Here is a 224244-nt window from a genome sequence, read left to right on the forward strand (position 1 = left end):
TCCGCATCATCGTGCTGATGGGCTACCCGGTGATGGCGATGCTGCGCCTGCCCACCCGTCAGTCCAACGGCAAGGCCAACCTCCACCAGGGCGCCATCGGCGTCGGCGTGGACCTGGCCACCGGGCTCACCCTGCGCGGCACCTGGCTGAACAACAAGATCGCCAAGCACCCGGACACCACCAACGCGGTGGACGGCGTGCAGCTGCCCAACTGGGACGGCTTCATGAAGCTGGCGGCCGGCTGCCACGAGCTGTGCGGCCTGGGCTATATCGGTGTCGACATGGTGCTGGACCAGGACAAGGGCCCGTTGATCCTCGAGCTCAACGCCCGCCCCGGCCTGAACATCCAGATCGCCAACGACTGCGGCCTGACCCACCGTGCCCACGCCGTCGAGGCTCGTCTCGAAGAGCTGAAGGCCAAGGGCATCAAGGAAACCCCGGAAGAGCGCGTGCGGTTCTCCCAGGGACTCTTCGGCCACGTGCGGCCGGCGGAGATCTGAGCCATCGCTGCATGAAAAAGCCCGGCCTTGTGCCGGGCTTTTTCATATGGCGAAGCTCAAGGCCCGTAGGGTGCGCCGTGCGCACCGGCAAGCCGGTGCCGAGGTTTCGGTGTGCGCAGCGCACCCTACTCGATTCAGTCCTGAATCCCAGGAGAACTGGCCGGGCATCGCTGGTGGATGAAAGAGCGCCATCCACCCTACGCAAAGCCGAACCAGTAAAAAGGGGCCATTAGGCCCCTTTTCATCTACCCGACAACTCAGTCATTGCTCGGCTTGTTCACCGCCTGCAGCACGTACTGCGGCAGGGCGAAGGCGCCGACATGGATCTCGGGGTTGTAGTAGCGGGTCACGATGCCGCTGCCAGCATAGCGCTGACGCAGGGTTTCCACCGGCAGCTTGCGCATTTCCGCATCGGTGGAGCCCCAGGCAAAGGCCATGGCGCCGCCGATATAGGTGGGCACCGCGGCCTGGTAGAAGTGCCAGTCGACGAACAGGCTGTCCATGCGGCTGGCGGTGGTCTGCACTTCGCCCAGCTGCATGAAGGGGGTGCCGTTCTGGGTCACCAGCACGCCACCGTCGTTCAGGCAGCGGCGGCAGGCCTGATAGAAGTTCTCGGAGAACAGCACCTCGCCCGGACCGATGGGGTCGGTGGAGTCCGAGATGATGACGTCGAACTTCTCCTCGGTGGTGGCGACGAAACGCATGCCGTCGTCGATCACCAGGTTCAGGCGCGGATCTTCGTAGGCGCCCTTGGAGTGGTTGGGCAGGAATTCCTTGCACATTTCCACCACCGTGCCGTCAATTTCCACCATGGTGATGCGCTCGATATCACGGTGCTTGCGCACTTCACGCAGCATGCCGCCGTCACCGCCGCCGATGATCAGCACGCTCTTCACCGCGCCGTGGGCGAGGATCGGCACGTGGGTGAGCATCTCGTGGTAGATGAACTCGTCCGCCTCGGTGGTCTGGATCACGCCGTCCAGAGCCATGACACGGCCCATGCGGGCGTTCTCGAAGATCACCAGGTGCTGGTGCTCGGTACGCACTTCGTGCAGCAGCTTGTCCATGCGAAAGCGCTGGCCGTAACCGTCGTACAGAGTTTCCTGATAGTCGCTCATGGGTTGTCTCCCCTGCTGGCTGTAGTAGCGGACGGTGCCACCGCCCCATGAAAAGGCGCGCATTCTACGATGGCTTCGATGACAGGTCGAACCGTGCGGGAAAATTTGAAAGTCAGTTTTGCAGAGACGTTCCAGCGCCAGGAGAATATCGTCGCACCCTGACGGCAATCGCTCCCTTTACCTGAATCCCGCGAGCCCACCGAGCCCATGCGCCTTGATTACTTCGAGCCCTGGAGTTGGAAGCAGTTCCAGCAACATTTCGCCCTGCGGCGCCTGCCCGGCGTCGAACAACTGACGGCCGACAGCTACTGCCGCAGCTTCCGCCTGGGCGAGCGTAGCGGCTGGTTCCGCCTGCGCCCGCTGCCCGGAGTCCTGGAACTGGAGCTGAGCCCGTCTGCCCGGGGCCTGGAGCAGCAGCTGGCGCCGCGCGTGCGGCAGATGTTCGACCTGGACAGCGATCCCGCCGCCATCGCCCGCCACCTGGGCCGCGACCCGCTCCTGCACGACCTGCTCACGCGTTACCCAGGCCTTCGCCTGCCTGTTGCCTTCGACCCGTTCGAACAAGGCGTGCGCACCATCATCGGCCAGCAAGTCACGGTGAAGGCGGCGGTGACCATCGCCGGGCGCCTGGTGGAACGGCTCGGAGAACCGCTGAAAGATGCGGAGGAAGGCGGCCCGCAGCGACTCTTCCCCTGCGCGCAGGCCATCGCCGACGACCCGCTGCCCGGCATCGGCATGCCCGGCAAACGTGTCGACACCTTGCGCCGTTTCGCCCAATCCGTGGCCGACGGCAGCCTGGAACTGAGCCTGGCGGCAGGCGTCGAAGCCCTCATCGAACGACTTTGCGCCCTGCCCGGCATCGGCCGCTGGACCGCCGAGTACATCGCACTGCGTGCCTTCGGCCAACCGGATGCCTTCCCCACCGCAGACCTGGGCCTGCTCAAATCCCCCCTCTGGGGGCCAGGAGGCATCAGCGCGCGGGACCTGGCCAACCGCGCCGAACAATGGCGGCCCTGGCGCGCTTACGCCGCCGTCTATCTCTGGCAGAGCTACGCCGAGGAGAATTGAAGATGCATTACCGCTACCAGGACAGCCCTATCGGTCCCTTGCTGCTGGCGGGTGACGACAGCGGCCTGCAACTGCTGCACATGGACGCCGCCCAGCCGTGGGAACTGGCTCCGGACTGGCAGCCTGCCAAAAAGGAGCTGGATGTGGCCTGCCGCCAGCTGGACCTCTATTTCCAAGGGCGTCTGAAACGCTTCGACCTGCGCCTGGCGCCTCGCGGCACCGCCTTCCAGCAGCAGGTCTGGCACGCCCTGCTGGGCATTCCCTACGGGCGGACCACCAGCTACAGCGAATTGGCCGAACGCATCGGCAAGCCGAAATCGGTGCGCGCCGTGGGCACCGCCAACGGCGCCAACCCCATCGCCATCATCATCCCCTGTCACCGGGTGATCGGCCGCGACGGCAGCCTCACCGGCTACGCCGGCGGCCTGTCGCGCAAGGCGCTGCTGCTCAAACTGGAAGGGGTGAAGCTGCAGCCGGAACAGGATCAGCTGCTGTTGATCTGAGCCCGCTCAAGGCTGGCGGATTCGTGCAAGCACCTTGGGCGGATCGGCCAGGGGCAGTTCGATGATCAGCCCCTCCCCGTCTCGCGTCGAAACACCGGTGAGCGCCTCGATGTTCGTCTGGTGGCTGACCATGATCACCGGCCGATCCTTGGGCACTTTCTCGATGGCCTGGCGCATCTCATCCGTCTGCGCTTCCTGGCTTTCCGGGTCCTTGAAGAAGGAGTCCAGCGCCGACAACAACTCCACCGCCCCCAGGCCCATTTCCATCGCCGTGTCCTGGGCGCGACACCAATTGCTGGTGTAGAGCCGCGGCTGCTCCACCTTGCGTCGCACCAGTAATTTTCCCCATCGGCGCGCCTCCCGGCGCCCCCTGTCGCTGAGGTTGCGCTGGGTGCTGCAATCCCCCAGACGGAAACCTTCCGGGTCGCCCGTGCCGGGCGCCGTGGTATGGCGCAGCAGGAGGAATGCCTTGCCCTCGCGCAGGGCCTGCCATGCCGCCTTCTGATCGGCGACCACCGGCTGGGCCAGCAGCGCGACCAGCATCAGCACGATGAATCGGATCATGGCCGGGCCGCCGGGTTCGACGACCGGTCACAGGCCGCCCCAGCCGGGCCCCGCCCAAGGAGGAACACAGCAAAGCAAAGGCAGGAACCCATGGGGACGCTCCCTGATGGATGCAGTCACCCCAAGGATAGATCGGCTGACAGAAGCCTTCCTCGCGCTCTGTCAGACGATTCTGGGTGGCGTCAGAAGCGCGTCAGATCGATCACCGCGAAGCTGGCCACCGTCTCGTGACCGTCCAGGACGCCGCCGTCACGGGCGAGGCCAACGGTCTGCATGCCCGCGTCACGGGCGGCGTCCAGCTCCTGGACCACATCGGACAGGAAGAGGATCTCCTCGCCGGATCGACCAATGGCGGCGGCGATGCGCTGGTAGGAGGCTGCCTCGCGCTTCGGCCCGGAGGTGGTGTCGAAGTAGCCGGAGAACAGCGGAGTCAGGTCGCCCGCCTCGGAACAGCCGAAGATCAGTTTCTGCGCCTGGATGGAGCCGGAGGAATAGACGTAGAGGTCATAGCCTTCCTGCTTCCAGCGACGCAGCGCTTCCACCGCATCCGGGTAGACATGCCCCTTGAGCTGGCCGGCGCGGTAGCCCTGCTCCCAGACCATGCCCTGCAGCGCCTTCAGCGGCGTCGCCTTGCGGTCTTCGGCAATCCAGTCGAGAAGGATTTCCACCACCCGCTCCAGGCTGGCCCCGGCCTCGCCGCTCTCCGCCCGCACGGCATCGATCTGCTGCGCCACCGCCGGTTCATCAGCGTGGGTCAGGACGAATTCCGGCAGGTGCCGCGCGGCGAAGGGGAAAAGCACGTCGAAGACGAAGCTCACCGCGCTGGTGGTGCCTTCGATGTCGGTGAGAATGGCCTTGATGGGCATAGGGAAACTCCAGATGAATCAGGTACGGCCGAGCGCAGGAAAGGTGGGCTGAAGCCCACCCTACGGCGCGACGCGGATGAAACGGTTGCGGGGCGTCAGTCTTCCAGCGGCGGGAAGCGCTTGGCGATGTCGTCGCCGGTGAACTGGGCGACCCAGCCTTCCGGGTTGTTGAACAGGCGGATGGCGACGAAGTGCGGGTGCTCGCCCATGTCGAACCAGTGGCGGGTGCCGGCCGGCACGGAAATCAGGTCGTTCTTCTCGCAGAGCACGGCGTAGACGTAGTCGTCGATATGCAGGGTGAACAGGCCACGACCGGCAACGAAGAAGCGCACTTCGTCCTCGCCGTGACGGTGCTCGTCGAGGAACTTGGCACGCAACTCGGCCTTCTGCGGGTGGTCGCTGGTCAGGCTGACCACGTCCACCGTGACGTAGCCCTGCTCCTGCATCAAACGATCGATCTGCGGCCGGTAGGCGGCGATCACCTCGTCCTGGCTCGCGCCCGGAGCGATGGGGGCGCAAGCCTCCCAACGCTCGAAACGCACGCCGACACCGGCCAGGGTGGACGCGATGTCGTCCAGGTGGGTCAGGACCTTGTTCGGCAGGTCGGGGCTGGATTCGTGGTAGACGGTCAGGCTGCTCATCTGGGTACTCCTTGCGGGCCGCCTCCCGGCTCTCTGGCGGGTCGGACGGCACCGGTATCAGTCAGGCATCTTCGTGTGAAGGAAGCATCAGCGCTGGGTGATCGAGAGCGTCTTGAGCTCGCACTCGAAGAGGAATTCGAAGGCTTCGACCTGGCGCAGGGCGTCGCTCATGCGCGGCCCCCAAGTATAGAGGCCGTGACCACGGATCAGGTAACCCACGCAGTCCGGGTGCTGGTCCAGCCAGGGCTGTACCTTGGCGGCCAGGCGGGCGATGTCCTGGTCGTTGTCGAAGATGGGCACCAGCACCTGGGATTCATGGGTAGTGACACCGCTGAAGGCCTTCTGCAGCTCGTAGTCGGCGAACACCAGGGAGTCGGCCAGGGTCAGGCGCGACAACACGGTAGCGTTCACCGAATGGGTGTGCAGCACGGCGCCGATTTCCGGCTTCCAGCGGTAGAGCTGGGTGTGCAGCAGGGTCTCCGCCGACGGCTTCTTGCCCGGCTCCAGGCTGTTGCCGTCCAGGTCCGTGGCCAGCACGTCGTCCGGCCCCAGTTGGCCCTTGTGCTTGCCGGAAACGGTCAGCAGCGCCTGATCGGCCGAAAGCCGCGCGGAATAGTTGCTGCTGGTGGCCGGCGACCAACCACGGTCATACAGGAAACGGCCGGCTTCGATGATTTCCTGGGCGAGTTGTTGGCGATTCATGCCCGCTCCTCTTGCAATCGGGTGGCAATGATAACGGCTGCGGCAAGTGCCGCGAGACTGGCGATGACGTAGGTCCAGACCGGCCCCAGGCTGCTCCAGCTGTAGCCCGAGTAGAGCGCGCCCAGGGCACCGCCGGTGCCGGCGAGGGCGGCGTAGAGCGCCTGCCCCTGGCCTTGCTGGCGCGGTCCGAAACGACGTTGCACGAAATGGATGGCGGCTGCGTGAAAGCTGCCGAAGGTGGCGGCGTGCAGCAGTTGGGCGAAGAGCAGCACCGGCAGTTGGTCGGCGAAGTTGCCCAGCAGCAGCCAGCGCAGCGCGGCGATCAGGACGCTGACCAGCAGCACCACGCGCACGGAATAGCGCGCCAGAATCCGCGCCATCACCAGGAACAGCAGCACCTCGGCCACCACGCCCAGGGCCCAGAGCTGGCCGATCAGGCTGCGGGAATAGCCGAGGGATTCCAGGTAGATGGTCTGGAAACTGTAGTAAGGCCCGTGGGAAAGCTGCATCAGCCCCACGCATAGATAGAAGGCCAGAACGCCCGGCTGGCGAAGTTGAGTGACGAAGCCGCCCTGCCCCGCCGCGTCGGGACGCGCCTGGGGCACCGCATTGGGCACCCAGAAACTGCTGAGGACGATGCCCGCCATGATGGCCACCAGCGCCCAGGGATAGAGGTCCAGGCTGAACAGCTCGAACAGCTTGCCCAGGCCGATCACCGTGAGGATGAAGCCGATGGAGCCCCACAGTCGCACCTGGCTGTAGCGCGCCGCCTGCTCCCGCAGATGGGCCAGGGTGATCACCTCGAACTGTGGCAGCACTGCATGCCAGAAGAACGCGTGCAGGGCCATGATCAGCGCCAGCCAGGCGTAGCTGTGGCTGACGAAGATCAGCGAGAAGGTCACCAGGGTGCAGAAGGCGCCGAAGCGCACGATGTCCAGGCGCCGGCCGCTGCGATCCCCCAGCCACCCCCAGAGATTGGGCGCCACGCAGCGCATCAGCATGGGGATGGCCAGCAGCTCGCCGATTCGCGCACTGGAAAAGCCCAGGTGCGCGAAATACAGGCCCAGGAAGGGCGCCGTAGCGCCCAGCAGGGAGAAGTAGAAGAGGTAGAAACTGGACAGCCGCCAATAGGGCAGCGCGTTCGCGCCGCCGGTCACAGCTGGCCGAGCACCGGCGTCTCTACGCGCACGTCGGCGTTCTGCGCGCGGTGGCGCAGCAGGTGGTCCATCAGCACGATGGCCATCATGGCTTCGGCGATCGGGGTGGCGCGGATGCCCACGCAGGGGTCATGACGGCCCTTGGTGACGACCTCCACCGGGTTGCCGTTCACATCGATGGAACGGCCAGGGGTAGTGATGCTGGACGTGGGCTTGAGCGCCAGGTTGGCAACGATCGGCTGGCCGGAGGAAATACCGCCGAGGATGCCGCCGGCGTTATTGGAGAGGAAACCCTCCGGGGTCAGCTCGTCGCGGTGCTGGGTGCCGCGCTGGGCGACGCAGTCGAACCCGGCACCGATCTCCACACCCTTGACGGCGTTGATGCTCATCAGGGCATGGGCCAGCTCGGCGTCGAGGCGGTCGAAGATCGGCTCACCCAGACCCGGCGGCACGCCTTCGGCGACCACGGTGATCTTGGCGCCCACGGAATCCTGGTCACGGCGCAGCTGGTCCATGTAGGCCTCCAGCTCCGGCACCTTGTCCGGATCGGGGCTGAAGAAGGCGTTCTGTTCCACCGAATCCCAGGTCTTGAAGGGAATTTCGATGGGGCCGAGCTGGCTCATGTAGCCACGCACGGTGATGCCCTGGGTGGCCAGGAACTTCTTGGCGATGGCACCGGCCGCCACGCGCATGGCGGTTTCCCGTGCCGAGGAACGGCCGCCGCCACGGTAATCGCGGATGCCGTACTTGTGGTGGTAGGTGTAGTCGGCGTGGGCCGGGCGGAACAGGTCCTTGATGGCCGAGTAGTCCTTGGACTTCTGGTCGGTGTTGCGAATCAGCAGGCCGATGGCGCAACCGGTGGTCTTGCCCTCGAATACACCGGAGAGGATTTCCACCTCGTCCGCTTCCTGGCGCTGGGTGGTGTGGCGGCTGGTGCCCGGCTTGCGGCGGTCCAGGTCACGCTGCAGGTCCTCGAGGGACAGCTCCAGCCCCGGCGGGCAACCGTCGACTATGGCGACCAGCGCCGGACCATGGCTTTCGCCAGCGGTGGTGACAGTGAACAGCTTGCCGTAGGTGTTGCCGGACATGCACAGTGCTCCGCAGAAATGGGCCTCGATCAAAGGTCGAGGAGTATACCCGCGGCGCCCCGCCAGTTCACCCCTGGAACCAGGCGGCGACGGCCGCGTCCAACCCGCCAATTCGGACTTCGACCCCTCCCATGCTGCGCTACCTGCTGCTTGCCCTCCCCCTCCTCGCCAACCTCGCCCAGGCGGCGCCCCAGAGCGTGCTGCAACGTCCCATCGAATTGGACACCGGCAGCGGGGTCCTGCGCGGAACCTTGCTGCGACCGAAGACCGACCAACCGGTGCCGGTGGCCCTGATCATCGCCGGCTCGGGCCCCACCGACCGCGACGGCAACAATGCCCTGGGCGGGCGCAACGACAGCCTGAAGAAGCTGGCCCAGTTGCTGGCGCGCCACGGTATCGCCAGCGTGCGCTACGACAAGCGCGGCATCGCCGCCAGCCAGGACGCCGGGACCGACGAGCGCCAGCTCAGTATCGAGCTCTACGCCGCCGACGCCGCCGCCTGGGGTCAGCGCCTGAAGCTGGACCCGCGCTTTTCCCGGCTCATCCTCATCGGCCACAGCGAAGGGGCGCTGATTGCCAGCATGGCGGCGGAGTCTGCCGGCGCCGATGCGCTGATCAGCATTGCCGGCAGCGCCCGGCCAATCGACCAGTTGCTACGGGAGCAACTGCAGACCCGCCTGCCACCGCCCCTGCTCGCCCAGAGCGAGGCCTTGCTGAGCAGCCTGCGGGCCGGCCAGCAGGTGGCCGAGGTGCCGGAGCCCCTGGAAGTGCTGTTCCGCCCCAGCGTGCAGCCCTACCTGATTTCCCTGTTCCGCCAGGAGCCGGCCCAGGTGTTCGGCCGGCTGCACATGCCGGCGCTGATTATCCAGGGCAGCCATGACATCCAGGTCGGAGTCACCGATGCCGAGCAACTCAAGGCCGCTCGCCCCGACGCCCAGTTGGCGATCATCGAAGGCATGAACCACATGCTGCGCATCGTGCCCATGGACATGGACCAGCAGTTGGCTTCCTACCGCGATCCGCAACTGCCCCTGGCCCGGGAACTGGGTGATCGAATCCTCGCCTTCATCAACGGACTAACGGACTCCAGAAACGCGGACAGCAGCCGATAAAACCCAAGACGGACGTACCAGAACCGCCGTCGCTGCATCTATCAGGAACGCCCCGATGACCGAAAGCACAGCCGAACAACCCAGCGCCGAAGGCGTCGATTCCCAGCCCCATCCCTGGGCGGAGCTGGCGGCGGAGCATTTCGAACTGCTGCGCCTGGCTCCCCTGCCCATCGACCGACAAACCGGCGCGCGTCCGTTGCGTTTCGTCGAGCTGGGCCGGGTCGAGCGACACAGCAAGGAGCAGAGCCTGCTGCGTCTGGTGATCGAACTGCCGGGGCAGAAGGTCCGCAGGGAGCAGAATGTGCTGGAAATCTGGGCCGACCACCGCGGCAAGGAAGTCCGTTTCGGTCCGGACAGCGGCCTGCAGTTGGAACCGCAGAACCGGGGCCTGGGACGATTCCTGCTGGCCCAGGGGATCGCCTGGGCCCGGCAGCGCTGGGCGCACTACCTGGTGGAAGGTGGCGCCTTGCCGGCCAAGGATGCCCTCGACAACGAAGCCCGCTTGCGCCGGGACCATGTGCTCAAGGCCCAGGGCTTCGAGGTGACCTACCAGGACAACCTGCAGCTCAAGGCCACTTACGGCGCCGGCCGGGTCAGCGAACTGCATGGCGACTGGCACCGCGAGAAGGTGCAGGTGGTGGGCCTGCAAGAGGCCGCCGCGATGCTGGAACAGGCGGACCAGAACCTGCATCGCCAGGAAGTGGACATCCGCAAGCTGGAAGAACGGATCGCCGTCTATAAGCGCGAAGATGGCGGGTTGCGCTTCACCATCGCCTGCCTGGTGGTGTTCGCGGTGTTCCAGGCCGGCCTGCTGATCTGGATCACCACCCACTGACCCGTTCGGGTCAGGGATTCAGCCGCGAGCGGAACAGCGCCTGGTGCTCCTGGCACTGTTTGGCGCTGAGCATGAACACACCGTGGCCACCGTGCTCGAAATCCAGCCAGAGGAAGTCCACTTCCGGGTAGATCGCTTCCACGTGCACCTGGCTGTTGCCCACCTCCACGATCAGCAGGCCCTTCTCGGTCAGGTGATCAGCCGCTTCCGCCAGCATTCGGCGCACCAGGTCCAGCCCGTCGTTGCCGCAGGCCAGGCCCAGCTCCGGCTCATGGTGGTATTCCGTCGGCATGTCGGCGAAGTCTTCGGCATCGACATAGGGCGGGTTGGAGACGATCAGATCGAAACGCTGGCCCGGCAGCCCATCGAAGCCATCGCCCTGCACCGTGTAGACCCGATCCTCGAGACCGTGCCGCTCGATGTTCAGGTTGGCCACTTCCAGGGCGTCGAAAGAGAGGTCGCCCAGCACCACTTCGGCCTCAGGGAAGACATGGGCGCAGGCGATGCCGATGCAGCCCGATCCGGTGCAGAGGTCGAGGACGCGCGCCGGGTCCTGGGGCAGCCAGGGGGCGAAGTGCTGCTGAATCAGCTCGGCGATGGGGGATCGGGGCACCAGCACCCGCTCGTCCACCACGAAGGGCATGCCGCAGAACCAGGCCTCGCCCAGCAGGTAGGCCACCGGCACGCGCTCCTCGATGCGGCGACGCAGCAATTCACGCAGGTGCGCCGCCTCGTCGTCTTCCAGGCGGCAGTCCAGATAGCTGTCGGCGATCTCATAGGGCAGATGGAGGGCACCCAGCACGAGTTGGCGGGCCTCATCCCAGGCGTTGTCGGTGCCGTGACCGAAGAACAGGTTTTCCGCATGGAAGCGGCTGACAGCCCAGCGGATGTAATCACGCAGGGTGCGCAGGCGGGGTTCGGACACGTCGACTACCTCAGAAAACGGGTCGCAGATTCTAGCACCGCTGCCGTTCTGCGGCAGCCCGGAGCGGGCGACGAACGGTTATCCCGCACAGCCCCGAACGCCGCGCCACTGCGACTCGTCGGCGTCCTGGCAAGCAACTGGACCTTGGTCCATGGTTCACTTATTGCTCTGCACGGCAGACAATAGTGGCCATGTCGTACCTGGAGATTCGCATGTCCGTCCCGAAATCCATGTTCCAGCTCAGCGGCCGTGGCTACCCGCCAGCCAGCCTGAACAATGCCACCCTGGTGATCATCGACGCCCAGGAAGAATACCGTAGCGGCGTTCTCGCCCTGCCCGGCCTGGACGCCGCCCTCGCCGAGATCGCCAGCCTCCTCGCCGCCGCCCGCGCCATGGGCAGCGCCATCGTCCATGTGAAGCACCTGGGCGTGCCCGGCGGCATCTTCGATCCGCGCGGCGAACGCGGCGAGCACCTGCCCGAGACCGCCCCCCTGGCGGGCGAGATCGTGGTGGAGAAGCGCCTGCCCAACGCATTTGCCGGCACCGACTTGCACGACCGCCTGCAGGCGATCGGCCATCTGGACCTGATCGTTTGCGGTTTCATGACGCATTCCAGCGTAAGCACCACGGTCCGTGCCGCCAAGGACTATGGTTATCGCTGCACGCTGGTGAGTGCGGCCTGCGCAACCCGCGACCTGCCGACCGTCGATGGCGGCGTCATCAGCGCGGATGAAATGCACCGTGTCGAGGTGATCGCCCTCGCCGACAACTTCGCCAGCGTGGTGCCGCAGGCCAAGGCGCTGATCTGATCCCGCGCCGTTACATCCCGCGACATCCGCCCAAGGGTATGACTGGAACCACCGCCAGCGGGGGCCGGTCATACCCCGATCAAGCAAGAGGACGTCCGGATGAAGTTATCCGATGGTTTTGATGCCCGCCGCCTGCGCCCGCGCGGTCCCGGCAGTTGGCGCTGGCGCTTTGCGGCGGCCCTGTCCGCCCTCTTCGCAGGTTTCGGCGTGTTGCTGGCCATGGCCGGCACCGCCACCCTCCTGGGCCGTCCGCCGGCCCTCGGCCCACTCAATGAAAGCACCGGCGCGGCCATCGTGCTGCTGCTGTTCGGCCTGCTCTTTCTCTGGGTCGGCGTGCTCGCCTGGCGCCTGTGCCGTCGTCGCTCACGACGACGCAGCGACCTCAGCCTGTCCCCGCACCTGATGAAGAAACGCGACTGAGCCGCGAACCGGGCATTTGGGTAAACTAGCCGCCCTTCGCGGAGGCCCTTATGCAAGACAACGCCCAGAACGACGACGATTTCTCCCTGTTCACCGAACAGATGCGTGGTGTGAAACGCATCCAGAACGACCGCGCGGACACCGGGAAACCGAAAACCGACCTGAAGCAACTCGCCACCCGCAGGCAGAACGCGACCGTGACCCAGGCCAGCGTCAAGGTGGACGGCCTGTCCGACCAGTTCGTGATCGACGTCGGCGCTGAAGACGAGCTCTACTGGGCTCGCGACGGCGTGCAGGAAGGGCAGATGCGCAAGCTCAAGCAGGGCCAGATCAGCTTCGAGGGCAGCCTCGACCTGCACGGCATGACGGTGGAAAAGGCCCGGGAAACCCTCTGGGACTTCATCGCCGAGGCCAACCGCTTCGAAGTGCGCTGCGTTCGCGTGACCCACGGCAAGGCCGCGCGCCTGGACGGCAAGCGCCCGCTGATCAAGAGCCACGTCAACACCTGGCTGCGCCAGCACCCGCAAGTGCTGGGTTTCACCTCCTGCCTGCCGAAACACGGCGGCACCGGTGCCGTCTATGTGATGCTGCGCCGGACCATGATGGAAGGCCGCGACGAGTAAGCCGCCCGGCCGTCGGGCGGACGGCGACTCTGCAGTCCGCCCTTGCCAGCCGCGCCTTCGCGCCCTACCCTGCGCCTTTGCGTAAATCCCCACAGGAATTTCCATGTCCCTGGAACAGCACTACACCGCGATCCTCGGCCAACTCGGCGAGGATGTCTCCCGTGAAGGCCTGCTCGATACCCCGAAGCGCGCCGCCAAGGCGATGCAGTACCTCTGCCGCGGCTACCAGCAAACGCTGGAAGAAGTCACCAATGGCGCCCTGTTCAGCTCCGACAACAGCGAAATGGTGCTGGTGAAGAACATCGAGCTGTACTCCCTCTGCGAACACCACCTGCTGCCGTTCATCGGCAAGGCCCACGTGGCCTACATCCCCAACGGCAAGGTGCTGGGCCTGTCCAAGGTCGCCCGCATCGTCGACATGTACGCCCGCCGCCTGCAGATCCAGGAAAACCTCAGCCGCGAGATCGCCGAAGCTGTCCAGAAGGTCACCGGCGCCCTCGGCGTCGCCGTGGTCATCGAAGCCCAGCACATGTGCATGATGATGCGCGGCGTGGAGAAGCAGAACTCCTCCATGGTTACCTCGGTCATGCTCGGCGAGTTCCGCGAAAACGCCGCGACCCGCAGCGAATTCCTCAGCCTGATCAACAACTGAGTTTCGCGACGCCCGAAAAAGCCGGCGCAAGCCGGCTTTTTCGTTTCCACACGGGCCCGGGCCGGTCGAAGATTGGCCCCGGTGTTTTCCAGGTGATTGGCTATCGGATTGTCACGACGGCAGGCGCAATCTGGCATCTCCAATAACTCCCCGGCTCATGCCTCATGGAAAGGAGATGGACCATGTCGACCACGATTCCCCGCAAGATCCTGATCCGCGCGCCACACCGGAGCGCCGGGAAGTTGCAGCAGCACCTGCACCTCCTGGTCACACGCTTCGGCGGGCATCTGGAGCAGCCAGATGCCGATGTATGGGTGCTGGCGGCCTGCCCGTCCGAAGGGCATGAGACCGAGGTCAGCACGGCGCTCGGCAGGCTGTTCGACAGCGGCCTGGTGAGTGGCATGAGCTTCGCCGACTAGAAACTCCGCCCATCCACCTTCAGCACCTTGAGCCCGTCCAGGGGCACATCCTCCAGGCAGCGCACATTCACGGCGGCCATGGCCTTGCCCTTGGGATCGGCGGCTTCTCCGAAAGGTGCGCAGCCGCAGTTGGCGCAGAAGTGGTGGGCGATGTGCATGCGGTTGAATCGATAGGTGGACAGGTCGGATTCAGGCGTGGAGAGCTTGAGTTGCTCGCGCGGGACGAACCAGAGCAGGTAGCCGCGCCGGCTGCACAACGAACAGTTGCACTCCATGACCTGCTCCAGGGTGCCCTCCACTTCGAAAGCGATCTTCCCGCAGTGGCAACTGCCTCGGTATTTCATGTACGGCGCTCCGCTGGATGCCTGCTGGCAGGCTGGAGCGTCCAACTTAGTACAGGCTCGGAAGGTCCGCCATGACCGCGCAATCCAGGCGGCGGACCGCGCTTAACCGAAGAAGCGCTTCATCGAGCGCGACAGCCAGCCGCCATTGCTGTCGTCCCGGGTCAGCCGTTGCATGTTCGCCTTGACCGCCTCGACGTAGTTGGCATCGTCGTTACGGATGTGATTGAACAGCCAGCGGCCGAGCAGATCCTTGAGTTCGTCGGCCACGTCTTCGCCGGCTTCGTGACGCATGCCAAACACATTGACCCGCCGGATGAACAGCTCGTGGACCTTCTTGTGCGCCCGGCTGAACTGGTAGCCGGCATCTTCCAGCAGTGTTTCCTCGAAGGCGAAGTGCGACAGCGTGTAGTCGACCACTTCCTCGATCACCCGTGCCACAGCGGCCTTGTCCATCTGCAACTGGGCAGCGTGCAGTCCGTTGATCATCTCGACGATGCGCTTGTGCTGGCCATCAATGACCTCGATGCCGGTGTCCAGATCACTTTCCCATTCGAGAAATACCACTTGCTCTCCTCACCGCGCAGACCCGGCATTGTTTGGACAAACGAAACGGCCGGTAGACTAGTGGCAGGCGATCGGGAAAATCTTGATTCCAATCAATAAGATGAGAACAACCTGACGCCGGATCATGAACAGGCCCTCACTCGGCACGCGCGTTCCAGGACTGGAAACGAAAAAGCCGGCTTGCGCCGGCTTCGTCGTGAAACAGAGTATGTCAGTCGAACATGCCCACATGGCGCGGGTGGCTGGCCACGCGATCCAGCCAGGCGAGGATGGCCGGGTAGCCGGACAGGTCGAAACCACCCTCGTGGGCCACATGGGTGTAGGCGTAGAGGGCGATATCGGCGATGGAGTACTGGTCGCCCACCAGGTAAGGCGTGCGCTGCAGCTGCTTTTCCATCACCTTGAGCGCCTTTTGCCCACGCACGTGGCAGACCTTGTATTCCTCGAGCCGATCTTCCGGCATGCCCTGGTAGAGCTGGATGAAGCGCGCCACCGCCACATAGGGCTCATGGCTGTACTGCTCGAAGAACTGCCACTGCAGCACCTGGGTGCGCAGGCGCGGTTCGGCGGGGAGCAGGTCGGTGCCCTCGGCGAGGAAATTCAGGATGGCATTGGACTCCCAGAGGGTAGTGCCGTCTTCCAGCTCCAGCACCGGGATCTTGCCGTTGGGGTTCTTTTCCAGGAACTCGGGGCTCTGGGTTTCCCCCTTGAGGATGTCCACCGGTACCCACTGATACGGCAGGCCGAGCAGGTTGAGGATCAGCTTGACCTTGTAGCAGTTGCCGGACTTGTAGTCGCCGTAAACCTTGTACATCTCTCCCCTCCTCTGTAATCAGGCGGCCTGTGCCGCTTGTGCCTGCCGGATGACGCCCGCGAGCCGCTTCAGGCCTTCACCCAGACGCTCCGGTGCCACGTGGCTGAAGTTCAGACGCAGATGCCCCGGATGCTTGTCCGGATCGATGAAGAACGGCTCGCCCGGCATGAAGGCGACGTTCTGCTCCAGCGCCGGCTTGAGCAGGGTGCGGGTATCCAGCGGCTGCTTCAAGGTCAGCCAGAAGAACAGCCCGCCCTGGGGGATTTCCCAGGTGGCCAGCTCGCCGAAATGCTCTTGCAGAGCAGCCTGCATGGCGTCGCGACGCACGCGGTAGAAATCACGCAGCTCGGCCAGGTGCTGGCGGTACTGCTCGGTACCGAACCATTGCAGTGCCTGCCACTGGCCAATGCGGTTGGTGTGCAGGTCAGCGGACTGCTTCAGGCGCAGCAGGTGCGGGAACAGGTCCGGGGTGGCGATCAGGAAGCCCACCCGCAGCCCCGGCAACAGGGTCTTGGAGACGGTGCCGGTATAGATCCAGCTGGTCTTCTTCAGGCGGCTGACGATGGGGGTGGCGCTGCCTTCGTCGAACACCAGCTCACGGTAGGGTTCGTCTTCGATCAGGGTCACGCCGAATTCGTCCAGCAGCGCGGCGACCGCGTCGCGCTTGGCCTCGCTGTAGCGAGTGCCGGACGGATTCTGGAAAGTCGGAATGAGGTAGGCAAACGCCGGCTTGTGCTGCTCCAGACGCTGGCGCAGGGCGGCGATTTCCGGGCCGTCGGCTTCCTGGGGTACGGCGATGCAATCGGCGCCGAACAGCTGGAAGGCTTGCAGGGCCGCCAGGTAGGTGGGCGCCTCCAGCAGCACCTCGGTGCCCGGATCGATGAACAGCTTGGAGGCCAGGTCCAGGGTCTGCTGGGAGCCGCTGACGATCAGCACCTGGCTCGCCTCGCAGGGTACGCCGAGGGCGCGGGCCTCGGCGGCAATGGCTTCACGCAGTGCCGGCTCGCCTTCGCTCATGCCGTACTGGCCCATGCTTGCCGGCATCTCGTCCCAATCCACTTTCGGCAGCATCGGCTCGGCCGGCAGGCCACCGGCGAACGACATCACTTCCGGACGCTGGGCGGCGGCAAGGATTTCGCGGATCAGGGAGCTTTTCAGGCGGGCGATGCGTTCAGAGAAGGCCATGGATTGTCACCGGGTGCGGAAGCGAGAAAATTAAGTCAAACTGCTTGACCGAAACTACGACGACCGCGACAGAAACGTCAATATGCTTGACCTGAAAAATTCCGCCATTCAGCAAGCCGCCATGGAAGCCTTCTTCTTCGGCTACCAGGCCTTCACCAGCAAACCGGACGAAATCCTCGCCCGCCGGGGCCTGTCGCGGGTGCACCACCGCATCCTGTTCTTCATCGCCAAGTACCCGGGGCTGAGCGTCAAGGAGATGCTGGGCTACCTCGGGGTGACCAAGCAGGCGCTGAACACCCCGCTGCGGCAGCTGATCGAGATGAAGCTGGTGGAGAGCGTCGCGGCGGACGATGACAAGCGCAAGCGCCTGCTGGGGTTCACCGCCGAAGGGGCGAAGCTGGAGCAGGCCCTGCGCCGCGAACAGGCGCGTCTGCTGCAACGCGCCTTCGGCGAGGCCGGAGAGGAAGCGGTGCGCGGCTGGCTACAGGTCAACCAGGCACTTTGCACCGCCCGTCAGAACGAAGTCACCGAGAACTAGGCAACCTTGCCCAGCTCCCCCGCGCCACGGAAGAACACCAGCGTCATGGCCACGTAGGCGGCAATGAGCGGCAGGAGCCCCACGAACATCAGCACCACGGTGGCCATCATGATGCCGCCCACCAGGTTCAGCCAGGCCATCACTCGGAATACCGGATAGGCGTTCTGCACCTTCAGCATCCGCACCGCCAGCCAGGCGGTAAGCGCACCCAACACGGCGATCACGCCGAAATACGCCACCATGGGCCAGCCTGGCTCAGTGCTGGCATCCCCCAACAGGTAGTCCATCGCTTCTACGGCCAGGCTGACAATCACCACCGCCCAGACGGGCGGCGCCAAGTTCTCGGCGGAGAAGCGCGCCTCGGCGAAGAGCTTGAGACGGATCAGCAGGTAACAGCCCAGCAATGTCAGCGCCACACTCAGCCAGTCAGTCAGACGGGTCATCAGTGCGTCCTCGGTGGCGCCGGCGGCCACCGCCAGGCCCGTGAGGGTCAGAGTTCCTACCGTCAGCACCAGGCTCAGCCAGGCCAGCAGCCTGAGCTGGCCGGGGCTCCAGCCGTTCATCGGCCGCGGCCCCGCATCCTCCACCAGCTCGACCCGGGGGGCGGCATAAGGGTTCTCATCCATGTGAGTCACTCCAGGCAGGAAAACCATCACAGTAGCCGCTGATCACCAGGGTGCCAATCGACTGTATTGCTCATCGCGCGCGTCGCTGTATCGGGACGTTTCCAGCTGGCTGGCCTTAGTCTGCGGACACAACGAAAAGGTAACCGCCATGAGCCTGGAACTGATTTTCGCCTTCGCCCTCTTCGCTTTCGTCACCTCCGTGACGCCCGGCCCCAACAACATGATGCTGCTCGCCTCCGGGGTGAACTTCGGGATACGCCGCAGCGTGCCGCACATGCTCGGCATCAGCCTCGGCTTCATGGTGCTGGTGATCGCCGTGGGCCTGGGCCTGTCCCAGGTGTTCCAGCAGATTCCGGAGCTCTATACCGCGCTGCGTTACCTCGGTGCCGCCTACCTGCTCTACCTGGCCTGGAAGATCGCCGGCTCCGGCGCCCCGGACGCCAACGAAGCGGAGAAACGCCCGAAGCCGTTCACCTTCCTCCAGGCCGCGGCCTTCCAATGGGTGAATCCCAAGGCCTGGGTGATGGCCATCGGCGCTATCACCACCTACACGCCGCAGGAGAATTTCGTGGTCAATGTGGTGCTGATCGCTGCCCTCTTCGCGCTGATCAACTGCCCCAGCGTCGGCCTCTGGACGGTGGCCGGCAGCCTGCTGCGCCGCTGGCTGTCCGAACCGCGCATACTGCGCCTGTTCAACGTCGGCATGGCCCTGCTACTGGTGGCCTCGCTCTACCCCATCCTGGTCGATGTCCACGGAAAGATCTGATGACTCTCAGCACGGAAACCCCGGCCAACCCACCGCGCCTGCGCCCCTTCGCAGACTCCTCGCCCGCCGCCGTGGTGGCGGGCTTCATCGCCATGCTCACCGGCTACACCAGCTCCCTGGTGCTGATGTTCCAGGCCGGCCAGGCGGCCGGCCTGAGCAATGGGCAGATTTCCTCGTGGATCTGGGCCCTGTCCATCGGCATGGCGGTAACCACCATCGGCCTGTCCCTGCGCTACCGCACGCCCATCGTGGTCGCCTGGTCTACGCCGGGTGCGGCCCTGCTCGTTACCAGCCTGTCGGGCGTGAGCTATGCCGAGGCGATTGGCGCCTTCATCGTCTGCGCGGCCCTGCTGGCCCTGGTGGGACTGACCGGCGGCTTCGAGCGGCTGATGCGCCGCCTGCCCGCCTCCCTGGCAGCCGCCTTGCTGGCGGGCATCCTGTTCAAGATCGGCAGCGAAATCTTCATCGCCGCCCAGCACCGCACCTCCCTGGTGCTGGCGATGTTCTTCAGCTACCTGGTGTTCAAGCGCCTGCAACCGCGTTATGCCGTGCTGGCGGCGCTGCTGGTGGGTTGCCTGGTAGCGGCCGCGTTGGGCCTGCTGGATTTCAGCGGATTCGAATTCGCCCTGGCCGAGCCCGTCTGGACGACCCCGGAGTTCTCCGTCACCGCCATCATCAGCATCGGCATTCCGCTCTTCGTGGTGGCCATGGCGTCACAGAACATCCCCGGCATCGCCGTGCTGCGGGCCGACGGCTACCAGGTGCCGGCCTCGCCGCTGGTCTCGGTCACCGGCCTCGCCTCCCTGCTGCTGGCGCCCTTCGGCTCCCATGGCATCAACCTGGCGGCCATCAGCGCAGCCATCTGCACTGGCCCCCACGCCCACGAGGACCGCAGCAAGCGTTACACCGCCGCTGTCTGGTGCGGGGTCTTCTACGGCATCGCCGGCACCTTCGGCGCCACCCTGGCAGCACTCTTCGCCGCCCTGCCCAAGGAGCTGGTGCTGTCCATCGCCGCCCTGGCGCTGTTCGGCTCCATCAGCAATGGTCTCACCGCCGCCATGCAAGCGCCGAAGGAGCGCGAAGCGGCACTCATCACCTTCATGGTGACCGCCTCAGGCATGACGCTCCTGTCCATCGGTTCCGCCTTCTGGGGATTGATCGCCGGGGTGTTGACCCTGCTGATCCTCAACTTCGACAGCGGCCGGGATAAATGAAGAAAGGCGCCAGACGGCGCCTTTCTCTTCTTCTCGCTGTAGGAGCGAATTCATTCGCGAATGAGTCCGCTCCTACAAGCTCTGCCGCATGCCAGGTTCGACCAGGCCTATCCGGCCCTCCATCGGGAGGTTGGACTGGCCGCGAATGGCGGAAAGAAAAGCGCTTTCCACCCGACGGGCTTGCCGGAATCAGATCGCCGTCGCGCCGCCGTCCACCGCCAAGGCCTGGCCAGTGGTGAAGCCGGCGGCATCGCAGCAGAGGTAGAGCACCGCCGCGGCGATCTCCTCGACCTTGCCGATGCGTCCCACCGGATGCATCGTGGCGACGAACTCAGCCTTCTTCGGATCGGCCTCGTAGGCACGGCGGAACATGTCGGTGTCGATCACCGCCGGGCACACGGCGTTCACCCGGATCTTCTTCTTGGCATATTCGACGGCCGCCGATTTGGTCAGGCCGATCACCGCGTGCTTGGACGCGGCGTAGATGCTCATCTTCGGCGCTGCACCCAGGCCAGCCACGGACGCAGTGTTGACGATAGCGCCGCCGCCCTGGGCCAGGAGCAGCGGGATCTGGTACTTCATGCAGAGCCACACGCCCTTCACGTTGACGCCCATGATGGCGTCGAACTCCGCCTCGTCGCCGTCGGCCAGTTTGCCCTTCTCGATCTCGATGCCGGCGTTGTTGAAGGCGTAGTCCAAGCGGCCATAGGCAGCCACGGCACCTTCCATCAGCGCCTTGACCTCGGCGTCGCGGGTCACGTTGCAGCGGATGAACACGGCCTCGCCACCGGCGGCGCGAATCAGTTCCACCGTGCCCTCGCCACCGGCGACGTCCACATCGGAAACCACCACTTTCAGACCCTCGGCGGCGAACGCCTGGGCCGTGGCGCGACCGATACCGTTGGCGGCACCGGTTACCAGGGCGACCTGGCCGGAGAACTTCATGCTCATCTGTGCATCCTCAATGGGAATGGGAACAGGGGCGGAGTCTAGTCAGTCGCAGTCCCGCGACGTCAGCATCATCAGGGCTCTGGTGAGCGCACCATCCAGATCGATGATGAGCCCTCCAATACAACATCACCCCAACCCATGGCAGCACATTCCGCCGGGCCTGCTGACTTGCCCCATGCCGGCTGGCGGACTATCACCAACACTTTCCCCTGTCGGAGTTGCTGCCATGCCCCTGCTCAATCGCCAGTTCCTGCTTGCCCAGCGCCCGGTTGGACCGGCCACTCGCGAAACCTTCTCCTACGTGGAAACCCCGGTCGGCGAGCCCGGCCCCGACCAGGTGTTGGTGGAAAACCTCTATCTGTCCCTCGACCCCGCCATGCGCGGCTGGATGAACGACGCCCGCTCCTACATCGCCCCGGTGGCCCTGGGCGAGGTGATGCGCGCTTTGGGCGTTGGCAAGGTGATGGCCTCGCAGCACCCGGACTTCAAGGTGGGGGACCACGTCTGCGGTTCAGTCGGCGTCCAGGATTACTTTCTCGGCACGCCTCGCGACTTCCACAAGGTGGACCCGGACCGCGCTCCCCTACCCCTCTACCTTTCCGCCCTGGGCATGACCGGCATGACGGCGTATTTCGCCCTGCTGGACGTGGGCCAGCCCAAGGCTGGGGAAACCGTGGTCATCTCCGGGGCGGCCGGCGCGGTGGGCGGCGTCGCCGGGCAGATTGCGCGGATCAAGGGTTGCCGCGTGGTGGGCATTGCCGGTGGCGCGGAGAAATGCCGTTACCTGGTCGAGCAACTGGGCTTCGACGGTGCCATCGACTACAAGGCCGAGGACCTCCACGCCGCCCTCAAGCGCGAATGCCCGAACGGCGTTGACGTTTATTTCGACAACGTCGGCGGCGACATCCTCGACACCGTGCTGACCCGTATCAACCGCAAGGCACGGATCGTGATCTGCGGCGCCATCAGCCAGTACAACAACAAGGAAGCGGTGAAGGGCCCGGCCAACTACTTGGCGCTGCTGGTCAACCGCGCGCGCATGGAAGGCATGGTGGTGTTCGACTATGCGGACCGCTATGGCGAGGCGGTCAAGGACATCGCCGGCTGGTTGGCCAGCGGCGAACTGAAGAGCAAGGAAGATGTGGTGACCGGGCTGGAAAGCTTCCCGGAAACCCTGGGCAAGCTGTTCAGCGGGGAGAACTTCGGGAAACTGGTGCTGAAAGTGCGCTGATCCCGCGCGTTTGGTGCGCTGCCACCCAGGCAGCGCACCGGCGAGGTCACGCCAGCTCGGCGACCACGGCGGCCAGGGCCTTGGCCGGATCGGCGGCCTGGCTGATGGGGCGACCGATCACCAGGTAGTCGGAGCCGGCATCCAGAGCCTGGCGCGGGGTGAGGATGCGACGCTGGTCGTCCTGGGCGCTGCCGGCCGGACGGATGCCCGGGGTCACCAGCTGCAGGCGCGGATAGGCAGCCTTGAGGTCGGTGGCTTCCTGGGCCGAGCAGACCAGGCCATCCATGCCAGCCTTGTCCGCCAGACCGGCGAGACGCAGCACCTGCTCCTTGGGCTCGATGTCCAGGCCGATGCCAGCCAGGTCTTCGCGTTCCATGCTGGTCAGCACGGTCACGCCAATCAGCAGCGGCTTCGGCCCGTTGAACTTGTCCAGGGTCTCGCGGCAGGCCGCCATCATGCGCAGGCCGCCCGAGCAGTGCACGTTGACCATCCACACGCCCATCTCGGCGGCGGCCTTCACCGCCATGGCGGTGGTGTTGGGGATGTCGTGGAATTTCAGGTCGAGGAAGACTTCGAAGCCGCGGTCACGCAGGGTCGAGACGATCTCAGAAGCGCAGCTGGTGAACAGCTCCTTGCCCACCTTGACCCGGCACAGCTTGGGGTCCAGCTGGTCGGCCAGCCGCAGGGCGGCTTCGCGGGTGGGAAAGTCGAGGGCGACAATGATCGGCGTCTGACAGGCGGACATGGGGCAGGCTCTCTGGCGAATCGGAAACGGCGCGCATTGTAGCGCAAGCCCTCGCGCGCCGCTGCCTCCGTGCCTCAGACAATGTGATCCAGAGTAAAGGCCGTCATGAACCCCGCCAGGGTGATCAGCCCGGTCCAGGCATGTGTGGTTTCGAAGGCTTCGGGGATCAGGGTGTCCACGAGCATGCAGAGCACCGCGCCCGCCGAGAATCCCAGGGCGAAGGCCAGCCAATGCGGTGACAGACCGGCGAACAACCCTGGCCCGGCCATGGCCGCCAGCCCGGACAGCACGGCAATGACGCCCCAGAGGCCGAACACCAGCCAGCCGCTGCGCTTTTCCTCCCGCAGCCCGGCGGCACTGGCCAGGCCTTCAGGCAGGTTGGCGAGGAAGATGGCCACGAGCATCAGCACGCTGACCTCGCCACCATCCAGCAGCCCCAACCCCAGGCCAAGTGATTCGGGAATACCGTCGAGGAAGGCGCCGACAGCGATCAGCATGGCCACCATGCCGCTGCCGCCGTTGCTGCTCTTGCCACGATGGCGATGCTCCAGGCGCTCGATGTACTGGCTGGCCAGCACAAAAGCGACGCCGCCGGCCAGCAACCCGCCCAGGGTCGGCAAGAGCCCGCCGATGCGCTCTGCCTCAGGGATCTGCCCGAAGCACAGGGCGGCCACCAGCACGCCGCTGCCGTAGGCCATGATCGAGGCCAGAACCTTCTTCGGCAGCGTCACCAGGAAACCGATGCCCGCGCCGATGAGCAGGCTACTGGCGGCCAGCCAGCCCCAGAGGCCGGCCTGGAGGGTGACGGGAATTTGCATGACTTCCTCCTTGAATGACTGGGCTGAGGCTAACAGAGCCGACTCAGCGAGCGGACGGACGGTCGAGCAGGCGCTCCAGCAACCAGCTCGCCGCCGGGCCCAATCGGCGCTCCCGCGACCAGACCACATCCACGGCCTGGCTGCGCGGCCAGCCGGGCACTTGCAGCTCTTTCAGACGGCCGTTTGCGTAACCGCTGACCAGCCAGCGGGGCAGCTCCGCCCAGCCGAAGCCATGGGTGGCCATTTCCAGCAACAGCAGGTAGTTCGGCGCAGACCAGCAGCGCCCGCCGCTGGGCGGCAGGCCGTCGTTCACCGCCAGGGCATCGCCCAGGGTGTTCAAGCGCAACAGGCGCCAGCCGGCCAGGTCGCTCTCGCGCACATCCGCCCGCTGCGCCAGGGGGTGATCGAGCGCCACGAACAAGCCGAAGTCAGCACGCTCGGCCACGACCGCCGAAGCCAGCTCCGGCGGATAGCTGCTCTGCGCGGCCAGCAGCCCCAGCGTGGCACGGCCCTGGGTGACGAGCTCGATCACATCACGGTGCTCGGCGATCAGGCATTCGAACTCGAGGTCCGGATAGCGCTCGTCCAGCTCAACCAGGCGCGCCTCGTACTGGGCCGACTGGTAGGTATCGGACAACGCCAGCGTCACCCTCGCCTCCAGCCCGCCGGACAGCTGGGCGGCGGCGCGCTGGAGGCGCTCGGATGCGGCACGAATCTCCTCCACCCGTCCCAGCAGCGTGCGGCCGGCTTCCGTCAGTGTCGGCTGGCGACTGCTGCGGTCGAAGAGCTCCAGGCCCAGATCGATCTCCAGCCGGGCGATGGCCTCGCTGACCGTGGACTGGCTCTTGCCCAGCTTGCGCGCAGCCGCGCTGAACGAACCCAGGGCGACGGCCTGGGCGAAGGCTTCGAGTGATTCTGGCGAGTAATTCATATCGGTTTTCCCGATGGCATCCAACTTAGTGCTATCCCATCAACCGATGAGAATACAGGCCATTCCTGTCATCCGCAGCCTGGAGAGCACCATGAACCGTCCGACCACCGCCCTGAACAAGTCCCTCAAGGAACGCGCCTTCCACGCCCTGGCGTTCGAAGGCCTGGCTGTTCTGCTGACCGCGCCGGTACTGGCCCTGGTGATGGGTAAGTCGCTCGCGCACATGGGTGCGCTGACCCTGATGTTCTCCACGGTGGCGATGGTCTGGAACATGATCTTCAATGGCCTGTTCGACCGCGCCCAGCGCCGCCTCGGCTTCCAGCGCACGCTGTGGGTGCGGTGCCTCCACGCCGTGCTGTTCGAACTCGGGCTGGTGATCGCCCTGGTGCCGGTGGCCGCCTGGTGGCTGTCGATCGGATTGGTGGAAGCCTTCCTGCTGGATATCGGTCTGCTGCTGTTCTTCCTGCCGTACACCCTGGCCTTCAACTGGAGCTACGACGCGCTGCGCGAGCGCCTGCTGGAAGCGCGCGCTGCCAGGACATCCGGCTGCAACGCCGGATGAACGCCCTGATTGCGAAGTTACCGGGAACGTGGAAAGGCGCCCACAATCGAATACAGTAACGGCCCTTTCCGCAGGAGAACACCATGCCCTGGTATGCCTGGCTGATACTGGTTCTGGCCATCGGCTCCATCGTCGGTAGCCTGATGCTGTTGCGCGACACGGCGAAGAAGCTGCCGCTGACCGAGGAGCAACTCAAGCGCATCCACGAGCGCAATGCCGAGATGGATGCCAAGGACGCAAAGGACCGCTGACCCCGTGCCGGCGCCCGAATCACGAACGGCGGCATCGCCACGGGAAGGCACCTTGCCGCTGCATCTGCAACTGCTATTTCCGCTGATCGTCCTCGCCCTGGGCCAGGGGCTGGGCGGCGTTCAGGTGAGCGCCCTGCTGGCGGGCGTCACCTATGCCGGCTGGGTGTTCGCCGAGCGCCAGCTGCCGGCAAGGCTCTGGCTGCCGATTACCCTCTTCTCTTCCGTGGCCCTGGCCGCGCATCTGGTTCCGGGCTTCAGCCCGCTGGCACTGGGCGAGCCCCAACGCATCAGCCCCGATGCGCCGCCCTACGCCCTGCGCCTGTCCTGGGACAAGTTGCTGGTGGGCATGACACTGCTGGCGTGGTGGCTGGGGCGCCCGGCGCCGCCTGCGCCTTCACCCCTGCGGGCGTGGCTGGTGCTGCTGGCGACCTTGCTGCTGGTGCCGCTGCTGGCCCTTGGCTCGGGCCTCGTGGGCTGGCAGCCGAAATGGCCGGAGCTGATCTGGGAGTGGCTGGCGATCAACCTGCTGGCGACCGTGCTGGCGGAGGAGCTGGTGTTTCGCGGCGTGCTCCAGCCCCTGCTGGTCAAGCGGCTCGGCGCGCGATATGGCGTGCTGCTCACGGCGGCACTGTTCGGCGCGGTGCACATCCCTTTCAGCCCGCTGTTCGCGCTACTGGCAGGCGTCGCAGGGCTGGGCTACGGCCTGGCCTTCCACTACAGCGGCAGGCTCTCGGTGGCCGTGGTCCTGCACCTGGCGGTCAATCTCTGCCATCTGTTGCTGTTGAGCTACCCGTTGCGGCTGGCCTGACCGCCACGCCATAGGGCCCGAAGATGCGCTGCAGGCTGCCATCGGCACGCAGCTTGTCCAGCAGCGCGGAAAACTGTGCGGCACTGATGGGGGCACCCGGCCGCAGCAACGCGTAGTGATGGTAGTGCTGGTCTTCCCGGTCACTGGTGAGGAAGCTCCCGGCCTGGTCCGGATTCAGCTCCAGGTAGGCGTTGAAGTAGGAGCGGGTCACCAGGGCGATGTCGGCCCGCCCCCGCAGGAGCATCCGCAGATTGCTCTCATGGGAATAGCTGAGCTTGGCGTCGAACTCGCGCTGGAGGAACTCAGGGTCAGCGTTGAAGCCGGCGAAGCCATAGTGATAGCCGTTGTACAGGGCCAGGCGCTTGCCGGCCAACTGGCTGAAATAGTCCTGGGTGCGCCCGGGCTGGGCCTTGGCCACGAAGATCTCCGCATCCTCCAGGCCCATGTCGATCCGCGTCCCCGGAATGCCTTGCCAGCCCCAGTCGGGGTTTTCGAATACGGCCAGGTCGATGCGGCCGTCCTGCAAGTCCTTGAAGCGCCGGGGAATGGCAGTGGGCCGCATGACGAAGCGGTAATCCGTCTGCAGCCCGTTGAGGGCATCGAGCATATCCGGCAGCAGGCCGCTGCTGGTCTCCGTCGACTCCGGCTTGACCACATAGGGCGGGAAGTGCGCACCGGCGACCTGAACCGTCTGCGCGGCCGCTGCCGGCACGGAAAACAGAAGCACCGCCGATACCCACAACGCCTTCAGAGAAATCCCCGTACAACCTTCCATATCTACAGCCATCCCTTGCAGATCGTGTCCGTCGGCAGACTACGCGAATTTCATTGCTACAACACGGCAACGAGCGCTCAGCCGTCCTTGAGCACCAATGACAGGGCCTGCTCGGCAAGCTGGTCAAGGCTCATGGGCCCTTCCGGGCGGAACCAGGTGGTGGTCCAGCTGAGGGCGCCGGTGAGGAATCGGCGGAGAATGAAGGGATCAGTGGTGAAATAGCCTTCGGCCCGCGCCTCGCCCAGCACGTCCAGCCAGATCTGCTCGTAGCTGTCGCGCAGCTGGAGGATGTATTGCTGGCTCTCCTCCGAGAGCGAACGCCATTCGTAGACCAGCACCCCCATGGCCTCCCCCGTGCCGCCCATGATGGATTGCAGCTCGCAACGGATCAGCGCCAGCACCCGCTCACGCACGTCGCCAGCCTCCGTCAGGGCGGCGCGCATCAGGGCGGTGTTGTAAAGGATGGTCTCCTCCATCACCGAACGGAGGATCTCATCCTTGCTCTTGAAGTGATGGAAGATGCTGCCGGACTGGATACCCACGGCGCTGGCCAGGTCGCGCACCGTGGTGCGCTCATAGCCCTTGCTGCGGAACAGGTGAGCGGCGGTCTGCAGCAGCTTGCCGCGGGCGCTTTCGGGGTCGGTGATCTGGCCACTGTCTACCAGCTCACGCATCACCGCTTGGGCTTTCTCGTCGTCAACGCTCATCGCTATCCCCGCTGCAGTCAGCCATTCCAACTTAAGAATGGTCCGCAAGTCTCTGTCTTGATTGCCGAAATTTATGCCGGGTGGTTCGCCCAAGCAAGCGCTCGGGTGAAAAAGAACGAAGGCGGCACTTTTCAACCAAGCGCTTGCTTGGTAGTGTTCTTTTCATCTCCCCACAATGCTGCGGACCACTCCAATGACAAGAACCGTACGCATCGGCTGCGCCTCCGCCTTCTGGGGCGACACGTCCACCGCTGCCGCCCAGTTGGTGCATGGCGCCACGCTGGATTACCTGGTCTTCGATTACCTCGCCGAGATCACCCTGTCGATCATGGCCGGCGCCCGCCTGAAGGACCCCAACGCCGGCTACGCCACCGATTTCGTCGAGGTGCTGGCGCCGCTGCTGCCGACCATCGCCGAGAAAAAGATTCGCGTCATCAGCAATGCCGGCGGCGTGAATCCCGTCGCCTGCGCCAGCGCCCTCGCCGCCGCCTGCGAGAAGGCCGGGGTAGCCCTGAAGATTGCGGTGCTCCACGGCGACAACCTGCAACCGAAAATGGGCGAGTTGGCCAAAGCCGGCATCCACGAAATGTTCAGCAACGCCCCACTGCCGCCGATGTGCGTTTCGGTGAATGCCTACCTGGGCGCGCCGGGCATCGTCGCGGCGCTGGAGCAAGGCGCCGACATCGTCATCACCGGCCGGGTGGTGGACAGCGCGGTGGTCAGCGCCGCCCTGGTCCATGAGTTCGGCTGGGCCTGGAGCGATTACGACAAGCTGGCCCAGGCAGCCCTCGCCGGTCACCTCATCGAATGCGGCGCCCAATGCACCGGCGGCAACTTCACCGACTGGGAATCGGTGCCCGACTACGAACACATCGGCTTCCCCATCATTGAAGTCGAAGCCGATGGCCGCTTCTGCGTGACCAAGCCAGAGGGTTCCGGTGGCCTGGTCACGCCTTTCTCGGTTGGCGAGCAGATGCTCTACGAGATCGGCGACCCGCGCGCCTACCTGCTCCCCGACGTGGTCTGCGACTTCACCCAAGTGACCCTGGAACAGGCCGGCGAACAGCGCGTGCGCGTTCTGGGCGCCCGCGGCCTGCCGCCGACACCGCAGTACAAGGTCAGCGCCACCTACCCGGACGGTTTCCGCTGCACCGCCAGTTGCCTGCTGGCCGGCATCGACGCCGTGAAGAAGGCCGAGCGGGTCAGCCGAGCCATCATCGCCAAGACCGAAGAACTCTTCGCCGAGCGTGGCTGGGGGCGCTACCGCGAGGTGAACGTCGAACTGCTGGGCAGCGAAGCGACCTACGGGCCCCACGGCCAGCGCCAGGACAGCCGCGAAGTGGTGATCAAGATCGCCGTCAGCCACAGCCGCAAGGAAGCCCTGGTGCTGTTCTCCCGCGAGATCGCCCAAGCCGCCACCGGCATGGCGCCGGGCCTGACCGGCATCGTCGGCGGCCGCCCCACCGTCTACCCGGTGATCCGCCTCTTCTCCTTCCTGGTGGACAAATCCGCCTGCCAGCTCGACGTGGAGCTGGACGGCCAGCGCATCCCGTGCGAGCCGCCACCAGCGGATCGCTTCGACGTCACCGCCATCGCCGACGACCTGGCGCCGCCTGCCCCCGAAGGCCAGGCTCGCGCCAGCGTGCCCCTGGTGAAGCTCGCCGTCGCCCGCTCAGGCGACAAGGGCAACCACAGCAACATCGGCGTCATGGCGCGCAAACCCGAATACCTGCCCTGGATCGCCGAAGCCCTGACCCCGGAGGCGGTGGTGGACTGGATGGGCCATGTGCTCGACCCGCAGATCGGCCGCGTGGCGCGCTGGTACCTGCCGGGCAGTCACAGCCTGAACTTCCTGCTGGAAAACGCCCTCGGCGGCGGCGGTGTCGCCAGCCTGCGCATTGACCCGCAAGGCAAGGCCTTCGCCCAGCAACTCCTGGAATTCCCGGTGCCGGTGCCCCAGGCCCTGGCCGACAGCCTCTGAGGACGCAACCCATGGCATACGATTCGGTATTCAAGCCCGGCCTGTTCAGTGGCCAGACCGTCATGGTCACCGGTGGCGGCAGCGGCATCGGCCGTTGCACCGCCCACGAGCTGGCAGCCCTGGGCGCCCATGTGGTGCTGGTGGGCCGCAAGCCGGAGAAGCTGGAAAAGACCGCCGGCGAAATCCTCGAAGACGGCGGCAGCGTCAGCTGGCAGGCCTGCGACATCCGCGACGAAGACGCGGTAAAGGCCATGGTGGCGGCGGTGCTGGCCGAGCGCGGCGCCATCCACCACCTGGTCAATAACGCGGGCGGCCAATACCCCGCCCCGCTCGCCTCGATCAACCAGAAAGGCTTCGAGACCGTGGTGCGCACCAACCTGGTGGGCGGCTTCCTGGTGGCCCGCGAGGTGTTCAACCAGGCTATGAGCAAGACTGGCGGCAGCATCGTCAACATGCTCGCCGACATGTGGGGCGGCATGCCCGGCATGGGCCACTCCGGCGCCGCCCGTGCCGGCATGGAGAACTTCACCAAGACCGCCGCCGTCGAGTGGGGCTACGCCGGGGTGCGGGTCAACGCCGTGGCCCCGGGCTGGATCGCCTCCAGTGGCATGGACACTTACGAAGGCGCCTTCAAGGCCGTCATCCCGACCCTGCGCGAGCATGTGCCCCTCAAGCGCATCGGCAGCGAATCGGAAGTGGCATCGGCCATCGTCTTCCTGCTCTCCCCCGGCGCGGCTTTCATCAGCGGCACCACCGTCCGCATCGACGGCGCCGCCAGCCAAGGCAGCCGTGCCTTCCCGCTGGCCAAGGCCAAGCCCGGCCAGAGCACGTCCTACAACGGCTTCCACCGGGCCTACCTGCCCGATGTGCTGAAAGACCAGGAGTGACGCCAGATGGCCGTGATCCAATCCGAACTGGACACCCAGGGCGAAGACTTCGCGAAGAACCGCGAGGCCATGCTCGCCGCCGTGGCCGGTTTCCGCGAGGTCGAGCAGAAGGTGCTGGACAAGGCCGCCGAGGCCAAAGCGAAATTCGAGAAGCGCGGCCAACTGCTGCCCCGTGAGCGCCTGAACCTGCTGCTGGACCCGGGCAGCCCCTTCCTCGAACTCTGCTCCCTGGCCGGCTACAAGCTGCACGACGACAAGGACGGCACCCAGGCCGGTGGCGGCATCATCGCCGGCATCGGCTACATCGCAGGCACCCGCTGCCTGATCAGCGCCAGCAACAGCGCCATCAAGGGCGGCACCATCTCCCCCAGCGGCCTCAAGAAGACCCTGCGCCTGCAGCAGATCGCCATGGAGAACAAGCTGCCGCTGGTGGCCCTCACCGAAAGCGGCGGCGCCAACCTCAACTATGCGGCGGAAATCTTCGTCGAAGGCGCGCGGGGCTTCGCCAACCAGGCGCGCATCTCCGCCATGGGCATCCCCCAGGTCACTGTGGTGCACGGCTCCAGTACCGCCGGCGGTGCGTACCAGCCGGGGCTGTCGGACTACGTGATCGTGGTGCGCGGCAAGGCCAAGATGTTCCTGGCCGGCCCGCCCCTGCTGAAAGCCGCCACCGGGGAGGTGGCGACGGACGAGGAACTGGGTGGCGCCGAGATGCACGCCCAGGTGGCTGGCACCGCCGAGTACCTGGCGGAGAACGATGCCGACGGCCTGCGCCTGGCCCGCGACATCCTCGCCATGTTGCCCTGGAACGCCCAGCTACCGGCTCGCCCGAAACCCGAGTGGCGCGAGCCGCTGTACAGCGCCGAGGAGTTGCTGGGGGTGGTCCCCGCAGACCCGAAGAAGCCCTACGACGTGCGCGAGATCATCGCCCGCATCGCCGACGGCTCGGAGTTCCTCGACTTCAAGAACGAGTTCGACTGCCAGACGGTCTGCGGTCACCTGCGCATTGAAGGCCGGCCCTGCGGCCTGATCGGCAACAACGGCCCCATCACGCCCCAAGGCGCAGCCAAGGCAGCGCAGTTCATCCAGCTCTGCGAGCAGAGCAACACGCCGCTGCTGTTCCTGCACAACACCACCGGCTTCATGGTGGGCACCGAGTCCGAACAGTTGGGCGTGATCAAGCACGGTTCCAAGATGATCCAGGCGGTGGCCAACGCCACCGTGCCCAAGCTGACCCTGGTGGTGGGCGGCTCCTACGGCGCCGGCAACTACGCCATGTGCGGCCGGGGCCTGGACCCGCGCTTCATCTTCGCCTGGCCCAATAGCCGCACCGCCGTCATGGGCGGCGCCCAGGCCGGCAAGGTGCTGCGCATCGTCACCGAAGAGAAGCACGCCAAGGAGGGCAAGGAGCCCGATCCGAAGATGCTCGACATGCTGGAACAGGTGACCGCGCAGAAACTCGACAGCCAGTCCACCGCGCTCTACGGCACCGCCAGCCTGTGGGACGACGGCCTCATCGACCCCCGTGACAGCCGCCGGCTGCTGGGCTATCTGCTGGATATCTGCGCGGAGGCCGAGGTGCGGCCGCTCAAGGGCAGCAGCTTCGGCGTGGCCCGGTTCTGATCCGTAGGGTGCGCCATGCGCACCCAATGAAATGATCATGGTGCGCTCGGCGCACCCTACAAGGAGAACAACAACAATGATCTTCACCCAGGAACACGAAGAGCTCCGCCGCACAGTGCGAAATTTCGTCGACAAGGAGATCAACCCCCATGTCGACCAGTGGGAGAAGGAAGGCCGCTTCCCCATCCACGATATTTTCAGGAAGGCCGGCGAACTGGGCCTGCTGGGCATCTCCAAGCCTGAGAAATTCGGCGGCATGGGCCTGGACTACAGCTACTCGATCGTCGCGGCCGAGGAGTTCGGCACCATCCACTGCGGCGGCATCCCCATGTCCATCGGCGTGCAGACCGACATGTGCACCCCGGCGCTGGCGCGCTTCGGCTCCGATGAACTGCGCGAGGAGTTCCTGCGCCCGGCCATCACCGGGGAAATGGTCGGCTGCATCGGGGTCTCCGAAGTGGGAGCGGGTTCGGACGTGGCCGGGATGAAGACCAACGCCCGCAAGGACGGCGCCGACTACGTGATCAACGGCAGCAAGATGTGGATCACCAACTCCCCCAGCGCCGACTTCATCTGCCTGTTGGCCAACACATCGGACGACAAGCCCCACGTCAACAAGTCCCTGATCATGGTGCCGATGAACACCCCCGGCATCACCCTCAGCCCCCACCTGGACAAGCTCGGCATGCGCAGCTCCGAAACCGCCCAGGTGTTCTTCGACAACGTCCGCGTGCCGCAGCGCTACCGCATCGGCCACGAGGGCGCCGGCTTCATGATGCAGATGCTGCAGTTCCAGGAAGAACGCATGTTCGGCGCGGCCAACATGATCAAGGGCCTGGAGCACTGCGTGGAGGTCACCGTCGACTACTGCAAGGAGCGCAAGACCTTCGGCCAGCCGCTGATCGACAACCAGGTGATCCATTTCCGCCTGGCCGAGCTGATGACCGAAATCGAGGCCTTGCGTGCCCTGGTCTACCAGGCCGTCGAGCTCTACATCAGCGGCAAGGACGTCACCCGCCTCGCCTCCATGGCCAAGCTCAAGGCCGGCCGCCTCGGCCGTGAAGTCACCGACGCCTGCCTGCAGTACTGGGGCGGCATGGGCTTCATGTGGGACAACCACGTCTCCCGCGCCTACCGCGACACCCGACTGGTGTCCATCGGCGGCGGCGCCGACGAAATCATGCTGGGCATCATCTGCAAGCTGATGGGCATCCTGCCCGGCAAGAAGAAAGGCTGAAGGCCCGTAGGATGGGTGGAGGCGCGCAGCGCCGATACCCATCGCCTCGAATGATGGGTATCGCTCCGCTCCACCCATCCTACGACCACGCATCTCCGGGACACGACCATGGAAGTACCGAAGACTGAAACCCTGCTGCTGGAACAGGCCGGTGGCGTGCTGCACATCACCCTGAACCGGCCGGACAGCCGCAACGCCATGAGCCTGGCCATGGTGGCGGAATTGCGCGCCGTGCTCGCCGCCACTCGGGAAGACGCCAGCGTGCGCACCCTGGTGCTGCGCGGTGCCGGCGGGCACTTCTGCGCGGGGGGCGATATCAAGGACATGGCCAGCGCCCGCGCCACCGGCAGCGATGCGTATCGGGCGTTGAACCGTGCCTTCGGCAGCCTGCTGGAAGAGGCCCAGACCCAGCCCCAGGTGATGATCGCGGTGCTGGAAGGCGCCGTGCTGGGCGGCGGCTTCGGCCTCGCGTGCGTCTCGGATATCGCCATCGCCCTGCAAGGCGCCCAGTTCGGTCTGCCGGAAACCGGCCTCGGCGTATTGCCGGCGCAGATCGCGCCCTTCGTGGTCAAGCGCATCGGCCTGACCCAGGCCCGCCGCCTGGCCCTCACCGCCGCCCGCTTCGACGGAACCGAAGCCCTGCGCCTGGGCCTGGTGCATTTTGCCGAGGCGGAGACCGTAGCCCTGGAACAGCGCCTGGCGGAAAGCCTGGAGCAGATTCGCCGCTGCGCCCCTGGCGCCAACGCCCGGACCAAGGCGCTGCTGCTGGCGACCGAAACGGAACCCTTGGCGCCCTTGCTGGACCGGGCCGCCGAGCAGTTCGCCGCCGCCGTCACCGGCCCCGAAGGTGCCGAGGGCACCCTGGCCTTCGTGCAGAAGCGCACGCCCAGTTGGGCGCAATGACCCGTAGGGTGGATGTCGCTTTTCACATCCACCGGCGGTGGATCGATAGAGCGTGATCCACCCTACGCAAGAACAGCCCGGACACGATCCGGGACACACCGCAGGAGCGCAGAGATGCCCAGCTTCAACAAGATCCTCATCGCCAACCGTGGCGAAATCGCCTGCCGGGTCATGCGCACCGCCCAGGCCCTCGGCTATCGCACTGTCGCCGTCTACAGCGAAGCCGATGGCGACGCCCGCCACGTGCAACTGGCGGATGAAGCGGTCTGCATCGGCCCGGCTCCGGTCGGTCAGTCGTACCTGTCAGTCCAGGCCATCATCGACGCCGCACAGAAGACCGGCGCCGAAGCCATCCACCCCGGCTACGGCTTCCTCTCCGAGAACGCCGACTTCGCCCGTGCCTGCGAAGGGGCCGGCATCACCTTCATCGGCCCGACCGTGGAAGCCATCCACCTGATGGGCAGCAAGCGCCTGTCCAAACTGGCCATGCTGGAAGCCGCGGTGCCCTGTATCCCCGGCTATGAAGGCGCCGAGCAGGACGACGCCACCCTCGCCCGGGAAGCGGCGCGCATCGGCTACCCGCTGATGATCAAGGCCAGCGCCGGCGGCGGTGGCCGTGGCATGCGCCTGGTGAACAGTCCGGACGAGCTGGCGTCGCAATTGCGCACCGCCCGCTCGGAAGCCCTGAACGCCTTCGGCAACGGCGAGCTGATCCTGGAGAAGGCAGTGCTCCGGCCACGCCATGTGGAGATTCAGGTGTTCGGCGACTGCCACGGCAACATCGTCTACCTGGGCGAGCGCGATTGCTCGGTGCAACGCCGCCACCAGAAGGTCATCGAAGAAGCCCCCTGCCCGGTGATGACGCCCGAGCTGCGCCAGGCCATGGGTGAGGCCGCGGTGAAGGCGGCACGCACGGTGAATTACATCGGCGCCGGTACGGTGGAGTTCCTGCTGGATGCCAGCGGCGCCTTCTACTTCCTGGAAATGAATACCCGCCTGCAGGTGGAGCACCCGGTTACCGAGTTGATCACCGGCCAGGACCTGGTGGCCTGGCAGATTCGCGTGGCCGAAGGCCAGCCGCTGCCGCTCAGGCAGGAGGACATCCAGCTCAACGGCCACGCCATGGAAGTGCGCCTCTATGCCGAAGACCCGGCCGCCGGCTTCCTGCCCCAGACGGGCGAAGTGCTGCGTTGGGAGCCGGCACTACTTCCGGACATCCGCATCGACCACGGTCTGGTTGAAGGCCAGACGGTGACACCCTTCTACGACCCCATGCTGGCCAAGGTGGTCGCCTGGGGCGCCACCCGCGAAGAGGCCCGGCGCAAGCTCGCCCGCGCCGTGGAGGACTGCGTGCTGCTGGGCGTGAAGGGCAACCAGCGCTTCCTCGCCGATCTGCTGCGGCACCCGCAATTCGCTGCCGGGGAAGCCACCACCGACTTCATCGGCGAGGCCTTCGGCGCCGATGCCAGCCTGAGCCCGCAGCGGGCATCCGCTTCGGAACTGGCCGTCGCCGCCGCCCTGCTCTATCAGGCTTCGGCCACCGCCAGCGCTCACCAGGGCGGCCTCGCCGGATGGCGTAGCGCAGGAAATGCGCCCTGGAACCTGATGCTGCGCCAGGGCGAGCAGAAACATGGGGTGGAACTCGCCGTGCAGGATGCCGGCCGACAGCCCCGTCTGCTGGCGAAAGTCGGCGAGACGGAAATCGCCGTCCGTCTGCTGGATGCCGATGGCCGCTGGGCGGCAGTAGAACTGGACGGTATCCGCCGCCGCGTTGCCTACCATCAACGCGCCACGCAACTGTGGCTGTTTGGCCAACACGGCAACCTGGAGCTGCAGGACGTCACCCACGAACCGGCCGGCGCCCAGAACGGTGCCGGCTCGGGCACGGTGAAGGCCCCCATGGACGGCGCCATCGTCGAAGTGCTGGTGAGCGAGGGCGAACGGGTCGGCAAGGGCCAGCTGCTGGTCGTCCTGGAGGCCATGAAGATGGAGCACCCGCTGAAGGCAGGCGTGGACGGCGTGATCCGCCGCGTGCAGGTCAGCGCTGGCGACCAGGTGAAGAGCCGCCAGTTGCTGGTCGAAGTCGAAGAAGCCCTGTAACGACCTCCTACATAAACGCCCCGAATAACAACAGGAGCATCGCGATGTCCCTTTCCGGAAAGACCCTGTTCATCACCGGCGCCAGCCGCGGCATCGGCCGCGAGATCGCCCTGCGCGCCGCAGCCGATGGCGCCAACATTGTCATCGCCGCCAAGAGCGCCGAGCCCCATCCCAAGCTGCCCGGCACCATCTTCAGCGTCGCCGAGGAAGTGGAAACCGCTGGCGGCAAGGCCCTGGCCCTGCAATTGGACGTCCGCGACGAGAACGCCGTACGCGAGGCCATGGCCAAGGCCGCCGCCCATTTCGGCGGCATCGACGCGGTGGTCAACAACGCTGGCGCCATCCGCCTGATGGGCGTCGAGCACCTGGAAGCCAAGCGTTTCGACCTGATGTACCAGATCAACACCCGCGCCGTGATGGTGTGCAGCCAGGCCGCCCTGCCCTACCTGAAGCAAAGCGCCGGCGGCCATATCCTCAACCTGTCGCCGCCGCTCAACCTGGCGCCGAAATGGTTCGCCCAGCACGGCCCCTACACCGTTACGAAATACGGCATGAGCATGCTCACCCTGGGGATGAGCGAGGAATTCAAGAAGTACGGCATCAGCGTCAACTCGCTGTGGCCGAAGACCATGATCGCCACCGCCGCCATCGAGTTCGAACTGGGCAGCCGCGACGCCTTCAAGCGCGCCCGCACCCCGGCCATCATGGCCGACGCCGCCCACGCCATCCTCTCCAGCACCGGCCGCAGCATCACCGGGCGCCTGCTGATCGATGAAGAGCTGCTGCGGGAACAGGGACAGACCGAGTTCGAGCACTACCGCTACGACCCGCAAGGCGGATCGCTGGTGCCGGATCTGTTTCTGGACTGAGCCCCGCACGAGGGCGATGAACCTGTAGGGGCGAATTCATTCGCCAAGGGCTGCGCAGCAGCCCCGTTCCCTTGTTGGGCAGGACTTCGTCCTGCTTGGCGAATGAATTCGCCCCTACAAGCGATCTCACTGCCCCAACCATTCGCCCATCTGCCCCCTCACCCCCGCACCAGGGTCATGGCGAAGGACAGGTCCGCGTCCTAGAGTGTTCCGCGCCGCTTACAACAACGACAACACGCGAGAACCATGAGCCAAGCAGAACTGATCTCCCCGCTGCGTTTCATCGCCCGCCTTCCGGCCAACCTGCCACGCCTGCCGCGCATGTTGCTGGGCCTGTACTACACCGGCATTCGCAACCGCGAGAAGGCGCTGTCCCTGGGGTGGGCCCTGGAGCGCGCGGCCCGGCGGTACCCGGAACGCCCGGCGGTGATCGACGAGCATCGCCAGCTGAGCTACGCCGACTTCAACGCCTGGAGCAATCGACTGGCCCATGCCCTGAAGTCTGAAGGGGTGGTCCACGGCAGCGTCGTCGCGGTGATGCTGGAAAACCGCATCGAGGTGTTGGCGCTGCTGGGCGCACTGGCCAAGCTGGGCGCCATTGCCGCCCTGGTGAACACCACCCAGCGGGGCAAGGTACTGAGCCACAGCCTGAACCTGGTGAAGGCGCGGCACTTTGTGGTGGGTGAGGAATTGCGCGGTGCGTTCGACGAGGTCCGCGCTGACCTGGACGATGCTCGCCGCTGCTACTGGGTGGCCGACGGCGACAGCCTGGTCGACCCCGGCACCACCCCGGCAGGCTGGCAGAACCTGATGCGTCTTGCCCTGGGCCAGTCCAGAGACAACCCGGCGGAGACCGGCGAGGTATGCCTCAAGGATGCCTGCTTCTACATCTACACCTCGGGCACCACCGGCCTGCCCAAGGCGTCCATCCTCAGTCATGGCAAGTGGATCAAGGCCTACGGCGGCTTTGGCCACTCGGGCCTGGGCCTCACCGAACGCGACGTCTTCTACCTGACGCTGCCCTGCTATCACAACAATGCGGTCACCGTGAGCTGGGCCTCGGTGCTGGCCGGTGGCGCCGCGATCGCCCTGCGCCGCAAATTCTCCGCCAGCAACTTCTGGAAGGACGTGGCCCGCTACCAGGCCACCTGCTTCGGCTACATCGGCGAGCTCTGCCGCTACTTGCTGAACCAGCCGCCCTGCGCCGAGGAACGAGGCAATACCCTGACCTGCATGATCGGCAACGGCCTGCGCCCGTCGATCTGGGCCGAGTTCAAGACGCGCTTCGGCATCGAACGGGTGATGGAGTTCTATGCCTCCAGCGAGGGCAACATCGGCTTCACCAACATTTTCAACTTCGACAACACGGTGGGCTTTTCGCCGGCCACCTTCGCCATCGTTCGCTATGACCTGGAGAACGACCGGCCCTTCCGTGATCAGCAGGGCTTCCTTCAGGAAGTGCCGGTGGGCGATTCGGGCCTGCTGATCAGCGAAATCAGCCCCAAGTGGCCATTCGACGGTTATACCGATCCCGCCAAGACCGAGGCGGTGATCCTCCGCGACGTGTTCAAGCCAGGCGATGCCTGGTTCAACACCGGCGACCTGATGCGCGGCATCGGCTGCAAGCACGTGCAGTTCGTCGACCGCCTCGGCGACACCTTCCGCTGGAAGGGCGAGAACGTATCCACCACGGAAGTCGAGAACGCCTTGGGCGCCTTCCCTGATGTGGAGGATGCAGTGGTCTACGGTGTGGAGATTCCCGGCACCAACGGCCGCTGCGGCATGGCCGCCCTACGCTTGTCGGCAGGGGCGCAGCTGGACCGCCAGGCCCTGGCCGAGCATCTGGACCGCGAACTGCCGGCCTACGCCTCACCCCTCTTCTTGCGGTTGCTGGAGGAGGTGGAGACCACGGGGACCTTCAAGTACAAGAAGGTCGACCTGAAGAAGCAGGCCTACGATCCGGAGGCAGTGAATGCCCCCCTCTTCGCCCGTCTGCCGGGAGACGCGGGTTTCCGCCCACTCGATGGCGCGCTCTATCAGGCTATCCAGCGCGGGGAGTATCGCTTCTAGGACGCACGGCGCTGAGCCTGGGGCGAATTTATTGGCTTTTGCCCCCTGCTCAACCGCGGCTTCGTGGCATGACGCCGGCACTTATCAGACGGTAGGGTGCGCCATGCGCACCGCTCCAAGGGGCAGGCCTGGAACTACGTTCAACCGCTGGTGCGCGCGGCGCACCCTACGATGTCGGCTCCTTCGCTCCGTACCTTGTCAGCGCTTGAACTCGAACTGCAGTTCCGCGCCTTCCACCGAACGCCAGTAGTCATCTTCCCGCTCGTTGGTGATCAGTTTGCCGTTGAGCTGGAAGGGGCTTTCCGGCAGAGGCTTCTCCTCGAACATCTTCGGCAGCAGAGGCTGGTCCGGCAGGTCATCGGTCGGGGAGCCCGGGGCCAGTTGATCGGCCAGGTCGCTGGGCAGGCTGAGATCGAGCTTGGCTTCCGGTTCCGACGGCTCGGTGCTCGCGGCCGCCGCCGGGTCCTTGGGCGGCTCCGGAGGGGCCGGCGGCACTGCCGCTTTGGGCGGCGGCGCGGGAGCGGGTTTGGGTTCAGGTTTGGGCGCAACCGGGGCCGGAGCCGGTGCCGAAGGCTCCGGTTGCGGGGTGGAGGACAGCGGCGGCGGTGCCGGAGGCGCCTTGGGTTTGGATGGCACGTCGTTGTCGCAGGCCGCCAGCAGGGTTAGCGCCAGGCAGGCGCAAACGAGAAGAATCGAACGCATGGGGGGATCGAGCGGAGGTGAGTGATGGCATCATGCTCCACCTTCGCCTGCTGGGTGGCAAGCCCGGCGCGATCGCGTTCAGCGGCCACGCTCGAGTTCGCGCAATTCTGCGTTGAGATCTCGCTGGGGATAGCGGCTACGCAGCGACTCCAGCAGCTTGTCCGCCTCGTCCCGCTTGCCCTCGTTCGTCAGTTTCAGCACCTGGCGCAGGCTGGCTTCCGGCTCGGGTAGCGGCACGGACTTCGCCAGGTCCGCCTTGGGTGCGGCTTCCTTCAACGGCATCGATTCCGCCTGCTGCTGAAGTTCGGCACTGCTGTCAGCCATGGCGGACTCCTTCTTCTTTTCGGCCCTCGCGGGTGGGCTGGCGTACGTCGCCGGCGCGGCCCGTGACATGGGCGCAGCCGCCGGGGCCGGCGCCGAATTGGGTGCAACGCTGGCCGGAGGTGCATCGAAGCGCTCCTGGACCTGGTCCTGAGTACGCAGGGTCAGGCTCAGGCCAATCCCCAGCGAGGCGAGGCCCGCGATGGCCACCGCCCAACGCTGGCGACCGCCCGCGCCGAACAGCCAGGCATGCAGGCGTTCGCCGAATGAAGGTCCGGGCACCGCCCGATCCTTCGCCGCCCGGGCCGCCGCCGCCAGGATGCGCTGGTCCAGTGCCGAGGGCGGCTCGTCATGGCTGTGTTGACGGTAGTGTTCGAGCAGTTCCCGTTCCATATCGTCCGGCTTGTGCGGGTCTCGGTTCATGCGGATACCTCCTCGGCCGCAGCCGGGTCGGCCAGCAGCCGACGCAACTTCTGCAACGCGTAACGCAAGCGGCTCTTTACCGTCTCGGCGGGCGTGCGGGTGAGTTCGGCAATTTCGGTCAGTTCCAGGTCGCCATGGGCGCGTAACAGGAAGACCTCGCGCTGTTCCCCTGGCAGCTCGTCCAGCGCCGCACGCAAGCGCTGCTGGTCCTGGCTGAGGGCGAGTTCCTGCTCGGGGTCGGGGCTGTTGCCCGGCAGAGCATCACCGTGCAGGACCTCGTCGAAAGCTTCTTCGCGCCCCTGCTGTCGACCGTGCTTGCGCCAGTGATCGATCAGGCGGTTGCGGGCGATCTGGTAGAGCCAGGTCTTGAAGCTGGCCTGGCCACGCTGCTCCGATTCGCTGCGGATCAGGTTCAACCAGGTTTCCTGGAAGATTTCCTCGGCCAGGGCAGCGTCGCCGCACAGCCCGCAGAGAAAACGGTAGAGGCCGAGGCGATGGCGCGCGTAGAGCACGCCAAAGGCCTCGGCATCGCCGTTGCGGTAACGCCGCAGCAAGGCGGCGTCGTCGTCCGTGAGTGTCGCGTTCACGTCATTCCTTCCGCGCTTGGGATGGGGCGGGAGTTTGCAGGCTTTGGGCGAGTTCCACCAGTTGCACGAACTCCCCGCGCAGGCCGAAACGGTCCTCGCCACGGGCGCCACGCGCCAGGTTGGCGGAGTCGGCCAGGCCGAAGTTACCGGTGTACTGACCACCCTTGAGCTGTTGGGCAAAGGCCGCCACGGACGCGGCGAAGCGCAGGTCCTCGCTGGCCTCGGCCACGCCAGGCACCTTGCCAACGGCAATGGGCCGCTCCAGCAGGCGGCTCTGTTCCGAGCCAGGCGCCTTGTAACGTACCCGCAGCCAGGCCAGTTCCCCCGCCTTGCTCTCGGCCTTGGCGCCCGCCTGGTAGCGCAGGGGGTCCAGCCAGCCCTTGGCGCCGGCAGGGACGATTTCATACAGCGCGGTGATGGTATGCCCGGCACCGATTTCCCCGGCATCCACCTTGTCGTTGTTGAAATCTTCCCGCTTCAGGGCACGGTTTTCGTAGCCCAGCAGGCGGTATTCGCTGACTTCGGCAGGGTTGAACTCCAGTTGCAGCTTCACGTCCCGGGCCACTACCGACAGGGTCGAGCTGAGCTGATCCACCAGCACTTTGCGCGCTTCCCGCAGATTGTCGATGTAGGCGTAGTTGCCGTCGCCGGCGTCGGCCAGTTGCTCCATCAGTCGCTCGTTCAGGTTGTCCACGCCAAACCCCAGGGTGGTGAGGGACACCCCGCCCTTGCGCTTCTGCGCGGCCAGTTGCTTGAGGCTCTCGAAGTCGCTGATGCCCACATTGAAGTCACCGTCGGTGGCCAGCAGGATGCGGTTGATCCCGTTCGGCATCAGGCCCTTCTGCGCTTCGGCGTAGGCCAGTTGGATGCCTGATTCGCCCGCCGTGGAGCCACCGGCGTTGAGCTGCTCGATGGCGGCGCGGATCTTGGTCTTCTCGCTGCCGGGGGTGGACTCCAGCACTACCCTCGCCTCTCCGGCATAGGTGACCAGGGAGACGCGGTCCTGGGGGCGCAATTGATCCACCAGCAGTTTGAGGGTGCCCTGGACCATGGGCAGGCCTTCGCGCCGGTCCATGGAGCCGGAAACATCCACGAGGAACACGAGGTTGGCCGGTGGCAGTTGCTGGACGCTGCTGTCGGAGGCCTTGATCGCGACCCTCAGCAATCGGGTCTGCGGGTTCCAGGGCGTCTGGGCCAATTCGACGCCGATACCGAAGGGGACATCGCCTTCCGGCTGCGGATAGCGGTAGGGGAAGTAATTGACCATCTCCTCCAGGCGCACCGCGTCCGCTGGCGGCAGCTGGCCGTCATTGAGGAATCGCCGCACGTTGGCAAAGCTGCCGGTATCGACATCAATGCTGAAGGTGGAGACCGGCTCGCTGGCCACGGCGTGGACCGGGTTGTCCGCCAGATGCTGGTACTGCTCGCGGGGCACGTCGCGGTAACCCGGCAGGCTGGCGTCGACCATGGGCGCCGGTGCGGCCATGGGCATCTGCTGCGCCTCGGCGGCGTAATCGGCGCGCTTGGCCATCGAAGCCGGCGCACGGGGACTGACCTCTTCGCGCAGCAACGGCGCCGGTTGGCTCGACGCAGGGGATGGAGCCTCGGCCTTTCCGGTTTCCGGTGTCGAGGCATCCTGGGCACTGCAGGCCGTCAGGGCCAGCAGCAGTCCGGCGGTGAAGCCGGCCGCCAGGGGTTGGTGCTGAAGAAAACGGTGGCTGGACATGGACGCCTCCTGGGAGCGAATGAGCCATTCGCACCAGTAGACGGACGCACTCGCCTGAACGGGTTAAGGCTGCGTTGATTTCTGCAGGGGGCTGCTTAGCAGCCCTTGGCGAATGAGTTCGCCCCTACAGGCCCGCTTCCTGGCAGAGCTGCCGGGCGAGCATGCCGAGGGTCATGATTGCCCGCTCGGCCTCGCGGTTCCATGGAATGCCGCAATTCAGCCGGACGCAGTGGTTGAACTGCTCGGTGTTACTGAAGATCAGCCCCGGGGCGATGCTGATGCCCTGCTGCAAGGCGCGCACGTGCAGGTCCTTGGTATTCACCTTGGCCGGCAGGCTGATCCAGAGGATGAAGCCACCATTGGGGCGGGTGATCTGGGTGCCTTCGGGGAAATACTGCTGCACCCCCAACTGGAACGCCGTGAGATTCTTCCGGTACTCCTGGCGGATATAGCGCAGGTGCCGGTCGTAACCGCCGTTCTCCAGGTAGGCCGCCACGCCCATCTGGGTGACGCTGCACGCCGAGTGGGTGCTGAAGGTCTGCAGGCGCTGGATTTCGGCCTGGTACTTGCCGGCGACCATCCAGCCAATGCGCACGCCCGGGGACAGGGTCTTGGAGAAGCTGGAGCAGTAGATGACCCGGTCGTCCAGGTCGTACGCCTTGATCGCCTTGGACGGGCCCTGGTCGAACATCAGTTCGCCGTAGATGTCGTCTTCGATGATCTGGATGTCGAAGTCCGAGGACAGACGCAGCAGCTGCTTCTGGCGATCCTCCGGAATGGTGCCGCCCAGGGGATTGCTCAGCCGCGCGGTCAGCACCAGGGCCTTGATCGGCCACTGGTTGGCGGCCAGTTGCAGGGCTTCCAGGCTGATGCCGGTGGTCGGGTCGCTGGGGATCTCGATCACCTTCAGGCCAAGCAGGTCGGCCAATTGCAGCAGCCCGTAGTAAGTGGGCGACTCCGTGGCGATCAGGTCGCCCGGACGGGTCAGTACCCGCAGGCTCATCTGCAGGGCATCCACGCAACCGTGGGTGATCACCACTTCACTCGGGTCCACGACCACGCCGGCATCGCGCATGCGGATCGCCACCTGGCGGCGCAGCGGCTCGAATCCGGGGCTGAACATGTAGCTGAACGCGCGCGGGCTGTGGAAGCGGGTGACCTTGGCCAGTTGCTGGTGCAGGGTGCGCACCGGCAGGTAGTCGACGTGAGGCACGGCTGCGCCCAGCGGGAACACGCCTTCGCGGCGGGACTCGGCCAGGACTTGCTGGATGATGCTGGCGCGGGTCACCAGGCCGGGACGCTCGACGCGGGCGATATCCGGGGTGGACGCGGTCAGGGCCGGCGTCTGGTGCACGTAGAAGCCGGATTGCGGACGGGCGCGGATCAGGCCCTGGTCCTCGAGGCTGGCATAGGCCTGCAGCACCGTGGCGTGGCTGACACTGAGCTGGGAGCTGAGCTTGCGCACCGAGGGTACGCGCTCGCCGGGCTGGTAGACGCCACGGCGGATGTCATCGGCCAATTGCTGGGCGATGCGTTGGTAGAGCAACAGATTGGTCATGACGGTGGCACCTGTATCGCTGGACCGAAACACTATCCGAACACTTTTAAACTGAACCGGTACAGATCGGAAAAGTGTGGGCGATACAGTGCAATTGTCCAGGCACGAAAAAACCCCGGCGCCGAACGGCAACCGGGGCTTCGTTGGTATGGGTCTAGCGGGCTGGGCCGAGCTCGCCCTTCTCGTTGGAGAAGACGATCTCTACGCGGCGGTTCTGCGCCCGGCCACGGTTGGAGGCATTCTCTGCCACGGGGAAGGCTTCGCCGTAACCCTGCACCTGGATGCGCTTGGTGTCGATGCCAAGGTCGATCAGGGCGTCCGCTACCGACTGGGCACGGTCGGTGGACAGTTTGAGATTGTCCGGCTTGCTGCCGCTACTGTCGGTGTAGCCCTCGATGCGCACCACGCGCCGGGGGTTGAGCTGAAGAAACTGCACCAGCTTGAGTACCGTCCGATTCGCCGAAGCCTTGAGGTCAGCGCGGCCGGTATCGAAGAGCACATCGCCGAGGGTCATCACCAGGCCACGGTCGGTTTCGGTGGCGGCCAGAGCGATCATCTGTTCTTCCAGCCACTTGCCCTGCTGCTGCACGCTCATCAGCTTGGCTTCGCGCAGGGCCAGTTGCAGGCGCTCGCGCTCCAGTTGCAGCTTGGCGGCCTGGGTCTGGTTCTGGTTCTGCTCGCTGTGCTGGCTGGCGATTTCGCTGTAGCGCTGGCTGAGGTAGGCGTAGTGCGCGACATCGGCGTCGTTGCCCCAGTAGCTGGACAGACGTTCTGCGCGGGCCAGGGACTCCCCGGCGCGAATGACATCCTTGGGGGCGCTGCTGAGGACGTTCTGGTCCTCCTTGACCTTCTGGAACATCTGCCGGGCCTGCTCAAGGCTCTGCTCGGACTGTTGCTGGCTGGCGCAGCCGCCGAGGACGCCGAGGCTGCACAGCAGGCCGATGCTCAATGCATGATTCCGCTTCACTGGACATCTCCCAACTGCTTGCGCAGGCGATTGATACGCGCCGTCAGCTCGGCCAGTTGGTCCTGGCTTTTCTTCGTCAGCACCTTGGCTTCGGCCAAACGGGCGTCCAGTTCCGCTTCCTCAGCCAGGACGCGGGCACGCTTGTAGTCCTGCTCGCCCATGTTCTTTTCAGCCCGCGCGAGTTTTTCCTGGGCGAGCTTCATTTCCTCGATCTGTTCAGTGGCGCCCACAGCCTGGGCCTGCTCCACCGCCTTCTGGGTAAGGCGCATCTGCTCGACCGGCGCCGGGTCGTTGGCGCAGCCCGCCAGGGCCAGCACGGCCAGGCCGGCAGCAAACAGGGGTGTCTTGCTCACGAGAGGATTCCTAATCATTCGGGGGTGGCGACGGGCTGCATCTGCAGCGCCTTCCACCGTTCCAGGTTGCGCTGCAGCAGGGTTTCCGGGACCCCGGCGGCGACCAATTCTGTCATTTTTTTCGCCAGCTGTCCGCGCAGCCAGGGGTCGTTGCAGGCCGAGTTGTGGGACAGGGTCAGGTACAGACCTTCACTGGAAATAGGTGGTTCCAGCGCCACCAGGTCGTCGGCCATGCCCAGGGTGTCGGCAAGGACCAGACCCGGGTAGCGCTCGTAGAGCACATAGTCGGTCCGCTCCAGCAGGAGCTTCTGGTAGGCCTGGGTCAGGCTGGGTACTTCTTCGAGCTTGAGGTTTTCCTTGGCGAAGCGGTCAAAGGCCTCGCCGAAGCTGTTCTTCACCAGGGTACCGCCGGTGTGGTTGCGCAGGTCGTCCCAGCCGGCGTAGGGGAACGCCTTGTCGCGCTTCACCCAGACCACGCTCTGGGCCTGGAGGAAGGCCGGGTGGACGTAGTCCATGGTTTCCAGGCGCGGCAGGGTGAGAAAGGCACCGGCGATCAGGTCGACCCGACCGGTGCGAACTTCGTCCTGGGCGCGGGACCAGGGACCGGTGTAGAGGATGTCCACCTTGACGCCAAGCTCCTTGCCAATCTGCTTGAGCAGGTCGGCATTGGCGCCTATCAATTGCTTGGGATTTTCAGGATCGCGCCAGAGATAAGGGGGATACTCGGGATTGCCGGTCGCCACCAGGCGCTCGCACTTCCCTGCGGCCTGCCCCAACCCGGGCAGCAGACAGAGCGCGAGGAGCAGGGAGGCAAGGTGTAGTCGGCTTGGCATCTGAGGTTTCCCGGACTGGACATTCGATTGGCCGCGTGGAGGCGGCGTCGCCTGACGCGAGCTTCATGCTAGCGTACTGGCGGTTGGAAGAACTGCTCGCGATAAGGAAGCGTCATGAAGAAACTCATTACCGCAGTCCTCATTTTACTGGCGGCTGCGGCAGCAACGCTCTATTTCTCCCCTGCGGCCCTGACGACAAGCGTCCGGCTGGTTGAGCGCCAGTTCGCCGGGCTGTCGGAGCGGCAGGTCGCGCTGGGCGATCTTAGCATCCATTACTACGAGGGCGGCCCGGCCAAGGGCGAAACCATCTTGATGATCCATGGCTTCGGCGCGAACAAGGACAACTGGCTGCGCTTCGCCCGGCACTTCACCCGGCGCTATCACGTCATCGCCCTGGACCTGCCTGGCTTCGGTGACAGCGATCGGCCTGCCGGCAGTTACGACGTCGGCACCCAGACGGAGCGCCTGGAGTCCTTCGTCAAAACCCTGGAGCTGGGCAAGGTGCATCTGGTGGGCAACTCCATGGGCGGCCATATCGCCGGGATCTTCGCGGCACGCTACCCGCAGCAGGTGCGCAGCCTCGCCTTGTTCGACAACGCCGGCATCACTGCGCCGAAAGAGAGCGAGCTGTTCCGCCTGATCGAAAGCGGCCAGCCCAACCCGCTGGTGGTGCGCAGTGCCGGGGATTTCCAGCGCATGCTCGATTTCGTCTTCGTCGAGCCTCCGCCGCTGCCCGCCTCAGTCAAGGCCTACCTGGCCGAGCAGTCCATCGCCAACGAAAAGCACTATGACGAGGTGTTCCGCCAGCTCCGGGAGCGGTACATACCGCTGGAGCCGGAGCTGCCCCGTATCGAAGCCCCTACCCTGCTGCTCTGGGGCGACCGCGATCGGGTCCTGGACATCTCCAGCATCGAGGTGATGAAGCCACTGCTGAAGAAACCCAGCGTGGTGATCATGGCGAACTGCGGCCATGCGCCCATGCTCGAAAGGCCGGAGGAATCCGCCCGCCATTACCAGGCCTTCCTCGACGCGAGCCACAGCTGACGCCCAATAAAAAACCCGCTCCGAGGAGCGGGTTTTCTGTACGGCAGACCGGGAAGCGCTATTACAGCAGCTTTTCCAGTTCCGGTACGGCTTCGAACAGGTCAGCCACCAGGCCGTAGTCAGCCACCTGGAAGATCGGGGCTTCTTCGTCCTTGTTGATCGCGACGATGACCTTGGAGTCCTTCATGCCGGCCAGGTGCTGGATGGCACCGGAGATACCCACGGCAATGTACAGCTGCGGGGCGACAATCTTGCCGGTCTGGCCGACCTGCATGTCGTTCGGCACGAAGCCGGCGTCGACTGCGGCACGGGACGCGCCGACAGCGGCGCCCAGCTTGTCGGCCAGGGCGTACAGGTGCTTGAAGTTCTCGCCGTTCTGCATGCCGCGGCCGCCGGAAACGACGATCTTGGCAGCGGTCAGTTCCGGACGATCGGACTTGGCCAGCTCTTCGCCGACGAAGGCGGACTTGCCGGCGTCGGAGACGGTGCCCACAGCCTCGACGGCAGCGGAGCCGCCTTCAGCGGCGGCAGCGTCGAAACCGGTGGTACGCACGGTGATCACTTTCACGGCCGCGCTGGATTGCACGGTAGCGATGGCGTTACCGGCGTAGATCGGGCGCTTGAAGGTGTCGGCGCTTTCTACGGCGATGATCTCGGAGATCTGGTCGACGTCCAGCAGAGCGGCTACGCGCGGCAGGTAGTTCTTGCCGTTGGTGGTGGCCGGAGCCAGCACGTGGCTGTAGCCATTGCCCCCCTGCTCTTTCACAAGCAGCGCGATCAGCGGAGCGACGTTTTCCGGCAGCTGATGCGCGTAGGCGGCGTTGTCGGCTACCAGCACCTTGGACACGCCAGCGATCTTGGCAGCGGCTTCGGCGGCAGCGCCGACGCCCTGGCCAGCGACCAGCACGTGAATGTCACCACCGATTTTCTGGGCGGCGGTCACGGTGTTGAGGGTGGCGGCTGCCAGGGCGGCGTTAGTGTGTTCAGCAACAACCAGGATAGCCATCAGATTACCTTCGCCTCGTTCTTCAGTTTATCGACCAGTTCAGCCACGGACTTGACCTTGATACCAGCCTGGCGGGCGGCCGGTGCTTCAACTTTCAGGGTCTTGACGGTGGAAGCGGTGGAAACACCCAGGGCATCCGGGGTTACCACGTCCAGCGGCTTCTTCTTGGCTTTCATGATGTTCGGCAGCGACGCGTAGCGCGGCTCGTTCAGGCGCAGGTCGGTGGTGACGATCGCCGGCAGGTTCAGCGCAACGGTCTGCAGACCGCCGTCGATTTCACGGGTGACGTTGACCTTGTCGCCAGCAACGATGACCTTGGAGGCGAAGGTGCCTTGGGCGTAGCCGGTCAGGGCGCCCAGCATCTGGCCGGTCTGGTTGTTGTCGCTGTCGATGGCCTGCTTGCCGAGGATGACCAGCTGAGGCTGTTCCTTGTCCACCACGGCTTTCAGCGCCTTGGCGACGGCCAGGGAGTTCAGCTCGTCGTTGGACTCGACCAGGATGGCGCGATCGGCGCCCAGGGCCAGGGCAGTACGCAGCTGCTCTTGAGCGGTGTTCGGACCGATGGTGACGACGACGATTTCACTCGCTACGCCTTTTTCTTTCAGACGGACGGCTTCTTCTACGGCAATTTCGCAGAAGGGGTTCATCGACATCTTCACGTTGGCGAGGTCGACGCCGGAGTTGTCCGCCTTGACGCGGACTTTGACGTTGTAGTCGACCACTCGTTTGACAGCTACAAGAACCTTCATGGATTCCTCGTTACTCTCCGGTTAATAAGAATGTCGCCAAGACGAGCCTGGCCAGTGATGCTGGTCGGCCGGAACCGACTCTCAGCCCAGACAGCGAGCGCAAAACCGCCCGTATCTTGACCGTATCGCCTATTCCGGTCAATACAGCAAAATGACCCGTCATAAGCCGCAGAGCCTTATGCTATCAGGGTTTCACAAAATTCAAACAAACGTTTGTATTGGACCAGCCAATGGGTCTGGATATAATGCGCCGGCTCAGGTCAGGGATTGAGCCTAGCCCTCCAACACAAAATATCGAAGAGCCTTGAGGAGATTGACTGTGGAACGCGAATACATGGAATTCGACGTCGTCATCGTCGGTGCCGGCCCTGCTGGCCTGTCCGCCGCGTGCCGACTGAAGCAGAAGGCCGCTGACGCTGGTCAGGAGATCAGCGTATGTGTGGTCGAGAAGGGTTCCGAGGTCGGTGCCCACATCCTCTCTGGCGCCGTATTCGAACCGCGAGCCCTTAACGAGCTTTTCCCTGACTGGAAAGACCTGGGCGCCCCGCTGAACACTCCGGTAGCGCGCGACGACATCTATATGCTCAAGGATGCCGACTCCGCAATCAAGGTACCCGGCCTCTTCGTGCCCAAGACCATGCACAACGAGGGCAACTATATCATTTCCCTGGGCAATCTCTGCCGCTGGCTCGCACAGCAGGCCGAAGGCCTGGGCGTAGAGATCTACCCGGGCTTCGCCGCCCAGGAAGCGCTGATCGACGAGAACGGCGTGGTGCGCGGCATCATCACTGGCGACCTCGGTGTGGACCGCGAGGGCAACCCGAAAGAGGGTTACTACACCCCCGGCATGGAACTGCGCGCCAAGTACACCCTGTTCGCCGAAGGCTGCCGTGGCCACATCGGCAAGCAGCTGATCAAGAAGTACAAGCTGGACTCCGAAGCCGACGCCCAGCACTACGGCATCGGCATCAAGGAAATCTGGGACATCGACCCGGCCAAACACCAGCCCGGCCTGGTAGTCCACACAGCCGGCTGGCCGCTGAACGACGAGAACCCGGGCGGTTCCTTCCTCTATCACCTGGAAAACAACCAGGTGGTCGTCGGCCTGATCATCGACCTGTCCTACAGCAACCCCTTCCTGTCGCCCTTCGACGAGTTCCAGCGCTACAAGCACCACCCGGTGATCAAGCAGTACCTGGAAGGTGGCAAGCGTGTGGCGTACGGCGCCCGCGCCATCTGCAAAGGCGGCCTGAACTCCCTGCCGAAGATGGTCTTCCCGGGCGGCGCGCTGATCGGCTGCGACCTGGGCACCCTGAACTTCGCCAAGATCAAGGGCAGCCACACCGCCATGAAGTCCGGCATGCTGGCCGCCGAAGCCGTGGCCGCTGCCCTGGCCGCCGGCAAGGAAGGTGGTGATGAGCTGACCGGTTACGTCGATGCCTTCAAGTCCAGCTGGCTGTACGACGAGCTGTTCCGCAGCCGCAACTTCGGTGCCGCGATCCACAAGTTCGGCGCGCTGGTGGGAGGTGCATTCAACTACATCGACCAGAACTGGTTCGGTGGCAAGATCCCGGTCACTCTGCATGACAACAAGCCGGACTACGCCTGCCTGAAGCCGGCCGCCCAGTCCCAGCGCATCGAGTACCCGAAGCCGGACGGCAAGCTCAGCTTCGACAAGCTCAGCTCGGTATTCCTCTCCAACACCAACCATGAAGAGGAACAACCCTGCCACCTGAAGCTGGCTGACGCGAGCATTCCGATCGGGAAGAACCTGCCGCTGTACGATGAACCGGCACAGCGTTACTGCCCGGCTGGCGTGTACGAAGTCGTGACCCAGGAAGACGGCGCCAAGCGCTTCCAGATCAACGCCCAGAACTGCGTGCACTGCAAGACCTGCGACATCAAGGACCCGGCCCAGAACATCACCTGGGTAGCCCCGGAAGGCACCGGCGGCCCGAACTACCCCAACATGTAAGCAGTCACGAAAAAGGCTCCCTCGGGAGCCTTTTTTGTTTTCGCCTTCCAGCTATTCCGGCAACGGGCCGATCGGGAAGAACTCCCCGCCGCTCCAGACGCCGAGCCAGGTGACGCCGTCGAGCTCGCGCGGCTCGGCCAGCTCCACCAACTGGTAGAAGACGTTGCGATGGATCAGCGCTTCCAGGTTGGTGCGCACCAGCACATAGGGCGACGGCTCCTGGGTTTCCGGATCCAGCTCGACGCGCAACGGGTGCGCGGCTCCGGCTACCACCTCATCCTCGACATTGGTGACGAAGCGCAGCTGCTGCGCCTCCCCTACCCCTTCGACCTGCAGCTCCACGACAACGAATGGCGCATCGTCGACCTGAATCCCCACCTTCTCCACCGGCGTCACCAGGAAGTAATCCTCGCCGTCCTTGCGGATCACGCTGGAGAACAGCTTCACCATCGGTTTCCGGCCGATGGGCGTGCCCAGGTAGAACCAGGTGCCATCGCGGGCGATACGCATGTCGATGTCCCCGCAGAACGGCGGGTCCCACAGGTGCACAGGCGCACCGCCCGGCTTGTCGCCCTTGGGAATCTGCGCCAGCAGGTCACCGGCCTTGCCGGGATCGCTCATTTCAATCTCCTCAACGACTCAAGCCGAGCAGGCTGCGGGCATATTCTTCCAGCGGCGGACCAATCAGGTCTTCGGGCTTGGAGTCGTAGAACGTCAGAAAACCGCCACGATTGCGAATACTCGCCGTATCCACCAGGTAGCGGGTATTGGTTTCGATCAGCATCAATTGGATGACCCCGTGGTCGCGCCCAACGCGATCAAGGGCCTCCTGGTCTTCCCATTCTTCCACCGTTCCGATCCGGTCGTCGGCACTGGCGAAACGGGCATAGAGCAGGTAGTGCGCGCCCAGCGCACGGGCCTGGCTCATGGCCTCTTCCAGGCCGGCCGGCCCCTGGGCGCGACGCACCATGGGGAAGTAATCGACAAAGCCATTGAACGCCTCCTCCGCCACCACATTGGGCCGCGGATAGGCCGAGCCCGGCGGTACGAAATAGCCCTGGGCGATGTAGATGAAGGAGTCCGGCTGGAGGCGCCACGGGCTGGCGCGGCGGGTTTCGCTGTGGTCCAGGAAACCCGCATCGCTCAGCTGTTCGCGGGTGCCTTCGGCCATGTCACTGACTTTCATGCAGCCCACGAGGCCCAGAATCGTCAGCAACAGAATCAAGCTACGCATCGTATGTCCTCCAAGCACCGGCGACGAAAATCCGGCGGATAGAGAACCAATGCAGCTTCCGCGCCATCAACCACCAATGATCTTCATCACGGTAACGCCACCGGAGAAGGCGATGTCCTGCTTGTCGGCAAGCGCCTTGACCAGCAGCCGCTGAAGGGCAGGCAGTGCCTCGTGCCGGGGCTTCTCCAACAGGTCACCGATGTAGTGCCGATTACTGGAGGACAGGCAACCATGGAGCCAGCCGGTAGAGGACAGGCGCAAGCGCGAGCATGTACGACAGAACGGCACGCTCTCGTTGGCGATTACGCCAAAGTAGCCCTCTCCCGGAACCCGATAGCGCAATGCAGTGGCGTCCAAGGGCGCATCGGCCTGGACGAATTCATGAGTGGTGCGAATCAGCGACAGCAATTCTTCCAGCCCTACGAACTGCTGGTGGAACGCATTGGGATCGCGAGCCAGGTGCCCCATGCGCATCAGCTCGATGAAGCGCAGTTCGAAGCCACGCTCCAGACAGTAATCCAGCAACGGCAGGACCTGATCGAGATTCTTGCCGCGCAGCGGAACCATGTTGATCTTGATCTTCAGACCAGCCGCCCGCGCCTCCTCCAGCCCCTTGAGCACGGTGGGCAGATCGCCGCCACGCGCGATGCTCCGGAACTCGTCGGCATCCAGGGTATCGAGGGAAATATTCAGGCGGCGGATGCCGCAATCCAGCAACAGCGGCAGCTTGCGGGAAAGCAGCTGCCCATTGCTGGTCAGGCTGATGTCATCCAGCCCGAGCTTGCTGACTTCATGGAGGAATGGATCGAGCTTGGGGCTCACCAGGGGCTCGCCGCCGGTGATGCGCAGGCGCTCGATGCCTGCTGCTTCAATGAGGTACGCCACGCCGCGCACCATGGCCTCGGCCGAGAGTTCATCCTGGGCCGCCACCAGGCGTTTGCCATCCGGTACACAGTAGGTGCAGGCGTAATTGCAGGCGGCGGTGAGGCTGATGCGCAGGTTGCGGAAGCGCCTGCCTTGGCGGTCAACGATCATGGGACGCTCCGGCATGTGATAAGCCGGAGTATATCCCCGCGGCCGGTGCCACACATGCCCGGAACCGCGATATAGGCGTACTGAATACGTCAGCCCGCCGGTGACTCGCTCTCGCGCTTGCGCTTGTTGCCCATGCGCACGCCGATGTCCATGAGGAACTGGAAGAAGCCTTCCTGATCCTCGAGCACATTGCTCCAGAACGGCGAGTGGTAGAGCGCGACAGCACCGTGCACCAGGGCCCAGGCAGCGCAGTAGTGGAAGTACGGCGGCACGTCTTCCAGCTTGCCTTCGGCGATGCGCCCCTTGATCAGCAGCGTCAGGCGCTCGAAGTTGGAAGCGCGGATCTTGTGCAGCTGCTCGACCATTTCCGGCACCTGGCTGTTCTTCACCACCTTCTCTTCCAGGCGGTCAAACAAGCGGTAGCGCTGCGGGTCGCGCATGCGGAACTCGAAGTAGGCCCGCGACAGCGCCTCCTTGTCACGATCCACATCGGCGGAATGGAAGAGCGCGTTCAGATCGCGCTCATAGTCGAGCATCAGGCGCAGGTAGATCTCCGCCTTCGACTTGAAATGCTTGTAGATGGTGCCTTTGCCGATACCCACTGCGTCAGCGATCATCTCGACGGTAACGCTGTCTTCGCCCTCTTCCAGGAAGAGCTTGAGGGCGGTGTCGAGAATTTCCTGCTCGCGGCGGCGGAACTCACGGACTTTACGGGGTTCTTTCTGCATAAAGGGACTGTGGGGTCAAAAAATCAAGCCGCGTATTATGCCTATCTGGCGCAAAAATGCACGGATCATCCGACTATGAGCTTCTTGCAAGATGAGTTTTCCCAGGCCGACGGGCTCCGCTATCTCAACCATGCTGCGGTGGCACCCTGGCCGAAACGCGCGACCCGCGCGGTCCAGAGCTTCGCCGAAGAGAACTGGCGCCTCGGCGCGAGGGATTATCCAGACTGGTTGATTGTAGAACGTCGACTGCGTGAACGCCTGGCCAGGTTACTGAACTCACCGACCACAGCCGATCTTGCACTGGTCAAGAATACATCGGAAGCCCTGTCATTCGTTGCCTTTGGTCTGGACTGGAAGGCAGGCGATCAGGTGGTCATCAGCGACCAGGAATTCCCCTCCAACCGAATCGTCTGGGAGGCGCTGAAGCGCTACGGCGTCACCACTCTCCAGGTATCGCTGGAGGGCCCCGATCCCGAGGGGGCGCTTCTCGCGGCCTGCGGCCCCCGTACACGACTGATGTCCATCAGTGCCGTGCAGTATGCCAGCGGTCTGCGTCTTGACCTTCAACGCCTTGGCCATGAGTGCCGCAAGCGTGACGTGCTGTTCTGCGTCGACGCCATCCAGCAGTTGGGCGCCCTGCCCTTCGACGTCCAGTCCATCGATTGCGCCTTCGCCATGGCCGACGGCCACAAGTGGATGCTCGGGCCGGAGGGCCTGGGTGTCTTCTACTGCCGCTCGGACCTCCGCCAGCAGCTCAAGCTTCATGAATACGGCTGGCACATGCTGGAGCATCCCGGCGACTACGAACGGGTCGACTGGGAACCTTCGCGCACCGCCCGTCGTTTCGAATGCGGCAGCCCCAACATGCTCGGCGCCATGGCGCTGGAGGCGAGCCTTTCACTGTTGGAGGAAGTGGGCATGGACCAGGTGGCCATAGCCCTGGCCGAGCGGGTGCAGTGGCTGCAGGACGGCCTGATCGCGATCCCCGGTGTGAAGCTGTTCAGCCCATCGAACCCGGCAAGGCGCGCCGGTATCCTGAGTTTCCGTCTGGACGGCTGGGACAACCAGCTCCTGTTCGAACGGCTACGCGCCGAGCAGGTGGTTTGCGCCCAGCGTGGCGGCGGCATCCGCTTCTCGCCCCACTTCTACACCGAGCCACGGGTAATCGAGGAGACCCTCGTGCTGTTGCGCCAGATGGCAGACACATGAGGACTCAGCCGACGCCGGGGTATTCCAAATACGTTTAAGAAACGCCGCCGTACAATCTGGACGCTTAGGGATATTGACCAATACTTCTTGTTACTGGCGTGCGGCATCTCCCCCCAAGTGCCCAGCCAGTCGAGGAACCGTGGATCGCGTTCCTTTGTTTTACTCCTAATGGTCTTGACCCGGATTCATCCCCCAGAACCCGGGTTTTTTTTGTGCGCGATTTTTTCTGTGCCAGGCCTTGGCAAACTCAGCCTTGGCGCGCCAAGGGAAACAGGCGCAGGTAGTTCTCGGTGGTCTGCCGAGCGAATTCCTCGAAGGGCACTCCACGCAACTCGGCCAGGTACTCCGCCACCTCACGCACGTACTGCGGCAGGTTCGGCTTGCCGCGATAAGGCACCGGCGCCAGGTAGGGAGAGTCGGTCTCCACCAGCAGCCGGTCTGCCGGTACCTGGCGAGCCACTTCGCGCAGGGCATCGGCATTGCGGAACGTGACGATGCCGGAGAGGGAGATGTAAAAGCCGAGGTCCAACGCGGCGCGAGCCATGTCCCAGTCCTCGGTGAAGCAGTGCAGGACACCCGCCTGGGGCAGCGCCGCCTCGCGCAGCAGATTCAGGGTGTCGGCGCGGGCTTCACGGGTGTGGACGATCACCGGCTTGCCCGTGATCTTCGCGGCTTCGAGATGCAGGCGGAATGCCTGCTGCTGGAGTTCAGCCGCTTCGGGCTCGTAGTAGTAGTCCAGACCGGTCTCGCCGATGGCCACCACGCGCGGGTGCTGAAGCTCAGCCAGCAGCCAGTCCAGCGCCAGGGATTCGCCCGGCTGCAGGTCCAGGGGATGCACGCCAACGGAACAGTGCACGTCGTCATAGCGCTCGGCCAGCGCCTTCACGGCGGCAGCGTTGTCGGCGCTCACGCCGATGCAGAGGAACTGGCCGACGCCACGGGCGCGGGCAGCGTCGAGGGCGGCATCCAGGGAACCGCCGTGGGCAGCCAGGTCGAGGCGGTCCAGGTGGCAGTGGGAGTCGATCAGCATGGTTCAGGCTCCAGGCGCAGGCGCCAAGCTCAAGCCTGTCGCTTGCAGCCCGCGCCCGGCGGCCGGTTACATCGTATGGGTGGGACGGTCGGACTTGAGGGCGCCGGCGAGGTAGGTCTCGATCTTGTTGCGTGCGCCGCTATCACCGTCGTTGAACTGGACGCCGATGCCCGCCGCGCGATTGCCCTGGGCGCCCTTGGGGGTGATCCAGACCACCTTGCCGGCGACCGGGATCTTCTCCTGCTCGTCCATCAGGTTGAGCAGCATGAATACTTCATCGCCGAGCTTGTAGGTCTTGTTGGTAGGAATGAACAGGCCACCGTTCTTGATGAACGGCATATAGGCGGCATACAGGACGGACTTGTCCTTGATGGTCAAGGACAGGATCCCGTTACGCGGGCCCAGATTCGGTGGCAGGCTCATGGGGCATTCCTGGCAAGCTGGTACAGGCACGGATTCTAGCCCGGCCCGGGCAGGCTTGCCCACTGCACCAGCAGCGCTTCGAGAAGCAAGACACGATTGAGGTTGGCCTTGTTGAGCACTTTCTGGCGCTGCTGCAGTAGCCAATCCTGCATGGCGAGGACCTTGTGCTGCGGTGCTTTGTCCGCCAGGTATTGCACCACTTTGCGCATATCCGCAAGGCCGAGGCCCGCCTCATCGCGAGTGAGCTGGTAGCGCAGCATCAATTGAGCCCAGTCGCAGAACCAGTCGAACAGCAGCGGCAGGGGCACCGCGTTCCAGCCTTCAGCCAGTTGGCTCGCGCTCACCTGCTGCTTGATCAGCTTCTTCACGCCGTCCACCACTTCGCCGCGCTGGGCACGCACGCCCTGCCCCTCCAGGCGCAACGCCGACAGCGGCGAGCCGCCGGACAGAACCAGCAGCTCGTGCAATTGCTCCGGCGCGGTTTCCGGCAGCGCCGAGGCCAGCCAGGTCAGACTCTGGGCCTCACTGGGCAGCGGGCAGGCCTGCTGTACGCAACGGCTCTTGATAGTGGGCAGCAGTCGGCTGGGCTGGTGGCTGATAAGCAGCAGCACCGTATCGCCAGACGGCTCTTCCAGGCTCTTGAGCAGGGCATTGGAGGCGTTGATGTTCATGGCTTCGGCGGGCTCCAGCAGGACCACCTTGCGACCACCGAGCTGCGCGGTCTGGACCACGAATCCAACCAACTCGCGCACCTGGTCGACGCGAATCGCCTTGTCGGCTTCTTCCGGCTCCAGCACGAAGGCGTCGGGATGGGTATTGGCCGCCAACAGCAGGCAGGCCTTGCATTGACCACAGGCGTCGAGGCCCGCCGGATTCTGGCAGAGCAGACGCGCCATCAGGCGCTCGGCCAGGGCACGCTTGCCAATGCCGGACGGCCCGTGCAGCAGGTAGGCATGGGCGTGACGCGGACGGCCGGCCAATTGCTCCCAGAGGCTGTCCTGCCAGGGATAGGCCTCAGCCATGGCAACGCTCCAGCAATTCGGGGAGGAGTTGATCCAGGCCGCGCTGGACATCGTCCAGGGGCACGGAGGCGTCGATCACCCGGTAACGTTCAGGTGCCGCCTGAGCACGTTTGAGGTAGGTCTGGCGCACTGCTTCGAAGAAGCTGCGCTGCTCCTGCTCGAAGCGGTCGAGACGACCACGAGCGGCGGCACGGCTCAGGCCGATTTCCACCGGCAGGTCGAACACCAGCGTCAGATCCGGGCGCAGCTCGCCCTGGACGAAACTCTCGAGCAGCGCGATGCGTTCTTCGGGCAGACCACGACCGCCACCCTGGTAGGCGTAGGTGGCGTCGGTGAAACGGTCACAGAGGACCACCGCCCCCCGAGCCAGCGCCGGCTTGATCACACCTTCCAGATGCTGGGCGCGGGCAGCGAACACCAACAGCAGCTCAGTATCCACGCCCATGGCCTCGTCGCTGGGCGTTAGCAAGAGCTCGCGAATGCGCTCGGCCAACGGCGTGCCGCCGGGCTCGCGCGTCAGGACCACTTCGATTCCCTGGCTGCGCAGGCGCTCGGCGAGGAACTCGCGATTGGTGCTCTTTCCGGCGCCTTCCGGGCCTTCCAATGTGATGAACAGACCGCTCACTGGGTGTCCTTATTCATTGCGGGGTTGGGCTGGAGCGGTAGTCGCTGCGGCGCTTCAGCTGGAAGTCGCGCACTGCCTGATTGTGCTCGCCCAGGGTCTCGGAGAATACATGGCTGCCATCGCCACGAGCGACAAAGTAGAGGCTCTTGCCGTCGGCGGGGTGCAGCGCGGCATGGATAGCCTCGCGCCCTGCGAGGGCAATGGGCGTTGGCGGCAGGCCACTGATGACATAGGTGTTATAGGGCGTCGGCTCGCGCAGGTGATCGCGGGTCAGGTTGCCGTTGTAGCGCTCACCCAGTCCGTAGATCACGGTGGGGTCGGTCTGCAGCAGCATGCCGGTCTTCAGGCGACGCACGAAGACTCCGGCGATCTGCCCGCGCTCGTTGGGCACGCCGGTTTCCTTTTCCACCAGGGACGCCATGATCAGCGCCTGGTAAGGCTCCTTGTAGGGCAGTTGGTCGGAGCGCTTGCTCCACTCTTCGGCCAGGACCTGGTCGAGTCGATCCCGCGCCTGCTTCAGCAGATCGATGTCGCGCATGCCACGCACATAGCGATAGGTATCGGGGAAGAAACGGCCTTCCGGGTACTCGCCGGGACGGCCAAGACGGGCCATCAGCTCGGAGTCACTGACATCGGCCAGGGTATGTTCAAGCTTGTCCTGTTTGGCCAGCACCGCCCTCACCTGCCGGAAGTTCCAGCCTTCGACGAGGGTCACGCTGTATTGAACCACCTCGCCCCGCTGCCAGAGGCCCAGCAACTCGGCGGCCGTCATGCCCGGGGCGAGGCGATACTCACCGCTATGCAGGGATTCGCTGGCCAGGTTGAAGCGCCAGTACTGGCGCAACCAGAAGGCGTTGGTCAGCACCCCTTCCTCTTCCAGGCGATTCAGCAGGCCGCCAGGCGTAGCGCCAGCGGGGACGTCCAGCATCCGCTCAGCGGAGATGTTCAGGGGTTGCTCGAGGGTGACGCGCTGCTGCCAGCCGGCAAAAGCCACCAGCAAGCCGGCAAGAAGCAGGCCTGCCTCCAGCATCAGCAGGAATTTGCGTATCACGAATCAGATGTCCAGTAGATCGCGGGCGATGGCCTGAAGTTTACGGGTCAGCGGGCCGACCGGCCAGTGATGCCCTTCTACAGCGCGCACCGGCCAGACCCCGAAGAGGCTATTACAGAGGAAGACCTCGTCGGCGCGGAGGAATTCATCGAAGGGGATATCACGCACCTCTACCGCCAGACCCGCGGACCGGGCGCTGTCGAGCAGGGCCCCGCGCATCACGCCAGCAACGCCGCAACGAGACAGATCGGCAGTGACGAGCGCGCCATCGCGTACGATGAACAGGTTGCTGAATACGCCTTCGATCACGCGGCCAGACTGGTCGCGCATCAGACCCTCCGCGAAATCGCCACCCTGCCATTCAGCGCGGGCCAGAACCTGCTCCAGACGATTCAGGTGCTTGAGACCCGCCAGCAGTGGCTGCTCGGCGAGTCGGGTCGCACAGGGGAACAGTTGCACACCGTTTTCCCCGTTGGCTTCCGGGTAGGCCGGGAACGGGCTGCCCTGGAGGATTCGCCGGGGCAGTGCAACAACAGGCGGTGCATAGCCGCGCAGCCCTTCGCCACGGGTGACCATCAGTTTGACGACGCCCGCCCCCAAGCCGGCCGAATAGGCCAGCAGCTCGGTGCGCATCAACTGAAGATCGAGAGGAATGCCGAGGCGACGGCAGCCTTCGGCCAGCCGCGCCATGTGGTACTCAAGCAATGGGGGTCGGCCGGCGCGAACGGCAATGGTCTCGAAAAGCCCATCGCCGTAGGCCAGGCCGCGATCCTTGATGGACAGCGACTCGGCCGGATGGCCGTCGACCCAGTTCGGCATCAGCCTGCGAACCGACGGAACACCAGGGAGCCGTTGGTGCCGCCGAAGCCGAAGGAGTTGGACAGGACCACGTCGATCTCCATGGAACGAGCTTCATGGGGCACGAAGTCGAGGTCGCAGCCGTCGTCCGGCTCTTCCAGGTTGATGGTGGGCGGCGCCACCTGGTCGCGCAGGGCCAGCACGCTGAAGATGGCTTCCACGGCACCAGCCGCACCCAGCAGGTGACCGGTCATGGATTTGGTGGAGCTGACCGCGAACTTGTAGGCGTGATCGCCAAACACCGACTTGAGGGCCATGGCTTCTGCCACGTCGCCCGCCGGAGTAGAGGTGCCATGCGCATTCACGTACTGCACCTGATCCGGGTTCAGACCGGCATCGCGCAGGGCGTTGCGCATGCAGCGGGCAGCACCGGCGCCGTCATCCGGCGGCGAGGTCATGTGGTAGGCGTCGCCACTCATGCCAAAACCGATCAGCTCGGCGTAGATGGTCGCGCCACGGGCCTTGGCGTGCTCCAGCTCTTCCAGGACCAGGGCACCGGCACCGTCAGACAGCACGAAGCCGTCGCGACCCTTGTCCCAGGGACGGCTCGCGCGGGCCGGGTCGTCATTGCGGGTGGACAGCGCACGAGCGGCACCGAAGCCGCCCAGACCCAGGCCACAGGCGGCCATTTCGGAACCACCGGCGACCATCACGTCAGCCTCGCCATAAGCAATGTTGCGCGCGGCCATGCCGATGCAATGGGTGCCGGTGGTGCAGGCAGTCGCGATGGCGTAGTTCGGCCCCTGGATTCCCAAGTGGATCGACAGGAAACCGGACACCATGTTGATGATCGAGCCAGGCACGAAGAACGGGGAAATCCGGCGTGGGCCTTGCTCGGCCAGGGACTTGCAGTTGTTCTCGATGTTGGTCAGGCCGCCGATACCGGAACCCATGGCAACACCAATGCGCTCGCGATTGGCCTCGGTGACTTCGAGGCCGGAATGACGGAAGGCCTGGAAACTTGCCGCAAGGCCGTACTGGATGAACAGGTCGAGCTTGCGCGCCTCCTTGGCCGAAAGGTATTCCTCGACATTGAACCCTTTGACCGAACCACCGAAGCGGGTGGTGTAAGCGGAAAGGTCCATATGTTCGATCAGGCCAATGCCACTGCGGCCAGCCAGAATTCCCTGCCAACTGCTCGATACATCGGTACCCAGCGGCGACAGCATGCCAAGGCCAGTGACCACGACGCGTCTACGCGACACAGCGATCTCCTTCTTCAATCTCTACACGGCGGTTGATTCGGGTTAACAGACTGTTGAAAAGCCCGGCAGGCAAAATTCGCCGCGGATTTTCAACAACCTGCTTAAAGAAAAGCCGCACGCCCGGTTGGGTCGTGCGGCTTTTCCGCGTCGGGGAACCGACGATTACATTACTGCGCGTGGGCGTTGATGTAATCGATGGCTTCCTGAACGGTGGTGATCTTCTCGGCCTGCTCGTCCGGGATTTCGGTCTCGAATTCCTCTTCCAGAGCCATCACCAGCTCAACGGTGTCAAGGGAGTCGGCGCCCAGGTCTTCAACGAAGGAAGCGCTGTTGGTGACTTCGTCTTCTTTGACGCCCAGTTGCTCGGCGACGATTTTCTTGACGCGTTCTTCGATGGTGCTCATACCTTGTTTTCACTCCTATGGAAAAATCCGTGCAGCTGGGGCTGCAGTGTATAGAAAGGGTTTTCCGCATTTCAAGCAGAACGCCTGAACCCCTTCCGGATAACCGCAACGAAATGTCTATAACCCGGCTGCACTGTTATAGCGAATTCTAGACAGCTCATATGACAGCTTCCTGAAGGGATTCGTCACATTCAGCTCATGTACATGCCGCCATTGACCGGAACGGTTGCGCCGGTGACGTAGGCAGCGCCGTCGGAAGCGAGGAACCCCACCACCTTGGCAATCTCTTCGGCCTGACCCAGACGACCCAGCGGGATCTGGGTCAGCAGCGCATCGCGCTGGGCTTCCGGCAGCTCACGGGTCATGTCGGTATCGATGAAGCCAGGGGCCACCGAGTTGACGGTGATGGCACGGGAGCCGACTTCACGCGCCAGAGCGCGACTGAAGCCTTCCAGGCCGGCCTTGGCGGCAGCGTAGTTGGTCTGGCCGGCGTTGCCCATGGCGCCCACGACCGAACCGATGTTGATGATGCGCCCCCAGCGAGCCTTGGTCATGCCACGCAGCACGGCCTTGGACAGGCGGTACAGGCTGTTGAGGTTAGTGTTGATGACGTCGAACCACTCATCGTCCTTCATGCGCAGCATGAGGTTGTCGCGTGTGATGCCGGCGTTGTTCACCAGGATCAGCGGTTGGCCCAGGTGCTGCTGAATGTGTTCCAGAGTGCTTGCTACCGATTCGTCGCTGCTGACATCGAGTACCAGGCCAGCGCCTTCGATGCCATTGTCCTTGAGGAACTCGGCGATGCGCTCGGCACCGGAAGCGGAAGTCGCAGTGCCAATCACCACGGCACCCTGGCGACCCAGTTCGAGGGCGATTGCCTGGCCAATGCCACGGCTCGCACCGGTGACCAGTGCCACCTTACCTTGCAGACTCATAGGTCTTCTCCTTGTTCAGGCCAGCGCAGCACGGGCGGCTGCGAAAGCATCAGGGGTATCCAGATTGTGGGTGTTCACACCCTTGACGCAACGCTTGTTGAGGCCGGACAGCACCTTGCCGGGGCCGCATTCCACCAGATCGGTGACGCCGCGCTCGGACAGGCTGACCATCGACTCGACCCAACGAACCGGACTGTAGAGCTGGGCCAGCAGGTCACGCTTGAGCTCAGACAGATCGGCCACGACGGCGGCGCTTACGTTCTGCACCAGGGGGATCAGTGGCGCCTGCCAGGCAAGCGCCTCGACGGACTCGGCAAATCGCTCGGCGGCGGGCTTCATCAGCGCGCAATGGGACGGCACGCTCACCGGCAGCGCCATGGCGCGCTTGGCACCACGAGCCTTGCACGCTTCGATCGCGCGCTCGACAGCAGCCGCGGCGCCGGCGATTACGACTTGGCCGGGAGCGTTGAAGTTAACGGCACTGACCACGTCGCCCTGGGCCGCTTCTGCGCACGCAGCCAGCACGTCGGCATCTTCCAGGCCAAGGATGGCGGCCATGCCGCCCTGCCCTGCCGGAACGGCCTGCTGCATCAGCTGGCCACGGCGCTCAACGAGCTTGACCGCATCAGCGAAGCCGATGCTGCCGGCAGCCACCAGGGCGGAGTACTCACCCAGGCTGTGACCGGCGACGAACGCCGGACGCGCACCACCCTCGGCCAGCCACAGGCGCCACAGGGCGATGGAGGCGGTGAGGATGGCGGGTTGGGTCTTGTCGGTCTGATTGAGATGTTCTTCCGGACCTTGCTGGGTCAGGGCCCAGAGGTCATAGCCGAGTGCCTCGGAGGCTTCGGCGAACGTATCCAGGACCAGCTTGTGCTGGCCCCCCTGCTCGGCCAGCATGCCCAGAGACTGGGAGCCCTGACCGGGGAAGACGAAAGCGAGGGATGCGGACATTGAGAGTGGTCCCTTATCTGGCGGTATAGGGAGATTGACGCCCGGCATAGCCAAGCGCACGAAACTGACAGTTGGATGACAGGCTGCCTTTAGCGGTCACATCCTACAGCAACAGATGCTCCAGACGGCCGTGCAGGCGCTGCGGCAGATTCTCCCGCACTTCGACCTGCGCGCGACGAATGGCGCTCTGGAATCCTTCCGAACCCGCCGAGCCATGGCTCTTGATCACGATTCCCTGGAGCCCCAGGAAACTCGCCCCGTTGTGGCGAGCAGGCGCCAGGTCGGAGCGTAGACGGCGCAGCAGCGGCAGGGCCATTGCCCCTACCACGCGGGCCCCCAGGCTCTCGCTGAACAGCGCCTCCATTCGCGAGGAAATCATCGAGGCCAGCCCCTCACTGGATTTCAGCAGGATATTGCCGACGAATCCGTCGCAGACCACCACATCCGCCTCGCCTCGATAGAGGCCATCGCCTTCGATGTAGCCGATGTAGTTGAGACCTTCGGCCTGCTGCAGCAGGTTCGACGCCAGCTTGACCCGCTGATTGCCCTTGATGTCCTCGGTGCCGACGTTTAGCAGCGCCACGCGAGGCCGGTCGATCCCGAGGGTTTCCGCGGCGACCGCACCCATGACAGCAAACTGATAGAGGTGTTCGGCACTGCAATCGACGTTGGCCCCGAGATCCAGTAGATGGCAGTGGCCACGCGCGGTGGGAATGGCACTGACCATGGCCGGACGATCGATGCCGGGCAGGGTCTTGAGCACATAGCGGGAAAGCGCCATCAAGGCACCGGTATTGCCGGCGCTGACGCAGGCCTGCGCCCGACCATTGCGCACCAACTCGAGGGCAACGCGCATCGAGGCATCCGGCTTGCCACGCAGGGCTTGCGCCGGGCGCTCGTCCATACCAATGACTTCGCTGGCATGTTCGATTTGCAGGCGCTGACGATCGACCGCAGGGATACGGGCGACGAGATCTTCAAGGAGGGGAGCTTGGCCGACGAGGACCAGGTGAAGCGAGGGGAATTCAGCCAGACAAGCGATGCTGGCCGGAACAATGCAGCGGGGACCGAAGTCCCCGCCCATTGCATCAATCGCGATGATCGAGGCGGCCAAGGATTACTCGGCGGCGCCCTTGTCGATCACTTTGCGACCGCGGTAGAAACCGTCCGGGGAAACGTGGTGGCGCAGGTGAACTTCACCGGTGCTCTTCTCTACGGACAGTGCGTTGGCCTCGAGGGCGTCGTGGGAACGACGCATGTCGCGTGCCGAGCGGGATTTTTTGTTCTGCTGAACAGCCATAATCAATTAACTCCTAAACGTTTGGGTCACGCTTTAACTGCGCCAGTACGCTGAACGGGTTGGACCGCGAAACCTCGTCCTCGCTCGGCTCGGGCTCTTCAAGGCCCGCCGGCTGCTGGCAATCTTCAGGGTCATGGGCCGGAACTATGGGGAGGGCAAGCAGCAGCTCATCCTCGACCAGAGTCATCAGATCCAGAGGATCTTCTCCCACTTCCAGCACGTCATAGCCCTTCGGCAGCGACTGACTGTCAGCCCCTTCCCTCACCACAGCGTAATCACACTCGCTGTGGATGTTCAGGGCGACCAGCTCTAGACAACGCTGGCAAACCATCTTGACCTCGACGTCGATCTGGCTATGGATGACGACAGTGCGACGCTCGTCACGGCCAAACGCCAGGCTCGCACGAATGCTGCCCGCGCTGTCCGCAAGGGGTTCGCAGAGTCGCTCCAGACTGGCGAGCGCAATGCCACCCTCTAGAGTGACTTCGCGGTCCGCCAACTTGCGCGGATCTACATGAGGTGGAATCGGCCCATTCAACATAGGCGCGACATTCTAGGGATGAGCCCCTGACCTGTCAAAAGAAATTCCGCATTGTCCGCGGGCGAAGCGCGTCGATAAAATTCGACGCCTCACAGTCCGGAGAACGCCATGCTGCCCCTGGTGCTCGCATCCAGCTCCCCCTACCGCCGCGAACTGCTCGAACGCCTGCGCCTGCCCTTTACCTGGAGTGCGCCAGCCATAGACGAAAGCCGGCACCCACAAGAGTCCGCGGAACAACTTGTGCGCCGCCTGGCCCTGGAAAAGGCCCGCGCTCTCGCCGCCCTGCATACGAACCACCTGATCATCGGCTCGGACCAGGTTGCCGTGCTTGGCGAACACATCCTCGGCAAGCCCCACGGTTTCGAGCGCGCGCGCAGCCAGTTGCTGGCCGCCAGCGGCACCAGCGTCAGCTTCCTGACCGGCCTGGCCTTGCTGAATAGCGCCACCGGCCAGTACCAGGTGGACTGCGTGCCCTTTACCGTCCATTTCCGCGAACTGGATGACGCACGCATCAGTCGTTACCTGGAAGCCGAGCAGCCCTACGATTGCGCCGGCAGCTTCAAAGCTGAGGGCTTGGGTGTCAGCCTGTTCCGAGCCACGGAAGGCAGCGACGCTACCAGCCTGGTAGGCCTGCCTCTGATTCGCCTGGTCGACATGCTGCTCGCCGAAGGCGTACAGATTCCCTGATACCCATATAGAAGGAAGAAAGCCCGGCACAGGCCGGGCTTTTTTTCATGCAGCACTCGCACGTCAGCGCAGGGACGGCCCCTGGAAGCCCATCCACAGTGCAAGGCGCTCGGCGACACTGGCACCGAATTTCTTCGAGAAGCGATCGAACGGGGACTCCTGCACGGTGTAGTCGACAATATCCTTCGCCCCAATGACCTCCCGAGCCACGAAGCTGGTATTGCCGAGCTTGTCCACCAACCCCAATTGCAGGGCCTGCTCACCCGACCACACCAGGCCACTGAACAGCTCGGGATGATCCTCGACCTTCAGTCGGTCACCACGCCCCTTCTTCACGCTTTCAATGAACTGCTGATGGGTAGTGTTCAGGACGCCCTGCCAGAACTCCGTCTCCTCCGGCTTCTGCGGCTGGAAGGGATCGAGGAACGCCTTGTGCTCACCCGAGGTATAGACGCGACGCTCCACCCCCAGCTTACTCATTGCATCGACGAAGCCGAAACTGGCTGCGGTTACACCGATTGACCCCACCAGACTGGCCTTGTCGGCATAAATCTCATCCGCTGCGCTGGCGATGTAGTACGCACCGGACGCCCCCAGGTCGGCTATTACCGCGTAGACCTTGATGTTCTTGTGCTCAGCGCGCAGGCGACGGATTTCGTCATAGACGTAGCCGGATTGCACCGGACTGCCGCCCGGGCTATTGATCCGAAGGATCACACCCTTGGTCTTCGGGTCCTCGAAGGCAGCGCGCAAACTGGTGACGACATTGTCCGCACTGGCCGCCTCTTCATCGGCAATCATTCCGCGAATTTCCACCAGAGCCGTGTGCTCCTGACTGCGCGCGGCGCTCTTCTGCAGATCGAACGCTGGCGAAATGAGCAGCAGCGCAACGAACAGGTAAATGAAGGTCAGCAGCTTGAAAAAGATCCCCCAACGCCGCGCCCGGCGCTGCTCCTGGACGCCAGCCAGGACGGCCTTCTCCAGCAGCTTCCAGCTCTTTTCGTCGGCCTTGTCGGAAGCCGGTTCTTTCCATTCGTCAGACATAGAACTCCACCTCTCGCGATTGCCGGCTCAGGTCACCATCCAGCCAGTGACGCAACTCTTCGAAACGCTCGATCGCCAGCGTTGGCGACTCCTTGAGCAACTCAGCTAGCGGCTGGGCACCATACCCCACCGCCACGGAATCCATCCCTGCCCGATGCGCCATGCGCAGATCGAAGGGCGAATCTCCCACCATCAACGCCTGGTCAGCGGTCACACCGCAACACGCCAGGATTTCATGAAGCATACGCGGGTCCGGCTTGCTGGCCGTTTCATCAGCGCAACGCGTGAAATCGAAGTAATCCAACCAGCCGCGCCCTGCCAGCACATGATCGAGCCCGCGACGGCTCTTGCCGGTGGCCACCGCCAGGCGATACCCCTGGTCCCGGAAGTCCTCCAACGCTTCGGCCACCCCATCGAAGAGGGGCGAAGGCTGACTCTCCAGCGTGTTGTAGTGCTCGCCGTAGCGACGCCGAAAAATGTCGATACTCCGCGCGTCCTGGAGTTCCGGATATAGCGTGGCAATCGCCTCCGGCAGACCAAGACCGATAATGCCCTTGATAGCGCCATCGTCGCGCCAGGGCAGCCCACCCTCCTCGGCCGCCACGCGCATGGATTCGACAATGCGCGCAATGGAATCCACCAGGGTGCCATCCCAGTCGAAGATCAATAGCTGATAATCAGGCACCGAGACGCTCCAGAGTTTTCTGCCACATCTCATCCACCGGTGCTTCCAACTTCAACTCCCCACCATCCGGCAGGGTGATGGCCAGGGAATGGGCGTGAAGGAACAGGCGCTTGCCGCCCAACTCACGGACCTCGCGGGTGAAATCTTCATCCCCATATTTGGGGTCACCGGCAATGGAATGACCGGCGTGCTTGGCATGCACACGAATCTGGTGGGTACGCCCGGTGATCGGGCTGGCTTCCACCAGGGTGGCGAACTCACCGAAGCGGCGCACGACGCGAAACTCGGTCAGCGCTTCCTTGCCCTCAGGGTTTACCTCCACCATGCGCTCGCCTGAACGCAGGTTGTTCTTCAGCAGCGGCGCGCTGACCTTCTTCTTCGAGGTCGGCCAGCTGCCCCGCACCAGGGCCAGGTAGCGCTTGTCGACGCCATCGCCGCGCAGGGCTTCGTGCAGGTGGCGCAGCATGCTGCGCTTCTTGGCAATCATCAGCAGACCCGAGGTATCGCGGTCGAGTCGATGCACCAATTCCAGATCCTTGGCATCCGGACGCAGCTGGCGAAACGCCTCGATCACCCCGAAGCTCAGACCGCTGCCGCCATGCACGGCAATGCCAGCCGGCTTGTTCAGCACGATCAGCGCCTTGTCTTCATAGACGATCGCCGCTTCCAGGCGCTCCAAAAGCCCCTGGGCGACCGGAGCCGGCTCGTCAGGTTCGGACAGGCGCAGCGGCGGCACCCGGACGATATCGCCCGCCTGGAGCTTGTACTCCGGCTTGATGCGCCCCTTGTTCACACGGACTTCGCCCTTGCGCAGGATGCGATAAATCAGCGTCTTGGGCGCACCTTTCAGCTGGGTACGTAGGAAATTATCGATACGTTGGCCGGCATATTCCGGCGCAACCTCAAGCAGCTGGACGCTGGAGGCTGGGGAGGAGGGAGTAGTCATGGCGCGCATCATAACAATTTTTTATGGATTTGAAGCACTTAATGATTACTGCTATAGTCGCGAACGCCGCCAAAAGCGGCCTGGTTTCGGGGTGATCGCCAACAATGCCACCCCCCAACCGCTGCAACCCTTTCAGGACGTAAGGCCGTCCGACAGAAAATTCGCCGCAATGACCGCGAATTTTCCGAAATCAAAGCCTTGAGCCATGACGCGTGATCGCCCTTCCAGTGGGAGTTCACGGTAAATGCAACCCGCTACGGATTCAGCGAGCGGCACCCGATTTTCAAGGGATAAGTGTAGGGTGGAGATGCACAACCGTCGGCCTGCGTAGTTTCAAGACGCTTCATTTCGTCCGCTACCGACCGTTGATTCCTCCTCCTGACCAAGTGCTTCTGTCACGACACAGCAAGCAGGAGATGTAGTCGCGATTCCGGCCCCACTGGCTGGAGTTCGCTGGACACAGGGGTGGCTCGCCGCTCCTGATACGCACCTGACACCGACCGCGAGAGTCGTGTGCGCCAATCGCCGTTTCCGGCAGCCCGGAAACCTATTGGTACCACATGAAAAGAATGCTGATTAACGCGACTCAGCCCGAAGAGTTGCGTGTTGCTCTGGTCGACGGCCAACGCCTGTACGATCTGGACATCGAATCGGGTGCCCGCGAGCAGAAAAAGGCCAACATCTACAAAGGCCGCATCACTCGCATCGAGCCCAGCCTTGAAGCCGCCTTCGTCGACTTCGGCGCCGAACGCCACGGCTTCCTGCCCCTGAAAGAAATCTCCCGCGAATACTTCAAGAAGTCCCCCGAAGGTCGCATCAACATCAAGGAAGTGCTCAGCGAAGGCCAGGAAGTCATCGTCCAGGTCGAGAAAGAAGAGCGCGGCAACAAGGGCGCAGCCCTGACCACCTTCATCAGCCTCGCCGGTCGCTACCTGGTGCTGATGCCGAACAACCCCCGTGCCGGTGGCATCTCCCGTCGCATCGAAGGCGAAGAGCGCAATGAACTGCGCGAAGCGCTGAACGGCCTCAACGCTCCGGCCGACATGGGCCTGATCGTCCGCACCGCCGGTCTCGGCCGCTCCAGCGAAGAGCTGCAGTGGGACCTGGACTACCTGCTGCAACTCTGGAGCGCCATCAAGGAAGCCTCCGGCGAGCGCGGCGCGCCCTTCCTGATCTACCAGGAAAGCAACGTCATCATCCGCGCCATCCGCGACTACCTGCGCCAGGACATCGGTGAAGTGCTGGTGGATAGCGTCGAAGCCCACGAAGAAGCCCTCAGCTTCATTCGCCAGGTGATGCCGCAGTACCAGAGCAAGATCAAGCTCTATCAGGACAGCGTTCCGCTGTTCAATCGCTTCCAGATCGAAAGCCAGATCGAAACCGCCTTCCAGCGCGAAGTGAAGCTGCCGTCCGGCGGCTCCATCGTTATCGACCCGACCGAAGCCCTGGTGTCCATCGACATCAACTCGGCCCGCGCGACCAAGGGTGGCGACATCGAGGAAACCGCCCTGCAGACCAACCTGGAAGCGGCTGAGGAAATCGCCCGCCAGCTGCGTCTGCGTGACATCGGCGGCCTGATCGTCATCGACTTCATCGACATGACCCCGGCCAAGAACCAGCGCGCCGTGGAAGAGAAAGTCCGCGAAGCCCTGGAAGCCGACCGCGCTCGCGTGCAGATCGGCCGCATCTCCCGCTTCGGCCTGCTGGAAATGTCCCGTCAGCGCCTGCGTCCGTCCCTGGGCGAGACCAGCGGCATCGTCTGCCCCCGTTGCGACGGCCAGGGCATCATCCGTGACGTCGAATCCCTGTCGCTGGCCATCCTGCGCCTGATCGAGGAAGAGGCCCTGAAGGATCGTACCGCTGAGGTCCGCGCCCAGGTGCCAATCCCGGTTGCCGCCTTCCTGCTCAACGAGAAGCGCAACAGCATCACCAAGATCGAGCTGCGCACCCGTTCGCGCATCGTCATCCTGCCGAACGATCACCTGGAAACCCCGCACTTCGAAGTCCAGCGCCTGCGCGACGACAGCCCGGAAGTACTGAGCAACCAGTCCAGCTACGAAATGACCCCGGCCGAGGTCGAAGACGCCCAGCCGGTCAGCTCCACCCGCACCCTGGTTCGCCAGGAGGCCGCGGTGAAGACCGTATCCCCCGAGCGTCCCGTTCCGGCTCCGGTTGCGGCTCCGGCCCCTGCCCCGCTGGCTCCGGCCGCCCCCGCGCCGGAACCCAGCCTGCTCAAGGGCCTGGTCAAGTCCCTGGTAGGCCTGTTCGCCGGCAAGGAAGAACCCAAGGTCGCAGCCGAGCAGCCCGCTGCCGAGCGCCAGCCGCGCGGTGAAGAGCGCCGTAACGGCCGCCAGCAGAACCGTCGCCGTGATGGCCGCGAAGGTCGTGAAGGCCGCCGCGATGAAGACCGCAAGCCGCGTGAAGAACGCCAGCCGCGCGAAGCCCGCGAAGGCCAGGAAGGTCGTCGCGAGCGTCCGGCCCGCGAAGAGCGCCAGCCGCGTGAAGAACGTCAGCCCCGCGAGGAGCGTCAGGCTCGCGAGCCGCGCGAAGAGCGTCAGCCACGTGAAGAACGCCAACCCCGCGAGGAGCGTCAGGCCCGTGAGGAGCGTCAACCGCGCGAAGAACGCCAGCCGCGTGAAGAGCGCCAGCCCCGCGAAGAGCGTCAGCCTCGTGAAGAGCGCCAGCCGCGCGAAGCCCGCGAAGCCCGCGAAGGCCAGGAAGGCCGTCGCGAACGTGCCGAGCGTCCTGCCCGCGAAGAGCGCCAGCCCCGTGAAGAGCGTCAGCCGCGTGCCGAAATGGCCCAGGCCGAGGTGGTCGACGAAGAACTGCTGAACAACGAAGAGATGCTTGACGACGAACTGGAAGGCGCCGATGGCGAGCGTCCCCGTCGCCGTTCCCGTGGTCAGCGTCGTCGCAGCAACCGTCGTGAGCGTCAGCGTGAAGCCAACGGTGACGAAATCGTAGAAGGCCAGGAAGGCACTGAGCAGGCTGCGCCTGCCGAAGCCGCCCAGGTCGCTGCCGTAGCCGCCACCGTGGTTGCCGCCGAAGCGGTTGCCGAAGCCGCCAGCGAGGAAACTTCGGTCCAGGCTGAAGCACCGGTTGTCGAAGCCCCGGTTGCCGAGGCCGTGGTGGCCCAGGTCGAAGAAGCCGCCCCGGTTGCCGAACAGGCCCCGGTGACCGAGCAAGCTCCGGCCGTGGTCGAAGCGCCCCAGGTTGTCGATGCCGCCCCGGTGGAAGCTGTCGCCGTAGCACCCGCTCCCGTCGAGGAAGCCCCGGTTGCCGCGCCTCAGGAAGAAGAGTCCGCTCGCGCGTCTTCCAGCACCGGCCGCGCCGCCAACGATCCGCGCGAAGTGCGCCGCCGTCAGCAGGAAGCGGCGCGCCTGGCCAAGGAAGCCGAAGAGGCTGCCGCCAACGCCGTTGAAGCTGTCGCCGCTGTCGAGCCGGTCGCTGCTCCCGCAGAGGCTGTCGCTGAAGTGGAAGAGGCTGCGGTCGCCGTCGAGCAGAAGGTCGAAGAAGCCGTTGAGCAGGCAGCAGAGGCCCCGGCCGAACAGCCCGAGCAAGTGGCGGTAGCGACTGAAGCCGAAGCGCCGGTGAAAGCCGAGCCCAAGGCCGAGGAAGAAGAAAAGGATGAAGCCAAGGACGAGCCCAAGCCGGTCGTCTGAAGCCAGTCCTGAATGAAAAAGGGGATGCCAATTGGCATCCCCTTTTTTCTTGCCTGCGTCAAACCTCTCCGCCACCAGTCAGCCGCTTCACCGCTGCGCTTCCTCCTCCTGCACCCCGAACTGCAGTTCCGCCAGCCGCGCATAGAGCGGACTGCTGGCCACCAGCTGCGCATGGCGACCAATCGCCACCACCCTGCCCCGCTCCATCACCGCAATACGATCGGCGTTCTGCACCGTGGCCAGCCGGTGGGCGATCACCAGCGTGGTGCGTCCGCTCATCAGGGTCGGCAGGGCTTGCTGGATCAAGTGTTCGCTTTCCGCGTCCAGGGCGCTGGTGGCTTCGTCCAGCAGCAGGATGGGTGCATCCACCAGCAGCGCACGGGCGATGGCCAGGCGCTGTCGCTGGCCGCCGGACAGGCCGATACCGCCCTCCCCCAGATGCGTCCTGTAGCCCTGGGGCAGGCGGGTGATGAACTCATGGGCGTGGGCCGCACGGGCCGCGGCTTCCACCTCCGCATCACTGGCCTCCGGGCGGCCGTAACGGATGTTGTCCTCGACACTGCCGAAGAACAGCGCCGGGTTCTGCGATACCAGGGCGAAACAGCGACGCAGGTCAGTGGGGTCGAGCCGCCGGAGCTCCACACCTTCCACCAGGAGGCTGCCCTCCTGGGGATCGAAAAAGCGCAGCAGCAACTCGAAGACCGTGGACTTGCCCGCGCCCGAAGGTCCTACCAGGGCCAGCGTCTCGCCAGGACGCACCTCCAGGCTGACGCCATCCAGAGCATTGACCTGCGGACGACTGGGATAAGCGAAACGAATGTCGCGCAACTCGATGCGGCCGCTCACCCGAGGCGGCAGGACCACCTTGCCCTCCTCGGGCGCGACGATGGCGTTGCGCGCCTGCAGCAGTTCGGCGATGCGCTCCGCCGCACCGGCCGCGCTCTGCAGTTCACCGATGACCTCACTGATGGCACCGAACGCGGCGCCCACGATCAGGCTGTAGAAGACGAAGGCTGCCAGGTCGCCCGGCGAAATGCGCCCGGCGATGACATCCATGCCGCCGACCCAGAGCATCACCCCAACGGCCCCCAGCACCAGCCCGATCACCAGGGTGATCAGCCACGCGCGCTGCATGATTCGCCGCCGCGCGGTATCGAAGGCGCCTTCCACCGTCGCGGCGAAGCGTTGGCGATCCTGCGCCTGGTGGTTGTAGGCCTGCACGGTCTTGATCTGCCCCAGGGTCTCGCCCACATAGCTGCCGACATCGGCAATGCGATCCTGGCTCTGCCGCGACAGGCGCCGTACACGGCGGCCAAACAGGAGAATGGGCGCCAGCACCAGGGGCAACGCCAGCAACACGATGCCGGTGAGTTTCGGGTTGGTGACGAACAGCAGACCGATGCCACCCACCAGCATGATGCCGTTGCGCAACGCCATGGACAGCGACGAACCGATCACCGATTGCAGCAGCGTGGTGTCGGCGGTCAGCCGCGACTGGATTTCCGAAGCGCGGTTGCTCTCGTAGAACCCCGGATGCAGCTGCACCAGGTGATCAAATACGCGCTTGCGGATATCCGCGACGAAGCGCTCGCCGATCCAGGACACCAGGTAGAAACGCGTGAAGGTGCCGACGGCCAGCGCCAGCACCAGGCCGAAGAAGAGCATGATCGAATGCCGCAGTGCCGCCTGGGACTGGGTGGCCAGGCCTTGATCCACCAGCAGGCGGATACCCTGCCCCATGGACAGGGTGATGCCGGCGGTGAACAGCAGCGCCAGCAGCGCACCGATCACTCGCCACCGATAAGGCGCGACGAAACGCCCGGCCATACGCAGTGCAGTGCGCTGTCGAGAAGAAAGGAAGGATGGCATCAACGCCTCGTTCGGCTCGGCTGGAACCTTACCCCGCGCTCCAGGCAGAAAGATTCAATCGCGGGCATCGAGGAAACGCCCCGCATGGTCGGGCGTCGGCAGCAGGCAACTGTCGTAGCGGCCAAAGAGCCGGTAGCGATTGCGGGCGACGCGGTCGTAGCACCAGTCCCGCAGGCCCAGGGGCAGGAAGCGGAACACCGCCAGCAGCGGCCAAGGCGCCGGCAGTTGGCGAAGAATGCGTGAAATGGCCTCGGAGCGGACAAACAGTTCGGGGCCCTCGACATAGAGCAGGGTTGCGAAGCTGTCAGCGGGCAGGCCGAACCAGCGCAGGATCGCCTGCCCTTCCGCAGACTGCACCGCGGCCAGCTTGAACAACCGCGCCCGGTCATGGCGAATGATGAACTTCACCCAGCCATTGCAGAGCTTGCATACCCCGTCGAAGAGCACGACGCGCTCACCGGGGCGGATATGGGGCGGGTATTCGTTGGCATCCATCGCGATGCTCCTGCATCCACGGGGAAGTGTCGTCGATGGTAGCCGATCTCCCCCGCCCCGGGTGAAACGTCGCCTCAGTCCACCTCGCCCCAGCCCAGGGGATACAGCAGCTCTTCCTTGTAGCCGGCCCAGACCCGCACCGCGTCCGGGAATGCCTCGTCCAGGCCCGGGTCGCCGCTGTCCACCAGGAGGGGGCGCCCCTCCAGGGTGCCGAGTTTGCGCTTGGTGGCCACCACGCGCAGGTGGTCCAGGCCGATGGCACGCAGCACCCGCGGGCTGATCTGCTGGTTGCCACGACCAATGATGTGGCCCTGGCCGCCGATGGCGGTGACCAGCAATCGCGCGGCATGCCCCTCCACCAGGTCGAACAATTGCGCTTCGGTCACATCCCGAGCAATCACCACGCCGTTCTCGATCACATCCACCCCGAGCAGCGTGGTTTCCAGGCCCAGGTTGGCCGCCAGGCCATGGAGGGTGGAGCCCGGCCCGAGTACGTAGCGCACGCCCTCCTCCCAGCTTTCGCTGAGCCAGTCGGCAAGCTCCACCAGCACCAGTTCCTCCGACTCCATGCCGCCCTGCTTGACGTGCTGCATGAAATGCCCTTCCACCGGCACCGTCAGCTCGCCATACCAGCGCGCGGCGACCTTGCCGTCCCGCAGCGCAGCTTCATCCAGGTCACGCACCTCGCCGCTGGCCAGGCGCACCAGGCCGCCTTCCACCAGGCGCCGCGCCAGTTCCCCGGCCGCGCGCGGGCTGATGGCATAAACCCCGGAATGGATTTTCACCCCGGCGGGGATCCCCAGCACCGGCTGGTCTTCCCGCACCACGGCACTGACGTCCCGCGCCGTGCCATCACCGCCGGCGAAGAGGATCAGGGCGACACCGACATCCTGCAGGGCCGCTACGGCATGGCGAGTATCGTCGGCGCACGTGAGCGGCCCCTCGAGGTGACCCAGAACCCGGTGCGCAAAGCCCATCTCCGCCAGCAGGTCGGCGCCCATGGGGCCGGGAAAGGTGAGGAACTGGATACGTCCGACGAGCGGCAGCAGGCATTCCAGGGCCAGCCGGGTTCGTGCTGTCGCTCGGGGCTCGGCGCCTCTGGCAAGGGCTTCTTCGGCGACGCCGTCGCTACCCTTGAGCGCGGCTGGCCCGCCCAGGCCGGCCAGGGGATTGATGATCAGGCCCATATGGAATGCGGACATACTTACCTCGAACTGAACTCTCGCCCCGCGCTGGGGGTCCACCCATCAGGACCAGGACAACCGCAGTTGGCACATTCGGTGCTACTTTCACTGCAGGTATTTCCTGGTCTTTCGCTTTTCCGGTGCCAGGCCGGCGCCAACTGTCACTGCGTGTTCATCTAGCCTGCCTAGACTGCGCGCACCAGCTGAAGAGGAGACAGGCCATGAGTTTGCACGACCACACGTCCGATCGCCGCGTGATCCCGCTGCAGCAACACCGCCCCGTGGGCGGCGCCATCATCGACGCCCAAGGGCGCGAGATTCCCATCACCGAAACCATGATCCAGCGCGCCTGCCAGGAACTGCACAAGCAGCTGGCCACCGAGCTGAAGCAGGCTTGAACGAAGGCCCGGGGCAATCCCGGGCCTTTTGCTAAACGAGTTCCGCTCCCAGCGCCCGCACGATTTCCGCCAGCCTCGGCGCATCCCCTTGCAGGCGCACCCGCAACCCGTCGATTTCCCGCCGCACCGGATAGTGCTTGCGCAACGCATCGAACGCCGCGCGCCGCTGCGCATCGTCGCCCACCAGGCTACGGCGGAAATCCGCATCGTCCCGGCGCGGGTCGTACACCGCGCGGCACAGCGTGGCCAGGGCCCAGTTCGGATCGGCACTGGTATCGAGGCCAAGTTCGCCCAGCCAAGGCGCCGGCAGCAGCTCATCCAGACGAATGCTTTCCGACTGCCCGCTGAACCGGCACCAGGCCTGGTACACCTGGGCGGTGCCCCGCAGCTTGCCATCCAGGCTGTAGCCGGCGATATGCGGCGTGGCAATGCGGCAGAGCCGCGCCAGCGCCACATCCGCCTGGGGTTCGCCTTCCCAGACATCCAGCACCGCGCGCAGGTCGTCACGACGCCCCAGCAGCTCGCGCAGGGCCTTGTTGTCCACCACCGCGCCACGGCTGGCGTTGATCAGCCAAGCCCCTGGGCGCAAGCGCTCCAGGCGAGCGGCATCCAGCAGATGGCGGGTCGGATGATCACCACCGGCGTTCAGCGGCGTATGCAGGCTGATGGCATCGCACTCGCGGAGAATGGTCTCCAGGTCGACGAAGTCGCCCCCTTCGGCGGCCTGGCGCGGCGGATCGCAGACCAGCACGCGCCAGCCGAGGCCGCGCAGCACCTCCACCAGCCGCCCGCCCACCTGGCCAGCCCCCACGACGCCGTACGTGCGTGTGGCGAGATCGAGCCCTTCGTCCTCGGCCAGCACCAGCAGACTGCCCAGCACGTAATCCACCACGCCACGGGCATTGCAGCCGGGCGCACTGGACCAGGCGATGCCGGCTTCCTTGAAGTAATCGAGATCGAGATGGTCGGTGCCGATGGTGCAGGTGCCCACGAAGCGTACCGGGCTGCCCGCCAGCAGGGCGCGGTCGACCTGGGTGACGGAACGCACCAGCAGCAGTTCGGCGTCGGCCAGCGCGGCGGCGTCAATGGCGCGGCCAGGGAGGCGGCGGATGTCGCCCAGACCGCCGAAGAAGGCATCGACAAGGGGAATGTTTTCGTCGGCAACTATTCGCATGGCAGGCTCCAGCAGAGAGAGCGACATTCTACGCAATCGCCTCGTTCGGCGCCCCCACCACCGCCCGTCCGCCCTCTTTTCTGACCGACACGTCAGGGCGTAAACTAGCCGCCCCTCAGCCTCCACGTCCCGTTCCGCCGGCAGTCTCTTCTGCAAAGGCTGGGACCGTGCACCGTTGCGAGCCCGTCGCGACCAGGCAGCATCCAAACTCCTGTCAGCCACCTTTGCCTGGACACCACCGGTACGCCCGGAGGATGACTTATCGATATGGAACTTTCAGCGACTCAAGCCCAGTCTCGTTCCAGCCGCGCCGTCAACGAACTGCGCGCGCTGCTCAAGCTGGCGGCGCCCATCATGGTCGCCCAGCTATCCAACTCCGCCATGGGATTCGTCGATGCTGTAATGGCCGGCCGCGTCAGCCCGCGCGACCTGGCCGCCGTGGCCCTCGGCAACTCCATCTGGATCCCGGTCTTCCTGTTGATGACCGGCATCCTGCTCGCTACCACCGCCAAGGTGGCCGAACGTTTCGGCGCCGGGAAGCAGGCGGAGATCGGCCCACTGGTGCGCCAGGCCCTCTGGCTGGCCCTGGTAGTGGGTATTTCCGGCGCCCTGTTGCTGCTCAACGCTCGGCCGGTACTGGAGCTGATGGGCGTCGATCCGGAACTGATCGACCCTGCCATGGGCTATCTGCACGGCATCGCCTTCGGCTTCCCCGCTGTCGCCCTGTACTACGTGCTGCGCTGCTTCAGTGATGGCCTGGGCCGCACGCGCCCGAGCATGATGCTGGGGATCGGCGGCCTGCTGCTGAACATTCCCCTGAACTACATCCTGATCTACGGCCACCTCGGCATGCCCGCCCTGGGCGGCGTGGGCTGCGGCTGGGCCAGCGGCACGGTGATGTGGTTCATGCTGCTGGGCATGCTGAGCTGGGTCACCCGCGCCCCTGTCTACAAGCCCAGCGGCCTGTTCGAGCGCTTCGACACGCCGCAGCTGCCGGTGATCAAGCGCCTGCTCTCCGTGGGCGGGCCCATCGGCATCGCGGTGTTCGCTGAATCCAGCATCTTCGCCGTGATCGCCCTGCTGATCGGCAGCCTGGGCGCCACCGTGGTGGCCGGGCACCAGATCGCCCTGAACTTCAGCGCCCTGATCTTCATGATCCCCTACGCCCTGGCGATGGCTGTCACCGTGCGCGTCGGCCAGGCCCTGGGCCGTGGCGAGCCACGCGCAGCGCGCTTCGCGGCCGGTATCGGGATCGGCGCCGCGCTGGCTTACGCCTGCGTTTCCGCCAGCCTGATGCTGCTGTGCCGCGAGCTGATCGCGAAGATGTATTCGCCCGATCCGCAGGTGATCGCCGTGGCCGCCATGCTGATCGTCTACTCGGCGCTGTTTCAGTTCTCCGACGCCATCCAGGTCGCCGCAGCCGGCGCCCTGCGCGGCTATCAGGACACCCGCGCCACCATGATCATCACCCTCTTCGCCTACTGGGGCATCGGTCTTCCGGTCGGTTACGCCCTTGGCCTGTCCGACTGGCTGGGCGAGCCGAGCGGCCCGAAGGGCCTCTGGCAGGGGCTGGTCGTGGGCCTGACCTGCGCCGCAGTGCTGCTCAGCCTGCGGCTGGCGCGCAGTTCAAGGGCGAGGATTCGCAGGTGAAAAAAGGGCCGCATCGAGCGGCCCTTTTTCTTTTGCGGATGACGCAGCTCAATCGTCCAGGTGAGCAGGCACGGCGGCCAGGGCTTCCCAGTAGGCGGGAGTCAGGTAATCCCGGCCGGCCAGCAGGTGCTCGAGGTAGCTGCGGGTCGGCCAGAGGCCCGCTTCGCGCATGGCCGGGTTGGCGATGTAGACCCAGGCCGCCTGCACGCCGTGCTCGGTGATCACCGGCATGCGCTCGCGGCTGTAGAAGATGGGCGTGCCCTCGAAGGGGTCCATCTTCCAGATCTCGTCCTCATGGGCCAGCCGATAGAGCACGCCCTCTACCACCCCGCCCTGCTGGTGGCGAATGTTCGCGTAGGAACGGCCGGGGCGATCATGGGCGCGCTTGTCGAAGCACAGGGCGTAGCCCTCCAGGCGCCCGGCCATGGCGTCCGTGAACGCCAGGCCCCGGCTGCGCATGCGCGCCGGGTTCATGTTGGAGCCATAGGCGAAGTAGAACGGCATCAGTCGGCCTTCTTGCGGATCCAGTAGAGGTAGGTACCGGCTTCTTCCGACTGGTCCAGCAGTTCGTGACCGAGGAAAACGCAGAACTTGGGGATGTCACGACGGGTCGAGGGGTCGGTGGCGATCACCTTGAGCAGGCCGCCGGGCGGCAGGTCGCGCACCTTGTTGTGCAACATCATCACCGGCTCGGGGCAATTCAGGCCGGTGGCGTCGAGGATGGCATCGGGTTGTTGGGACATGGGGCACTCCAAAAGCTGGCCGCTATTGTGGCGTAAAGCCGTGTATCCGCACAGCCTCGCTGCCTCTGCTGCGACGTCCGGCCACAGCGCACAACCTTGGATGGGCGCCCCCCGACGCTGCGCTGGGGCAAGCTGCCCGGATCACTCCCGGAAGCGGAACACCGATGCGCCTCGCCAGCCTGATCCTCGCCCTCCTCCTGCTCGGTGGCTGCGCCGCCCGCGAGCAGCTTCCCGACTACGACCAGCTCGTCGATCGCCAATTGCCTGCCACCCATTTCGAGACCGTGATCACTGCCCGCGACGGCACGCGGCTTTCCGCCACGGTCTTCCAGCCAGCCCTCGAGCCGGGCAAACACGCGCCTGTGGTGGTCCACACCCACGGCTGGGGCGGCTGGCGGGTCACCGGGCCGGACAGCTTCTACGGCACGCAGATGATGTCCGGCCGGGCGGCGCTCAAGGCCTGGCGCGCCGGTTTCTGGGTGATCAGCTACGACCAGCGCGGTTGGGGTGGCAGCGACGGTGATATCGAGATGATGGACCCGCGCTACGAGGTGCAGGACGCCCTGGCAGTGATCGACTGGGCCGCCACGCACCTGCCGCGCCTGACCCTGGACGGCCCCGGCGACCCGCGCGTCGGCATGCTCGGCGAGAGCTATGGCGGCGCCGTGCAACTGCTGGCCTCGGCGGAGGACCCGCGCATCGATGCCATCGTGCCCATCGCCACCTGGTACGACCTGTCCGAAGCCCTGGCGCCCGGCGGACACCTGAAGGTCGGCTGGACCGGCGTGCTGCTGAGTCTGGGCCTCGCCACCGGCTATGACCTGGGCAAGTTCACCCAGACGCCCTACCTGAGAAGCGCCAGCGGCGAGATGACGCCGGAAGTGGCAGCCGAACTCAAGGCCCACAGCCTCGCCAGCTACTGCCAGCGCGGCCAGCGCCCCCATGCCGACGCCCTGCTGATCCAGGGTTTGCGCGACACCCTGTTCCCGCTGGACCAGGGCCTCTCCATCCGCGAGTGCCTGGGCCAGGGCGATGTCGACGTCCGCTTGCTGGGCATGCAGGGTGGCCACATCCTGCCACCGCCGCTGCAGCGCTGGAGCGGCCTGCCGCCCTTCAACAACGAGCCGGTACTGCATTGCGGCGACCGCGCCATCAACCTCTATCAAGCGGTGGTCGCCTGGTACGAGGACAAGCTGCGCGGCCGTACCGGCGTCGCCGACAGCGTGCCGGACCTCTGCCTCAGCCTCGACCTGGACCACGGCCTCGCCCTGCAACAGACGCCGCAGTCCGCTGCACCCCAGCCCCTGCCGGACATCCGTATTCGTCCGCTCACCAGTGGCTGGCTCAGCCCGGCCAGCTTCATCCCGCTGCGCAAGGTGGACACCGCCAGCGGCCTGGTGGGCAGCGCCCGTCTGGAACTGGAGCACGACACCGACGCGCCGTTGCTCTTTGCCTCGCTGGCGGTACGCCGGGCCGGAGGCGGCATCGACGTCCTGAGCGAGCAGAGCACACCACTCAACGCCCGCCAGGTGGACCTTGCCGCCGCCAGCGCCCTGCTCCGGCCCGGCGACGAGTTGGGGCTGCGCGTAAGCGGATTCAGCGGTCAATACCTGTTCAACAGCTCCTGGAGTCCACGCGCCACGACCCTCAGGGGGCGGATCAGCCTTCCCGCACTACAGCCTCTGGAAACGCCCCTGGCCAGCCAATGAAAGCCGGCGCAGCATGGAGTGATTTCCGGAGGGTGCGATATGGCCCACGCTTCCGAGCACCGGTGGTGCGTCAAACGCCTGGATGACAATGGCAACGTGTTCGTTCTGCGGGCTGGGCTGAGCCGTGACGAAGCCGAGCGCCTGGTGGCGGAGTACCAGGCGCGGGGGCACAAGCAGAGTTACTGGGTGGAGCGGATGTCGCTGTGAAGGGGCAGCAATTCGCCCCCCACACGGCTTACAGCCTGCGCAGATGGCAGGTCACTTCCTCGCGGTCGTGGTAGAGCTGCTTGCAGGCGATGGACACCTTCATGCCCCTGCCCTTCAGGCCCGCCTCGATCCTCGCCAGCAGCTTCTGCACCTCGGCGTAACGCTGCTTCATCGGCAGCTTGAGATTGACCACTGCCTCCTGGCACCAGCCCTCGCCCAGCCAGGTCTCGATCATTGCCGCCGTCCGCGCGGGCTTTTCGACGATGTCGCAGACCATCCAATTTACGGGGTGCCGCGGCTTGAACGTAAAGCCGTCGGCCCGCTGATGCACGACGAAACCCGAATACATCAGGCTCTCGGCCATGGGGCCGTTGTCCACGGCGGTGACCTTGATCTCTCGCTGCACCAGTTGCCAGGTCCAGCCACCCGGCGCGGCGCCCAGGTCCACGGCGGTCATGCCGGGTGCCAGACGAGCATTCCACTGGTCACGGGGAATGAACTGATGCCATGCCTCCTCCAGCTTGAGGGTGGAACGGCTGGGGGCCTCGCGGGGGAACTTCAGGCGCGGGATGCCCATGGGCCAGAGCGCCGAATTGTTCGATTCGGCCAGGCCGACGAAGGCCTCGCGGCCGCTGCGGAAGGTCAGCAGCAGGCGTGGCAGCTGCGGGTCGTCCTTGAGCTTGCCCGCCTTCGCCAGGGCAGCGCGCAGGGGCTTTTCGAACTTGCGGCAGAAGGTGGACAGCTCCTTGCCTTCGTTGGTATCGAGCACTTCCAGCCAGAGGCTGCCGCATACCGGGTAGCCCGCCAGGGCTTCAAGCAGCACGCCGATACGGTCGGTTTCAGGCAGCTCGACGTATTCGCCACGGGCCCACTGACGGGGAAAGATCAGCTGGCTGAAGCGCACCTTGCGCATCAACCGCTCGGCACCGCCGGGTTCAGTGCAGACGAACTCGGCACAGGCGCTCTGGGGCTTGGCCTTGGGGTAGCCGGCCACTTCGAGGCGGGCGGCGTGCTCGGCGATCTCGGCACAGACTTCCCCCTCGAAACCGGGGCGGCAGTGCAACAACAGGGTGTTCATGGGGGGCTCCTCCTGGGCGCGCACTATAGTTGCGCGCCGCCCTTTTTCACACAGCCCTTAAAGGAAATTCCTACGGCCGGCTTGGTATTCGGGAGCATTGCGAGAAGGAACAGCCGGTCGGCTGATATGGCAAGCCCTGCCGGACAGGGCTAACGTTCTAGATTCCGTTCGCGCAGCCGGCCCATGCCGTGTGGGCCCCAAGGAGATGTCCGATGCCTTCCCTGGATAGCCTGAACTGCCGCCGCAGCCTCGAAGTCGCCGGCAAGACCTACCACTACTTCAGCCTGCCCGAAGCCGCCAAGCGCCTGGGTGCCATCGACAAGCTGCCCATGTCGATGAAGGTCCTGCTGGAGAACCTGCTGCGCTGGGAGGACAACGAAACCGTCAGCGCCGCCGACCTCCAGGCCCTGGCCGACTGGCTCGGGCCACGCAGTTCGGAGCGGGAGATCCAGTACCGCCCGGCGCGCGTGCTGATGCAGGACTTCACCGGCGTGCCCGCAGTGGTGGACCTGGCCGCCATGCGTGCCGCCGTCGCCGCGGCGGGCGGTGACCCGCAGCGGATCAATCCCCTGTCGCCCGTCGACCTGGTGATCGACCACTCGGTGATGGTGGACCGTTTTGCCTCCCAGGCCGCCTTCGAGCAGAACGTCGAGATCGAAATGCAGCGCAACGGCGAACGCTACGCCTTCCTGCGCTGGGGCCAGCGGGCCTTCGACAACTTCAGCGTGGTGCCCCCGGGCACCGGCATCTGTCACCAGGTCAACCTCGAGTACCTGGCCCGTACCGTCTGGACCCGCGAAGACGGCGACGTCACCTACGCCTTCCCCGACACCCTGGTGGGCACCGACTCCCACACCACCATGATCAATGGCCTCGGCGTGCTCGGCTGGGGCGTCGGCGGCATCGAGGCGGAAGCGGCCATGCTCGGCCAGCCGGTGTCGATGCTGATTCCCGAGGTGATCGGCTTCAAGCTCACCGGCAAGCTGCGCGAAGGCATCACCGCCACCGACCTGGTGCTCACCGTCACGCAGATGCTGCGCAAGAAGGGCGTCGTCGGAAAGTTCGTCGAGTTCTACGGCGACGGCCTGGCCGACCTGCCCCTGGCCGACCGGGCCACCATCGCCAATATGGCCCCGGAATACGGTGCTACCTGCGGCTTCTTCCCGGTGGACGAGATCACCCTGGGCTACCTGCGCCTGTCGGGCCGCCCGGAGCAAACCGTGAAACTGGTAGAGGCCTACAGCAAGGCCCAGGGCCTGTGGCGCGTACCTGGCCACGAACCCGTGTTCACCGACACCCTCGCGCTGGACCTCTCCAGCGTCGAAGCCAGCCTGGCCGGCCCGCGCCGCCCACAGGACCGGGTGCCCCTGCCCCAGGTACCGAAGGCCTTCGATGACCTGCTGGGCCTGCAGGTGAAGCCGGCCGACGGCCACGAGGTGGGCAACGGCCTGGTCACCTTGGACGACGGCCAGTCGTTCACGCTCGAAGACGGTGCCGTGGTCATCGCCGCCATCACCTCCTGCACCAACACCTCCAACCCCAGCGTGATGATGGCCGCCGGCCTGCTGGCGAAGAAGGCCGTGGAAAAAGGCCTGACCCGAAAGCCCTGGGTGAAGTCCTCCCTGGCCCCCGGTTCCAAGGTGGTGACGGAATACTTCCGCGCCGCCGGCCTGACACCGTACCTGGACCAGCTCGGTTTCAACCTGGTGGGCTATGGCTGCACCACCTGCATCGGCAACTCCGGGCCGCTGCTCGACCCCATCGAGAAAGCCATCCAGCAGGCCGACCTGACGGTGGCCTCCGTGCTCTCCGGCAACCGCAACTTCGAAGGCCGGGTGCACCCGCTGGTGAAAGCCAACTGGCTGGCCTCCCCGCCGCTGGTGGTGGCCTACGCCCTCGCCGGCAGCGTGCGGATCGACCTGGGCAGCCAGCCCCTGGGCCAGGGCAAGGACGGCCAGCCGGTCTACCTCAAGGACATCTGGCCGAGCCAGCAGGACATTGCCGCGGCCATCCAGAAGGTGGACACCGCCATGTTCCGCAAGGAATACGCCGAAGTATTTGCCGGCGATGAAAAATGGCGGTCGATCCAGGTGCCCGAGTCCGACACCTATGCCTGGCAGGCCGACTCCACCTATATCCAGCACCCGCCTTTCTTCGCCGATATCACCAGTGCGCCACCCAAGGTGGAAGACGTTCACCAGGCGCGCATCCTCGCCCTCCTGGGGGACTCGGTGACCACCGACCACATCTCCCCCGCCGGCAACATAAAGGCGGACAGCCCCGCAGGGCGCTACCTCAGGGAGCACGGCGTGCAGCCCGCGGACTTCAACTCCTACGGCTCGCGGCGCGGCAACCACGACGTGATGATGCGCGGCACCTTCGCCAATATCCGCATCCGCAACGAGATGCTCGGTGGCGAGGAAGGCGGCAACACCCTGCACGTGCCCAGTGGCGAGAAGCTGGCGATCTATGACGCCGCCATGCGCTACCAGACCGAGGGCACGCCGCTGGTCATCGTCGCCGGCAAGGAATACGGCACCGGCTCCTCACGTGACTGGGCGGCCAAGGGCACCAACCTGCTCGGGGTCAAGGCGGTGATCGCCGAGAGTTTCGAGCGCATTCACCGCTCCAACCTGGTGGGCATGGGCGTGCTGCCCCTGCAGTTCAAGGAAGGTGAGGACCGCAAGACTCTCGGCCTCAGCGGCAAGGAGACCCTGGCCATTCGCGGCCTGGACGGTGCCGGCCTGCGTCCGCACATGGACCTGCGCTTGGAAATCACCCGCGAGGACGGCTCGAAAGCCCAGACGACGCTGCTGTGCCGCATCGACACCCTGAACGAGGTGGAGTACTTCAAGGCGGGCGGCATCCTGCACTACGTGTTGCGGCAGCTGCTGGCGGGGTAGCGGGCGTCGAGTTGCAGGCCGGCACCTGGCGCCGGCCTGCAACGGGCTGCCGTCGTGGACGAAGGCATGAAAGCGGCAGGTGTCACATTCCGAGTAGACTAGCGCCCCGAAAAAAAGGCTCAACCTTGGCGCCTGGGTGCCGATAGATGCTGTAAGCCTCGCGGAAGGACACCATGAAGAACAACCAACCTATCACCCAACGGGAGCGCAGTTTCCCGACAGAACAACGCCTGATTTCCACTACGGACAGCAAAGGCGTCATCACCTATTGCAACGAAGCCTTCATCGAGATCAGCGGCTACAGCCGCGAGGAACTGCTTCGCTCGCCCCATAACATCGTGCGCCACCCGGATGTGCCGCCGGCCGTGTTCGGCCATATGTGGACAACCCTGAAGAAGGGCCGCCCCTGGATGGGCGTGGTGAAGAACCGTTGCAAGAACGGCGACCACTACTGGGTCAACGCCTATGTCACGCCCATCTTCGAAGGCTCCCAGATCACTGGCTACGAGTCCGTACGGGTCAAACCTTCGGCCGAACAGGTGCGCCGCGCCGAAGCCCTCTACCGGCGCCTGAACAGCGGCAAGGCGGCCATCCCCAGCCGCGACAAATGGCTGCCGGTGCTGCAGGACTGGCTGCCCTTCATTCTCATCAGCCAGATCGGCTTCCTCATCGGCGCCTGGCTGAACTCCCACTGGGGCTTCGTGCTGGCCGCCCTGCTCTCCGTGCCCCTGGGCCTGGTGGGGCTGATGTGGCAGAACCGTGGCATCAAGCGCCTGCTGCACCTGGCGGAGCAGACCACCTCGGACCCGCTGATCGCACAGATGTACACCGACAGCCGTGGCGTCCAGGCGCGTCTGGAAATGGCCATGCTCAGCCAGGAGGCCCGCCTGAAGACCTGCCTGACCCGCCTTCAGGACACCGCCGAGCACCTCACCCAGCAGGCCCGCCAGGCCGACACCCTGGCCCACAACAGTTCCGACGGCCTGGAGCGCCAGCGCGTGGAGACCGAACAGGTGGCCGCCGCCGTCAACCAGATGGCCGCCACCACTCAGGAAGTGGCCAGCAACGTGCAGCGCACGGCCGACGCCACCCAGGAAGCCAATCGCCTGACCAGCCAGGGCCGCGACATCGCAGCGGAAACCCGCGAAGCCATCCAGCGCCTGTCCCAGTCCGTGGGCGAAACCGGCGAAACCGTCACCCGCCTGGCTCAGGACAGCAACGAGATCGGCGGCGTGGTGGACGTGATCAAGGGCATCGCTGACCAGACCAACCTGCTGGCCCTCAACGCCGCCATCGAGGCCGCCCGCGCAGGCGAGATGGGTCGTGGCTTCGCCGTGGTGGCCGACGAGGTCCGTCAACTGGCCCAGCGCACGGCGGAATCCACCGGGCAGATCCACCAGTTGATCGCGCAGCTGCAGAAAACCGCCGAAGAAGCGGTGCTCACCATGGAAAACGGCCGCCGCCAGGCGGACGAAGGCGTCGAGCGCGTGCTTCAGGCGGATCAGGCGCTGGTGGGCATCAGCGAAGCGGTGGCCAACATCGCCGATATGGCCGACCAGATCGCTGCGGCCACCGAGGAACAAAGCGCGGTGGCGGAGCAGATCAACCACAGCATCAGCAGCATCGCGCAACTGGCTGACCAGACCTCGGGCGAGGCCCAGCGCACCGCCCAGCTCAGCGAAGAATTGACCCACACTGCCCAAGGGCAGTACTCCCTGGTGGACAGATTCAACCGCTGATCCCGACCACAAAAAAAGGCGCCGAAAGGCGCCTTTTTTGTTCTGCCCATGGATCACTCCGGGCTATCAGCAGAAGACCGTTGTGCCTCCTGCCCCTCCCGGGCTACCTCCGCGCTCGGGCGAAAGTACAACTGGTAAACCAGGGCCAGCAGTGCAAGGAAGGGCACACCAAACACCAGGGTCATGCGGAACGCCGGCACAAAGGCGGTAGTCACCAGGATCGCCAGCAGCATCCCCAGGCCCAGCAGGGTCGCCCAGGGGAAGCCCCACATGCGGAAGGACAGCTGCAGACCGCCACGGCGCTCATGGTAGCGACGGAAGCGGTAGTGGGTCAGGAAGATCATCATCCAGGCGAAGAGCGCACCAAAGATGGAGATGGCCATCATCAGCATGAAGGACTCCTCGGGGAACGCCAGGTTGACCAGGGTCGCCAGGGCGATGCCGGTGCAGGACAGCGCCAGGGCGTTCAGCGGCACCCCGGCCTTGCTCAACCGGCCCATGGCCTTCGGCGCGTGGCCGGCGCGGGAGAGGCTGAACATCATCCGGGTGGTGGTGTAGAGCTGGCTGTTCATCGCCGACAGTGCGGCCACCAGGATCACGAAATTGATCAGGCCGGTGGCGCCGGGAATGCCCACCATTTGCATGACGGTGACAAAGGGGCTCTGGGCACCCTGCCCCGACTGGTCCCAGGGCACCATCGCGAGGATCAGCGCCAGGGTGAGGATGTAGAACACCACCAGCCGCACCATGGTCACGCGGAAGGCGCTCTTCACCGCCACCTCGGGTTGCTCCGCCTCGCCGGCCGCCACCGCGATCATCTCGATGCTGAGGTAGCTGAAGATGGCGATGATTACGGCGACCCAGACACCCGACAGGCCATGGGGCAGGAAGCCACCATGCTCGACGTAATGCTGGAAGCCGTATTCCGGGTGCTGGCCACCGAAGACCAGCCACGCACCCAGCAGGATGAAGGCAAGGATGGCGCTGATCTTGATGGCCGAGAACCAGTACTCGAAATGACCGAACGCCTTGACGCTGATGGCGTTGGTCAGGATCAGCGCGGACGAGAACAGCAGGATCCAGACCCAGCCCGCCACGTCGGGGAACCAGTACTTCATGTACAGGGCGATGGCGGTAACTTCAGTGCCGACTGCCAGGACGATGGCCGCCCAGTAGGCATAGCGCACCAGGAAACCGGCCAGCGGGCCGACGTAGTACTCGGCGTAGGCGCCGAAAGAACCGGAGGTGGGATGGGCCACGGTCATCTCCGCCAGGCAGCCCATCAGCAACAGCGCAATCAGCGCACCGATGGAATAGCTGATGAGCACGCCCGGCCCGGCAAAGCCGATGGCGAAACTGCTGCCCATGAAGAGCCCGGTGCCGATGGCGCCACCGATGGCAATCATGCTCATCTGCGCCGAAGTGAGCTGGCGCTTGAGCCCCTGCTCCCTGGCCGCGATCGCGGCGAATCCAGTCTTGTTAGTCATCGTGTGCCTCGTATGTCTTGTCGTTGTGGCAGGCGTCAGAGCAGTTGCAGCGGGTATTCGATGATCACCCGCAGTTCGTTGTTGTCGGCGGTGTCGGCACGAGCCACCTCCTCGGTGGAGCGGATACTGGCCTGGCGCAGGCGGACCGAGAGGTCCTTTGCCGAACCGGATTGCACCACGTAGCGCAACTCGATATCGCGCTCCCAACGCTTGCCATCGTCGCCGTAGCGACCGTAGGCGCCATTGGGGCCGCCCCGGTAGTGGCTGTCATCGATGTGGTCGCCACTCACATAGCGGCTCATGAAGCTGAGGCCGGGCACGCCGAAGGCGGCCAGGTCCAGGTCGTAGCGCAGCTGCCAGGAACGTTCGTTGGGGGCGTTGAAGTCCAGAATCTGCACCGAGTTGGCGAGGAAGATCGACGTACCCGGCTGGCGGTCGAAGCCCAGGTAGTCGAACGGTTCATCGCCATGCACCCGCTGGTAGGCCAGGGTCAATGCGTGGGGGCCCTGGCTGTAGCGTCCGGACAGCGACCAGGTGGTGTTGTCGATCTCGCCTGCGCGCTGCTGTCCCTGGTCGAGGGTGCGGTAGAGGTTGAAGTCGAAGGTCAGGGCCCGACCTTCGTCGAGTTCCAGACGCTGGCTTGCGTTGGCGTAGTACTGCCGCCAGATGTCCTCGAAGCGCGAGCCATAGGCGGAGAAGCTGGTGCCATTGGAGGGCGTCCAACTGAGGCCGGCGTAGTCGACGCGGCGCGTCTCGACCTGGGCATAAAGGGCCTTGAGTGCACCGTCGGAGTTGGTGGAGTTGCCATCATTGCCAGCCGTGAAGTGGCCGGCATCCACCAGCAGGTCATCGATTTCCCGGCTGTTCAGCGAGAAGCCAATGGCCATGGGGGTAAACAGCCGCGCGTTACCGGTACCGAACACCGGGTTCAGGGGGGCCTGGCTGCCGTATTTCAGTTCACTGCGGGAGAGGCGCATTTTCACCGCGCCACCCACTTCCGAGTACTCATCCTCGGGCTGCCCTTCGGAATCCACCGGGAGCAGGTCGGTGCCGGTGCGGGCGCGGCTGCTATCGAGCTTGAGACCCAGGTTGGCGTAGGCGTCGATACCGAAACCGACGGTGCCCTGGGTAAAGCCGGAGCTGTAATCCAGGATCATCCCGTGGGCCCACTCCTCGCGGTAGTTCTGCCCACCCGGGTTATTCAGGATATTGCGATGGAAGTAGAAGTTGCGCTGGGTCAGGACCAGGCGACTGTCGTCGAGAAAGCCACCCTCGGCCTCCCCGGCCATCAGGTAGGGACTCAAGGCACCGAGCAGGAATAGCGGGCACGCCGACAACGGATTCAGCTTCATGGATTCAACCTATTGTTGTGTTTATGGGGTCGAGGCTGGGCGCCATCCCTGGAGATGGCGCCCGGGCAAAGGCTTGTAGTTCGTGGATCAGGTCACTTGCTTGCGCGTCATGAATCGCTCTTCGCGCCAGGCACCGCTGTCGAGCACCTCGCCGAGGATTTCCGCGGCGTCCCAGACATCGACAAAGCGGGTGTAGAGCGGCGTGAAGCCGAAACGCATGATTCGCGGCTCGCGGTAATCACCGATGACGCCCCGGTCGATCAGCGCCTGGATGACTGCGTAGCCGTCGGGGTGCTCGAAGCTCACGTGGCTGCCGCGGCGGGCGTGCTCCAGCGGCGTGACCAGGGTCAGCGGGTGCTTGCCGCAGCGGGCCCGGACGCGCTCGATGAAGAGGTCGGTCAGCGCCAGGGACTTCTGCCGCAGGGCCTGCATGTCGGTCTTGGCGTAGGTGTCGAGGCCGCACTCCACCAGCGCCATCGAGGTGATGGGCTGGGTACCACAGAGGTAGCGACCGATGCCCGGTGCCGGCTCGTAGCGGGGCTCCATGCCGAACTGGCGAGCATGGCCCCACCAGCCGGACAGCGGTTGCCAGACCCGCTCCCGAAGTGCCGGGGAGACCCAGACGAAGGCCGGTGAACCGGGGCCGCCGTTCAGGTACTTGTAGGTGCAGCCGATGGCGTAGTCGGCGCCGGCTGCCTTGAGGTCGACCGGCACCGCGCCGGCCGAGTGGCAGAGGTCCCAGATGGTCAGCGCGCCGCACTCATGGGCCAGGGCGGTGAGCGCGGCCATGTCGTGCAGGTAGCCGGTCTTGTAGTTCACCTGGGTGATCATCACCACCGCAGTGTCATTGCCGATCGCCGCCGGCAGGTCCTCCGGGCGGTCCACCAGGCGCAGGCTGTAGCCCTGCTGCAGCATGTCGGCCAGGCCTTCGGCCATGTAGATGTCGGTGGGGAAGTTGCTGCTCTCGGTGACAATCACCTTGCGCGACGGGTCGCGCTCGGCCTGCACCCGCAAGGCCGCCACCAGCACCTTGAAGAGGTTGATCGACGTGGTATCGGTGATCACCACCTCATCCTCGCCGGCACCGATCAGGGGCGCCAGCTTGTTGCCCAGGCGCGACGGCAGGCCGCGCCAGCCGGCGCTGTTCCAGCTACCGATCAGGTCGTCGCCCCACTCGTCCGCCAGCACCTGGCGCGCCCGGTCCAGAGCAGCCACCGGGCGTGCACCGAGGGAGTTGCCGTCCAGATAGATCACACCCTCGGGCAGGGCGAAGTCCTCACGCAGCGCGGCGAGTGAGTCGCGGGCGTCGAGGGCCAGGCAGTCTTCTCTTGTTGTCATGGTCTTTTCCTAGATCGAAAGGGGACGCAGCACGGCGCGGACCGGGCTGGCATCGAGATGGGTGAACTTGAGCGGGAGGGCGATCAGCTCGTAGTCGCCAGGCGGCACCTCATCGAGCAACAGCCCTTCGAGGATGGCCATGCGATGTCGCGCGACGGCGCGGTGGGCGTCGAGGCTCTTGCTGTCCTGCGGGTCCAGCGAGGGCGTATCGGTGCCCACCAGGCACACGCCGTGGCGAGCCAGGAGTTCGATGCTGTCAGGGTCGATGGCGGCAAAGCGCTCCGGCCAGGTGTCCAGCGGCGCGCGGTGCCAGGTGCGGATCAGTACCCGTGGCGGGACCCCGTCGAGGTGGGGCGCTAGCTGCTCCGGGCGCACACAGTCGCCCGCTTCCAGGCAGTGGATCAGCCGGCACGGCCCGAGGTAAGGCGCAAGATCCACGGCCCCGATGGCCGCCCCCGTGGCGTCGTAGTGCAACGGCGCGTCGGCGTGAGCCCCAGTGTGGGGTGACAGGGTGATGCGCCCGACATTGACCGGGCATTGCTCATCGATGTTCCAGCAGCGCTCCTCCTGGAAGGGCGTGTCACCCGGCCAGGTTGGGGTACTGGTATCCAGCGGCGGGCTGATGTCCCACAGGATCTTGCCGTCGTGCATGATCGGTCTCCTCTGAAAGCGAGAGAATCATGCTCAATATCCCTGCGAATTTTCGTGCTATCTTTGCACCGCTTACGCCATTCATTCGCAGATAATTTCGTTTTTCAACAAATCAAGAGAATATTCTTCAATTGACCCTGGATTCCACCGACCTGCGCATCCTCCTCTGCCTACAGCAGAACGGGCGCATCAGTAATCAGGAGCTGGCAGAGAAGGTCGCGCTGTCGCCATCCGCCTGCCTGCGCCGGCTGCGCAACCTGGAAGAAGGCGGCGTCATCCGTGGCTATCGCCCCATCCTGGATGCCGAGCGCCTGGGCGTCGAACTGGAAGCCCTGGTGCACATTTCCATGCGCCAGGACGAGGAAGGCTGGCACGATCGCTTCGTGGAAAAGGTCCAGGGCTGGCCGGAGGTGGTCAGCGCCTGCATCGTCACCGGCCACAGCAACTATGTGCTGCGGGTGCAGGCGCGGAATCTCAAGCAGTTCTCCGATTTCATCGTCAACCGCCTCAACCGCGCCAATGGGGTCACCGACATCCGCTCGGAAATCATCCTGCAGACCATCAAGGAAGGTGGCGGCGTGCTCGACCTGCTGGCCGCGCGCAGGTAAGCGGGGTTCAGCCCGCGAGGAACGCCGCCACGGTGTCGGCCGCGCTGTCCAGATGCTGTTCGTGGGTCAGCCCCGACGCCTTGAGCGGCTTCAGGTCATGGTCCCCCGTCGCCAGCCAGTGCAGCTGGATGGCACCCGAGAGGTCGTATCCCGCCACCGTCGCACGGTCGCCCATGGGGTCGCGCTCGCCCTGGACGATCAAGGTGGGCGTCTTGAGGTCAGCCAGATGGGCGACCCGGGGTTTGTCCGCCTTGCCCACCGCGTGAAAGGGATAGCCCAGGCAAACCAGTGCGTCGGCCCCCGATTCATCCGCCAATAGACTGGCCATCCGCCCGCCCATGGACTTGCCGCCGATAGCCAGTCGGCCTGTGACCTGCTGTCGCACCAGGGCATGGACGTCCCGCCAACTGGCCAGCAACTGGGCCTGGGGATTCGGCGGCCGGCGCCGACCGTCCTCCCGCCGGGCGGCCATGTAGGGAAACTCGAAGCGAACGACCGCGACCCCGCGCGCTGCAAGCCTTTGCGCCATCTGTTCCATGAAATCGCTGTCCATGGGCGCACCCGCGCCATGGGCCAGGATCAGGGTGCTGTTTACCGGCCCGGAAGGCCTGTTCCACAAAAGCATTGAGACTTCTCCGTCTATCGAAGGCGATTGACCCAGATCAATGGTCGCCAAATGGGCTTTCACCATGCTTGCCCCGCAATCCAAAAACCGTGGACGGAAGCCCATAACATGAACACAGCAAGCAGTACCGCCTACAACTACAAGGTGGTCCGCCAGTTCGCCATCATGACGGTGGTCTGGGGAATCGTCGGGATGGGGCTCGGCGTTCTCATTGCCGCACAACTGGCCTGGCCGGAACTCAACTTCAACCTGCCCTGGACCTCGTTCGGCCGCCTGCGACCGCTGCACACCAACGCGGTGATCTTCGCGTTCGGGGGTTGTGCGCTGTTCGCTACCTCCTACTACGCCGTGCAGCGCACCTGCCAGACGCGACTGATCTCCGACAAGCTCGCCGCCTTCACCTTCTGGGGTTGGCAACTGGTGATCGTGCTGGCCGCCATCAGCCTGCCCATGGGCTGGACCAGCTCGAAAGAATACGCCGAGCTGGAATGGCCGATCGACATCCTGATCACCATCGTCTGGGTCAGCTACGCCATTGTGTTCTTCGGCACGGTAGTCAAGCGCAAGACCAAGCACATCTATGTAGGGAACTGGTTCTTCGGCGGCTTCATTCTCACCGTGGCCATCCTGCACCTGGTCAACAACCTGGAAATCCCGGTCACCCTGACCAAGTCCTACTCCCTGTACTCCGGAGCCACTGACGCCATGATCCAGTGGTGGTACGGCCACAACGCCGTGGGCTTCTTCCTCACCGCCGGCTTCCTCGGGATGATGTACTACTTCGTGCCGAAGCAGGCCGAACGCCCGGTGTATTCCTATCGCCTGTCCATCGTCCACTTCTGGGCGCTGATCGCGGTGTACATCTGGGCCGGTCCGCACCACCTGCACTACACCGCCCTGCCGGACTGGGCCCAGTCCCTCGGCATGGTGATGTCCCTGGTGCTGCTGGCACCCTCCTGGGGCGGCATGATCAACGGCATGATGACCCTCTCCGGGGCCTGGCATAAGCTGCGCTCCGACCCCATCCTGCGTTTCCTGGTGGTGTCCCTGGCCTTCTACGGCATGTCCACCTTCGAAGGCCCGATGATGGCCATCAAGACCGTCAACGCCCTCTCCCACTACACCGACTGGACCATCGGCCACGTACACGCCGGCGCCCTCGGCTGGGTTGCAATGGTGTCCATCGGCTCTCTGTACCACCTGATTCCGAAAGTGTTCGGCCGTGAGCAGATGTACAGCACCGGTCTGATCAACACCCACTTCTGGCTGGCCACCATCGGCACGGTGCTCTACATCGCCTCCATGTGGGTCAACGGCATCACCCAGGGCCTGATGTGGCGTGCAGTCAATGAAGACGGCACCCTCACCTACTCCTTCGTCGAAGCCCTTGAAGCCAGCCACCCCGGCTTCGTGGTCCGGGTACTCGGCGGGGCCATTTTCCTCAGCGGCATGTTCTTCATGGCCTGGAACACCTGGCGCACCGCCCGCGCCTCGAAGCCGGCCGAGTATGACGCCATCGCCCAGATCGCCTGAGGAATCGAGAAATGAAAAAGCATGAAGTCATCGAGAAGAACGTCGGCCTGATGGCGCTGTTCATGATCCTGGCCGTCAGCATCGGCGGCCTGGTGCAGATCGTGCCGCTGTTCTTCCAGGACGTGACCAACAATCCGGTTGAAGGCATGAAGCCCTACACCGCCCTGCAACTGGAAGGCCGCGACATCTACATCCGCGAAGGCTGCGTTGGCTGCCACTCGCAGATGATCCGTCCGTTCCGCGCCGAAACCGAGCGTTATGGCCACTACTCCGTTGCCGGCGAAAGCGTCTGGGACCACCCCTTCCTGTGGGGCTCCAAGCGTACCGGTCCGGACCTGGCCCGCGTGGGCGGCCGCTACTCCGACGACTGGCACCGTGCGCACCTGTACAACCCGCGCAACGTGGTGCCGGAGTCGAAGATGCCCGCCTACCCCTGGCTGGTCGAGAACACGCTGGATGGCAAGAACACCGCCGCCAAGATCCGCGCCATGCAGACCCTCGGCGTGCCCTACACCGACGAACACGTCGCCGGCGCCCAGGCGGCGGTCAAGGGCAAGACCGAGATGGACGCCCTCGTCGCCTACCTGCAGGTGCTGGGCACCAGCCTGAAGAACAAGAGGTAAGGCCATGGACATCGGAACCCTGCGTGGCCTCGGCACCCTGCTGGTGCTGATCGCCACACTCGGCGTGATCTGTTGGGCCTACAGCGGAAAGCGCAAGGCCGCCTTCGACGAGGCTGCCAACCTGCCCTTCGCCGACGACGACCGGAACGATTCTAGGAGCACCCGCGCATGACCACTTTCTGGAGCTGGTACATAACCCTGCTCACCCTCTTCACCTTGCTGGCGCTGGTCTGGCTGATCTTCGCCACCCGCAAGGGCGAATCCCAGGGCACCACCGACCAAACCATGGGCCACGCCTTCGACGGCATCGAGGAGTACGACAATCCGCTGCCCAAGTGGTGGTTCTGGCTGTTCGTCGGCACTCTGGTCTTCGCTGCCGGCTACCTGGTGATGTACCCGGGTCTTGGCAATTGGAAGGGCCTGTTCCCCGGCTACGCCGATGGCTGGACCCAGGAAGCGCAGTGGCAGCGTGAAGTGAAGAAGGCCGAGCAGCAGTACGGCCCCATCTTCGCCCGCTACTCCGCCATGTCCATCGAGGACGTGGCCAAGGATCCGAACGCGATGAAGATGGGGGGGCGCCTGTTCGCCACCTATTGCTCCATCTGCCACGGCTCCGATGCCAAGGGTGCCCAGGGCTTCCCCAACCTCACCGACAGCAACTGGCGCTGGGGCGGCGAGCCGGAAACCATCAAGACGACCATCCTCCACGGCCGCATGGCCGCCATGCCGGCCTGGGGCGAAGTGTTGGGTGATGAGGGCGTGAAGAACGTCGCGGCCTATGTCCGCCAGGACCTGGCCGGCCTGAAGCTGCCGGAAGATGCCAAGGCCGACCTGGAAGCCGGCAAGAACCTGTTCGCCACCACCTGCGTCGCCTGCCACGGCGCCGAAGGCAAGGGCACTCCGGCCATGGGCGCCCCGGACCTGACCCATCCGGCCGCCTTCATCTACGGCTCCAGCCTTGCCCAGCTGCAGCAGACCATCCGCTACGGCCGCAACGGCCAGATGCCCGCCCAGCAGGAATACCTGGGCCAGGACAAGGTCCACGTCCTGGCTGCGTACATCTACAGCCTGTCCCACAAGGATCAGGAACTGGCCGCCAAGTAGTGAAGAAGTCGGAGTGGCGCACGGAAGCGCCACTCCAACCAGGCAGCCAGACCTTCGGGTCAAACTGCACGCCGCGCAAAAAGGCACCCTGAGCCGGGTGCCAGGGACACAGGGATGTGTCCACCCCTCCTTCTATACAGTGCGACCCAGTGTCGCACCTCTCCGACCAATAACACCCTCCCCGCTTTGACATCAGCTAAGCTGTTGCGCAGTCGCCACTTTGCACAACTCCAAGGCGATCCTTCCTGTCACGCAAAACATCAGGCTTCGGCGCCCCGTCGAGAAGAGCCGAAAACACAGCCACAAAACCTTGTCCAGAGGGCTCCAGGCCCCGGTTTGTATCGGCTTGTGTCGTTGCAATGGCTACCCTCTTTCTCCATACTTGCCGCCGATTTTTTGTCCCCAAAAAACTCCATTAACCGTGGAACCCCTAGCATGAGCACAGCAATCAGTCAGACTGCTTATAACTATAAGGTGGTCCGCCAGTTCGCCGTTATGACGGTGATCTGGGGGGTCATAGGGATGGGTCTAGGCGTGTTCATCGCCGCACAACTCGTGTGGCCGGAACTCAACCTGAACCTGCCCTGGACCTCTTTCGGCCGCCTGCGCCCCCTGCATACCAACGCGGTGATCTTCGCCTTCGGCGGATGCGCCCTGTTCGCCACTTCCTACTATGTGGTGCAGCGCACCTGCCAGACCCGTCTGGTATCCGATAGTCTGGCCGCCTTCACCTTCTGGGGTTGGCAAGCCGTGATCGTGCTGGCAATCATCACCCTGCCGCTGGGTTACACCTCCTCCAAGGAGTACGCCGAGCTGGAGTGGCCGGTCGACATCCTGCTGGGTCTCGTCTGGATCACCTACTGCGTCGTCTTCTTCGGCACCATCATCAAACGCAAGACCAAGCACATCTATGTGGGCAACTGGTTCTTCGGCGCCTTCATCCTGGTGACCGCCATGCTGCACATCGTCAACAGCATGGAAATGCCGGTCTACGCCTTCAAGTCGTACTCCATGTACTCCGGTGCCACCGACGCCATGATCCAGTGGTGGTACGGCCACAACGCCGTGGGCTTCTTCCTGACCACCGGCTTCCTGGGGATGATGTACTACTTCGTGCCGAAGCAGGCCGAGCGTCCGATCTACTCCTACCGCCTGTCCATCGTGCACTTCTGGGCGCTGATCACCCTGTACATCTGGGCCGGTCCGCACCACCTGCACTACACCGCCCTGCCGGACTGGGCCCAGTCCCTCGGCATGGCCATGTCCCTGATTCTGCTGGCTCCGAGCTGGGGCGGCATGATCAACGGCATGATGAGCCTGTCCGGCGCCTGGCATAAGCTGCGCTCCGACCCCATCCTGCGCTTCCTGGTGGTATCCCTGGCCTTCTACGGCATGTCCACCTTCGAAGGCCCGATGATGGCCATCAAGACCGTCAACGCCCTCTCCCACTACACCGACTGGACCATCGGCCACGTACACGCCGGCGCCCTCGGCTGGGTCGCGATGATCTCCATCGGCTCCCTGTACCACCTGATTCCGAAGGTGTTCGCCCGCCAGCAGATGCACAGCGTCGGTCTGATCAACGCCCACTTCTGGCTGGCCACCATCGGTACCGTTCTGTACATCGCCTCCATGTGGGTCAACGGCATCACCCAGGGCCTGATGTGGCGTGCAGTCAACGAAGACGGCACCCTCACCTACTCCTTCGTTGAAGCCCTTGAAGCCAGCCACCCGGGCTACCTGGTGCGCATGATCGGCGGCGCCTTCTTCGTGACCGGCATGCTGCTGATGGCCTACAACACCTACCGCACCGTACGTGCTGCCAAGCCGGCTGAATACGACGCCGCTGCGCAGATCCCGCAAGGAGCTCACTAATGAAGCAACACGAATTAGTCGAGAAGAACATCGGCCTGCTGGCCCTGTTCATGGTGATTGCCGTGAGCATCGGTGGCCTGGTGCAGATCGTGCCGCTGTTCTTCCAGGACGTGACTAACACCCCGGTTGAAGGCATGAAGCCGCGCACCGCGCTGGAACTCGAAGGCCGCGACATCTACATCCGCGAAGGCTGCGTTGGCTGCCACTCGCAGATGGTCCGTCCGTTCCGTGCCGAAACCGAGCGTTACGGCCACTACTCCGTGGCCGGCGAAAGCGTCTGGGACCACCCCTTCCTGTGGGGCTCCAAGCGTACCGGTCCGGACCTGGCCCGCGTGGGCGGCCGCTACTCCGACGACTGGCACCGTGCGCACCTGTACAACCCGCGCAACGTAGTGCCGGAGTCGAAGATGCCCGCCTACCCCTGGCTGGTTGAGAACAAGCTCGACGGCAAGCACACCGCTGACAAGATGGAAGCTCTGCGCAAGCTGGGCGTGCCCTACACCGACGAAGACATCGCCGGCGCCAAGGCAGCAGTGAAAGGCAAGACCGAAATGGAAGCGCTGGTCGCATTCCTGCAAGGTCTGGGCACCGCTATCAAGAACAAACGGTAACGCAAGATGGATATCGGCACTCTCCGCGGCATAGGCACCTTCATTGTCTTCGTCGCCTTCATCGGCGTCGTGCTCTGGGCCTACAGCAGCAAGCGCAAGAGCAGCTTCGACGAAGCGGCCAACCTGCCCTTCGCGGATGAGCCGCCCAAAACCTCCGAGCGTGACGAGCAAGCTTCTAGGAGTAACAAAGAATGACTTCGTTCTGGAGTTGGTACGTAACCCTCCTCACCAGCGCCACGCTGGTGGCGCTGACCTGGCTGATCTTCGCCACCCGTCGCGGCCAGCGTCAGGAAAGCACCGATGAAACCGTTGGCCACGCCTTCGACGGCATCGAGGAATATGACAACCCGCTGCCCAAGTGGTGGTTCATGCTGTTCGTCGGCACCCTGATCTTCGCCGTCGGCTACCTGGTCATGTACCCGGGCATGGGCAACTGGAAAGGCATGTTCCCCGGCTACGGCGAAGTTGCCGAAGGCAAGCCGTTCGCCAACGGCCAGAGCGGCTGGACCGGCGTACACCAGTGGGAAAAGGAGATGGACAAGGCTGACCAGCAGTACGGCCCGATCTTCGCCAAGTACGCTGCCATGCCCATCGAAGAAGTAGCGCAGGACCCGAAAGCCCTGAAAATGGGCGGCCGCATGTTCGCGTCCTACTGCTCCGTGTGCCACGGCTCCGACGCCAAGGGCGCCTACGGCTTCCCGAACCTGACCGACCACGACTGGCGCTGGGGTGGCGAAGCCGCCACCATCAAGACCACCATCATGGGCGGTCGCCACGGCCTGATGCCGGCCTGGGGCGAAGTCATTGGCGACCAGGGCGTGCGTGACGTAGCCGCCTTCCTGCGCGTGACCCTGCACGGTCGCGAGCTGCCGAAGGACGTGAAGGCCGATCCGGAAGCCGGCAAGGCCATCTTCGCTGCCAACTGCGTAGCCTGCCACGGCGCCGAAGGCCAGGGCACCCCGGCCATGGGTGCGCCGAACCTGACCCACCCGAACGCCTTCATCTACGGCAGCAGCTACGCCCAGCTGCAACAGACCATCCGCTACGGTCGCCAAGGCACCATGCCGGCCCAGGAGCAAGTCCTCGGCAACGACAAGGTACACCTGCTGGCTGCCTACGTTTACAGCCTGTCGCAGAAACCTGCTGCAGAAGCTGAAGCCAAGTAATACCCTCGCCTGCCATGCGCGACGCACTGTCGCACATGGCAGGCAGCTATCAGGCGTACCATATATAGCGGATAGAAGAACTCCGACCGGCAATGTACTGGTCCGAGCATCGATGACCGCCGTGGTATGAGAAAGATGAGCGAACAGATTCCCGTCAAGAACATCACCCCTCCCCCGGCCAAGGGCGGTGCAACCACCGACCTCTACGCCAGTCGCGAAAAGATCTACACCCGAGCCTTCACAGGCCTCTTCCGCAACCTGCGGATGACCGGCGGCGCCTTCCTCTTCCTGCTTTACTTCGGCACCGTCTGGCTCAACTGGAACGAGCGCCAGGCCGTCTGGTGGAACCTGCCCGAACGCAAGTTCTACATCTTCGGCGCCACCTTCTGGCCCCAGGACTTCGTACTCCTCTCCTGGTTGTTGATCATCTGCGCCTTCGGCCTGTTCTTCATTACCGTATTCGCCGGCCGCGTCTGGTGCGGCTACACCTGCCCCCAGAGCGTCTGGACCTGGATCTTCATGTGGTGCGAGAAAGTCACCGAGGGTGACCGCAACCAGCGCATGAAGCTCGACAAGGCCCCCATGAGCGGCCAGAAACTCCTGCGCAAGTCCGCCAAGCATGGCCTCTGGCTGCTGATCGGCTTCGCCACCGGCATGACCTTCGTCGGCTACTTCACCCCCATCCGCGAACTGGCCTTCGAGTTCTTCACCGGCGCCGCCAGCGGCTGGGCCTACTTCTGGGTGTCCTTCTTCACCCTCGCCACGTACGGCAACGCCGGTTGGTTGCGCGAGCAGGTGTGCATCTACATGTGCCCCTACGCCCGCTTCCAGAGCGTGATGTTCGACAAGGACACCCTGATCGTCTCCTACGACCCGCGCCGCGGCGAGTCCCGTGGCCCGCGCAAGAAAGGCCTCGACTACAAGGCCCAGGGTCTCGGCGACTGCATCGACTGCACCATGTGCGTCCAGGTCTGCCCCACCGGCATCGACATCCGTGACGGCCTGCAGATCGAATGCATCGGCTGCGCGGCCTGCATCGACGCCTGCGACAGCATCATGGAGAAGATGAACTACCCGAAAGGGCTGATCAGCTACACCACCGAACACAACCTGAATGGCCAGAAGACGCACCTGATGCGCCCACGCCTGATCGGTTACGCTATCGCCCTCGTCGCCATGATCGGCCTGTTCGCCTACGCCGTGGCCATCCGCTCCCTGGTGGAACTGGACGTGATCAAGGACCGCGTGCTGTTCCGCGAAAACGAACAAGGCCGCATCGAGAACGTCTACACCCTGAAGATCATGAACAAGTCCCAGGCGGACCAGACCTTCGTGATCGATGCCGAGGGCCTGGACGGCCTGGTCTACGAAGGCAAGCGCGAAGTGCGCGCCGAAGCGGGCGAAGTGCTCTCGGTACCGGTGGAACTGTCCATCGACCCCGACCAGCTGCCATCCAGCACCAACAAGATCCTCTTCCGCGTCCACAGCGCGGATGACACCAGTATCAAGACCGACGCCGACAGCCGTTTCATTGGCCCCAGCGTCCGCTAGCAAACGGAAGCCCCATGCAGTCCGAAACTCCCAGCCCCTGGTACAAGCAGCCCTGGCCCTGGTTCATCATCGCCATCCTCGGCACCTCGGTGGTGCTCGGCACCACCATGCTGGTGATCGCCACGAAGAATCCGCCGAGCCTGGTCGCCGACAACTATTACGAAGTCGGCAAGGGCATCAACACCTCCCTGGAGCGGGAGAACCTCGCCAAGCAGCTCGGCATGAAAGCCAGCCTGCGGTTGGATGAAGCCAGCGGCCAGGTGGACCTGGAGCTGGCGGGCACCAGCCGGCCGCAACAGGTGGTGCTGAGCCTGCTCTCCCCCACCCAGCAGGAAAAGGACCGCCGAATCGTGCTTCAGCCCCAGGCTGACGGCCACTATCGCGGCCAGCTGCCGGATGCGGTCAGCGGCCGTCGCTTCGTCGAACTGATCGGCCAGGAGCAGGGCCAGGACTGGCGCCTGTTCGAGGAAGAAACCCTGGACAAGGGCAGCGTCATCCGCCTTGGCGAATAAGCGCCCATGAGCGCTCCCCTCCCCTGCTATCACTGCGGGCTGCCGGTTCCGGCCGGCAGCCGCTTCGAGGCCCGCGTGCTGGGAGAGACGCGGGCCATGTGCTGTCCGGGTTGCCAGGCGGTAGCCGAGGCCATCGTCGCCGGCGGCCTGGAGAACTACTACCGCCACCGCAGCGACACCGCCGCCAACCCCGACGCCCTGCCCCGCGAGCTGCCTGATGAGTTGGCCCTCTACGACCGTGCCGAAGTCCAGCAGCCCTTCGTCCAGCACCAGGGCGAGCTCAGCGAAACCTGCCTGCTGATCGAAGGCATCAGCTGCGCCGCCTGCGGCTGGTTGATCGAGAAGCACCTCAGAACGCTGCCGGGCATCGCCGAGGCCAGCCTCAACCTGTCCAACCACCGCTTGCAGGTGCGCTGGTCCGACAGCCAGATGCCCCTCAGCCAGCTCCTCAAGGAACTGCGCAAGATCGGTTACGCCGGCCACCCCTACAAGGCGGACGAAGCCGCCGAACGCCTGGCCAGCGAAAACCGCCGCGCCATGCGCCAACTGGGGGTCGCCGGTCTCCTGTGGATGCAGGTGATGATGGCCGCCATGGCCACCTGGCCGGAGTTCAACATCGACCTGTCCCCCGAGCTGGACACCATCCTGCGCTGGGTCAGCCTGTTCCTCACCACGCCCATCGTCTTCTACTGCTGCGGCCAGTTCTTCCGTGGCGCCCTGCGGGATCTGCGCACCCGTCACCTGACCATGGACGTCTCGGTTTCCCTGGCCATTGGCGGTGCCTACGTCGCCGGCATCTGGTCCACCGTCACCGGCGTGGGTGAACTCTATTTCGACGCGGTGGGCATGTTCGCCCTCTTCCTCCTGGCTGGCCGCTATCTCGAGCGTCGCGCCCGCGAGCGCACCGCGGCCGCCACGGCACAATTGGTGAACCTGCTGCCGGCCTCCTGCCTGCGCCTCCACGCCGGGGGCCATAGCGAGCGCATCCTGCTCAGCGAACTGAAGGTGGGCGACCGCGTGCTGGTGCCGCCAGGCGCCTTGCTACCGGCCGATGGCCGCATCCTGTCCGGCCAGTCCAGCGTCGACGAGTCCCTGCTCACCGGCGAATACCTGCCCCACCCACGCAGCGTGGGCGACGCCGTCACCGCTGGAACCCTGAACGTCGAAGGCCCGCTGACCGTCGAAGTCCAGGCCCTCGGGGACGACACCCGGCTTTCGGCCATCGTCCGCCTCCTGGAACGTGCCCAGGCCGACAAGCCACGCCTGGCCGAAGTGGCCGACAAGGTAGCCCAGTGGTTCCTGCTGATCGTCCTCGGCGCCGCCGCCATCGTCGGCGTCGTCTGGTGGCAGATCGATGCGGATCGTGCCTTCTGGGTCGTGCTTTCCCTGCTGGTCGCCACCTGCCCCTGCGCCCTGGCCCTGGCCACCCCCACCGCACTGACCACCGCCACCGGCAGCCTGCACAAGCTGGGCCTGCTGCTGACTCGGGGCCACGTGCTGGAAGGCCTGAACCAGATCGACACGGTGATCTTCGACAAGACCGGCACCCTCACCGAGGGCCGCCTGACGCTGAGCGCCATCCACCCCCTGGGCATCCTGGACAAGGACGCTTGCCTGGCCCTGGCCGCCGCCCTGGAGAACCGTTCAGAGCACCCCATCGCCCGAGCCTTCGGCCGCGCCCCCCAGGCCGCCGAGCATGTTGAAAGCGTGCCGGGGCGCGGGTTGGAAGGCCGGGTTGGCGAACGCCGCCTGCGCATCGGTCAGCCCGGTTTCGTCAGCGAACTCAGCGGCCAGCCGGCTCCGGCCATTCCTGGCGACCAAGGCCAGTGGCTGCTGCTGGGGGATGAACAGGGACCGCTGGCCTGGTTCGTCCTCGACGACCGCCTGCGGGCAGACGCCCCCGCCCTGCTGGACACCTGCCGCGAGCGTGGCTGGAAGCTGCTGCTGCTCTCCGGTGACAGCTCGCCCATGGTCGCCGGCATCGCCCGCCAGCTCGGAATCGACGACGCCCGTGGCGGCCTCACGCCGGATGCCAAGCTGGAAGTGCTGCGCCAGCTCCACCAGCAGGGCCAAAGGGTCCTCATGTTGGGCGATGGCGTGAATGACGTGCCGGTGCTGGCCGGCGCCGATATCAGCGTCGCCATGGGCAGCGCCACGGACCTCGCCAAGACCAGCGCAGACGCCGTGCTGCTGTCCAACCGCCTCGACAGCCTGGTACAGGCCTTTGCCGTCGCCCGCCGGACCCGCCGCATCATCATCGAGAACCTGGCCTGGGCGACCCTGTACAATGGCCTGGTTCTGCCCTTCGCCGCCCTTGGCTGGATTACCCCCCTCTGGGCGGCGTTCGGCATGTCGGTCAGCTCGCTGCTGGTGGTATTGAATGCCCTCCGGCTGGCCAGAGGCTAGAAACCGGCGGCTGGAGTCCGAAGCGAGGTGCCTTCGCTCCGACTTCCGCCTCCCGCTCCACAACGAGATTTCGCCATGCCCGCGTTATACATCCTGATCCCGGTCGCCATCGGCCTGGTCGGTTTCGCCATCTGGCTGTTCTTCTGGGCCGTGGACAGCGGCCAGTACGACGACCTCGATGGCCCGGCCCACAGCATCCTCTTCGATGACGAAGACCCCAAGCACCAGGCCGGCATCGCCGAAGCGGAAGGCAACGACAAGCCCCAGCAGGACGAACAGGACAAGCCCCGTGGCTGAACTCGCTCCCCTGCTGGTCTCCGCCCTCATCCTCGGCCTGCTCGGCGGCGGCCATTGCCTCGGCATGTGCGGTGGCCTGATGGGCGCCCTGACCCTCGCCATCCCACCTGAACAACGCGCCCGGCGACTGCAGCTGCTGCTGGCCTACAACGTCGGCCGCATCCTCAGCTATACCCTCGCAGGCCTGCTGATCGGCCTGGCGGGCTGGGCCATTGCCAGCAGCCCGGCCGCCATGGCGCTGCGCGTGGTCGCGGCGGCGCTGCTGATCTGTATGGGCCTGTACCTGGCCGGCTGGTGGAGCGGCCTGACCCGCATCGAAGCCCTGGGCCAGGGGCTCTGGCGCCACATCCAGCCGGTGGCGCGCAAGCTGTTGCCGGTGTCCAGCCTCCCCCGCGCGCTGCTCCTCGGCGGTCTCTGGGGCTGGCTGCCCTGCGGCCTCGTCTACAGCACCCTGCTCTGGTCCGCCAGCCAGGGCTCCGCGGCCGACAGCGCCCTGCTGATGCTGGCCTTCGGCGTCGGCACCCTGCCGGTTCTCATTGCCACGGGCCTGGCCGCCGAGCGCCTGACCGCCTTGCTGCGCAAGCGCGGCGTGCGGGTGGCCGGTGGCCTGCTGGTGATTCTCTTCGGCCTCTGGACCCTGCCCGGCCCGCACCAGGCCTGGCTGATGGGCCATGGCGGACACGGCACCACCGCCAGCAGCGAGCACCATCACAGCCACTGAACAGGTCAACAGCCCATACACCGCTTGATACAAATCAAGATCGCCATGACGGGAGCCCCCTAGACTGCCGGGCACAGACAGCCGAACCGGGGATTCCCGCATGCTCGACGACATTAGCTGGGACGCCGGCCTGATCCGCCGCTACGACACCCCAGGCCCGCGCTACACCTCCTACCCCACCGCCGTGCAGTTCAATCACCGGGTGGGCTCCTTCGAACTGCTCCATGCCCTGCGCGAAAGCCGCAAGGCGAGCCGCCCCCTCTCGCTCTACGTGCACGTGCCGTTCTGCGCGAACATTTGCTACTACTGCGCCTGCAACAAGGTCATCACCAAGGACCGCGGCCGCGCCCTGCCCTACCTGGAGCGCCTGGAGCGGGAAATCGAGCTGATCGCCTGCCACCTCGACCCACAACAGAAGGTCGAACAGCTGCATTTCGGCGGTGGCACGCCCACGTTCCTCAGCCACGACGAACTGCGCCGGCTCATGAACTACCTGCGCACACACTTCAACCTGCTTGACGACGATTCGGGCGACTACGGCATCGAGATCGATCCGCGTGAGGCGGACTGGTCCACCATGGGCCTGCTTCGGGACCTGGGCTTCAATCGCGTCAGCCTCGGTGTGCAGGACCTGGACCCCGCCGTGCAGCGCGCCGTCAACCGGCTGCAGAGCCTGGAAGAAACCCGCGCCATCGTCGAAGCCGCGCGCACCCTCCAATTCCGCTCGCTGAACCTCGACCTGATCTACGGCCTGCCCAAGCAAACGCCGGACAGCTTCGCCCGCACGGTGAACGAAGTGATCGCCCTGCAGCCGGACCGGCTATCGGTATTCAACTATGCACACCTGCCGGAGCGCTTCCTGCCCCAGCGCCGCATCCGCAGCGAAGACCTGCCCAGCCCCGGCGAGAAACTGGAAATGCTCCAGCGCAGCATCGAACAGCTGACCGCTGCCGGCTACCGCTACATCGGCATGGACCACTTCGCCCTGCCCGATGACGAACTGGCCATCGCCCAGGAAGACGGCCGCCTGCAACGCAACTTCCAGGGCTACACCACCCATGGCCACTGCGACCTGATCGGCCTTGGGGTTTCCGCCATCAGCCAGATCGGCGACCTCTACTGCCAGAACACCATCCAGTTGAACGAGTACCAGTCCTCCCTGGAACAGGGCTTGCTCGCCACCAATCGCGGCCTGGTCTGCGAAGACGACGATCGCATTCGGCGAGCGGTGATCCAGCAACTGATCTGCGAATTCGAATTGGATTTCGCCAGCATCGAAACCCACTTCAACATCGAATTTCGCGGCTATTTCGGCGATATCTGGCCGCAACTGGAGCAAATGGCCAAGGACAGACTGATCGATCTCAGCGACAGCCGAATCGACGTACTCCCCGCCGGCCGCCTGCTGGTTCGCTCGCTGTGCATGCTCTTCGACCACTACCTGGCGGGCCAGGTCCAGCGGCGTTTTTCCCGGGTGATCTGACGCCAGGTCAGGCGGTCAGCAGCCGCCCGACCTCCAGCGCCTGCTCATCGCTGAGGCCGGCCTCGCGGACCGCCTTGGCCAGATTGAGTTGGGCGCTGGTCAAGGCGCTGCGCAGCGCGTTGAGTTGGCTGCGAACCGCCTCCAGGCGCTGCACGTCCAGGGTCCCGTCGGCGGCAATGGCGTCCAGCTCGGCCTGCCGCTCGGCGAGCTGCGCCTTCAGTGCACGGATCAGCTTCAGCAACTCCTTGATGCCGTCGGGCAGGCTGCTCTCATCGATATCGTCGTTCTTCTGCGGGGCACTGGTCTTGCCAAGATTCGACAGGCTCACGCGGATGCCCTCACGCACACCGTCGGCGTCCGCCGGTCCTTCCTCCCGACGTGCGACCTGTCGCCGCACCGCCTCCGCCACGCGCATCAGGGGGCTATTCGTGTCCAAGCGCAACATAGGCTGCTCCATGCCTGATTTCGCACTGGCTATCGGCTGATTTCGGCAAAACTTGAGCGACAGGTCAGGTAGGCTTTTTCTGGCTGTCGCCTACACCCTGCGTTAACCTTACGCGTTATGTGTGTTTGTTTTGCAAGGAATAGCTCATGTCCGAAATCATCAAGGTGCGTAACGTACCTCAGGCCCACTGCAAGGACTGCAGCTTGGCGGCCCTCTGCCTGCCCCTGTCACTGAACATGGAAGACATGGACGCGCTGGACGAGATCGTCAAGCGTGGCCGTCCCCTGAAGAAGGGTGAACTCCTGTTCCGCCAGGGCGACGAATTCGGCTCCGTCTTCGCGGTGCGCTCCGGTGCCCTCAAGACCTTCACCGTCACCGATGCCGGCGAAGAGCAGATCACCGGTTTCCACCTGCCCAGCGAACTGGTCGGTCTCTCCGGCATGGACACCGAGCTCTACCCGGTATCCGCCCAGGCCCTGGAAACCACCTCGGTGTGCGAAATTCCCTTCGAGCGCCTGGACGAACTGTCGGTCCAGCTGCCGCAACTGCGCCGTCAGCTGATGCGGGTCATGAGCCGGGAAATCCGCGACGACCAGCAAATGATGCTGCTGCTCTCCAAGAAGACCGCCGACGAACGCATCGCCACCTTCCTGGTCAACCTCTCGGCCCGCTTCCGCGCCCGTGGTTTCTCCGCCAACCAGTTCCGCCTGGCCATGTCGCGCAACGAAATCGGCAACTACCTGGGCCTGGCGGTAGAAACCGTCTCCCGCGTCTTCACCCGTTTCCAGCAGTCCGGCCTGATCGCCGCCGAAGGCAAGGAAGTCCACATCCTCGACCCCATCGAACTCTGCGCCATGGCCGGCGGGAGCATCGAAAGCTGATTCCCGCGGGGCTGCCCGTCCGGCGGCCCCGCCTGATCCATCCCGCCATCCTCCAGGCCTCGACGATGATTTTCGACGACTTCTCCATCAAGACCCTGATCCGCCCCGTACTGGACTTCCCCAAGCCCGGCGTGGTGTTCCGCGACATTACTCCCCTGTTCCAGTCGCCCCGCGCGCTGCGCCTGGTGGCCGACAGCTTCATCCAGCGTTACGTCGAAGCCGACTTCAGCCACATCGGCGCCATGGACGCCCGTGGCTTCCTGATCGGATCGATCATCGCCTACGAACTCAACAAGCCCCTGGTGCTCTTCCGCAAGCAGGGCAAGCTGCCGGCCGACGTGCTCTCCGAGCCCTACCAGACCGAGTACGGCGAAGCCTTCCTGGAAGTCCACAGCGACAGCCTGTGCGAAGGCGACAAGGTCCTGATCTTCGATGACCTGATCGCCACCGGCGGCACCCTGCTGGCCGCCGCACGACTGGTCCGCCGCATGGGCGCCAGCGTGTTCGAAGCCGCCGCCATCATCGACCTGCCGGAACTGGGCGGCTCCGAGCGCCTGGGCGAAGCCGGCATCCCCACCTTCTCCCTCACCGCCTTCGCCCTCGACGAGCGCTGAGTGACGTGCGGGCCCGCGCCAGCGGGCCCGCACCCAACCGAAGCACGGCCGCTCTGACCGGGTTACAGCGCCTTCCGCAGACGTTACCCCTCGCCCCACCCCACCCCGCGAACACCCGCCGAAAGTTGGCGCCCAGGCCCTCGCGCCCGCCTCCTCGATCCTCAATAGTTACATCGACTGATGGCACGGTCGCCCGCGCCACCGATAACAACAATGGACGGCTCCCCGAGCCCGAGAGGATCCCGCATGACCGCCACCGCCACCGCCACCGCCAGCGCCGCCCTGCCCAAGGCCAATTTCCCCGTTCGCCGCATGGATTTCAGCTTCGCGTCGACCCAGAAGTACTGGTGGAGTGGCGATCCCTTCATGACCCACTTCATGAACAACCTGTCCTCGCTCTTCCCCTACGGCGAGAAGTTCTTCGTCGACAGCGTGCGCGCCGTGCGCGACCAGGTCAGTGATCCGCAACTGCAGAAGGACATCAGCGCCTTCATCGGCCAGGAGGCCATGCACTCCAAGGAACACGCCACCTACAACGACTACGCCGCCGAGCACGGCATCGACCTGGAGCGCCTGGAACTGCGCATCAAGGTCCTGCTGGAATGGGTCACCCGCTTCACCACGAAGAAGCAGCGCCTGGCCGCCACCTGCGCCCTGGAACACTTCACCGCCACCATGGCCGAGCAATTGCTGCGCCGCGAAGACATCAACACCCAGATGGATGATCCGAAGATGTACACGCTGTGGATGTGGCACGCCATCGAGGAGAACGAACACAAGGCGGTCTGCTACGACGCCTACAACGCCGTCGGCGGCGGCTACCTGATCCGCACCATCACCATGTTCCTGACCACCTTCCTGTTCTTCGGCGTGATCATGAGCTTCCAGGTCCACCTGATGCGCAAGGACGGCCAGCTGTTCAACTGGCGCAGCTGGTCGCGCGGCCTGAAGACCCTGCTCGGCCCGCGCAATGGCTACTTCCCGAAGATGATCAAGCCGTACCTGGACTACTACCGCCCCGGCTTCCACCCCTTCGATCACGAAACCCGTCCGCTGGAGAAGCGCTGGAAGGCACGCCTGGGGTTCAGTGGCTGAACGTCCAGTCGCCTTCCTGTGGGGGCGATTTCAATCGCCAAGCGGGCCGCAGGTCCGCCCAGACAGTTCGCGGGGGCAACTGCGTTGCCCTTGGCGAATGAGTTCGCCCCTACAAGGAAGCGGCGTCCCCGGAGCGGGCTTGCCCCTCACTCCTCCTCGAAATACTCCGCGAAAAACCTGTCCAGCTCCCCCTCGTAGCTGTCCAGGGAATACAGCGTGTCCGCTGCCAGCAGGTCCAGCAGGATCAGGCCATTGAGGCTGGAATCCTCCTCGGCGGCGGCGCGCAGGCGGCCGGCCATGCCCAGATTGACCAGCCGCAGGTTGCGGTACAGCTCGCGCAGGCCATCCATCGCCCAATCCGGCTCCAACCCGCGCCCCTGGCGAAGGTGCTGGCCCAGCAGGTAGGTACCGAGGGAGCGATAGAGGGTCTCAGCCGAGGTGCTGAACGGCCAGTGGAACCAGGCCATGGCCCGCAGCATCCGGGTGTGGGGACAACCGCTGGTCGCCCCGAGCAACCCCAGCAACGACCCTACGGCCCGCTGCAGGGTGGTCTTCTGGCGGATCTCCCGGTCGCGACAGGACACGGTCACCAGGACCTCCTCGTACGACGGCGAGTTCGCCAGCATTGCCACTGGTCGCGCCAGCGCACGGGCGAAGGGACAATCACGCACCTCTGCCGCCTTCAGCGGGCAATGGCTGCATTGCTGGAACTCCAGCCGCGCCCAGTCCGGGGCATCCTCCGGGGGATGTGGCGCCACCACGTCCACCTCATGGACCCAGAGGCGGTCATCGGGGAAATGGAATGCGTAGCGAACCGGCGCCTCTGTCCTTGCTTTCGGCTCCATGGTCTACCCTGACCTCCTGAACGAGGGAAATTTCGTCGCGGCCCCAGGCTTGCCGTCAGGAATTGAACGCCTGGAATCTGTCTTACACTTCGTACAACAAAGTAGGACACGCGCCAGAATTCAACCCTGCCAACCGATCCTCAGCGAAAAAAAGCGGGCGACATCATGGATAGCAGCCCTATGGACTTTGCCGGAGCTCTGGTCGAACAGATCGAGGTGGGCGTCATCCTTCTCGACCATGACCTGCGAATCCTTCACTGGAACACCTTCGTCAGCCAACGCAGCGGCAAGGCACTGGCCCCGGCGCGCGGCCAACCGCTGGTCAGCGTGTTCCCGGAAGCCGACACCAACCGCCTCGAACAGATGGTCGCCAAGGCGCGGGACGAGGGCCTGCATGCCTACACCCACTGGCGCGAAGACCCCTACCTGATCCAGATGCACTATGGCCCCGAAGGCCAGACCAGCCCGCTGCGGCTGCAAAGCACCCTGTTCTTCCCCTTCGACTGCCAGGGTCAGCGCTGCTTCGGCCTGCTGCTCTACGACACCACCGAGTTCGCCCGCTCCAACGAGGAACTGACCACCGCCCTCAACGCCCTGGGCAGCAAGCAGTTGGAGCAGGAACAGCTGATGCACAAGCTGGAAAAGGCCAACGCCCAGCTGCTGCAATCGGAAAAGCTCGCCGCCATCGGCCAGCTCGCCGCGGGCGTGGCCCACGAGATCAACAACCCCATTGGCTACGTCTTCTCCAACCTCAAGACCCTGACCGGCTACGTCAACGACCTGCTGCGCATCGTCGACGCCGTGGACGGCGTCAGCAGCCTGGACGAGCTCCAGCAGCTCAAGCGCAGCCTCGAATACGACTACATCCGCAATGACGTCGAGGCGCTGATCCACGAATCCGAGGACGGCATCGAGCGGGTCAAGAAGATCATCACCGCCCTCAAGGACTTCTCCCACATCGAAGAGGAGGAATTCCGCGCGGCAGACCTGCACAAGGGCTTCGACAGCACCCTCAACCTGGTGAACAACGAGCTCAAGTACAAGGCCGAAGTGGTGCGGGAATATGGCGACCTGCCGCCGGTGGAGTGCATTCCCTCGCAGATCAACCAGGTGGTCATGAACCTGCTGATCAACGCTGCCCACGCCATCGAGGGTTTCGGCCGCATCTCGCTGCGCAGCAGCCACGAGGGCGACTGGATCTGGCTGGAAGTGGAAGACAACGGCAAGGGCATCGACCCGGCCATCCTCAACCGCATCTACGAACCCTTCTTCACCACCAAGCCCGTGGGCAAGGGCACGGGGCTCGGCCTCGCGCTCTCCTACAACATCGTGCAGAAACACAATGGGCGCATCGAAGTCTTCAGCAGTCCCGGTCAGGGCACCCGCTTCCGTGTCTGGCTGCCCACGCGCCAGCCCCTGCCGGACGGAGCGCCCACATGACCGAAGCCCCGTGCCGCCCGACCCTGCTGCTGGTGGATGACGAGGAAAACATCCTCAGCGCCCTGCGCCGGGTCCTGCGCGGCGAGCCCTACGACCTGCTCACCGCGACCAGTGGCAGTGCTGCCCTGGACATGCTGGCCGGGCAGCAGGTTGACCTGGTGGTCTCCGACGCCCGCATGCCCGGTCTCGACGGCCCCAGCCTGCTGGCCGAGGTGCAACGGCGCTGGCCCGGCACCGTGCGCATCCTCCTCACCGGCGCCGCCGACCTGGACACCAGCATCCGCGCCATCAACCAGGGGCAGATCTACCGCTACCTGGGCAAACCCTGGAATGACGACGAACTGCGCTTCACCCTGCGACAGGCCCTCGCGCACCAACATGCCGAACGCGAGCACCGACGCCTGGAGAGCCTCACCCTGGAGCAGAACCAGCGGCTGCACGAACTCAACGCCAGCCTGGAACAACGGGTCGTCGACCGCACCGCCGAGCTGCAGCAGACCGCCGACATGCTCGACCTCGCCTACGACGAATTGCGGCGCAGCTACGTAACCGCCACCGAAGTCTTCTCCTCCCTGCTTGCCCAGCGCCTGCCGGGAGACACGCAGGGCAACGCCCAGGTCATCGCCTTGGTCCGGGCCTTCGCGGCCGAGCACCAGTTGCCGGAGACCGACCGACGAGACCTGGCCATGGCCGCCGCCCTCTACAACCTCGGCAAGCTGACCTGGGACGACCAGTTGCTGAACCGCCCCAGCGACCTGATGCACCGTGAGGAGCGCGAACGTTACGTCCGCTACCCGGCCCTTGGCGAAAGCCTGCTGATGGCCCTGGAGCCCCTGCACGATGCCGGCCGGCTGATCCGCCATCACCAGGAGCGCTGGAACGGCACCGGCTTCCCCGACCAGTTGCGCGGCGAAGACATCCCCTTCGGCGCCCGGCTGCTCAAACTGGCGGTGGATTTCGTCGAGCTGCAATTCGGCCTGGTGCTGCAACGGGAAGTGCCGCGCCAGGAAGCCCTGCAGTTCCTCACCCGCTACGCCGGACGCCTCTACGACCCCGAGCTCTGCCGGCTCTTCACCGACTTCTGCACCCGCAGCGCGCCGGACCTGCTGGATGCGACCGCCGGCATCCTCGCCGTGGATACCCGACGCCTGGAACCGGGCATGGTCCTGGCGCGCAACCTCCAGGCCGATAGCGGGATGCTCCTGCTCAACGCCGGCAAGCAGCTCAGCCGCGCGCTGATCGACAAGCTCATCGCCTTCGAGGCCAGCGAAGGCGCGCGCTACACCCTCCATATCCGCCAGCCCGAGGCTGAAGCGGCACCGGCCAAGGAGCAGACATCATGATCAACATCCAACTGGTGGACGACGAACCCCAGATCCTCACGGCCCTGCAACGTCTGCTGCGCCCCCAGGGCTGGAGCCTGCACCTGTTCGACAACCCCGAGGAAGCGCTGTCGGCATTGGCCGAGCACCAGTACGCCGCCATCGTCTGCGACCTCAACATGCCGCAACTGGACGGCCTCAACTACCTGCAGTTCGCCCGCCAACGCCAGCCCGACGCCGTGCGCCTGCTGCTCAGCGCCCATGGCGACCGCGCCACCCTCATGCAGGCGATCAACCGCGCCGAGGTCTACCGCTTCCTGTCCAAGCCCTGGGTGAACTACGAGATAGAAACCGCACTGCAGGCCGCCGTCGACCTCTACCTGCTGCGCGACGAGAACCGGCGTTTGCTGGAACAGGTGCGCGGCCAGCAGCACACCCTGGACCGCCAGCGCCGTGAACTGCTGCGCCTGGAAGCCGAGCACCCGGGCCTGACCCGCGTGCGCCGCGACCACGACGGCGCGGTGCTGCTGGACGGTTACGACCTGGACGACTGAGCCGGGTCAGCCAGGACAGCCCCAGCCAACGGACGGCGCCCCCATGGCCAACCACAACCCCAACCGCAACCTCAGCTTCCAGGTCTACCTGCACTGCCTGGCGTTCGCCCTGATGGCCCTGGGCTGCGTCAGCCTGATCGCCTACCTGTTCGAATCGAACCCGGCCCGCCACGAACTGGTGCTCCTGCCCGACAGCGCCCTGCTCACCATCCTCGCCGGGGCAGCCCTGCTCACCGCCACCCGCGGCATTCGCCGGTTGTCCCTGTTGGCCAGCCTGGCGCTGCTCGCCCTCGCCGGCTACAGCCTCGGGCACAACATCCTCACCGGCGGCAGCGAGCATGGCCGCTCACTGATCAGCGGCTACTGGCGGGTCCGCAGCGAACTGGCCATAGTCGCCTGCCTGTTCGGCCTGGCCATGCTCCTGGCCGTGACGCGCCACGGCGGCCGCTGGCTCAGCCAACTCTGCGGCCTCACCCTGATCGGCCTTGCGCTGACGTCCCAGCTGTCCCTGCTGGGCGCCAGCCACGCGCTTGCACGCTTCGCCCTCCGCCCTGAATCCGGGCATGTCGCCAACCTCTTCGTCACCCTGCTAGGGGCCTCCGTGCTGGTGCTCTGCGCCCTGCCGGAGGACCGCCGGCGCCTGCTCGACCGGCGCAGCATGGTCACCGGGATGCTGGGCACCCTCGCCACCTGCATCGGCTGGTTCCTGCTCAGCCAGAACGAAATCGCCACCCTCAATGCCCACAGCCACCAACTGCTATTGCGCGCGCAGTCTTCCATCGAGAACACCCTCACCGTGCGCCTGCAGCTGGTGCAGCGCATGGCGGAGCGCTGGCAGAGCCTTCACAGCCTGCCGAACGAGGCCCTCTGGGAGCAGGAGGCCGGCAGCTACTTGCGGGACTTCCCCAACATCAACCTGATCACCCTGCTCGACCCCGAGCTCAGGCCGCTCCGTCAGAGGGTCCGCCATGAACAGGCCGATGACTGGCTGAAGCGCTTCCTCGCCCAGAACGACGTGCGTGACTGGCTGCTACAGGTGGGCCAGGGCAGCCAAGCGCAGATGAGCGCGGCACAGAATTTCAGCTCGGACAACAGCGTCACCCTGGTGGCGACTCCCGTGCACATCGAAGGCCAGCCCACCGCCCTGCTGGTGGCCAGCCTGAACATCGGCGCCACCCTGGACAGTCAGTTGGGACGCGACCTGGACGGCTTCGTGCTGGAGGTATTCGAAGGCTCAAGGCGCATCTACGAGTCCCGCACCGGCGGCGACGGCCGCAGCCTGTTCCCAGTGGGAGAACAGAGCACTGACCTGGGCCCCGAGGGCCGCTGGCGGATGCGCACCTTCCAGACCCTGCCGCGCCAGGACTACGCCACCGTTTACTTGCCGCCGCTGTTCATGCTCTTCGGCCTCTGCTTCACCTTCCTGCTGATGGTCAGCCAGAGCTTTGCCCGCCTGGCCATCGAACGCAGCCAGCGTCTGCGCGAAAGCAATCGTGAACTGGAGCTGAGCCTGCAACACCAGGCCCGCCTGCAGATGCAGAACCAGCGGATCATGGACCACTCCATGGACGTGCTCTGTTCCATGGACGAGGACGAGTGCTTCACCCAGGTCAGCCCCTCCTGCCATACCGTGCTCGGCTACTGGCCCGAGGAGATGATCGGCCGCCGCTTCACGGAGTTCGTCCTGGCCGAAGACCGCGAGCGCACACGGGGCGACATCCAGGCGATCATCGATGGCGAATCCTGGGAGGCGGTCCGCAATCGCTGCCAGCGCAAGGATGGCAGCGTGGTCCACCTGCTCTGGTCCATCGGCTGGTCTGAAAGCGAGCGCACCCTCTTCGCCGTCGCCCACGACATCACCGGCCTGGTGCGCCACGAAGCCTACGCGGAAGACCAGCGCGACATCCTCAGCATGATCTCCACCGACCAGCCGCTGCCGGACATCCTCAAGGCCATCTGCCTGATGAGTGAAACCCTGCAGCCCGCCACCCTGTGCTCGGTGCTGCTGGTGGATGGCGACCATAAACGCCTGCGTCTCGGCGCTGCGCCGAGCCTGCCGCATAGCTACCGGCAATCCCTCGACGGCTTGGCCATCGGGCCGCTCGCGGGCGCTTGCGGCACCGCCGTGTTCCGCCGGCAGATGGTGGTCAGCACCGACATCCGCGAAGACCCGCTCTGGCACGAACACCGCGACCTCGCCCTGCGCCATGGGCTGCACGCCTGCTGGGCGATCCCGTTGATCTCCCACCACGGCGACGTACTCGGCACCTTCGCCGTCCAGCTGCGCCAGCCCTGTGCGCCGGACGACGAGGCGCTGCAATTGATCGGCACCGCCGGGCAACTGGCGGCCATCGCCATCGAGCGGCAGAACGATCGCCTGCGCCTGCAGGAAAGCGAACAGCGCTACCGCTCGCTCTTCATCTTCAACCCCGACCCGGTGTTCTCCTTCGACCGTGAAGGGCGCTATCTCAGCCTCAACCAGGCCGGCAGCGAACTGATCGACTACCGCGCCGCGGAGCTGATCGGCCAACCCTTCTCCACCCTGGTGCTGGACGAGGACATCGGCCGCGTGCACCAACATCTGCGCGCCGCCCTCGACGGTACGGCGCAGCACTATGAGGTCCGTTGGCGCAGCCGTGCCGGCCAGGTTCTCGAACTGGACATCACCAACCTGCCCATCGTGGTCGAAGGGGAAATTGTCGGGGTATTCGGCATCGCCAAGGACATCGGCGAACGCAACCGCATGACCCGCACACTGCGCGAAACCCTGGCCCAGTCCGAGCGCAAGGCCCAGCAGTTGCGGGGCCTCAGCGAAACCGCGCTGCGCATCGGCGGCATCCTCGATACCCGCGCCCTGCTGGAGTTCATGTGCGAACAATTGCGCTTGCTGGTGGGAGCCCACCAGTCGCTGCTGGGCCTGGCTGAGGCACCGGGGATGGAAGCGGTGTCCCTGTCCGCCAAGTACCAGGCCTGGGAAGCGCCGCACTTGTCCGCCAAGGGCCGGGCGCTCAGCAACCGCGCCGGCGCCGGCTACCAGCCGGTCCTGCTGACCCGTGCCGAACTCGCCGTCCCCGGCGACCAGGCCAGCGGCCAACTGCCCCTGAAAGGTTGGCTCGCAGTGCCCCTGGTCGACCATGGCGGGCGCAAGCTCGGCCTGCTCCAGCTCTCCGACAAGTTCGACGGCGACTTCGACCAGGACGATCTCGCCATCGCCCAGCAGTTCGCCCAGATGGCGGTGGCCGCCCTGGAAAACATCCGCCTGGTCCAGCAGGTGCTTTCCGGCGAGCAGCGCCTGCAGGAGCAACTGGACTTCACCTCGGCCATCACCGACAGCGTGGGCGAGGGCCTGCTGGCGGTGGATCGCCAGGGCCGCCTGAACTTCGTCAACCCCGCCGGCGCCGAACTTCTCGGACAGAGCGTCGAGGCCCTGCTGGGCCAAGCCCTCGCCGAGCACCTGCCGCTGGACCTCTACAGCGCGCCGGTCACTGGCAGCCGCCATGGCGAAGTCAGCCTGGCGGGCGACCGCCATATCGCCTACGACTGCGCGCCGCTGCTGCACCCCCAGACCCTCGGCGGCTGGGTCATCGCCTTCCGGGACGTCAGCCGCGCCAAGGAATCCGAGAAGCAGCTGCGCATCCTCCAGCGCAGCATCGAGGCCAGCTACAACGGCGCGCTGATCTGTGATGCCAGGGCCGACGACCTGCCCATCATCTACGTCAACCCGGCCTTCGAGCGCATCACCGGCTACACCGCCGGCGAAGCGCTGGGCAACAACTGCCGCTTCCTTCAGGGCGCCGACCGGGAGCAGCCGGGCGTCGCCGAAATCCGCCATGCCCTGACGGAAAAGCGCGAGGTCCACGTGGTCCTGCGCAACTTCCGCAAGGACGGCACGCCCTTCTGGAACGACCTCTACATCGCCCCGGTGCCCGACGAGCACGGCGAGATCACCCACTTCATCGGCGTGCAGAACGACATTTCCGTACAGAAGCGCGTGGAGTCCGAACTGGCCTACAACGCCAGCCACGACGTACTCACCGGCCTGCCCAACCGTTCCCTGATGGAGGACCGTCTGCGCCAGGGCTACCAGATCAGCCAGCGCTACCAGCGCAAACTGGCGGTGATGTTCATCGACCTCGACGGCTTCAAGCCCATCAACGACTCCATGGGCCACAGCATCGGCGACCAGATCCTGGTGGAAGTGGCGCGCAGATTGAGCCAACTGGTACGCCCTGGCGACACCGTGGCGCGCCCGGGGGGTGACGAGTTCATCCTGATCCTGCCGGACCTCGCCCGCGAAGAAGACGTGCTGCAGGTGGCCGAGCGCGTCATCGACGGCATCGCCCGGCCCTACTCCATCGCCGGCGGCGAGCTGCACATCACCGCCAGCCTGGGCATCGCCCTCGGCGAACTGGGCATGCAACAGCCGATGCAGCTGATCCAGCAGGCGGACCTGGCCATGTACAAGGCCAAGAAGCAGGGGCGTAACTGCTACCAGTGGTACACCACCGATCTGGAGCAGAAAGTCGGCGAGCGCGTGACCCTGCGCAACGAGCTGCAGAAGGCCATCGAGGCCAACGCCTTCATGCTCTATTACCAGCCACAGATCGACGGCCGCAGCGGCCGCGTCATCGGCTTCGAGGCCCTGCTGCGCTGGCAGCACCCGCAGCAGGGTTTCATCTCCCCGGCCGAATTCGTGCCGGTGGCCGAAGACACCGGGCAGATCATCCCGCTGAGCGAATGGGTGTTGGCGACCGCGTGCCGCGACTGCCGGGAACTGCTCGATCGCGGCATGACCGGCACCGTGGTGGCGGTGAACATCTCGGCGGTGCACTTCCAGCGCAACATCTTCGTCGACACCGTGAGGCGCGTCCTCGAAGAGACCCGTCTGCCCGCCGAACTGCTGGAACTGGAGATCACCGAAACCGTGTTGCTGGACAACGCCGAACGCGCCATCGCCACGCTGCAAGCCCTCAAGACCCTGGGCGTGCGCCTGTCCCTCGATGACTTCGGCACCGGTTTCTCCAGCCTCAACTACCTCAAGCGCCTGCCCATCGACAAAGTGAAGATCGACCGGGCCTTCGTCCAGGAGATCATCAGCGACCTCCACGACGCCGCCATCACCCAGGGCATCATTTCCATGGCCCACCACCTGCGCCTGCGGGTGATCGCCGAAGGGGTGGAAACCGAATCCCAGTTCGCCTTCCTGAAGAAAGGCCACTGCGACATTTTCCAGGGCTACTACTTCGCCCGGCCCATGCCCTTCGAGCAACTGGACCGGTTCCTCCACGAACACCACAAGAGCCCGGCGGCCTACCTGGAAACCCGCTCGGGGACGAGCAGCGCCCAGACCCTGCTGTTGCTGGACGACGAGGAGAACATCCTCCGCGCCCTGACCCGCGTGCTGCGCCGCGACGGCTACCAGATCTTCACCGCCACCCGCGCCCAGGACGCCTTCGCCCTGCTGGCCAAGCACGATGTCCAGGTGATTCTCTCCGACCAGCGCATGCCGGAAATGAGCGGCACCGAGTTCCTCAGCCGGGTCAAGGACCTGCACCCGGACACCGTCCGCATCGTGCTGTCCGGCTACACCGACCTGAAGTCCGTGACCGACGCCATCAACCAGGGCGCCATCTACAAATTCCTCACCAAACCCTGGGACGACGAACAGCTCCGCGCCGTGATCACCCAGGCGTTCCTCCACCACAGCCAGGCCAAGACCAAGGAAGAGAACGCGACGGTGGAAAACGATGGCGAATAGTGAGGGGCTTGGGCTTTTCGTAGGATGGGTGCGGAAGGTTCTGCCTACACCGCCCCCACCGCCTGCAACACACTGGCGCCGGTGAAGAGGAACAGCACCTGCTCCTCCGCCTCCGCGCGAATGACGTCGCGACGTTCCGGCTCGCCGATGTAATCCAGGGACAGCTGGAACAGGTTGCGGCTGATCAGCCGTGACACCCGCCGCACCACCGGCTCGGCCACCAGCGCGGGCAGCAGCTTGTACTCGCGGATGTCCTCCGCCATATCGGCGGCAAAATCGTCCATGACCTCCCCCAGCGCGGCCCGCAGCACCGGTGATGCGCCGTGGAGTTCACGCACGCCGATGATGAAGGCCTCGGCATTGCCGTCGACGAAATCGAAGAACAATTGCACGGTCTCGTGGCATACCCGCCGGCCACGGCCGAGGTCGATGCCCATCAGTTTCGGCGTCCCGTCCCCTTCGCCCTGCACGGCACGCGCCGCCGCTTCCCGCCGCAGATCGCACAGGGGCTGGCGCAGTTGGGTGGCGATGCTGCGGATGATCGCCAGGCCCAGGTCGTCCACATCCTTGAAATGGCGATAGAAGGTGTTGGGGTTCAACCCGGCCTCCCGCGCCAGCTCCCGCAGGCCCAGGCTGCTCAGGCTACGGCTCCGGGAACCCAGGCGCAGGGCGGCTTCCATCAGCAGGCGCTTGCCGGGTGCATCGGGAACAGGTTCGCGCGACTGCTGCTCGTCGCCGCTGGCGGAATTCATGTCTGGCCCTACCTAAGGTTGGTTGTGACGGCGTTGGATTGCCGGAGAGTATACAGATGTCTACCTTGGTATACAGCTGTATACGCCGCAACTAATAAGAACAGGAGCTCGGCCAATGAATGCGTCAGCCTCACCCCGCCCCTCTGCCCGTCACTGCAAGATCGCCATCATCGGGTCCGGCTTCTCCGGCCTCGGCATGGCGATCCGCCTGAAGCAGAAGGGCGAGAACGATTTCCTCATGTTCGAGAAGGAGGCCGGCATCGGCGGCACCTGGCGGGTGAACAACTACCCGGGCTGCGGCTGTGATGTGCAGTCCCACCTCTACTCCTTCTCCTTCGAGCCCAACCCGAACTGGACGCGGATGTTCGCCAAGCAGGAGGAGATCAAGAGCTACCTGGAAGGCTGCTGGGAGAAGTACCGCCTGCAGGACAAGACCCTGCTCAGAACCGAAATCACCCGCGTGGCCTGGAATGACGTGGACGAGCTGTGGCAGATCGAGGATGCCGCCGGCAACCACTACAGCGCACAGTTCGTGGTGTCCGGCATGGGCGCCCTGTCCACCCCGTCGATCCCGGCCCTGAACGGCCTGGAGAATTTCCAGGGAGCACGCTTCCACTCCCAGCAGTGGAACCACGACTATGATCTGACCGGCAAGCGCGTGGCGGTGGTGGGCACCGGCGCCTCCAGCATCCAGTTCGTGCCGCAGATCCAGAAGCAGGTGGCCCAGCTCGACCTCTACCAGCGCACCGCGCCGTGGATCATGCCCAAGCCCGACCGCGCCATCAGCGAGGGCGAACGCTCGCGCTTCAAGCGCTTCCCCTTCCTGCAGCAACTCTGGCGCGGCGCCATCTACGCCATCCTCGAAAGCCGCGTGGTGGGCTTCGCCCTGACGCCGAAGGTGATGAAGCTCGCCGAGCTGGTCGCCAGGGGCTACATCAAGCGCAAGATCAAGGACCCGGTGCTGCGCGCCAAGGTCACCCCCGACTACACCATGGGTTGCAAGCGGGTGCTGATCTCCAACGATTACTACCCGGCCCTGACTCAATCGAATGTCGACGTGATCACCGACGGTATCCGGGAAATCCGCGCCAACAGCATCGTCGCCGCCGACGGCAACGAGCGCGAGATCGACGCCATCATCTTCGGTACCGGCTTCACCCCCAGCGATCCCCTGCCCCGCGGCGTGGTCTTCGGCCGTGGTGGCGTCGACTTGCTGGATACCTGGCCCGAGGGGCCCGAGGCCTACAAGGGCACCATGACCGCCGGCTTCCCCAACCTGTTCTTCCTCATGGGACCGAACACCGGGCTGGGCCACAACTCCATGGTCTACATGATCGAATCGCAGATCCATTACGTGCTGGGCGCCCTCGACCTGCTGGGCGAGCGCCGCCTGCGCAGCCTGGAGGTCAAGCGCGAGGTACAGGACCGGTTCAACGGCAAGCTCCAGGGCAGCCTGGGCAACACCGTGTGGAATGCCGGCGGTTGCAAGAGCTGGTACCTGCATCCGGTGAGCGGCCGCAACTGCACCGTCTGGCCCGGCTTCACCTGGCGCTTCCGCCTGCTGACCCGCAACTTCGACCCGGCGGCCTACCACTTCAGCCGCAACGTGCCGGTGCACGCCGCCCAGGGCCCGCTGCAACTGTCCACCCAGGAGGTGCCGGCATGAAATCCTTCGAAAACAAGGTCGCCGCAATCACCGGCGCCGGCTCCGGCATCGGCCGCGCACTGGCCTGCGCACTGGCCCGCCAGGGTTGCCATCTCGCCCTGGCCGACGTGAACGCCGACGGCCTGGCGGAAACCGCTGACCTGGTCCGCAAGCTCGGCGTGCAGGTCACCGAAACCCGCGTCAACGTCGCCGACCGCGACGCCGTACATGCCTGGGCCGAGCAGGTGGTGCTGGACCACGGCCGGGTCAACCTGATCTTCAACAACGCCGGTGTCGCCCACGCCGGTACCGTGGATGGCAGCGACTACTCGGAATACGAGTGGATCATGAACATCAACTTCTGGGGTGTGGTGTACGGGACCAAGGCCTTCCTGCCACACCTGAAGGCCAGCGGCGAGGGCCATGTGGTCAACGTCTCCAGCGTCTTCGGCCTGTTCGCCCAGCCGGGGATGAGCGCCTACAACGCCACCAAGTTCGCCGTGCGCGGCTTCACCGAGTCCCTGCGCCAGGAACTGGACATGGAAGGTTGCGGCGTGTCCGCCAGCTGCGTGCACCCCGGCGGCATCCGCACCAACATCGCCAAGACCGCCCGGATGAACGACAGCCTGGCCAAGGTCACTGGCCAGGAAGCCAGCCACGCCCGCCAGCAGTTCAACGACCAATTGCTGCGCACCAGCCCGGACAAGGCCGCAGAGGTGATCCTGCGCGGCGTGCTGCGGGACAGCCGGCGCATCCTCATCGGCGCCGACGCCTGGGCCCTGGACGGCATGCAGCGCCTGCTGCCCACCCTCTACCAGCGACTGGTCACCACCTCCATGCGCCTGGCGGCGAAGTTCGCACCCAAGCCAAGAGCGGAGGTGTCCAAGGCTGCGGAGTGATCCGGACGGGATCGTAGGTTGGTGCTGAGCGCAGCGAAGCCCAACGCAGCGAGGCTGGCCCCTGCACCGTTGGGCCTCGTTCCTCGGCGCCAACCTACGTGTCTGCATAGCGAATGAATTAACCCCCACAAAGTGACCCCAGAGTCATTCGTTCGGAAACCCGAACGACGTTCGACACCCATATTCGGAAGGCCGGACAGGGCGAAAATCCCGTTAGCACCCTACCCAAATAAAACTCTTTTATTTCAACAACTTAACTATAGATCCAGCAAACCATACAGCTGGCACACATCCTGCCAATACAGATCCCCGACGGACGCGAACTCCTACTCGCGCCGAATAAGAACAAACATCATCGAGGACTGTCGTTCATGCGTATGCTCCCCAAGATTCTGGCCACCGCTATCGCAGCAACCCTGATTTCCGCTCCGGCCTTCGCCGCCGAGCTGACCGGTACCCTGAAGAAGATCAAGGAGACCGGCACCATCACCCTCGGTCACCGTGACGCCTCCATCCCCTTCTCCTACCTCGGCACCGAACCGGGCAAGCCCGTCGGCTACTCCCACGACATCCAGCTGAAAGTGGTCGAGGCCATCAAGCAGGAACTGGGCATGCCCGAGCTGAAGGTCCGCTACAACCTGGTGACCTCCCAGACCCGCATCCCGCTGGTGCAGAACGGCACCGTGGACCTGGAGTGCGGCTCCACCACCAACAACCTGGAGCGCCAGAAGCAGGTCGGCTTCTCCGTGGGCATCTTCGAAGTGGGCACCCGCCTGCTGTCCAAGAAGAGCGCCAGCATCAATGAGTTCGAAGACCTGAAAGGCAAGAACGTAGTGACCACCGCCGGCACCACTTCCGAGCGCCTGCTCAAAGCCATGAACGCCGAGAAGCAGATGGGCATGAACATCATCTCGGCCAAGGACCATGGCGAGTCCTTCCTGATGCTGGAATCCGGCCGCGCCGTGGCCTTCATGATGGACGACGCCCTGCTCTACGGCGAAATGGCCAAGGCCAAGAAGCCGGATGACTGGGTCGTGACCGGCAAGCCGCAGTCCTTCGAAATCTACGGCTGCATGGTTCGCAAGGACGACGAAGCCTTCAAGAAAGTGGTCGACAAGGCGATTGCCGACACCTTCGCTTCCGGCGAAATCAACGGCATCTACGACAAGTGGTTCACCCAGCCCATCCCGCCGAAGGGCCTGAACCTGAACTTCCCCATGAGCGAAGAGCTGAAGAAGCTGGTCGCCAACCCCACCGACAAGTCGGCTGAAGAAATCTGACCTGTCGCGCTTCTCTCCTGGCGGGAGAGAGGCCGCTCTTCTCCCCTCTCCCCCTGGGAGAGGGGCCGGGGGTGAGGGAAGTTGGGCCCTGCTCGCAGTAAGCCCTCTCCCCAACCCTCTCCCTGAATGGAGAGGGAGTTTCCCCCTCCACTGCCTTCAACCGCAGACAGATCGACCTGATAGGGGACAACCCTGATGAATTACAACTGGGACTGGGGCGTGTTCTTCAAGTCCACCGGGATTGGCACTGAAATCTACCTGGACTGGTTCGTCACCGGCCTGGGCTGGACCATCGCCATCGCCCTGGCGGGCTGGATCATCGCCTTGATGCTGGGCGCGCTGCTCGGCGTGATGCGCACCGTACCGAACCGCTGGGTCTCCGGCGCCGCCACCGTCTACGTGGAACTCTTCCGTAACGTGCCGCTGCTGGTGCAGCTGTTCCTCTGGTACTTCCTCGTACCGGACCTGCTGCCCGAGCCGCTGGAAATCTGGTTCAAGCAGGACCTCAATCCGGCCACCTCGGCCTACCTGAGCGTCGTCGTGTGCCTCGGCCTGTTCACCGCCGCCCGTGTCTGCGAGCAAGTGCGCACCGGTATCCAGGCACTGCCCAAGGGCCAGCTCGGTGCCGCCCGCGCCATGGGCTTCCGCCTGCCGCAGATCTACCGCTACGTGCTGCTGCCCCAGGCCTTCCGCATCATCATTCCGCCGCTCACCAGCGAGTTCCTCAACATCTTCAAGAACTCCTCCGTGGCCTCCCTGATCGGCCTGATGGAGCTGCTGGCCCAGACCAAGCAGACCGCCGAGTTCTCCGCCAACCTGTTCGAGGCCTTCACCCTGGCCACCCTGATCTACTTCACCCTGAACATGAGCCTGATGCTGCTCATGCGCATGGTCGAGAAGAAGGTGGCGGTGCCCGGCCTGATCTCCGTAGGGGGTAAATGATGGATTTCAGCGCGATCATCCCTGCCCTGCCGGGCCTGGCCGACGGCCTGCTGATGACCTTCCAGCTGATGCTGCTGGGCGTGTTCGGTGGCGTGGCCCTGGGCACCGTCCTGGCCCTTATGCGCCTGTCGCACAACCCGATGCTGTCGAAGATTGCCGGGGTGTACGTCAACTACTTCCGTTCCATCCCGCTGCTGCTGGTCATCACCTGGTTCTACTTCGCGGTGCCGTTCCTGCTGCGGGCGATCACCGGTGAAGACACCCCGGTCGGCGCATTCACCTCGTGCCTGGTGGCCTTCATGATGTTCGAGGCGGCGTATTTCTGCGAAATCGTCCGCGCCGGCATCCAGGCCATCCCGAAAGGCCAGATGGGCGCCGCCTCGGCCCTGGGCATGACCTACGGCCAGAGCATGCGCCTGATCATCCTGCCCCAGGCCTTCCGCAAGATGACCCCGCTGCTCCTGCAGCAGAGCATCATCCTGTTCCAGGACACCTCGCTGGTTTACACCGTGGGCCTGATGGACTTCCTCAACGCCGCCCGTTCCCGTGGCGACATCATCGGCCAGCCCCATGAGTTCCTCATCTTCGCCGGCCTGGTCTACTTCAGCGTCAGCTTCATCGCTTCCCAGCTGGTCAAACTCCTGCAGAAAAGGTTAGCCGTATGATTTCCATCAAGAACGTCAACAAGTGGTACGGGGACTTCCAGGTGCTGACCGACTGCAGCACCGAGGTGAAGAAGGGTGAAGTCGTGGTCGTGTGCGGCCCGTCGGGCTCCGGCAAGTCCACCCTGATCAAGTGCGTGAACGCCCTGGAACCCTTCCAGAAGGGCGACATCGTGGTCGACGGCACCTCCATCGCCAACAAGGCCACCAACCTGCCCAAGCTGCGTTCCCGCGTCGGCATGGTGTTCCAGCACTTCGAGCTGTTCCCGCACCTGTCCATCACCGAGAACCTGACCATCGCCCAGACCAAGGTGCTCGGCCGCAACAAGGACGAAGCCCTGGAAAAAGGCCTCAAGCTGCTCGACCGCGTCGGCCTCAAGGCCCACGCCCACAAGCACCCCGGCCAGCTCTCCGGCGGTCAGCAGCAGCGCGTGGCCATCGCCCGCGCCCTGGCCATGGACCCGGTGGTGATGCTGTTCGACGAACCCACTTCGGCGCTGGACCCGGAGATGGTCAACGAAGTGCTGGACGTGATGGTCGAGCTCGCCCAGGAAGGCATGACCATGATGTGCGTGACCCACGAAATGGGCTTCGCCCGCAAGGTGGCTGACCGCGTGATCTTCATGGATCGCGGGCAGATCGTCGAAGACTGTGCCAAGGACGAGTTCTTCGGTGACGTCAACGCCCGTTCCGACCGCGCCCAGCAGTTCCTCGCCAAGATCCTCCAGCACTGATCGTTGGGCTTCGCCAAGGCTCTGCACCCACCTGCGCTCGAACTCCGCAGGTTGGCGCAGAGCGAAGCGAAGCCCAACATTGACCGCCGCTCGGCGCCCGAGCGGCGACTGGCAAGGCCCGGATGTCTATGATGCAATGCCCCACCGCCAGCCTCCGCGCCATACCGCCAGCCCTGAACGTGAAACCGCGCCTGCTCCGCCACCTGCTGCTGTTCCTGCTGCTCGTCCTGTGCATGCTGGGCCTGGGCTACGTCGGCTATCACCTCAGCGAGGAATCAGGCATCCGCCAACTGCGGGACAACGGTGAGCGCCAGCTGGAACTCCACGCCCGCGCCGTGGAAAGCGAAATCAACCGCTACACCTACCTGCCCAGCCTGCTGGAACTGGAATCCAGCGTCAGCCACCTGCTGCTCAACCCCACGCCCTACCGGCGCAACCTGGTCAACGACTACCTCGAAGGCCTGAACCGCCGCAGCGGCGCCCGCGCCATCTTCCTGCTGGACACCAGCGGCCGCGTGCTGGCCACCAGCAACTGGCGCGATGCCGACAGCTTCCTGGGTGAAGACCTGTCCTTCCGCGCCTACTTCCAGGAGGCCGTGCAAGGCCGCCCCGGCCGTTTCTACGGCATCGGCAGCACCACGGGCGAAGCCGGCTACTACCTCGCCCACGGCCTGCGCTACCAGGGCCGGATCATTGGCGTCGCCGTGGTCAAGGTGAAGCTGGAAGCCCTCCAGGAACGCTGGGAGAAGGCCCGGCTGCAAGCCTTCGTCAGCGACGAGAACGGCATCATCATCCTTTCCAGCGACCCGGCCCTGCGCATGAAGGCCGTGCGCCCGCTGTCCGCCGAGGACAAGGAACGCCTGGCCCGCAGCCTGCAGTACTACTGGTGGGCCCTGAACGAATGGGAACCCCGCTCCCGCGAAGTACTGGGCGAAGGCCTGGAAGCCATCACCTTCGCCGCCAGCGGGCCCCGTGGCGAAGCAGAAGGCGAAGTCGCCTACCTGGCCCAGACCCGCACCCTCAACGACACGCCCTGGCACTTCACCCTGCTCTCGCCGCTCGCCGACCTGCGCCACGAAGCGGTGATCCAGGGCATGCTCGCCGCCGTCGGCGTCGCCCTGCTGGCCTTCCTGCTGATCGCCTGGAACGAGCGGCGCAAAGTGCTTGAAACTCGCCTCGCCGCCCGCGAAGCGCTGCTGGCGGCCAACAACGAACTGGAACGCCGGATCGCCGAACGCACCCAGGACCTGCGCGCCAGCAACAGCCGGCTGATGGCGGAAATCCGCGAACGCAAGCAGACCGAAGAAAACCTGCGCAAGGCCCAGGACGGACTGGTCCAGGCCGGCAAGCTGGCGGTGATCGGGCAGATGTCCACCAGCATCGCCCACGAACTCAACCAGCCCCTGGCGGCCCTGCGCACCCTCTCCGGAAACACCGTGCGCTTCCTGGCACGCGGCGCCCTGGATACCGCCTCCACCAACCTCGCGGCGATCAACGAACTGGTGGACCGCATGGGCCGGATCACCGCCAGCCTGCGTGCCTTCGCCCGACGCTCCGACGACCACGGCCAGGCGCGCCTGGGCAAGGCGGTGGACGCCGCCCTGTTCCTCCTGCACACCCGCCTGGAACGCACCGCCCCGACCCTGCACCGCGATTTCGCCGACGTGCTGCTGGCCATCGACCAAACCCGCCTGGAGCAAATCCTGGTCAACCTCATCGCCAACGCCCTGGACGCCATGAGCGGCCAGGCCGACTGCCAGCTCTGGTTCGCAGGCGCCGCCGACGGCGACACCTACCGCCTGCAGATACGCGACAACGGTCCCGGCATCGATCCGGCCAACCGCGTCCACCTGTTCGAGCCCTTCTTCACCACCAAGCCCGGCGAACAAGGCCTGGGCCTGGGCCTGACCCTCTCCGCCAGCCTGGCCACCGCCGCCGGCGGCAGCCTGGCGGCCCACCACCCGGAAAGCGGCGGCACCGCCTTCGAACTCTGCCTGCCGCTGCTGGAAAACCCCGAAGACACCGCGAGCCCCGCCCCATGACCGAGCCGCTCAGCGTCCTCATCGTCGAAGACGACCCCCACGTCCTGATGGGCTGCCAGCAGGCCCTGGCCCTCGAAGACATCCCCAGCATCGGCGTCGGCAGCGCCGAAGAAGCCCTGGCCCAGGTGGGCGAGGACTTCGCCGGCATCGTCATCAGCGATATCCGCCTCCCCGGCATGGACGGCCTGACCCTGCTGGAACGCCTCAAGGCCCGCGACCGCAGCCTGCCGGTGGTGATGATCACCGGCCACGGCGACATCAGCATGGCGGTAGGCGCCATGCGCAACGGCGCCTATGACTTCATGGAGAAACCCTTCTCCCCCGAGCGCCTGGTGGACGTGGCCCGCCGCGCCCTCGAGCAGCGCGCCCTGGCCCGCGAAGTGTCCAGCCTGCGCCGCCAACTGGCCGGCCGGCAGTCCCTGGAGCAGCGCATCATCGGCCGCTCCCCGGCCATTCAGGCCCTGCGCGAACTGATCGCCAACGTCGCCGATACGTCGGCCAATGTGCTGATCGAAGGCGAGACCGGCACCGGCAAGGAACTGGTCGCCCGCTGCCTCCATGACTACAGCCGCCGACAGTCCAGGCAGTTCGTCGCCCTCAACTGCGGCGGCCTGCCGGAGAACCTGTTCGACAGCGAAATCTTCGGCCACGAGGCCCACGCCTTCACCGGCGCCGGCAAGCGTCGCATCGGCAAGATCGAGCACGCCCACCAGGGCACCCTGTTCCTCGATGAAATCGAGAGCATGCCGATCAACCTGCAGATCAAGTTCCTCCGGGTCCTGCAGGAGCAGACCCTGGAACGCCTGGGCTCCAACCAGCCGATCCCGGTGGACTGCCGCATCATCGCCGCCACCAAGTTCGACCTGAACGAGGAAGGCAAGGCCGGCCGGTTCCGCAGCGACCTCTACTACCGCCTCAACGTGGTCACCCTGGAACTGCCGCCCCTGCGGGACCGCCGCGAAGACATCCTGCTGCTGTTCGAGCACTTCCTGCAGCAGTCGTCCCTGCGCTTCGACCGTGCCGCGCCGGAACTGGACAACGCCACCGTCTCCGCCCTGATGGCCCACGACTGGCCGGGCAACGTGCGTGAACTGCGCAACGTTGCCGAACGTGTTGCCCTCGGCCTCCCGGTGTTCAAGAAGAGCGGCCAGACCCCGGACGGCAACGAGCCGCGCTTTGCCGAAGCGGTGGAAGCCTTCGAGAAGTCCCTCCTCATCGCCGCCCTCGAACGCCACGGCGGCAACCTCAGCCAGGCCAGCATCGCCCTCGGCATGGCCAAGACCACGCTGTTCGACAAGGTGAAGAAGTACGGGCTGTAGGCCAGCTGCGGGGCGAAATGAACCTGTAGGGGCGAATTCATTCGCCAAGCAGGCCGAAGGTCTGCCAATCAATTCCGAATGGGGCAGCTGTGCTGCCCTTGGCGAATGAATTCGCCCCTACAAAGAGATCCTCTCTTCGCCATGGTCTAAACCCTTCCAGACCACCCCACACGAATCACCGCCATGTCCCTGCTGCACCGTGCCATCCACGCCAGGGCCGGTGAACTGGCCCCGGCCCTGGCCGCCTTCGCCCTGCTGCTGTGCCTGTTCGGCGGCTATTTCATGCTGCGGCCGGTGCGCGAGACCATGGGTATCGCGGGCGGCGTGGAGAACCTGCAATGGCTGTTCAGCGCCACCTTCATCGCCATGCTGCTGGCGGTGCCGGCCTATGGCTGGCTGAATGCGCGGGTGCCGCGGCGGGTGTTCCTTGACTGGGTCTACCTGTTCTTCGCCAGCAATCTGCTCGGTTTCGCCTGGCTGCTGTGGCGCATGCCTGATCCGCTCTGGGTGGCCCGCGCGTTCTACGTCTGGCTGTCGGTCTACAACCTCTTCGTGGTGTCGCTGGCCTGGAGCCTGCTGGCTGACGTCTTCGACCGCCGCCAGGCCAAGCGGCTGTTCCCCTCCATCGCCGCCGGAGCCAGCCTGGGTGGCCTGATCGGCCCGCTCGCAGGCGGTCTGCTGGTGGAGGATGTCGGCGCCGCCGGATTGCTGGTGGTCGCCGCACTGCTCCTGCTGCCGACCCTGCCCCTGCGCCGGCACCTCACGACCTGGCGCGGCATCGGCGGCGCCGGACGAGTCGGGGTGGAAGCCGAGCCGCCAGAGCGCCCCGTGCCCGGCAATCCCTTCTCCGGCATCAGCCTGGTGCTGGGTTCGCCCTACCTGCTGGGCATCTGTGCCTTCGTCCTGCTGCTGTCCTGCACCAGCACCTTCCTCTACTTCGAGCAGGCGCGGCTGGTGGCGGCGCTGTTCCCCGATAGCCACCGGCAGATCCGCGTATTCAGCCTGATCGACTTCACCGTGCAGGCGCTGTCCCTGCCCTGCCAACTCTTCGTCGCCGGTCGCGTGGCCCAGCGCTTCGGCGTGGGCGCCCTGCTCGGCGTGGTGGCGCTGCTGGTGGCCCTTGGCTTTCTGCTGCTGGCGCTGCTGCCGCAATTCGCCGTACTGGCCGGGGTGATGGTGCTGCGTCGGGTGGGCGAATACGCCTTTGTGCGACCGGGCCGGGAAATGCTCTTCGTGCCACTCGGCGCGCAGCAGAAATACCGGGCGAAAAACTTTATCGACACCGTCGTCTATCGCGGCGGCGACGCCCTCAGTGCCTGGATCAATACTCTACTGGGCAGCCTCGGCCTCACCGCCGCCCTCGTGGCGATGGTGGGTGCGGGCGTTGCCCTGGCCTGGTCCGCCCTCGGCTGGCGCCTGGGCCTCCGTCACGACCACACTGAAGCATCGGCAACTCCACAGGAGGTCGAGCCATGAGAACCGGCATCACCCGCGCCGAATTCCTCCGCCTGGGCGCAAGCGCGGCGCTTATCGCCATGAGCCCCTTCGCCCTGGGCGCTGATATGGGCTCACTGCCGCTGCGTCGCCGCTCCATCCCCTCCAGCGGAGAGCAGCTGCCGGTGATCGGCGTCGGCACCTACCGGGGCTTCGACATCTCCCGCGACGCCAGTGCCGCCTGGGCCGATTGCCGCAAGGTGCTGAAGGAATTGTTCGCCGCCGGCGGCACGGTAATCGACAGCTCGCCCATGTACGGCCAGGCCGAAGAAGTGGTGGGCGGCCTGCTCAACGAGCTCAAGGCCAATGACCGCGCCTTCGTCGCCACCAAGGTCTGGACCCAGGGCCGCCAGCGCGGCGTGGAGCAGATGCAGCACTCCATGCGCCTGCTACAGCGCCAGCGCGTCGACCTGATGCAGGTGCACAACCTGGTGGACTGGAAGGAGCACCTGGTCACCCTGCGGCAATGGAAGGAAGAGGGGCGCATCCGCTACGTGGGCGTCACCCACTACACCTCCAGCGGCTACGACGAACTGGAAACCGTGCTGCGGGCCGATCATCTGGATTTCCTGCAGATCGACTACGCACTCAATGACCGCGATGCCGAGGAGCGCATCCTGCCCCTGGCCCAGGATCGCGGTGTCGCGGTGTTGATCAATCGGCCCTTTGGCGGCGGCAACCTGTTGCGCAACCTGCAGCAGCAGCCCCTGCCGAAATGGGCCGGTGACTACGACTGCCGCAGCTGGCCGCAATTGCTGCTGAAGTTCTGCCTGAGCCACCCGGCGGTGACCTGCGTGATCCCCGGAACGGGAAACCCCCGCCACATGCTGGATAACCTCCAGGCCGGGCGGGGGAAGGAAGCGGATCAGGCATTCCGCGAGCGCCTGATCCGGGCGGTATGACGGCATCTGTTCATGCGGTGGATACCGTGTCTACCGGCATCTCCGCGATGGGTATCGCAAGCTCCACCCATCCTACAAATCTCTCCCGAGACACTTCCGTAGGATGTGGTGGAGCGCAGCGATACCCATCAACCGTTGCGACGGGTATCGCGCTTTCTCAGGCCGAGAACCCACCATCGATCGTCAGATTGGCACCGGTGATGTAACCCGCTTCCGGTCCGGCCAGGTAGGCCACGAAGCTGGCGATTTCCTCCGCCTGGCCATAACGCGGCAGGGCCATGATCTGCTTGAGGGCATCGGCGAATTCGCCACTGTCCGGGTTCATATCGGTGTCCACCGGGCCCGGCTGCACATTGTTCACCGTGATGCCGCGCGGCCCCAGGTCACGGGCCAGGCCCTTGGTGAAGCCGGCCACCGCGGCTTTGCTCAAGGCGTAGACCGAGCCACCGGCAAAGGGCATGCGCTCGGCATTGGTGCTGCCGATGGTGATGATGCGACCGCCCTCACCCATCACGCGGGCGGCTTCCTGGCTGGCGATCACCACGCTGCGCACGTTCACCGCCAGGGTGCGGTCCAGGTCTTCGATCTTGAACTCTTCGATGGGGGCCACCGCCAGCACGCCGGCGTTGTTCACCAGGATGTCCAGCCGGCCGAAGGTGTCCACGGTATGGCGGATGGCGGCGCGAATGGCCTGCTCGTCGCTGCTGTCGGCCTTGATCGCGATAGCCCGGCCGCCGGCGGCTTCGATGGCCTCGACCACTTCAAGGGCGCCAGCGGCGGACGCCACGTAGGTCAGGGCGACGGCAGCGCCGTCCTTGGCCAGGCGCTTGGCGATAGCGGCGCCGATGCCACGGGAACCGCCCTGGATAAATGCAACTTTGCCTTCGAGGGTTTTCAGCGTGCTCATTTGAGGTCTCCTGCAATGTGGAATGGAGTGGAAGACGGCCCCAGTATCGAGCGTTCATTCACAACCGATAAGCTGGCAATCACTATATTCAGTCGATACCAACGGTTTATGGAAACGCCATGGAAACCCTCAGCAGTATCGAATGCTTTGTCCGCGCCGCCGAAGCCGGCAGCTTCGCCGAAGCCGCGCGGCGCCTGGGCCTGACCCCTGCGGCGGTGGGCAAGAACGTGGCCCGGCTGGAGTCCAATCTTGGCGTGCGGCTGTTTCTGCGCAGCACCCGCCGGCTGACCCTGACCGAGGCCGGAGAACGCTTCCTGGCGGAAGTGAGCGGCGGGCTGGCGAGCATCCAGGGCGCGGTGGCCAACCTCGCCAGCAGCCAGGGCCAGCCGGCCGGCACCCTCAAAGTGAGCATGGGTGTGGCCTTCGGGCGCGACTATATCCTGCCGCACCTGGCCGACTTCCTGGCCCGCTACCCGGCTATCGTCCCGGACTGGAATTTCGATAACCGCGCTGTGGACCTGATCGGCGAAGGCTTCGATGCGGCCATCGGCGGCGGCTTCGAACTGCCGCCCGGCGTGATCGCCCGCCAGTTGGCGCCAGCCCATCGGGTACTGCTGGCCTCGAAGGACTACCTGGATCGACACCCCGCCATCCAGTCCCCGGACGACCTCGCGCAACACGACGGCATCCTGATCCGCTCGCCCCAGACCGGGCGCGTGCGTGCCTGGCCATTGCGTACCCGCGACGACCGCCAGGCCACCTTCGAACTGAAATTGCGCATGGCCATGAGCGACCCGGAAGCCGCCTGCCATGCAGCCCTGCAAGGATTGGGAGTGACGCTGGTGAGCACTGTCCACGCCCTGCCCCACCTGGAGCGCGGCAGCCTGGAACGGGTATTGCCGGACTGGTACGTGAACACCGGCAGCCTGTCCCTCTACTTCAGCGCGCAGAAACTGCTGCCGGCCAAGACCCGCGTGTTCATCGATTTCATCGTCGAGCGCTTCCGCCAACAGAAGCTGGCCGAGAAGTTCAATGCCAATTGGCGGCCCTGAATGCGCTGATGTCCATCGTTGATGGGTATCGCTCCGCTCCACCACATCCTACGGGAGCTTCCGGGACAACCCGCGCCGTCAGTCGTAGGGTGGATGCCGCTTTTTACATCCACCAGCGAGGCCAGGCTCAGCACCGATGGTGGATCGGTGAAGCGTGATCCACCCTGCGAACTCAGAGGTGCTCGCTGCGGGCCGCCACATGCAGGTTGCGGCCGGCGCCCAGGCCGAACGCCGTGGCGGCCAGGCTGATCACCACAAAGATGATCCCCACCGCACTCCAACCCTCGGTCAGGTCGTGGACCACACCCACCATCAGCGGACCCATGGCAGCGAGGGTGTAGCCCACGCCCTGGGCCATGCCGGACAGGTTGGCGGCGACGTGGGCGTCCCGCGAGCGCAGCACGATCAGCGCCAGGGCGATGCTGAAGGTGCCGCCCTGGCCCAGGCCAAGCACCGCAGCCCAGCCCCAGATGCCGGACAGCGGCGCGTAGAGCATGCCCAGCAGGCCCGCCAGGGTCAGGCCCATCACCAGCAGCACTGCCGGGCGCTGGTCGCGGCCACGGGTGGCCAGCCAGGGGGCGCCAAGGGCGCTGATCAGTTGCACCATCACCGAGCCGGACAGCACCAGCCCCGCTTCCACCGCGGAGAGCCCTCGGTCGATGAGGATCGACGGCAGCCAGCCGAAGACGATGTAGGCCAGGGAAGATTGCAGGCCCATGTAGAGGGTCACCTGCCAGGCCAGCGGATCGCGCCACAGGCCGGTCACCTTGTAGGCCTGGCGATGAGCGTGCTGCCCCTGGCGCGTCTGCGGCAGCCAGATCAGCGCGGCCAGAACCGCCGGCAGCGCCCAGAAGGCCAAGGCCGGCTGCCAGGCATCGTCCATCAGCCTGGCCAGCGGCACCGTGGCACCGGCCGCCAGGGCCGCGCCCAGGCACAGGGCCATGGTGTAGACCCCGGTCATCAGCCCGGCGATATGGGGGAAGTCGCGCTTGACGATGCCCGGCAGCAGCACGCCGATGATGCCGATGCTCGCCCCCGCCACCAAGCTGCCGAGGAACAACCCCGCCACCGGGAACAGGCTGCGCAGCACGATGCCGCCGGCCAGGGTGAGGAGGATCAGCAGCACCGTGCGCTCACTGCCCAGGCGCCGCGCCAGCATGGGCGCCAGGGGCGCGAACAGGCCGAGGCAGAGCACCGGCAAGGTGGTCAGCAGCCCCGCGCCGGTGGCCGACAGGCCCGTGGCCTCGCGCAGCATGTTCAGCATCGGCGCCAGGCTGGACAGCGCCGGACGCAGGTTCAGCGCCACCATCACCAGCCCCACCAGCAGCAGCCAGGTACTGCCGGGTAGCGCAAGGGGTTGCGGCTCGTCATCGGCCTCGGCGTCGATCAGCAATTCTTCCGGCGGGCAGCCGGGAGTGGGGTCATCCAGGGCATTCGGGGCGTTCATAAAGACAGTTCCATAAAGGGAGCAAGGTCAGATCAGCAACGCGCGGTTGGCCGCTGCGGCGGCGTCCGCGTCTTGGCGTTCGATAGCGTCGAGCAGATCGCGGTGCAGGTCGAAACTCGGCTGCGGCCGCTCGGGGTCGGAGATGGTGCGTTCCAGGCCGACGCGAATCACCTGGGAGAAGTAGCGATAGAGCTCGCTCAGCACCGGGTTGTGGGCGCTGTCCACCACACGCTGGTGGAAGGCCAGGTCATGGACGATGTAGTCCGCGATGTCCTTGTAGTCGGAGCGCGCGGCGGATGCCGCCAAGGCGACGCGCAGGTCGGCCAGGTCCTCCTCGGTACGGCGCAGGGCCGCCAGGCGCGAGGCTTCGATTTCGATCATCCCCCGCGCCTCCAGCGCCTGCTCCACCGAACTGCGGGCCAGGGTCTGCATGATGAGCAGCGGGTCGGTGCAGGCGCGTACGTAGGTGCCATCGCCCTGACGCACCTCCAGCACGCCGGAGAAGGTCAGCACCCTCACCGCCTCGCGCACGGTGTTGCGGCTGATGCCGATGATCTCGGCCAGTTCGGGTTCTGGAGGCAGGCGCTGGCCCAGGGGCCAGGTGCCGTTGTCGATGCGCTGGCGAATCTGCTCCAGGGCGATATCCACCAGGGAGCGTTTGAGTGCGGGTGCGGGTCCGGGCATGGCAAACATCCAATCATCGGATGAATTTAATGAAGGCGAAGGTTAGACCTCACCCCAGCCCGTCGCAACCGGCCATCCTTGCGAGTAACGAAATAGTCATTATCGGTGCGGATGATTTTTCCCTTCCCCGGTCGGTTGGTAGCCTGCAACCACTTTCCAACACGCCCGGGGACACCCCATGAAGCACGCACACATCCTTGCGCTGACCGTAATGGCACTGATCCTCACGGGCTGCGCCAGCCAACCCGAACCCGAGCAACGCCCCTACACCGACGCCGAGGTGAAGCAGTTCGCCCTGGAAATGCTCAGCCGCAGCGGCCTGCCCTACGACGACTACGAGAAGGTACGCAGCGCCATCCTGCACCCCAAGGTGCCCGATGCTGGGAAGGACCTGCCCAAGGAACTTCCGCGCAAGGGTTGATGCCTTCAACGAGTCCGACCGGGCTCACTGTGGGGGCGATTTCAATCGCTGAGCGGGGACGACCCGCCCTCGCAAAAACGCCGCACTCACAAGGTGCGGCGTTGCTCTTTTCAGACAGTGAGTTGGTATTTCCATGCCATTCGATTGGCAGAGTCAGGGCTGGCCCCGCCCGAAACGGACATTGACGTACGAATGAACCCGCCCCGCGCCAGGTCATGCATCACAGATCAAGAAGGTACCCGAGCGTGGCAGCAGCCAATGCCAGTACGGAGAAGATGATGACTGGCCTGGAAGTGGCGAGCTCAAGAATGCCCTGAGCATGTCTCTTCCGTATTTCTCGAAGCTTTTCTGCGGCTTCAGGATGTATGTCGTTCAGGAAGTATCTGCTGCTGTAGATCAGATACCTCGCTTGCTGGAGCTCGCTTGCGTTCAGGCACGCAACAGAGAATATTTCCTCACCATCCGGACCGAGCCCAAAGGCGAAAACATAAGAGTCCAGACCATGCCTTCTTAATGCCGAATTGAAGTACTCGGCAAAATCCTTGTTCGTGAAATCAAGTAGCGTGTACATGCGCTCACCGTTGCTGGCCGATTGCTGCCACGCCGCATGCCACATGTCGGTAGCCATTGCGATAGAAAGTCATATTACGTCCCTGTCGTCCTGTTGATCCTTGCTTGCCTCGAAGCAATCCCGGCGACGCTACTGATTTGCCATCACCCTGTCCACCGGCTCGCCACCACCCATCCTACGAATTGACCTTGCGCCACACACTCGCCAACCAAGGCTGCTGTTCACGCGGCAGGCCCGCTGGGCGGTAGTAGTGTTCCAGGGCTTCGAAGCCCGCCGCTTCCAGCAACACCTTCCAGTGTTCGTAGTCGTGCCAAGCGCCGTAGCGGTTGCCGTTCCAGCCTTCGTCGTTATGCCCGCGCGGGTTGGAGCTGAACAGCACGCCGCCGGGTTTGAGTGCGGCGCAGAGTTGGCGCAGGACGCGGGGCAGTTCCTGAAGCGGGACGTGGAAGAGGCTAGCGTTGGCGAAGATGCCGTCGAAGCGTTCGGCCGGCAGATCGAGGTGGAGGAAGTCCTGGTGCCAGACTTCGCAGCCGGAATCGGCGCGGGCCATGGCGACGAAGCTTTCCGCGCCGTCCAGGCCGATGGCGCGATGGCCCAGGCGGGTGAAGGTGCGCAGGTCGCGGCCCGGGCCGCAGCCGAAGTCGAGAAGGGTGAACGGCGCCTCGCCCCGGATGTGCCGCAGCAGCGCCTCGATGTTCTGGCTCACGTCGTGGTCACGGGTGCCTTCGCGAAAGCCTTCGGCGTTGCGGTTGTAGTCGTCGAGGGTGATCGCGGTGATGTGGTCGAGGTCTTCGGGAAGCAATGGCATGGGCGGCTCGGCACGGCATGTTGCGGAACGATGAATTCTACTCCCACCCCGGCGGCAACTTCGCCGGGAGCCGCCTATCTTTCTGGGGACACTGTTCCTCGAAGGAATCCGGCATGGCAGCCTCCGGCAAGAAAATGACCCTGACAGGGCTCACCACCCTGGTGGCGGTGAACATGATGGGCTCGGGCATCATCATGCTGCCCTCCAGCATGGCGCAGTTGGGGGCGATCTCCCTGCTGTCCTGGGCGATCACGGCGGTGGGCTCCATGGCCATCGCCTACTGCTTCGCCCAGTGCGGCATCTATTGCAATCGCTCGGGCGGGATGTCGGCCTATACGGAGGAAGCCCACGGTAAATCGGCGTTCTTCCTCTGCTCCTACCTCTATTTCCTCTCGCTGGCCATCGGCAACGTGGCCATCGCCATCTCCGCCGTGGGCTACCTGACGCCCTTCTTCCCCTGGCTGGGTACGGGCGCCATCCCGCTGTTCGTCGGCACGGTCGGCCTGATCTGGGTCACCACGCTCGCCAACTTCGGCGGGCCGAAGGTCACCGGGCAGATCGGTTCCATCACGGTCTGGGGCGTGATCATCCCGGTGGCGGGATTGTCCCTGATCGGTTGGTTCTGGTTCGACGGGGAGGTCTTCGACGCCGCCTGGAACCCGAACCAGATCGCCACCAGCGACGCCATCACCCAGAGCATCCCGCTCACACTCTGGGCCTTCCTCGGCATGGAGTCCGCCGCGCAGAATTCCGATGCCGTGGAGAACCCCAAGCGCAACGTGCCCCTGGCCTGCCTGCTGGGCACCCTGGGGGCGGCGGTGATCTACGTGCTCTCCACCTCAGTGATCATGGGCATCGTGCCGAACCCCGAGCTGGCCAACTCCAGCGCCCCCTTCGCCTTCGTCTACGCGAAGATGTTCAACCCGCTGGTGGGCGACATCATCATGGGGCTGGCGGTGATGGCCTGTGTCGGCTCACTGCTGGGCTGGCAGTTCACCCTGGCGCAGACGGCCAAGGTCACCGCCGACCAGTACATGTTCCCCAAGCTGTTCTCCAGGGTGACGCTGCTGGGCGCACCTATCGCGGGGCTCATCGCCAACGCGGCCCTGCAGAGCGCCATGGCGGTTTCCACCATCTCGCCCAATGCCTCGGAGCAGTTCGGCAAGCTGGTGAGCCTGGCCGCGGTCACCAACATCATTCCCTACATCACGGCGCTTTCGGCGCTGCTGGTGATCATGCAGAAGGCCGGAGTCACCGGCTATCCGCACCATCGCAACGTCGCCGCCCTGCTAGTGGCCATGGCCTACAGCCTCTACGCGCTCTACGCCTCGGGTACGGATGCGGTGTTCGGCGGCATGATCGTGACGGCCGTGGGCTACCTGATGTTCGGCTACATCGCCGACCGGTTCCTTGAACGGCGAACCGCCCTGGAAATGGGGGGCCAGTCATGAACACGCGCTTCCTCCCAATAGCCGCCCTGCTCCTGACCACCCTGCTGCCGCTCCAGGCGCCGGCCCAGACCCTGGACCGTATCCGCGCCACCGGCACCCTCACCCTCGGCTATTTGCCGGATCAGCCGCCCTTCTCGTCCACCGAAGGTGAAGGGGCGTCCGGCTACGCCATCGACCTGTGCCAGAAGGTGGCCGAGCAACTCCGCACGCAGCCGGGCCTGGCGTCTATCAAGGTTCGCTTCGTGCCCCTGGCGCCGGACAAGGCCCTGGATGTGGTGCGCGATGGCGGCGTGGACCTGCTCTGCAGCCCCATGGTGGAAACCATGAAGCGCCGCCAGTCCGTCGACTTTTCCCTGCCCGTCTACACCGCTGGCATCGGCGTGGTGGTACGCAAGAACGCGCCCCTTTCCCTGGTGAAAGTGCTCAACGGTGAGGTGGATCAGACCGGCCCGACCTGGCGCGCCACCCTCAATCGCGGCCTGGCCGCCCACAGCTTCGCGGTGCAGAGCGGCACGCTGGTGGAAAACTGGGCACGGGACAAGCTGCGTCTGCTGAAGGTGCTGGTGACGCTGGAAACCGTATCCAGCCCGGTGGAGGGCGTGGCCCTGGTGGCCGACGGCAAGGCGGACGCCTTCTTTGCCAACCAGATCATGCTGCGCAGCCTGGTGGCGCGGGATACGGCCAACACCAACCTGATGGTGCTGGACCGCCGCTTCGAGTTCGAGCCGGTGTCCATGGCGCTGGCCCGGGGTGACGAGGATTTCCGCCTGCAGGTGGATACGGCCCTGAGCCAGGTCTACCGGTCTGGCGCCATCGTGCCGCTGTACAGCACGTACTTTGGCGCTCCGAGCGAGCTGGACCAGACGCTGTTCAAGGTGTATTCGCGCCCCTGAGGGGCAGCGAATTCGAGCGCAAGCGGCGGAGTGTTCCGGCGCTTGCGCCCGCCTATCCTCGGCGCCCGACCACAGAACAGGCGCACGGGACATGAAAGCCATCGACGACCTGGACTGGCCCCGCATCGAGACAGACCTCGACCGCGACGGCTGGGCCCTGATCCCCCAGTTGCTGGAGCCGCAGGAATGCGCTGACCTGATTGCCCTCTACGGCGAGCAGGAACGTTTCCGGTCCCGCATCCGCATGGCCAACCACGGCTTCGGCCAGGGTGAATACCAGTACTTCGACTACCCGCTGCCACCTCGTGTGGCCGCCCTGCGTGCCGGTCTCTATCCGCACCTGGCGCCTTTGGCCAACCGCTGGCATGAGCGCCTGGGCCTGGAGGGGCACTTCCCCGCCGAACACGGCGCGTTCCTCCAGCGCTGCCACGCCTGCGGCCAGTCACGCCCTACTCCGCTGTTGCTCCGTTATGTCGAGGGCGACTACAACTGCCTGCACCAGGACCTCTATGGCGAGCAGGTCTTCCCGCTGCAGCTGGCCGTGCTGCTGTCCGAGCCCGGCAGGGCCTTCAAAGGCGGCGAATTCGTCATTACCGAGCAGCGTCCGCGCATGCAGTCACGGGTGCAGGTGGTGCCCCTGGGCTTTGGTGATGGCGTGCTGTTCGCGGTGAACTTCCGGCCAGCCCAAGGACTGCGCGGCTACCACAGGGTCCGGCTGCGCCATGGGGTCAGCCAGGTCCGGGCCGGCCTGCGCCACACGCTGGGGGTGATTTTCCATGACGCGCTCTGATGGAATTCGAAAGCAAGAGTCGGGGTGCGAGCGGTAGTCTGTCCGCATACGCTCTGCCATGAACGAACAACAAGCGGATAGCGCCATGAAATCCTCAGCCAAGACCGCCATCGAGCAGGACCCGCGCTGGGCCGCCGTGCAGGCCCGCGACCCGGCCGCCGACCGGCAATTCGTCTACGGGGTGAAGACCACCGGTATCTACTGCCGGCCCAGCAGCCCGACCCGGCTGCCGCGCCCGGAAAACGTGGAGTTCTTCGACAGCGCCGAACAGGCCGAGGCCGCCGGCTACCGCCCCAGCCGCCGCGCCGCCGCCGACATGAGCAGCCTGGCGGCGCAGCACGCGGCACTGGTTTCCGCCGCCTGCCGGCAGATCGAAACCGCCGAGGAAGCGCCGGGGCTTGAGAGCCTGGCCGAGTCGGCGGGCATGAGCCCGTCCCACTTCCACCGGGTATTCAAGGCCGTCACCGGCCTCACCCCCAAGGCCTACGCCCGTGCCAGGCGCGCCCGCAGAGTACGCGACCAGCTCGGCCCCGGCGCCTCGGTCACCGAGGTGCTCTATGACGCCGGCTTCAACTCCAACAGCCGCTTCTATGCTGACTCCGCCCAGGTGCTGGGGATGAAGCCCGCCGACTACCGCGCCGGGGGCACCAACACCGAAATCCGCTTCGCCCTGGGCGAATGCTCCCTGGGCCACTTCCTGGTGGCGCAGAGCGGCATCGGTGTCTGCGCCATCCTGTTGGGCGACGACCCGGACGCCTTGCTACGCGACATGCAGGACAAGTTCCCCCGCGCTCGACTGATCGGCGGCGACAGCGATTTCGAGCAACTGGTGGCCAAGGTGGTGGGTTTTATCGAGGCGCCGAACCTGGGCCTGGACCTGCCGCTGGATGTGCGCGGCACGGCCTTTCAGGAACGGGTCTGGCAGGCCCTGCGGGAGATCCCACCGGGCACCACCGTCAGCTATGCAGAGATCGCCACCCGCATCGGCTCGCCCCGCGCCGTGCGCGCCGTGGCCCAGGCCTGCGCGGCCAACAGCATCGCCGTGGCCATTCCCTGCCATCGCGTGGTGCGCAGCGACGGCAACCTCTCCGGCTACCGCTGGGGTGTGGAACGCAAGCGCCGCCTGCTGGAGCGCGAGGCCGAGGGGTGAGGACCTGGACCCTGCTGGGGGCCGACGGCAAGCGCCACCCCAGCCCGGTGCCGGGTGCCCTGGGTGGGCATCGCGGTACGCGCATCTATGGCCGCCTGGATTGCCCCACCGCCCTGCGCGCCCTCGCGCGGGGCGGCTACGTGACGCAGCGGGTGTTCTTCCTCGATGAGGCAACGGCGCGGGCGGCGGGTTATCGGCCCTGTGCGCGGTGCATGGGCGAGGCTTATGCGCGGTGGAAAGCCCATCGCGATCGGGTTCGGCCGTAGGGTGGAGCACGCTTCACCGGTCCACCATTCGTGGCCCTGCATAGCGCCGCTGGTGGATGGAAAAGCGCCATCCACCCTGCGGGACTCGACACCCGTCCCTGAGCGCCGGTTCGACAAGGCTTCCGTACTTGGCTAGACCTCTAGGCAGATAGCCCCGCGTTCTGTGGGGCAGCGCCTGGCAGGAAGCTCCCGACGTGACGCTGCAACCTCTGGAAACCCTCCTTGTGGCGACCCTGGCGCTCCTGCTGGGGCGCGCGGTCAATCGCCTGATCCCCGTGCTGGCCCGCTACAACATCCCGGAACCCATCACCGGCGGGCTGGTGGTGTCCATCGGGCTCGCCCTGGCGGGTGCGGCGAGTGGCTTCAGCGTGGAATTCGACACCACCCTCAAGCCCGCCCTGTTGCTGGCCTTCTTCTCCGCCGTGGGGCTGTCGGCTGACCTGGCGATGCTCAAGCACGGCGGCAAACGGCTGGTGCTGTTCGTCATCGTCCTGATTCCCTTCCTCTTCGTGCAGAACATTGTCGGCATCCTGGTGGCCTGGGGCCTGGACATGCACCCGCTGATGGGGCTGGTGGGCGGCACCATCACCCTGGTAGGCGGCCACGGCACGGGCGCCGCCTACGCCGAGCGCTTCGCCGAGGTGAACAACCTGCAATCGATCATGGAGTTGTCCATGACCTCCGCCACCCTCGGCCTGGTGGCTGGCGGCATCATCGGCGGACCGCTGGCCCAATGGCTGATCAAGCGCCACAAGCTGGCCGGCGCCACCGCCCAGCGTGCGCATCATGAGATCGCCGGTGACGACAGGACGCCGCCGGTGACCACGAGCAATTTCGTCATCGTGCTGGCGTCGACCCTGATCGCCCTGGTGGCCGGTCAGGCGCTGGCCGGCCTGTTCGGCGAGGGCGCCATCACCCTGCCGAGCTTTCTCTGGTGCCTGCTGCTGGGGGTGGTGGTCCGCAACGCCCTGCCGCTGGTAGGCGTGCGTCTGAACGACGGCTCCATCGACCTGCTGGCCTCGGTGACCCTGTCGCTGTTCCTGGTAATCACCATGATGGCGCTGAACCTCGGCCACGTTGCCAGCGTGGCCGGCCCGCTGTTCGTCATGCTCATCGCGCAATCGGCAGCGGCCCTGGTCTACGGCGCCTGGGCGGTCTACCGCTACACCGGGCGGGACTACGAAAGCGCCGTGCTCTCGGCGGCCTTCTGCGGCTTCGCCATCGGCGCCACGGCCACCGCCATCGCCAACATGCAGGCCATCGCCCACAAGTACGGGCCGGCCCCCGAGGCCTTCATCGTCGCGCCGCTGGTGGGTGCCTTTCTCATCGACCTGCTCAACGCGCTGGTGCTGACCGGCTTCCTCGCGCTGCCGGGAATGGGAGGTTGACCATGCTCCGCGCCCTCTTGCTCGGCCTGCTGGCGTTGTCGCTGGTGGCCTGCTCCAAAGGACCCGACCAGGCCACCCTGGAAACCGAGGTGCAACAACGCCTGCAACAGGCCTTTGGCACCGGCGTGGTCAGCCTTGCCAGCCTCGACCGGCGCGGCTCGGCCACTGATGCCAATTCCCCGCCCGGCGAAAAGCGCCTGGTGATCTATTTCGACAGCAGCCTGAAGGTGGAGCGCGACCAGGACTTCGGCTCCTGGGATTCCCCCGGCGTCGCCAGCCTGATCAGCGCACTGGGCGCGGGGCCGCGCGGGCTCTCCGGCATCCGCAATGAAGGCAACAGGAAGGGGGACCTGCTGAGCGCCCACGGCAGCCTGATCTACCGCCAGGCCGAAGGCGGCTGGCAGGCGGTGGTGCCCCAGGGCTTCAAGGCGCCGCCTGCACCGGAGACCATCGAACCGGGCGTAGGCCAGACCCGCGAGCAACTGGTGTCGGCCATTGGCACCGCGCTGAACCTCGCTCCCGGGGGCACGGGCATGAAGGAGCGCGCCATCATCTCCGACGAACTGGCCCGTTCCCTGAGCAATATCCAGGGCCGCCTGAGCCGTCTGCAGAAAGGCTTCCCACTGGCCGGGGGACCGGCCTCGGGGCAGTACGCGCGGCTTGCCCAGGCCATGGCCAGCCTGATGCAGCCCAAGGGCATCCAGCTGACACCGCTGACCACCGAGGGTGGCCTGGACAACCTGCGCCTGCTGCGCCAGGGCGATGTGGTGCTGGCCCTGTCCCAGAGCGACATGTCGCAGCTCGCGGTCAACGGCGGCGGCCCCTTTGCGGGAACGAGCCCCTACACCGGCCTGCGGGCCTTGGCCAGCCTGTACCCCGAGCCGGTGCATGTGCTGGTGCGAGGGGATGGACCGGTGCGCGATATCGCCGGACTGCGGGGCAAGCGGGTGAACCTCGGCCAGCCGGGATCGGCCTCGCGGGACACCGCCATCGCCGTGCTGGCCGCCCATGGCATCCCCCTCGGCGACCTGGCCGAAACCACCAGTCTGGACCTGCAGCAGGCGCTGACCGCCATCCGCGACGGCCAGCTGGACGCCACCCTGCAGGTGATCGGCGCCCCCGCCGACAACATCCGCGCCGCCAGCGAAGCCATGCAGTTGCGTCTGCTGCCCCTGGACGAAGCCGCTATCCATAAGCTGGAGGCCAGTCGTCCGGGCACCTTCGCCATGCAGGTGCCGGCAGCGACCTACCCCAACCAGGCCACCTCCGTACCCACCATCGCCGTCAGCGCCCTGCTGCTCTGCGATGACCAACTGAGTGCGGTGGAGGTCGAGCAACTGGTGGACCAGCTCTTTGCCCCGGACAACGACTGGCTGGCCGCCGGCAGCATCCAGGGCGAGCAACTGTCGAAGGCCAACGCCCGGCGCGGCCTGGCCATTCCCCTGCACGAGGGGGCATTGCAGGCGCTGGATAAGCAGTGACGGCCGGACGGCAGGATCGATGGGTATCGCTCCGCGATACCCATCCTACAAACTGTGTCCCCCGGCTGAACACATGGCGCACCCTAAGGTAAGTCGGGTGCCCGCCTAAGGCGCGTAGTCACTCTCCATCACATCCCGATACGCCGTGACGAAGGCTTTCCAGTCCTCGTCCGGCATGGGTTTGCGATGCTGTTTGAATTGTTCGAAATCGTTCTTCGAGGCGCTGTGGGCCGTGATCCGATGGCTGCTTTTCGCCAGGCCGAGCAGCGCGACTTCCACGGTCTTCTCCCGCTCACCGGTGACCTTGACGAAGATGTTCTTCGGGTAGAGCCGGCCATGCTCCCAGCCACCGCGGTGCATGCGCCCGATGGTGTTGGCCAGTTGCTGGATCATCTGTTGCCGAAGGTCGGCGGAAATCGGCTGGGCGTACCAGTCTTCCAGGCAGATGAAGCCGTCCAGGCTTTCGGTGATCAGCAGCGCCTGCCATTCGGTCTCGGTCTTGCGCGCGGCGCTGTACACCACCTTGGGCACGCGGACGCCCAGCTTCGCCAGGGCCTGCATGGCCTGGAGTTCGTGGAGGATGGTGGGTTGGCCGAAGGGGTGACCCAGCGAGCGGTGGAAGTGGTTGATCTGGCGTTTGCTGTAGAGCACCTGGCCGTCCGGGGCATGCAGGCGCTGGATACCGCTTTCGCCGCTGAAGAGCTGGTCCTGGGAGTCGAACCACTCGCCGTAGGTATCCCACCATTTGTCGAAGCTGCCATCCGAGACGGCGTCACCGTGCCTGAACCACTGGGTGTTCATCAGAGCACCTCTCATGGAGCCATCCGCTCCACCGGGTTACTGCCGAGGCAACCCTCCGGGGCCGCCGCCTGAGGCTGGGAACCGGGCCTCTGGAATTCAACTTAGCGCCCTTTTGCATCTTTTGCCGCGCGCATACAGGCACCTGGGGGTCGAAACCAGACAACTCCCGGCAGGGCATTAGACCTAAGGTGACGGACCTTTCATCAGATCGTTTGGAGCTGAAATGTCCGACTTCATCACCGTTCTGCGCGAAACCTGCCCCACGCCTGTCGTGGATGCCACCAAGTGGAAGCGCATCGGCGGCGATCCGCACACCGTGAACCTCAATGCCTACCTGTCCAAGGACGGCAGCAAGATCATGGGCACCTGGATCTGCACCCCCGGCAAGTTCGAGGTGAACTACGAGAAGTGGGAGTACTGCCACTTCCTCGACGGCTACTGCATCATCACCCCGGAAGGCGAAGAGCCGAAGCACCTGAAGGCCGGCGACGTGTTCGTGATCGAGCCCGGCATGAAGGGCACCTGGGAAGTGGTGGAGACGGTGCGCAAGTACTTCGTGTTTGCCTGAACACCGCATCCATAAAAAAGGCCGGGCATATGCCCGGCCTTTTTTGTTTGCCTGATCAGGCCTTGTAGCGATCGGCCGCCTTGGACAGCGACAGGTTCGGCGCCATGTGGAAGCGCGCGGCGGTGAAGCGGTCCCAGTCGCCCTTGTCCGGCAGCGCGGGAATGGTCACCAGTTCGCCCTGGTCCAGGCCGGCCAGCGCAGCATCCACCATCTCGCCCACTTCCATGAGGATTTCCTGCGGGATGTTCCCGATGCCGGTGCCCGAGCGTTCCCAGATTTCCGTGCGGGTCGCCCCCGGCAGCACCACCTGCACGCGCACGCCCTTGTCTCCCACTTCCTTGTTCAGCGACTGGCTGAGGTTCAGCACGAAGGCCTTGGTGCCGCTGTAGGTGCCATTGAACATTTCCGGCGCCAGGGCCAGTACCGAGGCGATGTTGATCACGGTGCCGCGGCCCTGGGCAACGAAGTTGGCGGCGGCGGCCGCGGCAAGGTGGGTCACGGCCACCACATTGAGCTGGATCATGGCGTCGAAGCGGTCCAGGTCGGTGTCCAGCAGGCTGCCGCTGATGGCCACGCCGGCGTTGTTCACCAGCACGCTGATGGACGCATCGCTGCGCAGGCGCTGGGCCACGCGGGTCAGGTCGGCCTTGTCGGTCAGGTCGGCCTTCATCACTTCCACCGCTACGCCGGCCCGCTCACGCAGTTCTGCCGCCAGGGCTTCCAGACGGGCCTGATCACGGGCGACCAGCAGCAGGTCATGGCCCCGCTCCGCCAGGCGCTTGGCATAGGTGGCGCCGATGCCGGTGGATGCGCCGGTGATCAGGGCAACGCCTTGGTGCTTCTGTTCGCTCATGGTTCTGTCTCCAGGGGAAGAGGCTTGGGAATCAAGCGGTGGAGTTAAATTACACACATAATATTACGTACGCAATATATCTCACCCACCCGTTCGTCGCTACGACCGGTTGGTGGCTCTTGAGGGAACAATCAAAAAAAAACCGCAGTCGGTGACTGCGGTTTCTTTGGTACGGCGCGGACTCAGTCGTCCAGGCCGAGGGCGGCAAAGGCCTTGAGGATGGCTTCCTGGACTTCGTCGATGCTGAGGCTGGTGGAGTCGAGGAGGATCGCGTCCGGGGCCGGCTTCAGCGGTGCGACGGAACGCTGGCTGTCGCGCTCGTCACGTTCCTGGATTTCCTTCAGCAGGGAGGCCTGGTCGGCTTCCATGCCCTTGCCCTTGAGCTGCAAGTAACGGCGACGGGCGCGTTCTTCAGCGCTGGCGGTGAGGAAAATCTTCAGCTGTGCCTCAGGGAACACCACGGTGCCCATGTCGCGGCCATCGGCCACCAGGCCGGGGGCTTCGAGGAAGGCACGCTGGCGTTGCAGCAGGGCTTCGCGCACCGCCGGCAGCGCGGCGACCTGGGAAGCGCCGGCACCGACCTGTTCGGAACGAATCACGTCGGTAACGTCTTCGCCTTCCAGGACGATGCGCTGGCCGCCTGCGGTGGCGTTGAACTGGACGTCCAGATGCGCCGCCAGAACCTTGAGGGCTTCCTCATTGGTCAGGTCGACGCCGTGGTTGCGCGCAGCGAAGGCCAGCAGGCGGTACAGGGCGCCAGAATCCAGCAGGCGCCAACCCAGACGCTTGGCCAGCAGGCCGGCGACGGTGCCCTTGCCGGAACCGCTGGGTCCGTCGATGGCGATTACGGGCAGGTTGGCGTTCATGCCTTGCCCTCTTCCGCTACACGGATGCCAGTCTGGGCCGCGAGGCCGAGGAAGTTCGGGAAGGAGGTGGCGACGTTGGCGCAGTCATGGATGCAGATCGGCGCGCTGGCGCGCAGCGAAGCCACGCTGAAGGACATGGCGATACGGTGGTCGCCGTGGCTCCAGACTTCGCCGCCACCCATGGGGCCGCCTTCGATGACGATGCCGTCCGGGGTCGGCTCGGCTTTCACGCCCAGGGCGATCAGACCGTCGGCCATCACCTGGATGCGGTCGGATTCCTTCACCCGCAGTTCTTCAGCGCCGCGCAGCACGGTGCGGCCTTCGGCGCAGGCAGCGGCGACGAAGAGCACGGGGAATTCGTCGATGGCCAGCGGGACCAGGTCTTCAGGGATGTCGATACCCTTCAGCTTGGCGGCGCGGACGCGGATGTCGGCCACCGGCTCACCGCCGACTACACGCTGGTTTTCCAGGGTGATGTCGCCGCCCATCAGCTTGAGGATGTCGATCACGCCGGTACGGGTCGGGTTGATGCCGACGTGCTCCAGCACCAGTTCGGAGCCTTCGGCGATGCTCGCGGCCACCAGGAAGAAGGCTGCCGAGGAGATGTCGGCAGGCACTTCGATACGGGAAGCGCTGAGCGTGTGGCCGCTCTCGACGGTGGCGGTGTTGCCGTCCACCTTCACCGGGTAGCCGAAGCCTTGGAGCATTCGCTCGGTGTGGTCGCGGGTCGGTGCCGGCTCGGTAACGGCGGTTTTGCCGGCGGCATAGAGGCCGGCGAGCAGCAGGCAGGATTTCACCTGGGCGCTGGCCATGGGCATTTCGTAGCTCATGCCGGTCAGGCGCTGGCCGCCACGGATGGTCAGCGGCGGACGGCCTTCGGCGCCGGTTTCGATCACCGCGCCCATTTCGCGAAGCGGCTTGGCCACGCGGTTCATCGGACGCTTGGACAGCGAGGCGTCGCCGGTCAGGGTGGTGTCGAACGGCTGGGCCGCCAGCAGGCCGCTGAGCAGGCGCATGGAGGTGCCGGAGTTGCCCAGGTAGAGCGGGCCGGGCGGCGGCTTCAGGCCATGCAGGCCGACGCCGTGGATGGTCACGCGGCCGTGGTGCGGCCCTTCGATGACCACGCCCATGTCGCGGAAGGCCTGCAGGGTCGCCAGGGCGTCTTCGCCCTCGAGGAAGCCTTCGACTTCGGTGGTGCCTTCGGCCAGGGAGCCGAGCATGATGGAACGGTGAGAAATGGACTTGTCGCCCGGTACGCGAACACGTCCGGCGAGTTGGCCACCCGGCTGCGCCAGGTAAATCAGGTCGTTGTTGTGCATGGCGTCCACATAGGCCCTGCGGGCCAGAATTTTACTGAAATGCTCGCGGGCGAAGCGGGCGCGGGTGAACACGCCCAGCAATTCATGCCCGTCCCCAGCGTCGACCGCGCCGCGCAGGGCGTCGAGGTCGGCGCGAAATGCGTCCAGGATGCGCAGCACGGCGTCGCGGTTGGCGAGGAAGATGTCGTGCCACATCACCGGGTCGCTGCCGGCGATTCGCGTGAAGTCGCGGAAACCGCCAGCGGCGTAACGGAATATCTCCAGATTCTCGCTGCGCTTGGCCAGCGAGTCGACCAGCCCGAATGCCAGCAGGTGCGGCAGGTGGCTGGTCGCTGCGAGCACCTCGTCGTGGTGCTCGACGTCCATATGTTCAACGTCCGCACCCAGGGCGCGCCAGAGCTTGTCGACGCGCTGCAGGGCAGCGGAATCGGTGTTCTCCACCGGTGTGAGGATCACCTTGTGGCGACGGAACAGGCTGGCGTTGGCCGCCTCCACCCCGCTCTTCTCCGAGCCGGCAATCGGGTGACCGGGAACGAAGCGCGCCGGCATGCCGTCGAAGACCCGGTGCGCCGCGCGTACCACGTTGCCCTTGGCGCTGCCGACATCAGTCAGCACGGCGTTGCCCAGGTCGAGCTTCGCCAGGTCCCCGAGGAGCTTTTCCATGGCCAGGATGGGCACCGCCAGCTGGATCACGTCGGCACCGTGGCAAGCCGCGGCGAGGTCACGCTCGCAACGGTCGACCACGCCGGTTTCGACGGCGATGCGGCAGGACTCCTGGTCCTTGTCGACACCCACCACTTCGGCGAACAGGCCCTTTTCGCGCAGCCCCTTGGCGAACGAACCGCCAATCAGGCCGAGGCCGATCACCACCAGGCGCCCGAAGATAGGCGCGCCCTGTTGCACGGGCATGACATCAGCCACGGTCGAGCACCTTGGCCAGAGCCTCCAGGCAGCGGGCGTTCTCTTCCGGCAGGCCGATGGAGACGCGCAGGAAGGTGGGCATGCCATAGCCCGCCACCGGACGCAGGATCACGCCTTCACGCAGCATGGCCTGGTTGATCGGCGCGGCGTCGCGGCCGAAATCGACGGCGATGAAGTTGCCCTTGGAGGGAATCCACTTCAGGCCAAGGGCGCGGAAGCCCTCCTCCAGCTGGACCATACCGGCGTCGTTGACGCGGCGGCTTTCGGCCAGGTAATCGGCGTCATCCAGCGCTGCGCAGGCGGCGGCCAGGGCCAGGCTGTTGACGTTGAAGGGCTGGCGAACGCGGTTCAGCACGTCGGCCACCTGGGCGCTGGAGAGGCCGTAGCCCACGCGCAGGGACGCCAGGCCATAGGCCTTGGAGAAGGTGCGGGAAACCAGCAGGTTCGGATAACGGGCCAGATAGTTAAGGCCATCGGGCAGTTCTTCGCCCTCGGCGTATTCGATGTAGGCCTCGTCCAGCACCACCAGGACGTTTTCCGGCACCTTGGCGAGGAAGTCTTCCAGCGCCGCCGGGCCGAACCAGGTGCCGGTGGGGTTGTTCGGGTTGGCGATGAACACGACGCGGGTATTGGCATCGATGGCCGCCAGCATGGCCGGCAGGTCGTGGCCGAAGTCCTTCGCCGGAACCACCTTGCCAGCGGCGCCGACGGCCTGGGTGGCGATGGGGTACACGGCGAAGGCGTGCTCGCTGAACACGGCGTTCAGGCCCGGCGCCAGGTAGGCGCGGGCCACCAGGTCAAGGATGTCGTTGGAGCCGTTGCCCAGGGTGACCTGCGCCGGGGTCACGCCGCAGCGCTCGGCCAGGCGGCGCTTGAGTTCAAAACCGTTGCCATCGGGGTAGCGGGTCAGTTCGGCCAGTTCATTACGAATCGCTTCGAGCGCCTTGGGGCTCGGGCCGAGCGGGTTCTCGTTGCTGGCCAGCTTGATGATGCCGGCCGGATCGAGGTTCAGCTCGCGGGCCAGTTCATCCACCGGTTTGCCGGGTACGTAGGGCGAAAGTTTCTGCACGCCCGGTTGGGCAAGGGCGAGGAAGTCACAACTCATGGATTCAGCCTCAACTACGGGCTAGGGGCCGCCATGGCGCGCCCCAACCCAGGCTGGAGCGCGACGGCCCGTCGCGAATTCAAAGCACCGCTTTGGGGTAGGAACCCAGCACCTTCAGGGCAACGGCTTCCTGGTTGATCTTCTCCAGCACGTCCTTGATCAGCGGGTCGCGGTGGTGCCCTACGAAGTCGATGAAGAACACGTAGGTCCACTTGCCGCTGCGGGACGGGCGGGTCTCGATGCGGGTCAGGTCGATACCGTTGTTGTGGAATGGCACCAGGAGTTCGTGCAGGGCGCCCGGCTTGTTGCGCATGGAGACGATGATGGAGGTCTTGTCGTCGCCGGTGGGCGGCACTTCCTGGCTGCCGATGATGAGGAAGCGCGTGGAGTTGTCCGGGCGGTCCTCGATCTTCTCGCAGAGCTTGGTCAGGCCATAGAGGCTGGCCGCCATGTCACCGGCGATGGCCGCCGAGTTCCACTCGCTCTTCACCCGCTTGGCGGCGTCGGCGTTGCTGGAAACGGCCACGCGCTCGACATTCGGGTAATGGGCGTCCAGCCACTTGCGGCACTGGGCCAGGGACTGGGCGTGGGAGTAGATGCGGGTGATGTTGTCGGTCTTGGTGGTTTCGCCCACCAGCAGGTGGTGGTGGATGCGCAGCTCCACCTCGCCACAGATCACCATGTCGTGTTCGAGGAAGCTGTCGAGGGTGTGGTTCACCGCGCCCTCGGTGGAGTTCTCCACCGGCACCACGCCGAAGTTGACCGCACCAGCGGCCACTTCGCGGAACACTTCGTCGATGGCGGCCATCGGCGAGCTGACGACCGCGTGGCCGAAATGCTTGAGCGCCGCGGCCTGGGTGAAGGTGCCTTCCGGGCCGAGGTAGGCGACCTTGAGCGGCTGCTCAAGGGCCAGGCAGGAGGACATGATTTCGCGGAACAACCGCGCCATCTCTTCGTTGTCCAGCGGGCCCTGGTTGCGCTCCATGATGCGCTTGAGGACCCAGGCCTCACGTTCGGGGCGGTAGAAGACGGGCTTCTCGCCTTCGGGCAGGGACGCCATCTTCACGCGCGCCACGTCCTGGGCGCAGCGAGCACGCTCGCTGATCAGCTCGAGGATCTTCTCGTCGAGGCTGTCGATGCGCAGGCGCAGCGCCTTGAGTTCTTGCTCGGAAAGTACACCCGTCATCAGCCGTGCTCCTTCTCGAACTCCGCCATGTAAGCCACCAGCGCTTCGACTGCATCGAGGCCGACGGCGTTGTAGATGGAAGCGCGCATGCCGCCCACGGAACGGTGGCCCTTGAGGTTCAGCAGGCCGCGGGCGTCGGCGCCGGCAAGGAATTCCTTGTCCAGGCGTTCGTCGGCCAGGCGGAACGGAACGTTCATCCAGGAGCGGGCGTTGTGGGCGATCGGGTTGGTGTAGAAGTCGCTCTTGTCGATGTAACCGTAGAGCAGTTCCTTCTTTGTCTTGTTGCGTTGCTCCATGGCATCGACACCGCCCTGCTCCTTCAGCCACTCGAACACGAGGCCCGAGAGGTACCAGGAGAAGGTTGCCGGGGTGTTGTACATGGAGCCGTTATCGGCGGCGATCTTGTAGTTGAGCATGGTGGGGCAGTTGGCGCGGGCACGACCGAGCAGGTCTTCGCGGACAATCACCACCACCAGGCCGCTCGGGCCGATGTTCTTCTGGGCGCCGGCGTAGATCAGGCCGAAGCGGGAAACATCGATCGGACGGGAGAGGATGTCCGAGGACATGTCCACCACCAGGGGCACGTCACCCACTTCCGGAATCCAGTCGAACTGAAGGCCGCCAATGGTTTCGTTGGAGGCGTAGTGCAGGTAGGCGGCGTCCTTGGACAGCTGCCACTCGTTCTGGCCGGGGATGGCGAAGTAGTCGTAGGGCTTGGCGCTGGCGGCGACGTTCACGCGGCCGAAGCGACTGGCTTCATCGATGCTCTTCTTCGACCAGATGCCGGTATCGATGTAGTCGGCAACAGCGTTTTCCGGCAGCAGGTTCAGCGGAATCTCGGCGAACTGCTGGCTGGCGCCGCCCTGGAGGAACAGCACCTTGTAGTTCGAGGGAATGGACAGGAGATCGCGCAGGTCCTGCTCGGCCTTTTCGGCGATGGCAACGTACTCGTCGCTGCGATGGCTCATTTCCATGACGGAAAGGCCCTTGCCTTGCCAGTCGAGGAGTTCCGCCTGGGCGCGTTGCAGAACAGCTTCCGGAAGCGCGGCCGGGCCGGCGCAGAAGTTAAAGGCTCGCTTGCTCACATCCATTCTCACTGGGTAGTGCGGGGGCACCAGTGCCCCCGCCGATTGTTACCTACCGAATGGACAGGCCGGCGACGGCCTGCCCGTTTCTACAACTGTTACTCGTCGCCAGCCGGCTGGGCGTCGTCCTGCTGAACATCGACCGCCTCGGCATCGGCCACGGCGTCAACGACGTGCTCTTCGCCTTCCAGCTCTTCGTCTTCGTCGCCGCCGGACGGCTCCTGGACGCGTTCCAGGCCGACCAGGGTCTCGTCCTTGGCCAGCTTGATCAGGGTCACGCCTTGGGTGTTACGGCTGGAGCTGGAGACTTCGTCCACGCGGGTACGCACCAGGGTGCCCTGGTCGGAAATCAGCATGATTTCCTCGCCGTCCTGCACCTGTACGGCGCCGACCAGCTTGCCGTTACGCTCGTTGGTGACCATGGCGATCACGCCTTGGCCGCCGCGACCGCGACGCGGGTAGTCTTCCAGCGGGGTGCGCTTGCCGTAGCCGCGCTCGGAAGCGGAGAGGATCTGCGCGCCCGATTCCGGGATCAGCATGGAGATCAGCCTCTGGCCTTCCGGCAGACGCATGCCGCGTACGCCACGGGCGGTACGGCCCATGGTGCGAACGTGCTTCTCCTTGAAGCGGATCACCTTGCCGCCGTCGGAGAAGAGCATGACTTCCTTGGCACCATCGGTGATGGCGGCCGCGATCAGGGTGTCGCCGTCTTCCAGCTTCAGGGCGATCAGGCCAGCGGTACGCGGCTTGCTGAACTGCACCAGCGGAGTCTTCTTCACGGTGCCGAACGCGGTGGCCATGAAGATGTAGGCGCCGGTGGGCTCGTCCTGCTCGTCGTCGAGGTCAGCGCTTTCATCGTCGCCACCTTCGGCTTCGACGACTTCGCCTTCGATCACCACGCCTTCGTTTTCTTCCAGGTCCTCGTCGGCGCCTGCGCTCTGCTGTAGGGCTTCCAGGTCGATCTGGAGCATGGCGGTGATGCGCTCGCCTTCATCCAGCGGCAGCAGGTTGACCAGCGGGCGACCGCGCGCGGTACGCGAGGCTTCCGGGATTTCGAAGGTGCGCAGCCAGTAGACCTTGCCCTTGCTGGAGAACAGCAGGAGGGTGGCGTGGCTGTTGGCAACCAGCAGGTGTTCGATGTAGTCCTCGTCCTTCACCCCGGTGGCCGACTTGCCCTTGCCGCCACGGCGCTGGGCCTGGTAGGCGGCCAGCGGCTGGGACTTGGCGTAACCGCCGTGGGAGATGGTGACGACGCGCTCTTCCTCGGTGATCAGGTCGGCGATGGTCAGGTCCACCTGGGACGCGACGATCTCGGTACGGCGGGCGTCGCCGAACTCGGCTTTCACCTTCTCCAGCTCTTCGCGGATGACTTCCATCAGGCGCTCGGGGCTGGTCAGGATGCGGATCAACTCACCGATCAGGTTGAGGATTTCCTGGTACTCGGCCAGCAGCTTCTCGTGCTCCAGGCCGGTCAGGCGGTGCAGACGCAGTTCCAGGATGGCCTGGGCCTGCTCGGGGGACAGGTAGTACTTGCCGTCGCGCAGGCCGTACTGCGGGTCCAGGTCTTCCGGACGGCAGGCATCGGCGCCGGCGCGCTCGACCATGGTTTCCACCGCGCTGGATTCCCAGGGGGTGGCGATCAGGCGTTCCTTGGCTTCGGCCGGGGTGGGCGAGGCTTTGATCAGCTCGATCACCGGGTCGATGTTGGACAAGGCAACGGCCTGGCCTTCGAGGATATGGCCGCGTTCGCGAGCCTTGCGCAGCTCGTAGACGGTCCGGCGAGTCACCACTTCGCGGCGGTGACGGATGAACACCTCGAGCATGTCCTTCAGGTTCAGCGTGCGCGGCTGGCCATCCACCAGGGCCACGACGTTGATACCGAAGACGCTCTGCATCTGGGTCTGGGCGTAGAGGTTGTTCAGCACGACCTCGCCCACTTCGCCACGGCGCAGCTCGATCACCACGCGCATGCCGTCCTTGTCGGACTCGTCGCGCAGCTCGGTGATGCCTTCGAGCTTCTTCTCCTTGACCAGCTCGGCGATCTTCTCGATCAGGCGCGCCTTGTTCAGCTGGTAAGGCAGCTCGGTGACGATGATCTGCTGGCGACCACCGCCCTTCTCCATGTCCTCGATTTCGGCGCGGGCGCGGATATAGATGCGGCCACGGCCGGTACGGTAGGCCTCGATGATGCCCGCGCGGCCGTTGATGATGCCGGCGGTGGGGAAGTCCGGACCCGGGATGTACTGCATCAGTTCATCGACCGAGAGCTCGGGGTTCTCCATCAGCGCCAGGCAGCCGTCGATGACTTCGCTCAGGTTGTGCGGCGGGATGTTGGTGGCCATGCCCACGGCGATACCGCTGGAACCGTTGACCAGCAGGTTCGGGATCTTGGTGGGCATGACCGCGGGGATCTGCTCGGTGCCGTCGTAGTTGGGCACCCAGTCCACGGTTTCCTTGTCCAGGTCGGCCAGCAGCTCGTGGGCCAGCTTGGACATGCGCACTTCGGTGTATCGCATGGCCGCGGCGTTGTCGCCGTCCACCGAACCGAAGTTGCCCTGACCATCCACCAGCATGTAGCGCAGCGAGAAGGGCTGGGCCATGCGGACGATGGTGTCGTACACCGCGGTGTCGCCGTGCGGGTGGTACTTACCGATCACGTCACCGACCACACGGGCGGACTTCTTGTAGGGTTTGTTCCAGTCGTTGCCCAGTTCGCTCATCGCGTAGAGGACGCGACGGTGCACTGGCTTCAGGCCGTCGCGCGCGTCCGGCAAGGCGCGCCCGACGATCACGCTCATCGCGTAGTCGAGGTAGGACTGTTTCAGCTCGTCTTCGATATTGACCGGGAGGATTTCTTTGGCCAGTTCGCCCATGAGAAGCCTGGTTCCTTTTTCTGATGAAACTCCGCCCCGCTCGTCCTGAACGGCGCGAAGCTCGTCACTGCGGCCTGATGCGGCAGCGACTCACGACAAATCAACGAGTTAAGCCAAGGATCTGTGCAATTTGGCCGCCTCGATGGAGGGGCGGCAATAACTGCCGGAGCTTATCACAGTCACCGCCTTGCACCTACCCCGCCGGGCGGCCTGCCGGCAGGGTGAAATTGCCGCACCGATGGCTCAGTGCAGACGCTTGCGACACATCAACTGAGCCATCTTCGCGGCGTCGGGGCGCTCGACCACACCCTTCTCGGTCACGATGGCATCAATCAGATCAGCCGGGGTCACGTCGAAGACCGGGTTGACGGCATGGACCTCGGCCGCGACACGGCGACCACCCAGGTCCAGCAACTCGGAGCCGTCACGCTCCTCGATCGGGATGTCATCGCCGCTTTCCAGGGACATGTCGATGGTGGAACTGGGCGCCACCACCATGAAGCGCACGCCGTGGTGCATGGCATTGACCGCCAGTTGATAGGTACCGATCTTGTTGGCCACGTCGCCATTGGCGGTGATCCGGTCGGCACCGACGATGACCCAGGTGATCCCGGCGGTCTTCATCAGGTGGGCGGCCGCAGCGTCGGCATTGAGACTTACCGGCACGCCTTCGTTGGCCAGTTCCCAGGCCGTCAGGCGCGCGCCCTGCAGCCAGGGGCGGGTTTCGTCGGCGTAGACCCGCTCCACCAGGCCATCCAGATGGGCAGCACGGATCACCCCGAGGGCAGTGCCGAAACCGCCGGTGGCCAGGGCGCCGGTATTGCAGTGGGTCAGCAGGGCCTGGGGGCTGCCCTGATGCTTGCGGATCAGCTCCATCCCGAGCTGGGCCATGGTCAGGTTGGCTTCGCGGTCGCTCTCGTGGATGGAAATGGCCTCGGCTTCCAGGGCCTGCAGCGGTGTTTCGCCGTCTTTCAGCCGCTCCAGGCGCTCGCGCATGCGATTCAATGCCCAGAACAGGTTGACCGCCGTCGGCCGGGATTCGGCCAACACCTTGAGGTCCGCTTCCAGCGCTTCGCGCCAGTCGCCGCCGGCCGCAAAACGGGTTCGCGCACCCAGCACCACGCCATAGGCGGCACTGATGCCGATGGCCGGCGCGCCGCGCACCACCATCTGGCGAATGGCCTGGGCCACGCCTTCGGCGGTGTCATAGGCCAGCCAGGTTTCCTCGGCCGGCAGCAGGCGCTGATCGAGCAGATGGAGCACGCCGTCGCGCCAGTCGATGGCCTTGACCTTCTCGGCCGCTAACAGTTGTTCACGCATCGACTACCTCGCCGTCCATAACTCGCGGAAAAACCGCAGATTATAGCGAGCCGGAGCCCATCTGGCTCGGGTATACTGCCGCCACTTCATTTTGCGCCCAGGATGCGCCGCCATGCCCAGCCCCACCGCCCCGCTCGACCTGCTCCTGCTCCCGTCCTGGATAGTCCCGGTGGAACCTGCCGGCGTGGTGCTGCGGGATCATGCGCTGGGCATTCGCGACGGCCGTATCGCCTTGCTGGCGCCTCGGGACGTGGCGCTGCGCCATGAAGCCCGCGAACGCCGCGAACTGCCGGGCATGCTGCTCGCCCCTGGTCTGATCAACGCCCATGGCCACGCCGCAATGACACTGTTCCGTGGACTGGCCGACGACCTGCCGCTGATGACCTGGCTACAGGAACACATCTGGCCCGCCGAGGCCAAGTGGGTCGATGAGACGTTCGTCCGGGACGGCACCGAACTGGCCGTCGCCGAACAGATCAAGGGCGGCATCAGCTGCTTCTCGGACATGTACTTCTTCCCGGCCCAGGCCAGCGCTGTCATTCACGCCACCGGAATCAGGGCTCAACTGGCCATCCCGGTGCTGGACTTCCCCATCCCCGGCGCCGCCGATGCCGCCGAAGCCATTCGTCGTGGCGTCGAACTGTTCAGCGACCTCAAGCACCACCCGCGCATCAAGGTCGCCTTCGGCCCCCACGCCCCGTACAGCGTCAGCGACGACAATCTGGAGAACGTCCGCGTGCTGGCCGAAGAACTGGACGCCGGCATTCACATGCACGTCCAGGAAACCGCCTTCGAAGTCCAGCAGAGCCTCGAACTGCGCGGCGAGCGCCCCATGGCGCGACTGGCCCGCCTCGGCCTGCTGGGCCCGCGCTTCCAGGCCGTGCACATGACCCAGGTGGACGACACCGACCTGGCCCTGCTGGTGGAAAGCAACAGCAGCGTGATCCACTGCCCCGAATCCAACCTCAAGCTGGCCAGCGGCTTCTGCCCGGTGGAACGCCTGTGGCAGGCCGGCGTGAACGTGGCTGTCGGCACCGATGGCGCGGCCAGCAACAATGATCTGGACCTGCTCGGCGAGACCCGCACCGCCGCCCTCCTGGCCAAGGCCATCGCCGGCTCCGCCAGCGCCCTGGATGCCCATCGCGCCCTGCGCATGGCTACCCTCAACGGCGCGCGAGCCCTGGGGATCGACCAGGACACCGGCTCCCTGGAAGTCGGCAAAGCCGCCGACCTGGTGGCCTTCGATCTTTCCGGGCTGGCCCAGCAACCGGTCTATGATCCGGTTTCCCAACTCATCTATGCCACCGGGCGAGACGCGGTGCGGCACCTCTGGGTCGACGGCAGGCAACTGCTGGACGACGGCCGCCTGACCCGCCTGGACGAAGAGCGCCTGGGCGCTACCGCCCGCGCCTGGGGCGAGCGCATCGCCGGCCACTGAATTCTGTTTCGAGGACATCCCATGACCAACGTCGATCACGCCGAAATCGCCAAATTCGAGGCCCTCGCCCACCGCTGGTGGGACCGCGAGAGCGAATTCAAGCCCCTGCACGACATCAACCCGCTGCGGGTCAACTGGATTGACGAGCGCGCCAAGCTGGCCGGCAAGAAGGTGCTGGACGTCGGCTGCGGCGGCGGCATCCTCAGCGAATCCATGGCCCAGCGCGGCGCCACCGTCACCGGCATCGACATGGGCGAAGCGCCCCTGGCAGTCGCCCAGCTGCACCAGCTGGAATCCGGCGTACCGGTGGAGTACCGCCGCATCACCGCCGAGGCCCTGGCTGCCGAAATGCCTGGCCAGTTCGACGTGGTCACCTGCCTGGAAATGCTCGAACACGTGCCGGACCCGGCCTCGGTGATCCGCGCCTGCCATACCCTGGTCAAGCCGGGCGGCCAGGTGTTCTTCTCCACCATCAACCGCAACCCCAAGGCCTATCTCTTCGCCATCGTCGGCGCCGAGTACATCATGGGGCTGCTGCCTCGCGGCACCCACGACTTCAAGAAATTCATCCGCCCCTCCGAGCTGGGCGCCTGGAGCCGCGCCGCTGGCCTGCAGGTCAAGGACATCATCGGCCTGACCTACAACCCGCTGACCAAGCACTACAAGCTGGAAGCCGACGTCGACGTCAATTACATGATCCAGACCCTGCGCGAGGAGTGATTGGCATGCGACTCAGAGCGGTACTTTTCGATATGGACGGCACCCTGCTCGACTCGGCGCCGGACTTCATCGCCATCTGCCAGGCCATGCGCGCCGATCGGGGCCTCGCGCCCATGGACGACAAGGCGATCCGCGACGTTGTGTCCGGTGGCGCCCGCGCCATGGTTGCCACTGCCCTCGACATGGACCCGGAAGCCCCGGATTTCGAGCCCCTGCGCCTGGACTTCCTCGAGCGCTACCAGAACCACTGCGCCGTGCTTACCCGCCCTTTCGACGGCATCGACGAACTGCTTGCGGATATCGAGCAGGCCAAGCTGATCTGGGGCGTGGTGACCAACAAGCCGGTGCGCTTTGCCGAACCCATCATGGAGCAACTCGGCCTTGCCGGACGCTCCGCCGTGCTGATCTGCCCCGATCACGTGAAGAACAGCAAGCCAGACCCGGAAATGCTGCTGCTGGCCTGCAGCAAGCTGAATCTGGACCCGGCCAGCGTGCTCTTCGTCGGTGACGACCTGCGCGACATCGAGTCCGGCCGCGCTGCCGGCACCCGCACCGCAGCGGTCAGCTACGGCTATATCCACCCGAGCGACAACCCCGCGCACTGGGGCGCCGACGTGGTGGTCAACCATCCCCTCGAACTGCGTGCCGTGCTCGACCGCGCGCTGTGTTCCTGCTGAGCTGCACGCTCGCCGAAGGAGAATCAGATGTTCCAGTATTCCGCCCGCCCCGACCTGCTCAAGGACCGGGTCATCCTGATCACCGGTGCCGGTCGCGGCATCGGCGCCGCCGCCGCCAAGACCTTCGCCGCCCACGGTGCCACCGTGCTCCTGCTGGGCAAGACCGAGGCCAGCCTGAACGCCGTCTATGACGAGATCGAAGCCGCCGGCTACCCGCAAGCCGCGGTGATCCCGTTCAACCTGGAAACCGCCCAGCCGCACCAGTACGACGAGCTGGCGGCCACGCTGGAAGCCGAGTTCGGCCGCATCGACGGCGTGCTGCACAATGCGTCCATCCTGGGGCCGCGCACCCCGATCGAGCAGCTGTCCGGCGAAAACTTCATGCGCGTCATGCAGGTCAACGTCAACGCCATGTTCATGCTGACCAGCACCCTGCTGCCGCTGCTGAAGCTGTCCCAGGACGCCTCCGTGGTCTTCACCTCCAGCGGCGTCGGCCGCAAGGGTCGCGCCTACTGGGGCGCCTACGCGGTCTCCAAGTTCGCCACCGAGGGCCTGATGCAGGTCCTGGCCGACGAAGTGGATGGCATTGCCAACGTGCGTTCCAACAGCGTCAATCCCGGCGCCACCCGCACCAGCATGCGCGCCCAGGCCTACCCGGGTGAAAACCCTGAAAACAATCCGGAACCCGCCGAGATCATGCCTGTCTACCTCTATCTCATGGGGCCGGACAGCACCGGTGTGAACGGCCAGGCTTTCGACGCGCAATGATCTCCCTCCGCGGCGGTCATTCGACCGCCGCAGCCCCCGCCATTTTTCCGGCGGCTCCTCCCTGTGAACGGCATCACATTGCCATGATTTCGCCATCAGTCCGGCAAAAGCTTGCCGCACGGACCGGCAACATTCATCTAAGCGATTGAAATAAAAGCGGTTTTCAAGGGCTGCGAACTCCTGGCACGAAAATAGCTCTATGCCTGGTGTCGTCGCATTTTGCGTCAGAGGTTCAACTTAATGGTTCCTCCCACCCAGACCAACACCATCGATTTCGACGCCGCCAAGTTGCAGCGCCTAGGCATCACCGGCAAGCGCCAGCCCAAGCTGCGCCCCATCAGCCTGGCCGAACTGCGTCGGCAGCTGGCCCTGCAACTGCAGACCAGCCTGGATGTGGAACGCATCGTCAACCTGTTCTTCAACGAAGTGCAGCGCCTGGTCCCCCTCGACGCCCTGGCCTACCTGCACCAGAGCAGCGACCTGCGCCTGGAATTTGGCAGCCGCTCCAGCCATTCCGCCGGCTACCGCCTGAGCCACGAAGGACAGTACCTGGGTGAACTGATCTTCCGCCGCAACCAGCGCTTCGACGAAAACGAGCTGAATCAGCTGGAGTCCCTGCTGGCCAGCCTGCTCTTCCCGCTGCGCAATGCCCTGCTCTACCGTACTGCGGTGCAGAGCGCCCTGCGCGACCCCCTCACCGATACGGGCAACCGCATTGCCATGGAGCAGACGCTGCAGCGCGAAGTGGACCTGTCCCGGCGCAGCCTGCAGCCGATGTCGGTACTGATGCTGGACATCGACTACTTCAAGCGCATCAACGACCAGTTCGGCCACAACACCGGCGACGAAGTACTGAAGGCCGTCGCCACCACCCTCAAGGCGCGTCTGCGCAACGTCGACATGGTGTTCCGATTCGGCGGCGAAGAATTCCTCGTGCTCCTCTCCGGCACCTGCCGCGAGGCGGCGGCCCTGGTGGGCGAGCGCCTGCGCCTGGGAATCCTCGAGCTGCAATACCTCGTCCAGGGGCGCCCGCTGGATCTCTCCATCAGCCTTGGCTGCGCCACGCTGCTGCCGGGAGAATCGGTGGACAGCCTGCTGCGTCGGGCAGACAACGCGCTCTATGTGGCCAAGCGGGAAGGCCGCAACCGGTTGTCCATGGCAGGCTGATCGCCTGCATGGGTGGGGGCGCTTTCAATCGCGAATGAATTCGCGCCTGCAACAGAAACGCACACAACAAAAAAGGGGCTCGAATGAGCCCCTTTTTTCTTCACGCCGAATCAGCGCTTGCGACCGAAGCCCGGACGCTGGCCTTCGCCGGCAGGCGGACCACTGCGCTTGTTCTGCGGGCGCTGAGGCTTGCGGGCGGGACGATCGGCCAGCTCGACTGCCGGACGCTCGCCCTGGGGCTTGGCCGGGCGCTTCTTGTTCACGTCACGGGGACGATCGGCAACCGGAGTGCCACGGGGCCCACGGGCCGGACGGTCATCACCTTCGCGGCGCGGACCGCGAGCCGGACGCTCACCCCCCTCGTGACGCGGACCGCGAGCCGGACGCTCATCACCCTCACGACGCGGGCCACGGCCCGGGCGCTCATCACCTTCGCGACGCGGGCCGCGAGCCGGACGCTCACCCCCTTCGTGACGTGGGCCGCGAGCCGGGCGCTCATCACCCTCGCGACGCGGGCCGCGAGCAGGACGCTCACCCGCCTCGTGACGTGGGCCGCGAGCCGGACGCTCATCCCCCTCGTGACGCGGGCCACGAGCCGGGCGTTCGTCACCTTCACGACGCGGCGCACGGGCGCCAGCGGGCTTGGGGGACTTGCGCTGCAGGCGATCCAGCTTCTCGCGGAACTTGCCTTTCATGTTCGGCAGCGCCACCGGCTTGAGGCCGACTTCAGTGCTGAGGATATCCACCTCGCCCTGGCTCATTTCGCGCCAGCGGCCCATGGTCAGGTCGGAGGTAATGAATACCGGACCGAAACGCACACGCTTGAGGCGGCTGACCACCAGGCCCTGGGACTCCCAGAGTCGGCGCACTTCGCGGTTGCGGCCTTCCATCACCACGCAGTGGTACCAGTGGTTGAGGCCTTCGCCACCTGGGGCTTCCTTGATGTCGGTGAACTTGGCCGGACCATCGTCGAGCATCACGCCCTTCTTCAGGTTCTCCAGCATTTCCTCGGTGACCTCACCGCGCACGCGCACCGCGTACTCGCGGTCCATCTCATAGGAGGGGTGCATCAGGCGGTTGGCCAGTTCACCGTCGGTGGTGAACAGCAGCAGGCCGGTGGTGTTGATGTCCAGGCGGCCGATATTGATCCAGCGGCCGGCCTTCAGACGCGGCAGGCGCTCGAAGACGGTGGGGCGGCCTTCCGGGTCATCGCGGGTGCAGACTTCGCCTTCCGGCTTGTTGTAGATCAGGACGCGGCGGACGCTCTCGACTTCCTCTTCGCGCTTGAGCAGGCGACCGTCGACGGTGATGGCGTCGTGGCTGTCGACGCGCTGGCCGAGGGTGGCCGCTTCGCCGTTGACCTTCACCCGGCCTTCGGTGATCCAGGCCTCGATATCTCGGCGCGAGGCCAGCCCCATGCGGGCCAGGACCTTCTGCAGCTTCTCCCCTGCGGGGCTATGTTCAATTTCACTCATCTGGGCACCTCCCGGTGTAGCAGTAAAAAGGCCGCGCATCATACGCGGCCAATGGGAGTCAGGCTAGTTGAACAAGGCCATGGCGTCAGCCTGGCGGCTGACCGGCGGCCATCAATGCAGGGTTTCGTCCGGCAGCGACTCGTCGTCCTCTTCGGCCGCGACGGTTTCCGCTTCATCCGCCTCGGCAAGGAGCAAGTCGTCAAAGTCGGTTTTCAAGCCCTCTTCCATGATGTCCAACTCGGCCAGCAAACTCCGGAAGCTGGTTTCCTCGCGCGGCTCGACCGGTTGTTCGGCATCCGCGCGGGCTTGCAGCCCCTCGGGCACGGGGGCCTCGCCATCTTCCAGGGCCAGCACCGGCTCGGGCTCCAGTTCACGCAGGGCGGCGAGCGGCGGCAGTTCTTCCAGGCTCTTCAGGTTGAAGTGATCGAGGAAGGCGCGGGTGGTGGCGAACATCGCCGGCTTGCCGGGCACATCGCGGTAGCCAACCACGCGGATCCACTCGCGCTCCAGCAGCGTCTTGACGATCTGGCTGTTCACCGCAACGCCGCGAATGTCTTCGATCTCGCCCCGGGTAATGGGCTGGCGGTAGGCGACAAGGGCCAGGGTTTCCAGCATGGCGCGGGAATAGCGCTGCGGGCGCTCCTCCCAGAGTCGGCCCACCCAAGGCGCGAAGCGCTCGCGCACCTGCAGGCGGTAGCCGGACGCCACCTCGCGCAACTCGAAAGCCCGGCCTTGGCAGCTGCGGGCCAGGATCGACAAGGCCGAACGGATTTCTGACAGTTCAGGGCGCTCGGCCTCCTCGAAGAGTTCAGCCAGGCGCTCCAGCGACAGGGGCTTGCCCGAGGCCAGGAGAAAGGCCTCCAGCAGCGAGGCGAGTTCTTTGGGGTCGTTGAGGTTCATCTACTCGGCCCGGGCACGGACGTGGATGGGAGCGAAGGGTTCATTTTGCACCAGTTCCACGAGCTGTTCCTTGATCAGTTCCAGCACCGCCATGAAGGTGACCACCACCCCAAGACGGCCCTCCTCCACCGTGAACAGCGTGACGAACGGCACGAAAGCGCCGCCCTTGAGCTTCTCCAGCACTTCGCTCATGCGTTCGCGGGTGGACAATGCCTCACGGGTGACCTGGTGGCTTTCGAACATGTCCGCACGGCGCAGCACCTCGGCCATGGACAGCAGCAGCTCTTCCAGGGCGACATCCGGCAGCAGCTTGCGCGCCCTCGCCTCCGGGGCATCCAGACGCGGGACGAGGGTATCGCGACCGACCCGAGGCAGCTCGTCGATACCCTCGGCGGCCGCCTTGAAGCGCTCGTACTCCTGGAGCCGGCGGATCAGTTCGGCGCGCGGGTCATCTTCTTCTTCCTCGGTTTCACTGGAGCGCGGCAGCAGCATGCGCGACTTGATCTCGGCCAGCATGGCGGCCATCACCAGATACTCGGCGGCCAGCTCCAGGCGCACCGACTTCATCAACTCCACATAGGCCATGTACTGGTGGGTGATGGCGGCCACCGGGATATCGAGGATGTCGATGTTCTGCTTGCGGATCAGGTAGAGCAGCAGGTCGAGAGGGCCTTCGAATGCCTCCAGAAAGACTTCCAGGGCATCCGGCGGGATATAGAGGTCCTGCGGCAGTTCGGTGACCGCCTGGCCATAGACCAGGGCGAAGGGCAGCTCCTGCTGGGCTCCAGCCTGGCTGTCCTCGGCCTCCGGGGGCGGCGTGTTGTGCATCTGGGCCTCTCGCAGCGCGACCGCTGCCTTGGGAAAATCGCATGCCGATCGGGACCGGTCGGCGGGAAAGCGGGGAAATTAGCACCATGTGCCAGACTAAAAAAGTATGACGCAGCACCCCTGGTCAGGTCTGGAGCGCAACGCTCATGGAGGTTCCGATGAAAGTCTTCTCCCTGATGTTCAGTGCCGTCCTCATGTTCCTCTGCATCTCCCTGCTCCCCGCAACCCCGGTTCAGGCGGGCATGATCGGCACCGACGAAGCGGTTTCGGCACAGCAGCAGACGAACGATCGAGCCAAGATCGACGCATTTCTTGGCCAGTCACAGGTTCAGGATGAAATGCGCACCATGGGGGTGGACCCCGCCACGGCACGGGCCAGGGTTCAGGCCCTGACCAACGAGGAGGCCGCCCAGTTGGCGCAGAAAATGGACTCGGTACCCGCCGGCGGGAACATCAGCAGTACCGACTTCATCATCATCCTGCTGGTGATCATCCTGGTGGCGATAGTGCTTTGAGCCGCGACGTCACTCTTCGCTGAGGAAGGGCTGTGGATCACCGCAGCCCACGCGAATCACCTCGGGCTTACCATCGGCGAGATTGATCACGGTGGAGGCTTCCATGCCACCGTGGCCGCCATCGATGATCAGGTCCACCTGATGTTCGAGGATCTGCCGCATTTCGTAGGGGTCGCTCATGGGCAGGTGCTCGCCCGGCAGGATCAGGCTGGTACTCATCAACGGTGCGCCCAGCTGCTCCAGCAACGCCAGAGCAATGGGGTGGTCCGGCACCCGCAGGCCAATGGTGCGACGCTTTGGGTGCATCAGCATGCGCGGCACTTCGCGGGTGGCGTTGAGGATGAAGGTGTAAGGCCCCGGCGTATGCGCCTTGATCAGGCGGAAGGCGGTGGTGTCCACCTTGGCGAACACCCCGATCTCCGACAGGTCGCGGCAGACCAGGGTGAAGTTGTGCTTTTCATCCAGCCGGCGCAGACGGCGGATGCGCTCCACGGCCCCCTTGTCGCCAATCAGGCAGCCCAACGCGTAGGAAGAGTCGGTGGGATACACGATCACCCCGCCCGCCTTGACGATCTCCACGGCCTGGCGGATCAGGCGTACCTGTGGGTTCTCCGGGTGTACCTGGAAAAATTGACTCACGACGTCTCCCTGTTCAGAGGGCAGCAGTAGGGCTGTGTGCATGGCGGAAGCGCCCCCATATCGGCGGCAGGTCATCCGGAACTGGCCGGTACATGCCCAGATCCGACCAATCGCAGGGTGCATGGAAATCGCTACCGGCACTGACCAGCATGCCGAATTCTCGGGCCAGCACGGCCAGGCTTCCAACCTGATCGGCAGGCTGCAGGCCGTTGACCACCTCAAGGGCGTGTCCCCCGGCCTGGATGAAATCCGCTACCAGCTTGCGCCTCTTGGCGCCGGTGAAATTGTACTGCCACGGGTGCGCCAGGCTGATCCAGGCGCCGGCGGCACTCAGCGTGCCCACGGCTTCGGCCAGGGTCGGCCAGTGCTGCTTGACGTCCCCCAGCTTGCCGGCGCCCAGCCACTTGCGGAAGGCTTCGGCACGGTCGCTGACATGGCCGTTGCGCACCAGAAATTCAGCAAAGTGCGGCCGCGCCGGGGCGTTGCCGCTGTCTCCCAGTTCCTGTTGCACCGCTCGCGCACCCTCCATGGCCCCGGGCATGCCCTTGGCGGCCAGGCGCCGGGAAATTTCCTCAGCCCGCGCCCAGCGGCCCTGGTGCAGGTTGGCAATGGCTTCCAGCAGGGCCGGCGCATCGGCGGCGAAGGCGTAACCCAGTACATGAATCGTGGCGCCGCCCCAGGTGCAGGACAGCTCGATACCGTTGATCAGCTGCATGTCCAGCGCTTCGGCGGCGTCACGGGCCTCGTCGAGGCCTTCCAGGGTGTCGTGGTCGGTCAACGCCAGCAGGCGAACGCCGCGCGCGTGGGCGCGGGCGACCAGGGCCGCGGGGGACAGGGCACCGTCGGAGGCCGTACTGTGGCAATGCAGGTCGATCTGCATGGGGTCTGCTTTCGCTAGGGAATTGGTTTGTTATTATGCCGCCACATCCCGCTTCTGGCTGCCGCCGTGAAACAATTCATCGACTTCATCCCTCTTATCCTGTTCTTCATCGTCTACAAACTGGATCCGCGCGCCGTCGAGCTGGCCGGGCATACCTATATGCTAGGCGGTATTTTCAGTGCCACAGCGGTTCTGATCATCAGCTCCGTGATTGTCTACGGCGTCATTTTCCTGCTTCACCGCCGACTGGAAAAAGGCCAGCTGCTCACGCTGGTGGCCTGCCTGGTGTTCGGTGGCATGACCCTCGCCTTCCATAGCGAAACCTTCCTCAAGTGGAAGGCGCCCGTGGTGAACTGGCTCTTCGCCCTCGCCTTCGCCGGCAGCCACTTCATCGGCGACCGCCCGCTGATCCAGCGAATGATGGGCCACGCCCTGTCCCTGCCCCAGGCCGTCTGGGTGCGCCTGAACCTCGCCTGGATCGTCTTCTTCCTGGTCTGCGGCTTTGCCAACCTCTTCGTGGCCTTCACGTTCCATGAGTTCTGGGTGGACTTCAAAGTCTTCGGCAGCCTCGGCATGACCGTGCTCTTCCTGGTAGGGCAGGGCGTCTACCTGGCCCGCCACATCCACGACGGCGAACCTGAAAAGCCCCAACAATAAGGACTCCCATGCTCTACGCCATCATCGCCACCGACGTTGCCGGCTCCCTGGAAAGCCGCCTCGCCGCCCGCCCCGCGCACCTCGCCCGCCTGGAGCAGCTGAAGGCCGAAGGCCGCATGGTCCTGGCCGGCCCGCACCCAGCAGTGGACAGCAACGATCCGGGCAGCGCCGGTTTCACCGGTAGCCTGATCGTCGCCGAGTTCGAGTCCCTCGAGGCCGCCAAGGCCTGGGCCGATGCCGATCCCTATCGCGGCGCCGGCGTCTACGCCGACGTTGTCGTCAAACCGTTCAAGCAGGTATTTCCCTAAACCGGTATTCGTCACAGCCCCACGCCAGGAAAAAGGAGTTCCTATGCTCGCCGGTCAATTGCCCCTGCTGTTAACCGCCGCGCTGCTCTGCAGCCTGGCCCAGGCTGAAGAACCCCAACAACTGGCGCAGGTGACGGAAGCCGCCCCGGCGGAAACGCCCGTCAACCCGCTGCTGGCGCAGGTGGATCAGCTACAGCGCCAACTGACGGAAAGCGAGCGCCAGCGCAGCGAATTGAGCACCCAGCTTGAAGCCACCAGCGGCGAACGGGAGAACGCCCAGCTCTCCCGCCTCCGCCAGGAGAACCAGCGCCTCAAGCTACAACTCAAGGAAGCCCGCTCCCAACAATCGCCGAACCTGCTGACGGAACAACAGACCTGGTTCGCGGTGGGTGGCGGCGTCGCCCTGCTCTCCCTGATTATCGGGCTGGCCGCCCGTGGCGGGCGTCGCCAGCGCCGTCAATGGATCAACTGACCCACACCATGAGTGAATTGCTGCTAATCGATGATGACCAGGAACTGTGCGAGCTCCTGATCAGTTGGCTCAGCCAGGAAGGATTCAGCGTCCGCGCCTGCCATGACGGTCATTCGGCACGCGCGGCCCTGGCGGAGCACGCACCGGCAGCGGTGGTGCTGGACGTGATGCTGCCGGACGGCAGTGGCCTGGAACTGCTCAAGCAACTGCGCAGCGACCACCCGGAGCTGCCGGTGCTGATGCTCTCCGCCCGGGGCGAGCCACTGGACCGGATCCTCGGCCTGGAACTGGGCGCCGACGACTACCTCGCCAAGCCCTGCGACCCCCGGGAACTCACCGCACGCCTGCGGGCCGTTCTGCGTCGCAGCCAGCCGCCCCAGGCCTCCAGCCAGCTTGAACTGGGTGACCTCTGCTATAGCCCGGTGCGCGGCATCGTCACCATCGGCAATCACGAAGTCAGCCTGACCCTGTCCGAGGGCCGCCTGCTGGAAGCCCTGCTCCGCCAGCCAGGCGAACCGCTGGACAAGCAACAACTGGCGCAACTGGCCCTGGGGCGAAAGCTGACCCTCTATGACCGCAGCCTGGACATGCACGTCAGCAACCTGCGCAAGAAGCTCGGTCCCCACGCTGACGGACGCCCGCGCATCCTGGCCCTGCGCAGCCGCGGCTACTACTACAGCGCCTAGGCCGGCTGGACCTGCAAAGCGCCTCCTGACAGTTCAGACACGTCTTTACCCAGGCTTTACGCACGGCTGACTGCCCTTGACCTTGAGGTCCCTAGACTGGGCACATCCGGCAACTGGCCGGAATCGAGACTAGGAGAACCACCATGCGCAAGACCCTCACCGCCCTGCTGCTCGCCGCCACCCTGCCGTCCCTGGCCATGGCCATGCCGGAAGACGGCCCGCGCCATGAGCATGGTTTCGGTGGCCACATGTTCAGGGAGCTGAACCTCACCCAGGAACAGCGCCAGGAAATCGGCAAGCTCATGCGCGAGCAGATGAAGTCCCGCCACGAGATCACCGAGCGCTACCTGGACAAGCTGCCGGCCGCCGAGCGCAAGGCCATGCAGGACGAACTCAAGGCTGCTGAAACCAAGAATCACGACGCGATCCGCGCCCAGCTGAAACCCGAGCAGCAGAAGACCTTCGACGAAATCCAGAAGAAGATGGAAGAACGCCGCGCCGAACGCGCCGAGTTCGAAGCCTGGAAAGCCGAGAAGGACAAGAAGGCCCAGTAATCGCCAGTCGGCCCCGGCCGCTGGCATCGACCCCGACACCCACCAGGTCCTCCCCTCCCGGCCTGGTGGGTTTTGCCGTTCAGGAGTTACCCCGTGCGCTCACTCTTCTGGCGAATCCTGGCCACCCTCTGGCTGGCTCTGGCCCTGGTGGCCGGCCTGTCCATCCTCCTCGGCCGCGCCCTCAACCAGGATGCCTGGATCCTCAGCCACCACCCTTCCTTGCAAGGCCTGGCCGAACGCCTGATCCAGCGCTACGAAGAGCAGGGACCGGAAGACACCCAGCGTTTCCTGGAGCACTTCCGCCACAGCGCCCGTCTCGATGTGCAGATTCTCAACGACACCGGCCAACCGGTTGTGAGGGGTACCTTCCCGCCCCGCGCCGCCGCCTTCGAGGCGCGCCAACAGAACCCACGCCGCCTGCCCTGGCGCCGCCTCACCGAGGAATACACCAGTGCCACCACCGGCGAGTCCTACCTGCTGATCTACCGGATTCCCTATCCGGAACTGGACGCCTGGCACCGTGGCAGCCTGCTCTGGCCCATGAGTGCCCTGGGCATCGCCCTGGTGGTGCTGACCCTGTTCAGCCTGGCCCTGACCCTGTCGATCACCCGTCCGCTCAATCGCCTGCGCAGTGCCGTGCATGACCTCGGCCAGACCGCCTACCAGCAGGACAGCCTGGCCCGCCTGGCGCGTCGCCGGGATGAGCTGGGCGTGCTGGCCGGCGACTTCAACCGCATGGGCCAACGCCTGCAGGGGCTGATCGGCAGCCAGCGGCAGCTATTGCGCGATGTGTCCCACGAACTGCGCTCGCCCTTGGCGCGCCTGCGCATCGCCCTGGCGCTCGCCGAGCGGGCTGAACCCCAGCAACGGGAAGCCCTCTGGCCACGCCTGGGCCAAGAGTGTGATCGCCTGGAAGCGCTGATCAGCGAGATCCTCGCCCTCGCCCGCCTCGACGCCGAACCGGGTGCGCGCCAGGTCGTGAACGTACGCCCCCTGCTGGACAAGTTGCGGGAGGACGCCCGCCTGCTGGCACCGGAACAGGACGTCCGCGTCGAGTGCCCAGGGGAACCGCAGCTGGAAGGCTGGCCGGACATGCTCGAACGGGCGCTGGACAACCTGCTGCGCAATGCCCTGCGCTTCAACCCGCAGGGGCAGCCCGTGGACGTGAAGGTGAAGGAAGAAGAAGGCGGCCTGGTGATCAGTGTCCGCGACCACGGCCCCGGCGTGGCCGCTGAACACTTGCCGCAACTGGGCGAGCCGTTCTTCCGCGCGCCCAATCAGTCCGGTGCTGGCCACGGCCTGGGCCTGGCCATCGCGCGCCGGGCGGTGGAACGCCACGGCGGCAGCCTGAGCCTCGGCAACCATCCCGAAGGCGGCTTCATCGCCACCCTGGAATTGCCCCTACCGCTCAAGGCCTGATGGATCAGCCCCAGGTCTGGACGAAATCCGCTGGAGCCAGCTCCGGCGCGGCGCGGCGCTCGCCCTCGACGGTGCCGAGGTAGAGGAAGCCAACGATGCGCTCGTGCGCGTCCAGCCCCAGCCCCTCGGCCACGGTACGGTCATAGGCCAATTCGCCGGTACGCCACATGGCGCCCAGGCCCTGGGCATGGGCGGCGAGAAGAATGCCGTGTGCCGCGCAACCGGCGGAGAGCAGTTGCTCCACCTCCGGCACCTTGTGGCCGGCTTGCAGGGTGGCGATCACCACCACCATCAGAGGCGCCCGCAGCGGCATGGCACGTGCCTTGGTGATGGCCGCCTCGGGGGCTTCGGGGTTCTTGGCGAGCACCGCGGACACGAAGAGTTCACCGAGCTTGCCGCGAGCCTCGCCTTCGATCGTGAGGAAGCGCCAGGGACGCAGGTAGCCATGATCCGGCGCACGCAGGGCGGCACGGAACAGCAGTTCGCGCTGGGCCGCGTCCGGGGCGGGCTCCTGCAGACGACCCAGGGATACGCGATTGAGCAGAGCGTCGAGAGCCTCCATCGGCCACCTCCAGAAATCAGGAAGCCGGCATTCTAGCCGATAACGCGACGGGGTCTCGCACCCTCGGGGGACAGGATCCGCGTCGCAGGTGGGGTCGCGCCCACCGTCCTCCCAGCACGCGGTGAACGCTTGGCCCGTAAAGGAAACCTTGAGTCGGACGGGCTTCGTCGCCTGCCGGGACGGGTGACTTATCCAGGCCGCGCGGCGCCGGGTTTACAGGCTGCCGGACGCGGTTAGAATTGCGCCTTTCGCCCATCAACCAGAAAAAGAATCCATGGCCCTGCCGACCCTTCGCATCATCGGCTTCCTTATCGGCATCTTCCTGATCACCCTCGCGGTCAGCATGGCCATTCCCGTGCTGACCCTGGTGTTCTATGAGCGCACCAGCGACATCAACGCCTTCGTCTGGTCCAGCCTGATCACCTTCGTCGCCGGCCTGGCGTTGGTCATTCCAGGTCGCCCGGAACAGGTCCACCTGCGCCCCCGGGACATGTACCTGCTGACGGTGTCGAGCTGGATCATCGTCTGCATCTTCGCCGCCCTGCCCTTCCTGTTCACCCAGCACATCAGCTACACCGACGCCTGGTTCGAGAGCATGTCCGGCATCACCGCAACCGGCGCCACGGTGCTGAGCGGGCTGGACAGCATGTCGCCGGGCATCCTGATCTGGCGCTCGCTGCTGCACTGGCTGGGGGGTATCGGCTTCATCGGCATGGCGGTGGCGATCCTCCCGCTACTGCGCATCGGTGGCATGCGCCTGTTCCAGACCGAGTCCTCCGACCGTTCCGAGAAGGTCCTGCCACGCTCGCACATGGTGGCCAAGTACATCGTCGTCATCTATGTGGGGTTCACCCTGCTCGGTGCGCTGGCGTTCTGGGCCGCCGGCATGGGCATGTTCGATGCCATCAACCACTCCATGTCGGCCATCTCCACCGGCGGCTTCTCCACCTCCGACTTGTCGCTGGCCAAGTGGGAGCAACCGGCGGTGCACTGGGTGGCCGTGGTCGTGATGATTCTCGGCAGCCTTCCCTTCATGCTCTACGTGTCCGTGTTGCGTGGACATCGCATGGCGCTGTTCAAGGACGAGCAGGTACAGGGTTTTCTCGCGCTGCTGGTGGTCATCTGGCTGGTGCTCGGCACCTGGTACTGGCTCACCACCCAATTGCACTGGCTGGACGCTCTGCGTCACGTCGCGGTGAACACCACCTCCGTCCTCACCACGACCGGCTTCGCCCTGGGCGACTACAGCCTGTGGGGCAACTTCTCGTTGATGCTGTTCTTCTACCTGGGGTTCGTCGGCGGCTGCTCCGGCTCCACCGCCGGCGGTATCAAGATCTTCCGCTTCCAGGTGGCCTACATCCTGCTCATGGCCAACCTCAAGCAGCTGGTGCATCCACGGGCGGTGATCAAGCAGATCTACAACGGACATCGCCTGGACGACGACATTGTCCGCTCGATCCTGACCTTCTCCTTCTTCTTCACCATCATCATCTGCGCCATCGCCCTGGGCCTGTCGCTGCTGGGGCTGGACTGGATCACCGCGCTCACCGGCGCCGCTGCCACGGTTTCCGGCGTAGGGCCGGGCCTGGGCGAAATCATTGGCCCGGCGGGCAACTTCTCCAGCCTGCCGGACGCCGCCAAGTGGCTGCTGACCCTGGGCATGCTGCTGGGCCGCCTGGAAATCCTTACCGTGCTGGTGCTGATGACGCCCTACTTCTGGCGGCATTGAGGCAGGGAACGCCGGCCCCCCATGTAGGCGCGATTTCAATCGCGAAGCAGGCCCAAGCCGCGCAACGTTGGGCCTCGTTCCTCGGCGCCAACCTACGGACCCCGGTTCAATCGCGAATGAATTCGCTCCTACAGCCGCGCCCGGTATTCCCCGGGCGTGCTGTCGAACCAACGGCGGAAGGCGCGGAAGAAATTGCTCGGATCGGCAAAGCCCAGCAGGTAGGCGATCTCCAGCAGGGTCAGGTTGGGCTGTGCCAGATACTGCTCGGCCAGCTCCCGGCGGGTGTCGTCGAGCAGTTGCTGGAAGCTCACTCCTTCCTCTTGCAGGCGACGCTGAAGGGTGCGCTGTGACAGGTGCATGGAGCTGGCCACCACCTCGCGCTTGGGCTCGCCCTGGGGCAGCATGCGGCAAAGCACCTGGCGCACCTGGTGCGTGACCCGGGTGCCGGAGAAGCGCGCCAGGTAGTCGCCGGCGAAGCGATCGTGCAACTGGGCCAGGGATTCATTGGCCGTGGGCAGCGTCGTGTCCATGTCGGCCCGGCTGAACAGCAGCGCGCAATGCTCGGCATTGAAGCGCAGCGGCGCCTGGAAGACCTGGCGATAGGGTTCGAGATCGGCAGGTGCCGGCCCCTGGAAGCGGATTTCCAGCGGGTTGATCGGCCGCCCCGTCATCCAGCGACAGAACGCCAGGCAATAGGCCATGGAGGCTTCCGCGCTCTGCCGGGCCGGCGGCAAACGATCGCCATGGATTGACAGGCGCAGCTCGTAGCCGTCCGGCCTAGGGCAGAAGCTGAGATCGGAACCCTCGGCGATGATCCGCTGGTAGCGCACCAGCCGGGTGAAGCCTTCCTTGAGGGAGCGGCTGGACATGAGCGCATAGCCCACCACGTGGAACGACGCCGGACGCACCACCTTGGCCATGTTGAGGCCGATGGCCGGGTTGCCCGACAGCTCTACGGCACGCAGCCAGAGACGGGTCATGCCATCCTGGGGGAAGCGGGCGTCGGGATCGTTGAGGGCCTGATAATCGAGACCGAGTTCGGGAAACAGGTTGCGGCAGTCCACCCCACCCATTTCCAGGGCCTGGACGATACCCAGGGCCCAACTCGAAGATGTCGTGCGTTCGCTCATGGCGTCTTCTTGTTCTGTGGTTCAAGGCCGCCGCCAGCAGGGCGGCGTGCCGGCAAGGATACTAAAGTGGCGCTCATTGTCACTGGCCCTGGAAGACACCCGTCCTAAACTGCTTCGGACAACAGGAATCTGGAGCCACCGACATGCCCGCCGAGTCCGTTCACCGCTATCAAAGCTTCGCCGAGTTCTACCCCTACTACCTCCAGGAGCACAGCAACGACACCTGCCGCCGCCTCCACTACGTGGGCAGCCTGCTGGTGCTGGGCATCCTCGGCTATGCCCTGGCGACCCAACAGTGGCTATGGCTGCTGGCCCTGCCCTTCGCCGGCTATGGCTTCGCCTGGGTCGGCCATTTCGCCTTCGAGAAGAACAAGCCGGCCACCTTCAAGTACCCGCTCTACAGCTTCATGGGCGACTGGGTGATGCTCAAGGATGCCCTGACCGGCCGCATCCGCTTCTGACCGGCGATTCACGGCGGCAGGCAGCTTGGCCGCCGGTCACGGGCTTGGTTATGATCCCGCACCGGCCAATGCCATGGCCCAGGACTTGCAGCGTTTCCCCAACGCTGCAATCCGGCGTCAAGAAAGCACCAGGGACAGACCTACGCCATGAAGCCCGCCTTGCTCGACCCTTCCACTGCGACGCCCGTACTGCGCGAGTATTACGCCCGGGTGCTGGCCTATATGGCCATCGCCGCCAGCATCGCCGCGGGCACCTATGTCCAGCACTTCGGCGTCGACATCCTCTGGACCGTCCCCTACGCGCTGCTCTACCCGCACCTGGCCCATCACCTCGGGCTGCGCTTCCCGGGGCAGCGCACCGACCGCATTCTGCTCGGCGTCGATACCTTCCATTGCGGCGCGGCCGTAGCGGTGCTGGGCTTTTCCGTCGTGCCCTCCCTGATGATCCTGCTGACCCTCTGCTTCAGCGCCATGATCCTTGGCGGCCTGCGCCAGATGACCCTGGTGCTGGCCGGCGCGCTGGTCAGCACAGCGGCGGTGGGCGTGGCCCTGCAGCCTGCGATCAAGGGCGGAACCCCGACGCTGGTGGCGCTGGTCAGCGTGCTGTTCACAACCTTCTACATCTGCATCACCGCCTTCTTCGTGCACCAGCAGGGCCTGCGCCTGGCCCAGGCCCGCAGCGAAATCAAACGGGAGCAGGAAAAGGCCGCGCGCCTGGCCCGCAACCTCGCCAAATATCTGTCACCCCAGGTCTGGGAAATGATCTTCAGCGGCAAGAAGAGCGTGCGCCTGGAAACCCAGCGCAAGAAGCTCAGCGTGTTCTTCTCCGACATCAAGGGCTTCACGGAACTGTCCGAGGAGCTGGAAGCCGAGCAACTGACCGACCTGCTCAACAACTACCTCAATGACATGTCGAAGATCGCCCTCAAGTACGGCGGCACCATCGACAAGTTCGTTGGCGACAGCGTCATGGTGTTCTTCGGCGACCCCGCCACCCAGGGGGCGAAGAAGGATGCGGTGGCGGCGGTTTCCATGGCGGTGGCCATGCGCAAGCACATGAAGGTCCTGCGCCAGCAGTGGCGCGCCCAGGGCATCACCAAGCCCCTGGAAATCCGCATGGGCATCAATACCGGCTACTGCACCGTGGGCAACTTCGGCGCCGACACCCGCATGGACTACACCATCATCGGCCGCGAAGTGAACCTGGCCAGCCGCCTCGAAAGCGCCTCCGATGCCGGGGAAATCCTCATCTCCCACGAGACCTACTCCCTGGTGAAGGACGTGATCATGTGCCGCGACAAGGGCCAGATAAACGTCAAGGGCTTCACCCGGCCGGTGCAGATCTACCAGGTGGTGGACCTTCGCCGCGACCTGGGCGCCAACTCCAGCTACGTCGAACACGAACTGCCCGGCTTCTCCATGTACCTGGATACCAACGGCATCCAGAACTACGACAAGGCCAAAGTCATCCAGGCTCTGCAACAGGCCGCCGAGCAACTGCGGGACAAGATCATTCCCTGATCTGGCAATGGTGTCGGATTCCTTGTGGGGGCGAATTCATTCGCTATGCAGGCCGAAGGCCTGCCCCCAAAGCAGTTGGGACTGCTGCGCAGTCCTCAGCGAATGAATTCGCCCCCACACGATTGTTCCCATGCTGGGAGTGCCACACACGGCGCCCCATCCAGCAACGGCTGCCGCGTCAGGAACTCCTGGGCCGACGCCCGCCAGGACAGGCGCCCTGCCCGCTCGGCGCATTGCTCCCGATCCAGCTCCAGTGCGCCCAGGCAGGCGCGCTGCAGGTCTTCGTCCAGGCACCCGGTCACGCCCGGCTCCAGCACATCCAGCGGCCCGGCCACGGGAAAGGCCGCCACCGGCGTCCCGCAGGCCAACGCTTCCAGCATCACCAGACCGTAGGTGTCGGTGCGAGACGGAAACACCAGCACGCTGGCCTGGGCGTAGAAGCCCGCCAGTTCCTCGCCCTTGCGGAAACCAAAGAAACGCACCTCGGGATGGCGCGCCTCCAGTTCGGCACGCAGCGGGCCATCGCCCACCACCCATTTCTCCCCCGGCAGATCCAGGCCGAGAAACGCCTCCAGGTTCTTCTCCGTGGCCAGTCGGCCAACGTAAAGGAATACCGGACTCTCCGGCTTCGGCAGCGCCAAGGGGCGGAACAGCGCCGTGTCCACGCCCTTGCGCCACAGGTAGAGCCAGACCAGGCCACGGCTGGCGAAGGTCTCGCGCATGCGCTCGGTGGTCACCAGCACGGCCTGGCTGGGACGGTGGAACAGACGCAGGAAGGCGTAGCCCCAGGACAGGGGCACCCACGGCCAGCGGCCATGGACATACTCGGGAAAACGGGTGTGGATCGCGCTGGAATACGCAAGGTCACGCTGCTTCAGCCAGTGCCTTGCCGCCCAGCCAAGGGGGCCTTCGGTGGCGAGATGGACACAGTCCGGGCGGAAGTCTTCGATCACCGGCCCCACACGCCAGAGATCCCAGGCGAGGGGAATTTCCGGATAGCTCGGGCACGGCCGGCAGCGGAATGCCTGGGGCGAAAGCACCAAGACCTGGTGACCCAGGGCTTCCAGTTCGGTCACCAGGTGCTGGAGGCTGGTGACCACGCCATTCACCTGGGGCAACCAGGCATCACTGACGATCAGTATCCTCATGCCGCCGGCTCGACCAGCTCCACGGCGCGCGCCTCCAGTTCACGAGCCTGGGCGTCGGCCAGTCGATACAGCTCGATGGCGCCGTCCCAGTGCTCGATCAGCGCCGTGCAGGACTCCACCCAATCGCCGCAATTGAGGTAGTCCACACCACCCACCTTGCGGATTTCCGCGTGGTGGATGTGGCCGCAGACCACGCCATCCAGGCCGCGTTTCACGCACTCATGAGCGATGGCTTCTTCGAAGTCGCTGATGAAGTTCACGGCGCTCTTCACCTTGTGCTTCAGGTACGCGGACAGCGACCAGTAGCCGTAGCCCCAACGCTCGCGCCAGTGGTTGAGCCAGCGGTTGAGGGTCAGGGTGAACTCGTAGGCGGAGTCGCCGAGGAAGGCCAGCCACTTGTGGTAGCGGGTGATCACATCGAACTGGTCGCCGTGGATCACCAGCATCCGGCGGCCGTCGGCGGTTTCGTGCACCGCTTCATCGACCAACTGGATATTGCCCAGCATCAGCGCCGAGTAGCGGCGCAGGAATTCGTCGTGGTTGCCGGTGACGTAGATCACTTCGGTGCCGCGCTTGCTCATGGTCAGCAGGCGACGGATCACGTTGGTGTGGGCCTGGGGCCAGTAGATGCCGCCCCTGAGCTTCCAGCCGTCGATGATGTCGCCCACCAGGTAGATGCGGTCGGCGTGGTACTGCTTGAGGAAACGCGCCAGGTGCTCAGCCTGGCAGTCGCGGGTGCCCAGGTGGACATCGGAAATCCACAGGGTTCGCACGCGCTGCTTGCGGCTCTTGGTCTTGGTGACGGGTTCCAGGCGTTCGACGCTGCTCATGGGCGACCTCCGGCGGGGTTTCGCCGATGGTGGGCCCGGGCGGTGAAGTGAGAATGACGGCGAAGTTGCAGACCGATGACAGCGAATCCGGGCCGACCGGAGGTAAACTGCACGCCTGCACCGAGGTGACCGCCATGCATTCGATCCTGTCCCTGCGCCAGTACAACCACGACCTGCTGGTCCACAGCCACCGCCACGCCCAACTGGTGTTCGGCCTGTCCGGCCGGCTGGAATTCGAGGTGGCGGGCCAGGGCGCGCGGGTCGAACGCCAGACCCTGGCGGTGGTGCCGCCAGAAGCCCAGCACGCCTGCGGCAGTCCCGGCGGCAGCCTGTGCCTGGTGGTCGACGTGCCCGACGACGACTGGCTGCGCCACACCCTGGGCCGGCACTTCGACGCTGGCCGCCGCCTGCTGGAGCGCCCTGGCGCGTTGAGCCTGAATCCGGCGCAGAGCCAACTGGTGAGCTGGATCGCCGCCAGCCACCTGGCCGACGAAGTGATTTCCGGGCAATCCGCCGGCCTGCTGCTGGCCAGCCTGGCCGCACCCGGTGCCCAGGTGGAGGACAGCACCGCCCTGCCCCTGGCGGCGCTCGATTCCCATATCGACCAGCACGCCGCTCGCCCCCTGCAGGTGGCCGACCTGGCGCGGCTCTGCGGCCTGTCCGTGGCGCGCTTCCACGCCCGCTTCCTCGCCGAAACCGGGCAAACGCCCATGGACTACGTGCGCTCCCGGCGCCTCCACCTCGGCCGCCAGTTGCTGCTGGACAGTCATCTGGCGGTGGGCGAGATCGCCGCGAAGGTGGGCTACAGCTCCCAGAGCGCCTTCACCGCCGCCCTCTCCCGGGAGTTCGGCGTCACCCCGCGCGCCCTGCGCAACGGCCGCGAGTAACGCGACAAAGCCCGCGAGCCTCGCGACAGACAAGGCCGTTCGACGCCACTAGACTGGAGCGACCTTTTTCAGGGAGATCTCCATGTCCACCATCGAATGGAACGACTTCGAGCGCGTCGAACTGCGCGTCGGCACCATCCTGTCCGCCGCCCCCAATGCCAAGGCGATCAAGCCTGCCTATGTGCTGGAAGTGGACCTGGGCGAACTCGGGGTGAAGACCTCCAGCGCGCAGATCACCGCCCATTACCAGGCCGATGACCTGGTGGGCCGGCAGGTGCTCTGCGTCTGCAACTTCGCGCCCAAGCGCATCGCCGGCATCCGCTCGGAGGTCCTGGTCACCGGCGTCCATGACGAAGAGAACAAGGTGGTACTGGCCGGTTTCGACAAGCCGCTGCCCAACGGGGCGCGCCTGGCATGAAGGAACGCAATGCGCTGCTCGCCATTCACCTGGGCGCCCTGCTGTTCGGGCTTTCGGGCATCTTCGGCAAGCTCGCCAATACCGCGCCCATGGTCATCACCTTCGGCCGCGGCCTGTTTGCCGTGATGGCGCTAGCGCTCTTCGCCCAGCTCATCACCCGCAGTCGCAGCCCAAACCCGAACCTTCGCCAACTGGGCATGCTGGCCCTGGGCGGGGTGCTGCTGGGCACGCACTGGATCACGTTCTTCCACGCGGTGCAGGTGGCCGGCGTGGCCATCGCCACCCTCGGCTTCGCCAGCTTCCCGGCCTTCACCCTGTTGCTGGAGGGGCTGCTGTTCCGCGAACGCATCCGGACTCAGGAAATCTTCATCGTCGCCCTGGTGAGCCTGGGTCTGGTGCTGGTGACACCGAGTTTCGACTGGGGCAGCGCAGCCACCCAGGGGCTGCTCTCGGCCATCCTCTCCGGCCTGCTGTTCTCCCTGCTGTCGCTGCTCAACCGCGTCAGCGTGAAGGGGTTGGACCCGGTGAAGGCCGCGCTGTGCCAGAACCTCACCATCGTGCTCTGCCTCGCCCCCTTCAACTGGCCGCTGCTGCACGAGGTGAAAGCCATGGACTGGTTCTGGATCGCCCTGCTCGGGGTGTTCTGCACCGGCCTCGCTCACAGCCTGTTCGTCGCCAGCCTGAAGGTGCTGAAAGCGCGGACCACGGCGGTGATCTTCGCACTGGAACCGGTCTACGGCATCGCGTTCGCCTGGTGGCTGTTCGACGAAGAACCCGGCCTGCGCATGCTGGCGGGGGGCGCGCTGATCATCTTTGCCATCGCCCTGTCAGCGCGAAAGGGTGCGCCGGCCGAGACCAAGGCGGCGCCAGCGACACCGTGACACCCCTGTAGGGGCGAATTCATTCGCCAAGGGCCGCGCAGCGGCCCCTGACGACTGATGGGTATCAGGAACGGTCGTTGTGGCCCAGATCCCGCGCCGGGTCGATCTGGTCGCGGACCCGCTGCTTCAGCACCTTGGCCTCGGGGAAACCACCGTCGGCCTTGCGCTCCCAGATCTGCACGCCATCGCAGGTGATGCGGAACACGCCGCCGGTTCCCGGCTCCAGGCTGACCTTGCCGAGGTCGTCACTGAAGGTGCTGAGCAGTTCCTGAGCCAGCCAGGCAGCGCGCAGCAGCCATTGGCACTGGGTGCAGTAGGTGATGACGATTTCGGGTTTGGCTGACGGCATGGCGGGGCTCGGTGAAAGGGTTGGGCGCCCTATAATAGCCGGCTTCCGCCCTCCGCCTGACCAGGGATGCGTTATGCGCCGCGTTCTGCTTTGCCTGCTGTTCCTCCCCCTCCTCTGCCTTGCGCAGGACGAACCCCGAGTCGGCCTGGTGCTCTCCGGTGGCGCCGCTCGCGGGCTGGCTCATATCGGCGTGCTCAAGGCCTTGGAGGAACAGGGCATCAAGGTCGACGCCGTCGCCGGCACCAGCATGGGTGCGGTCATCGGCGGGCTCTACGCCGCGGGCTACCAGGTGGACGAACTGGAAAAGCTGGCCACCCATCTCGACTGGAAGCAGGCCCTGTCGGATGACCCGCCGCGACCGGAAGTCCCCTTCCGCCGCAAGCAGGACGACCGTGATTTCCTGATCAAGCAACGCCTCAGCTTTCGCGACGATGGCAGCCTCGGCCTGCCCCTCGGGGTGATCCAGGGCCAGAACCTCGCCCTGCTGCTGGAAAGCCTGCTGGTGCACACCAGCGACACCCGCGACTTCGACCGCCTGGCCATCCCCTTCCGCGCGGTCGCCACCGATATCGCCACCGGCGAGAAGGTGGTGTTCCGCCGTGGCCACCTGCCCCAGGCGATCCGCGCCAGCATGTCCATTCCCGCCGTGTTCGCCCCGGTGGAGGTGAACGGCCGGCTGCTGGTGGATGGCGGCATGGTGGACAACATCCCGGTGGACGTGGCGCGGGAGATGGGCGTGGATCGCGTGATCGTCGTCGACATCGGCACGCCGCTGCGCTCACGCAAGGAACTGGGCACGGTGGTGGACGTGCTCAACCAGTCCGTGACCCTGATGACCCGCACCAACTCCGAAGCCCAACTGGCCACCCTGAAACCCACCGACGTGCTGATCCAGCCACCGCTGGCGGGCTACAGCGCCACGGACTTCGGCCGCGCCAGCGACATGATCGACGCCGGCTACCGTGCCACCCAGATCCTCGCCGGCCGCCTGGCCGAACTGCGTCCGCTGGCCGCCAATCATGACCAGACCCTGGTCAACGCGCGCCTGCCCAGCGAACGCACCCCGGTGATCCGCAGCATCCTCATCGAGAACGATTCGAAGATCAGCGATGCCGTGATCCGCCACTACATCCGCCAACCCCTGGGCCAGCGGCTGGACCTTGAGCGCCTGCAGAGCGACATGAGCACCCTGTACGGGCTCGACTACTTCGAGCAGGTGCATTACCGGGTGGTCAAGCGCAAGGATGGCAACGCCCTGGTGATCAACGCCCGTGGCAAGCGAGCCGGCACCGACTACCTGCGCCTGGGCCTTAACCTCTCCGACGACATGCGCGGCGACAGCGCCTACAACCTGGGCGCCAGCTACCGCAAGAACGGCATCAACGAGCTGGGCGCCGAATGGCTCACGCGCGTGCAGCTGGGGGACCATCAGGAGCTGTACAGCGAGTTCTACCAGCCCCTGGACGCCGGCTCGCGCTACTTCGTCGCCCCTTACCTGTTCGGCGAAGCGCAGAACGTCGAGGCCATCCAGGACAACGACCCCATCGCCGAATACCGCCTGGAACGCTACGGCTACGGCCTCAACCTGGGCCGGCAGATCGCCAACAACGGTGAGATCCGCTTTGGCGTCGGCCAGGCCTGGGGCCAGGCGGACGTGCGGGTGGGCGAGCGCGACCTGCCCAGTTTCGACTTCAGCGAGGGCTACTACGAGCTGAAGTACTCCTTCGACACCCTGGACAACGTGGACTACCCCCACGAGGGCGAGGACATCGGCCTGACCCTGCGCCAGTACGACCCCGACCTGGGCTCGGACGACCGCTACCGGCAATGGCAGCTGGCCCTCGACAAGGCGCTGACCTCGGGTCCGGACACCTTCGTTCTTGGCGGCCGCTACGGGCGTACCCTGGACCACGCCGAGGTGGTCACTTCCAGCTTCCTGCTCGGCGGTGCGCGCCAACTTTCGGGCTTCCGCCAGGACTCCCTATCCGGGCAGAACATCAGCCTGGCCCGGGCGGTCTACTACCACCGCCTGACCCGCCGATCCTTCCTGCCCCTGGACCTCCCGGTCTACCTGGGCAGCAGCCTGGAGCGCGGGCGCGCCTGGAACAACGACGACAGCTTCGACAGCGGCTACATCAACGCCGCCAGCGTGTTCATCGGCTTCGATACGCCCCTGGGGCCGCTGGACTTCAGCTACGGCCTCAACGACGAAGCCGAGCGGGCGCTTTACCTGAACCTCGGCCGCGTCTTCTGATGATGTGCAGCCCCGTAGGATGGCGTAGAGCGGAGCGAAACCCATCAGCCATTCGAAGCAGGCGGAAATAACCAAATGAATTTTAAGTATTAAAAAGACATATAGCGGTCCGCTATAGTCGAGCGCTCAATTCACCCAGAAGGAACGCCCCGTGAAACGACTGTTCTCCGCCTCCCTCCTTGCCGCCGGCCTGGCACTGGCCAGCGCCGCCCAGGCCGCGCCTACCCTGCTCAACGTTTCCTACGACGTGATGCGCGACTTCTACAAGGATTACAACGCTGCCTTCCAGAAGCACTGGAAGGAAGAAAAGGGCGAGAACATCACCCTGCAGATGTCCCACGGTGGCTCCAGCAAACAGGCGCGCGCCGTGATCGACGGTCTGCCAGCCGACGTCATCACCATGAACCAGGCGACCGACATCAACGCCCTCGCCGACAACGGCGGTCTGGTACCGCAGAACTGGGCCAGCCGCCTGCCGAACAACAGCGCGCCCTTCACCTCCGCCACCGTGTTCATCGTGCGCAAGGGCAACCCCAAGGGCCTGAAGGACTGGCCGGACCTGCTCAAGGACGGCGTGCAGGTGGTGGTGCCCAACCCCAAGACCTCGGGCAACGGCCGCTACACCTACCTGTCCGCCTGGGGCTACGTGCTGAAGAACGGCGGTGACGAGAACAAGGCCAAGGAATTCGTCGGCAAGCTGTTCAAGCAGGCGCCAGTGCTGGACACCGGCGGCCGCGCGGCCACCACCACCTTCATCCAGAACCAGATCGGCGACGTGCTGGTGACCTTCGAGAACGAAGCGGAAATGATCGCCCGCGAATTCGGCCGTGGCGGCTTCGAGGTGGTCTACCCCAGCGTTTCCGCCGAGGCCGAACCGCCGGTGACCGTGGTCGACAAGGTGGTGGACAAGAAGGGCACCCGCGAGGCGGCCGAGGCCTACCTCAAGTACCTGTGGAGCGACGAAGGCCAGACCATCGCCGCCAACAACTACCTGCGCCCGCGCAACCCGGAAATCCTCGCCAAGTTCGCCGACCGCTTCCCCAAGGTGGAATTCCTCTCCGTGGAGAAGACCTTCGGTGACTGGCGTGAAGTGCAGAAGACCCACTTCAACGACGGGGGCATCTTCGACCAGGTCTACACCGCGCAGTGATCCCCCCGCCTGCCCGCATCAGCGGGCAGGCGTCCACCCCTGGGCCTTCAGGGCCGTCAGCAACACCTCGCCCTCCAGCGCCGGCACCCGCCGCCCATCCGCGCAGACCATTTCACGTCCGGCCAGCAGGGCATTGACGATGGCCTCCTCCACCGCCTCCGCCGCCGCCGCGAACAACAGCGAGATGTGGTCGTTGTTGACCATGGACAGCGGTGTGCTGAACGGCAGGTCCTTGCGGGCGTAGTCCGCTGGCGGCAGGTCCCGATTGCCGGTGGCGAAGGCGAGGAAGATATCGCCGCTGGAATCCTCCGTTCCCCCGCCGGTGCGGGCGATGCCGATGGACGCACGCTGGGCCAGTCGTTGGCACTGGTGCGGCAACAGGGGCGCATCGGTGGCGATGATCACCACGATGGAGCCCATGCCAGGGGTATCCCGCTCGGCGAAGGGCGACTCGATCTCCGTCAGCAAGCGCCCCACCGGGTAACCGTCTACCCGCAATTCGCGACGCACGCCGTGGTTGGCCTGCACCAGCGCACCGACGGTCCAGCCGCCCTGCTCGGCTGGCAGCCGCCGCGACGCCGTGCCGATACCGCCCTTGAACTCATGGCAGATCATCCCCGTGCCGCCGCCCACCGGGCCTTCGGCCACCGCTCCGGGGCGGGCATTGGCCAGCGCCTCCTTCACCTGGGCCGGGCCAACGTGCTGCCCCCAGATATCGTTCAGCAGGCCGTCGAAGGTCTCCATCACCACCGGCATGCACCAGTAGACCGAATCCCCCGCTTCGTCCCGCTCGGCGGCCACCAGGGCATCCCGCACGACGCCGACGCTGTGGGTATTGGTGATGGCCAGTGGCGTAGTCAGCAGGCCCGCCTCGCGAATCCACTCCAGACCCGTGGCATCCCCGTTGCCGTTAAGCACATGGCAGCCGGCGAAGCAGGGTTGCTGGCGGGCCGATCCCTCCCGTGGCTGCACCAGGGTCACGCCGGTACGCACCGGCTTGCCGCCGCGTTCCTCGATGAGGGTGCTGTGGCCCACACGGACTCCCGGCACATCGGTGATGGCGTTGAACTCGCCGGGCGTTCCAAGCCCGATGCTGATTCCCAATTGACGCGCGCGCATGTTGACTCCCATGGCTCAGAGTTTTTGAAAGGCCGGGCTGAACTTGCCGTAGGTGCAGTAGAGGATCACCGATACCGCCAGCAGCCCGAAGATGATCAAGAGGTCCTGGCTGGACGCCTCCAGCGCCAGGTTGAGCAGCAGATACCCCGCGCCCGTCGCCGCCGCCAGCGCCGGCACCGGCCAGAGCGGCATGCGGTAGCTGTGCTCGACGTCGCGCCGCAGCACGCGGCTGAACAGCGCGCAGAGGGCGACGATCAGGTAGACCAGCACGATCAGCAGCACGGTGAAGGACGTCAGTTCCTCCAGGTTGGAACTGAAGCTGAGCAGCGCCGAAGGGACCGCCATGGACAGCGTAGCCAGCCAGGGCGAGTCCCAGCGTGCGTGGATACGGGTGAAAGCGCGGTTCAGCGTGGGCATCCACAGCTCGTCGCGGCCGCTGCTGAAGATCACCCGTCCGCTCTGGATGACGATGGCGATGATGGCGTTGAACACCGAGAGGAAAATGCCGGCGGCGACCAGGCGCGACAGGGTTTCGTTACCCAGGCGAGTCAGTAGGTAGCCGATCGGGTCCGGGCTGGCGATCAGTTCGGCGAGCGAGGGCGCACCGATCAGGATCGCGGTCAGCGGGACCAACTCGATGGCCACCACCAGCAACAGCGACCAGAGCACTGCCCGAGGTACGCCACGGCCTCCGCACTTCATGTCCTCGGCCATCAGTACGGCGCCGCCGAAGCCGTTGTAGGAGAACAGCGCAGTGCCCACGGCGCCGAATACCAGGGTCAGGGACGCCGTGCCCAGCACGCCGTTTTCCACCACCTGCGGGTGCAGCAGCACGCTTGCCGGCTGGCTGGCATTGCCAAAGCCCAGAGCCACTATCACCAGCAGGGCCGCCACCTCCAGCAGCAGGCAGATGCCAGTAACCCAGGCATTGAGCTTGATGTTGAGAATTCCCAGGGTGTAGCTGGCGACTACGATCGCCAAGGCGACCGTCTGGCTATCCAGAGACGTACCCAGCGCCACGTTCAGGTAGGTGGCCGCCCCAGTGGCCAGTACCGGTGGGACGAACAGCAGCATGGCCATCACGGCGAAGAAGGTGGCATAGCCGGGCATGCCGCCGAACACGCGCTTGGCGTAGACGTACTCACCGCCTGCCGAGCAATGGGCGCGGCCCAGCTCCGCGTAGCACCAGGCGAACATCAGGCCCAGCACCGCAGCCAGGACGAAGGCGAGGAACGCACCGTTGCCCGCCTGCTGGATGGCGAACGGGGCGATGACGAAGACGGAACTGGCCGGGGTGACGGACGAGACGGTGATGGCGACCACATCAAAGGTGCCCAGGGTGGGTTTGAGCGATCCCGTGGAAGAGCCCATATCCTGATCCTCTTGCTTGTTATTGGATTGAGGCAGAAGCGAAGCGAAAACCCGCCGTCGCGGCGGGAAGGTGTTGTGGGGCGGATTCTGGGCGGGGATGGCAAGAGCGCCAATCACCCTATTGGAGTACGCCCCTTGACGGGGACGGGGCCGGATCGGCCAAGCTTGCGCACCAGCCACCCACGGGAGATGCGGATGGAAAGCCTGTTCCGGGAAGTCGGCCTGCACGCCGGTCTGGCCCGCACGGTCGAGCAGATCGGCAGCGACCGTTTCTGGAAGCAACTGATCCTGCTGCTTCGCCAGTGGTTGCCCTTCGATAACGCCCTGGCGGCGTTCTACCCGGAAGAAGGCGCGCCCCAGCCCCTGGAGGAATACGACGCCTCGCCCCAATCGGGTATCGAGGCCATGCCCATCTACCTGGACGGGCTCTATCTGCTGGACCCGTTCTACCAGGCCTGCCGGGAGGGCCTGCCCAGCGGCTTCTATCGCCTGGAGGAAATCGCTCCGGACCATTTCCTGCAGAGCGAGTACTACCTGAGCTACTTCCACGACAACGTGCTGGAAGACGAGGTGCAGTTCATCGTCCAACTGCCGGGTCAGGGCAGCCTGTCGCTGTCCCTGGGCATGCGCCGGCGCTTCAGTGCCGAAGAGTGTGGAATGCTGGCGATGCTGTCGGGCTGGGTCATGGCCCTGATGGGACAGCACTGGCAGCAGCGCAACCGTGCGCCCCTGCCGCCCCGCCAGGACGAAGTGGCGTCCCAGGTACGCGATGCCCTGAGCCAGTTCGGTGCGGGCGTCTTGTCGGAGCGGGAGCTGGAGATTGCCCGGCTGATCCTGCGGGGCTATTCCTCGAAGGCCATGGCTGAACGCCTGGCCATCTCACCTGAGACGGTGAAGGTGCACCGCCGGCACCTCTACGCCAAGCTGGATATCTCCTCCCAGCCTGAGCTCTTTTCCCTGTTCATCCAGGCCCTGGGGCACGACCCGCAGAACCCTTGAGCAGTACGGGGAGCGGTGGACGCCACTCCCCCAGGCAGAATCAGGACGCGATCTGCTGACGGCCTGCGCCATGATCGGAAACGATCCGCAGACGCCGCTGGCTGGCGCGGTTGACCAGCAGGCTCATGGCAACGTAACCGGCGACGATGAGCCGCGGATAAGCCACCAGCAGTTCCGCCAGGCCGTACTTCCACACCAGCGGACGGCCAACGCCGAGCATGGCGGCAAAGCCCCTGAATCCCGCGAAAACAGGCACTTTCGTACCACCTGGCGCATTGCCAACCGCGCCCGGATTACCGTTCATCCTGGCGAGCACAGAAAGGAACGAGCGTCACCATTTATTCTTTTGACATTAATAATTATTAACAAATAAGATCGCCAGCCGCATGACAATGATTCCCCGGTCAGGCTCCGCGCCCGTGGCCGAAAGTGCCGTCCTCCCCCGACGAAATCACGCGTTTCAGGGAGCGACAACTTCATAGAACAAGAGACAGAGCATGGAATTCTTTCACCTGGTCACCGCGTTGCTGAAGCAGGAAGCCACCCTCGAACTGGTGCGCCTGGGCGTCGTTTATATGCACCTGATCGCCTGCTGCGTGGCGGTCGGGCTGGTGCTCACCAGCGACCTCGCCATGGCTCGCCAGTTGCTGCGCGGCGATGATTCTTCCCACTGCGACAGCGCCCACCTCGAATCCCTGCAGCGCACCATCTCGATGGCCCTGCTGGTGCTCTGGATTTCCGGTTTCGCCATCATCGCCCTGGACATGTCCGTCAAGGGCTGGACCTACCTGCTCAATCCCAAGCTGCAGGCCAAGGTGCTGATTGTTTCGCTGCTGACATTGAATGGCGTGGTGCTGCACCGCGCGGTGATGCCAGCCCTGGCCCGCGCTGGGTCCCTGCTCGGCCTGGCGCCGGGCATGCGCACCCTGGCGCTGTTCGCCGGCACCGTCTCGGCGGTGTCCTGGTTCTATGCCGCCTTGCTGGGCGTTGGCCGGCCGCTGGCGTGGAAATACAGCCTGGCCGAGCTGATGGTGGCGTACCCGCTGCTGATCGTGGCGGGCTACGGTGCAATGCGACTGCTGGTGGCCCTGGCGCAGAAGCGCGGCAAGGCGGAAGCCTCCCCCTCTACCCTCCCCGACCGCCAGTAATTCCAACGCCGGGCGCTATGGCGCCCGGCCTGCTTATCGGAACGTCTCCGCCCAGTCGGCAAACTTCATGCACTGGCCAAAGGTCACCACATCGGGGGTATCGGCCAGGCAGTCGATGGAGTTCCGGCTTTTCTCGCTGGCCACGTACTCGCTGATGCATTCGCGCTCATTGCGCTTCAGGCCCTTGTAGAAGTCGTCCATCTCGTACATGGCCTTGTCCAGCTGGTTCTGCGTGATCTTCTGCTGCTTCACCGAATCGCGACCGCGCTTCTGAGTCTCGTTGATCAGCGACGGCATGCGGGTGATGGCGGTGGAACACTGCTGCATCCCCTTCTGCTGCAACTGGCCGGGGTTGAGCTTCGGCGCCTCCGCCGCGGCTTCGACTTCGGGAACGGACTCGGCCTGCTTTGCATGAACCGCGTCCATGCTATTGACGTGTAGATCCTGGGTTTCCACCACTCGGCTCTGGGGCGGTGGCGTGTCAGTGAACTGCAGCTTCCCGTTGGCATCGCGCCATTGATAGACCTGGGCGGAAACGGGTTGGACCAACAGCACGGCAAGGGCGGCGAGCGCGATACGGGGACGCATCCAAGACCTCCGAAATGGCGAAATGCCATCACAGTACCGAAGGTGATTTCGCGGAGCAACAGCGTCGATCAGGGGATGTGGCAGGCCTCTCGCATCGGGGCCTGCAGGAGCGTCCAGGTCTTGCAGGGGTGGATTCATTCGCGAAGCGGGCTCAAGGCCCGCCCCGTGATGGCTGAATCAGTGGAAGTGGCGCCCCAACCCGGCCGGAACGCCACTGGCGTCGGTGGGCGTCCAGGGTCCATGGGCACCGTTGGAGTAGCTCCAGCCGTTATCCCAGCGGTAGTACACACGCTCGCGATAGAAGATGTTGTCCTCACCTTCGAGCACATAGACACCGAGGCCGGTATCCCAGTAGCAGTTGCCACCCGGCGGCGGGGCGAAGCGCGGGTGGGCTTTCATCCGCGGCGCCGGCTTGGGCGGCTGGGGCTCGACCGGCGGCATGGGACGCTGCTGGGGCGCCGGGGCTTGCACGGTTGGCGCCTTGGGAGAAGGTCCCCGTTCGGGCTCGCCGGGCTCGACATAAGGCCCTTGGGCGACACAGCCACCAAGGGTCAGGAGAAGGCAGATCAGGGGCAGGCCGAAGCGGGTGTTCGGCGCTGCCGGGAGTGCGGTTTGGGTGGTCATTTCTTGTCCGGGCTGTCGATGGTCAGTCGTTGGGTATCCGACGTACCGGTAGACAGCGGCGAACTGCTTCCTATCCACTCGCCCGCAGTCGCATTGCCACTACGGGAGATCCGGGCGACCAATTGCACCTGGGGGAAGTTCGACAGCTTGAGCTGCGGCATCATGGCGTCCGCATCGCTCAGGCTGACTTCCACCGGCAGGTCAGCCACGGTCATGCGCTTGACCGCCAGTGGCATGGGCGGGCCGGAGGTGGCGCGGGCGAAGATGAACACGCTGTCGCCGGGCTGCACCTTGTCCTTCAGCGCTGCCGCCAGGTCCACGCGCACCTTCAGCTCCGCACCGGCCGGCGCCGGAGCCGCAGCAGGTTCCTCGACCGCCACACCGCTTTCCTTGAGCTTCTCGCGGGCCTTGTCGATACCACCCTGCAGGGCGCCACGGGACGGATCGTCGGCTGGCAGTTGGGCAATCAGGCGTTCCCAGTAGCGGATCGCGTCCTGGTAGCGGCCATCCTCGAAGCCGGCGATGCCCAGCAGGCCAAGGCTGGTGATCTCATTGGGATCGGCCTTCAGGGCCTCCTCCGTCAAAGCCTTCACTTCGTCAGTCAGCTTCTTCTGATTGGCGAAGTACAGCGCCTGGGCCCACTGACCCAGCAGTTCCGGCTCACGGCCGGCACGTTTGACGGCCTCGCCATAGGCACGGGCGGCATCGGCGGGGCGATCCTGAGCCATGTACGTGCGGCCGAGGAAGTACCAGCCTTCGGCGGACTCGGGCTGGGCCTCCACCACGCGTTCCAGGCGCGAGGTCATTTCCTCGATGGTACGGGGCTGCTGGCGCAGCTCACGGGCCAGCTCCACCTTGTCGCTGGCGCCCCAGTGCATGTAGAGGCCGAAGCCCAGCACCGGTGCCAGGAGGGCGGCCAGCACCGGCAAGGCCTTGCCCAGGCGGGAAACACGGCCGTTGTCGGCGCCTTCGGTGTCGGCCAGCAGTTCACGGGCAGCCTCGGCGCGGCCGTCCTCGTAATGCTCGGGGGTCAGGGTGCCGGCGGCACGCTGGGATTCCAGTTCGTCCAGCCGCTCCTGGTACAGGGCGACGTTGAGGGAGGTGCGGTCTTCCTCGGTCTGGGCCTTGCGGCCGCGCAGCACGGGAATCAGCAGGAACGCCAGGGCGACCAGCAGCAGCAGGCCGGCGGCAAGCCAGAAATCGATCATGAGTCTTTCTTGTCCTGGTTCTCGGAGTTCAGCAGTGCATCCAGGCGAGCCTGCTCATCCGCGGAGAGCATTACCTTGCCGGGGCTGTTCTCGACCCGGCGACGGCGCACGACGATGAGGCCGAGCACCACCAGGCCACCTACCAGCAGGCCGGCAGGGCCATACCAGAGCAGCACGGTGCGGGCATTCACCGGCGGCTTGTAGCGCACGAAGTCACCGTAGCGGGCTACCAGGAAGTCGACGATTTCCTGGTTGCTCTTGCCCTCTTCCAGCATCCGATGGATTTCCCGGCGCAGGTCCGTGGCGATGGGCGCATTGGAGTCGGCGATGTTCTGGTTCTGGCACTTCGGGCAGCGCAGCTCTTCGGTCAGGTTACGGAAGCGCTCGCGCTCGGCTTCGTCTTTGAACTCGTAAGTGTCGATGGCGGCATGGGCCACGCCAACAAGCGCGAGGCCCAGCAGGGCGGCGGCGATCAGGCGTTTCATTTGCCCTCCCCGTCCACCAGTGCCTGGTACAGCGGCGCCAGCTGTTCACGCCAGACGGTCTCATCGATCACGCCGACGAACTTGTGGCGGATGACGCCATCCTTGTCGATCAGGAAGGTTTCCGGCGCGCCATAGACGCCCAGGTCCAGGCCAAGGCTGCCCTGTTCGTCGCGGATATCGAGCAGATAAGGGTTGTGGAACTCGTTCAACCATTTCAACGCGGCGGCGTTGTCGTCCTTGTAGTTCACGCCGTAGATGGTCACGCCCATCTGCGACAGCTTGTTCAGCACCGGGTGTTCCACGCGGCAGGACACGCACCAAGTGCCCCAGACGTTGACCAGCGCCGGCTTGCCCTTGAGGTCGACCTCGGTGAGGGTACGCTCGCCGGTGACGTTGGGCAGGGAGAAGGCCGGGAACGGCTTGCCGATCAGGGCCGAGGGCAACTCGGCCGGATCGAGGAACAGGCCGCGATAGAGGAATACCGCGATGGCCAGGAAGCCCAGCAGGGGCAGGACCAGGATCAGACGCTTCATGCTTGGGCTCCAGCCATGCCCAGCGCCTCGCGGACGCGGGTCTTCACCTTCACCCGGTAGCGCCGGTCGAAGGCCGCCAGCAGGCCGCCGAGGCCCATCAGCAGGCCGCCGAACCAGATCCAGCGGACGAAGGGTTTCACATGCACACGCACCGCCCAGGCACCGTCGCCCAGGGGTTCGCCGAGGGCGACGTAGAGGTCGCGGGTGAAGCCGGCTTGGATACCGGCCTCGGTCATCATGGATTGCTGCACGGTGTACAGGCGCTTCTCCGGGTGCAGCACGGTGATCTGCTTGTCGCCGTCGAAGACGACCACGGTGCCCTTGTCGGAGGTGAAGTTCGGGCCTTCATGGTGTGCCGCCCCCTCGAAGAGGAAGCGGTAGCCGCCCAGCTCCACCGACTCGCCCGGCTGCAGCCGCAGGTCACGCTCGGCGTTGTACTGGCTGGAGAGCACCACGCCCAGGGCGCAGACGGCGATACCGGCGTGGGCCAGCTGCATGCCCCAGTAGCTGCGGGTCAGGCCGGCAGCACCCTTGAGCACGCCCTTGTGACGGGTCTTGTCGAGGAAGTCGCGGACGCCGGCCAAAACCACCCAGGAGGAGAGGAAGCCCACGGCCAGCACGGCCCAGTGGAAGTCGCCATAGACGAAGGCGGCCAGCACGCCGAACACCAGGCTGCCGATCAGCACCGGACCAAGCATGCCCAGCAGCCACTTCAACGGGGTGTCCTTCCAGCGCACCAGCACGCCGACCGCGAGCGCCAGCATCAGGACGCCCATCAGCGGCAGGAACAGGGCGTTGAAGTACGGCGGGCCCACCGACAGCTTGGCGCCGGAGAGCGCGTCCAGCACCAGCGGGTACAGGGTGCCCAGCAGGATCATGGAGGCTGCGACCACCAGCACCAGGTTGTTCGCCAGCAGCAGGGTCTCGCGGGACCAGAGGGCGAAGCCCACCTGGCTCTTCACCACGGGCGCGCGCACGGCGAACAGCGCCAGGGAGCCGCCCACCACCATCAACAGGAAGCCGAGAATGAATACGCCGCGCTCGGGGTCAGAAGCGAAGGCATGGACCGAGGTCAGCACGCCGGAACGGACCAGGAAGGTGCCCAGCAGGCTGAGGGAGAAGGCCGCAATGGCCAGCAGCACGGTCCAGCTCTTGAACACGCCGCGTTTCTCGGTCACCGCTAGGGAGTGGATCAGCGCCGTGCCCACCAGCCAGGGCATGAAGGAGGCGTTTTCCACCGGGTCCCAGAACCACCAGCCGCCCCAGCCCAGTTCGTAGTAGGCCCACCAGGAGCCCAGCACGATACCGACACTGAGGAAGGACCAGGCAATGATGGTCCACGGACGGGACCAGCGCGCCCAGGCGGCGTCCAGGCGGCCGCCCAGCAGCGCGGCAATGGCGAAGGCGAAGGCCACCGAGAAGCCCACATAGCCCATGTAGAGCATCGGCGGGTGGACGATCAGGCCGAAGTCCTGCAGCAGCGGGTTCAGGTCGTTACCGTCCGCTGGCATGTTCGGCAGCAGGCGGTTGAAGGGGTTGGACGTGACGATCAGGAACAGCAGGAAGCCGATGCTGATCATCCCCATCACGGCAAGCACGCGAGCCAGCATCACTTCCGGCAGTTGCCGGGAGAAGATCGACACGGCGAAGGTCCAGCCGCCGAGGATCAGCGCCCAGAGCAGCAGCGAACCCTCATGGGCGCCCCAGACGGCGCTGAACTTGTAGTACCAGGGCAGCGCGCTGTTGGAGTTGCTGGCGACGTAGGCGACGGAGAAGTCATCCGTCATGAAGGCGTAGGTGAGGCAGCCAAAGGCGAAGGCCAGGAAGGCGAACTGCCCCCAGGCGGCCGGTTGGGCCAGGCTCATCCACTGGCGATCACCGCGCCAGGCGCCGATCAGCGGCAGGCTCGCCTGCACTATCGCCATGCACAGGGCAAGAATCAGGGCCAGATGGCCGAGTTCGGGGATCATCGATTCAACCCTCTTTCTTGGGGAGCTGGCCGCTGTCCTTGAGGGCCTTGGTCACTTCCGGCGGCATGTATTTCTCGTCGTGCTTGGCCAGCACTTCGTCAGCCACCAGCACGCCATCGCCGTTGAGCTTGCCGAGGGCGACGATGCCCTGCCCTTCGCGGAACAGGTCCGGGAGGATGCCGTGGTAGCGGATGGTCACGCTCTTGGCGAAGTCGGTCACCACGAACTGCACGTCCAGGGAATCGCCCGAACGTTGCACCGAGCCCTTTTCCACCATGCCGCCGGCGCGGATGCGGGTGTCCTGCGGCGCCTCGCCATTGGCGATCTGGGTGGGGGTGTAGAACAGGTTGATGTTCTGTTGCAGCGCAGACAGCGCCAGCGCCACAGCGATCCCCACCCCCGCCAGGATGGCGGCGATGATGAACAGGCGCTTCTTGCGTACAGGATTCACTTCGACTCCTCCCGGCGCAGACGGCGCGCCTCGTCTTGCAGGTAACGCCGCCGCGCAATCAGCGGCATGGCGACGTTGATGACCAGTACCACCAGGCTGATGCCATAGGCGGTCCAGACATACAGGCCATGATCACCCATGGCGAGAAAATCGCTGAAGGAAGAAAAACTCATCAGACCTTACCCACTTGTGCCTGAATCTCGGCCTTGGCCCAGCTGCTGCGGGCCTCGCGCTTGAGCACTTCGAGGCGCATGCGCATCAGCACCACGGCACCGAAGAAGCAATAGAAGCCGAGCACCATGATCAGCAGCGGCACCCACATTTCCGCCGGCATGGCCGGCCTCTCGGTGATCTTGAACGTGGCCGGCTGGTGCAGGGTGTTCCACCACTCCACCGAGTATTTGATGATCGGGATATTGATGACCCCGACGATGGCCAGCACCGCGCAGGCCTTGGCGGCACTGTCACGATTGCTGATCGCCTGGCCCAGTGCAATCACACCGAAGTACAGGAAAAGGAGGATGAGCATCGACGTCAGTCGGGCATCCCACACCCACCAGGCACCCCAGGTGGGCTTGCCCCAGATGGCGCCGGTGAGCAGCGCCACGAAGGTCATCCAGGCGCCGATGGGCGCGGCGGCCTGCAGGGCGACGTCAGCCAGCTTCATCTTCCAGACCAGCCCGACGATGCCGCAGACCGCCAGCATGACGTAGCAGGACTGGGCCAGGAAGGCCGCCGGCACGTGGATATAGATGATGCGGAAGCTGTTGCCCTGCTGGTAGTCCGGCGGCGCGAAGGCCAGGCCCCAGACCAGGCCGACGGCGATCAGGATCACCGCGCCCCAGGCGAGCCAGGGCAGCCAGCGACCGCTGATTTCATAGAACCACTTGGGCGAGCCCAATTTGTGAAACCAAGTCCAATTCATCAGGGCAACTCTATTTTTATTCACCGACGCTGATGGTCAGGCCGGCGGCAATGGCAAAGGGTGTCAGGGTCACCGCCAGGGCGGTGAGGCTGGCCAGCCACAACAGGTGGCCAACAGCCGGCAGTCCTTGCAGGGCCGCCTGCAATGCCCCGCTGCCGAGGATCAGCACCGGGATGTACAGCGGCAGGATCAGCAGCGCCAGAAGCAGGCCGCCGCGCTTGAGGCCCACGGTCAGCGCGGCACCCACGGCGCCCAGCAGGCTCAGCACCGGAGTACCGAGCAGCAGCGAGGCCAGCAGCACCGGCAGGCAGCGCGCTGGCAGCCCGAGCATGAGTGCCAGCAGCGGTGCCAGCAGCACCAGGGCCAATCCGGAAAAAAGCCAGTGTGCCAGCACCTTGGCCAGGACCAGAAGCGGCAGGGGGTGCGGCGAAACGACCCACTGTTCCAGGGAGCCGTCCTCGAAATCGCTGCGGAAAAGCCCGTCCAGCGAGAGCAGGACGGCCAGCAACGCCGCGACCCAGACCAAACCAGGAGAAAGGCTTTGCAACAATTGGGTCTCGGGGCCCACCGCCAGGGGAAACAATGCGACCACTATGGCGAAGAACACCAGGGGATTGGCCAATTCCGCCGGACGGCGCACCAGCAGGCGGGCTTCACGGGCGACCAGCAGGGTAAACACATTGCTCATGGGCGGCGCTGCCCCAGGTCAAGTTCGCGATAGCCGGCAGGGACCTGGCCCATGCTGTGGTGAGTGGTGAAGACCACCAGGCCGCCGTGTTCGCAGTGGCGCGCCAGGTGCACTTCGAGTTGGGCAACGCCCTGCTTGTCGAGGGCGGTGAAGGGTTCGTCGAGGATCCACAGGGGCGGGGCGTCGAGGTACAGCCGTGCCAAGCCCACGCGGCGCTGCTGGCCGGCGGACAGGGTGTGGCAGGGAACGTCCTCGAAACCACGCAGCCCGACGGCATCCAGCGCCTGCCAGATGGCCTCGCGATTGGCGGGCTGGTGCAGGGCACAGAGCCAGCGCAGGTTTTCCTCGGCGGTCAGCAGACCCTTGATCCCGGCGGCGTGGCCGATCCACAGGAGGTTGCGCGCCAGTTCGCTGCGCTGGCTGGCCAGGGGCTTGCCGTTCAGGCGAACTTCGCCGGCGGTGGGCTGCATCAGGCCGCAGAGCAGGCGCAGCAGACTGGTCTTGCCGCTGCCATTGGGGCCGGCGACCTGGAGCATCTCGCCACGGGCCAGTTGCAGGTCCAGCCGCTCGAAAAGCAGACGCCAGTCCCGCTCGCAGGCGAGGGCCACGGTCTCGAGATAGGGACTGGTCAAGGCATGGATACCCGGGAAACGTTCAAGTCAGGAGGGTGCCGGCCGCTATACTGGAGAACTCCAAGGCTCGCGGCCGACCCGGACGGGGCGGCATTATACATGCCATATCCCGCCCCCGATGCGAGCTTTTTCGACAGGTTGTAACCCCTTAATGACCGAAATCAGCGCAACGCGCCCTCTTCCCCCCAGCCAGCCCGTCGCCCGCGCCGCCTCGAATGCCGCGGACCTCGCGCTCAAGCTGTTGCAGCCCCTGGACGGGCTGATGGCCGCCGGGGAAAGCGCCGAAGCTGAAGTCATCGCCCTGAAGGAGACGGCCCAGAGCTTCCAGCTGCTGCTCAAGCTGACCCTGGAAAACGGCAAGCAGACCACCGTGGAAGCCAGCAGCTCGCGTCCCCTGGCCCAGGGCAGCCTGCTGAACGTCACCGCCCTCTCGGAGACCCGCCTGGCCATGGCCCTGAAGGGGGGCGAACGAGCCCTCGGCAGCCTCGACCTGGACCTGCTGCCGGTAGGCACCCTGGTCCAGGGCAAAGTGGTATCCAGCGAACTGGCCGCCCAGGGCAAGGCCCAGGCGGCGGTCTACAAGGTGATGGTGAATGTCCTCAACACCCCGCTCGCGGGCAGCCAACTGAGCATCGAAAGCCCGCGACCACTGGCCGTCGGCAGCCTGCTCACCGCCCAGGTGCAAGGCAGCCAGATGCTCCAGTTCCTGCCCCTGGCGGCGCAGCTGGACCAGCTCGAACTCACCCAGCAACTGGCGGCGCAACAAGGCCGCCAGGGTTCCCTCGACGGACTGATCGGCGCGCTCCAGGCCGCCAGCCGGGAACACCTGCCGGAAAACCTGAAGATGGCCGTGGACAAGCTCCTCGGCGCGCTGCCCGATATCCGCCAGCTGGGCGACCCCAAACTCCTGGCTGCGGCCCTGGAAAACAGCGGCGCCCTGTTGGAATCACGGCTGCTGGCCGGACAGGCCGGCGCCCTGCCCCAGGACTTCAAGGCCAACCTGCTGCGCCTGATCGCCCAGTTGCTGCCGGCGCTGCCGACGCCCACCAGCCTGCCCACCACCGGCACCAGCAATACCATGGCCCAGGCCCTGCCCGCCTTCATCCGCAATGCCCTGGGTGCGCTCGGCCAGGCCAACACCCGCCAATTGGCTCTGAGCTTCCCCCTCCCCTCGCGCCTGGCCCAATCGGCGGAAGAGGAAGGCGACCTGGAAACCCTGCTCAAGCTGGCCGCCGCCGCCGTCTCCCGACTCCAGACGCACCAGCTTTCCAGTCTCGCCCAGACCCAGATGACGCCGGAAGGCAACCTGGTGACCACCTGGCAGCTTGAAGTGCCCATGCGGAACCAGCAGGACATCGTGCCGCTGCAGATCAAACTGCAGCAGGAGCAGGACGGTCGCCAGCAGAAGAACGAGCAGAAGGAAAGCCTCTGGCGCATCGAATTGGCTTTCGACCTGGACCCCCTCGGTCCCTTGCAGGTCCAGGCGCAACTGGCGCAGGGCAGCCTGTCCAGCCAGCTCTGGGCGGAACGTGCCGACACTGCCGGGCTGATCGATCGCGAACTGCCGCACCTGCGGGACCGCCTGCTGGCCGCCGGCCTCAACGTGGGCGAGCTGGCCTGCCGCCAGGGTCGACCGCCTCAGGGGCAACGAACCACGCTCGAACAACGCTGGGTGGACGAGACCGCATGAGCAAGAAACCGCGCCAGGCCATCGCCCTCTCCTACGACGGTGTCAGCGCCCCCAACCTGACCGCCAAGGGCGACGACGAGCTGGCCGAAGCCATCCTCGCCATCGCTCGCGAGTACGAAGTGCCGATCTACGAAAACGCGGAATTGGTACGCCTGCTCGCGCGGCTGGAATTGGGCGACGCCATCCCCGAGGCGCTCTACCGCACCATCGCCGAAATCATCGCCTTTGCCTGGTACCTGAAAGGCAAGTCCCCGGTGGGCTTCGATCCCGACGCCCAGCGCGACGTCACCCAGCCCCTGCCGCTACTCAGCGGCCCGGCCGATTGAACACCAGGCGCTCTCCCGCCAGACCTTTGCCCTGCGGGAAGTCGAGCAATTGCCAGGCGAAATAGCCTTCGCGGAAATAGAACACCTGACTGTAGCCCCAGCTCACCGCCATCCTCACCGCCTCGGCACCGTGGGGGCAGACCTCGCTATCGCAGTAGATCACCAGCGGCACATTGCGCGGCCATCGTGAATCGGCCAGGTCTTCGAAGCGGCTGAGCAGGTCGAGATGGAGAGCACCGTGGATGTGGCCCCAGGTCCATTCGCGGGTGGGCCGCACATCGATGAAAACCGCCCCACGCTCATACAGGTAACGGGCCTGCAGCACGTTGACGGTCATCGCTCCCTCCACCTCCATGGGGGCTTCCTGGGCATGCAGCACTTGCACCAGGCAGAAAAACAGAAGTGGCAGGAAACGCATCGCCGGACCTCCCCGGAGAGAAGCCCCGGAATTTCAGCTTAGGCCAGGATGGAGGGGTCGAGATGGAACACTTGGGGACACCCTTTGTGCGGTTAAGAACGGTCCGCTCTAAGCCCTCCCCTTGTTCCTCCGCAAATGCTGGAACCCACGTACCAAGCGGCCTCCAGACGATGAGCGGCGTTTTACAGGTGGCTTTGGCGACCCATACTTCTGGGCGTCATGCGGTGCTCGCTGTGCATGACGCCACCTCAACCAAGGAGACAACACCAGGGGCACCGTACCGGAGTAGTGAAGTGGCTCGCGCGGAGGTTGGATTTCACGGGCAAGGTACGCCCCTTGTTGAATAGGAGTGTTCAACGTGTCCAACCTGCCGGAAAATTTCAGCGTTCCCCCCATGCCTGACCTCATCCTCCCGACCCAGGAAGACGGTCCGACCCCCACCGCAATCAACCCCAATCTGCCCCTCCCCATCCCGGGCCGCATCACCCTGCCACCAATCCGCAGCGTCCGCGCCGGCTGCTGGCTGCTGAACTACAAGCCCAGCGGCGCGCCCCTGGTGTCCTATGACGGGACCCTGCGGGTGGAGAGCCACAGCGACGGTCGCACCGCGAGCGGCGACCTCTACCAGCGGCCGGTGATCTTCCTGCCGATCCCCATTGCCTCGCCCCTCCCCGCGCTACAGGGCGAACCGCGCATCATCCAGGGCCTGCCGCTCAAGCCGATCCTGCTGGCCGGTCCCAACCCCGCCTCGGGCATCCCGATCCTGGCGCGCTCGCGCTACCGCTATTACATCCGGGTCACCGCGCTGCCGGAGTACTTCTATCTCGGCAACAGCTTCGGCCTGAGCTTCGAGCTCTACCGTTACACCGCACCCAACAGCTGGGCCCTGGAGTCCACCCTCACGGCGCAGATGACGCGGTTGACCGCGCCGGCCGGCTACCCCTCGCCGTCGGACTACGCCGAGGGCGATGTGAAGAACGCCGCCAACACCGTAGTGGGTCGCCTGACCATGGGCTGGCTCTCCAGCTACTTCCGTCGCTGCACGATCGAGATCGACACGGTGTCCGGCTCGGAGCAGCCAACCAATAGCGGCGCGGGGCACACCTGGGCGACGGTGATGGACGCCGTGGGCTGGCAGACCGCGGTGAACCTCAGCGACACCAACGTCGCCGAGCCATCCGGCAATTCCTGGTCCGACGCCGAGATGCACGCGGCGATGCTGGCCAGGCGCGCGGTGGTCAACCTCGACAACGAATGGCGCTATCACATCCTCGCCGTGAAGAACATCGACTCCACACCACGAGGCATCATGTATGACGCCGCCGGCACGGACTCCAACAACGTGCCCCGCGAAGGTCTCGGCATCGCCTCCCACTGGACCATCGCAGCGGGTTGGGGAACCGTCAGCGGCCAGCGCTTCGGCACCGCCGCAGCGCCCTACTTCCGCACGGCGGTGCATGAACTCGGGCACGCCATGGGCCTGTACCACAACTTCGCCGACCACGGCTTCATGTGCACCAGTGACGTGATCGCCGCCGCCGGAACGCCCGCCACGCCGTTCCCGAGCAACATCCAGTGGTCCTTCAACCCGGACAACCTCAAGCAGCTGCGCCACTACCCGGACCCGTTCGTGCGGCCGGGTTCGGTGGCCTTTGGTGGCGCCTCCACCAGTACCCCGGCGATCACGCCGACCGACCTGGAAGCGGAAGTCTTCGGCCTGGCCGTGGAGATCACCCCGCTGCTGGGCGAAGTGCCCCTGGGCGCGCCGGTGCGCGTTGGGGTGGCCCTGGTCAACCAGAGTGACCAGCCCGTCCGGGTACCGGCGACCCTGAGCCTGAAGAGCGACTTCGTCAGCGGCAGCGTCACCGACCCGGCCGGCACCGTGCGCAGCTTCCGCACCGTGGTCCACTGCATCGAAGATCATCCGTTCCGCGTCCTGCAGCCCGGCGAACGGCTGGAAGACTCGATGACCCTGCTGCGCGGGGCCGAAGGCGCGCTGTTTGGCGTTCCCGGCATCCATGACGTCCGGGTCGAGGTGCACTGGGAAATCGAAGGCATGGTCGCCCACGCCGCCGGCAGCGCCACGGTGATGGTCACCGCCGCAGTGGACGCCCGCCACGCCGAAGCCGCCCACAAGGTGCTCACCACCCCCGACCTGCACCTGGTGCTGGCCATCGGCGGCGATCACCTCAACGAGGGCCTCGACGCCCTGGAGGCGGCCCTCGACTCGTCGGTGCTCAAGCCGCACTTCGCCGCCATCGCGGCCAAACGCCTGGCTCGCCGCTTCATCAAGCGCAAGCCCGACGTCAAGGCAGCCACCGCCCTGCTGGAACACAACACCGTGATGAGCGATGCCGAACGCAACAGGCTCGCCGCGTTGATCGACGACGCCGGAGGTGCCGCAGCCAAGGACCTGGCCAAGGCACTCAAGGGCAAGTCGAAGTCGGCCACGCTGGTCCACTCCAGATAGTGCATTGAAGGAACGCGACGCGCCGGGTGGAGCCGGCGCGCCGCTCCCATCACCCCGAGCAGGAGGCAAGCAGATGGCGGAACTGGACCCGCGCCTGGTAGGCAACTGGAGCAGGACGACCGAGGCGTCCGCCGCCAATGGCTATGCCGCGCATCTGCACTTCGAAGCCGGCGGTCTCTACGTCGGCCTGGGCGATACGTCCGGTGCCTTCACCTGGTGGGACGGCGGCACCTGGGCACAACGAGGCCCCGGCCAGCTCGCGCTCTCCACCGCCAATGACGCCGTGATTACCTACGCCTACGCGCTCGATGCCGACATCCTCACCATCACCGATGCCTTGGGCCTCCGGGTCGCCTATCGCCGCGACGACTGAGCCCCGGCCTGATCCATTGCCAGGAGGGCGATATGCCAGGCCCCTACCCCACCACCGTCTTCTTCGACCTGGGCGACACCCTGGTCACCACCGTCGGCGGCGTGCGCCAGCGCTACGCCGATACGCTGGACTGCCTGCAGATCCTCCAGGCCCGCGGCTACCGCCTGGGCTTGATCAGCAACCAGCCGGCCGGCACCAGCCTCGCGACAATCCAGGGCCAGCTTGAGCAACTGCGCCTGGCGCGCTACATCGAGGCCGGGCTGGTCACCCTGTCGACGGAAATCCCGGGCAACGTCGGTAAACCGGCGCAACCGATCTTCGACCTTGCCCTGGCCAAGGCCGGGCACGATGCGACCAGCACGCGGGCCATCTTCGTCAGCGAAACTGCCGCGGACGTGCTCGCCGCACGGGGCTTCGGCTGGCGCGGCATCCTCAAGCGCAACGGCAGCGCCTGCCTGCCGGGCGACGGCGAATGTGCCGGCAGCCTTGCTGCGTTGCTCGAAGGGCTGCCAGCCCTGGCCGACCTCGCCGGCAGCAACCTCGACCTGGCGCCCCCGCCGCGCCTGGTGGACGGTCTTTGGGCAGTGCCGGTGGATATCAGCCAGATCAACGCGGCCCTGAGTTTCGACGCGGCAACCCAGCAAGCCAGCGGCGATGCGACCCTGGAGTTCCGCCTCGGCGCCAATGCCGGTTGCCCGATCTTCGACCTGCGCCAGACACCCACCGGCGCCTGGCTGGATGGCACCCCCATCCCCCTGGGCGAGGTGGCCACCCATGACTTCGGCGGCGGTGCCCAGGCGAACCTGCGGGTGCTGGCACGGGTACTGGAGGCCGGCAGCAGCCACAGCCTGCGCCTGACCTACGGGGTCGGTCTGCCGCAGGCCTCGACCGCCGGGTCCTACCAGCCACAGGTCACCTGGAGCGCGGGGCCCCGGCTGGTCTTCAACTTCGGCTTCACCGACCTCGGCGCCGGCCGCTACCTGGAAGCGTTCGTGCCGGCCAACCTGATCTATGACCAGTTCTCCCTGACCCTGGACTTGCAGCTGCTGAACACGCCCATCGCCCATACGCCCATCACCAACGGTACCGTGAGCGCACTCGGCGCCAACCACTGGAGCATCGCTTTCCCGTCTCGCAGCACCGCCTTTTCACCGTTGCTGGAACTGCGCCCGACAGACAGCCTGCAGAGCGCCACGGCCAATGTCGTACTGCCGGTTTCAGGCAGCAACGTCGCGGTGACCGCCTGGAAGCTCACCAGCAACCCGGTGAACATCGCCACCCAGGCCAACACCATCTCCGGCTTTCTGGTGGACAACGAGAACAGCTCGGGGCGCTACCTCCACGGCGAGCGCTTCACCGCGTTCATTCACCAGGGCGGCATGGAGTACGACGGCGGCACCACCAGCGGCACCGGCCCATTGCGCCATGAAGCCTTCCATAGCTGGTGGGCACGCGGGCTGAAGCCGGCGAGCCAGCCGGACGCCTGGTTCGACGAGGCCTGGACGGTCTATCACGACAATGGCGCGGCGGGGGTGCAGCCCTTCAACTTCGCCGATCCGCCGGTGCCGCTGTGTCCACGCAACCCCTGGGTGCGGGTCACCCACATCGACGCCTACGGCGCGGGCGAGCGCGTCTGGAAAGGCATCGCCGCGCTGGCCGGCGCCGCCACCCTGGGCGACCAGATGCGTGCCTTTTACCAGGCGCGCCATTCACGTCCGGTTCGCAGCGAAGACATTGAATGCCACCTGCTGGCACGCACGGGCCACGCCGACTGCGTGGACGGCTTCCATCGCTTCGTCTACGGCTTCGCCGACCCGTCGCCACTACCCGACCTCTGGCTGCGTGACGACACCGGCGACCCGGGCGGCAACGATTGGCCCGGACGATTCTGGGATTCGCCCGACCTCTGGATTCGCAATCGCGACGACGACGGCCTGGAGCACCAGAACCCGGAGTACGGCCAGGACAACTGGATTCACGCGCGGGTGCGCAACCGCAGCGCCACCGGAACGGCCCGCCATCTGGTGGTCAGTTTCAACATCAAGGCGTTCGCCGGCAGCCAGTTCGTTTACCCCGCCGACTTCCTGCCGGCGGTGACGGCGGCTGCGGCCTTCGAGCTCGGTCCGGGGGAGACCCGCATCCTCAAGGCACGCCTGCCACGCAGCGCGATCCCGCCGGTGGGCAGCCATCCCTGCCTGTTGGCCAGCGTGTTCACCCGCTTCGACCGCCCGCAAGCCGGAAAGCATGTCTGGGAACAGAACAACCTGGCGCAGAAGAACCTGACGGTGGTCGACCTCGCGCCGAGTGCCTGGATCGTGCTGCCGCTGCTGGCGATCAATCTGCGCCCCCGGCTCTCCCGCACCGTCGAGCTGGAGCTGCTTCGCCCGGCAGGGCTCGAAGGCCTGGCGGCCAGCCTGCTGTTGGAGAAACGGACAGTGCCGACCTGGTTGCGGGCGGGCGCATCAGTGCTGCCGGTTGCCCGGGTCAGTCGGGTGTCCGGCCACCTGGATTGCTCCTGTGGCGAACATCCGGACACGGCTGACGCCGCGTCGGTGCTGCTCACCAACCATGCGCCGGAGCGACTGGCCGAAGCGTTCCCTGGTGCGCTTGAGCTGGCCTTTGCACAGGGCCAGCGCACCACGCTTCCGGTGCTGCTGCGGCCAGCGGAGTCCCAGCGGATCGGTCTGCGGGTGAAGGTACCGGCCAACGCCAAGCGGGGGTCGCGCTTCACCCTCGATCTGGTGCAACGGGAGAATGGCCGGATCGTGGGCGGCGTGGCCCTGGAGGTGCGGGTGAGTTAGGTGACGGGTAACTGCGCCGGGAATACGACGCGAAACCCAAACCCGGCAGCCATCCCGATGGGATCAGCCGCGGTCTTTCTGCGCCTGGTGCAGCTTGCTCACCAGCTCGGCTTCGGCCTGGGTCAGGCCGCAGGAATGGGTGAGGTCATCGACGCTGGCGCCGAGACCCACCAGGCGGGCCGCCTGGGTAAAGGACAGGCTGCTGGGGTCGCGCTGCTCGATCTGGCTGACCTTGTCCGGCAGCGGTGCCACCACGCGGCGCAGTTCGTGGAGCTCCTCGCCCATGCGCACGCTGCCTTCCAGGTAGGCCTCCAGGCGACGGCCGAGCTCCTTGAACTTCTGGTCGCGCACCGCGTCGCGCTCGGCCTGGGCCGCCACTTCCTGGCGCAGGCGCTGCGCCAGGCGGTGGCAGACCACGCCCAGCACCGTGCAGGCCAGGGCGAGGGCCGCCGCGAGCAGTGCGATCCAGATCAACTCAGATGCTCTCCAGCTCCGACCACTCTTCCTCGCTCATCATCTTGTCCAGCTCGACGAGGATCAGCAGTTCGCCGTTCTTGTTGCAGACGCCCTGGATGAACTTGGCGGACTCGTCGTTGCCGACGTTCGGCGCGGTCTCGATCTCGGATTGGCGCAGGTACACCACCTCGGCGACGCTATCCACCAGAATGCCCACCACCTGCTTGTCCGCCTCGATGATCACGATGCGGGTGTTGTCGGTCACCGGCGCCGGGCCGAGGCCGAAACGCTGGCGGGTGTCGATCACGGTCACCACATTGCCGCGCAGGTTGATGATGCCCAGGACGTAGCTCGGCGCCCCCGGCACCGGCGCGATCTCGGTGTAGCGCAGGACTTCCTGTACCTGCATCACGTTGATGCCGTAGGTTTCGTTGTCCAGGCGGAAGGTCACCCACTGCAGGATGGGATCTTCGGCACCTTGAGCAGACGATTTCTTCATGTTCCCTAGCCTCTCTTTAGCCACCCCCGGGGCGGCGTTCGCGGGTCGTCCCGCTGTTGTGTTCATGGTGCCCCGTGCTACACGGAGCCTCCCCCTCAATTCAGCGACATGCGCTTGATCGCACCGCTGGCGATCAGTTCGGCCAGGGCCGAGACGTCCAGCAACGCGCACATATGCTCGATCACGGTACCGGCCAGCCAGGGTCTTTGGCTACGCTGGCTGCGCCATTTGATCTCGTTCGGGTCCAGGCGGATAGAGCGGCTGACCTGGTGCACCGCAAGCCCCCACTCGTAGCCCTGGACGGAAATCACGTATTGCAGGCCTTCACGGAAGTCGTCGCGGTAGCGCTCGGGCATCACCCAGCGCGCGGTATCCAGCACCTTCAGGTTGCCGGCCTGGCACGGCAGGATGCCGAGGAACCAGTCAGGCTGGCCGAACAACGGCGTCAGCTCCTGTCCTGCAAGGGTATAGATGGACCCCAGGGAGACCAGCGGCACCGCCAGGGTCAGGCCGGCGACGTCGAACAGCAGGCACTCGAAGGGTTCCTCACCCCAGTCCGGGCGGCCCTCGGCAATGAGCAGCGGTACATCGGCCTGCGAAGCATTGGAAACACCGAGTTCCACCAGCGGCTCGACGCGTGCCTTCACCGGCAGGACCGCGGGCTCGGCCACGGCAGGCGCCGGCGCCAGGAACTCGGGCTCCAGCACCAGCAGCGGTTCCACTTCCACTTCGATGGCCACCGGCACGGCCGGCGGCTCGGGCGCCAGCAGCGGCGCCTCGGCCAGCACACGGGTCAGGCGCGCGTCGCGGACCTGTTCTTCCAGCACCGCGGCTTCGAACTCATCCCGGCTGATGCTTTCGGCCAGCTCGACCGACGCCTCGTGCAGCAGCGCATCCAGGTAGGACTGCAAAGCAAGTTGCGGGCGGGTTGCGGTAGCGACGGGACGAGTCATGTTGGGAACCCACGGGATTGATCTTCAGAGCCTATCGGCAGGCGGCCCGCTTCACTTGAGCCCTGGCGATCGACGAAGCGGCGCATCTCAGGCCACCTGGGCAGCCAGCTGCTGGCTGAGCAGGTGTTTGAGCAGGGCCCGGTAGGCGATCACGCCACGGCTGTTGGCATCGTACTGGGACGGCGTGACACCGGCACGACTGGCATCACGCAGGCGGGTGTCCACTGGGATGTAGGCCTGCCAGAGTTGGTCCGGGTAGTTGTTGCGCAGCACCTTGAGGGTGTTCAGCGAGGCCTGGGTCCGGCGGTCGAACAGGGTCGGCACGATGGTGTAGGGCAACGCCTGCTTGCGCGAGCGGTTGATCATGGTCAGGGTGCTGACCATGCGTTCCAGGCCTTTCACCGCAAGGAATTCCGTCTGCACCGGGATGACCAGTTGCTGGCTGGCTGCCAGGGCGTTGACCATCAGCACACCCAGCAGCGGCGGGCTGTCGATGATGGCGTGGTCGAATTCCTGCCAGAGCTGGGCAAGGCTCTTGGCGATCACCAGACCGAGGCCGTTCTGCCCCGGCGACTGACGCTCCAGGGTGGCCAGCGCGGTGCTTGAAGGCAGCAGCGAAATGCGTTCGTGGCTGGTCTGCAGCAGCAACTCGCGCGGCAAGCCGCTGGGCACGCTGCCCTGGTGCAGGAACAGGTCGAAGCAGCTGTGCTCCAGGGTGTCCGGATCATGTCCGAAATAGCTGGTCATCGACCCGTGGGGATCGAGGTCCACCACCACCACGCGCTTGCCGGCATCCGCGAGCAGACCCGCGAGGGCGATGGATGTGGTGGTCTTGCCGACTCCACCTTTTTGGTTGGCTACTGCCCAGACTCTCATCTTCTTCATCCTCCCGGCTGCGCGGGTGCACCGAGACTCTTCACCTACCCTACTGGGCAGACGACGGGGAATTGACGGCACCCGCAGTCGGGGCCTGTGCTGACGCTGCTGGTGCAGAATGCGTGCCAGCCCTCTGCAATGCGGCATCCGGCCTGGATTTGGCGCTTCCTACGCCGCTCACGCTGCGGCGCACATCGAGATTGCGGGAAATCACCAGCACGACCCGGCGATTGCGCGCCCGGCCTTCGGCGGTGGTGTTGTCGGCCACCGGCTGGAATTCACCATAGCCCACCGCGGCCAGGCGCCCAGCGGCAACACCATCCATGGCCAACATGCGCACGATGCTGGCGGCCCGTGCCGTGGACAGCTCCCAGTTGGAGGGGAACTGTGAGGTGGTGATGGGCTGGTTGTCGGTGAAACCCTCGACATGCACCGGGTTGTCGTAGGGCGCCAGAATCCTGGCGACCCTCTGGATCAGTCCAAAGGCGGCGTCATTGGGAACGGCATCGCCGCTGGGAAAAAGCAGGCTGGAGTTCATCTCGATCTCCACCCACAGTTCGTTGCCGCGCACATTCAGCTGTTCGGTGTTGATCAGGTCGCCGAAGGCGTCGCGCACGCTCTGGGCGATTTCCTGCAACGGGTCGGCGCCGGGATCGTCGATGGAGCTTTGGGTGCGCTCGCTCTCCTCCACCATGGAGCGATCCGGCTCGGTCGTACGGGGCTTCTCCTCCCCCACCGGGACCGGCTTGATGGAGCGGTCGGGCTGGTTGAACACGCCCACCAGGCTCTCCGAGAGGATCTTGTACTTGCCTTCGTTGATCGAGGAAATGGAGTACATCACCACAAAGAAGGCGAACAGCAGGGTGATGAAGTCCGCGTAGGACACCAGCCAGCGTTCGTGATTCTCGTGTTCTTCGTGACGTCGCCTGCGCGCCATGGCCGGCCCCTCAGTCCATGAAGCCTTGCAGCTTGAGTTCGATGGAGCGCGGGTTCTCCCCCTCGGCGATGGAGAGGATGCCCTCCAACATCATTTCCCGGTATCGGGACTGGCGCAGGGCGATGGATTTCAGCTTGTTGCCGATGGGCAGCAGCAACAGGTTGGCGAAGCCCACACCATAGATGGTGGCGACGAAGGCCACGGCGATACCGCCGCCCAATTGGCTGGGGTCGGCCAGATTGCCCATCACGTGGATCAGGCCCATCACCGCGCCGATGATACCGATGGTGGGCGCGTAACCGCCCATGCTCTCGAACACCTTGGCGGCCTGCAGATCGCGGCCTTCCTGGGTGAACAGATCGACTTCGAGGATGCTGCGGATGGATTCCGGTTCGGCACCGTCCACCAACAACTGGAGGCCCTTGCGGGAATAGGGATCGGGCTCGCTGTCGGCCACCGGCTCCAGGCCCAGCAGGCCTTCCTTGCGCGCCGTCATGCTCCAGTTCACCACCCGGGTGATGCCACCGGCGAGGTCCACCTGGGGCGGGAAGAGAATCCAGCGGATGATGCCCAGCGCACGTTTGAAAATGCTCATGGGCGTCTGCAGGAACGCGGCGCCAAGGGTACCGCCCAGGACGATGAGTGCCGCCGGCCCGTTGAGCAGGGCCGCGGCATGGCCGCCTTCGAGGTAATTGCCGCCGATGATGGCGACGAAGGCCAGGATTACCCCGATGAGGCTCAGTACATCCATTACCGGGAAGTCTCCATTACATGCACGCCTCGACCAGGTGCCGGCCGATATCGTCCAGGCCGTAGACGGCGTCGGCCAGGTTGGCCTTCACCACCGCCATGGGCATGCCGTAGATCACACAGCTGGCCTCGTCCTGGGCCCAGACCTGGCTGCCACCCTGCTTGAGCAGACGCGCGCCTTCGCGGCCGTCGGCCCCCATGCCGGTCAGCACCACCGCCAGGACCTTGTCAGTGTAGGCCTTGGCTGCGGAGCCGAAGGTGATATCGACGCAGGGCTTGTAGTTGAGCCGCTCGTCGCCCGGCAGGATGCGCACCACACCACGACCGTCCACCATCATCTGCTTGCCGCCAGGGGCCAGCAGCGCCAGGCCGGGGCGCAGCACGTCGCCGTCCTCGGCTTCCTTTACGGAAATCCGGCACAGCTTGTCCAGGCGCTCGGCGAAGGCCTTGGTGAAGGCCGCCGGCATGTGCTGGATCAGCACCAGCGGCGCCGGGAAATTGGCCGGCAATTGGGTGAGCACGCGCTGCAGGGCCACCGGCCCACCGGTGGAGGTGCCAATGGCCACCAACCGGTAGGCTTTACGCTTTGGGGCTGCAGACGGAGCCGGGGCCGCCGGGGTCGGATGACTCGGCTGTGCCGGCGCGGGGAACGGGCGTGCCGGAGCGCTGGCGGCAGCCGCCGGCGCCGGATGCGGCGTGGCGCTGAAGCTGCTGTAGCGGCGGTTACTGCGGGCAATGCTGTGGACCTTCTCGCACAGCAGCTGCTTGACCTTCTCGGGGGTGCGCGAGATGTCCTCGAAGTTCTTCGGCAGGAAGTCCACGGCACCGGCGTCCAGGGCATCGAGAGTGACACGGGCGCCTTCGTGGGTCAGCGAGGAAAACATCATGACCGGGGTCGGGCAGCGCTGCATGATGTGCCGCACCGCGGTGATGCCGTCCATCATCGGCATCTCGTAGTCCATGGTGATGACGTCGGGCTTGAGCGCCAGCGCCTGGTCGATGGCCTCGCGGCCATTGGTGGCGGTACCCACCACCTGGATATTGGGGTCGGAAGAAAGGATTTCCGAGACACGGCGGCGGAAGAACCCGGAGTCATCCACCACCAGAACCTTGACTGCCATATATAAAAAAGCTCCTAGCGGGCGGCCTTTGCTGGCCGCCCCAGATCAGCCGCGGCGCGCGTAGTGCTTGAGCATGCTGGGTACGTCGAGGATCAGCGCGATACGGCCGTCACCGGTGATGGTGGCGCCAGACATGCCCGGCGTGCCTTGCAGCATCTTGCCGAGCGGCTTGATCACCACCTCTTCCTGGCCCACCAGTTGATCGACCACGAAGCCGATGCGCTGGGTGCCCACGGAGAGGATCACCACGTGGCCTTCGCCCTGCTCTTCCACCGCCGCGTCGCGGACCAGCCAGCGCTTGAGGTAGAACAGCGGCAGCGCCTTGTCGCGGACGATCACCACTTCCTGGCCGTCCACCACGTTGGTGCGGGACAGGTCGAGGTGGAAGATTTCGTTGACGTTCACCAGCGGGAAGGCGAAGGCCTGGTTGGCCAGCATCACCATCAGGGTCGGCATGATCGCCAGGGTCAGCGGGACCTTGATGACGATCTTCGAGCCCGAACCCTTCTGCGAGAACACGTTCACCGTGCCATTGAGCTGGGAGATCTTGGTCTTCACCACGTCCATGCCGACACCACGGCCGGACACGTCGGAAATCTCGGTCTTGGTGGAGAAGCCCGGGGCGAAGATCAGGTTGTAGCATTCCAGCTCGGTCAGGCGCTCGGCGGCGTCCTTGTCCAGCAGGCCCTTCTCCACCGCCTTGGCACGAAGCACGGCTGCGTCCATGCCCTTGCCATCGTCGGTGATCATCAGAAGGATATGGTCGCCTTCCTGCTCGGCGGAGAGCACCACCCGGCCGGTACGCGGTTTGCCGGCGGCTTCGCGTTCCTCGGGGGACTCGATGCCGTGGTCGACGGCATTGCGCACCAGGTGCACCAGCGGGTCGGCCAGGGCCTCGACCAGGTTCTTGTCCAGGTCGGTGTCCTCGCCCACCAGCTCGAGGTTGATTTCTTTCTTCAGGTTGCGCGCCAGGTCGCGGACCAGGCGCGGGAAGCGGCCGAAGACCTTCTTGATCGGCTGCATCCGGGTCTTCATCACGGCGGTCTGCAGGTCGGCGGTGACCACGTCGAGGTTGGACACGGCCTTGGCCATGGACTCGTCGCCGCTGTTGGCCCCCAGGCGCACCAGGCGGTTACGCACCAGCACCAGCTCGCCAACCATGTTCATGATCTCGTCCAGGCGCGCGGTATCCACACGTACGGTGGTTTCCGCCTCGCTCACGGCAGCCGGGCCAGCCGCGCCATTGCTGGCGGCAGGCGCGGCGGCCTTGGGAGCCGGCTCGGCCCTGGGTGCGGGCTTGGGCACAGGCGCAGGCGCCACAGCGGCTGCCGGACGGCTCGCAGCCGGAGCCGGAGCAGCCGCGGGCTCCTCGCCGGCACCGTTGAACTTGCCCTTGCCGTGCAGTTGGTCGAGGAGCGCTTCGAATTCGTCGTCGGTGATGTTGTCGCCACCCCCGGCTGCGGCTGGTGCGGGCGCTGGGGCAGCGGAGGCGACGGGCGCGGGGACAACGGCTTCCGAGGCACCGTTGAACTTGCCCTTGCCATGGAGTTGGTCGAGCAGGTCCTCGAACTCGTCGTCGGTGATCTCGTCACCGGCACCGGCAGTGGCCACGGCAGAGGCGGCGGCATGCGCGGCGACGGCCGTTTCCGGCTCGGTGGCGCCGGCGAACTTGCCCTTGCCGTGCAATTGGTCGAGGAGCGCTTCGAACTCGTCGTCGGTGATTTCGTCGGCCTCGGTGGCAACGGGCTCAGCCGCCAGGCTGGCGCTGTCACCCAAGGCGTCGAGCAATTGCTCGAACTCGCTGTCGGTGATGTCGGCGGACGCTTCGATGGGAGCAGGCGCTTTGACGACCGGCGCCGGCGCGGCCGGAGCGACGGGCGCCGCTTCGACGCCTGCCGGTTCGGCAAGGCGCGACAAGGCGGCGAGCAATTCAGGCGTGGCGGGCGTCGGTTCGCTGCGCTCGCGCACTTCGCTGAACATCTCGTTGACCGTGTCCAGGGCCTGCAGGACCACGTCCATCAACTCGGCATCCACGCGGCGCTCGCCCTTGCGCAGGATGTCGAAGACGTTCTCGGCGATGTGGCAGCACTCCACCAGCGCATTCAGCTGGAGGAAGCCGGCACCACCCTTGACGGTATGGAAACCACGGAAGATCGCATTGAGCAGGTCCATGTCGTCCGGGCGGCTTTCCAGCTCGACCAGCTGCTCGGACAATTGCTCCAAAATCTCGCCGGCCTCTACCAGGAAGTCCTGGAGGATTTCTTCATCGGCGTCGAAGCTCATAAGCGGGGCGCTCCCTAGAACCCAAGGCTGGATAGCAGATCGTCGACGTCGTCCTGTCCGGACACCACGTCTTCCCGTATATCGGCATGGATCTGCGGACCTTCACCCCTGGAAGGATTTTTTTGTTGTTCCAGCTCGGCGCGCAGCGCGTCGTGGTCGTGCTCGATGCCGGCGTAACGGTCTACCTGGCTGGCCATCATCACCAGCTTGACCAGGTTGCTCTCCACCTCGGTCACCAGTTGGGTCACGCGCTTGATGACCTGGCCGGTGAGGTCCTGGTAGTCCTGGGCCAGCAGGATGTCGTTGAGCTTGCTGGACAGAGCATCGGTGTCGCGTTGACTGCGAGCAAGGAATTGTTCGATACGGCGAGCCAGGTCGCGGAAGCCGTCCGCGCCGATTTCCCGACGCATGAAGCGCCCCCACTCCTCACCCAGCTGCTGGGCCTCGTCACTCAGGCCGTTGAGCAGCGGCGCGCTCTCTTCCACCAGGTCCATGGTGCGGTTGGCGGCCTTCTCGGTCATGTGCACCACGTAGGACAGGCGATCAGTCGCGTCGGCGATCTGCGACATTTCCTGGGCATGGGGCAGGTGCGGGTCGATCTGGAAATTGACGATGGCGTTGTGCAGTTCGCGGGTGAGCTTGCCCACTTCCTGGTACAGACCACGATCACGGACGTGATTGAGTTCGTGGATAAGTTGCACGGCGTCGGTGAAATTGCCCTTCTCCAGGCTTTCCACCAATTCCCGCGCACGGACTTTCAGGGTCGACTCGAAGTCGCCCAACAGGGATTCATTCTGGTCCATGGTGCCCTCGCGGCCGGTGTCAGCCGTTGACGCGCTCGAAGATCTTCTCGATTTTTTCTTTCAGGACCTGAGCGGTGAAAGGCTTGACCACATAGCCGTTCACGCCGGCCTGGGCCGCCTCGATGATCTGGTCGCGTTTGGCTTCGGCAGTCACCATCAGGACCGGCAGGTGCTTCAGGCGCTCGTCGGCGCGGACGGCACGCAGCAGGTCGATGCCGGTCATCCCGGGCATGTTCCAGTCGGTCACGAGGAAATCGAAGTTGCCGCTGTGCAGCATTGGCAGGGCCGTGGTGCCGTCGTCGGCTTCGGCGGTATTGGTGAAACCCAAGTCGCGCAAGAGGTTCTTGATGATGCGTCTCATCGTCGAGAAGTCGTCAACGATGAGGATTTTCATGTTCTTGTCCAAGTCAACCTCCGTACAGTCCCAAACGCCCCTCTTGCCGGGTGCGCCGTTCTAATCTGAAAGCGGTGTGCCGTTCAGCGCGCGCGCCATTCGCCGAGCCGCGCGCGCAAACGTGCCGCGCACTGGCTATGCAACTGGCTGACCCGCGATTCGCTGACCCCCAGCACTTCACCGATTTCCTTCAAGTTCAGTTCTTCGTCGTAATACAGCGCCAGCACCAGGCGCTCACGCTCCGGCAGGTTCGCGATGGCATCGGCCAGCGCGGCCTGGAAGCGGTTTTCTTCCAGATCTTGGGAAGGTGAGATTTGGGTGACACCGGCGTCCTCGTGCACGCCGCCATGCTCCCCTTCCTGCAACAGGTCGTCGAAGCTGAACAGGCGGCTGCCCAAGGTGTCGCTCAGGATGCCGTAGTAGTCTTCGAGACTCAATTCAAGTTCGGCAGCAACTTCCTGATCTTTAGCGTCACGTCCCGTTCGCGCTTCGATTGCACGAATCGCGTCGCTCACCATGCGGGTATTGCGGTGCACCGAGCGCGGCGCCCAATCGCCCTTGCGGACCTCGTCCAGCATGGCTCCGCGAATGCGGATGCCCGCGTAGGTTTCGAAGCTGGCGCCCTTGCTGCCGTCGTATTTCTTCGAGGCTTCGAGCAAGCCGATCATCCCGGACTGCATCAGGTCTTCCACCTGTACGCTGGCCGGCAGGCGCGCAAGCAGGTGATAAGCGATGCGCTTGACCAGCGGGGCATACCGCTCGATCAGCTCATGTTGCGAATCCCTTCCTTGTGCCTTGCCGTACATACGCAGTCCAGTAGCGGGTGTCATACAGGCGATTCCGCGGAGGGCTGTCTGACCAGCCGCTCGACGAAGAACTCCAGGTGGCCCCGCGGATTGGCCGGCAGCGGCCAGCTGTCGACCTTCTGCGCGATGGCCTTGAAGGCCAGCGAGCATTTCGAGCGCGGGAAGGCTTCATAGACCGCGCGCTGCTTCTGCACGGCCTTGCGGACCGACTCGTCGTAGGGGACAGCGCCAACGTACTGCAGCGCGACGTCCAGGAAACGGTCGGTGACCTTGGTCAGCTTGGCGAAGAGGTTGCGACCTTCCTGCGGGCTGTGGGCCATGTTGGCCAGCACGCGGAAGCGGTTCATGCCGTAGTCGCGGTTGAGCAGTTTGATCAGCGCGTAGGCGTCGGTGATGGAGGTGGGCTCATCGCAGACCACCACGATCACTTCCTGAGCCGCGCGGACGAAGCTGACCACGGAGTCGCCGATGCCGGCGGCGGTGTCGATCACCAGCACGTCGAGGTTGTCGCTGATTTCACTGAATGCCTGGATCAGGCCAGCGTGCTGCATGGGCGACAGCTGGACCATGCTCTGGGTGCCGGAGGCGGCCGGGACGATGCGAATGCCCCCCGGTCCCTGCAACAGCACGTCGCGCAGGTCGCACTCGCCATTGATCACGTCGGCCAGGGTGCGTTTGGCGGTCAGGCCGAGGAGAACGTCGACGTTGGCCAGACCGAGGTCCGCGTCCAACAACATGACGCGGCGGCCGAGATCGGCCAGGGCCAGCGAAAGGTTCACCGACACGTTGGTCTTGCCGACGCCACCCTTGCCGCCGGTCACCGCGATCACCTGTACGGGATGCATACTACCCATTTCAAATACCTTGCCTTAGGTCGACTGGGCCATTTGGCTGTCTAGCACCACCCACTCCGGGGCGGTTGTCAATTCTTCAACCGGCGCGCCGCGCCGGATTCTGGTAGAGCCCGGCGAACAGGTCGGCCATGGCTTCCTCGCTCGGGTCTTCCGGTGCCTGGAGGCTGACCGCACGACTCACGAGCTGGTGGCTGCGGGGAACCTGCAGATCATCCGGGATTCGCGGCCCATCGGCCAGATAGGCTACCGGGAGATGCTGGCCGATAGCCAGCCCCAGAACTTCACCCAGGCTGACCGCTTCGTCCGCCTTGGTGATGATGCAACCGGCCAGACCGCAACGCTTGTAGCTGTGGTAGGCCGCCTTGAGCACCTGGCTCTGACTGGTGGCGGCCATGACCAGGTAATTCTTCGCATTTATCGCCCGGCTTGCCAGCGATTCCAGCTGCATGGCGAGGGCTGGATCATTGGCCGGCAGACCAGCGGTATCGATCAGCACCACACGCTTGCGAATCAGGGGCGCCAGGGCCTGGACCAGGGACTGGCCCGGGTCCACCTGGGTGACCGACACGTTGAGGATGCGGCCCAGGGTCTTGAGCTGTTCCTGAGCGCCGATGCGGAAGCTGTCCATGCTCACCAGGGCGACGCTCTGGGCGCCGTATTTGAGCACGTAGCGCGCAGCCAGCTTGGCCAGGGTGGTGGTCTTGCCCATGCCGGCCGGGCCGACCAGGGCGATCACCCCGCCCTCTTCCAGCGGCTCGACCTTCGGCGTACGGATGGCATGGGCCAGGTGCGCCAGCAGCATGCGCCAGGCCTGGCGCGGATCCTTGACGCTGGCCACCTTGTCCAGCAGGACGCGGCCGAGATCAGCCGGCAGCCCCATGCGCTGCAGGCGGCGCCAGAGGCTGGCTTGCTGCGGACGACGGCTCTGCATCTGGCTCCAGGCGATGGAACCCAGCTGCACTTCGATCAGTTCGCGCAGGCCGCTCAACTCGAAGCGCATGGCGTCCAGGGCAGCCTGGTCCACGGCGGCGGGCTTCGGTGCTGCGACCGGCTCCACCGGGCGCGGTACCGGGCGTGGACGGCTCATGGCGGCGACCAGGGCGGCTTCCGGCAGCTCCGACTCGATGGCCGTCAGGGGCTCACCGGCGAACAATTGACGGTCCTTGCCGGCATCGGCCTGGGCGCGGGTGGTCAGCTCGGCCTGGGCTTCGGCGATGCGCGCCTGGGTCTTGCGCAGTTCGGCTTCGAGCGCCGGGTTCGGCTTGCTCGGCGCCGGGGCGGGCAGCGGGTAGTCCAGCGCAGCGGTCAGCTCGACGCCGCCGGCAACCCGGCGATTGCCGATGATGGCGGCATCCGCACCCAGTTCATCACGCACCAACTTCATGGCTTGACGCATATCGGCGGCGAAGAAGCGTTTGACCTGCATGGTCCTTGACCTCGGTTAGTTCTGCCCCACAGTCGAAACTATGGTGACCTGCTTGTTGTCCGGTATTTCCTGGTAGGCCAGTACGTGCATGGTTGGCACGGCGAGCCTTGCGAAGCGCGACATCATCGCCCGGATCGGCCCGGCCACCAGCAGGATCGCCTGCTTGCCGAGCATTTCCTGGCGCTGCGCCGCTTCCACCAGGGAACGTTGCAGCTTCTCGGCCATTCCGGGTTCGAGGAGAACGCCATCTTCCGAACCTTGTCCGGCCTTCTGCAGGCTATTCAGCAATATCTGTTCCAACCTGGGTTCCAGAGTGATCACAGGCAGCTCCGGCTCTAGTCCCACAATGCTTTGCACGATTGCGCGGCACAGCGAGACGCGCACCGCCGCCACCAGCGCGGCGGGATCTTGACTCTTGGGTGCGACGTTGGCGATGGCCTCGGCGATGGTGCGGATGTCCCGCACCGGCACCTGCTCCTGCAGCAGCGCCTGGAGCACCTTGAGCAGGGTGGACAGGGAAACCATGCCCGGCACCAGCTCTTCGGCCAGGCGCGGAGAGCTCTTGGCCAGGTTCTGCATCAGTTGCTGGACTTCTTCATGGCCCAGCAGCTCGTGGGCATGCTTGTGCAGTACCTGGTTGAGGTGGGTGGCGACCACGGTGCTGGCATCCACCACCGTGTAGCCAAGGGACTGCGCCTGGTCGCGCTGGCTGGCATCGATCCACACGGCTTCCAGACCGAACGCCGGATCCTTGGCGGCGACACCATTGAGGGTGCCGAACACCTGGCCGGGGTTGATCGCCAGTTCGCGGTCCGGATAGACCTCCGCCTCGGCCACGCTGACGCCCATGAGGGTCAGGCGATAGGCATTGGGCAGCAGGTCGAGGTTGTCGCGGATATGCACCGAGGGCATCAGGAAGCCCATCTCCTGGGACAGCTTCTTGCGAACCCCCTTGATCCGCGCGAGCAGTTGGCCGCCCTGGTTGCGGTCCACCAGCGGGATCAGGCGATAGCCGACTTCCAGGCCCACCAGGTCCACCGGGGTCACGTCATCCCAGCCCAGCTCCTTGGTTTCCTGGGCGCGCTGGGCGGGCAGCAGTTCCTGCTGACGCTTCTCTTCCTGGACCGCCTCTTCCTTGACCTTGTTCTGCTTCTGCCAGATCCAGTAGGCGCCGCCCGCAGCCACCAGGCCCAGGCCGACGAAGGACACATGGGGCATGCCCGGCACCAGGCCCATGGCGATGAGGATGGCGGCGGACACGGCCAGGGCCTTGGGCGAGGCGAACATCTGGCGGTTGACCTGCTGGCCCATGTCCTCGGAGGTGGACACCCGGGTGACCATGATGGCGGCAGCGGTCGACAGCAGCAGCGAGGGGAGCTGCGCCACCAGACCGTCACCGATGGTCAGCAGGGAGTAGATCCGGCCAGCGTCGGAGAAGCTCATGCCGTGCTGCAGCATGCCGATGGCCATGCCACCCAGCAGGTTGATGAAGAGGATCAGCAGGCCGGCGATGGCGTCACCACGGACGAACTTGCTGGCACCGTCCATGGAGCCGTAGAAGTCGGCTTCCTGGGAGACTTCGGTCCGGCGCTTCTTGGCCTCGGCCTGGTCGATCAGGCCGGCGTTGAGGTCGGCGTCGATGGCCATCTGCTTGCCGGGCATGGCGTCCAGGGTGAATCGCGCGCTCACTTCGGAGATACGCCCGGCACCCTTGGTGACCACCACGAAGTTGATGATCATGAGGATCGCGAAGACCACGGCACCGACGACGTAGTTGCCGCCCACCACCACTTCACCGAAGGCCTGGATCACCTTGCCCGCGGCGTCGTGGCCGTCCTGGCCGTGGAGCAGCACCACGCGGGTGGACGCGACGTTCAGCGCCAGGCGCAACAGGGTGGCCACCAGCAGGATGGTGGGGAAGACCGCGAAGTCCAGCGGGCGCATGGCGTACACGCAGACCAGCAGCACGACGATGGACAGCGCGATGTTGAAGGTGAAGAAGACGTCCAGCAGGAACGCCGGCACCGGGAGCGTCATCATGCCCAGCATGACCAGCACGAGCAGCGGCACCCCGAGGTTGCCACGCCCCATGCCCATCAGGTTGTTACGGACATTGCCGATCAGTTGCGTACGATCCACTGTTGCTCCCCTACCCCATTCGCGAAGCCCTGCTCCGCGCATCCAATCTTTTGACGCCTTCAGGTGGCGTCACAGCCCTTGTGCAAGAAGCTTTCCAACTTCGTTAAGGGGTTGATTCAGAGGAAGAATTCGGGAAATGACGTGTAGGGGCGAATTCATTCGCCAAGCAGACCGCAGGTCTGCCAGGGGGGGTTCTATGGGGCGGCTGCGCCGCCCTTGGCGAATGAATTCGCCCCTACAGAAAAGCGAGCGGCTTCACTCGTCGCGCCGCAATTCCGGCGGGATCGGCAGGTCATTGAGCGGCGACGGGCGCTTGCCGCGGCCGGCACGGAACTGCTTGAGCTGGTAGACGTACGCCAGCACCTGGGCCACTGCCAGGTAAAGACCGGCGGGAATCTCCTGGTCCAGCTCGGTGGAGTAGTAGACGGCCCGCGCCAAGGCCGGGGACTCCAGCACCGTCACCTTGCTCTCCTGGGCGATCTCGCGAATCTTCAGCGCGGTGAAGTCGCTACCCTTGGCGAGCAACAGCGGCGCGCCGCCCTTTTCGGCGTCGTACTTGAGCGCCACGGCGAAGTGGGTCGGGTTGGTGATGACAACGTCGGCCTGGGGCACCGAGGCCATCATGCGGCGCTCGGCCATTTCCCGCTGCATGCGGCGGATGCGCGACTTCACCTCGGGCTTGCCCTCGGTGTCCTTGTATTCGTCGCGCACTTCCTGCTTGGTCATCATCAGCTTCTGCTTGTTGTCCCAGAGCTGGAAAGGCACGTCCACGGCGGCAATCAGGATCAGCCCGCACGCCAGCCAGACCGCGCTCCAGCCCGCCAGCTGGACACTGTGCAGAATGGCCATTTCCAGCGGCTCCTTGGCGATCGCCAGAAGATCGTCACGGTCGGCATTCAGTACCGCCAGGGCCACCAGCAGGATCACCCCGAACTTGGCCAGGGCCTTGAGCAGCTCAGCCAGGGCGTGCATGGAGAACATCCGCTTGATCCCGGACAGTGGGTTCATGCGGCCGAAGTTCGGCAATAGCGGCTCGGTGGTAAACAGCCAGCCACCCAGGGAGATCGGGCCGGCGATGGAGACGATCAGCAGGGTGATAAGCAGCGGCATCACGGCATCCAGGGCCATCTTTCCCGAGGCCAGCAGCCAGATGGCCATGCTGCGCTCGTCCATCAGCACCGCTCGCGGCAGGTCGAAGTTGGACTGCATGATCTTCATCAGGATGTCGGCCATGCCGCCGCCGGTGGCCATTACGCCGCCTGCCCCGGCCAGGGTCACGGCCAGGGTATTGAGCTCACGGGAACGGGCGACCTGGCCCTTCTCCCGGGCCTCCTGCATCCGTTTACCTGTGGGATCTTCGCTCTTGTCCGCCCCGCTTTCGCTTTCTGCCATGGCTCACCTCAGCAGCAGGCCCGGGAATCCGCCCGGGACGGGTAGGAGATTATTCATCGCGCCTTC

224 protein-coding genes and 1 pseudogene (2 of these 225 running past the window's edge) are annotated in these 224244 nt (G+C 65.3%); 106 read left to right on the forward strand and 119 right to left on the reverse strand.

All coding sequences use genetic code 11. The features are described from left to right. A protein-coding gene (locus TQ98_RS17480; protein WP_044870180.1) for an alpha-L-glutamate ligase-like protein crosses the window boundary here: on the forward strand, positions 1–500 show its 3' portion. It extends 487 nt beyond the left edge of the window; 500 of the gene's 987 nt are visible here — the last part of the coding sequence; the start codon falls outside the window, past its left edge; it ends in the stop codon at positions 498–500. Between the two features lie 257 nt (positions 501–757). On the opposite strand, the gene speE is transcribed toward TQ98_RS17480, so the two are convergent. Then, on the reverse strand, positions 758–1618 hold the full coding sequence (gene speE, locus TQ98_RS17485; protein ID WP_044870181.1) for a polyamine aminopropyltransferase: 861 nt from the start codon (positions 1616–1618) through the stop codon (positions 758–760). Positions 1619–1825: 207 nt separating this feature from the next. Between speE and TQ98_RS17490 the strand changes: the two genes are divergently transcribed. Together TQ98_RS17490 and TQ98_RS17495 are read left to right on the forward strand one after the other, a co-directional pair. Next, on the forward strand, positions 1826–2686 hold the full coding sequence (locus TQ98_RS17490; protein WP_044870182.1) for a DNA-3-methyladenine glycosylase: 861 nt from the start codon (positions 1826–1828) through the stop codon (positions 2684–2686). Between the two features lie 2 nt (positions 2687–2688). Continuing rightward, entirely contained in the window at positions 2689–3189 is a 501-nt protein-coding gene (locus TQ98_RS17495) for a methylated-DNA--[protein]-cysteine S-methyltransferase (RefSeq protein ID WP_044870183.1), read from the forward strand. Between the two features lie 6 nt (positions 3190–3195). On the opposite strand, the gene TQ98_RS17500 is transcribed toward TQ98_RS17495, so the two are convergent. From TQ98_RS17500 to aroC, 6 genes are all read right to left on the reverse strand, one after another. Beyond that, positions 3196–3753, reverse strand: coding sequence for a histidine phosphatase family protein (locus tag TQ98_RS17500; protein ID WP_044870184.1), 558 nt, complete (start codon positions 3751–3753; stop codon positions 3196–3198). A 182-nt stretch (positions 3754–3935) separates the two neighbouring features. After that, positions 3936–4619 (reverse strand): acireductone synthase, encoded by a 684-nt coding sequence (mtnC, locus tag TQ98_RS17505; protein ID WP_044870185.1) that lies wholly within the window; start codon positions 4617–4619, stop codon positions 3936–3938. A 95-nt stretch (positions 4620–4714) separates the two neighbouring features. Continuing rightward, positions 4715–5260: an acireductone dioxygenase gene (locus TQ98_RS17510; RefSeq protein ID WP_044870186.1), complete on the reverse strand. Its 546-nt coding sequence runs from the start codon at positions 5258–5260 to the stop codon at positions 4715–4717. An 87-nt stretch (positions 5261–5347) separates the two neighbouring features. Continuing rightward, on the reverse strand, positions 5348–5962 hold the full coding sequence (locus TQ98_RS17515; protein ID WP_044870187.1) for a methylthioribulose 1-phosphate dehydratase: 615 nt from the start codon (positions 5960–5962) through the stop codon (positions 5348–5350). After that, positions 5959–7119 (reverse strand): MFS transporter, encoded by a 1161-nt coding sequence (locus TQ98_RS17520; protein ID WP_103102996.1) that lies wholly within the window; start codon positions 7117–7119, stop codon positions 5959–5961. Before TQ98_RS17520 ends, TQ98_RS17515 begins: the two co-directional genes overlap by 4 nt. Then, a complete protein-coding gene (aroC, locus tag TQ98_RS17525) occupies positions 7116–8207 on the reverse strand; it encodes a chorismate synthase (RefSeq protein ID WP_044870188.1) in 1092 nt (363 codons plus the stop codon). Before aroC ends, TQ98_RS17520 begins: the two co-directional genes overlap by 4 nt. Before the next feature lie 131 nt (positions 8208–8338). Between aroC and TQ98_RS17530 the strand changes: the two genes are divergently transcribed. Beyond that, positions 8339–9319, forward strand: a complete 981-nt coding sequence (locus TQ98_RS17530) for an alpha/beta fold hydrolase (protein ID WP_044870189.1) — start codon at positions 8339–8341, stop codon at positions 9317–9319. A gap of 55 nt (positions 9320–9374) precedes the next feature. After that, complete coding sequence (locus TQ98_RS17535; protein ID WP_044870190.1) at positions 9375–10154, forward strand: hypothetical protein; 780 nt, start codon at positions 9375–9377, stop codon at positions 10152–10154. A gap of 10 nt (positions 10155–10164) precedes the next feature. On the opposite strand, the gene prmB is transcribed toward TQ98_RS17535, so the two are convergent. Next, entirely contained in the window at positions 10165–11079 is a 915-nt protein-coding gene (gene prmB, locus TQ98_RS17540; protein ID WP_044870191.1) for a 50S ribosomal protein L3 N(5)-glutamine methyltransferase, read from the reverse strand. 212 nt (positions 11080–11291) lie between these two features. Here prmB and TQ98_RS17545 point away from each other — a divergent pair, with 212 nt between their 5' ends. The 5 genes from TQ98_RS17545 to TQ98_RS17565 all read left to right on the forward strand — a co-directional run bounded on the left by TQ98_RS17545 (position 11292) and on the right by TQ98_RS17565 (position 14002). Next, the gene (locus TQ98_RS17545; protein ID WP_103102997.1) at positions 11292–11888 is read left to right on the forward strand and encodes a cysteine hydrolase family protein; all 597 of its coding nucleotides are present in this window, start codon (positions 11292–11294) and stop codon (positions 11886–11888) included. Positions 11889–11987: 99 nt separating this feature from the next. After that, on the forward strand, positions 11988–12308 hold the full coding sequence (locus TQ98_RS17550) for a hypothetical protein (protein WP_044870194.1): 321 nt from the start codon (positions 11988–11990) through the stop codon (positions 12306–12308). Between the two features lie 50 nt (positions 12309–12358). Continuing rightward, complete coding sequence (locus tag TQ98_RS17555) at positions 12359–12931, forward strand: Smr/MutS family protein (protein WP_044870195.1); 573 nt, start codon at positions 12359–12361, stop codon at positions 12929–12931. A 103-nt stretch (positions 12932–13034) separates the two neighbouring features. Beyond that, positions 13035–13583 (forward strand): GTP cyclohydrolase I FolE, encoded by a 549-nt coding sequence (gene folE / locus TQ98_RS17560; protein WP_016493613.1) that lies wholly within the window; start codon positions 13035–13037, stop codon positions 13581–13583. 182 nt (positions 13584–13765) lie between these two features. Next, positions 13766–14002, forward strand: a complete 237-nt coding sequence (locus tag TQ98_RS17565) for a hypothetical protein (RefSeq protein ID WP_044870196.1) — start codon at positions 13766–13768, stop codon at positions 14000–14002. Here the strand turns inward: TQ98_RS17565 and TQ98_RS17570 are convergent. The 4 genes from TQ98_RS17570 to TQ98_RS17585 all read right to left on the reverse strand — a co-directional run bounded on the left by TQ98_RS17570 (position 13999) and on the right by TQ98_RS17585 (position 16909). After that, positions 13999–14346, reverse strand: a complete 348-nt coding sequence (locus TQ98_RS17570) for a GFA family protein (RefSeq protein WP_044870197.1) — start codon at positions 14344–14346, stop codon at positions 13999–14001. The two genes, TQ98_RS17565 and TQ98_RS17570, sit on opposite strands and share 4 nt — an antisense overlap. A 102-nt stretch (positions 14347–14448) precedes the next feature. Next, entirely contained in the window at positions 14449–14910 is a 462-nt protein-coding gene (locus TQ98_RS17575; RefSeq protein ID WP_044870198.1) for a bacteriohemerythrin, read from the reverse strand. Between the two features lie 211 nt (positions 14911–15121). Next, positions 15122–15724, reverse strand: coding sequence for a glutathione S-transferase family protein (locus tag TQ98_RS17580; protein WP_044870199.1), 603 nt, complete (start codon positions 15722–15724; stop codon positions 15122–15124). 18 nt (positions 15725–15742) lie between these two features. After that, on the reverse strand, positions 15743–16909 hold the full coding sequence (locus TQ98_RS17585; RefSeq protein WP_044870200.1) for a PLP-dependent aminotransferase family protein: 1167 nt from the start codon (positions 16907–16909) through the stop codon (positions 15743–15745). An 82-nt stretch (positions 16910–16991) separates the two neighbouring features. Between TQ98_RS17585 and TQ98_RS17590 the strand changes: the two genes are divergently transcribed. Then, entirely contained in the window at positions 16992–17447 is a 456-nt protein-coding gene (locus TQ98_RS17590) for a MarR family transcriptional regulator (protein WP_044870201.1), read from the forward strand. On the opposite strand, the gene TQ98_RS17595 is transcribed toward TQ98_RS17590, so the two are convergent. After that, positions 17444–18073: a hypothetical protein gene (locus TQ98_RS17595; protein WP_044870202.1), complete on the reverse strand. Its 630-nt coding sequence runs from the start codon at positions 18071–18073 to the stop codon at positions 17444–17446. The genes TQ98_RS17590 and TQ98_RS17595 overlap by 4 nt on opposite strands. A 148-nt stretch (positions 18074–18221) precedes the next feature. On the opposite strand from TQ98_RS17595, the gene TQ98_RS17600 reads away from it, so the two are divergent. Beyond that, positions 18222–18839 (forward strand): LysE family translocator, encoded by a 618-nt coding sequence (locus TQ98_RS17600; protein ID WP_044870203.1) that lies wholly within the window; start codon positions 18222–18224, stop codon positions 18837–18839. Further along, positions 18839–20053 carry a benzoate/H(+) symporter BenE family transporter gene (locus TQ98_RS17605; protein ID WP_044870204.1) on the forward strand — a complete coding sequence of 405 codons (1215 nt, stop codon included), beginning with the start codon at positions 18839–18841 and terminating at the stop codon, positions 20051–20053. The genes TQ98_RS17600 and TQ98_RS17605 overlap by 1 nt, the downstream gene beginning before the upstream one ends. 189 nt (positions 20054–20242) lie before the next feature. Here TQ98_RS17605 and TQ98_RS17610 read toward each other — a convergent pair whose 3' ends face one another. Further along, on the reverse strand, positions 20243–21004 hold the full coding sequence (locus TQ98_RS17610; RefSeq protein WP_044870205.1) for an SDR family oxidoreductase: 762 nt from the start codon (positions 21002–21004) through the stop codon (positions 20243–20245). A gap of 226 nt (positions 21005–21230) precedes the next feature. Here TQ98_RS17610 and TQ98_RS17615 point away from each other — a divergent pair, with 226 nt between their 5' ends. Beyond that, the gene (locus TQ98_RS17615) at positions 21231–22235 is read left to right on the forward strand and encodes an NADP-dependent oxidoreductase (RefSeq protein WP_044870206.1); all 1005 of its coding nucleotides are present in this window, start codon (positions 21231–21233) and stop codon (positions 22233–22235) included. A gap of 46 nt (positions 22236–22281) precedes the next feature. Here the strand turns inward: TQ98_RS17615 and pyrF are convergent, their stop codons facing one another. The 3 genes from pyrF to TQ98_RS17630 form a co-directional block, all read right to left on the reverse strand. Next, positions 22282–22980, reverse strand: coding sequence for an orotidine-5'-phosphate decarboxylase (gene pyrF / locus TQ98_RS17620; RefSeq protein WP_044870207.1), 699 nt, complete (start codon positions 22978–22980; stop codon positions 22282–22284). Positions 22981–23054: 74 nt separating this feature from the next. Further along, on the reverse strand, positions 23055–23798 hold the full coding sequence (locus TQ98_RS17625) for an integral membrane protein (protein ID WP_044870208.1): 744 nt from the start codon (positions 23796–23798) through the stop codon (positions 23055–23057). A 43-nt stretch (positions 23799–23841) separates the two neighbouring features. Beyond that, positions 23842–24729 (reverse strand): LysR family transcriptional regulator, encoded by an 888-nt coding sequence (locus tag TQ98_RS17630; protein WP_044870209.1) that lies wholly within the window; start codon positions 24727–24729, stop codon positions 23842–23844. 91 nt (positions 24730–24820) lie between these two features. Between TQ98_RS17630 and TQ98_RS17635 the strand changes: the two genes are divergently transcribed. The 3 genes from TQ98_RS17635 (at position 24821) to TQ98_RS17645 (ending at position 26350) form a co-directional block, all read left to right on the forward strand. After that, the gene (locus TQ98_RS17635) at positions 24821–25291 is read left to right on the forward strand and encodes a multidrug/biocide efflux PACE transporter (RefSeq protein ID WP_044870210.1); all 471 of its coding nucleotides are present in this window, start codon (positions 24821–24823) and stop codon (positions 25289–25291) included. A gap of 83 nt (positions 25292–25374) precedes the next feature. Then, positions 25375–25542: a DUF2897 family protein gene (locus TQ98_RS17640; protein ID WP_082073127.1), complete on the forward strand. Its 168-nt coding sequence runs from the start codon at positions 25375–25377 to the stop codon at positions 25540–25542. A gap of 52 nt (positions 25543–25594) precedes the next feature. Then, positions 25595–26350 (forward strand): CPBP family intramembrane glutamic endopeptidase, encoded by a 756-nt coding sequence (locus tag TQ98_RS17645; RefSeq protein WP_044870211.1) that lies wholly within the window; start codon positions 25595–25597, stop codon positions 26348–26350. Here the strand turns inward: TQ98_RS17645 and TQ98_RS17650 are convergent. Both TQ98_RS17650 and TQ98_RS17655 read right to left on the reverse strand, forming a co-directional pair. After that, positions 26301–27125 (reverse strand): transporter substrate-binding domain-containing protein, encoded by an 825-nt coding sequence (locus TQ98_RS17650; RefSeq protein ID WP_082073128.1) that lies wholly within the window; start codon positions 27123–27125, stop codon positions 26301–26303. The genes TQ98_RS17645 and TQ98_RS17650 overlap by 50 nt on opposite strands. Positions 27126–27202: 77 nt before the next feature. Then, complete coding sequence (locus TQ98_RS17655; RefSeq protein WP_197708600.1) at positions 27203–27832, reverse strand: TetR/AcrR family transcriptional regulator; 630 nt, start codon at positions 27830–27832, stop codon at positions 27203–27205. A gap of 193 nt (positions 27833–28025) precedes the next feature. Here TQ98_RS17655 and TQ98_RS17660 point away from each other — a divergent pair, with 193 nt between their 5' ends. The 8 genes from TQ98_RS17660 to TQ98_RS17695 all read left to right on the forward strand — a co-directional run bounded on the left by TQ98_RS17660 (position 28026) and on the right by TQ98_RS17695 (position 39502). Next, positions 28026–29813, forward strand: a complete 1788-nt coding sequence (locus TQ98_RS17660; RefSeq protein WP_044870213.1) for an acyclic terpene utilization AtuA family protein — start codon at positions 28026–28028, stop codon at positions 29811–29813. 11 nt (positions 29814–29824) lie between these two features. Further along, positions 29825–30700, forward strand: a complete 876-nt coding sequence (locus TQ98_RS17665; protein WP_044870214.1) for an SDR family oxidoreductase — start codon at positions 29825–29827, stop codon at positions 30698–30700. A 6-nt stretch (positions 30701–30706) separates the two neighbouring features. Then, the gene (atuC, locus tag TQ98_RS17670) at positions 30707–32323 is read left to right on the forward strand and encodes a geranyl-CoA carboxylase subunit beta (RefSeq protein WP_044870215.1); all 1617 of its coding nucleotides are present in this window, start codon (positions 30707–30709) and stop codon (positions 32321–32323) included. A gap of 76 nt (positions 32324–32399) precedes the next feature. Continuing rightward, complete coding sequence (gene atuD / locus TQ98_RS17675) at positions 32400–33560, forward strand: citronellyl-CoA dehydrogenase (protein ID WP_044870216.1); 1161 nt, start codon at positions 32400–32402, stop codon at positions 33558–33560. A gap of 108 nt (positions 33561–33668) precedes the next feature. After that, complete coding sequence (locus TQ98_RS17680) at positions 33669–34463, forward strand: enoyl-CoA hydratase-related protein (RefSeq protein WP_044870217.1); 795 nt, start codon at positions 33669–33671, stop codon at positions 34461–34463. Positions 34464–34577: 114 nt separating this feature from the next. Further along, positions 34578–36563, forward strand: coding sequence for a geranyl-CoA carboxylase subunit apha (atuF, locus tag TQ98_RS17685; protein WP_044870218.1), 1986 nt, complete (start codon positions 34578–34580; stop codon positions 36561–36563). A 44-nt stretch (positions 36564–36607) separates the two neighbouring features. After that, positions 36608–37432 carry an NAD(P)-dependent oxidoreductase gene (locus TQ98_RS17690; RefSeq protein ID WP_044870219.1) on the forward strand — a complete coding sequence of 275 codons (825 nt, stop codon included), beginning with the start codon at positions 36608–36610 and terminating at the stop codon, positions 37430–37432. Between the two features lie 246 nt (positions 37433–37678). Beyond that, positions 37679–39502, forward strand: a complete 1824-nt coding sequence (locus TQ98_RS17695) for a long-chain-acyl-CoA synthetase (protein WP_044870220.1) — start codon at positions 37679–37681, stop codon at positions 39500–39502. 198 nt (positions 39503–39700) lie between these two features. Here TQ98_RS17695 and TQ98_RS17700 read toward each other — a convergent pair whose 3' ends face one another. The 8 genes from TQ98_RS17700 to TQ98_RS17735 all read right to left on the reverse strand — a co-directional run bounded on the left by TQ98_RS17700 (position 39701) and on the right by TQ98_RS17735 (position 46972). Continuing rightward, on the reverse strand, positions 39701–40204 hold the full coding sequence (locus TQ98_RS17700) for a hypothetical protein (RefSeq protein WP_242443162.1): 504 nt from the start codon (positions 40202–40204) through the stop codon (positions 39701–39703). Between the two features lie 78 nt (positions 40205–40282). Further along, positions 40283–40948: a hypothetical protein gene (locus TQ98_RS17705; protein ID WP_044870221.1), complete on the reverse strand. Its 666-nt coding sequence runs from the start codon at positions 40946–40948 to the stop codon at positions 40283–40285. Then, the gene (locus TQ98_RS17710; RefSeq protein ID WP_044870222.1) at positions 40945–41535 is read right to left on the reverse strand and encodes an RNA polymerase sigma factor; all 591 of its coding nucleotides are present in this window, start codon (positions 41533–41535) and stop codon (positions 40945–40947) included. The genes TQ98_RS17705 and TQ98_RS17710 overlap by 4 nt, the downstream gene beginning before the upstream one ends. A 1-nt stretch (position 41536) precedes the next feature. Then, positions 41537–43261 (reverse strand): VWA domain-containing protein, encoded by a 1725-nt coding sequence (locus tag TQ98_RS17715; protein WP_044870223.1) that lies wholly within the window; start codon positions 43259–43261, stop codon positions 41537–41539. A 124-nt stretch (positions 43262–43385) separates the two neighbouring features. After that, on the reverse strand, positions 43386–44819 hold the full coding sequence (locus TQ98_RS17720) for a PLP-dependent aminotransferase family protein (RefSeq protein WP_044870224.1): 1434 nt from the start codon (positions 44817–44819) through the stop codon (positions 43386–43388). A 154-nt stretch (positions 44820–44973) separates the two neighbouring features. Beyond that, a complete protein-coding gene (locus TQ98_RS17725; RefSeq protein ID WP_044870225.1) occupies positions 44974–45786 on the reverse strand; it encodes an OmpA family protein in 813 nt (270 codons plus the stop codon). Further along, on the reverse strand, positions 45783–46139 hold the full coding sequence (locus TQ98_RS17730) for a DUF4398 domain-containing protein (protein ID WP_044870226.1): 357 nt from the start codon (positions 46137–46139) through the stop codon (positions 45783–45785). Before TQ98_RS17730 ends, TQ98_RS17725 begins: the two co-directional genes overlap by 4 nt. Before the next feature lie 14 nt (positions 46140–46153). Beyond that, positions 46154–46972 carry a transporter substrate-binding domain-containing protein gene (locus TQ98_RS17735; protein ID WP_044870227.1) on the reverse strand — a complete coding sequence of 273 codons (819 nt, stop codon included), beginning with the start codon at positions 46970–46972 and terminating at the stop codon, positions 46154–46156. A 114-nt stretch (positions 46973–47086) separates the two neighbouring features. On the opposite strand from TQ98_RS17735, the gene TQ98_RS17740 reads away from it, so the two are divergent. Then, positions 47087–48016 (forward strand): alpha/beta hydrolase, encoded by a 930-nt coding sequence (locus TQ98_RS17740; protein ID WP_044870228.1) that lies wholly within the window; start codon positions 47087–47089, stop codon positions 48014–48016. A 61-nt stretch (positions 48017–48077) separates the two neighbouring features. Here TQ98_RS17740 and TQ98_RS17745 read toward each other — a convergent pair whose 3' ends face one another. Together TQ98_RS17745 and TQ98_RS17750 are read right to left on the reverse strand one after the other, a co-directional pair. Continuing rightward, positions 48078–49022, reverse strand: a complete 945-nt coding sequence (locus tag TQ98_RS17745) for an FAD-binding protein (protein ID WP_044870229.1) — start codon at positions 49020–49022, stop codon at positions 48078–48080. Further along, on the reverse strand, positions 49022–49771 hold the full coding sequence (locus tag TQ98_RS17750; RefSeq protein WP_044870230.1) for an electron transfer flavoprotein subunit beta/FixA family protein: 750 nt from the start codon (positions 49769–49771) through the stop codon (positions 49022–49024). Before TQ98_RS17750 ends, TQ98_RS17745 begins: the two co-directional genes overlap by 1 nt. Before the next feature lie 319 nt (positions 49772–50090). Between TQ98_RS17750 and TQ98_RS17755 the strand changes: the two genes are divergently transcribed. Beyond that, a complete protein-coding gene (locus TQ98_RS17755) occupies positions 50091–51746 on the forward strand; it encodes an electron transfer flavoprotein-ubiquinone oxidoreductase (RefSeq protein ID WP_044870231.1) in 1656 nt (551 codons plus the stop codon). 51 nt (positions 51747–51797) lie between these two features. Here the strand turns inward: TQ98_RS17755 and TQ98_RS17760 are convergent, their stop codons facing one another. The 4 genes from TQ98_RS17760 to TQ98_RS17775 all read right to left on the reverse strand — a co-directional run bounded on the left by TQ98_RS17760 (position 51798) and on the right by TQ98_RS17775 (position 54743). Further along, complete coding sequence (locus TQ98_RS17760; protein WP_044870232.1) at positions 51798–52367, reverse strand: DUF1285 domain-containing protein; 570 nt, start codon at positions 52365–52367, stop codon at positions 51798–51800. A gap of 10 nt (positions 52368–52377) precedes the next feature. Then, on the reverse strand, positions 52378–52980 hold the full coding sequence (locus tag TQ98_RS17765) for a DUF4823 domain-containing protein (protein ID WP_044870233.1): 603 nt from the start codon (positions 52978–52980) through the stop codon (positions 52378–52380). A 66-nt stretch (positions 52981–53046) separates the two neighbouring features. Beyond that, positions 53047–54015: a radical SAM protein gene (locus TQ98_RS17770; protein WP_044870234.1), complete on the reverse strand. Its 969-nt coding sequence runs from the start codon at positions 54013–54015 to the stop codon at positions 53047–53049. Between the two features lie 89 nt (positions 54016–54104). Then, on the reverse strand, positions 54105–54743 hold the full coding sequence (locus TQ98_RS17775; RefSeq protein WP_004422328.1) for a TetR/AcrR family transcriptional regulator: 639 nt from the start codon (positions 54741–54743) through the stop codon (positions 54105–54107). A 75-nt stretch (positions 54744–54818) separates the two neighbouring features. On the opposite strand from TQ98_RS17775, the gene TQ98_RS17780 reads away from it, so the two are divergent. Beyond that, a complete protein-coding gene (locus TQ98_RS17780) occupies positions 54819–55952 on the forward strand; it encodes an aminotransferase class V-fold PLP-dependent enzyme (RefSeq protein ID WP_044870235.1) in 1134 nt (377 codons plus the stop codon). 247 nt (positions 55953–56199) lie between these two features. Here the strand turns inward: TQ98_RS17780 and TQ98_RS17785 are convergent, their stop codons facing one another. The 13 genes from TQ98_RS17785 to TQ98_RS17845 form a co-directional block, all read right to left on the reverse strand. Next, positions 56200–56982, reverse strand: coding sequence for a TatD family hydrolase (locus TQ98_RS17785; protein ID WP_044870236.1), 783 nt, complete (start codon positions 56980–56982; stop codon positions 56200–56202). A gap of 66 nt (positions 56983–57048) precedes the next feature. Beyond that, entirely contained in the window at positions 57049–57405 is a 357-nt protein-coding gene (locus TQ98_RS17790) for a PilZ domain-containing protein (RefSeq protein ID WP_028627861.1), read from the reverse strand. Between the two features lie 35 nt (positions 57406–57440). Next, positions 57441–58427: a DNA polymerase III subunit delta' gene (locus TQ98_RS17795; RefSeq protein ID WP_044870237.1), complete on the reverse strand. Its 987-nt coding sequence runs from the start codon at positions 58425–58427 to the stop codon at positions 57441–57443. Next, positions 58420–59052, reverse strand: a complete 633-nt coding sequence (gene tmk, locus TQ98_RS17800) for a dTMP kinase (RefSeq protein ID WP_044870238.1) — start codon at positions 59050–59052, stop codon at positions 58420–58422. Before tmk ends, TQ98_RS17795 begins: the two co-directional genes overlap by 8 nt. Positions 59053–59065: 13 nt before the next feature. Next, on the reverse strand, positions 59066–60103 hold the full coding sequence (mltG, locus tag TQ98_RS17805; protein ID WP_177410180.1) for an endolytic transglycosylase MltG: 1038 nt from the start codon (positions 60101–60103) through the stop codon (positions 59066–59068). A 3-nt stretch (positions 60104–60106) separates the two neighbouring features. After that, complete coding sequence (gene pabC, locus TQ98_RS17810) at positions 60107–60922, reverse strand: aminodeoxychorismate lyase (RefSeq protein ID WP_044870239.1); 816 nt, start codon at positions 60920–60922, stop codon at positions 60107–60109. Continuing rightward, positions 60922–62166 (reverse strand): beta-ketoacyl-ACP synthase II, encoded by a 1245-nt coding sequence (gene fabF, locus TQ98_RS17815; RefSeq protein WP_044870240.1) that lies wholly within the window; start codon positions 62164–62166, stop codon positions 60922–60924. Before fabF ends, pabC begins: the two co-directional genes overlap by 1 nt. A gap of 167 nt (positions 62167–62333) precedes the next feature. Then, positions 62334–62570 carry an acyl carrier protein gene (acpP, locus tag TQ98_RS17820; RefSeq protein WP_016493661.1) on the reverse strand — a complete coding sequence of 79 codons (237 nt, stop codon included), beginning with the start codon at positions 62568–62570 and terminating at the stop codon, positions 62334–62336. Between the two features lie 191 nt (positions 62571–62761). Continuing rightward, complete coding sequence (fabG, locus tag TQ98_RS17825; RefSeq protein ID WP_044870241.1) at positions 62762–63505, reverse strand: 3-oxoacyl-ACP reductase FabG; 744 nt, start codon at positions 63503–63505, stop codon at positions 62762–62764. 15 nt (positions 63506–63520) lie between these two features. Further along, positions 63521–64459: an ACP S-malonyltransferase gene (gene fabD, locus TQ98_RS17830; RefSeq protein WP_044870242.1), complete on the reverse strand. Its 939-nt coding sequence runs from the start codon at positions 64457–64459 to the stop codon at positions 63521–63523. A 103-nt stretch (positions 64460–64562) separates the two neighbouring features. Next, complete coding sequence (plsX, locus tag TQ98_RS17835; RefSeq protein WP_082073129.1) at positions 64563–65573, reverse strand: phosphate acyltransferase PlsX; 1011 nt, start codon at positions 65571–65573, stop codon at positions 64563–64565. 3 nt (positions 65574–65576) lie between these two features. Continuing rightward, entirely contained in the window at positions 65577–65759 is a 183-nt protein-coding gene (gene rpmF, locus TQ98_RS17840) for a 50S ribosomal protein L32 (protein WP_044870244.1), read from the reverse strand. Positions 65760–65772: 13 nt separating this feature from the next. Next, complete coding sequence (locus TQ98_RS17845) at positions 65773–66300, reverse strand: YceD family protein (protein ID WP_044870245.1); 528 nt, start codon at positions 66298–66300, stop codon at positions 65773–65775. Between the two features lie 108 nt (positions 66301–66408). Between TQ98_RS17845 and TQ98_RS17850 the strand changes: the two genes are divergently transcribed. Beyond that, positions 66409–66987: a nucleoside triphosphate pyrophosphatase gene (locus TQ98_RS17850; RefSeq protein WP_044870246.1), complete on the forward strand. Its 579-nt coding sequence runs from the start codon at positions 66409–66411 to the stop codon at positions 66985–66987. Positions 66988–67050: 63 nt separating this feature from the next. Here the strand turns inward: TQ98_RS17850 and sppA are convergent, their stop codons facing one another. The 3 genes from sppA to rluC are packed head-to-tail and all read right to left on the reverse strand — an operon-like array spanning position 67051 to position 69662. Next, positions 67051–68031 (reverse strand): signal peptide peptidase SppA, encoded by a 981-nt coding sequence (gene sppA / locus TQ98_RS17855; RefSeq protein ID WP_044870247.1) that lies wholly within the window; start codon positions 68029–68031, stop codon positions 67051–67053. Continuing rightward, positions 68024–68716 carry an HAD-IA family hydrolase gene (locus TQ98_RS17860; protein WP_044870248.1) on the reverse strand — a complete coding sequence of 231 codons (693 nt, stop codon included), beginning with the start codon at positions 68714–68716 and terminating at the stop codon, positions 68024–68026. Before TQ98_RS17860 ends, sppA begins: the two co-directional genes overlap by 8 nt. Continuing rightward, positions 68709–69662 carry a 23S rRNA pseudouridine(955/2504/2580) synthase RluC gene (gene rluC / locus TQ98_RS17865; protein WP_044870666.1) on the reverse strand — a complete coding sequence of 318 codons (954 nt, stop codon included), beginning with the start codon at positions 69660–69662 and terminating at the stop codon, positions 68709–68711. Before rluC ends, TQ98_RS17860 begins: the two co-directional genes overlap by 8 nt. Here rluC and TQ98_RS27665 point away from each other — a divergent pair. Both TQ98_RS27665 and rne read left to right on the forward strand, forming a co-directional pair. Then, complete coding sequence (locus TQ98_RS27665; RefSeq protein ID WP_146036026.1) at positions 69661–69864, forward strand: hypothetical protein; 204 nt, start codon at positions 69661–69663, stop codon at positions 69862–69864. The two genes, rluC and TQ98_RS27665, sit on opposite strands and share 2 nt — an antisense overlap. A gap of 358 nt (positions 69865–70222) precedes the next feature. Continuing rightward, complete coding sequence (gene rne / locus TQ98_RS17870) at positions 70223–73324, forward strand: ribonuclease E (RefSeq protein WP_044870249.1); 3102 nt, start codon at positions 70223–70225, stop codon at positions 73322–73324. A gap of 87 nt (positions 73325–73411) precedes the next feature. On the opposite strand, the gene TQ98_RS17875 is transcribed toward rne, so the two are convergent. From TQ98_RS17875 to TQ98_RS17885, 3 genes are all read right to left on the reverse strand, one after another. Next, positions 73412–75193 carry an ABC transporter transmembrane domain-containing protein gene (locus tag TQ98_RS17875; protein ID WP_044870250.1) on the reverse strand — a complete coding sequence of 594 codons (1782 nt, stop codon included), beginning with the start codon at positions 75191–75193 and terminating at the stop codon, positions 73412–73414. 54 nt (positions 75194–75247) lie between these two features. Continuing rightward, entirely contained in the window at positions 75248–75688 is a 441-nt protein-coding gene (locus TQ98_RS17880; protein ID WP_044870251.1) for a thiol-disulfide oxidoreductase DCC family protein, read from the reverse strand. 74 nt (positions 75689–75762) lie between these two features. Beyond that, positions 75763–76890, reverse strand: a complete 1128-nt coding sequence (locus TQ98_RS17885; protein ID WP_044870252.1) for an ATP-NAD kinase family protein — start codon at positions 76888–76890, stop codon at positions 75763–75765. A gap of 203 nt (positions 76891–77093) precedes the next feature. On the opposite strand from TQ98_RS17885, the gene TQ98_RS27930 reads away from it, so the two are divergent. Then, positions 77094–77270: a PA1571 family protein gene (locus tag TQ98_RS27930; protein WP_177410181.1), complete on the forward strand. Its 177-nt coding sequence runs from the start codon at positions 77094–77096 to the stop codon at positions 77268–77270. A 31-nt stretch (positions 77271–77301) separates the two neighbouring features. Here the strand turns inward: TQ98_RS27930 and pdxB are convergent, their stop codons facing one another. After that, positions 77302–78444 carry a 4-phosphoerythronate dehydrogenase PdxB gene (gene pdxB, locus TQ98_RS17890; RefSeq protein WP_103102999.1) on the reverse strand — a complete coding sequence of 381 codons (1143 nt, stop codon included), beginning with the start codon at positions 78442–78444 and terminating at the stop codon, positions 77302–77304. A gap of 267 nt (positions 78445–78711) precedes the next feature. Here pdxB and TQ98_RS17895 point away from each other — a divergent pair, with 267 nt between their 5' ends. Beyond that, complete coding sequence (locus TQ98_RS17895; protein ID WP_044870255.1) at positions 78712–80094, forward strand: MATE family efflux transporter; 1383 nt, start codon at positions 78712–78714, stop codon at positions 80092–80094. 48 nt (positions 80095–80142) lie between these two features. Here TQ98_RS17895 and TQ98_RS17900 read toward each other — a convergent pair whose 3' ends face one another. Both TQ98_RS17900 and tusA read right to left on the reverse strand, forming a co-directional pair. Then, positions 80143–80598: a gamma-glutamylcyclotransferase family protein gene (locus TQ98_RS17900; RefSeq protein ID WP_044870256.1), complete on the reverse strand. Its 456-nt coding sequence runs from the start codon at positions 80596–80598 to the stop codon at positions 80143–80145. Then, positions 80598–80837: a sulfurtransferase TusA gene (gene tusA / locus TQ98_RS17905; protein WP_044870257.1), complete on the reverse strand. Its 240-nt coding sequence runs from the start codon at positions 80835–80837 to the stop codon at positions 80598–80600. Before tusA ends, TQ98_RS17900 begins: the two co-directional genes overlap by 1 nt. Positions 80838–81001: 164 nt before the next feature. Here tusA and TQ98_RS17910 point away from each other — a divergent pair, with 164 nt between their 5' ends. Next, positions 81002–82546, forward strand: coding sequence for an alpha/beta fold hydrolase (locus TQ98_RS17910; RefSeq protein WP_044870258.1), 1545 nt, complete (start codon positions 81002–81004; stop codon positions 82544–82546). A gap of 39 nt (positions 82547–82585) precedes the next feature. Beyond that, positions 82586–82753 carry a hypothetical protein gene (locus TQ98_RS27935; RefSeq protein WP_177410182.1) on the forward strand — a complete coding sequence of 56 codons (168 nt, stop codon included), beginning with the start codon at positions 82586–82588 and terminating at the stop codon, positions 82751–82753. Between the two features lie 28 nt (positions 82754–82781). Here TQ98_RS27935 and rlmM read toward each other — a convergent pair whose 3' ends face one another. Beyond that, positions 82782–83831, reverse strand: coding sequence for a 23S rRNA (cytidine(2498)-2'-O)-methyltransferase RlmM (gene rlmM / locus TQ98_RS17915; protein WP_044870259.1), 1050 nt, complete (start codon positions 83829–83831; stop codon positions 82782–82784). 212 nt (positions 83832–84043) lie between these two features. Between rlmM and acnA the strand changes: the two genes are divergently transcribed. After that, on the forward strand, positions 84044–86734 hold the full coding sequence (gene acnA, locus TQ98_RS17920; RefSeq protein WP_044870260.1) for an aconitate hydratase AcnA: 2691 nt from the start codon (positions 84044–84046) through the stop codon (positions 86732–86734). Positions 86735–86907: 173 nt separating this feature from the next. Then, on the forward strand, positions 86908–88473 hold the full coding sequence (locus TQ98_RS17925; RefSeq protein ID WP_044870261.1) for a PAS domain-containing methyl-accepting chemotaxis protein: 1566 nt from the start codon (positions 86908–86910) through the stop codon (positions 88471–88473). A gap of 53 nt (positions 88474–88526) precedes the next feature. Here the strand turns inward: TQ98_RS17925 and TQ98_RS17930 are convergent, their stop codons facing one another. From TQ98_RS17930 to kynB, 4 genes are all read right to left on the reverse strand, one after another. Then, positions 88527–89960 (reverse strand): amino acid permease, encoded by a 1434-nt coding sequence (locus tag TQ98_RS17930; protein WP_044870262.1) that lies wholly within the window; start codon positions 89958–89960, stop codon positions 88527–88529. A gap of 35 nt (positions 89961–89995) precedes the next feature. Then, positions 89996–91312, reverse strand: coding sequence for an OprD family porin (locus TQ98_RS17935; RefSeq protein ID WP_044870263.1), 1317 nt, complete (start codon positions 91310–91312; stop codon positions 89996–89998). Positions 91313–91399: 87 nt separating this feature from the next. Further along, complete coding sequence (kynU, locus tag TQ98_RS17940) at positions 91400–92650, reverse strand: kynureninase (RefSeq protein WP_044870264.1); 1251 nt, start codon at positions 92648–92650, stop codon at positions 91400–91402. Positions 92651–92659: 9 nt separating this feature from the next. Then, positions 92660–93301: an arylformamidase gene (gene kynB, locus TQ98_RS17945; RefSeq protein WP_044870265.1), complete on the reverse strand. Its 642-nt coding sequence runs from the start codon at positions 93299–93301 to the stop codon at positions 92660–92662. 131 nt (positions 93302–93432) lie between these two features. Here kynB and TQ98_RS17950 point away from each other — a divergent pair, with 131 nt between their 5' ends. After that, entirely contained in the window at positions 93433–93909 is a 477-nt protein-coding gene (locus TQ98_RS17950; RefSeq protein ID WP_044870266.1) for an Lrp/AsnC family transcriptional regulator, read from the forward strand. Between the two features lie 7 nt (positions 93910–93916). On the opposite strand, the gene TQ98_RS17955 is transcribed toward TQ98_RS17950, so the two are convergent. Then, positions 93917–94534, reverse strand: a complete 618-nt coding sequence (locus TQ98_RS17955; RefSeq protein WP_103103000.1) for an alpha/beta fold hydrolase — start codon at positions 94532–94534, stop codon at positions 93917–93919. A 108-nt stretch (positions 94535–94642) separates the two neighbouring features. Here TQ98_RS17955 and ccoN (TQ98_RS17960) point away from each other — a divergent pair, with 108 nt between their 5' ends. From ccoN (TQ98_RS17960) to hemN, 14 genes are all read left to right on the forward strand, one after another. Continuing rightward, a complete protein-coding gene (ccoN, locus tag TQ98_RS17960) occupies positions 94643–96067 on the forward strand; it encodes a cytochrome-c oxidase, cbb3-type subunit I (RefSeq protein ID WP_044870268.1) in 1425 nt (474 codons plus the stop codon). 11 nt (positions 96068–96078) lie between these two features. Continuing rightward, positions 96079–96690, forward strand: coding sequence for a cytochrome-c oxidase, cbb3-type subunit II (ccoO, locus tag TQ98_RS17965; RefSeq protein ID WP_044870269.1), 612 nt, complete (start codon positions 96079–96081; stop codon positions 96688–96690). 4 nt (positions 96691–96694) lie between these two features. Then, positions 96695–96862: a CcoQ/FixQ family Cbb3-type cytochrome c oxidase assembly chaperone gene (locus TQ98_RS17970; protein ID WP_044870270.1), complete on the forward strand. Its 168-nt coding sequence runs from the start codon at positions 96695–96697 to the stop codon at positions 96860–96862. Next, positions 96859–97794, forward strand: a complete 936-nt coding sequence (gene ccoP / locus TQ98_RS17975) for a cytochrome-c oxidase, cbb3-type subunit III (protein WP_044870271.1) — start codon at positions 96859–96861, stop codon at positions 97792–97794. The genes TQ98_RS17970 and ccoP (TQ98_RS17975) overlap by 4 nt, the downstream gene beginning before the upstream one ends. Positions 97795–98229: 435 nt before the next feature. Then, a complete protein-coding gene (gene ccoN, locus TQ98_RS17980; RefSeq protein WP_044870272.1) occupies positions 98230–99669 on the forward strand; it encodes a cytochrome-c oxidase, cbb3-type subunit I in 1440 nt (479 codons plus the stop codon). Further along, entirely contained in the window at positions 99669–100280 is a 612-nt protein-coding gene (ccoO, locus tag TQ98_RS17985; RefSeq protein WP_044870273.1) for a cytochrome-c oxidase, cbb3-type subunit II, read from the forward strand. The genes ccoN (TQ98_RS17980) and ccoO (TQ98_RS17985) overlap by 1 nt, the downstream gene beginning before the upstream one ends. A gap of 6 nt (positions 100281–100286) precedes the next feature. Continuing rightward, positions 100287–100475 (forward strand): CcoQ/FixQ family Cbb3-type cytochrome c oxidase assembly chaperone, encoded by a 189-nt coding sequence (locus tag TQ98_RS17990; RefSeq protein WP_044870274.1) that lies wholly within the window; start codon positions 100287–100289, stop codon positions 100473–100475. Next, positions 100472–101446 carry a cytochrome-c oxidase, cbb3-type subunit III gene (ccoP, locus tag TQ98_RS17995; RefSeq protein ID WP_044870275.1) on the forward strand — a complete coding sequence of 325 codons (975 nt, stop codon included), beginning with the start codon at positions 100472–100474 and terminating at the stop codon, positions 101444–101446. The genes TQ98_RS17990 and ccoP (TQ98_RS17995) overlap by 4 nt, the downstream gene beginning before the upstream one ends. Before the next feature lie 135 nt (positions 101447–101581). Then, positions 101582–102997 carry a cytochrome c oxidase accessory protein CcoG gene (gene ccoG, locus TQ98_RS18000; protein ID WP_044870276.1) on the forward strand — a complete coding sequence of 472 codons (1416 nt, stop codon included), beginning with the start codon at positions 101582–101584 and terminating at the stop codon, positions 102995–102997. Positions 102998–103011: 14 nt separating this feature from the next. Further along, complete coding sequence (locus TQ98_RS18005) at positions 103012–103509, forward strand: FixH family protein (protein ID WP_044870277.1); 498 nt, start codon at positions 103012–103014, stop codon at positions 103507–103509. Between the two features lie 6 nt (positions 103510–103515). Next, positions 103516–105915 carry a heavy metal translocating P-type ATPase gene (locus tag TQ98_RS18010; RefSeq protein ID WP_044870278.1) on the forward strand — a complete coding sequence of 800 codons (2400 nt, stop codon included), beginning with the start codon at positions 103516–103518 and terminating at the stop codon, positions 105913–105915. A 75-nt stretch (positions 105916–105990) separates the two neighbouring features. Continuing rightward, positions 105991–106212, forward strand: a complete 222-nt coding sequence (gene ccoS, locus TQ98_RS18015; protein WP_044870279.1) for a cbb3-type cytochrome oxidase assembly protein CcoS — start codon at positions 105991–105993, stop codon at positions 106210–106212. Then, positions 106205–106933 (forward strand): sulfite exporter TauE/SafE family protein, encoded by a 729-nt coding sequence (locus TQ98_RS18020; RefSeq protein ID WP_044870280.1) that lies wholly within the window; start codon positions 106205–106207, stop codon positions 106931–106933. Before ccoS ends, TQ98_RS18020 begins: the two co-directional genes overlap by 8 nt. 100 nt (positions 106934–107033) lie before the next feature. Continuing rightward, a complete protein-coding gene (hemN, locus tag TQ98_RS18025; protein WP_044870281.1) occupies positions 107034–108416 on the forward strand; it encodes an oxygen-independent coproporphyrinogen III oxidase in 1383 nt (460 codons plus the stop codon). A gap of 7 nt (positions 108417–108423) precedes the next feature. On the opposite strand, the gene TQ98_RS18030 is transcribed toward hemN, so the two are convergent. After that, the gene (locus TQ98_RS18030) at positions 108424–108861 is read right to left on the reverse strand and encodes a hypothetical protein (protein WP_177410183.1); all 438 of its coding nucleotides are present in this window, start codon (positions 108859–108861) and stop codon (positions 108424–108426) included. A 146-nt stretch (positions 108862–109007) separates the two neighbouring features. On the opposite strand from TQ98_RS18030, the gene fnr reads away from it, so the two are divergent. From fnr to TQ98_RS18045, 3 genes are all read left to right on the forward strand, one after another. Beyond that, on the forward strand, positions 109008–109742 hold the full coding sequence (gene fnr / locus TQ98_RS18035) for a fumarate/nitrate reduction transcriptional regulator Fnr (RefSeq protein WP_044870282.1): 735 nt from the start codon (positions 109008–109010) through the stop codon (positions 109740–109742). Positions 109743–109807: 65 nt separating this feature from the next. Further along, positions 109808–110356, forward strand: coding sequence for an adenine phosphoribosyltransferase (locus TQ98_RS18040; protein WP_044870283.1), 549 nt, complete (start codon positions 109808–109810; stop codon positions 110354–110356). Between the two features lie 246 nt (positions 110357–110602). Continuing rightward, positions 110603–111451 (forward strand): metal-dependent hydrolase, encoded by an 849-nt coding sequence (locus TQ98_RS18045; protein WP_044870284.1) that lies wholly within the window; start codon positions 110603–110605, stop codon positions 111449–111451. A gap of 146 nt (positions 111452–111597) precedes the next feature. On the opposite strand, the gene TQ98_RS18050 is transcribed toward TQ98_RS18045, so the two are convergent. Then, positions 111598–112296 (reverse strand): hypothetical protein, encoded by a 699-nt coding sequence (locus TQ98_RS18050; protein ID WP_044870285.1) that lies wholly within the window; start codon positions 112294–112296, stop codon positions 111598–111600. 165 nt (positions 112297–112461) lie between these two features. Between TQ98_RS18050 and TQ98_RS18055 the strand changes: the two genes are divergently transcribed. The 4 genes from TQ98_RS18055 to TQ98_RS18070 are packed head-to-tail and all read left to right on the forward strand — an operon-like array spanning position 112462 to position 121370. Continuing rightward, positions 112462–113736 carry an ATP-binding protein gene (locus tag TQ98_RS18055; protein ID WP_044870286.1) on the forward strand — a complete coding sequence of 425 codons (1275 nt, stop codon included), beginning with the start codon at positions 112462–112464 and terminating at the stop codon, positions 113734–113736. Further along, positions 113733–115079 carry an HD domain-containing phosphohydrolase gene (locus tag TQ98_RS18060; RefSeq protein ID WP_044870287.1) on the forward strand — a complete coding sequence of 449 codons (1347 nt, stop codon included), beginning with the start codon at positions 113733–113735 and terminating at the stop codon, positions 115077–115079. The genes TQ98_RS18055 and TQ98_RS18060 overlap by 4 nt, the downstream gene beginning before the upstream one ends. Beyond that, the gene (locus tag TQ98_RS18065; RefSeq protein WP_044870288.1) at positions 115076–115612 is read left to right on the forward strand and encodes a response regulator; all 537 of its coding nucleotides are present in this window, start codon (positions 115076–115078) and stop codon (positions 115610–115612) included. The genes TQ98_RS18060 and TQ98_RS18065 overlap by 4 nt, the downstream gene beginning before the upstream one ends. 43 nt (positions 115613–115655) lie before the next feature. Continuing rightward, complete coding sequence (locus TQ98_RS18070; protein ID WP_044870289.1) at positions 115656–121370, forward strand: EAL domain-containing protein; 5715 nt, start codon at positions 115656–115658, stop codon at positions 121368–121370. Positions 121371–121414: 44 nt separating this feature from the next. Here the strand turns inward: TQ98_RS18070 and TQ98_RS18075 are convergent, their stop codons facing one another. Then, entirely contained in the window at positions 121415–122122 is a 708-nt protein-coding gene (locus tag TQ98_RS18075) for a TetR family transcriptional regulator (protein ID WP_044870290.1), read from the reverse strand. 115 nt (positions 122123–122237) lie between these two features. Between TQ98_RS18075 and TQ98_RS18080 the strand changes: the two genes are divergently transcribed. The 10 genes from TQ98_RS18080 (at position 122238) to TQ98_RS18125 (ending at position 134041) form a co-directional block, all read left to right on the forward strand. After that, complete coding sequence (locus TQ98_RS18080) at positions 122238–123788, forward strand: NAD(P)/FAD-dependent oxidoreductase (protein WP_044870291.1); 1551 nt, start codon at positions 122238–122240, stop codon at positions 123786–123788. Beyond that, positions 123785–124666, forward strand: a complete 882-nt coding sequence (locus tag TQ98_RS18085; protein ID WP_044870292.1) for an SDR family NAD(P)-dependent oxidoreductase — start codon at positions 123785–123787, stop codon at positions 124664–124666. Before TQ98_RS18080 ends, TQ98_RS18085 begins: the two co-directional genes overlap by 4 nt. Before the next feature lie 371 nt (positions 124667–125037). Further along, positions 125038–125946, forward strand: coding sequence for a glutamate/aspartate ABC transporter substrate-binding protein (locus TQ98_RS18090; RefSeq protein WP_044870293.1), 909 nt, complete (start codon positions 125038–125040; stop codon positions 125944–125946). A 195-nt stretch (positions 125947–126141) separates the two neighbouring features. Next, positions 126142–126888, forward strand: coding sequence for an amino acid ABC transporter permease (locus TQ98_RS18095; protein WP_044870294.1), 747 nt, complete (start codon positions 126142–126144; stop codon positions 126886–126888). Continuing rightward, positions 126885–127553: an amino acid ABC transporter permease gene (locus TQ98_RS18100; RefSeq protein ID WP_177410184.1), complete on the forward strand. Its 669-nt coding sequence runs from the start codon at positions 126885–126887 to the stop codon at positions 127551–127553. Before TQ98_RS18095 ends, TQ98_RS18100 begins: the two co-directional genes overlap by 4 nt. Next, positions 127550–128284: an amino acid ABC transporter ATP-binding protein gene (locus TQ98_RS18105; protein ID WP_044870295.1), complete on the forward strand. Its 735-nt coding sequence runs from the start codon at positions 127550–127552 to the stop codon at positions 128282–128284. The genes TQ98_RS18100 and TQ98_RS18105 overlap by 4 nt, the downstream gene beginning before the upstream one ends. 131 nt (positions 128285–128415) lie before the next feature. Beyond that, entirely contained in the window at positions 128416–130326 is a 1911-nt protein-coding gene (locus TQ98_RS18110) for an ATP-binding protein (RefSeq protein WP_044870296.1), read from the forward strand. Further along, complete coding sequence (locus TQ98_RS18115; RefSeq protein WP_044870297.1) at positions 130323–131645, forward strand: sigma-54 dependent transcriptional regulator; 1323 nt, start codon at positions 130323–130325, stop codon at positions 131643–131645. The genes TQ98_RS18110 and TQ98_RS18115 overlap by 4 nt, the downstream gene beginning before the upstream one ends. A gap of 183 nt (positions 131646–131828) precedes the next feature. Continuing rightward, positions 131829–133121, forward strand: a complete 1293-nt coding sequence (locus TQ98_RS18120; RefSeq protein ID WP_044870298.1) for an MFS transporter — start codon at positions 131829–131831, stop codon at positions 133119–133121. After that, positions 133118–134041 carry an aldo/keto reductase gene (locus TQ98_RS18125; protein ID WP_044870299.1) on the forward strand — a complete coding sequence of 308 codons (924 nt, stop codon included), beginning with the start codon at positions 133118–133120 and terminating at the stop codon, positions 134039–134041. The genes TQ98_RS18120 and TQ98_RS18125 overlap by 4 nt, the downstream gene beginning before the upstream one ends. 157 nt (positions 134042–134198) lie before the next feature. Here TQ98_RS18125 and TQ98_RS18130 read toward each other — a convergent pair whose 3' ends face one another. After that, a complete protein-coding gene (locus TQ98_RS18130; protein ID WP_044870300.1) occupies positions 134199–134948 on the reverse strand; it encodes a 3-oxoacyl-ACP reductase family protein in 750 nt (249 codons plus the stop codon). A gap of 119 nt (positions 134949–135067) precedes the next feature. Here TQ98_RS18130 and TQ98_RS18135 point away from each other — a divergent pair, with 119 nt between their 5' ends. After that, positions 135068–136000 carry a LysR family transcriptional regulator gene (locus TQ98_RS18135; protein ID WP_044870301.1) on the forward strand — a complete coding sequence of 311 codons (933 nt, stop codon included), beginning with the start codon at positions 135068–135070 and terminating at the stop codon, positions 135998–136000. A 172-nt stretch (positions 136001–136172) separates the two neighbouring features. Here the strand turns inward: TQ98_RS18135 and TQ98_RS18140 are convergent, their stop codons facing one another. Together TQ98_RS18140 and TQ98_RS18145 are read right to left on the reverse strand one after the other, a co-directional pair. Next, complete coding sequence (locus TQ98_RS18140; protein ID WP_044870302.1) at positions 136173–137447, reverse strand: CynX/NimT family MFS transporter; 1275 nt, start codon at positions 137445–137447, stop codon at positions 136173–136175. Positions 137448–137474: 27 nt separating this feature from the next. Then, a complete protein-coding gene (locus tag TQ98_RS18145; RefSeq protein WP_044870303.1) occupies positions 137475–138131 on the reverse strand; it encodes a FadR/GntR family transcriptional regulator in 657 nt (218 codons plus the stop codon). A gap of 178 nt (positions 138132–138309) precedes the next feature. Between TQ98_RS18145 and TQ98_RS18150 the strand changes: the two genes are divergently transcribed. Next, positions 138310–138552, forward strand: coding sequence for a hypothetical protein (locus tag TQ98_RS18150; RefSeq protein ID WP_044870304.1), 243 nt, complete (start codon positions 138310–138312; stop codon positions 138550–138552). 220 nt (positions 138553–138772) lie between these two features. Here TQ98_RS18150 and TQ98_RS18155 read toward each other — a convergent pair whose 3' ends face one another. Both TQ98_RS18155 and TQ98_RS18160 read right to left on the reverse strand, forming a co-directional pair. Then, a complete protein-coding gene (locus tag TQ98_RS18155; protein ID WP_146036027.1) occupies positions 138773–139123 on the reverse strand; it encodes a hypothetical protein in 351 nt (116 codons plus the stop codon). A 175-nt stretch (positions 139124–139298) separates the two neighbouring features. Next, positions 139299–139931 (reverse strand): class I SAM-dependent methyltransferase, encoded by a 633-nt coding sequence (locus TQ98_RS18160; RefSeq protein ID WP_044870306.1) that lies wholly within the window; start codon positions 139929–139931, stop codon positions 139299–139301. Between the two features lie 113 nt (positions 139932–140044). Here TQ98_RS18160 and potE point away from each other — a divergent pair, with 113 nt between their 5' ends. The 7 genes from potE (at position 140045) to TQ98_RS18195 (ending at position 147350) form a co-directional block, all read left to right on the forward strand. Next, positions 140045–141382 (forward strand): putrescine-ornithine antiporter, encoded by a 1338-nt coding sequence (gene potE / locus TQ98_RS18165; protein WP_044870307.1) that lies wholly within the window; start codon positions 140045–140047, stop codon positions 141380–141382. After that, positions 141379–142275, forward strand: a complete 897-nt coding sequence (locus TQ98_RS18170) for an amino acid ABC transporter substrate-binding protein (protein WP_044870308.1) — start codon at positions 141379–141381, stop codon at positions 142273–142275. The genes potE and TQ98_RS18170 overlap by 4 nt, the downstream gene beginning before the upstream one ends. Positions 142276–142366: 91 nt before the next feature. Beyond that, positions 142367–143065 carry a 2OG-Fe(II) oxygenase gene (locus TQ98_RS18175; protein WP_044870309.1) on the forward strand — a complete coding sequence of 233 codons (699 nt, stop codon included), beginning with the start codon at positions 142367–142369 and terminating at the stop codon, positions 143063–143065. Between the two features lie 85 nt (positions 143066–143150). Next, positions 143151–144215 (forward strand): bifunctional DNA-binding transcriptional regulator/O6-methylguanine-DNA methyltransferase Ada, encoded by a 1065-nt coding sequence (gene ada, locus TQ98_RS18180; RefSeq protein WP_044870310.1) that lies wholly within the window; start codon positions 143151–143153, stop codon positions 144213–144215. Then, a complete protein-coding gene (locus tag TQ98_RS18185) occupies positions 144212–144481 on the forward strand; it encodes an Ada metal-binding domain-containing protein (RefSeq protein ID WP_044870311.1) in 270 nt (89 codons plus the stop codon). The genes ada and TQ98_RS18185 overlap by 4 nt, the downstream gene beginning before the upstream one ends. Positions 144482–144675: 194 nt before the next feature. Beyond that, positions 144676–145869, forward strand: a complete 1194-nt coding sequence (gene gltS / locus TQ98_RS18190) for a sodium/glutamate symporter (protein WP_044870312.1) — start codon at positions 144676–144678, stop codon at positions 145867–145869. A gap of 2 nt (positions 145870–145871) precedes the next feature. Beyond that, a complete protein-coding gene (locus TQ98_RS18195) occupies positions 145872–147350 on the forward strand; it encodes a TAXI family TRAP transporter solute-binding subunit (protein WP_044870313.1) in 1479 nt (492 codons plus the stop codon). A 105-nt stretch (positions 147351–147455) separates the two neighbouring features. On the opposite strand, the gene TQ98_RS18200 is transcribed toward TQ98_RS18195, so the two are convergent. Next, the gene (locus TQ98_RS18200) at positions 147456–148151 is read right to left on the reverse strand and encodes a lipopolysaccharide kinase InaA family protein (RefSeq protein WP_044870314.1); all 696 of its coding nucleotides are present in this window, start codon (positions 148149–148151) and stop codon (positions 147456–147458) included. 223 nt (positions 148152–148374) lie between these two features. On the opposite strand from TQ98_RS18200, the gene TQ98_RS18205 reads away from it, so the two are divergent. After that, complete coding sequence (locus TQ98_RS18205) at positions 148375–148719, forward strand: cupin domain-containing protein (RefSeq protein WP_003458371.1); 345 nt, start codon at positions 148375–148377, stop codon at positions 148717–148719. A 55-nt stretch (positions 148720–148774) separates the two neighbouring features. On the opposite strand, the gene TQ98_RS18210 is transcribed toward TQ98_RS18205, so the two are convergent. The 8 genes from TQ98_RS18210 to mtnA form a co-directional block, all read right to left on the reverse strand. Next, on the reverse strand, positions 148775–149572 hold the full coding sequence (locus TQ98_RS18210; RefSeq protein WP_044870315.1) for an SDR family oxidoreductase: 798 nt from the start codon (positions 149570–149572) through the stop codon (positions 148775–148777). Between the two features lie 182 nt (positions 149573–149754). Further along, a complete protein-coding gene (cmk, locus tag TQ98_RS18215; RefSeq protein ID WP_044870316.1) occupies positions 149755–150438 on the reverse strand; it encodes a (d)CMP kinase in 684 nt (227 codons plus the stop codon). Next, a complete protein-coding gene (locus tag TQ98_RS18220) occupies positions 150435–152678 on the reverse strand; it encodes a bifunctional prephenate dehydrogenase/3-phosphoshikimate 1-carboxyvinyltransferase (protein WP_177410185.1) in 2244 nt (747 codons plus the stop codon). Before TQ98_RS18220 ends, cmk begins: the two co-directional genes overlap by 4 nt. Then, positions 152671–153783, reverse strand: coding sequence for a histidinol-phosphate transaminase (hisC, locus tag TQ98_RS18225; protein WP_044870317.1), 1113 nt, complete (start codon positions 153781–153783; stop codon positions 152671–152673). The genes TQ98_RS18220 and hisC overlap by 8 nt, the downstream gene beginning before the upstream one ends. Before the next feature lie 79 nt (positions 153784–153862). Then, positions 153863–154969, reverse strand: a complete 1107-nt coding sequence (gene pheA / locus TQ98_RS18230; RefSeq protein ID WP_044870318.1) for a prephenate dehydratase — start codon at positions 154967–154969, stop codon at positions 153863–153865. Next, positions 154969–156054: a 3-phosphoserine/phosphohydroxythreonine transaminase gene (gene serC / locus TQ98_RS18235; protein WP_044870670.1), complete on the reverse strand. Its 1086-nt coding sequence runs from the start codon at positions 156052–156054 to the stop codon at positions 154969–154971. The genes pheA and serC overlap by 1 nt, the downstream gene beginning before the upstream one ends. 98 nt (positions 156055–156152) lie before the next feature. After that, the gene (gene gyrA, locus TQ98_RS18240) at positions 156153–158927 is read right to left on the reverse strand and encodes a DNA gyrase subunit A (RefSeq protein WP_044870319.1); all 2775 of its coding nucleotides are present in this window, start codon (positions 158925–158927) and stop codon (positions 156153–156155) included. A gap of 243 nt (positions 158928–159170) precedes the next feature. Continuing rightward, a complete protein-coding gene (mtnA, locus tag TQ98_RS18245) occupies positions 159171–160247 on the reverse strand; it encodes an S-methyl-5-thioribose-1-phosphate isomerase (protein WP_044870320.1) in 1077 nt (358 codons plus the stop codon). A gap of 112 nt (positions 160248–160359) precedes the next feature. Between mtnA and TQ98_RS18250 the strand changes: the two genes are divergently transcribed. The 5 genes from TQ98_RS18250 (at position 160360) to TQ98_RS18270 (ending at position 165017) form a co-directional block, all read left to right on the forward strand. Beyond that, entirely contained in the window at positions 160360–161685 is a 1326-nt protein-coding gene (locus TQ98_RS18250) for a TRZ/ATZ family hydrolase (protein ID WP_044870321.1), read from the forward strand. 21 nt (positions 161686–161706) lie between these two features. Further along, positions 161707–162405 (forward strand): bifunctional 2-polyprenyl-6-hydroxyphenol methylase/3-demethylubiquinol 3-O-methyltransferase UbiG, encoded by a 699-nt coding sequence (gene ubiG, locus TQ98_RS18255; RefSeq protein ID WP_044870322.1) that lies wholly within the window; start codon positions 161707–161709, stop codon positions 162403–162405. A 5-nt stretch (positions 162406–162410) separates the two neighbouring features. After that, positions 162411–163082: an N-acetylmuramic acid 6-phosphate phosphatase MupP gene (gene mupP, locus TQ98_RS18260; protein ID WP_044870323.1), complete on the forward strand. Its 672-nt coding sequence runs from the start codon at positions 162411–162413 to the stop codon at positions 163080–163082. A gap of 27 nt (positions 163083–163109) precedes the next feature. After that, the gene (locus tag TQ98_RS18265) at positions 163110–163850 is read left to right on the forward strand and encodes a YciK family oxidoreductase (protein WP_044870324.1); all 741 of its coding nucleotides are present in this window, start codon (positions 163110–163112) and stop codon (positions 163848–163850) included. A gap of 240 nt (positions 163851–164090) precedes the next feature. Next, positions 164091–165017 (forward strand): GGDEF domain-containing protein, encoded by a 927-nt coding sequence (locus TQ98_RS18270; protein WP_044870325.1) that lies wholly within the window; start codon positions 164091–164093, stop codon positions 165015–165017. A gap of 110 nt (positions 165018–165127) precedes the next feature. Here TQ98_RS18270 and rluB read toward each other — a convergent pair whose 3' ends face one another. From rluB to TQ98_RS18285, 3 genes are all read right to left on the reverse strand, one after another. Next, positions 165128–166492 carry a 23S rRNA pseudouridine(2605) synthase RluB gene (rluB, locus tag TQ98_RS18275; RefSeq protein ID WP_103103001.1) on the reverse strand — a complete coding sequence of 455 codons (1365 nt, stop codon included), beginning with the start codon at positions 166490–166492 and terminating at the stop codon, positions 165128–165130. Positions 166493–166603: 111 nt separating this feature from the next. Beyond that, a complete protein-coding gene (gene scpB / locus TQ98_RS18280) occupies positions 166604–167392 on the reverse strand; it encodes an SMC-Scp complex subunit ScpB (RefSeq protein ID WP_044870327.1) in 789 nt (262 codons plus the stop codon). Further along, a complete protein-coding gene (locus TQ98_RS18285) occupies positions 167393–168091 on the reverse strand; it encodes a ScpA family protein (RefSeq protein ID WP_177410222.1) in 699 nt (232 codons plus the stop codon). Positions 168092–168378: 287 nt separating this feature from the next. On the opposite strand from TQ98_RS18285, the gene TQ98_RS18290 reads away from it, so the two are divergent. After that, positions 168379–168735, forward strand: a complete 357-nt coding sequence (locus TQ98_RS18290; protein ID WP_044870672.1) for a PA2779 family protein — start codon at positions 168379–168381, stop codon at positions 168733–168735. 9 nt (positions 168736–168744) lie between these two features. Here the strand turns inward: TQ98_RS18290 and TQ98_RS18295 are convergent, their stop codons facing one another. Both TQ98_RS18295 and TQ98_RS18300 read right to left on the reverse strand, forming a co-directional pair. After that, a complete protein-coding gene (locus TQ98_RS18295) occupies positions 168745–169374 on the reverse strand; it encodes an L-threonylcarbamoyladenylate synthase (RefSeq protein ID WP_044870329.1) in 630 nt (209 codons plus the stop codon). Between the two features lie 13 nt (positions 169375–169387). Then, on the reverse strand, positions 169388–170254 hold the full coding sequence (locus tag TQ98_RS18300) for a PHP domain-containing protein (protein ID WP_044870330.1): 867 nt from the start codon (positions 170252–170254) through the stop codon (positions 169388–169390). 66 nt (positions 170255–170320) lie between these two features. Here TQ98_RS18300 and TQ98_RS18305 point away from each other — a divergent pair, with 66 nt between their 5' ends. The 6 genes from TQ98_RS18305 (at position 170321) to TQ98_RS18330 (ending at position 174350) form a co-directional block, all read left to right on the forward strand. Continuing rightward, the gene (locus tag TQ98_RS18305; RefSeq protein ID WP_044870331.1) at positions 170321–170911 is read left to right on the forward strand and encodes a septation protein A; all 591 of its coding nucleotides are present in this window, start codon (positions 170321–170323) and stop codon (positions 170909–170911) included. A gap of 8 nt (positions 170912–170919) precedes the next feature. After that, the gene (locus TQ98_RS18310; RefSeq protein ID WP_044870332.1) at positions 170920–171219 is read left to right on the forward strand and encodes a YciI family protein; all 300 of its coding nucleotides are present in this window, start codon (positions 170920–170922) and stop codon (positions 171217–171219) included. Positions 171220–171262: 43 nt separating this feature from the next. Beyond that, entirely contained in the window at positions 171263–171691 is a 429-nt protein-coding gene (locus tag TQ98_RS18315; protein ID WP_052659130.1) for a hypothetical protein, read from the forward strand. A gap of 8 nt (positions 171692–171699) precedes the next feature. Continuing rightward, on the forward strand, positions 171700–172377 hold the full coding sequence (locus tag TQ98_RS18320) for a response regulator transcription factor (protein WP_044870674.1): 678 nt from the start codon (positions 171700–171702) through the stop codon (positions 172375–172377). 143 nt (positions 172378–172520) lie between these two features. Continuing rightward, positions 172521–172931 carry a Spy/CpxP family protein refolding chaperone gene (locus TQ98_RS18325; RefSeq protein WP_044870333.1) on the forward strand — a complete coding sequence of 137 codons (411 nt, stop codon included), beginning with the start codon at positions 172521–172523 and terminating at the stop codon, positions 172929–172931. A gap of 93 nt (positions 172932–173024) precedes the next feature. Next, complete coding sequence (locus tag TQ98_RS18330) at positions 173025–174350, forward strand: HAMP domain-containing sensor histidine kinase (RefSeq protein ID WP_044870334.1); 1326 nt, start codon at positions 173025–173027, stop codon at positions 174348–174350. 4 nt (positions 174351–174354) lie between these two features. Here the strand turns inward: TQ98_RS18330 and TQ98_RS18335 are convergent, their stop codons facing one another. Next, complete coding sequence (locus tag TQ98_RS18335) at positions 174355–174912, reverse strand: nitroreductase family protein (RefSeq protein WP_044870335.1); 558 nt, start codon at positions 174910–174912, stop codon at positions 174355–174357. Positions 174913–175186: 274 nt separating this feature from the next. Here TQ98_RS18335 and TQ98_RS18340 point away from each other — a divergent pair, with 274 nt between their 5' ends. Next, positions 175187–176641, forward strand: coding sequence for a TrkH family potassium uptake protein (locus TQ98_RS18340; protein WP_044870336.1), 1455 nt, complete (start codon positions 175187–175189; stop codon positions 176639–176641). Positions 176642–176769: 128 nt separating this feature from the next. On the opposite strand, the gene TQ98_RS18345 is transcribed toward TQ98_RS18340, so the two are convergent. Further along, the gene (locus tag TQ98_RS18345) at positions 176770–177771 is read right to left on the reverse strand and encodes an AraC family transcriptional regulator (protein ID WP_044870337.1); all 1002 of its coding nucleotides are present in this window, start codon (positions 177769–177771) and stop codon (positions 176770–176772) included. Between the two features lie 143 nt (positions 177772–177914). Between TQ98_RS18345 and TQ98_RS18350 the strand changes: the two genes are divergently transcribed. Further along, complete coding sequence (locus TQ98_RS18350) at positions 177915–178232, forward strand: Mpo1-like protein (RefSeq protein ID WP_044870338.1); 318 nt, start codon at positions 177915–177917, stop codon at positions 178230–178232. A gap of 147 nt (positions 178233–178379) precedes the next feature. Further along, positions 178380–179753: an adenylate/guanylate cyclase domain-containing protein gene (locus tag TQ98_RS18355; protein WP_044870339.1), complete on the forward strand. Its 1374-nt coding sequence runs from the start codon at positions 178380–178382 to the stop codon at positions 179751–179753. A 95-nt stretch (positions 179754–179848) separates the two neighbouring features. On the opposite strand, the gene TQ98_RS18360 is transcribed toward TQ98_RS18355, so the two are convergent. Together TQ98_RS18360 and TQ98_RS18365 are read right to left on the reverse strand one after the other, a co-directional pair. After that, positions 179849–180901: a glycosyltransferase family 1 protein gene (locus tag TQ98_RS18360; RefSeq protein WP_044870340.1), complete on the reverse strand. Its 1053-nt coding sequence runs from the start codon at positions 180899–180901 to the stop codon at positions 179849–179851. After that, entirely contained in the window at positions 180898–181731 is an 834-nt protein-coding gene (locus TQ98_RS18365; protein WP_044870341.1) for a UDP-2,3-diacylglucosamine diphosphatase, read from the reverse strand. The genes TQ98_RS18360 and TQ98_RS18365 overlap by 4 nt, the downstream gene beginning before the upstream one ends. A 134-nt stretch (positions 181732–181865) precedes the next feature. On the opposite strand from TQ98_RS18365, the gene TQ98_RS18370 reads away from it, so the two are divergent. The 3 genes from TQ98_RS18370 (at position 181866) to TQ98_RS18380 (ending at position 183917) form a co-directional block, all read left to right on the forward strand. Continuing rightward, complete coding sequence (locus TQ98_RS18370; RefSeq protein WP_044870675.1) at positions 181866–182618, forward strand: AraC family transcriptional regulator; 753 nt, start codon at positions 181866–181868, stop codon at positions 182616–182618. Between the two features lie 82 nt (positions 182619–182700). Continuing rightward, the gene (locus tag TQ98_RS18375) at positions 182701–183036 is read left to right on the forward strand and encodes a tRNA-binding protein (protein WP_044870342.1); all 336 of its coding nucleotides are present in this window, start codon (positions 182701–182703) and stop codon (positions 183034–183036) included. Next, the gene (locus TQ98_RS18380; protein WP_044870343.1) at positions 183033–183917 is read left to right on the forward strand and encodes a DMT family transporter; all 885 of its coding nucleotides are present in this window, start codon (positions 183033–183035) and stop codon (positions 183915–183917) included. The genes TQ98_RS18375 and TQ98_RS18380 overlap by 4 nt, the downstream gene beginning before the upstream one ends. A gap of 64 nt (positions 183918–183981) precedes the next feature. On the opposite strand, the gene TQ98_RS18385 is transcribed toward TQ98_RS18380, so the two are convergent. Continuing rightward, positions 183982–184266, reverse strand: a complete 285-nt coding sequence (locus tag TQ98_RS18385; protein WP_044870344.1) for a SelT/SelW/SelH family protein — start codon at positions 184264–184266, stop codon at positions 183982–183984. 73 nt (positions 184267–184339) lie between these two features. Between TQ98_RS18385 and TQ98_RS18390 the strand changes: the two genes are divergently transcribed. Together TQ98_RS18390 and TQ98_RS18395 are read left to right on the forward strand one after the other, a co-directional pair. Then, positions 184340–186520: a patatin-like phospholipase family protein gene (locus tag TQ98_RS18390; protein WP_044870345.1), complete on the forward strand. Its 2181-nt coding sequence runs from the start codon at positions 184340–184342 to the stop codon at positions 186518–186520. Between the two features lie 151 nt (positions 186521–186671). Continuing rightward, positions 186672–187670: a sulfate ABC transporter substrate-binding protein gene (locus tag TQ98_RS18395; RefSeq protein WP_044870346.1), complete on the forward strand. Its 999-nt coding sequence runs from the start codon at positions 186672–186674 to the stop codon at positions 187668–187670. A gap of 18 nt (positions 187671–187688) precedes the next feature. On the opposite strand, the gene TQ98_RS18400 is transcribed toward TQ98_RS18395, so the two are convergent. After that, the gene (locus tag TQ98_RS18400) at positions 187689–188789 is read right to left on the reverse strand and encodes a P1 family peptidase (RefSeq protein WP_044870347.1); all 1101 of its coding nucleotides are present in this window, start codon (positions 188787–188789) and stop codon (positions 187689–187691) included. Between the two features lie 15 nt (positions 188790–188804). After that, a complete protein-coding gene (locus TQ98_RS18405) occupies positions 188805–190160 on the reverse strand; it encodes an APC family permease (protein WP_044870348.1) in 1356 nt (451 codons plus the stop codon). 195 nt (positions 190161–190355) lie between these two features. On the opposite strand from TQ98_RS18405, the gene TQ98_RS18410 reads away from it, so the two are divergent. Then, positions 190356–191159: a helix-turn-helix transcriptional regulator gene (locus TQ98_RS18410; protein ID WP_044870349.1), complete on the forward strand. Its 804-nt coding sequence runs from the start codon at positions 190356–190358 to the stop codon at positions 191157–191159. A 40-nt stretch (positions 191160–191199) separates the two neighbouring features. Here TQ98_RS18410 and TQ98_RS18415 read toward each other — a convergent pair. After that, positions 191200–191388: pseudogene (locus TQ98_RS18415) on the reverse strand (hypothetical protein); the annotation flags it as partial. A gap of 268 nt (positions 191389–191656) precedes the next feature. Between TQ98_RS18415 and TQ98_RS18420 the strand changes: the two are divergent. After that, entirely contained in the window at positions 191657–192307 is a 651-nt protein-coding gene (locus TQ98_RS18420) for a hypothetical protein (protein WP_044870351.1), read from the forward strand. A 33-nt stretch (positions 192308–192340) separates the two neighbouring features. Here the strand turns inward: TQ98_RS18420 and TQ98_RS18425 are convergent, their stop codons facing one another. The 11 genes from TQ98_RS18425 to ccmA form a co-directional block, all read right to left on the reverse strand. Beyond that, a complete protein-coding gene (locus TQ98_RS18425; protein WP_044870352.1) occupies positions 192341–192895 on the reverse strand; it encodes a DUF4124 domain-containing protein in 555 nt (184 codons plus the stop codon). A 177-nt stretch (positions 192896–193072) separates the two neighbouring features. Beyond that, positions 193073–193519, reverse strand: a complete 447-nt coding sequence (locus TQ98_RS18430; protein ID WP_052659131.1) for a hypothetical protein — start codon at positions 193517–193519, stop codon at positions 193073–193075. Then, positions 193516–194727: a c-type cytochrome biogenesis protein CcmI gene (ccmI, locus tag TQ98_RS18435; protein WP_044870353.1), complete on the reverse strand. Its 1212-nt coding sequence runs from the start codon at positions 194725–194727 to the stop codon at positions 193516–193518. The genes TQ98_RS18430 and ccmI overlap by 4 nt, the downstream gene beginning before the upstream one ends. After that, complete coding sequence (locus TQ98_RS18440) at positions 194724–195212, reverse strand: cytochrome c-type biogenesis protein (protein WP_044870354.1); 489 nt, start codon at positions 195210–195212, stop codon at positions 194724–194726. Before TQ98_RS18440 ends, ccmI begins: the two co-directional genes overlap by 4 nt. Beyond that, entirely contained in the window at positions 195209–195745 is a 537-nt protein-coding gene (locus TQ98_RS18445) for a DsbE family thiol:disulfide interchange protein (RefSeq protein WP_044870355.1), read from the reverse strand. The genes TQ98_RS18440 and TQ98_RS18445 overlap by 4 nt, the downstream gene beginning before the upstream one ends. Further along, the gene (locus TQ98_RS18450; RefSeq protein WP_044870356.1) at positions 195742–197715 is read right to left on the reverse strand and encodes a heme lyase CcmF/NrfE family subunit; all 1974 of its coding nucleotides are present in this window, start codon (positions 197713–197715) and stop codon (positions 195742–195744) included. Before TQ98_RS18450 ends, TQ98_RS18445 begins: the two co-directional genes overlap by 4 nt. Before the next feature lie 4 nt (positions 197716–197719). Further along, positions 197720–198166, reverse strand: coding sequence for a cytochrome c maturation protein CcmE (ccmE, locus tag TQ98_RS18455; RefSeq protein ID WP_044870357.1), 447 nt, complete (start codon positions 198164–198166; stop codon positions 197720–197722). Beyond that, the gene (gene ccmD, locus TQ98_RS18460; protein WP_044870358.1) at positions 198163–198339 is read right to left on the reverse strand and encodes a heme exporter protein CcmD; all 177 of its coding nucleotides are present in this window, start codon (positions 198337–198339) and stop codon (positions 198163–198165) included. The genes ccmE and ccmD overlap by 4 nt, the downstream gene beginning before the upstream one ends. Next, positions 198339–199094, reverse strand: coding sequence for a heme ABC transporter permease (locus TQ98_RS18465; protein ID WP_177410223.1), 756 nt, complete (start codon positions 199092–199094; stop codon positions 198339–198341). Before TQ98_RS18465 ends, ccmD begins: the two co-directional genes overlap by 1 nt. Before the next feature lie 13 nt (positions 199095–199107). Then, positions 199108–199779, reverse strand: coding sequence for a heme exporter protein CcmB (gene ccmB / locus TQ98_RS18470; RefSeq protein ID WP_044870360.1), 672 nt, complete (start codon positions 199777–199779; stop codon positions 199108–199110). Then, a complete protein-coding gene (ccmA, locus tag TQ98_RS18475) occupies positions 199776–200411 on the reverse strand; it encodes a cytochrome c biogenesis heme-transporting ATPase CcmA (protein WP_044870361.1) in 636 nt (211 codons plus the stop codon). The genes ccmB and ccmA overlap by 4 nt, the downstream gene beginning before the upstream one ends. Before the next feature lie 151 nt (positions 200412–200562). On the opposite strand from ccmA, the gene TQ98_RS18480 reads away from it, so the two are divergent. Together TQ98_RS18480 and TQ98_RS18485 are read left to right on the forward strand one after the other, a co-directional pair. Next, positions 200563–202101: a flagellar hook-length control protein FliK gene (locus TQ98_RS18480; protein WP_044870362.1), complete on the forward strand. Its 1539-nt coding sequence runs from the start codon at positions 200563–200565 to the stop codon at positions 202099–202101. Beyond that, positions 202098–202427: an EscU/YscU/HrcU family type III secretion system export apparatus switch protein gene (locus tag TQ98_RS18485; protein WP_044870363.1), complete on the forward strand. Its 330-nt coding sequence runs from the start codon at positions 202098–202100 to the stop codon at positions 202425–202427. The genes TQ98_RS18480 and TQ98_RS18485 overlap by 4 nt, the downstream gene beginning before the upstream one ends. Here the strand turns inward: TQ98_RS18485 and TQ98_RS18490 are convergent. Further along, complete coding sequence (locus tag TQ98_RS18490) at positions 202408–202845, reverse strand: rhodanese-like domain-containing protein (protein ID WP_044870364.1); 438 nt, start codon at positions 202843–202845, stop codon at positions 202408–202410. The genes TQ98_RS18485 and TQ98_RS18490 overlap by 20 nt on opposite strands. A gap of 394 nt (positions 202846–203239) precedes the next feature. On the opposite strand from TQ98_RS18490, the gene TQ98_RS18495 reads away from it, so the two are divergent. From TQ98_RS18495 to TQ98_RS18505, 3 genes are all read left to right on the forward strand, one after another. Further along, entirely contained in the window at positions 203240–205315 is a 2076-nt protein-coding gene (locus tag TQ98_RS18495; RefSeq protein WP_197708601.1) for a hypothetical protein, read from the forward strand. Positions 205316–205388: 73 nt separating this feature from the next. Then, positions 205389–205688 (forward strand): hypothetical protein, encoded by a 300-nt coding sequence (locus tag TQ98_RS18500; RefSeq protein ID WP_044870365.1) that lies wholly within the window; start codon positions 205389–205391, stop codon positions 205686–205688. A 32-nt stretch (positions 205689–205720) separates the two neighbouring features. Further along, complete coding sequence (locus tag TQ98_RS18505; protein ID WP_044870366.1) at positions 205721–208489, forward strand: HAD family hydrolase; 2769 nt, start codon at positions 205721–205723, stop codon at positions 208487–208489. 63 nt (positions 208490–208552) lie between these two features. On the opposite strand, the gene TQ98_RS18510 is transcribed toward TQ98_RS18505, so the two are convergent. From TQ98_RS18510 to fliR, 16 genes are all read right to left on the reverse strand, one after another. Next, a complete protein-coding gene (locus TQ98_RS18510) occupies positions 208553–208963 on the reverse strand; it encodes a DUF2802 domain-containing protein (protein WP_177410186.1) in 411 nt (136 codons plus the stop codon). Position 208964: 1 nt separating this feature from the next. After that, positions 208965–209444: a chemotaxis protein CheW gene (locus TQ98_RS18515; RefSeq protein ID WP_016493839.1), complete on the reverse strand. Its 480-nt coding sequence runs from the start codon at positions 209442–209444 to the stop codon at positions 208965–208967. A gap of 95 nt (positions 209445–209539) precedes the next feature. Then, positions 209540–210397 carry a CheW domain-containing protein gene (locus TQ98_RS18520; protein ID WP_044870367.1) on the reverse strand — a complete coding sequence of 286 codons (858 nt, stop codon included), beginning with the start codon at positions 210395–210397 and terminating at the stop codon, positions 209540–209542. Positions 210398–210484: 87 nt separating this feature from the next. After that, entirely contained in the window at positions 210485–211273 is a 789-nt protein-coding gene (locus TQ98_RS18525; RefSeq protein WP_044870679.1) for a ParA family protein, read from the reverse strand. 49 nt (positions 211274–211322) lie between these two features. Then, entirely contained in the window at positions 211323–212210 is an 888-nt protein-coding gene (gene motD, locus TQ98_RS18530) for a flagellar motor protein MotD (protein ID WP_044870368.1), read from the reverse strand. Between the two features lie 10 nt (positions 212211–212220). Beyond that, positions 212221–212961, reverse strand: coding sequence for a flagellar motor protein (locus tag TQ98_RS18535; protein WP_044870369.1), 741 nt, complete (start codon positions 212959–212961; stop codon positions 212221–212223). 16 nt (positions 212962–212977) lie between these two features. Further along, on the reverse strand, positions 212978–214081 hold the full coding sequence (locus tag TQ98_RS18540; RefSeq protein WP_103103002.1) for a chemotaxis response regulator protein-glutamate methylesterase: 1104 nt from the start codon (positions 214079–214081) through the stop codon (positions 212978–212980). A 45-nt stretch (positions 214082–214126) separates the two neighbouring features. After that, positions 214127–216364, reverse strand: a complete 2238-nt coding sequence (locus tag TQ98_RS18545; RefSeq protein ID WP_044870372.1) for a chemotaxis protein CheA — start codon at positions 216362–216364, stop codon at positions 214127–214129. A gap of 14 nt (positions 216365–216378) precedes the next feature. Continuing rightward, positions 216379–217167: a protein phosphatase CheZ gene (locus TQ98_RS18550; protein ID WP_044870373.1), complete on the reverse strand. Its 789-nt coding sequence runs from the start codon at positions 217165–217167 to the stop codon at positions 216379–216381. Between the two features lie 19 nt (positions 217168–217186). Further along, a complete protein-coding gene (locus tag TQ98_RS18555) occupies positions 217187–217561 on the reverse strand; it encodes a chemotaxis response regulator CheY (protein WP_003083073.1) in 375 nt (124 codons plus the stop codon). Between the two features lie 83 nt (positions 217562–217644). Beyond that, positions 217645–218391, reverse strand: coding sequence for an RNA polymerase sigma factor FliA (gene fliA, locus TQ98_RS18560; protein ID WP_044870374.1), 747 nt, complete (start codon positions 218389–218391; stop codon positions 217645–217647). Then, a complete protein-coding gene (gene fleN / locus TQ98_RS18565) occupies positions 218388–219221 on the reverse strand; it encodes a flagellar synthesis regulator FleN (protein ID WP_103103003.1) in 834 nt (277 codons plus the stop codon). Before fleN ends, fliA begins: the two co-directional genes overlap by 4 nt. Before the next feature lie 76 nt (positions 219222–219297). After that, the gene (gene flhF, locus TQ98_RS18570) at positions 219298–220647 is read right to left on the reverse strand and encodes a flagellar biosynthesis protein FlhF (RefSeq protein WP_044870376.1); all 1350 of its coding nucleotides are present in this window, start codon (positions 220645–220647) and stop codon (positions 219298–219300) included. Positions 220648–220662: 15 nt separating this feature from the next. Continuing rightward, positions 220663–222786 carry a flagellar biosynthesis protein FlhA gene (flhA, locus tag TQ98_RS18575; protein WP_044870377.1) on the reverse strand — a complete coding sequence of 708 codons (2124 nt, stop codon included), beginning with the start codon at positions 222784–222786 and terminating at the stop codon, positions 220663–220665. 255 nt (positions 222787–223041) lie between these two features. Continuing rightward, positions 223042–224178 carry a flagellar biosynthesis protein FlhB gene (flhB, locus tag TQ98_RS18580; RefSeq protein ID WP_044870378.1) on the reverse strand — a complete coding sequence of 379 codons (1137 nt, stop codon included), beginning with the start codon at positions 224176–224178 and terminating at the stop codon, positions 223042–223044. Between the two features lie 53 nt (positions 224179–224231). Continuing rightward, a protein-coding gene (fliR, locus tag TQ98_RS18585) for a flagellar biosynthetic protein FliR (protein WP_044870379.1) crosses the window boundary here: on the reverse strand, positions 224232–224244 show its 3' portion. It continues 764 nt past the right edge of the window; the window shows 13 of its 777 coding nt (coding positions 765–777); its start codon lies off the right edge, out of view; it ends in the stop codon at positions 224232–224234.

Origin of the sequence: Pseudomonas sp. LFM046, assembly GCF_000949385.2 — a bacterium.
Lineage (GTDB): Bacteria > Pseudomonadota > Gammaproteobacteria > Pseudomonadales > Pseudomonadaceae > Metapseudomonas.

Excerpts from the sequence above, each read along its gene's own strand:
- speE (WP_044870181.1), bottom strand. The coding sequence starts at position 1,618 with ATGAGCGACTATCAGGAAACTCTGTACGACGGTTACGGCCAGCGCTTT.
- TQ98_RS17490 (WP_044870182.1), top strand. The coding sequence starts at position 1,826 with ATGCGCCTTGATTACTTCGAGCCCTGGAGTTGGAAGCAGTTCCAGCAA.
- TQ98_RS17495 (WP_044870183.1), top strand. The coding sequence starts at position 2,689 with ATGCATTACCGCTACCAGGACAGCCCTATCGGTCCCTTGCTGCTGGCG.
- TQ98_RS17500 (WP_044870184.1), bottom strand. The coding sequence starts at position 3,753 with ATGATCCGATTCATCGTGCTGATGCTGGTCGCGCTGCTGGCCCAGCCG.
- mtnC (WP_044870185.1), bottom strand. The coding sequence starts at position 4,619 with ATGCCCATCAAGGCCATTCTCACCGACATCGAAGGCACCACCAGCGCG.
- TQ98_RS17510 (WP_044870186.1), bottom strand. The coding sequence starts at position 5,260 with ATGAGCAGCCTGACCGTCTACCACGAATCCAGCCCCGACCTGCCGAAC.
- TQ98_RS17515 (WP_044870187.1), bottom strand. The coding sequence starts at position 5,962 with ATGAATCGCCAACAACTCGCCCAGGAAATCATCGAAGCCGGCCGTTTC.
- aroC (WP_044870188.1), bottom strand. The coding sequence starts at position 8,207 with ATGTCCGGCAACACCTACGGCAAGCTGTTCACTGTCACCACCGCTGGC.
- TQ98_RS17530 (WP_044870189.1), top strand. The coding sequence starts at position 8,339 with ATGCTGCGCTACCTGCTGCTTGCCCTCCCCCTCCTCGCCAACCTCGCC.
- TQ98_RS17535 (WP_044870190.1), top strand. The coding sequence starts at position 9,375 with ATGACCGAAAGCACAGCCGAACAACCCAGCGCCGAAGGCGTCGATTCC.
- TQ98_RS17545 (WP_103102997.1), top strand. The coding sequence starts at position 11,292 with ATGTCCGTCCCGAAATCCATGTTCCAGCTCAGCGGCCGTGGCTACCCG.
- TQ98_RS17550 (WP_044870194.1), top strand. The coding sequence starts at position 11,988 with ATGAAGTTATCCGATGGTTTTGATGCCCGCCGCCTGCGCCCGCGCGGT.
- TQ98_RS17555 (WP_044870195.1), top strand. The coding sequence starts at position 12,359 with ATGCAAGACAACGCCCAGAACGACGACGATTTCTCCCTGTTCACCGAA.
- folE (WP_016493613.1), top strand. The coding sequence starts at position 13,035 with ATGTCCCTGGAACAGCACTACACCGCGATCCTCGGCCAACTCGGCGAG.
- TQ98_RS17565 (WP_044870196.1), top strand. The coding sequence starts at position 13,766 with ATGTCGACCACGATTCCCCGCAAGATCCTGATCCGCGCGCCACACCGG.
- TQ98_RS17570 (WP_044870197.1), bottom strand. The coding sequence starts at position 14,346 with ATGAAATACCGAGGCAGTTGCCACTGCGGGAAGATCGCTTTCGAAGTG.
- TQ98_RS17580 (WP_044870199.1), bottom strand. The coding sequence starts at position 15,724 with ATGTACAAGGTTTACGGCGACTACAAGTCCGGCAACTGCTACAAGGTC.
- TQ98_RS17585 (WP_044870200.1), bottom strand. The coding sequence starts at position 16,909 with ATGGCCTTCTCTGAACGCATCGCCCGCCTGAAAAGCTCCCTGATCCGC.
- TQ98_RS17590 (WP_044870201.1), top strand. The coding sequence starts at position 16,992 with ATGCTTGACCTGAAAAATTCCGCCATTCAGCAAGCCGCCATGGAAGCC.
- TQ98_RS17595 (WP_044870202.1), bottom strand. The coding sequence starts at position 18,073 with ATGGATGAGAACCCTTATGCCGCCCCCCGGGTCGAGCTGGTGGAGGAT.
- TQ98_RS17600 (WP_044870203.1), top strand. The coding sequence starts at position 18,222 with ATGAGCCTGGAACTGATTTTCGCCTTCGCCCTCTTCGCTTTCGTCACC.
- TQ98_RS17605 (WP_044870204.1), top strand. The coding sequence starts at position 18,839 with ATGACTCTCAGCACGGAAACCCCGGCCAACCCACCGCGCCTGCGCCCC.
- TQ98_RS17610 (WP_044870205.1), bottom strand. The coding sequence starts at position 21,004 with ATGAGCATGAAGTTCTCCGGCCAGGTCGCCCTGGTAACCGGTGCCGCC.
- TQ98_RS17615 (WP_044870206.1), top strand. The coding sequence starts at position 21,231 with ATGCCCCTGCTCAATCGCCAGTTCCTGCTTGCCCAGCGCCCGGTTGGA.
- pyrF (WP_044870207.1), bottom strand. The coding sequence starts at position 22,980 with ATGTCCGCCTGTCAGACGCCGATCATTGTCGCCCTCGACTTTCCCACC.
- TQ98_RS17625 (WP_044870208.1), bottom strand. The coding sequence starts at position 23,798 with ATGCAAATTCCCGTCACCCTCCAGGCCGGCCTCTGGGGCTGGCTGGCC.
- TQ98_RS17630 (WP_044870209.1), bottom strand. The coding sequence starts at position 24,729 with ATGAATTACTCGCCAGAATCACTCGAAGCCTTCGCCCAGGCCGTCGCC.
- TQ98_RS17635 (WP_044870210.1), top strand. The coding sequence starts at position 24,821 with ATGAACCGTCCGACCACCGCCCTGAACAAGTCCCTCAAGGAACGCGCC.
- TQ98_RS17640 (WP_082073127.1), top strand. The coding sequence starts at position 25,375 with ATGCCCTGGTATGCCTGGCTGATACTGGTTCTGGCCATCGGCTCCATC.
- TQ98_RS17650 (WP_082073128.1), bottom strand. The coding sequence starts at position 27,125 with ATGGAAGGTTGTACGGGGATTTCTCTGAAGGCGTTGTGGGTATCGGCG.
- TQ98_RS17655 (WP_197708600.1), bottom strand. The coding sequence starts at position 27,832 with ATGAGCGTTGACGACGAGAAAGCCCAAGCGGTGATGCGTGAGCTGGTA.
- TQ98_RS17660 (WP_044870213.1), top strand. The coding sequence starts at position 28,026 with ATGACAAGAACCGTACGCATCGGCTGCGCCTCCGCCTTCTGGGGCGAC.
- TQ98_RS17665 (WP_044870214.1), top strand. The coding sequence starts at position 29,825 with ATGGCATACGATTCGGTATTCAAGCCCGGCCTGTTCAGTGGCCAGACC.
- atuC (WP_044870215.1), top strand. The coding sequence starts at position 30,707 with ATGGCCGTGATCCAATCCGAACTGGACACCCAGGGCGAAGACTTCGCG.
- atuD (WP_044870216.1), top strand. The coding sequence starts at position 32,400 with ATGATCTTCACCCAGGAACACGAAGAGCTCCGCCGCACAGTGCGAAAT.
- TQ98_RS17680 (WP_044870217.1), top strand. The coding sequence starts at position 33,669 with ATGGAAGTACCGAAGACTGAAACCCTGCTGCTGGAACAGGCCGGTGGC.
- atuF (WP_044870218.1), top strand. The coding sequence starts at position 34,578 with ATGCCCAGCTTCAACAAGATCCTCATCGCCAACCGTGGCGAAATCGCC.
- TQ98_RS17690 (WP_044870219.1), top strand. The coding sequence starts at position 36,608 with ATGTCCCTTTCCGGAAAGACCCTGTTCATCACCGGCGCCAGCCGCGGC.
- TQ98_RS17695 (WP_044870220.1), top strand. The coding sequence starts at position 37,679 with ATGAGCCAAGCAGAACTGATCTCCCCGCTGCGTTTCATCGCCCGCCTT.
- TQ98_RS17700 (WP_242443162.1), bottom strand. The coding sequence starts at position 40,204 with ATGCGTTCGATTCTTCTCGTTTGCGCCTGCCTGGCGCTAACCCTGCTG.
- TQ98_RS17705 (WP_044870221.1), bottom strand. The coding sequence starts at position 40,948 with ATGAACCGAGACCCGCACAAGCCGGACGATATGGAACGGGAACTGCTC.
- TQ98_RS17715 (WP_044870223.1), bottom strand. The coding sequence starts at position 43,261 with ATGTCCAGCCACCGTTTTCTTCAGCACCAACCCCTGGCGGCCGGCTTC.
- TQ98_RS17720 (WP_044870224.1), bottom strand. The coding sequence starts at position 44,819 with ATGACCAATCTGTTGCTCTACCAACGCATCGCCCAGCAATTGGCCGAT.
- TQ98_RS17735 (WP_044870227.1), bottom strand. The coding sequence starts at position 46,972 with ATGCCAAGCCGACTACACCTTGCCTCCCTGCTCCTCGCGCTCTGTCTG.
- TQ98_RS17740 (WP_044870228.1), top strand. The coding sequence starts at position 47,087 with ATGAAGAAACTCATTACCGCAGTCCTCATTTTACTGGCGGCTGCGGCA.
- TQ98_RS17745 (WP_044870229.1), bottom strand. The coding sequence starts at position 49,022 with ATGGCTATCCTGGTTGTTGCTGAACACACTAACGCCGCCCTGGCAGCC.
- TQ98_RS17750 (WP_044870230.1), bottom strand. The coding sequence starts at position 49,771 with ATGAAGGTTCTTGTAGCTGTCAAACGAGTGGTCGACTACAACGTCAAA.
- TQ98_RS17760 (WP_044870232.1), bottom strand. The coding sequence starts at position 52,367 with ATGAGCGATCCCGGCAAGGCCGGTGACCTGCTGGCGCAGATTCCCAAG.
- TQ98_RS17765 (WP_044870233.1), bottom strand. The coding sequence starts at position 52,980 with ATGCGTAGCTTGATTCTGTTGCTGACGATTCTGGGCCTCGTGGGCTGC.
- TQ98_RS17770 (WP_044870234.1), bottom strand. The coding sequence starts at position 54,015 with ATGATCGTTGACCGCCAAGGCAGGCGCTTCCGCAACCTGCGCATCAGC.
- TQ98_RS17775 (WP_004422328.1), bottom strand. The coding sequence starts at position 54,743 with ATGCAGAAAGAACCCCGTAAAGTCCGTGAGTTCCGCCGCCGCGAGCAG.
- TQ98_RS17780 (WP_044870235.1), top strand. The coding sequence starts at position 54,819 with ATGAGCTTCTTGCAAGATGAGTTTTCCCAGGCCGACGGGCTCCGCTAT.
- TQ98_RS17785 (WP_044870236.1), bottom strand. The coding sequence starts at position 56,982 with ATGCTGATCGACTCCCACTGCCACCTGGACCGCCTCGACCTGGCTGCC.
- TQ98_RS17790 (WP_028627861.1), bottom strand. The coding sequence starts at position 57,405 with ATGAGCCTGCCACCGAATCTGGGCCCGCGTAACGGGATCCTGTCCTTG.
- TQ98_RS17795 (WP_044870237.1), bottom strand. The coding sequence starts at position 58,427 with ATGGCTGAGGCCTATCCCTGGCAGGACAGCCTCTGGGAGCAATTGGCC.
- pabC (WP_044870239.1), bottom strand. The coding sequence starts at position 60,922 with ATGCCGAACTGGGTCGACGGCCATCCGGCCGAGTCGCTGTCCATCAAG.
- acpP (WP_016493661.1), bottom strand. The coding sequence starts at position 62,570 with ATGAGCACCATCGAAGAACGCGTCAAGAAAATCGTCGCCGAGCAACTG.
- fabG (WP_044870241.1), bottom strand. The coding sequence starts at position 63,505 with ATGAGTCTGCAAGGTAAGGTGGCACTGGTCACCGGTGCGAGCCGTGGC.
- fabD (WP_044870242.1), bottom strand. The coding sequence starts at position 64,459 with ATGTCCGCATCCCTCGCTTTCGTCTTCCCCGGTCAGGGCTCCCAGTCT.
- rpmF (WP_044870244.1), bottom strand. The coding sequence starts at position 65,759 with ATGGCTGTTCAGCAGAACAAAAAATCCCGCTCGGCACGCGACATGCGT.
- TQ98_RS17845 (WP_044870245.1), bottom strand. The coding sequence starts at position 66,300 with ATGTTGAATGGGCCGATTCCACCTCATGTAGATCCGCGCAAGTTGGCG.
- TQ98_RS17850 (WP_044870246.1), top strand. The coding sequence starts at position 66,409 with ATGCTGCCCCTGGTGCTCGCATCCAGCTCCCCCTACCGCCGCGAACTG.
- sppA (WP_044870247.1), bottom strand. The coding sequence starts at position 68,031 with ATGTCTGACGAATGGAAAGAACCGGCTTCCGACAAGGCCGACGAAAAG.
- TQ98_RS27665 (WP_146036026.1), top strand. The coding sequence starts at position 69,661 with ATGGCGCGCATCATAACAATTTTTTATGGATTTGAAGCACTTAATGAT.
- rluC (WP_044870666.1), bottom strand. The coding sequence starts at position 69,662 with ATGACTACTCCCTCCTCCCCAGCCTCCAGCGTCCAGCTGCTTGAGGTT.
- rne (WP_044870249.1), top strand. The coding sequence starts at position 70,223 with ATGAAAAGAATGCTGATTAACGCGACTCAGCCCGAAGAGTTGCGTGTT.
- TQ98_RS17875 (WP_044870250.1), bottom strand. The coding sequence starts at position 75,193 with ATGCCATCCTTCCTTTCTTCTCGACAGCGCACTGCACTGCGTATGGCC.
- TQ98_RS17880 (WP_044870251.1), bottom strand. The coding sequence starts at position 75,688 with ATGGATGCCAACGAATACCCGCCCCATATCCGCCCCGGTGAGCGCGTC.
- TQ98_RS17885 (WP_044870252.1), bottom strand. The coding sequence starts at position 76,890 with ATGTCCGCATTCCATATGGGCCTGATCATCAATCCCCTGGCCGGCCTG.
- TQ98_RS27930 (WP_177410181.1), top strand. The coding sequence starts at position 77,094 with ATGAGTTTGCACGACCACACGTCCGATCGCCGCGTGATCCCGCTGCAG.
- pdxB (WP_103102999.1), bottom strand. The coding sequence starts at position 78,444 with ATGCGAATAGTTGCCGACGAAAACATTCCCCTTGTCGATGCCTTCTTC.
- TQ98_RS17895 (WP_044870255.1), top strand. The coding sequence starts at position 78,712 with ATGGAACTTTCAGCGACTCAAGCCCAGTCTCGTTCCAGCCGCGCCGTC.
- TQ98_RS17900 (WP_044870256.1), bottom strand. The coding sequence starts at position 80,598 with ATGCCGTTCTACTTCGCCTATGGCTCCAACATGAACCCGGCGCGCATG.
- tusA (WP_044870257.1), bottom strand. The coding sequence starts at position 80,837 with ATGTCCCAACAACCCGATGCCATCCTCGACGCCACCGGCCTGAATTGC.
- TQ98_RS17910 (WP_044870258.1), top strand. The coding sequence starts at position 81,002 with ATGCGCCTCGCCAGCCTGATCCTCGCCCTCCTCCTGCTCGGTGGCTGC.
- TQ98_RS27935 (WP_177410182.1), top strand. The coding sequence starts at position 82,586 with ATGGCCCACGCTTCCGAGCACCGGTGGTGCGTCAAACGCCTGGATGAC.
- rlmM (WP_044870259.1), bottom strand. The coding sequence starts at position 83,831 with ATGAACACCCTGTTGTTGCACTGCCGCCCCGGTTTCGAGGGGGAAGTC.
- acnA (WP_044870260.1), top strand. The coding sequence starts at position 84,044 with ATGCCTTCCCTGGATAGCCTGAACTGCCGCCGCAGCCTCGAAGTCGCC.
- TQ98_RS17925 (WP_044870261.1), top strand. The coding sequence starts at position 86,908 with ATGAAGAACAACCAACCTATCACCCAACGGGAGCGCAGTTTCCCGACA.
- TQ98_RS17930 (WP_044870262.1), bottom strand. The coding sequence starts at position 89,960 with ATGACTAACAAGACTGGATTCGCCGCGATCGCGGCCAGGGAGCAGGGG.
- TQ98_RS17935 (WP_044870263.1), bottom strand. The coding sequence starts at position 91,312 with ATGAAGCTGAATCCGTTGTCGGCGTGCCCGCTATTCCTGCTCGGTGCC.
- kynU (WP_044870264.1), bottom strand. The coding sequence starts at position 92,650 with ATGACAACAAGAGAAGACTGCCTGGCCCTCGACGCCCGCGACTCACTC.
- kynB (WP_044870265.1), bottom strand. The coding sequence starts at position 93,301 with ATGCACGACGGCAAGATCCTGTGGGACATCAGCCCGCCGCTGGATACC.
- TQ98_RS17955 (WP_103103000.1), bottom strand. The coding sequence starts at position 94,534 with ATGCTTTTGTGGAACAGGCCTTCCGGGCCGGTAAACAGCACCCTGATC.
- ccoN (WP_044870268.1), top strand. The coding sequence starts at position 94,643 with ATGAACACAGCAAGCAGTACCGCCTACAACTACAAGGTGGTCCGCCAG.
- ccoO (WP_044870269.1), top strand. The coding sequence starts at position 96,079 with ATGAAAAAGCATGAAGTCATCGAGAAGAACGTCGGCCTGATGGCGCTG.
- TQ98_RS17970 (WP_044870270.1), top strand. The coding sequence starts at position 96,695 with ATGGACATCGGAACCCTGCGTGGCCTCGGCACCCTGCTGGTGCTGATC.
- ccoP (WP_044870271.1), top strand. The coding sequence starts at position 96,859 with ATGACCACTTTCTGGAGCTGGTACATAACCCTGCTCACCCTCTTCACC.
- ccoN (WP_044870272.1), top strand. The coding sequence starts at position 98,230 with ATGAGCACAGCAATCAGTCAGACTGCTTATAACTATAAGGTGGTCCGC.
- ccoO (WP_044870273.1), top strand. The coding sequence starts at position 99,669 with ATGAAGCAACACGAATTAGTCGAGAAGAACATCGGCCTGCTGGCCCTG.
- TQ98_RS17990 (WP_044870274.1), top strand. The coding sequence starts at position 100,287 with ATGGATATCGGCACTCTCCGCGGCATAGGCACCTTCATTGTCTTCGTC.
- ccoP (WP_044870275.1), top strand. The coding sequence starts at position 100,472 with ATGACTTCGTTCTGGAGTTGGTACGTAACCCTCCTCACCAGCGCCACG.
- ccoG (WP_044870276.1), top strand. The coding sequence starts at position 101,582 with ATGAGCGAACAGATTCCCGTCAAGAACATCACCCCTCCCCCGGCCAAG.
- TQ98_RS18005 (WP_044870277.1), top strand. The coding sequence starts at position 103,012 with ATGCAGTCCGAAACTCCCAGCCCCTGGTACAAGCAGCCCTGGCCCTGG.
- TQ98_RS18010 (WP_044870278.1), top strand. The coding sequence starts at position 103,516 with ATGAGCGCTCCCCTCCCCTGCTATCACTGCGGGCTGCCGGTTCCGGCC.
- ccoS (WP_044870279.1), top strand. The coding sequence starts at position 105,991 with ATGCCCGCGTTATACATCCTGATCCCGGTCGCCATCGGCCTGGTCGGT.
- hemN (WP_044870281.1), top strand. The coding sequence starts at position 107,034 with ATGCTCGACGACATTAGCTGGGACGCCGGCCTGATCCGCCGCTACGAC.
- TQ98_RS18030 (WP_177410183.1), bottom strand. The coding sequence starts at position 108,861 with ATGTTGCGCTTGGACACGAATAGCCCCCTGATGCGCGTGGCGGAGGCG.
- fnr (WP_044870282.1), top strand. The coding sequence starts at position 109,008 with ATGTCCGAAATCATCAAGGTGCGTAACGTACCTCAGGCCCACTGCAAG.
- TQ98_RS18040 (WP_044870283.1), top strand. The coding sequence starts at position 109,808 with ATGATTTTCGACGACTTCTCCATCAAGACCCTGATCCGCCCCGTACTG.
- TQ98_RS18045 (WP_044870284.1), top strand. The coding sequence starts at position 110,603 with ATGACCGCCACCGCCACCGCCACCGCCAGCGCCGCCCTGCCCAAGGCC.
- TQ98_RS18050 (WP_044870285.1), bottom strand. The coding sequence starts at position 112,296 with ATGGAGCCGAAAGCAAGGACAGAGGCGCCGGTTCGCTACGCATTCCAT.
- TQ98_RS18055 (WP_044870286.1), top strand. The coding sequence starts at position 112,462 with ATGGATAGCAGCCCTATGGACTTTGCCGGAGCTCTGGTCGAACAGATC.
- TQ98_RS18060 (WP_044870287.1), top strand. The coding sequence starts at position 113,733 with ATGACCGAAGCCCCGTGCCGCCCGACCCTGCTGCTGGTGGATGACGAG.
- TQ98_RS18065 (WP_044870288.1), top strand. The coding sequence starts at position 115,076 with ATGATCAACATCCAACTGGTGGACGACGAACCCCAGATCCTCACGGCC.
- TQ98_RS18070 (WP_044870289.1), top strand. The coding sequence starts at position 115,656 with ATGGCCAACCACAACCCCAACCGCAACCTCAGCTTCCAGGTCTACCTG.
- TQ98_RS18075 (WP_044870290.1), bottom strand. The coding sequence starts at position 122,122 with ATGAATTCCGCCAGCGGCGACGAGCAGCAGTCGCGCGAACCTGTTCCC.
- TQ98_RS18080 (WP_044870291.1), top strand. The coding sequence starts at position 122,238 with ATGAATGCGTCAGCCTCACCCCGCCCCTCTGCCCGTCACTGCAAGATC.
- TQ98_RS18085 (WP_044870292.1), top strand. The coding sequence starts at position 123,785 with ATGAAATCCTTCGAAAACAAGGTCGCCGCAATCACCGGCGCCGGCTCC.
- TQ98_RS18090 (WP_044870293.1), top strand. The coding sequence starts at position 125,038 with ATGCGTATGCTCCCCAAGATTCTGGCCACCGCTATCGCAGCAACCCTG.
- TQ98_RS18095 (WP_044870294.1), top strand. The coding sequence starts at position 126,142 with ATGAATTACAACTGGGACTGGGGCGTGTTCTTCAAGTCCACCGGGATT.
- TQ98_RS18100 (WP_177410184.1), top strand. The coding sequence starts at position 126,885 with ATGATGGATTTCAGCGCGATCATCCCTGCCCTGCCGGGCCTGGCCGAC.
- TQ98_RS18105 (WP_044870295.1), top strand. The coding sequence starts at position 127,550 with ATGATTTCCATCAAGAACGTCAACAAGTGGTACGGGGACTTCCAGGTG.
- TQ98_RS18110 (WP_044870296.1), top strand. The coding sequence starts at position 128,416 with ATGCAATGCCCCACCGCCAGCCTCCGCGCCATACCGCCAGCCCTGAAC.
- TQ98_RS18115 (WP_044870297.1), top strand. The coding sequence starts at position 130,323 with ATGACCGAGCCGCTCAGCGTCCTCATCGTCGAAGACGACCCCCACGTC.
- TQ98_RS18120 (WP_044870298.1), top strand. The coding sequence starts at position 131,829 with ATGTCCCTGCTGCACCGTGCCATCCACGCCAGGGCCGGTGAACTGGCC.
- TQ98_RS18125 (WP_044870299.1), top strand. The coding sequence starts at position 133,118 with ATGAGAACCGGCATCACCCGCGCCGAATTCCTCCGCCTGGGCGCAAGC.
- TQ98_RS18130 (WP_044870300.1), bottom strand. The coding sequence starts at position 134,948 with ATGAGCACGCTGAAAACCCTCGAAGGCAAAGTTGCATTTATCCAGGGC.
- TQ98_RS18135 (WP_044870301.1), top strand. The coding sequence starts at position 135,068 with ATGGAAACCCTCAGCAGTATCGAATGCTTTGTCCGCGCCGCCGAAGCC.
- TQ98_RS18140 (WP_044870302.1), bottom strand. The coding sequence starts at position 137,447 with ATGAACGCCCCGAATGCCCTGGATGACCCCACTCCCGGCTGCCCGCCG.
- TQ98_RS18145 (WP_044870303.1), bottom strand. The coding sequence starts at position 138,131 with ATGCCCGGACCCGCACCCGCACTCAAACGCTCCCTGGTGGATATCGCC.
- TQ98_RS18150 (WP_044870304.1), top strand. The coding sequence starts at position 138,310 with ATGAAGCACGCACACATCCTTGCGCTGACCGTAATGGCACTGATCCTC.
- TQ98_RS18155 (WP_146036027.1), bottom strand. The coding sequence starts at position 139,123 with ATGTACACGCTACTTGATTTCACGAACAAGGATTTTGCCGAGTACTTC.
- TQ98_RS18160 (WP_044870306.1), bottom strand. The coding sequence starts at position 139,931 with ATGCCATTGCTTCCCGAAGACCTCGACCACATCACCGCGATCACCCTC.
- potE (WP_044870307.1), top strand. The coding sequence starts at position 140,045 with ATGGCAGCCTCCGGCAAGAAAATGACCCTGACAGGGCTCACCACCCTG.
- TQ98_RS18170 (WP_044870308.1), top strand. The coding sequence starts at position 141,379 with ATGAACACGCGCTTCCTCCCAATAGCCGCCCTGCTCCTGACCACCCTG.
- TQ98_RS18175 (WP_044870309.1), top strand. The coding sequence starts at position 142,367 with ATGAAAGCCATCGACGACCTGGACTGGCCCCGCATCGAGACAGACCTC.
- ada (WP_044870310.1), top strand. The coding sequence starts at position 143,151 with ATGAAATCCTCAGCCAAGACCGCCATCGAGCAGGACCCGCGCTGGGCC.
- TQ98_RS18195 (WP_044870313.1), top strand. The coding sequence starts at position 145,872 with ATGCTCCGCGCCCTCTTGCTCGGCCTGCTGGCGTTGTCGCTGGTGGCC.
- TQ98_RS18200 (WP_044870314.1), bottom strand. The coding sequence starts at position 148,151 with ATGAACACCCAGTGGTTCAGGCACGGTGACGCCGTCTCGGATGGCAGC.
- TQ98_RS18205 (WP_003458371.1), top strand. The coding sequence starts at position 148,375 with ATGTCCGACTTCATCACCGTTCTGCGCGAAACCTGCCCCACGCCTGTC.
- TQ98_RS18210 (WP_044870315.1), bottom strand. The coding sequence starts at position 149,572 with ATGAGCGAACAGAAGCACCAAGGCGTTGCCCTGATCACCGGCGCATCC.
- cmk (WP_044870316.1), bottom strand. The coding sequence starts at position 150,438 with ATGAACGCCAACCTGCCCGTAATCGCCATCGACGGACCCAGCGGTTCC.
- hisC (WP_044870317.1), bottom strand. The coding sequence starts at position 153,783 with ATGAGTTGTGACTTCCTCGCCCTTGCCCAACCGGGCGTGCAGAAACTT.
- pheA (WP_044870318.1), bottom strand. The coding sequence starts at position 154,969 with ATGACGGGTGTACTTTCCGAGCAAGAACTCAAGGCGCTGCGCCTGCGC.
- gyrA (WP_044870319.1), bottom strand. The coding sequence starts at position 158,927 with ATGGGCGAACTGGCCAAAGAAATCCTCCCGGTCAATATCGAAGACGAG.
- mtnA (WP_044870320.1), bottom strand. The coding sequence starts at position 160,247 with ATGCGTGAACAACTGTTAGCGGCCGAGAAGGTCAAGGCCATCGACTGG.
- TQ98_RS18250 (WP_044870321.1), top strand. The coding sequence starts at position 160,360 with ATGCCCAGCCCCACCGCCCCGCTCGACCTGCTCCTGCTCCCGTCCTGG.
- ubiG (WP_044870322.1), top strand. The coding sequence starts at position 161,707 with ATGACCAACGTCGATCACGCCGAAATCGCCAAATTCGAGGCCCTCGCC.
- mupP (WP_044870323.1), top strand. The coding sequence starts at position 162,411 with ATGCGACTCAGAGCGGTACTTTTCGATATGGACGGCACCCTGCTCGAC.
- TQ98_RS18265 (WP_044870324.1), top strand. The coding sequence starts at position 163,110 with ATGTTCCAGTATTCCGCCCGCCCCGACCTGCTCAAGGACCGGGTCATC.
- TQ98_RS18270 (WP_044870325.1), top strand. The coding sequence starts at position 164,091 with ATGGTTCCTCCCACCCAGACCAACACCATCGATTTCGACGCCGCCAAG.
- rluB (WP_103103001.1), bottom strand. The coding sequence starts at position 166,492 with ATGAGTGAAATTGAACATAGCCCCGCAGGGGAGAAGCTGCAGAAGGTC.
- scpB (WP_044870327.1), bottom strand. The coding sequence starts at position 167,392 with ATGAACCTCAACGACCCCAAAGAACTCGCCTCGCTGCTGGAGGCCTTT.
- TQ98_RS18290 (WP_044870672.1), top strand. The coding sequence starts at position 168,379 with ATGAAAGTCTTCTCCCTGATGTTCAGTGCCGTCCTCATGTTCCTCTGC.
- TQ98_RS18300 (WP_044870330.1), bottom strand. The coding sequence starts at position 170,254 with ATGCAGATCGACCTGCATTGCCACAGTACGGCCTCCGACGGTGCCCTG.
- TQ98_RS18310 (WP_044870332.1), top strand. The coding sequence starts at position 170,920 with ATGCTCTACGCCATCATCGCCACCGACGTTGCCGGCTCCCTGGAAAGC.
- TQ98_RS18315 (WP_052659130.1), top strand. The coding sequence starts at position 171,263 with ATGCTCGCCGGTCAATTGCCCCTGCTGTTAACCGCCGCGCTGCTCTGC.
- TQ98_RS18320 (WP_044870674.1), top strand. The coding sequence starts at position 171,700 with ATGAGTGAATTGCTGCTAATCGATGATGACCAGGAACTGTGCGAGCTC.
- TQ98_RS18325 (WP_044870333.1), top strand. The coding sequence starts at position 172,521 with ATGCGCAAGACCCTCACCGCCCTGCTGCTCGCCGCCACCCTGCCGTCC.
- TQ98_RS18335 (WP_044870335.1), bottom strand. The coding sequence starts at position 174,912 with ATGGAGGCTCTCGACGCTCTGCTCAATCGCGTATCCCTGGGTCGTCTG.
- TQ98_RS18340 (WP_044870336.1), top strand. The coding sequence starts at position 175,187 with ATGGCCCTGCCGACCCTTCGCATCATCGGCTTCCTTATCGGCATCTTC.
- TQ98_RS18345 (WP_044870337.1), bottom strand. The coding sequence starts at position 177,771 with ATGAGCGAACGCACGACATCTTCGAGTTGGGCCCTGGGTATCGTCCAG.
- TQ98_RS18350 (WP_044870338.1), top strand. The coding sequence starts at position 177,915 with ATGCCCGCCGAGTCCGTTCACCGCTATCAAAGCTTCGCCGAGTTCTAC.
- TQ98_RS18355 (WP_044870339.1), top strand. The coding sequence starts at position 178,380 with ATGAAGCCCGCCTTGCTCGACCCTTCCACTGCGACGCCCGTACTGCGC.
- TQ98_RS18360 (WP_044870340.1), bottom strand. The coding sequence starts at position 180,901 with ATGAGGATACTGATCGTCAGTGATGCCTGGTTGCCCCAGGTGAATGGC.
- TQ98_RS18365 (WP_044870341.1), bottom strand. The coding sequence starts at position 181,731 with ATGAGCAGCGTCGAACGCCTGGAACCCGTCACCAAGACCAAGAGCCGC.
- TQ98_RS18370 (WP_044870675.1), top strand. The coding sequence starts at position 181,866 with ATGCATTCGATCCTGTCCCTGCGCCAGTACAACCACGACCTGCTGGTC.
- TQ98_RS18375 (WP_044870342.1), top strand. The coding sequence starts at position 182,701 with ATGTCCACCATCGAATGGAACGACTTCGAGCGCGTCGAACTGCGCGTC.
- TQ98_RS18380 (WP_044870343.1), top strand. The coding sequence starts at position 183,033 with ATGAAGGAACGCAATGCGCTGCTCGCCATTCACCTGGGCGCCCTGCTG.
- TQ98_RS18385 (WP_044870344.1), bottom strand. The coding sequence starts at position 184,266 with ATGCCGTCAGCCAAACCCGAAATCGTCATCACCTACTGCACCCAGTGC.
- TQ98_RS18390 (WP_044870345.1), top strand. The coding sequence starts at position 184,340 with ATGCGCCGCGTTCTGCTTTGCCTGCTGTTCCTCCCCCTCCTCTGCCTT.
- TQ98_RS18400 (WP_044870347.1), bottom strand. The coding sequence starts at position 188,789 with ATGCGCGCGCGTCAATTGGGAATCAGCATCGGGCTTGGAACGCCCGGC.
- TQ98_RS18405 (WP_044870348.1), bottom strand. The coding sequence starts at position 190,160 with ATGGGCTCTTCCACGGGATCGCTCAAACCCACCCTGGGCACCTTTGAT.
- TQ98_RS18410 (WP_044870349.1), top strand. The coding sequence starts at position 190,356 with ATGGAAAGCCTGTTCCGGGAAGTCGGCCTGCACGCCGGTCTGGCCCGC.
- TQ98_RS18420 (WP_044870351.1), top strand. The coding sequence starts at position 191,657 with ATGGAATTCTTTCACCTGGTCACCGCGTTGCTGAAGCAGGAAGCCACC.
- TQ98_RS18425 (WP_044870352.1), bottom strand. The coding sequence starts at position 192,895 with ATGCGTCCCCGTATCGCGCTCGCCGCCCTTGCCGTGCTGTTGGTCCAA.
- TQ98_RS18430 (WP_052659131.1), bottom strand. The coding sequence starts at position 193,519 with ATGACCACCCAAACCGCACTCCCGGCAGCGCCGAACACCCGCTTCGGC.
- ccmI (WP_044870353.1), bottom strand. The coding sequence starts at position 194,727 with ATGATCGATTTCTGGCTTGCCGCCGGCCTGCTGCTGCTGGTCGCCCTG.
- TQ98_RS18440 (WP_044870354.1), bottom strand. The coding sequence starts at position 195,212 with ATGAAACGCCTGATCGCCGCCGCCCTGCTGGGCCTCGCGCTTGTTGGC.
- TQ98_RS18445 (WP_044870355.1), bottom strand. The coding sequence starts at position 195,745 with ATGAAGCGTCTGATCCTGGTCCTGCCCCTGCTGGGCTTCCTGGCCATC.
- TQ98_RS18450 (WP_044870356.1), bottom strand. The coding sequence starts at position 197,715 with ATGATCCCCGAACTCGGCCATCTGGCCCTGATTCTTGCCCTGTGCATG.
- ccmD (WP_044870358.1), bottom strand. The coding sequence starts at position 198,339 with ATGAGTTTTTCTTCCTTCAGCGATTTTCTCGCCATGGGTGATCATGGC.
- ccmB (WP_044870360.1), bottom strand. The coding sequence starts at position 199,779 with ATGAGCAATGTGTTTACCCTGCTGGTCGCCCGTGAAGCCCGCCTGCTG.
- TQ98_RS18480 (WP_044870362.1), top strand. The coding sequence starts at position 200,563 with ATGACCGAAATCAGCGCAACGCGCCCTCTTCCCCCCAGCCAGCCCGTC.
- TQ98_RS18485 (WP_044870363.1), top strand. The coding sequence starts at position 202,098 with ATGAGCAAGAAACCGCGCCAGGCCATCGCCCTCTCCTACGACGGTGTC.
- TQ98_RS18490 (WP_044870364.1), bottom strand. The coding sequence starts at position 202,845 with ATGCGTTTCCTGCCACTTCTGTTTTTCTGCCTGGTGCAAGTGCTGCAT.
- TQ98_RS18495 (WP_197708601.1), top strand. The coding sequence starts at position 203,240 with ATGCCTGACCTCATCCTCCCGACCCAGGAAGACGGTCCGACCCCCACC.
- TQ98_RS18500 (WP_044870365.1), top strand. The coding sequence starts at position 205,389 with ATGGCGGAACTGGACCCGCGCCTGGTAGGCAACTGGAGCAGGACGACC.
- TQ98_RS18505 (WP_044870366.1), top strand. The coding sequence starts at position 205,721 with ATGCCAGGCCCCTACCCCACCACCGTCTTCTTCGACCTGGGCGACACC.
- TQ98_RS18515 (WP_016493839.1), bottom strand. The coding sequence starts at position 209,444 with ATGAAGAAATCGTCTGCTCAAGGTGCCGAAGATCCCATCCTGCAGTGG.
- TQ98_RS18520 (WP_044870367.1), bottom strand. The coding sequence starts at position 210,397 with ATGACTCGTCCCGTCGCTACCGCAACCCGCCCGCAACTTGCTTTGCAG.
- TQ98_RS18525 (WP_044870679.1), bottom strand. The coding sequence starts at position 211,273 with ATGAGAGTCTGGGCAGTAGCCAACCAAAAAGGTGGAGTCGGCAAGACC.
- motD (WP_044870368.1), bottom strand. The coding sequence starts at position 212,210 with ATGGCGCGCAGGCGACGTCACGAAGAACACGAGAATCACGAACGCTGG.
- TQ98_RS18535 (WP_044870369.1), bottom strand. The coding sequence starts at position 212,961 with ATGGATGTACTGAGCCTCATCGGGGTAATCCTGGCCTTCGTCGCCATC.
- TQ98_RS18540 (WP_103103002.1), bottom strand. The coding sequence starts at position 214,081 with ATGGCAGTCAAGGTTCTGGTGGTGGATGACTCCGGGTTCTTCCGCCGC.
- TQ98_RS18545 (WP_044870372.1), bottom strand. The coding sequence starts at position 216,364 with ATGAGCTTCGACGCCGATGAAGAAATCCTCCAGGACTTCCTGGTAGAG.
- TQ98_RS18550 (WP_044870373.1), bottom strand. The coding sequence starts at position 217,167 with ATGGACCAGAATGAATCCCTGTTGGGCGACTTCGAGTCGACCCTGAAA.
- TQ98_RS18555 (WP_003083073.1), bottom strand. The coding sequence starts at position 217,561 with ATGAAAATCCTCATCGTTGACGACTTCTCGACGATGAGACGCATCATC.
- fliA (WP_044870374.1), bottom strand. The coding sequence starts at position 218,391 with ATGACACCCGCTACTGGACTGCGTATGTACGGCAAGGCACAAGGAAGG.
- fleN (WP_103103003.1), bottom strand. The coding sequence starts at position 219,221 with ATGGGTAGTATGCATCCCGTACAGGTGATCGCGGTGACCGGCGGCAAG.
- flhF (WP_044870376.1), bottom strand. The coding sequence starts at position 220,647 with ATGCAGGTCAAACGCTTCTTCGCCGCCGATATGCGTCAAGCCATGAAG.
- flhB (WP_044870378.1), bottom strand. The coding sequence starts at position 224,178 with ATGGCAGAAAGCGAAAGCGGGGCGGACAAGAGCGAAGATCCCACAGGT.